Genomic DNA, 230,686 nt, shown 5'->3' with positions numbered 1-230,686 from the left:
ATCAAATGGTGAGCCACGACGATCAATTGGCCGGGTCGACCGGCCTCGGTATTGACCAGTACGACTCGCAGGAGTTCACCGGCGCGTGGGTCGAGACTCGCCGCCGACGCCTCCGCGAGCTCTCTGATCCGGGACGGCTCGGAGGTGTCGGACACCTCGTGAACGAGCCCCTCGCTGCGCACCGCGCCGACGTCTCGGACGATCAATTCGGTAGTGCCGCTGTCATTGTCACGGCGCAGGAGCAGACGTAGAGCGTCATGGTGATCGAGGATCGTCTGCACGCCGGACTGCAGGTCGCCAAGCGAGAGGCCGTCGTCGATGCGCACTGCGGTCCACTGCGTGTAGCCCGCGATTGCCTCGTCTGTCGGATTCTTGTCGATCAGTGCCCGAACGATCGGCGGAGCGATCACGGTGCCGGTCGCCACGTCCGCAACCGAGGCTACGGCGTCGGCGTCATCGGCAATCTCACGCGCCGCAGCGGCGATGGTTCCCAGATCTCGCTGTGCCAGTAGCTCTTTCGGAGCGACGACCAGTCCGCGCACCCGCAGGCGACTGCTGACACTGATTGCCGTGATGCTGTCACCACCGAGGCCGAAGAAATCCTCGTCCACACCGACGCGCTCGCGGCCTAGCACCTCGGCCACCACGTCACAGAGGATTTCCTCGTGTGGTGTGGATGCAGCGCGACCTTCCGATTCGGTGGCCGGGGCTGGTAGTGCCGCACGATCGAGCTTTCCGTTCACCGTGACGGGTAGTTCGTCCAGAACGACGATTGCGGCGGGAACCAGATGATCCGGTACGCGACCGGCGAGGTCTCGGCGCAATTCTTCCTGCGGCGGAAGCGTCGTACCGGCGGCGGCTACAACGTAGCCGACCAGGCTGGGCCGTCCTCCATCCGTACGGATCAGCGCGGCGGCCGCGCCGATTCCGGGCACCGATCCGAGAACAGCCTCGACCTCGCTCAACTCGACGCGATGTCCGCGGATCTTCACCTGCTTGTCGCTACGACCGATGAAGTCGTATCCCCGCCCGGGTACCCAGCGCGCGACGTCCCCGGCGCGGTACATCAGATCTCCCGGAGCCCCGAAGGGATCTGCGACAAAACGCTCGGAGGTCGCTCCGGCGCGACCGAGGTATCCCCTGGCCAATTGCGGTCCGGCCAGATAGAGCTCACCTCGTTCGCCGTCGGCGACCGGTTCGAGCGCGCTGTCGAGCAGGTACGCGCGGGTTCCCGCGAGCGGGTACCCGATACGCGGTCCGGCACCTTCGACCGTGGTCGCGATCGCGTCGACCGTCGTTTCGGTGGGGCCGTACAGGTTTCGAGCGGGAACACCGGATTCGATGATTGCGTCCCACAGTGCGGGCGGTGCCGCCTCGCCGCCCACGACGAGGAGCTGCAACCGCTGCGTACGCAGCAATCCGTTGTCCACCATCGCTGCCGCCATCGACGGCGTCGTGTCGACCACGTCGACGCAATCTCGCTCGAACGCCGCGACCAGGGCAACGGCGTCCTTCTGCAGTTCTTCGTCGTATACGTGCACCCGATGACCACACAGCAGCCACAGCAGTTGATCGAGAGACGCGTCGAAGGCGAACGACGCCGTATGCGCGGTGTGCAGTTGGCGGTTTCCGACGCGCTCGGCGGTGTCCCGGTAGATGGTGGCGCGGTGGTGGTGAAGCAGGTGCGCCAATCCACCGCTTCTGACCAGCACTCCCTTGGGCTTGCCTGTCGATCCCGAGGTGTAGATGACGTACGCCAGGTGATCGACATGCCGCGCCGTCGCCAGTTCACCGAGTTCGAGTGGAAGCTCGGAATGGGCACGGAGTTCTTCGCGCACTGCGGCGGAATCGAGTACGAGCGGGTCGGGTCGAGAATCTCCGACGAGTTGCTCGGCCAGCGCGGAAGTGGTGAGCACCACTTTCGGTTGCGCGTCGTCGATCAGATCCCGCAACCGCTCGGCCGGGTGCTGCGGATCCAGGGCCACGTACGCTGCGCCCGCGTTCAGTGTCGCGAGCAGAGCCACCACCATCTCGGAGGTACGCGGAAGTGCAAGTCCGACAATGTCGTCCGGGCCGACATTGCGAGCCCGAAGCAACCGGGCGAGTTTGTGGACGCGGCCACCGAGTTCTGCGCCTGTCAGACGTTCCTCACCGCACACCAGGACCGTGTCATCCGCATGATCGGCGACGATGCGGTCGAAGACGTCCGGGACGAGGGCGACGGAGCCAGGCACAGGTTCAATTTCACGGCCGGCAAGGATCCGCGCAGCTTCGGGTGCCGGCATCATCTGCACCTGTCCGACGGCAGGATCTCCCTCCCCCACCATCGCGTTGACGATGCTCACGAAACCAGCGAGGCGACGCTGAACCGAATCCCGAGTGTTGGTGCGCGCGTCCACCTCGAACCCGAGGAGAACTTCGCCGTCCGCGATGGGGGTGACCGTCAAACCCAGGTCCTCGGGCGGACCTCCGGCGACGTTACGTAGTACACCCACAGCGCCGGCGAAATCGAGGGCGAAGTCGAAAGCCTTGAGATTGATTCCGATCCCGTGAAGCAGTGCGCCCGTGCCGGCGACGCCCAGGTCCCGAGCAAGATTCTCACCGCGGTAGCGCTGGTGTGCGCGCAGGCTTTTCATCGTGGCGGCCACCTGCTTGCTCAGGTCACCGAGTCGATCGTGGCTGCGAATCGTCAACCGGAGAGGCAGAACGTTGACTGCCATCGCCGGGGTCTTGAGTGCCGTGCGCCCCACGCGCGCCATGAGTGGCATCGCGATGACAACATCCGTCTCACCGAGCAACCGGTGGAGAAACGCGCCGTAGCAGGCGATCAGCGCCTCGGCCCACGTTGTTCCCGTCGCGTCTGCCACCTCTTTGAGGCGGCCGAGGGCATCGGCACTGATGACCTCGCGAACCTGGATCGTTCGTTCCGCTGGACCGGTGACCTGCTGGCCCCGCCCGTCCAACGCGGGCAAAGGCGTCAGGACATCACGCCAGTAGTCACGATCTTCGACGAACTGGTTGCCCGCCCGGTACGCCTCGTCCTCGGCGACCAACGCACTCATCGAACCGAATCGCGTTGGTGCGACGTCGGTTCCCTTCTTCGCCGCCGTGTAGTGCGCGGCGACACGACGCGAAATCATGGCTGCGCTGTATCCGTCGACGATCAGGTGGTGATAGAGCTGGATGCACCAGATCTCGCGATCGGACAGCCTGATCAGCGAGTACGTGTACAGAGGGCGCTCCACCATCAAGCGGCAGTACTCGGACGCTCGGCTGCGCTCGGCGTCGACCAGTGCGTGCGCCACGGCTACGGGATCGCGCTCGTCACGGACGTCGGTGATCGGGATGACGCCAACCGGCTCGTCGGAGATGTACTGACGCGGGCCGTCCGCCGTCTCGATCATCCGCAGCCGCATGGTTTCGGCTTCGCCGATCGTCGCCCTGATGGCGGCCGTCAGAAGTTCGGTGTCGATCGGTTCGTCGCCTGAGATTTCGAGCACCTCGCCGACGAGATAGCTCCGAGATTCGGGATCAAGCCTCTGTGCGTTCCAAATCCCGAGTTGAGCTCCTGTGAGAGCAAACGTAGCTTCGTTTGCCGCTCCGGAGTTCGAACCTGGAAGAACGCTCACACTGATCCCCTCGTCTGTGGACACACGTCACCCAAGGGTGACCTAACGTCGTTTTGGGTAGCCTAAACTAAATGTCAATGAATCGGGGAATCCGCCTCGCCGGTGACCCGAGAACCGACGGCTCCCGACGCGTTCACCAGAGGACACGCGCTTCTACAACCACTTGCGGGACAATCTCTTTCGTGAACCGAAACGAGAAAGTGGAAGGCTAGTCCATCAGCGTTGCTGCGACGGTTCCGCCCAGTTCATAACAACCATCGCGGACAGATTTGTCCACGCTGACAGTCACTTCGAGTGGATCCGCCACCGCGACCAATCCGAGCCCTGTCGCGAGTTTGCGCACCGACGACACGGCACCAGCAGTGTCGTTGTTGCCGTGAACCCACAGGCCGTACGGCCGATCCGACACCGCACCGAGACATTGGTAGTACGTGGTGTCGAAGAAGTACTTGAGCGCACCCGACATGTATCCGAAATTGGCGGTGGTACCGAAAAGATAGCCGTCAGCAGCGAGGACGTCGGGCACCGTCGCCGCCAACGCCGGCACCACCTTCACCTCGACGCCCTCGATCTCCGGATCGCGAGCACCGGCAAGGACTGCATCCAACAATTCGTGGGTTGTCGGCGAGGGCGAGTGGTGAACCACCAACAGAGTCTTCACACACCTGACAATACGGCGACGGGTGGCGCACCCGTCGCCGTTCACGCCTACGCCGAAACCGTTTCCGCGCTCATCGCCTTGACCAGGTCATCGGTTCGGGTGACCGAGGCGCAGCGCCCGGCCGCGTACTCGAGGGCGCCGACATGCTCGCCCAGGGAGAAGTCGGCCACCGCGTCGCCCACGAAGAAGATCTGCACGTCTTGCATGAACCCGTCCAAAGCGGTAGTCAGGCAACCGATGTGGGCATAGATTCCGGTGATGATCAGCTGGTCACGCCCGCTCTCGCGCAGCCGCTCACGCAGATCCGTCTTGATGAAGGCGCTGTAGCGCCATTTTGTGAGCATCACGTCGTCCGGATGCGGAGCCAACTCGGCGATCACGTCGGTGTGAGCGGGATCTGCCTTCAGACCCGGTCCCCAGAAATCCGACAGCAACGCACGCTCCTCGGGATCCTGATCTCCGGGTTGCGCGGTGTAGACGATCGGGATTCCGGCAGCTCGCGCCGACGAACGAAGCCGGTCGATGTTCGGAACCACGGTTTGGAGCGGGTCGACGCTTCGGTCGTACGCGTTCACGAAATATTCCTGCATGTCGTGCAGAAGCAGCACCGCTCGGGAAGGATCGAGAGTCCAGTCGACCCGATTCTGCGGAAACTCGGTGGGCATCTCGTATCGCACTGCTGTGGGTAGCGCCATGATGAATCTCCTCGAAAATGTGGGGGTGGGAACCGATCAACTCGACAGAGTCTGTGCGGCAATCGATTCGCTGAGAACACGGCGCAAGGCCGCCTTGCTGGTCTTTCCGACGCCGGTGACGGGGAACTCGGTCACGAACTCCACTCGGTCCGGAACCTTGTACGCCGCAACGCCTCGGCCTCGTATGTATCGCTTGATCTCGCCGACGGTCGGTGCATCTCCGGAAATCACCAGAACGGCGCAGGTTCGCTCGCCCAGGTACTCGTCGGGAACAGCGACGACGGCCGCATCGTGGACAGCAGGATGCGAGAGCAGGTGGTTCTCGATCTCCTCGGCGGCCACCTTCTCGCCGCCGCGGTTGATTTGGTCCTTTGCGCGGCCCTCGACAATCAGGTGTCCCGTATCGGTGACGCTGACCAGATCGCCGGTGCGATAGAAACCTTCGGCGTCGAAGACCTCGGCATTGTGCGCATCCGCCCGGTAATAGCCACGGATCGTGTACGGCCCCCGAGTCAGTAAGTGCCCCGTGGTTCCAGGCTCGACGAGCGCGCCATCGTCATCGACTACACGAACCTCGTCGTCCGGTGAAATGGGCCGGCCCTGCGTGCTGACGATCAATTCTTGCGTGTCGTCGAGGCGGGTGTAGTTAACCAAACCCTCAGCCATGCCGAACACCTGCTGAAGGGTGCAGCCCAGCTCCGTGGGTACGCGTGCGGCAGCTTCGGCGCTGAACTTCGCTCCGCCGACGCCGAGAACCCGCAAGCTCGACAGGTCGTGATCTGCCTTGCTGGGGGCGGCCATCCACGCCAATGCGATCGGGGGAACCAGCGACGCGTGCGTGACTCGCTCTGATTCGATCAGACCGAAAGCTGTGGACGGCATGGTGTCCGGCGCCAGAACCACGGTGCCGCCCGCGTGGAAGACACCGAGAATGCCCGGCGAACTCATCGGAAAATTGTGCGCAGCAGGGAGAACCACCAACATGCGCGTCGAATCGTCGACGCCGCAGATCGGGTTGGATGCCCGCACCGAGTAGAGGTAGTCGGCGTGCGTTCGCGGAATCAGCTTCGGAACACCGGTCGTGCCACCGGAAAGCTGAAGAAAGGCGACCGACAACGGATCGACGTCGGCAAGAACGGGAATCTCGTATCCGCGTAGCGAATCGAAACCGACAAACTCTTCGGGGTCGCCGGCCACGATCACAACAGGCGGAGTCTCGAGGCCTTCGTTCACCTCACGCGCCAGTGCGCGGTAGTCGAACCCGCCATGACGGTCGGCGACGATATAGGCAGCGACATCAGCGAACTGGCAGAAGTATCCGATTTCGGTTCGGCGATGCGCCGGCAACCCGAATACCGGCAGGGCGCCGAGCTTCAACACACCGAACAACGCTTCGACGTATTCCACGATGTTCGGTAGCTGCAGAAGCACACGGTCACCGGCGCGAACACCCAAGCCGGACAGGCCTCCGGCCACGGCCGAGCTGCGACGATCGAGGTCGCAATACGTCAGCCGTGTTTGTCCCCCGGTGGCATCGCTGCCTACCACCGCTTCGTTGTCGGGATGCCGTGCGGCCGCGGCCGTGATGAATCCGGCCAGCGTCTCGTCAGTCCAGTAGCCTCGTTCCCGATAATGCGTCACCAATTCGGGTGGATACTGTGCGACGGGCGCCAAGGGCTCGCGAGCGATCCTCGATGTCATGCAAGTGACTCCTCTTCGAAAGTACTGTCAGCAAATACATCTCACGCTTTTAGCGTCGCTCCGCCGTCGACGTACAGCGCCTGCATGGTGATGTGGGCCGCCCGGTCGGACAGCAGGAAGTGCACCGAGTCCGCGATATCGTCTGCGGTGGCAAGTTTTCCGAGCGGAATGCCCAGGCGATAGCCCGCCAGATTGCCTTCGATGACCGCATCGGCACCCGAATCGTCGGAAGGGTCCGACCACAAAGACCGCTGCATCGCTGTGTCTGTGGAACCCGGAGCGACAACGTTGACGCGAATCCCGTCGACAGCCAACTCCAGACCCGCGGTTCGAACCAACATGGTGGCAGCAGCTTTGGACGAACCGTAAGCACCCATCCCGATACGTGGGACACCGGCCGCGTTGGACGAGACCACCACGATCGACCCAGCCCGCCGGCGACGCATTTCCAGTCCCACACTTTGCAGAACGTTGAGCAATCCGAAGACGTTGACGCCGAATATATTCCGCCACTGGTCTGGATCGGAGTCAAGCACCGATCCGGTGTCCAGAATTCCGGCGACGTGCGCGAGCGCGTCGATCCGGCCGAACGTATCCATCGTGGAGGCCACTGCAGCGTCGACTGCCTGCCGATCGGTCACGTCCACGACGTGACTCTCGATATCGGCGCCTTCGACGATTGTTTCTGCCAATTCCGCAGTTGCCCGCTTCAGTTCGACGTCGTCGCGATCGAGAAGTGCCAGCGAATACCCGTCGCGCGCAAGAGTCCGGGCCACTGCGGCGCCGATCCCCGCCGCCGCACCGGTGACCACGGCAATTCGGCGATCGCTCACTGCGGGCACAGCACCTGAACCCAGGCATTGATGGTCGGTTCTTCTGCCAACTCCGCGAAGTCGGCATCCGCGCCCGCTCCTCGCCAGCGTTCGACGAGCGTCATCAAGCGAACCGAGTCCAGGCCTTCGTCACCCAGGTCCGCGTCGTCGCCGAGTTGTTCTGCCCTCATCGACAGAACCTCGGCGACGTCGCGCACGATCTGGTCACGGTCCACGGTGTTGTTCATCGGTCTCCTCGAGTAGTGGTCGACGCGCTCAGATCGAGCCAACCCGCCCCTCGTGTCGACCCCGTCCGCACGCCTTTACTTTAGGCCAGCCTAACCATAACGGTACGGAAGTACACAACCCGGATGCTCACGACACAAATTACCCTAACTAAGGCTAGCCTCAACATAGCAAGTAATCCTGTCGAACTGGAAGGGTGTCCATGTCAGCACTCGCCGAAGTCTCCGAATTCCCGTTGCGCAACAACCGGACTGACGATGAAACGGACTCCGTTTTCCTGCTCTCACGTAGGCAAACGTCGATCCGTACTTCGGGAGTAGTCGAAGAATTCGACTCGGCCTTCGACGCCGCTGAAGCCCTCAAAACGGGCCGCATCGACTCGGTCGTCGGCGCCCTGCCGTTCTCACCGGAGACGCCGTCCGCCCTCACCGCGCCACTGAGTTTCACACGAGTCCGCGGTGATCTATATCACTCGAACGCACCGACGCTACCCACTTCGCGGGTAGCCGGATTCGAACCCAGCCCGCAGATCCACACCGACAGAGTCCGCGGCGCCATCGAACGTCTTCGAGCAGGCGAACTCGACAAAGTTGTCCTCGCACGCTCCCTGACCATCGAGGCCGAGTCCACGATCTTTCCCGCCGCTCTGGCCGAGAAACTGATTGCACTCGATCACGCGCACAACGGTTTCTGCGTCGACTTGTCCCCCGCCGGAGGAAAGTACCGCGGGCGTTCGCTGGTCGGCTCGACGCCCGAGGTTCTGATCGAACGGCGAGGCGACGTCGTCACCTGCCACCCCTTGGCGGGCTCGATTGCACGGCACCCGAATTCGGATCAGGACGAGGCGAATGCCGAGCAACTCCGCGCGTCGACCAAAGATCTCGCCGAACACGCGTTTGTCGTCGACTCCATCAGCGCGATACTCGGACCACTGTGCACATCATTCAATGCACCCAGCGCACCGGAACTCCTTCGGACACCGCAACTGTGGCACCTCGGGACCAAGATCGAAGGTGTCCTGGCCGATCCGAGCCTGACCTCGCTCGAGCTGGCAATGGCGCTGCACCCGACCCCCGCCATCTGCGGAACACCGACGGGCGCCGCACGCGAGCACATCACCGCGACCGAAGGGGACCGCGGGTTCTACGCCGGTGCCGTGGGCTGGTGCGACCGAACCGGAGACGGCGAGTGGATGGTGGCTATTCGCTGCGCCGAGATTGCAGCAGACGGCCTCTCGGCGCGGGCGTACGCAGGCGGCGGAATCGTCGCTTCCTCCGATCCGGAAATCGAGCTGATAGAGACCAGTACAAAATTCCGCACGTTACTCAGTGCGTTCGACCTCGCTGAACATCAGCTCTGACCAGGCATCACTTCTTCGAGGTGTTCAGGGCAATCGCGGCGTGAACGAGTGCCTTGAACGCCTTTTCGTCGACGGCTTCACCTTCGTGAAAATCGATCGCCCGTCTCGTATTGCCCTCGAGGCTGGAGTTGAAGAGACCTGAGGCGTCGTCGAGTGATGCGCCTTTGGCAAAAGTCACCTTCACTGCACTCTTGTAAGTCTCACCGGTACAGATCATTCCGGCGTGGTACCACACGGGAACTCCTCGCCACTTCCATTCCTCCACCACATCCGGATCCACCTCTTTGATCAGAGTTCGTATCCGGGAGAGCATCTCGCCCCGCCAGTCTCCGAGTTCCTCGATTCGCTGGTCGATCAACTGAGACGGGGAATCTGCGCCTTGCTTTTCGGAATCACGCTTCGCCATCGCTTCGTCACTTCCTGCTCGTTGCCGCCGATCTCCGGTGAGTCGAGTATCCCCTCCTGCACCAACATTCACTCAGCGAATCACTGACGCATCACGACGTCCCGGCATGCGCGATTTCTTGGAATTCGGACAAAGTGAGACGGACGTCCAGTATTCTCTGGGTACTAAGTCCCGATTCTTCGGCCCGGAGGACTGCATCGTGATGTGGAATCGCCCGCTCGCCCATTCAGTCGGTGCGGCTGCCGGATCGGTTCTTCTCGCCGCAGCAGTCGTCGGCGTTCACACTGTTCCGGCGGCGGCGCAACAGGCCCCGCGCGTCTTCGACGTACTGTGCACACCCACCGATGCAGGCCTTTCCGAGCTGTCCGGACTCACCGTCACCGCGGCCGGGATATACGCAATCGGCGACAGCGGTTCCGATGATCGAGTCGCCGAACTCGATTCGAACTGCCACGTTCAGCGCTGGATCAACGTGGGCACCCCTCGTGTCGATGTCGAGGATCTCTCGTCGACTCCCGACGGCCACCTGTGGCTGGCAGACATCGGCGACAACAACGCGGTACGAACGTCGATCGGGCTGATCGAACTCGATCCGACTTCAGGTGCCGCGACCTCCTACCCCCTGGTTTATCCGGACGGGGCGCACGATGCCGAGACACTGCTGATCCAGAGCAACGGGCTTCCCGTCATCGTCACCAAGGATTACCTGGGCGCAAGCGTGGTCTACACAACCGCTGAACGACAGCAGGTTCAGGATCTGAGTACGGCGTCGCCGACCATGTTGGCCAAGGTAGGTCAGCTCAGATTTACTCCCACCCTCACTTCCGGTGGACCGGTCCCCCATGCCGGAACTATGGCTGTCACCGGAGGCGCCGTGAGCAAAGACGGCACGGTGGTAGCGCTGCGCACCTACACCGATGTCTACCTCTACACAGCTCCCGACGGCGATGTCGCGAAAGCCTTGACCACCACGCCTATTCGTGTGCCCCTTCCCGACGAGCCACAAGGTGAAGCGATCGCGTTCGACGCGGCCGGTGATCTGATCAGTGGCTCCGAGGCATACCAAGGGCCGCTGCCTCCGCTCCGAATTCTTCGAGGCGCCAGTGACATCGCGCTCTCGGGCGGAACCACAAGCTCTCTCGGGTCGTAGTCGATTCACGTCTCGGGAAAGCGGACAGGCGCCGCTATCATGGCCGAGTGAACAAACAACTTCGAGCAACAGTGGCGTTCTCGACAGTTCTCGCGCTGGCTTCGTGCGCGAATTCTCTCGAAGGAACACCTCGACCGGATGCGTTTGTTCCGAGCGTCGACAATCCGGATCCGTCCGAATCCATCGACGGAGTTGTCACGGTCGACTACCCGGCAGCTCAACACGTACGGCCGAACGAACGTGTGGCGTACACACATTCACCGCCCTTCGGTGGTCGCCATGATTCGGTCTGGGCAAACTGCACCGGAGTTGTCTACCCGCAAGCCATTCGAACCGAGAATGCGGTCCATTCCCTCGAGCACGGGGCAGTGTGGATCACGTACAACCCCGACCTGGTCTCGAGTGAGGATCAGGCGCGCTTGGCACAGCGAGTCGAAGGCATGAGCTACACCTTGATGTCGCCGTATCCGACCCTGGATTCGCCGATCTCGCTGCAGTCCTGGGGCCGTCAACTCAAACTCGACAACGCTGAGGACGCTCGCATCGATCAATTCGTCTCGGCGCTACGAGTCAACCCGAACACGTATCCCGAAGTGGGCGCGACGTGTTCGGTGCCGATGACTAGCTTCGACCCGAACAACCCGCCGCCATTCGACCCCACCACTCCGGATCCGTCTTCTCCCGCAACAGTTCCGGAGCGGTAGCATCCCAGCAGACCCCTGTTCCTAGCAGGGAGAAACTACTTGCCTCGCGACCGACGTTCCAGTTCCACTGCGCGGCGCATGGTTTCCCGCGCCCGGCTTCGGTCACCGGCATAGTCGTAGGCGCGAGCGAGTCGGAAGTTCTGCTTCCAGTTGTCCGGGTCTGCTTCCCAGTCGACCTTGATCTGAGCGAACAACTCGTCGGCAGCCGCCCGCTCGATCCGGCCCGAAGGCAATTTCGGAAGTGAAGACGCATCGACAGCGAGGCCCTCGTCGTGAATCTGCTGCGCGAGGCGTTGGTGTGTGAAGCCGGCGCGAATGGTGGCGATGACGAGCCACAGCCCCAGGAACGGCAGGATCAGCACGCCGATCCCGAGACCGATCGCGGCGCCGCCTCCGTCTTGGATGAGCTGAATTCCGCGCTGGCCGAGCAACACGAAGTACACCGCGAGCGCGATACAGATCGCAACGATCAGCGCGAGGGTGCGGGTGGTCTTGTTCATAGATCGAGGAAGGAATCGATACCGACCGTCAGGCCCGGACGCGAGCCGATCTGGCGGACACCGAGCAGAACGCCCGGCGCGAACGAATTCCGGTCGATCGAGTCGTGGCGAATGGTCAGCGTCTCGCCCTGAGTTCCGAGAATCACTTCCTGATGCGCGACCAGTCCGGCCATCCGCACGGAGTGAACCCGGACGCCGTCGACGTCGGCGCCGCGCGCACCCTCGAGCTCGGTCGTGGTGGCGTCAGGGCTGCGTCCGACGCCTGCTTCCGCGCGAGCTTCGGCGATCATGGCGGCCGTTCGGTATGCGGTGCCCGAGGGAGCATCTGCCTTGTTGGGGTGGTGAAGTTCGATGACCTCGACGGAATCGAAGAAGCGCGCCGCGGCAGCCGAGAAGCGCATCAACAACACAGCACCGATAGCGAAGTTCGGGGCGATCAGAACACCCGTTGCAGGCTGCTCGTCGAGCCAGGACTGCACAGTCGCAAGCCTGGACTCGTCGAAACCGGTGGTGCCGATCACGGCGTGAATTCCGTTGGCCACGAGGAATTCCAGATTTCCCATGACGACGTCGGGGTGCGTGAAATCGACGACTACCTGAGTGCGGGTGTCGACGAACGTCTCGATGCGATCACCGGTATCGACCTGAGCGACAAGTTCCAGATCGGGAGCAGCTTCCACTGCCTCGCAGATTGCTCGACCGACCTTGCCCTTGGCTCCCAGAACCCCGACCCTGATGGGTGCTGCACTCACGTCTTCCACGCTCCGTCCGATGCATTGTTTGAGGTGAAGCCTACGCAATCGTGCCGATGCGCTCACCATCAGTCGGGCAGGAGTTATGTCACCACTGGCACACTGGACGTAGTGAGCAACCGTCCGCAAGTCCGCGAAACCGGCAACCTTCGACCACTCGAGTTGGCAACGGGTGCCGTCATGGCCGGATTCACGGTCGCGTTGTCCGTCATTGCCACGGTCATCCCCATGGCCAGCGCCCTCAACCTCGTGGCCGCCGTTCCGATGGGAATTGTTGCCCAGCGCTTTCGAGTCCGCGCCGTGATGACGGCCGGCGTCTCGGCTACTGCGGTCGCTTTCGTCGCAGCGGGTTCGGGATCTGCGGCGGCGGTCGCGCTGAGCGCTCTCCTCGGCGGAATCATCGGTACGGTCAAGCGGCGCGGTCTCGGCTTCGTCTCCGCGTTGCTGTCGTCGCTTGTCATCGGACCCGCGCTGGCGTTGTTCTCCATAGTCCTTTTGCTTGTTCTCGCGCCCCTGCGCACCTTGTTGTTGACCTCGCTGGAGAACACCGCGCTTGGCGTGGCCGCAATCTTGAAGCGTGCCCCCACGCTGGTCGGCGCAGCCGAATGGATCGAGAAGAGCATCGGCTCGATCATCGACTACTGGTGGTTGTGGATCGGCGTGTCGATCATCTCCGGAATCGTCCTCAGCACCGTCGTCTCCTATTTTGTCCTCGGCGCCGTCCTCGATCGATTGGCTGCACTCCCCTCGGCCGACCCGCTCCAGACAGCACCCGACGACCGTCCGATCGATCCGTTACCGGTCACTTTCGATCACGTGGGCTTCACCTATCCGGGTGCATCGACGCCGGCGCTCGTCGACGTCAACTTCACGGTCCGACGAGGAGAGTTCGTCACCGTCGTCGGCCACAACGGCTCGGGCAAGTCCACACTCACCCGGTTGCTCGCCGGTCGCGCACCGACCGTCGGGACCCTGACGAGGCCCGGGTCCGCCGGTCTCGGTCGACACGGAGGAACCGCCGTCGTCCTCCAACGTCCCGAGAGCCAGATCCTCGGAACCCGCGTCGCCGATGACGTCGTCTGGGGGCTTCCGCCCGAGTCGCATCCCGACGTCGATGCACTGCTGGCCGAGGTGGGACTCGCGGGCATGGGCATGCGCGAGACCTCAGGGCTGTCCGGCGGCGAGATGCAACGTCTGGCGGTTGCTGCCGCTCTGGCTCGTCGCCCCGCTCTGCTGATCGCGGACGAAGCCACCGCGATGGTCGATCAGGCCGGCCGGGAGGAATTGGTCTCGCTCCTCGCCGAACTGCCCCGGCGCCATCCGATGGCCGTGGTTCTGGTCACCCATCACCACGCCGACACCCGCAACTCAGATCGGGTGATTCAACTACAACGCGGACGGCAGATCGATCACCAACCCGGTTGGATGACGTCGACGTTCGCGGGTCCGCCGTCTGCGCCGTGGCCGGCCGGCACTCGAACGGTCCTCCAACTCACCGATGTCACCCACACCTACAACGACCGGACTCCGTGGTCGCGGCGCGCACTCTCGGACGTGAATCTGACCATCGGAGACGGGGACGGACTACTGGTCCTGGGCGGCAACGGTTCCGGTAAATCGACCCTGGCCTGGATCATGGCGGGCTTGATCGCACCGAGCCGGGGAACCGCGGTCTTCGACGGCAAACCCGTCTCGCGTCAGCTCGGCACTGTCGGTCTGACGTTCCAACACTCGAGGCTGCAGCTGCAACGCCGAACCGTCGCCGAAGACATCGAGGCCGCCGGTGGTCCGGAGATCGGATCGGTGCAAGTCTCCTGGGCGCTCGACGCCGTCGGACTCGACCGTCACATCGCCGGCCGCAGTATCGACGAGTTGAGCGGCGGACAGATGCGACGCGTCGTACTGGCCGGTCTCCTCGTCCGCCAACCCCGAGTACTCATCCTCGACGAACCATTGGCCGGGCTCGATCCACCCGGCCGACACGAAATCCTGAACGTACTCAGGTGGATTCGTCGGAACGGAACCGCAGTAGTCGTCATCTCCCACGATGTCGACGGCATGGACGCCGTCTGCAGCAGAACAATTCGACTGTCGCAGGGTCGCATCCTCGACCCTGCCGCCAGCAGCGCCTTGGAAGGATCGACGACGTGACAACACTTCTGCGCGAAGTCCCGACTTCATCGCCGATCCACCGATTGTGGGCCGGAACGAAGATCGTTGCCGTCGTTCTCGTCAGCATCGTGGTCGTGGCCGCGCCGTCCTGGCCGGCGATCGGCGTCGTACTGGGATTGTTGTTGCTGACCGCGGTGATCGGACGCATCCCCCCGACTGCAGTTCCCCGACCTCCGTGGTGGTTGTGGGCGCTGATCCTGCTCGGCGCGTTGATCAACCTTCCGATCGGCATCGACGCGGTGTTCATCTACCTGCAAGCTGTGACGTTCGGTCTTGTATTGCTCTGCGTCTCACTGATGTTGGCGTGGACCACGTCGATGAGCGACGTGGCGCCGGCACTGGCAACGCTCGGTAGACCGCTGCGAATATTCAAGATCCCGGTCGACGAGTGGGCCATCGCGACCGCCCTCTGCATTCGTTCACTTCCGCTGTTGATCGACGAGATGCTCACCCTGGTAGCGGCGCGACGACTGCGCCCGAAAGCTGTGGTGAACAGCGCGGCCGACAATTCGATAGTCGACCTGATCACCACAACCATGTCCGTGGCAATTCGGCGGTCTGCCGAAATGGGCGAAGCAATCTCCGCGCGCGGGGGCACTGGACTGATTGCGGCGTACCCCAAGCGCCCTCAGCTCGCCGACCTGTTCGCACTGACCGTCGTCATCGCCGCGTGCGTCAGTGCCGTTGCTTTGACGATAGTCCTGCGCTGATCGGGTCATCGCTGACAGAATTTGCCTGGGCGATGATCGCAGAACCCATCCAGCGCCTTAGGTATCGCCGCAGTTCCTCATCGCTCCGCGGTGGGTCGCCAGGCGCGAGGAAAAACGACTGCATCGTCCGCAGGACGTATTCGACCAGTTCCTGAAGTGACGCGTCGTCGTAGCCGTAATGCACCCAGTCCACGTCGAAGCGGTTGATCATCGCCATTCCGAAGGCTTGCGCCTCCTGCGAGGTCAGACCCTCCGGGTGCAGACTCGTATTCGTGCTTGTGAGAAGGATGCCGAGATGCGGTGTTCGGTGGACCTGAGTCAGTGTGTAGAGAACACCCTCGGTCATCGCCTCGACGGGATCTTCGATGCCGCTCACGTGTGTGGTGAGTCGATCGAGGTAGCCGTCGACCGACGCGATCGCCGCTGCCCGCATCAGAGCGTCGGCGCTGGGGAAGTATCGATACACGGTCTGCCGGATCACGCCCAGTGACTCCGCGACGTCGCCGATGCTGATTTCCGAACTCGTCCGTCCGATCAGCTCGACTGCGGCCTCGACAATTCGACGTGACGCATCTTCGTCGTTGTCCGGTGGATTGCCGCCCCACCCACGCCTTCGTGCCACTGCCCACTTCCTCGCTCGAACGAGGCTCGAACCATGTCTTTGCGCTCGAAGTCCAAGAGCCACAGGCTAACACAGGCAGGTTTTGCATCTGCGTCCCTCGAATTCACGTTCGTCATCGAAAGTGAACATACAACTGCACACCAATATGTATGATTACTGCCACAAGTGGCTTCGAGTGCCAGAGCGGCCACCTGACCAGCCCCTCCGAAAGACGAGGTTCGACAAGTGACCAACCTTCAGCCCCGAAAGATGGATTTCGGATTCGAGGATCATGACGTTCCCTTCCTGTGGAACCCGGAGAATCCGGCCTGGTCGAGCATGTCCAACGCGGTCTCGTTCCTGGCCATCGGTTTCGAGAAAATGATCGTGAAGATGATCATGCAAACCAAGTCGCGGATCAGCGATCCGGAGGTCGCCGAGGAAGCCGTGGCATTCATGCGTCAAGAAGGCCACCACTCGACCGCCCACCGCCAACATGTGAAAGCTCTGATCAGGCGATACCCCGGACTGCAGAACACACTCGACGCCGTGATCGGTGAATTCGATCTGCTCACCGAGGCGACCTCGTTGAACTACCGGCTCGCGTACACCGCAGATCTGGAGGCGACCTTCACACCGGTGTTCAAACTGATGCTCGACAACGAGGCGACCTTGTTCCGTCCGGGAGACGACCGCGTCGCGTCACTGTTCATCTGGCACTTCGTCGAGGAGGTCGAGCATCGCAGCTCGGCACTGATCATCTTCAATTCCGTTGTCGGAAGCGAGCTTTACCGGATGCGAATGGCGCCGTCGATCTTCGCGCACGTCATGAAGGTGATTCGCATCGCCTGTGCAGGGTTCAACCAGCACGTTCCACTCTCCGAACGGCAAGTCGACTCACTGTCGATGTTCGCCATGCACCGCACCAAGCAGAAGATTCTGACGTCGTTTGCGCCCTACCTGACCAAGGGCACCATGCCCCGCGCCTTCGATCACCTACAACTCGGCGAACAACTCGTCGCGCTCGGCGGTGTCTTCCGCAGCCAGATGCCCAATCACAACCCGGACCACGAGAAGCTCCCCGCACTGGCCGACCAGTGGTTCAAGCGTTACGACGACGGCTACGACTGCACACGCTGGTACACCGCTGAATCTCAGGCACAAGAGTCGATCACGTCAGGGGCCAACTGATGGCAGAGCACTGCTCCCCCACGTTTGCCCAACTGGCAACAGAACTCGGTTTCTCCTGTCAGGAAGCAGGTGGACTCGTCGAGTTCCGTAACCCGGCGGCCCTCGAGAACTGGACCCTGCCCGTACTCGAATGGACGATCATCGTCGGCTCGGTACTCGCACTGGTCTTGGCGATCGTGCGACTGCGCCGCAACGGCGACCCCACCAACCTGGTCCTTTGGTTCGGCGCCACCGCCTACCTGTTCATCATCGAGCCTCCGCTGTACTTCCCGGCAGCGTTCGGCATCGAAGAACAAGTGGACACGATGTTCGCGCACAACGTGTTCACCGTCGACTTCATGTGGGGTCGACTGCCGCTGTACATCATTGCCATCTACCCGCTCATGGCGACGTTGGCCTTCGAAATAGTCAGAATGCTCGGCGTTTTCCGCAAATACGGTCCACTGCTGGGTGCAGTCTGCGTCGGCTTCGTCCACCATGCGTTCTACGAAATCTTCGATCACCTCGGACCCCAGTTGCGGTGGTGGGAGTGGTCGACGTCGAACCCGATCAACCAACCCATGTTCGACGCGGTTCCACTCCCCAGCGTGGTCGTCTTCGCCGCTCTGTGGCCGATGTCGTTGGCATTCTGCGTCCAGTACTTCGTCGGACGGCACGTCGATGCCGGCAAGCACTTCTCCGGGCTTCAGTTGGTTTGGCGCACCATCGTGATCGGCCTGCTGGCCTCGCTGGGTACGTTCATTCTCCCGCTCCCGGCGACGGTCTTCGGGATGGGCAGTGACACCGTTCGTGGGTTCCTCTATGCGGCGGAACTCGCCGTCCTCACAGTGGTCGCGATCGTGGTTCTCGTCCGCCAGTGGAGAAACCTGCGCACGGCAGAATCGAACGCTCCTGCACACACCAACAGGTTCGTCCAGATTTACAGCGTGGTGTACCTGGTTGTCATGGCCGTACTGTGGGCGAGTGCGCTTCCGGACTTCTTCGACGCAGTCGACGGTTCCACCAGCGCTGGAGATCCCATCGGGAACCTGTGGTACACACTGGCGTGCTTCGTCATCGCAATCCTGTGTGTGAGCGCAACTTTCACCATTCCGAAGAGGAACTCCGTCGTCGACGACGCTGAACTTCTCGGGGCAAACTCAACGACTCCGGCCAGCTAGGTCGACCGGGACGAGACCTCTCGGGTCTCGTCCCGGTTTGTCGGTGTCTCGAGACAACGGCGTCACGGGACGCGGTGAGTCCACGCTTCGGTGCTGAACTTCGTGTCCACCAGCTTGCGCGCCTGCTCCAACTCCGAGTCCGTGTAGTCGCTGTCACGGGTGTCGTACTGGCCGCGGAAGTGCTGCGCAAACGACTCCAGGATCGCTGCACGCGTCATTCCGGATTGAGAACGCAGCGGATCGACCCGCTTGGCTGCGCTCTTGGTTCCCTTGTCCGACATCTTCTCTCGCCCGATTCGCAGCACCTGCGTCATCTTCTCCGCATCGATGTCGTAGGCCATGGTCACGTGATGGAGCACGGTGCCGGACGCGAATCGCTTCTGAGCGGCGCCGGCTATCTTGCCCTTGTCCGAGGCGATGTCGTTGAGCGGCACGTACCGAGCGTTGATACCCACCTCGGCCAGCGCTCCCATCACCCACTGATCGAGAAACGCGTAGGACTGCTCGAAACTCAAACCTTCGACCAACGACGCCGGTACTGCCAACGAGTACGTGATGCAGTTGCCAGGTTCCATGAACATCGCGCCGCCACCGGAGATTCGGCGCACCACGCCGATGCCGTGCCGCGCAGCAGCCTCGGAGTCGACCTCGTTACGCACGGATTGGAACGATCCGATCACGACCAAGGGCGAGTCCCAGTCCCAGAATCGCAGTGTCGGCGGACGCTCACCCGATGCCACCTCACGCGCGATGACCTCGTCCAGCGCGACGTGCATCGCTGGGTCCAGAACCACCGGTGGGATGAGGTCGAACGTGTGATCCGCCCAACTCGTGGCGTGACCGAGTGCGCGCCGGATCGCAATACCGACCGACTGCGGCGTGAAGCCGATCATCGAGACGGACTCGTCGAGCGCACTGGAGATAGCTTGTGCCAACTGTTCTGCATCCGAGTCGGCTGGCATTCCGCGCAACGCCGCGTTGATGTCGTCGAGCGCACTGTCGGGCTCGAGGAAGAAGTCCCCCGAGACTGCGACTTCGGCCAGCCGACCGTCCGCCACCTCGACGTCGACCGCGACCAGTTTTCCACCAGGAACCTTGTACTCTCCACGCATTCGTCCAGCCTATCCCTGTGCGATTCTCTGCGGTGAGCGCCGTCGAAGATCACACCGCGCGCGCAGTGCGCATCGGTTCGGCCGGAAGGGTGATCAGGCTCTCACACCTGTAAACCGCTGTGCGGCTCCATGATCGCGCGGTGAGGACAGCAGGTGTCGGCCCCCGCCTTGACACGTGCTTCTTCCGACAGGCGAGATGATCGCTGGGGTGGGAGGATTACCGCAACGAGCCAACTCTCTGGCGAGTGACAACGGAGGTAGACATGAAGGTCCCGGCGTTCCACTCGACGGTTCCTTCGGATCTCGACGTCTATCACGACAACGAAAGCTGCATTTTGGCCGCGCGCATCGCAGTACCCCATCGTGCCCCCGGGGTCGACGGCCGACCGTGGTGCACTGCCTGCGCGTCTTTGGACTGACGAGCGACCACCAGCTCACTCACACCCATGTCGCCGATTCGGGGACAACTCCATGTGCCAGAGCGTTCGCATCGATGACAGCGCGGAGCCACGCGGTCAGACCGGTCTCGACCGTCTCGTAGAACAGCGCGTCGTAGAACTCGGAGAAGCCTGGATCGCCAACGTACATCCGTCCCAGACACACCTGCATCGAGTGTGTGCAGTCGAAGTAGACCCCGATCGACGCTCGGTGGCGTTCTGCCAGCGAATTCGCCTCGGCGCTTCCCGGTTCGACACCCGCGCGGCACGCCAACGCCAGATCTTCGTTGAGCGTCTCGACGCAGTCGGCGATCCCCTGCCAATCCTCAGCGGTCCTACCCGCCGACCGTTCCGCGTGCTGCGCCCACTGCGCACTGTCACCCCAACGCTCGTGCGCCTCCGGCCCCCATGACGGCTGCCAGTGTCGGCCGAAGATCGACACCTGCTCGTCTGCCGGCAACAGCACACCGGACTTCCTGGCACCGATGATGCGATCCAAGGACTCGCCCCGTTGCTCCAAGTCGGCAATCCGTTGTCGCAACTCGGCGCGCTGCCCGCGCAATGTTTCGTCCACGTGGGCTGCCGGCGATTCGAGCAATATCCCGATCTCGTCGAGCGACAAGCCCACGTCGCGGTAGACAAGTACGCGACCAATTCGGCCGAGGTCGGCGTCGGTGTACAGCCGGTAGCCACCGTCACTGCGCCCGGATGGGCACACCAAACCGATTGCGTCCCAATGATGAAGGGTACGTACAGTTATGCCCAGCCGAGATGCGGCAGCACCGACGGTAAGAGCACTGTCTGCCTCGCCTCCGAAGAGTTGATCCGTCACGGCATCCAGTTTGACAGACGCGGTGCGCGAGACCACCGCGTCAGACTTCTGTTCAGTCGTCGGGTCCGTCAATTCCCATACCTCGCAGATGCTCGGCCTCGGCACTGTTCGGGTCGTACGGACGAGCGGCCGTCATGATCACACGCGCGTTCTCCGGTGTCACGATCTCCAACTCCAGTGAATTCCACGGCTTCAGGTCTGGACCGCTGGTGCATCCGGGCCGCAATTCCTCACACGCCTTTGCTATCTGGTCGATCTGACTCAGCACACACGCAAAGCTCACGCTGATGGACGGTGGTGAATCTGCTCGCTCGCCGGGCACGAGCAGAACGTCTTGAAATGCCCAGCGCCGCAGATGCGTCAGTCGATCAGGCACCGAAAAGAGGTCGAAGAAACCGAGCCCGCGGATCCAGAAGTCTGCCGATTCGGCCAGATCCGAAGTCGGAACAGACACGAACATCGGCATACCGTAGAGACCTCGGAACTGTTCCGGAGGCACGGCATCGGTCGCAGGGACAGGGACGGGGCTGATGTCGAATGCAGGGTAGGTGTCGGTCATGAAGTCATCGTGAGCCCTCACGCTACGTCAGGGTCAAATCGTGTGAACTCCGATCAGAAAACACAGTGACCGGAAAACACAGTGATCAGAAATCGAGAAGCACCGAGGTCGCAAGCCTCATAGGTTTGTCGAAACGACGCTCACGCCGACAAACTGGAGGTAGCCGACCATGGCACAGACGGATCCAACACCGAGAGATCCCATCGGGAATCACAGCGAACCGAAGTCTGGCGGTCCCGGCGCACTGTCACGGTGGATGCAGCGGAACGCGAACGCCCGCACGAATCGCAAGATTCGGCGCGGGAAAGGCACGTTCATGGGAATGGAAGTCCTCATCCTGCACACGGTAGGCCGACGCAGCGGGCAACCCCGAGAGACTCCGCTGATGCACCTGTCCGACGGCAGGGGCGGTCTGTTGATCGTGGCTTCGGGCGGCGGCGGTCGAAACCCGGACTGGCACTCGAATGTGGTGGCGCATCCCGATCGAGTGTCTATCGAGATGCCCGGCCGAAATGCCGTACCAGTCACAGCTCACGAACTCGAAGGCGACGATCGCGAGCAAGCGTGGCACCAAGTGGCCACCGCCCAGCCCCGAATCGCCAAGTACCAGAGCAAGTCCGATCGCAAGTACCCGCTGATTCGGCTCACCGTGATGTGAGTGGTGGTGTGAGCCGAATCAGATTGCGCGATTACACCTCGCCGGCGAATACACCGCCGTCTGCGAATACACGTTGGGCAAAGCGTTCGCCGATGAGACGATGCGTTGCAGCGTCCGGATGGAGCTGATCGGGAAGCGGCAACTCTTCGTTCTCCGCGGCACCGTAGAGATCACACCCGTCGATGTAATGCAGATTAGGATCATCGACTGACCGCTGGGTTACGATGCGCGCCAACTCTTCCCGAATCGAGCGCAGCGTCAGCTTCCCGGATGCCCGCTCGGCGGGATCTCCGGTGGCAACGAATCGCATTTCGCCTCTGGCAAGAGCGTCGAAGTCGAAGGCACCAGGCCCCGGTGTGTCCTCGTGGATCAGGCAATAGACGGGCGAAACGACCAACAGCGGAGCCACTGGATGACCGTCGCGAACCGTGTCGAGGAAGCCGTGCATTGCAGATGTGAAGGCCCGTAGGCGCATCACGTCTGCGTTGACCAGATTGATGCCCATCTTGATGCTGATCAGGTCAGCAGAAGTGTCGCGCATCGCGCGGGCGGTGTACTGGTCCAGCAGAGCACTGCCACTGAACCCGAGGTTGATCAGATCCACGCCGCCGACGGAGGCTGCAAGAGCAGGCCAAGTGCCGGAGGGACTTTCAGCGCCGGATCCTTGACTGATCGAGCTTCCGTGATGGAGCCACACGCGGCGCTTCGTATCAACCGCGAGTTCGAGTGGCGCGTCGGTTCGCAATGCGACAAGTTCGGTGGTCTCGTTGTGTGGCAACCAGATCTCGACGGTCTTGGATCGCGCGGGCAGCTCCGCGAAACGGATGATACTGACAGGTCCGGACTGCCTCTGAGCGGTACCGGTAGCCATGTCGATCGTCACCGTATTGCCGCCCGTAGCGCTTGCTTGCCCGGCCAGTTCGCCGTCGACGAGCAGGTCGTACACCCCTTGCGGCCTCGGCGGAGCGCCGGTGTAGATCATTTTCGTGGGCAGAGTATCGAGTTCGATGCTCGTGGCGCTGGTTCGGAATACAAGCCGCACTCCGGACGGTTGTGATTGCGCCATTGCCATCTGCCCGTCAGCGAATTGCGTGCGAGCCTTGGCAGGTAGGCGGTGCGTCAGCACACCGCGTTCGGTCCGTTCGATTTCGAGGGCTCCGCGCACGATGTCCTCGGAAATTTCGGTAGTAATCCAGCTGCTCTGGCTGTGCATTTCATTCACCTGAAATCGTTTACGGAAGTTTGCTACTGCTGATAGTAATTTGCCTATACTCTTTAGGCAAGTGGTTTACCCTCCCAACGAACAGGACCGATTGACATGCCTCGCGCAGGACTCACAGCCGACCGCCTCGCGATGGCGGGCGCGGAATTGGCCGACGAGGTCGGCTTCGAGCACGTGACCGTATCGGCAGTCGCCAGGCAGTTCGACGTCAAAGTCGCAAGCCTGTACTCCCACGTGAAGAGTTCGAACGACCTCAAAACCAGAATCGCGTTGCTCGCTTTGGAGGAGATGGCCGACCAGGCTGCCGACGCCGTGGCCGGTCGGTCCGGCCGCGACGCTTTGACCGCCTTCGCGAACGTCTATCGCGACTACGCGAAGGCACACCCCGGCCGGTACGCCGCGTCACAGATGCGCCTCACCCCGGAGGACGCAGCAGCGAGCGCGGGCTTCAGACACTCGCAGATGATGCGATCGATTCTGCGCGGGTACAACCTCACCGATCTCGATCAGACCCACGCAGTTCGGTTGCTCGGCAGCGTTTTTCATGGGTACGCCAGCCTCGAGCTGGGTGGATCGTTCAGCCACAGTGCACCGGACAGCGCCGAAAGCTGGGCAAGAATCCTCGAGGCTCTCGATTCGATGCTGACCAATTGGCCAGCGTCGAGTCCATGACCAGGCGTGATTCTTGCGAGCCAAGTTCTTGCGCCACTTGGTGATCGCACACGGCCAAGAAACCTCGGGCCCACCCCAGGAGCGGCGCCACACAATCGCGCGCTCCCGCAACCACAGGTCGCACTGGGACAGAAGAGGGTCCGAGTAGGCAAGAAGCCGGGCGTGGAGCTCCGCTTAGAGGAGAAGCTTGGCGCGCAGAGAGTCGACAGTGCCCTGGTCGACGCCGAGGCCCTCCCGTACGTAAGTATCCATACCGCCGTAGAGCCGGTCCACCTGTGCATACGCCGCATCGAGCCACGACAGGTCCACCGCGTCGTCCCGGCCCAGGTACGTGTTCGACGCCATGAAGTCGGCACTGATGACCTCACGCGGGACACCGAGGATGGTCAGCAGGATCGCGGTACCCCAACCGGTGCGGTCCTTCCCAGCGCTGCAGTGGTAGACGGTTGCGCCGTCGGAGTTGTTCGCGATCGCCGTCAGCAGATCATGGAAGGCGACGTCGGAGCCACGGTAGTTGACCATGAACGGGTAGCCGATGCTCTGGCCGATGTTCGAGGTTCCGTTGACCGCGCCGTCGATCAACGCGCGACCGAGGGTCAGGGGAACGAACTCGTGGAACGCGATGCCATGGTCGATGCTGACGACGTCGGCGACCTGGTAGGTGACCCCGGCGGGGATCCGATCGGGATCCTCCGTGCGTTCGGAGGTGTTACGCAGATCGACGTCGAGGGTCAGGTTCGCGGCGGTGAGTTTGGCCAGATCAGTCTCATTGAGCGAGCTGAGCTTGTTGGAACGGAACACCAGGCCTGTCCGGACGGTCCTGCCGTCGGTAGTCCGATAGCCGCCGATGTCGCGGAAGTTCCGCGCCTCGTCGAGCCTGATCTCGGCCGCGGACGGCGGTGGGATCTCCGGCAGCGGCGGTTGCTCCCCGGACGATCCGAACTGGCTCGAACCCGATTGCGGGTCGCCGCTCGAGGCGGAGGCGAGTGCGGGACCGGTCAAGGCCGCCACCACGGTAAACAGCGCAGTGAGGGCGATTCCGAAAGAATGCGCCCCTCGGCGGCGCGTGTAAGCAGTCGTCATCGTCGTCCTCTTCACTCGCTGTGCTGGACGACCCCGCGCCCCCGCAAACTCACGTGCGAGATTACAAGGGTGGCGCGCTCCTCGTCCCGACTTTGCCCCAAAAACCGGACATTTGTTCAGGTGCCCGAATTGCCCGCTCCTGCCACTCCTACACCCTCGGCACACTGAACCGCGCCCGTGCTTGTCACGCGGGGTCGGAGTCGAGTCGATTCCGAAGCCAGGCACCCATATCTAGCGCAGCACGCCGGGCAACAGGCGTTGGATGGTTTGTAAATCCATGCGGGACAACAGGATAGAGACGCAAGTCGACGTCGTTACCGGCCGCCGACAGCCGCGCCACCATGGCAAGGTTCTCAGCCAGAACCACGTCTTCTGATCCGACCACCACGAGGGTGGGCGGCAGGCCGCTGAGGTCGCCGAATGTCGGAGAAATATCCGGGAGAGTGCGATCATCGACATGCCCGACATAGGCTTCGATGAAGTATTCGTCGCTGATGGTGCGGCCCGCGGGAGTCTGCGCACTGACGTCGTACGTGCCCGCTTCCAGCACGGCACCCGAAAACGACTTGGCCAGACCTCGATCACGAAGGCGCAGCAATGTCGTCGTCACCAAGGTTGCTCCCGCCGACATGCCACCGATGGCGAGCCTGGTCGTCCCGAACCGTTCGGCAGCGACATCAAGTAGCCACAAAGCGACTGCCTCACAATCGTCCGGCGCTGCAGGCCAAGGGAATTCCGGCGCAAGCCGGTAATCGACGGCAACCACTGCCACCCCGACCGCGTCGGCAAGTCTCGTACTTCGGGCGTCAGCACTGGCCGCTGAACTCATGTAGAAACCACCACCCGGAAGATACAGATAGACCCCGTTGACAACGCCGTCTTTCGGCGCGACTACGCGCACTGAAACGGATCGACCCTCGATGTCGAGTGTGTGTTCAACAGCCCGGGTCGCCGTGGGCTCAACCACCCTGGATGCTCGCGCCACAAGCAGTTCCTGCAGCGAACTCGGACCGACACCGGCAAGCCGCGACGCATAGAACGCTCGCGTGATCGCCACATCGTCGCCGGGTAGTTGTTCGACCAGATCAGTCAATGCAAGCTTCACAAATGCTCCCTCGGGTCGCGACTTGTCGACAATTCTCGCACCCCGTACAGCAGCCTCGAGCCGGGGCATTCCAGGCAGTGAAGACGTGACGGGTATGTGCGAATCGCGCCGCAATAAGGCGTTCTCACGCTACCCTCATCTCCAAATTGGACGTTTGTCTAGAAAGGTCGACGGATGCGTGCGCTGTTGCTTGCCACCCTTGCAATCCTGGCTATCCAGATTGCAGCCCCGGCGGCAAACGCTTCACCTCCGGATCCGGGCTGGACTCTCCCCCAACTGACCGTCGCAGATCGAACGATCAAGGACGTCGACGGACGAACGGTGTTGCTCCGCGGCGTGAACGCCAACGGTCTCAATGACTACGCAACCAACGGCACCGGTCTACCCACCGTTACGCCGCTGGGAATAACGGACTTCGCGCAGATGGCCGCGCTGGGCTTCAACGTTGTCCGACTCAACGTCGCGTGGTCCCTCCTCGAACCGACCCGCGGTGCATTCGACGCTGCGTATGTCGACCGGATTCGAGGCGCAGTCCAGAACGCGAAAGACCACGGCATCTACACCGTTCTCGACATGCATCAGGACGCATGGGGCCCGTACGTCGGCACCCCGAGCGACCAGTCGTGCCCGTCTTTCATGGAGCCGGGAGTCGGCTGGGACGGCGCACCGGAGTGGGCAACCCTGACCGGCGGATGGACGACCTGCAACATCGCTGGACTCCGGGAAGCCGCACCGGCGATCGCCCATGCCTTCCAGGCGTTTTACGACGACGAGCAAGGAATCCAGAGTCGCCTCGTGGCTACGTGGGCGCGGTTGGCCGCCGAGTTCAAAGACGAACCGGCGGTGGCCGGATACGACCTGTTGAACGAACCGAATCCCGGCCTGCGCGATCCATTCACCGCCGCTGATCAGATCGGGCAGTTCTACAAGCGGGCCACCGACGCCATCAGACAGGCCGAATCAGGCGGATTTCCGCACCTCGTGTTCTTCGAGCCCAGCGCGATCTGGTCGGCATTCGGCTTCGACGCGCTGCCCCCACGCCAGTACCTGACCGATCCTCTGGTGGTCTTCTCGCCACATCTCTACAGCGAATCGATAACAGTCAGTAGCGAATTCCCCGGAATCGAAGACGGGTTCAAGATCGCCGACCGCGCTGCCGCCTGGTACGACGCCCCGTTGTGGACGGGTGAATGGGGTTGGTTCGGGGATGCCGGCGAGCAGGGAGCAGACGTCGACCGCTTCGTCGACGCCACCGACAAGTACCGGATGGGCGGCGCGTGGTGGTCGTGGACACAAGCGTGCGGTGACCCCCACCCGGTTCGGGACGGCAATACCCACCAGCCGCAAGGAAATTTGAATCGCATCGACTGCCCTTCCGGCGAATCACTCGGGCTCGTAGAGGGATTTGCCGGGCCTCTCTCGCGTGCTTATCCGCGAGCAGCGCCCGGCACACTGACGGAGTTGTCGCGCAACGGGTTTACCGGGACCGGTACCGGACAGGTCGAAGCCTGGTACCCCGGCACCGACCGGCCACAGCTCGAGACCACGAATCTCTCCGACGTCCGACTGTCCCCGATAGAGGGCGGCTGGCAACTGATCGGCCACGCCGATGGCGACTACGCGGTGAACTTGGCCTGATAGGACACCCACCTCGGCGGTCCGCGTTCACACCGCGTGAAAGAGGGCTTATCAGAAGATTCCGCCGATTCCTTTGCCGATCAGAACAACTCCGACGACCAAGATCAACACGCTCATCACCGTGGTGTTGTTGTCTTGGAGCCAGACCTTGAGCTTGGCCAACGGCTCGCGCAGACGATCAGCAGCCACCAGGTATCCGATGACCGGGATCGCGACCGTTGAACTGGCGATGATCGTGAAGACAAGGACAGAGGCGATCACTCCACTGGTCGCCAGCGACGCCGAGCCGATCGACACTCCCGCCGCGATGCACATCAGCAGATTCTTCGGGTTGATCGCGGCGAGCGCGAATCCTAGGCCCAACCCCTTGACCGCGGTCATCTCGTCGATGGCTTGCATCCACTTCGGTGTTTCGTGTTCGCCGCTGCGCCCTCGCCACTGCTTGACCCCGACCGCCAACAGGAGGACACCGAGAGCGAGTTTGATCCACGATACCGTGGCAGACGGTCCATTGTCCGAGGTGCTGAGGGCACTGGACAGGGTGACAAAAAGAACTGTGGCAATGAAGATTCCGAGCAGCCAACCCAACGCGAACCCGATGCTGGTGCTACCCGCGCGCTTGGAGAGCAACATCAAGATCGTGGCGATGACGGCTACCGGAGACACGGCGACACCGACAGCTATGGGGAGGAGATCTCCGATAACGGAACCCATGTCAAAACTCGTTTCTCATCGGGACGCAGTCGATACCGCTGCGCGCCAATGCTGACACTCTGTGCGCCTACATCGTTCGTGCCTCATTCGAAAGGGATGAGCGCCCGAACGCCGGACCTCCGTCTCGCCCCGTCAATTCGTCTGTGCTTGTTGGAATGCAGCGGCAACACCACCGACGTCTCCCCCGACTTGGAACACGCCCCTAGGCAGGTCGGGAAACACTGCATCGCTGACGGCGACGACAAACAGAAGTCGGCGATCGTCGGGGGTGATCATGTAACCCGACAACGCTTGAAGAGTGACTATCAACCTGCCGGTGTCAGATTCGACGTCGGCGGATGTTCCCGTCTTACCGATGACCTTCCCCTTTGCCGGACTGTCGGTTCCCACGCCCGACAACGAACCTCGCTCACCGAGTACGGGTTGACCTGCCCAGAACGTATCGGCCCATGGCTGCTGGTCCACCCAGTCGAGCCACTGGAGGACGGCTGCGGGCGTCGATTGTGACGGGTCTCCACCCTGACCGTCCATGACCACCAGGTCGGATGCTGCAATACCTGCCTTCTCGGCGAGTGCCCGCACGGTGGGCAGACCGTCGCTGCACGACGACGATCCTGTCGCTACTGCCAACAGACACAAGAAAGTGTTCGCGCCCGTGTTGTAGCTTGTCGCGAGAATCATCCCTCCCGACTCCGAAATTGGTGCCGATTGCAGGCTCGCAACTTGTCGACTTCCTGAATATGTCCGATCGACAGGCAGGGCAGCCGTGCTGTTCGTGCGAGATACCGATGCAACCTCGATTCCATTGCGTCGCAGTGCTTCTACGAACAGCTGACGCGCCCACGTCGGTGCGTCGGTAATGCGATAGACAGTCAGCGATGTCTTTCCAGCCGGTACCGACCCGGTTACGTTGATCCGGGTGGGATCGGACGGATCGGCCGCAACCTTCAGAGTCGAGTCGCTACCTTCCTCACCCGTGGTGACCTGAGCATCGACGCGGAACAGGCCGTTGCCGGGAAGCATGTCGATGGCGGCGGGCTCACCTACCGCACCCGGACTCGCCTGGATATCGACGAGGTTGTCGTTGACGAAAATCGACGGGACCAGGCCTTCGACTGTCGAGTATGTGTCCCACAGACGAGGGTCCACCAGAACGTCGCCGTTTACCCGAGTGATGCCGGCGTCGGCTACTTGTCGTGCGAGATCGTTCAGGCCTGCCAGTGGATCACCGGGCGCGAGAACGGCTCCTGGCAGGGCATCGGCGTAGACGTGGTCGATGCCGTCGGTGGCGAAATCGAATCGGCCTTGTGCGGCGTTGCGCCCACCGAGCGCGAGGTCACCGGAGCCGACCAGCACCAGATCACCGGTAAGGGTGCCCTCGACGGGGAGAGAAGTGGCATAAACGGGGGTGGTGACAGTGTGGTCTACACCAAGGGTGTCGTAGGCGGTGCCGACGGTGAAATGTTTGGTCTGGGAAGCCAAAAACATCGAGCTATCAGCATTGTTGCTGTAAACCACCTCGTCGGTGGCGGGGTCGACCAAGAGATAGGACCACCGAGCCATAGCGTACGAATCGGTGGCCATGATGCGGGCTGCCTCCTCGGGAACCTGTTGCGCCGGAGCCGATGCGGAATCGGAATTCGACGGCTTCGCCGAACATGCGGTGAGGACTACTCCGATGCTGATCAACGCAGCGACGGCGCGAACTGATGTGGTGTGCGGCATGGACGCTCCTGAGGATGCATGACTGATTTGTCGTAATTTACTGCAAAGTGCAGCATGCAGAGTGCAGTATCGCTTAAAGTCCCTCTATGAACCCTTTTGGGAAGTCGACGTCCTTTCACAACGTCAAGACCCGCAAAGTGGCTGTGGCCTGCATCGCTACGGCATTGCTGCTCTCAGCCTGTTCGTCCGCAACCGATTCCGAGTCCCCCTCGTCGTCCCCGCCGACCTCCGCCGGGTCTGCGGACGGCGCCGTCTTGTCTTTCGACAGCGCCGCAATGGATTCCGTCGTCTCCGAGAAGGCAGAAGAGTTCCGTGAGATCGCAATGGTGGTCATGATCACGACGCCGACGCAGAAGTACGTCAACACATGGGGTTCGGTCAGGGAAGGCGTGAACGAGCCTCCCACTCTGGACACCAAGGTTCGCGTGGGCTCGAACACCAAGACCTGGACCGGTACGGCCATCCTGCAGTTGGTCGACGAAGGCAAGGTTGCGGTAATCGATCCGGTCAGCAAGTTCCGCCCCGATGTCCCCAACGGCGACAACATCACCATCGGCGACCTACTCGACATGCGTAGCGGCCTGTACAACTACACCGAAACCCTCGAACTCAACCGGGCGCTCGACGAGCAACCGGAGCGAGTGTGGACACCCGAGGAACTGCTGGCAATGGGGCTGAGCCAGCCGCCGTATTTCGCGCCCGACACCGGTTATCACTACTCCAACACCAATACCGTTCTCCTCGGCTTGATCGCCGAGCAGTTGGACGGCAAGCCGATTCAGCAGATCTTCGCGGACCGATTCTTCGGGCCACTCGCACTCGCAGGGACGTCGTTTCCTGCGAACACCGACACCAGCATCCCGACTCCGTTTGCAGACGGCTACACCTACAGTGGCAACGTCGAAACGCTCGGCGAAGGCAAAGAGGCTCTCCCACAATCTCGCCTCGACGCGATCGCCGCAGGCACCGAAAAACCGACCAACACCACTAGGCACAATCCCTCGTGGACATGGTCTGCAGGTCAGGGAATTTCGACTGCAAACGACATGGCGACATGGGTCAAAGCTCTGGGAACCGGTTCGCTCCTGAGTCCCGCCACACAAGAGTTGCGTTTGAACAGTGTGCAACCCACAGATGGCGAAGGATCCGCAGGATACGGATACGGTATCGCTCAAATGGGTCCGATGTACGGCCACATCGGCGAACTGCCCGGCTACAACTCGTTCATGGGGTACGACCCGGTCAACGACGTGACCTTGGTGGTGTGGGGAAATCTGGCACCCACGGCCGATGGTTTCGCCCCGGCCTCTGCCGTCGCTGCAGCGCTCGTCCCCTTCATCTACGGCAAGCCCGCTCAGGACACATCCGACGACATCGCCGACACCGAGGATGCAAACGGTGAAGGGAAGTAGCACTTGTAGGCTCGGATGTAACCGCGGAACGAAGGGAGCCATGTGGCTCAGCGTGATCTCACACCTACCTCGTACATGATCCTGGGACTGCTGACGGTCAAGGACTGGTCGGCATACGAGATCGCCGAACAGGTCGGACGCGGGGTCGCCGAGTTGTGGCCCAGCGCCGACCGACAGCGATACAACGCCCCCAAAATACTGCTTGAACGCGGTCTGGTCACGGCGAGCACGGTAACGAAAGGCACTCAGCGCTCGCGCACGGTCTACTCCATCACCGACGAAGGTCGCACAGCGCTGAGTGACTGGCTCGCCACCCAGGCCACACCCCCCGCCTTGCAGTTCGAAGGCATGATCCGCGTGATCTTCGCCAACCAAGGCACGATCGCCGACCTGCGGACCAACCTGACCACCATGCGCGAACAGGCAACTCGGTCCCGAAGTCTGTTCGTCTCACACGCACAACGGATTTCGGCCCCCGAAGCCGGCACACTCCCCCAGCAGAATCATCTGATGGCACTGGCCAACCGGTTCATGATCGGCCACTTCAACCACATCGCAGAATGGGCCGACTGGGCGCTGGAAGAAACTGCTGACTGGCCCGACACAGTGCAACCGGCAACAACCCACCGAAAGCGCACCGTCTCCACCCTCGCTCACTCGATAGAAGACGGAAGTAGCTAGATCCCCCTCGAAAGCCATCGGACGTCGGTCCGACACCTTCTCGTACCACTGGGCGGTGGCGTCGACGTCACCCTGCCACCGATTGAAACGCGAAACGGCACCGAATCGCCGGACAAGCGACTAGCGTCGAATCGTATGACTGCACTCAACGCTTTTGCACGTACCGGTGCCGCGGTCTTTGCGGCCCTTGCGATCTCCGGCGTGATGATGCCGGGTACCGCGGCAGCGGCGCCGAGCACGGTTCCGTTCCAGGTCGACCCTTACGTCCCGCTCGTCGACTTGCCCACTCCCCACCTTGCAGCGATCGTCGGCGAAGAACCGGGCGTCGCCGTGCTGCACGTGCAACGCGCACCCGGAGACGGAAACCCCCACTCCGCGGTCGTCCACTGGCTCAGTCTCGGCACCGGAGCGTACGGATCCGCATCATTTCCGACACTGGATGCACAACCCGTCACCATTCGTCCGGGCTCGGGTCAGGTCGTCGCATACGTCGATCCCCAGGCGATCGGAACACCGGGCCTCGGAACCTTTTTCGTGCCCTGACACCTGCGTATCCTCCAGACCGTGGTCCCTGCTCTGACAGGGCCTGTCACGTCGACAGCATCCGGGTCGCGATCCGCAATGCCGAGTCTTCCGCGGCATCCAATGCCCGTGATTGCTCTGACGTGATGTTGTCACACAGCCAATCCCAGTGCATCGTCACCAAGGCGCCCTGGACGGGCGTCGGTGCGAGTGAGCGGCCGTCAACGCTCCATCGCACTCGCTGCGTCACCGGCGTGCCGCGTACGAGTTGCTCACCGTCGAACTCGAGCGGGGACGAAACCACCAACGCGTGCTCCTCACTCACGTCCTCGACCACTCCCCATCTGATCCGGCAGTTCTGGAGGACGGACAGTGGGACCGCACCGCGCTTCCGAAGAAGCTTGACCCACGGATACACCAGAAATACGTGAAAACTGTGGTGCGCGAGCGCGCGGTCCCGATCCCCGAGGGCAGGGAGAAACCCGGTGTTCTCGCGTTCACCGAATGCTGCTCTCAAGTGCTGCAACAACGCCCCCGAATCAAGCGAGTCGAGGAGATCACCTCCTACCCAATAGGCTTCGATCACTCGTGGATCGAGAGGATCGTCGATGCCCGCACTTGCGGCCAATGCCTCGAGGTACGGCCACGCACCGTCGAATTGACGAGCGCGATCACGGTCGCCGCTGCCCGAGTTGCCGCTGGCCAGACGAAGCAGCACTGAAGGATCGTCGGGTCCGCAGTAACCCAACTCGTTCGGCGGATACGCGTAGCGGGCAAACAATGCCGGCCCGTTCATACCGACGGCAGTCATCAGCAGATCCGCGGAAGTTGTTCACCTGCCGGCAAATCCACTACCCGATTGCCTCCCAATGCCGTACGCGCCACCACCATTCCGCGATGTTCGGCCACGCACTCCCCGATCACGGCAGCTCCCGCACTCAGCGGATTACCGCGCATCGCTTCCAGAATTCGGTCGGAGTCTTCTCGCGGAACGAAGGCGATCAACTTACCCTCGTTGGCGACGTACAAAGGATCCAAACCGAGTAGCCCACAGGCGTCGCGCACGTCAGCGGGAATCGGCAGATCTCGTTCCACCAGCGCAACACCGATGTTCGACGCTTGAGCGATCTCGTTGAGGGTGGCGGCAACTCCGCCCCGGGTAGGGTCGCGCAAGACATGGATGTCGACGCCGGTGGCAATCATGTCGGCGACCACGCCGTTGAGCGACGCGCAATCACTGCGCACCTCGGTCCCGAATTCGAGACCTTCGCGACAACTCATCACGGCCACCCCGTGAACACCGATGTCGCCGCTGACGATCACGACGTCACCCACTTGTGCGCGAGTGGGGTTGATGTCCACCCCGTCGGCGACAATCCCGATTCCCGCGGTGTTGATGAAGACTCCGTCGCCGTGACCGGCATCGACAACTTTGGTGTCACCCGTCACCAGTCGAACGCCGGCAACGTGCGCAGCCCGCCCGAGCGCCTTCGCGATCCCCGCGATGTCGGTCAACGCGGTCCCTTCTTCGAGGATGAATGCCGTCGACATCACCAAAGGTTGTGCTCCCGCCATCGCCAGGTCGTTCACCGTTCCGTTGACCGCAAGATCGCCGATCGTTCCGCCGGGAAACACCATGGGTTTCACGACGTACGAGTCCGTTGAGAAGGCGAGCCGCACCCCGCCGATGTCGAATACAGCCGAGTCGCCGAGCTCGGCATCGGCAGCGCTTCCGAACGAGGGCAGGAACAGGTGCTCGATGAGCTCGGCGGACATCGCTCCCCCACCGCCGTGTCCCATGACGATGTTCGGCGAATCACGCAGCGGCAGTGGGCACACCCATGCCGACAGGTCCACGACAGCGGTCTCCTCAGCCGGCATGACCCGCCTCCTGCAGTTCCAGGCGTCGGTACAGGTAGTACGCAGCGCACGCCCCCTCGGACGACACCATCGTGGCACCGAGTGGATTCCGCGGAGTGCATTCCTTCCCGAAGGCACTGCACTCGTGTGGCTTGATCAAGCCTTGCAATACTTCACCGGACCGGCAGACACTCGACTCGTCGGTGTGGATATCGGTCACCGAAAAACGTTCTTCCGCATCAAAATACGCATACTTCGGCGCCAGCTGCCAACCACTGTCCGGGATCGATCCGATGCCGCGCCACGTCCGGTCCGACACCGCGAACACATCCTCGAGCATCGCTTTCGCTGCGGTGTTGCCCTCCGCCGTGACAGCACGGGCGTAGGCATTTTCGACCTCGTGTCGACCCGATTCCAACTGCAGCACAGTCTTTCTGATGCCCTCCAGGAGATCCAGCGGCTCGAATCCGGTGACGACGATCGGGACCTTGTACTTCTCCGCGAGGGCCGGGTACTCCGACGTTCCCATCACACTGCACACATGCCCGGCCGCCAGAAATGCCTGCACGCGGCACTCTGGCGAGTCCATTATCGCGGCCATTGCCGGCGGGACCAGAACGTGCGAGACGAGCAGCGAGAAGTTCTTGATACCCAGGCGATTGGCCTGATAGACGGTCATGGCGTTGGCTGGCGCTGTGGTCTCGAATCCGATCCCGAAGAACACCACTTGCCGGTCCGGATTCTCCTTGGCAATAGTCAGTGCATCCAACGGTGAGTACACCACGCGAACGTCGCCGCCGGCGCTCTTGATCCGGAACAGATCCGACGAACTCCCCGGAACTCGCAACATGTCCCCGAATGAACAGAAAATGACATCGGGCTTTGCCGCGATTTCGAGAGCTTTGTCGATGATCTCGAGCGGCGTGACGCAGACCGGGCAACCAGGTCCGTGAATCATCTCGATCTGCTCTGGGAGTAGTTGATCGATGCCGTGCCTGATGATCGAATGTGTCTGACCACCACACACTTCCATGATCGCCCATCGGCGCGTGGCCAGCGCGCGGATCTGATCCAGCAGTTTGCCGGCCAGTTCCGGATCGGAGAACTCGTCCAGATACTTCATGATTCCGTCTCCTTCGGTTCGATCCCGGCGGCCCGGGCAGCCCTGGCGAACCCGTCACCGAATTCCTCTTCGAGTACGCCGAGGTGTTCGAATTCCGCCAGCGTGCTGCGTGCGGATTCCTCGTCGAGTCGTTGGATCGCGAATCCGACGTGCACCACGACGTACTCGCCGACTCGGGCGCCCGGAATGTATTCGAGGCACACTTCTTTTCGGACGCCACCGAAGTTCACCACCGACATCGTCGTTCCGTCGCGTTCCTCCAAGGACTCGATACGTCCTGGTACGGCTAGGCACATGGCACAACTCCTGACCTCATGACGAACTCCCGACCAGCACTTGGCCGTAGGCGAGACCACCGTCGTTCGGTGGTAACTGCAGTCCTGTCAACGGCGTGAATCCGGCTTCTCCGAGCAGGGCACACGCCCGGACGAGCAGGAGAGGGTTCTGAAACACACCTCCGGTGAGAACTACCTCGTCCACTCCCGCCAGTTCCCGGCCACGGATTGCCCACTCGAGTACGAGGTGCGCGACGGATTCGTGGAAGCGCGCGCCGATCACGTCGGCGGGCACCTTCGCTCGGAGATCACGGACAACGGCCCGAATGACCGACCGCGGATCAGCTGTCCAGGAATCGTCGTCCGACTGCACCCAGTCGAAGGTGTACCGCGACGGGGCGCAGTCGACTCCCCTCGAAATGCCCTCCAGTTCGATGGCGGCCTGCGCTTCGTAGTCGACGCTCTGACGAACCCCGGTCAGCGAGGAGACTGCGTCGAACAACCGCCCCATGCTGGAGGTGTCCACACACCCGAAACCGGTTTCCAACTGGTGAAGTAGGACCGACTGCTCTCGTGGCGGACAGGCTGCCACCGGCGCGAGGTCGGTTTCCCAGTCCAACCCGGCATGCCAGAGGTGGGCGAGCGCCATTCGGTACGGTCGTTCCACTCCGGCATCGCCCCCGGGCAGCGGTACGTATCCCAGATGCGCGAGACGGCGATAACCCTTGTACGTCGCCAGCAGCAATTCCCCTCCCCACACTGCGCCGTCCGCCCCGTAGCCGGTGCCGTCGAACGCTATTCCGAGAACCGGTTCGCTCCCGTCCCGGCCGTTCTCCCCCATCACGGAAGCCACATGTGCGTGGTGATGCCCGACGACGCGCACCGGTCGGTCGCCACTACGACTGCGAGCCCACGAGGACGAGCGATACCGAGGATGCTCGTCACAGGCAATCTGGTGCGGCGCTACTCCGGTGATCGACTCGAAGTGACTCTCCGAGGCAGCAAAACTGTCGATGACAGCGAGGTCGCCCATGTCTCCGATGTGCTGACTCGGCCAGACATACGCACCCTCGGCAAGACAGAAGGTGTTCTTCAGATCGGCCCCGACCGCCAAGGTGGGCGGTAGATCGAACGGCGCCGCAACGGGCAGCGGTGCATATCCGCGCGAGCGACGAAGCAACTGTCGTCCGTTGCCGACTATTCGCATCACCGAGTCGTCACACGGCATCAAGATCGGACGGTTGTGGGTCAACACCCCGTCGGCCAGGTCACCCACCCGTTCGAGATCGTCGTCGGAGTACAGAATTGGCTCGCCACCGATGTTCGCCGACGTCATCACCAACGCCGCGGGGCCCGCAGCGTCTCCCGCCAACCCGAGAAGAAGATGCTGAATCGGGTTGTAGGCCAGCATGATTCCGATGTCCGGAATGCCTGGGGCAATCGAGGGAGACAGCGTGTATCCAGACGCTTTGGCAACCAGCACTATGGGACGCTCGCGCGAGGACATGGCATCGGCCTCGGCATCCCCGACCACACCCAGCGCTCTGGCTTCTCTCACATCGCGCACCATCACCGCCAACGGCTTGCTCGGTCGATGCTTGCGTTCACGCAAATCGTGAACCACGCGATCATCACGCGCATCGCAGGCCAAGTGGAATCCTCCAATTCCCTTGACAGCAAGAATCTTCCCGCCTCGTAGCAGCGATCGGGCTCGTAGCAGTGCACCCTCGCCGGTCACCGCGGGCGCGTCTCCTTCCACGAACGAAAGCGTTGGACCGCACTCCGGGCAGGCAATCGGTTGCGCATGAAACCGGCGGTCGGAGGGATCCACGTACTCTGCCGCACAGTTCGCGCACAACGGGAACCGCTTCATCGTCGTAGCGGCCCGGTCGTAGGGCATCGACTCGATGATCGTGAATCGTGGACCACAATTGGTGCAGGTGATAAAGGGATGACGAAATCGCCGATCGCTCGGATCAGTCAGCTCCCGCAGGCAGTCGTCGCAGATCCCGACGTCGGCCGGCGCCAAGGTTCGCCCGACCGCCCCCGCATCCGTCTCGATGATGCAAAACCCCTGACGACCTAGCGGCGGCGAGTCCTCGCGCTCTATCGACTCCACTCGTGCCAGCGGTGGGGGGCGGTTTCGCACCCGAGCGACAAACGCATCGATTGACTCTCCGTCGCCTTCGATGTCGATCACGACCCCGAGAGCAGAATTTCCCACCGAACCCGACAGTCCCAGTTCGGTCGCAGTCGCGTGAACGAACGGCCGGAATCCCACCCCCTGGACTACGCCACGAACGATGACACGGCTGGCGATCATCATGTCCCGACCTCGCCGGTACGAGTATCGGACTCGTCGATCTCACCGTCTTGACCACGGCCCATCAGTTCGAGGCCGGCCCGGGCGCGCTGTGCTCCCCGTTCGTCGACCTTCTCGACTGCAAAGCCCATGTGGATCACCACCCAGTCACCTGCCGTGACGGTGCCTTCGCCGAGCATTCCGATGTTGACCTTGCGCGGTGCACCTTCCACGTCGACGAGGGCGAGTTGACCGCCGTATCCGTCCAGTAGTTCGCGTACCCGTCCCGGAATCCCCAGACACATGACTCACACCTCCGGCCCCAAAGTGGTGGCATCACAATCCACGTCGATCGACCGGACGAGTGCCATCACCGCAGAGGCGGCTTGCCCTACCGAATCACGCATCTCTGCACTCAATCCGATTCCGTCGCCGACCGATTTCGCGTGTGCCCCCACCACGAACGTCCGCGGGAGTGCTCCGCCGAGGGCCTGCAGGCTCGCAAACACCGAACTCGGATGCATCGAGTGTGCGTCGAAACCTCCTTGCGAGCCTTCACTTTCGGGATCCACTTCGATGATCGCAAGCTTCCCCGGAACTCCGGTCACCGGTAATGCGTCGATCAGCACCAGCGCGTCCCACGACTCCAACAAGTCGTATGCGAGATGCACACCACGAATCCCGTAGTCGACCAGGCGAACCCCCGTCGGGAGATTCTCATGCTGCAACGCTCGAACAACTTCGGGGCCGAATCCGTCGTCTTCGAGAAATATGTTTCCGACGCCTGCAATCAGCACGCGCACAGTGCTTTACATCTTTCGCATTCGCAGATAGCGCTGGATGTCCGGCATCGACACCACCAGAACGATCGCGGCTGCGATCGCGGTGGCGCCGAGAAGTGCCGTCGACAGCAATCCCATGCTCCTCATGGCGGGTTCTCCTCTCGATAGCAGTGAAGTCCGAAAGCTGTGAAGTCCGATAGCTGTGAAGTCCGACAGCGTGAAGTACGTCAACTCGCGCCGTCTCGCGGCACCGGCTCTATCTCGTCCGGCGCGAAGTACAGGTAGCGGCCGTACCAGTTATGCAGATCGGCGGCCGGGTCGTCCAAGAGCGTCACCCCAACATGAATGTCGCCGTCCACGTCTTCATGAATGGTGGCGACGTGGGCGATCCGGCCGTCGAAGAACAGGTCCTGAGCATCAGCGCGACGTGAGGGGTGAAGCCGAACCGTACTTCCACCGCAGACGCGGACGCCGTTGATCAAAACTGCGTCGGTGCGTGGTTGAACACTGGTGTCGGCTTCCGGCGTCCACCAGTCCACGCCGTCAGGCACCTCGGGTATCAGATCAGAACCGGCATTCGAATCTCGCAGCACGCCGTGCAGGCCGGCTAGATCGTCGGCCGTCAAGCTTTCACATCGGTCGATGATGTCGGCAGCTTTCGAGTCGGTCGCCCGCGCCCGCGCCTTTTCCTCTTCGGTCATGGCCAGAATTCTCAGCGTGAGAATTTCGTCGATCTCCGTCGAGTCGAACAGGGATCCTTCGCTCTGCGGCGCAATCTCGGGAAAGTCGTACAAGATGATCGGTGACACCAGAACGGTGGTCGATGTACCGGGGTGAGTCGGATCCTCGGTCCCCGCAAGCACTGGATAACAGCGATTTTGGCGCAGCGGCTCCGAGTGATCTGGTTCGTCGAACAACGACACGAACTTCGAGCCTGCGCAGGTCAAAATGACGTGAGTGCCGAGCATCGACTGCGCCGTGGCCGTGCCCTTGTCCCTCATGTCGACGCTCGTGTCGTTCATGATGCTCACGTAGATCACCCTGCGTCTGTCCCCTGCGGAGGCGTTCAATTCCAAGCGGCCAGTCACCGGAAGCCGTGTCCGAACGACCCGTCCGACTACCCGGCCCCGAGAATCCGCCAGAGTCTCTCCGTCGACAACTCCCGCCGCACAGAAGGATTCTTCGACGCCGGCCTCGAGTTCGTCCAGACCCCACGGACCCAAGACGATCTCGGATTCGGTGGCTTCGTCCCACGAGATCGCCTCGTGCCCGTCGACGACCAACCGATCCACCGGAATCCACGCGCCGCCGGCGCCGAGTCGTTCAACCGTCCGCGACTGGTGGTGCAAAAATCTCACCGTCGCCGTTACTTCGGCGCCGTTCCGCTCGAGTTCGCCGAGCAGACATTGGGCGGACATCGACGGTTCCTCGCCGACTCCGTCACCGGCGGCGCCGGGCGGTCCGAGAACCCCGAACTGCCAACGGGATTGATTCTTCGCCGAGCCGGCCCGGTAAGGATAGAGAAGATATCCCTCGTACAGGACAGCGTCGGCCACGGCCCGAACGTCGTGATCCATCTCAGTTCGGGTCATCGGGGCACCTCGCTCGCCGTGAGCAACTGCCGCACGGCTGAATCGAGGTCCGTGAAGCCGTGCGCTGCCTTGAATCGCACGAGATCGGCAATCGTCTCATGGTCGAGGCGTACCCAACCAGAGGCCGGATAATGCGTGGCCATCAGCTGTTTCCACACGTCGACCGGCAATTCGTAGGCAGCAGATCTGTCCCACGGGATCTGCTGTACCGAGAAACCGCGCTGCCCGTCGGTGAATACGGTTCCGCTCAGTAGAACCACGATCGGAATCGTTCCGTCACGGAGTGCGTGCATGTACTTCGACGCCGTCACCGAGAAGTCGTACGTACACGCCATGGGTAAGGCCGCGACCGTTGTTTCCGTGAATCCCTGAACGACCGCGGAACACTCCATCCACAAGAAGGTTCGCAGCGTACTCGACCAACGCTCCCGCGGACCGAACAAATCGCGCAGGGCGTCGCCTTCCTCGTCGGAGTACGGCCGGCGGTGCGGTTCGATTCGAACCTGTGCGCGTAGAGCGACTGCTCGGACGGTCGCGCCGGTAGTCTCCGACATCCTCAATCTCACCGTCAGATTTGGTGTAACCGCATACGGTTCCACCTCCACGTTGTCGACCGAGAAGTCGAGGACGGTCATGCCGATCTGCTTCGCGCCTCGACGCGCCCGAAGAACTCGTCCACCGCGCGTGCGGCATCCTGGCCACCGTCGAATCCGCGCCACACGGTGCGCAGCCTGCCCACCAGCTCGTAGCAGGCGTCGATGGGAACAACGAAGCATCTCGGCGATTGTCCTGACGTGGGCACCGAGACAATCAACGCCTCGACGTCGGCCCGCATCTGCGAGAGCCCCGGATTCTCCGCGAGCACAGTCTCGAACGAGTCGATGGGCAACTCGGATTCGGTAGCTCCGGCAGGTCCCGGATAGAAGACTATGTACTTGTCGAGGAGTGAGTTCCGAAAGAAGAATGCCAGGCCGACGGGAATTTCCAGGGACTCCCACCGGCCAGGGGCGAGTTCGAAGCCTGGAAATTCGAGATACCGATCGGGAACCGCTTTGTATCGGAGATCCGCGTCGACCGGCGCAAAGAGCAGATAGCAGGGACGGCACACGCACATCAGGCTCCGGACCTGTACGTCCACGACGTGTTGGTGTTCGTCACCTATGCCCGCCGCGCACATCTCACACAGCGGCCCGGTCGGAACGGCGCGCGTCGAGGCGATTCGCGTGAGCACCTCTCCCACAGTGGTTTTCATGACCAGGCTTCGTCCACGGCTAGGTCACCGGCAACACGGAATCGTCGGCAAGCGCGACCGAGAGCACACCGTCGCGAATAAGCACCGGCAGAGGCGCCAGGTGCTCGGAGCCGGTGCCGACCCGCGCACCCGCTCCGTACACGCTGAAGTGGGCAGAGCACGTCGGACAGGTAAGGACAGCGGCGTCTCGGACAGGAAGGCCCATCATGCGTTCGAGCACAGCCCCCGCCATCGAATGGTCACATACGGGGCAATGGTCGCGATACGCGTACAGATCGTCACCGGAGCGGCAGACCAACAGATCGGTATCCGATACCCGGAAACCCGCGACCTCACCCGCGTCGACTTCGGCAAATTCGGGGACCTCCACCCAGTGCGCGCCTCCCCCGTCGGCGTGTACGTGCGAGAACAGGGACTCGACCGAGATCACACCCGACTTCAGCTCGTGCGAATCCGGTGTTTCGACGTCGATTCCGGTGGTCTCGGGTGCCGCCGCCTGCACCGCGTCCTGGACCGCGGTTTCGAGGGTCACCGACGACGAAGGGCAACTGTTACAGCTTCCGAGAAGCCGTAGCCGCACCACGCCGTCCGCCACCTCGATCAGTTCGACGTCCCCGCCGTGCGAGCCGAGGTACGGACGCACGCTGTCGAGCGCAGTGCGTACGCGGGTCTCGACGTCGTGCGGGTGAAGTCCGTGCACCAGTAGGAGGCTCGACACCAGATCGTCGCGAACCATCGCATCCATCATGGCCGGATCCGCCAGTGCGACGGTGCGTTCGAGTGCGGCGCCGTACAACTGCACGACCTCGCGCACCAGTTGCTCGGCGCGATCCCTGGCCACCGGGCCTGCACCGGCATTGGCCTGTAACAACGTCTCGATGCGCTCCCCTGCTCCGCGCCAGTAGTCGGCCGATTGCTCCATCGATCACTCCCCGGTCACGGACTGCGTCGGAGAGTGCAACTTCTCCAGGGTCTTACCGCCGCCGAGATACATGTGAACACCACACGGCAGACAGGGATCGAAACTTCGCACGGTCCGCATGATGTCTATGCCCTTGAAGTGGTCTCGATCGTTCTCCTCGAAGATCGGCTGACCCTGCACGGCATCCTCGTACGGACCGGGGGTTCCGTAGCTGTCGCGCGGGCTCGCATTCCACGGGGTCGGTGGGTACGGGTGATAGTTCGCGATCTTGCCGTCACGAATCACCATGTGATGTGAGAGAACTCCGCGGACGGCTTCGGTGAATCCGCAACCGATTCCCTCGTCCGGAACCTCGAACGACTCCCACGTCTTGGTACGGCCTGCCCGGATCTCGACAAGCGCCTTCTCTGCGAAGTGAAGGGCAGCCGCTGCTGCGTATGCCTGGAAATACGTTCGCGCACGGTTTCTTTCGAGAGTATTGCTGCCATGCTCTGGAATCTTCCACTCGAGCGAGACAGGACCCTTCAGTGCTGTTTTCGGAAGATTGATCTTCACACTGTGTCCGGTCGACTCCAGGTATCCGATGTCGACCAGGCCGGCAAGAGCGGTGCTCCACAGACGAGCCAATGCTCCCCCGCCGGTATCCAGAGCGAGGTTGTCTTTTCCGTCGAACCATCGCGGTGACATGACCCAGCTGTACTTGTCCTCGAGGTTCCGCTTCTGCGGGTGAGGGTTGGTGTGTTGATTCCACGGGTGCCGGCGATCGACCGGGTTACCCAGCGGATCGGTCTTGACGAACATCTCCTGATCACTCCAGTCCTCGTAATACGAGGACCCCAGCATGATTCGGATACCGAGGTTGATGTCCACCAGATCCGTGGTGACCAACTTTCCGTCGACAACCACACCGGGAGTGACAAACATCTTCCGGCCCCAGTCGGTCATGTCCTTGTACGAGAAATTGCAGTACTCGGGGTCTTGGAACGATCCCCAACAACCCAGCAGGGTCCGCCGCAGGCCAACCTTCTCGTAACCGGGCAGCGCCTGGTAGAAGAAGTCGAACAGGTCGTCGTGCATCGGCACGACCTTCTTCATGAATTCGACGTACCGCATCAGCCGCGACATGTAGTCCGTCATCAGTTCGATCGTCGCGACGGTGCCGACGCCGCCGGGATAGAGCGTCGACGGGTGGACGTGCCTACCCTCCATCAAGCAGAACATTTCGCGAGTCGAACGCGAGACTTGCAACGCTTCGCGATAGAACTCACCCGTGAACGGATTGAGAGTCCGCATGATGTCCGCGATCGTGCGATAACCGTGCTGCTCCTCGTGCGGGCAGCGCGTGTTCTCTGCCTGCGCCAGCACACCGGGATTCGTCTCGGAGACCATCTTCTCGCAGTAGTCGACTGCGACCAGATTCTCTTGAAAAATGTTGTGGTCGAACATGTACTCGGCGGCCTCGCCGAGATTGACGATCCACTCGCCTAGATGCGGCGGCTTGACGCCGTACGCCATGTTTTGTGCGTAGCACGAGCACGTGGCGTGATTGTCACCGCAGATGCCGCAGATACGACTGGTGATGAAATGCGCGTCGCGCGGGTCCTTCCCCTTCATGAACAGGGAATACCCACGAAAGATCGACGACGTGCTGTGGCACTCCACCACTTCGCGATTGGCGAAGTCGATCTTGGTGTAGATACCCAGACTGCCGACGATTCGGGTGATGGGGTCCCACGCCATCTCGACAAGACCGTCGCGGTCCGCAGTCGAGGTGGGTTCGGGAACGATGGCCGTCATTGCTGTGCCTCCCAGAGACGTTGCTCACGAACTGATTTGAAGGTATCCGGTCGGTCACCACGTACGCGTCGCACCGGTGAGCAACTTCGACCCGCGCTCGCGCCAGTGCGGTTCCTTGTCCAACGTGTGACCGGTGATCCGGCGCAGACTGTGGATCACGGACCCGTACATTCCCACCGCATTGGTGGAGAGTTTGCCGCCAGGTGGTTCATCCATGAACGGCATGAATTTGTCCGGGAATCCCGGCATCGTGCAGCCGATGCAGATCCCGCCGACATTAGGGCACCCGCCGACTCCGTTTATCCAACCACGTTTGGGGACATTGCATTTCACGACCGGTCCCCAACATCCCAGCTTGACGATGCACTTCGGCGACCCGTACTCCGTCGCGAACTCGCCCTGCTCGTAGTACCCGCCACGGTCACAGCCCTCGTGAACGGTGGCACCGAAAAGCCACTGCGGGCGGAGGGATTCGTCCAAGGGAATCATCGGCGCCTGATCAGTGGCCATGTACAGAAGATAGGTCAGGGTCTCGGAGAGGTTGTCCGGCTGAATGGGACACCCGGGAACGCACACGATCGGGATGCCCGCCTTCGATTTCCAGGTCCACCCGAGATAGTCCGGCACGCCCATCGCACCGGTCGGATTGCCGGCCATCGCATGTATGCCGCCGTAGGTTGCGCACGTGCCGACCGCAACTACCGCAGTGGCTTTCGGTGCCAGCTTGTCGAGCCATTCGCTCGTGGTGACCGGTTGGCCGGTTTCGCGATTGTTCCCGAAACCACACCAGTACCCTTCGTCGTGAAGTTTCTCGTTCGGTATAGATCCTTCGACAACAAGAACAAAGGGTTCCAATTCTCCTCGGTCGGCTTTCCAGAACCATTCCAGGAAATCGTCAGCGCCGCCCTGCGGTCCACATTCGAAGTCGATGAGCGGCCAATGAACCGCCACCTGAGGCAGGCCGGGCAACGCACCGAGCGCGATCTCCTCGATACTGGGTTGCGTGGCCGCGGTGAGCGCCACCGAATCACCGTCGCAACTGAGACCGGCATTGATCCACAGCACGTGGATCAGAGTTTCTTCCGCTTTGGCCGCTGCGCTTTCGGGGGTAGCTGCGCTTTCGGAGGCAGGTTCCGCCGTGGTGCCAGCAGTCGATTTTTGTGTGTCCATGTCAGCCGCTTTCACGGGTGCACTTGCGCCTGATTCTCGGCGCCGCTACTGCCTGACACGCTATGGCCTCAAATTGCTGCGGCACCGAAACGCTGACGCCACCGGAGTCGAACCTCGGCCCACTTGCGTGGCACCCACTCATTTCATTAACTACCCGAGCAGATCAGTTGTCAACGGCCACCGGAGAAATCGCCGAACGACTACCGATCCACTCGTACCACTCGTCCATGCCCTCACCTGTCGTGGCCGATAGAACAACAACGCGCACAGCAGGATTGAGGATTTTCGCTTGCGCGACACAGGCATCGACGTCGAACTCGACGTACGGGAGCAAGTCGATCTTGTTGATCACCACGAGGTCCGCGACGGCAAAGATGTGCGGGTACTTTTTCGGCTTGTCGACCCCCTCCGGCGTCGAAATTAGGACAACCTTGCCTTCCTCGCCCAGGTCGAAGAGCGCGGGGCACACCAGGTTTCCTACGTTTTCGATCAGAAGCAGCGACTCGTCCGCGGGGTCCAAGGCGCGCAGCGCGCGGTCGATCATCTCGGCATCGAGGTGACAGCCCGCCCCCGTGTTGACCTGGACCACTGACGCGCCGGCCTCACGAATCCGCTCGGCGTCGAGCCGGGTTTCCTGGTCACCTTCGATCACGGCAATCGGTCGTTCTCGTCCTAGTTCCCGGATCGTTCGCGCCAGCAATGTCGTCTTACCCGCGCCGGGCGAACTCATGATGTTGAGCGCCGTGACTCCGCGGCCCCGCATCCACTCACGATTGTGAACCGCAATGCGGTCGTTCTTGGCAAGCACCTGCTGCTCGAGAATTACAGTGTGGTCGGAGTGACCGTGCCCATGGTCATGGTCATGGTCATGGTCGTGGTCGTGGTCGTGGTGGTGACCGTGCCCATGGCTGTCGTCCTGCTCGTGTTCTCCGCCGGCGACGACCGACACCCGAGGTCCCGTAGTGTCCCCGCACCCACACGTCGCGCACATGCTCAGCTCACTTCCATCGACAGGATCCGCAACTCGCGGCCGGCAAGCACCTCGACATCGGCACTGCCGCACCCACACAACAAGAACATGTCGGGCGGCGAGAAAGTCACGCCACAGCTATTGCATCGCGCGCTGGTTGCAATCTGATCGATGTGCAAGCTGGCACCCTCGGCGTGAGTACCCGCCGTGACAACGTCGAAGCAGAACAGCAGAGAGTGTGGAACCACTGCGCAGAGTTGCCCTACTTCCAGCCGCACACTCGATACTCGTCGCTCGCCGGCACGCTCGCACACAGCTTCGACCACACTCTGCGCAATAGACAGCTCGTGCACGGTGAAACCCACGATTCGTGATCCGGAAACCTCCCTTCCACGATAAGCACCAACCGCCGCTGTACGTAACCCGTACATACAAAACAGGCTGCGATCCGCAACTACTTGCGGATCGCAGCCTGTGACAGCGTTTTTGACGAACGGAAACGTCTCGGCTAGCCGGCCGCAGCCTGTGTCGTTGTTGTTGTTGATGTTGTCGTTGTCGTGGTCGCGGCGGGCGGTTCACTCGACTCGACTGAAGTCGACGGCGCCACGGTTGAAGTCACACTCGGCGTCGCGGCCGGCGCAACGGATGTCGTCGTCGGAGCCTCGGGTGCCGGTGCTGCAGATTCCGAACCTGCGGGTGCGGGTTGTACCGCTTCGCCCGTGGTTGTGGTGGGCTTGGCCGAGTCGGTAACCGAAGGCGAAGCAGCCAAGGCGTCGATGGCATCCGCCATCTCTTCGGCGGTCGGCTTCGCCGACGAATCGACCGGCTTGCCGTCCTGCGCCTGCTTGGCCAGATAGGTCAGCCACGCCGCTGCGTACTCCGCTGATGTCAGGGGCTTGCCGTTTGCAGCATCCGAATCGCGCCAGTAGTCGAAGTGGTGACCGACATCCGGGCCCAAGGTCAGGCCGTACGGATCGTTCATGACTACGGGGATGGTGTTCTGGTTCGTGGCGATGAGGCCGACGATTTCCTTGAACAGCTTCTGCGGCAGGTACGCCAACGGCGACACTTCCTCAGTGGAAACCGAGTCCTTTGCGACCGGCGTCGTGGTGGCCTCGCTCGGCTTGTACGCCGGATCGGACACCTTCAGCAAGACATCGAGGAAGGTTTCGTCGCTCTGCATCCAGGTGGGATTGCTCGAGATGTCGTTGAAGGCGTCGAACATCACGCGTCCCATCACGACCGCGATGTCCATGCCGGTGGCGGGCGTCAGATTCTGCGCTTGCAACTGGTCGACGTTGAGCTGCCGACCGACGTTTGCCGCCAGAATCAGGAGTGAAATGTTCTCGGGAGCTGCGCAGGTGAGGTCGCCGTCAGAGCAGAACGACGCAATCTTGCCGTTCAGGGCCCCGAAATCTCCGCTGGTGCCTGGAAGTGCCCCGGATCCGGAAGCGGTGTTCTTTCCGTTCTGATATTGCTGGTTGAAACCGTTCGGGTTCGCGTACGGGTTCTCGGCGCCGGGGAACGGCCCCTCGCCCGCGAGTCGACCAGCGTCGGCGAAGATGACCACACCGACGACGTTGTCCGGATTGATGCCGGAGGTGCTCGACTCCGAGCCGATGTCCATCGCGACGCGGCGCACTACGTCAGCGCCTTCGCTGTAGCCGACAATCGAGAACTTCGTGTTCGGGCAGGCCGCGCTGATTGCCTTCATCACAGCGCGGGTGTTGTCCGCGCCCGTCGTCACGGCCTCTTCGTAACTGTCCATGTTTGCGGGATACGCGATGTAGACGGAGGCGTACGAGCCGTCCTTGACCGAACCGGCTGGTGCCTTGAGTACCGGGTCGACCCAGTGGCTGCTGTAGTCGTCTGTGAGCGCCGCGGGGAGGAGTGTCGTTCCATCCGCACCGACGAGCATCTTCGTTGTGCCCTCGACAGGCGTGTCTCCGCGACCGGCAACACCGATCCCGACCGTGTCGTGGCACTCGGTGACAGACGCGGTCAACTCGGTCTCGATCGTCTGCGATTGCGGAGAATCCACGGCAACTGCGACCGCCACCAACGCGGCCACGCCGAGCGCTGCGGGCGCTACTGCACCCGCCAGTATTCGATGTCGCGAAAAGAACCCACGAACCGGCATATCTTCTCCCCAATCAACTTTTGGAAAACGTACGACCGACCCCCGGGGCGTCACGCAACGTCATTCGAGTAGTCGTCCAATATGAGAGAAGCGTTACAGGAGGTAACGATTTCAGTCGAAAATAATGACCTGTCGGATTGCTTTTCCGTCCGCAAGTTCGTCCATGCCGGAATTGATGTCGTCCAACTCGATTCGCGAGGAGATGAGCTTCTCGACCGGCAGCTTCCCGTCCCGCCACAATTGCGCGTAGATCGGGATGTCGCGGGCGGGGACCGCGGATCCGAGGTAACTGCCGATGATGGTCCGCGCTTCGGCCACCAGCCCGAGCGGCGAGATCGACGAGCGCGCATCAGGCGCAGGCAACCCGACCGTGACGGTCGTGCCACCCGCTGCCGTCGCGGCCACGGCTGTCTCGAACGCCCGAGCATTTCCCGCAGCTTCGACGACGATGTCTGCGCGAACGCCACTCTCGGACAGGCCTGACGGTGTGAAGACCTCGGTCGCGCCCAGTTCCAGCGCCTGAGCCAGCTTGGACTCCAGTGCGTCGACGCCGATGACGTTCTCGACCCCGAGTGCCCGCGCCGTCAGGATTGCGGCCATCCCGACGCCGCCCAAGCCGACCACCATCACAGTGTCCGCCGGGCGAGGCTTGGCCGCGTTGAGTAGCGCTCCCCCGCCGGTCAACACCGCGCAGCCGAGTACGGCTGCAATCTCGGCCGGAATATCGTCTTCGACGGCAACTACGGACTTGGCGTTGACCACCGCATGCGTCGCGAAACCCGAAACGCCGAGATGATGTTTGACGCTCTCGCCGGAGCGCCGCAGTCGTTGCGCGCCACCGAGCAAACTGCCGTCGTTGTTGGCGGCGCTACCCACCGTGCACGGCATCCGGCCGTCAGTGGCGCATCCCGCGCACTCGCCACACCGCGGAAGAAAAGTCATCACGACGCGGGTGCCCACCGACAACGAATCAACGCCGTCGCCGAGTTCGACGATTCGACCAGCTGCCTCGTGGCCCAGCAACATCGGCACGGGGCGAACGCGATTCCCGTCGACCACGGAGAGGTCGGAGTGACAAAGCCCGGCAGCTTCGATCTTGACGAGGATCTCACCCGGGCCCGGGGATTCGAGGTCGAGTTCCGAAATCGAAATCGGAGTCGACTCCGCAAAGGGACGCTCCCGGCCGATCTCTTCGAGCACTGCACCACGGATCTTCAACTGCACACCCCGATTTCGATAGTTCGAACTACTTGCCCACGATCCCGCGTACCGACGCGGGGAGGTCACGAACCCGCTTGTACGGGCCGACGACGGCGGCCGCAAACGGCCTGGTCAAGAGCACCTGCGCCACCTCGAGAACTTCTTCGGAGGTGACTGCGTCGATGGTCGCGAGCGTCTGCGCAACACTGCGATGGTTGCCGTAATTCAGTTCACTGCGACCGATACGGTTCATGCGTGAACCTGAATCTTCCAGTGCCAGAACCAATCCGCCGCGCAGCGATCCCTTGGCGCGGGCGATCTCGGCATCGGTGATTCCGTCCGTCGCCACGTTCGCAAGTACCTCGCGGATCACTGTGGCAACCTCCCCGAGGTTCTCCGGCTGGCAACCCGCGTACACGGAGAACGCTCCGGTGTCCGCGAAGGTGTCTACGCCGGAATAGACGGAGTACGCAAGCCCACGCTTCTCGCGAATCTCTTGGAACAGACGAGAACTCAGCCCGCCGCCCACTGCGGCGTTGAGAACAGACAGGGCCCAGCGATGACCCTCGTGCCGACCGAACGCGCGTACTCCGAGCGCAAGGTGGACCTGCTCGCTGTCGCGGTGGGTCAAGCTCAGTTCAGGCATCGTTCGCAAACGCAGAGTGCCTTCGCGCCGCGGCGCCGGCTTGACTCCACGCTCGAGATGCCCGGCGAAGGCGCGGCGAGCGAGCGTCACAACCTGCTTGTGGTCGACGTTCCCCGCTACTGCCAGCACCATCCGCTGCGGCGTGTAACGCCGAACATGGAAGGAATGCAGCTGATTGCGCGACATCGACTCGATCGATTCGACGCTACCGATGATGGGACGACCGACAGGATGATCTCCGAACAACGCGGTCAGGAAGGCGTCGCCGAGCAGGTCTTCCGGATCGTCGTCTCGCATCGCGATCTCTTCGAGCACTACTTGCCGCTCGACGTCGACATCCGCAGTTCTGCAGCGCCCACGCAGTACGACGTCGGCAACAAGGTCCACCGCCATCGGGAGGTCCTCGTCGATCACGTGCGCGTAGAAACAGGTGTGTTCCTTCGACGTGAATGCATTGAGTTCGCCGCCCACACCATCCATGACCTGCGCGATGTCCAACGCGGTCCGTGACGGCGTCGACTTGAACAACAGATGCTCGAGAAAATGCGCGGCACCGGCCACACTCGGCTGCTCGTCGCGGGAACCGACTCCGACCCACACGCCGACGGAGGCGGAACGCACACCGGGGATGAATTCGGTGACGACGCGCAGGCCGCCGGGAAGGACCGTGCGCTGCACTCCCGATTCAGGAGTCGCATCGATCGGCGATTTCAGCACAGCGCTGCGGCTGCGCGTGGTGTTGGGAGTGGTCTTTGCCATGAAAAGGTTCAGCAGTCCTCGGTGCAAGTGTTGAATCAGGTATCTACAGGCTCGTGTCTACAGACAGTACAGATGCGGCCCCGCACGGAAATCCGCGCGGGGCCGCATCAGAGTACGAAGTGAGATCTACTCGGAAGCAGCCTCGTCGGCGGCCGGAGCGGCAGCCTCGTCGTTGCCCTCTTCGACCGGGATCAGCGAGATCTTGCCACGTGCATCGATGTCGGCGATCTCGACGCGGATCTTGGATCCGACGTTGACCACGTCTTCGACCTTGGCAATACGCTTGCCACTGCCCAGCTTCGAGATGTGCACCAGTCCGTCGCGTCCCGGCAGGAGCGACACGAAGGCACCGAAGGCGGTGGTCTTGACGACCGTGCCCAGGAACCGCTCGCCGACCTTGGGGAGCTGCGGGTTGGCAATGGCGTTGATCATGTCGATCGCGGCCTGTGCAGACGGTCCATCGGTGGCGCCGACGAACACGGTGCCGTCGTCTTCGATGGAGATGTTGGCACCGGTCTGCTCGGTGATGGAGTTGATCATCTTGCCCTTGGGGCCGATGACCTCACCGATCTTGTCGACGGGGACCTTGATGGCCGTCACGCGGGGAGCGAACGGGCTCATCTCGTCCGGGGTGTCGATGGCTTCCGCCATGACCTCGAGGATCGTGGTCCGTGCATCCTTCGCCTGCGAGAGTGCACCGGCAAGAACCTGCGACGGGATGCCGTCGAGCTTCGTGTCCAACTGCAGGGCCGTGACGAAGTCCTTGGTGCCTGCGACCTTGAAGTCCATGTCGCCGAAGGCGTCTTCGGCGCCGAGGATGTCGGTCAGAGCGACGTAGCGGGTTTCACCGTCGACCTGGTCGGAGACCAGACCCATGGCGATACCGGCAACCGGAGCGCGAAGCGGCACACCGGCGTTGAGCAGTGCGAGCGTGGACGCACACACCGAGCCCATCGAGGTGGAACCGTTGGAGCTCAGAGCCTCGGAGACCTGGCGAATCGCGTAAGGGAACTCTTCGACGCTGGGCAGAACCGGCATGAGAGCGCGCTCGGCGAGTGCACCGTGACCGATTTCGCGACGCTTCGGCGAACCGACGCGACCCGTCTCACCGGTGGAGTACGGCGGGAAGTTGTAATGATGCATGTAGCGCTTGGTGGTCTCGGGACCGAGCGAGTCGACCTGCTGAGCCATCTTGACCATGTCGAGAGTGGTGACACCCAGGATCTGGGTCTCGCCGCGCTCGAACAGCGCGGAGCCGTGTGCGCGCGGGATGATCGCGACCTCGGCGGACAGCGAACGGATGTCCGTGACGCCGCGGCCGTCGATGCGGAACTGATCGCGCAGGATGCGCTGGCGAACCAGCTTCTTGGTGAGCGAGCGGAACGCTGCTCCCAGTTCCTTCTCGCGGCCTTCGAAGTTGGGTGCAACCTGCTCGAGAACCTCGACCTTGACCTCGTCGGTCTTGTCGTCGCGTTCCTGCTTGCCGGCGATTGTCAGTGCGGCATTGAGCTTTTCGGACGCAGCAGCCTCGACGGCAGCAAAAACGTCGTCCTGGTACGCCGGGAAGACCGGGTAGTCACCCGTGGGCTTTGCAGCCTTGGATGCCAGTGCTGCCTGAGCAGCGCACAGGCGTGCGATGAACGGCTTGGCGGCCTCGAGGCCTTCGGCAACGATGGCCTCGGTCGGTGCCTGAGCGCCGTCGGCGATCTTCGCGATGACGTTGTCGGTGGCCTCGGCCTCGACCATCATGATCGCTACGTCGGCGTTGTCACCGCTGCCGGACACCACGCGGCCGGCTACGACCATGTCGAAGACGGCGTTCTCGAGCTGATCGACCGTCGGGAATGCAACCCACTGGCCGGCCTTGTTGTCCTCGGAGACGATGAGTGCAACACGCACGCCACCGACGGGTCCGGAGAACGGCAGGCCCGCGATCTGCGTCGACGCGGAAGCGGCGTTGATGGCCACGACGTCGTACAGATCCTGCGGGTTGAGGCTCATGACCGTGACGACGACCTGGATCTCGTTACGGAGACCGTCGACGAAGGACGGGCGCAGCGGCCGGTCGATGAGGCGGCAGGTCAGGATCGCGTCGGTGGAGGGGCGTCCCTCACGACGGAAGAACGAACCGGGGATGCGGCCCGCTGCGTACATACGCTCTTCGACGTCCACCGTCAGGGGGAAGAAGTCGAAGTGCTCCTTGGGGTGCTTGCTGGCGCTCGTGGCGGACAGCAGCATGGTCTCGTCGTCCAGGTAAGCAACGACGGCGCCGGCGGCCTGCTGAGCAAGGCGTCCGGTCTCGAAACGGATGGTGCGGGTACCGAAGGACCCGTTGTCGATCACGGCGGTGGATTCGAACACGCCTTCGTCGACCTCTACTACGGAATTCTCTGTCATTCTTTTCTCTTCACTTCCCTCTCGTCTTCGCCGTACCCGCGCGGGCGTTTCCACCCTCCTGGTGGAAACTGCGCACCGAGGGACGTCCCCCTCTTGAATTGCAGACGCTCCTTGCGATGCGAGCGATTTCTGCTTCGGGACGTCACGACGTTCGGGCGGCCGTCGATCGAAGTCCTCCGGAGCTTTCGGGCACTTGCCCGGTCCGGAGAACCACTACCGACAACCGACACCACGTTCTCTGGTGCATACGGTGTGCTGGCGGCGCACTGCACAACTGTGCGTAGACAACTGTGCATAGCGCCGACAGCGGAAACTGCCTTGCGGCAGCTAACGCCGAAAGCCAGCGAAGCCCAGTATATGCGTGGCTTCGCCGGCTAACGGAGTGTTCGGCAAACCGAAGCGTGCCGTGTTGCTTTCGATCAGCGTCGTGAGAAAAATCTAGCGACGCAGGCCGAGACGCTCGATGAGCGTGCGGTAGCGAGCGACGTCAGTCTTTGCCACGTACTTCAGCAGACGACGACGGCGACCGACCATCAAGAGCAGTCCACGACGCGAGTGGTGGTCATGCTTGTGGGTCTTGAGGTGCTCGGTGAGATCGGTGATGCGCTTGGTGAGCATTGCCACCTGAGCTTCGGGCGATCCCGTGTCGGTCTCGTGCAAGCCGTACTCGCCGAGAACGACCTTCTTTTCTTCCGTGGTCAATGCCACTTGATTCACTCCTGTGATGACGTTTGCGTGAAAGGAACTAGATCGGTGCGGCCACCGCAAACCGCAGCACGCACCGAGAGAAGATCCTACCAGCAGCAATGAGGCGCTTTCGCCCACCTGGAGCGAATGTGGCCGCCGCCACTAGTGCAACGAGCTCAACCTACGCTGCGCTCTGCATCCTCACTCAGGATTTGGCGTGCGCGTTCGACGTCTCGGTTCATCGCCGTGATGAGCGACTCGATCGAGTCGAACTTCTCCATGCCGCGAATCCGCGAAACCAAGTCGACAGCGACGTGTTGTCCGTACAGGTCTGCTTCGGTGTCGAGAACGTACGCCTCGACGGTTCGGGTCCGGCCGGAGAAGGTCGGGTTGGTCCCCACAGACACTGCGGCTTGGTACCGACGACCGGGAACGACAGTTCCGAGTTCCTCGCCGGCGCCGAGCACCGTGAACCACGCTGCGTAGACGCCGTCGGCCGGAATCGCCGAAAACATCGGCGGTGCAACATTGGCCGTCGGGAATCCCAACTCGCGTCCACGCTTGTCACCGTGGACGACTACACCTTCGACACGATGTGGACGGCCGAGAGCTTCGGTAGCCGCTTCCATGTCGCCTGCGTCGACGCACGAGCGGATGTAGGTCGACGAGAACGTCACCGCATGCTCGGCGAGCAGCTGGACGCCGTCGACCGCAAAGCCGAAGCGAGCGCCCATCTCACGAAGAAGATCGACGTTGCCGAGCGCCTTCTTGCCGAAGGTGAAATTGTCCCCCACCACCACCTCGGCGACATGCAGACGTTCGACGAGAATTTCGTGGACGTAGCGCTCCGGCGTCAGCTTCATGAAATCAGCGGTGAACGGCATCACGCAGAACACGTCGATGCCCAGATCCTGAGCCAATTCCGCACGCCGTTGCAGCGTCGTCAACTGGGCTGGATGACTACCCGGCCGCACAACCTCCATGGGATGCGGGTCGAACGTCATCAACACGCTCGGAACACCACGTTTGCGCGCAGCGGTAACCGCTCTCGCTATCAATTGGGCATGCCCACGATGCACACCGTCGAACACACCGATAGTGAGCACACAACGACCCCAATCGGCCGGAACTTCGTCGAGACCACGCCATCTCAGCACGATTGGCAGCCTACGGGTCCACCGGCGGCGGGTCACGTTCGGACCCGCCCAGCGAATCACCGCTGTGCTGCCGCTCACGTACGGAAGTTCCGGATTTCGTAGCCTAAGCTAAGCGTTGTGGCAGCTCACAAGACCGGAACCTCGGAAGCATCATCGACGTCGGATGGCGACAGCACTTCGGCGCACGACGCGGCAATCGACACGCTCGCACTCTCGTCGGTGGCTCAGGACTACCTCAAGGTCATCTGGACGATCCAGGAGTGGTCCCACGAGCGGGTGTCCACCAAGCTCCTGTCCGAGAAGATGAACGTCTCGGCTTCGACGGTGTCCGAGGCGATCCGCAAACTCTCGGACCAGGGCCTCGTCGATCACGCCCGCTACGGTTCCATCGCTCTGACGGACAGTGGCCGCGCGGCTGCTGTGTCCATGGTCCGGCGCCACCGGTTGATCGAGACCTATCTGGTTCAGGAACTCGGGTACGGCTGGGACGAAGTCCACGACGAAGCCGAAATCCTCGAACACGCCGTTTCCGATCTGATGATCTCTCGGATGGACGCCAAACTGGGCTTCCCCGAACGTGACCCGCACGGCGATCCCATTCCCGCCACCGATGGTTCGGTGCCGACTCCCCCGGCCCGTCAGCTCAGCGACTTCGCCAACGGCGAGCGGGGCCGCGTTGCCCGGATCTCCGATTCCGATCCCGAAATGCTTCGGTACTTCGATTCCGTCGGCGTCAGTCTCGATGTCGACATCACTGTCGAAGAACGCCGTGATTTCGCCGGAACAGTGTCCGTTCGACTCGGCGACAGCCCCGACACCATCGACCTGGGAAGCCCAGTCGCTCAAGCAATTTGGCTCGTGTAGTCGAGGCCGCTCAGCGCGGCAGACGATATCGCCGTTCCACGGGCCGGACTCCGTCGGTCCGGGTCCAGTCGGCGAGCCTCTCGTCGACGTACACCCAACCTCGACGCTCGTACAGCGCGATCGCCGGCAAAGCGTCCTCGACGACGTCGAGCACCAGTTCCAACTGACTTTCTGCTGCGAAATCCGTGACAGCGTCGAGTAGCGCACCGCTGAGGCCGTTTCCGCGGGCATGGGGATGAACGAACAATCGCGACACGGCTATCGATCCCGCGGTGGTGGGCGCGCCTGCAACCTCGCGGTCGACGGCCACATGACCGACAACACGGCCGTCGCCCTCACCGACCCACGCCTTCACCACCGTGGGCGAACTGAGCCAGCGGTGCGGGTTCTGTGGCCACGTGTTCGGATATCCGTCGCACTGGTGGACCTGTGCCAGCGCATCGACGCAACCGTCGAGGTCGCCGTCGACACGCTCGCGGACGATCACCCGCGAAGCGTCGCCGGTCGCACGACCATCACCGAACTGGCGCGTCGACCCTTCTCCTGCAGAAGCGCAATCGTGTGACCGGTGGGATCGATCGCCGCACAGATCCCCTTCATCCCGATCGGCTCGAGCCAGCGCCCCTGGCTGATCGCCTCGGCTTCCTCCGCCGTGATCTGCCGATGCGGAAAAGCCGTCTGCGCAGCCTGATCGATGTCGAGGCTCACACCCGGCTGATCCGCGAGATCTTCGAGCGTGCGCGCATGTTCGAGAGTGAACGGCCCGACGCGGGTGCGGCGCAATGCCGTCAAATGACCGCCGACGCCCAATTCACGACCGAGGTCGCGTGCAAGCGAGCGGATGTATGTTCCGGAAGAGCACTCAACGTCTACATCCAGATCGACGAAGCCACCCGGGACATCTCGCCGAGCCAGAACTTCGAAAGTCGACACCGTTACCGGGCGCGGCGCCAGCTCGACGGTTTCTCCCGCACGCACCAGGGCATGTGCGCGTTGACCGTCGACCTTGATAGCGCTCACGCTTGCCGGGATCTGCTTGATGTCTCCGGTCAGCGTCGCCACGATCGCCGCGATCTCCGCGTCCGTCACCTGCGAAGCATCTGCGGAAGTCAGGACCTCCCCTTCGGCATCGTCCGTGTCCGTCGCTGCACCGAGGCGAATGGTCGCCGAGTACGCCTTGGTTGTCAGTGCCAGGAGTCCGAGCAACTTGGTCGCACGCTCGACGCCGAGAACGAGGACGCCGGTCGCCATGGGATCAAGAGTCCCGGCATGTCCCACCTTGCGGGTGTTCAACAATTTGCGGCACCGAGCGACCACGTCGTGGCTGGTGATGCCCGCCTCTTTGTCGACAATCAGGATTCCGGCGCCGACAAGACCGGAGGAAGGCTTTTCACGAGCTGACACGTGTGCCGATTCTGCCAGTCGCGCTCACTGCACCGAAATTGCCGTCAGAATGAGCCCGTCCGACACCAACCACCTGCCGTCGAAAGAGGTGAGCGGCGGACCAGACGTCGCCTCACCGGGGACCAGCAGACGCGAGTTGAAAGTTCCGGAAGTGTCCGACTCCGCCTCGAATGTGATGTGTGCGTCCTCGAAACCCAACCAGCGCCCGGTGAGCGGAAACCACGCCTTGTACGTGGCTTCCTTCGCGCAGAAGAGCACTCGATCCCAGTGCACCGGACCGCCGGTTTCCTGAGTGTCCAGCCACGTTCGTTCCGCTTCGATGCTGACCGCGGGCAATACCCCGTCCGGCAGCGGGCCGTGCGGCTCGGCGTCGATACCGAGTGAGCGGACCTGCATGGAGTACGCCAGGACAGCGCCGCGGTAGCCGTCGCAATGGGCGAGGCTTCCGACTACTCCCTGCGGCCAGAGTGGGGCACCACGCTCGCCGCGCATGACAGCGGCAGACGGAACACCGAGCTTGCCCATCGCCTGACGCGCGAGGTGCCGGGTAGTCACGAACTCGCGACGGCGCTTCTCGACCGCGCGGCCGATCAACGCCTCCTCACTGGGGTGCGGAACCAGACCGGGCGGATCCACGAAGGCCTCGGCCGTCGCAACTCCACCGGGAAGAATCTGTTCGATCACGTAGCGATACCTCTCAGCGTCCGGCGCGCATGCGCTCGACTTCGGCTTCCTGCTCCGGCGTTACCTTGAAGTGGCCACCCCACTTGTTGAGCGTTCCCGGCGGGTACTCCGGAACGGGAAGAATCTGACGCAACAACTTCTCCGGCAGTCCACGCCGACGCCATTCGCGCGGGTACCCGAGTGATACTTCCTCGAAGCGGACGCCGTCGTAGTACGTGGTTCGAGGAATGTGCAGGTGCCCGTACACCGAGCACACCGCGTTGTACTTCACATGCCAGTCGGCGGTCGCGGTGGTTCCGCACCACAACGCGAACTCCGGATACATGAGCACGTCCGTGGGCTGCCGGACCATCGGGAAATGGTTCACCAGAACGGTTTTTGTGCCTTCGGGGAGCGCGTCCAGCCGTGCCTGGGTGTATTCGATTCTCGCCCGGCACCACGCGTCGCGCGTTGCATACGGCTGCGGCGAGAGCAGGAACTCGTCGGTGGCGACGACGTTCTTGTCCCGCGCGATCTCGAGCCCGTGTTCCTTGTCTCGCGCGCCTTCCGGCAGGAAGGAGTAGTCGTAGAGAAGGAACATCGGGACGACCGTGACCGGGCCCTCGTCTCCCTCCCACACCGGGAACGGGTCCTCGGGCGTGACGACGTCGAGTTCGCGGCACATGTTGACCAGGTACTCGTACCGCGGCGCTCCGTGAATCTGAACCGGATCCTTGGCGGTCGTCCACAGTTCGTGGTTGCCCGGAATCCAGATGACCTTTGCGAATCGGCTGCGAAGGAGCTTCAACGCCCACCGAATGTCGTCAGTTTTCTCGGAAACATCTCCGGCGAGAATGAGCCAGTCGTCAGGCGAATCCGGGAACAGTTCCTCCGTCATCGGCTTGTTGCCGTTGTGACCGACATGAATGTCGCTCACCGCCATCAGCTTTGCTGCCACGATCCCTCTGCTTCCTCAGTTGAACTTCCGCGCTTCGCCGTCGCCGGACCTGTCACTGCCCACTTGCCGGAAAACGCTCGCCACGACACCGCGACCATCCGAAGTACTACGAACACGGTAAGCCCTGCCCAAATTCCGGCCAGCCCCCAGTCGTAGGCGAGGGAGAGCCAGATCGCGGGCAGAAATCCGAGAACTGCGCAGAGCATGGTCGCGTTGCGCAGAAACACCACGTCCCCGGCGCCGAGCAGAACACCGTCGAGTGCAAACACGATTCCCGCTACCGGCATGATCGCGACGAAGAACCACCAGGCGATCGACATTTGACCGAGGACCTCGGCGTCGGACGTGAAAAGTCCGGGGATCACGGAGTGGCCCGCGGCGAAGAAGATCGCGAGTACCACGGCAAATACCGTCGACCAGGCAGTGATCCGCCAGGTCATCCTCTTCGCGGCGGCTGCGAATCCACCGCCGAGGGCAGCTCCGATGAGCGTTTGGGCGGCGATCGCCAAGGAATCGAGGAGGAGCGAAACCAGGTTCCACAGTTGGAGGACAACTTGGTGTGCACCGACTACGGCTGCACCGAACCTCGACGCCACCGCGGCCGCCGAGACGAAACACGCTTGGAATGCGAGGCTGCGCAGAATCAGGTCACGGCCCATCAGCATCTGCGCCCGCATGATTGCAAAATGCGGTCGAGCCGAGACCGGTTCACGAAAGAGTGCCCAAGCGAACAGGACACCCGAAACGCTCTGGCCGACCAGATTCGCGACAGCTGATCCTTCGAGTTCCATCCGGGGAGCACCGAGCAAACCGTGCACGAGAATCGGGCACAACACCGCCGAAATACCCAAGCCGACAAGGACGAACCGAAGCGGTCGCACCGTGTTCTGAACCCCGCGCATCCAGCCGTTGCCGGCCAGAGCCACCAGGATGAGTGGAACACCCAATACCGCTATCCGAAGCCAACTTTCCGCAGCCGCCGCAATGTCGGGAGTTCCGGCCACCGCCGAAGTCAGCGGGCCCGCGATCACCTGCACGATCACTACCAAGGCCAAGCCGATCGCGGCCGCCAGCCAGGTCGCCTGAACACCCTCGCCCACCGCGTCGCGCTCGCGGCCCGCCCCGTGCAGCCGTGCGGCGCGCGCCGTCGTGCCGTACGACAAGAAGGTCAGCTGCGTACTCACCAACGACAGGATCAGACCACCGACTGCCAATCCGGCCAGCGGAAGCGCCCCGAGTCGGCCGACCACGGCGATGTCGAACAACAGATAGAGGGGTTCGGCCGCCAGTACCCCGAGTGCCGGAAACGCCAGGGAAAAGATTCGACGCCCAGTGACGTCGAAATCAGCTGCCGAAGATCCCGCCGAGGTGGCGTCAGATTCGCTCAATGCCGCGGATTCAGCCGAGTGCCGCGACGAGCGCGGCAACAATCTCGTCGCTGGAAGTGGTCGACGTATATCCGGCCGACAGCCGGTGCCCGCCGCCACCAAGACTTTCAGCGACCGCCGACACGTCGATCGCCGACTTTGCACGCAACGAGATCGACCAGCTTCCGGAAACCGACTCTTTGAGTACGGCGGCAACTTCGGCTTCCGAAGTAGTTCGCACGATATCGACGACGCTCTCGATCTCCTCGGAGCGAAGATCGCCGATGTCACTGCGTCGGATCACCGCGTACACCAGCCCACGGCCGTCCGCGGCTTCCGGGACCAGCACCGCGGACCCGAGTACCGAAGCCAGCATCGGCAACCACCCGAACGGATGGGTGTCGAGCAGCTTTCGCGCAATCGCGTCGCCGTCGATGCCGGTCGCCAGCAAACGCGCCGCGAGCACGTGCGGAAGCGGACCTCCCCACCGGAAGGAGCCGGTGTCGGTGACCAGTCCGGCATAGAGACAGTGCGCGATATCGCGATCGATCGCGACTCCCCATGCATCGAAGAATCGTGCGATGAGCGCCGTCGTCGAAGCCGCGGTTTCGTCGACGACGTTGATGGTTCCGAATTCGGAATTGGAGCGATGGTGATCAAGGACGATTGTGCGATGCGCGCCGGCGAGTCGACTCGCCAACTCACCGAGGCGGCCCTCGCTGCCGACATCCACGGTCACCAGAACATCGACGCTTTCCCGAACATCGGCGGGCGCCGTGAGCAAGTGAACACCAGGGAAATCACACATCGACTCGGGCAGCGCCGACGGCCGACTGAACGCGACCTGCACCGAAATGCCCCGACGCTCGAGAACGAGACCGAGCGCAAGTCCGCTGCCGATCGTGTCCGCATCCGGCTGCACATGGCAGAGAATTGTCACCGTGTGTGCCGATTCGAGAACCTCGGCCACCTGAGCGAACTTCGCCTCGCAGGGGTCGACGTCCGAAAGTGCGGTGATCGTCATTCTCGGTGCGCGTCAGTCGGCTTCACGAACATCTGGCGACGCCTCGTCTTCGTCCGAAGCCACTCGCGGCTCCTTGTACGGATCTGCATCTCCGGCCGGTTGTGCATTCTCACGCGCCTTGGCGACCTCGTCGTCGGCGGCCTTGGCACGGGCCAGCAGTTCTTCCATATGACGCGCGGTGTCGGGAACGGTATCGGCGACAAACGTCAGAGTCGGTGTGAAGCGAACGCCAGTTCCGGCACCGACCTTCGAGCGGAGAACACCCTTGGCCTTCTCGAGTCCTGCGGCGGCGGCTTCCACATCGGGTGCGGAATCGACCTTCTCGCCCATGACTGTGTAGTACACCGTCGCGTCGTGCAGATCGTTGGTGACCTTGGTGTCCGTGATGGTCACAAATGCGAGTCGCGGATCCTTGATCTCGTGATCGATCGCGGTCGCGACGATGGTTCCGATACGCTTTGCCAACTTGCGTGCCCGGGCTGGATCTACCATGACTGTCAGTCTCCTCTACCTGGCCACTCGAATCGAGGTGACTCGATCGATCAAAGTTCTGGTTAACAAGAATTATTACCGACAACAGTCTCGTCCATCGGCTACCCGGCAACCAAATCACCATCGGTAGAGGTCTTCGGCCACAAGCCACCGTGCACATCGAGCGGGAGTACAGACACCGTCACACCTGGTCCCCTGGACGCCGAATCCGTTGCCAACCAACTCGATTCGGTACGCCGTCCGGAAGAGTGGCTCAGCGACACAGATCGGTGACACTCAGTCTTCCGGGCCGAAGATTCGCCTTCGCACAGCCAGCAACTGAATCTCCGGACGCTCGGCGACCGCTCGCTCACAATGATCGAGAACATCGTGCAGGTGATCGACGGACGAACTGACCACACCGACGCCGACGAGCGCACGACGCAGGCGTCCCTGCTCCCCCGCCTCCGCTGCACTCACGCCGAATCGACGGAGTTCCGTCAGGATCGGCGACAGCATCGAACGCTTTTCCTTGAGTGAGTGGACATCGCCGAAAAGAATGTCGAACTCCAGTGCCCCTACAAACATTTTCCCCCTAGACAGAGCCGAATGGACTCTTCCGGACTTGTATGTTCAAGTCCGGAAGAGTCCATGTCAGCTAGTACTCACGTGCGTCCGCCCCAACGCCCGTGTCGACATAATCAGTCGCGCGGCTTCTCGCGAAGCTCGTAGCACTCGAGAACGTCACCGATCTTGATATCGGAATAGGTGACGGTCAAACCACATTCGTAGCCTTCGCGAACCTCGGTAGCGTCTTCCTTCTCCCGCTTGAGCGAGGAGATGGTGACCGTCTCGGCGATGACCTTGCTGTCGCGGATGAGACGTGCCTTGGCGTTGCGACGGATGCTGCCCGACGTGACCAAGCAACCGGCAATGTTGCCGATCTTGGACGAACGGAACATGGCGCGGATCTCTGCCTTGCCCAGCTCGACCTCTTCGTACACCGGCTTGAGCAGACCCTTGAGTGCCTTTTCGACCTCATCGATGGCCTGGTAGATCACCGAGTAGTAGCGAATGTCGACGCCCTCGCGGTTCGCCAGCTCCGTTGCCTTGCCTTCGGCGCGGACGTTGAAGCCGATGATGATCGCGTTGGACGCAGCAGCCAGGTTGACGTTGGTCTCCGTGATGCCACCGACACCGCGGTCGATGACGCGCAACTGCACCTCGTCGTCGATCGGAATTCCGAGGAGAGCCTCTTCGAGGGCCTCCACGGTTCCCGAGTTGTCACCCTTGAGGATCAAGTTCAGCTGTGAATGTTCCTTCAGAGCTGCATCGAGATCGTCGAGGCTGATGCGCTTACGACTCTTCGCTGCAAGCGCGTTGCGCTTACGTGCGTTGCGACGGTCCGCGATCTGACGAGCGATACGGTCCTCGTCGACCACGAGCAGGTTGTCACCTGCACCGGGGACCGACGTGAAGCCGATGACCTGGACCGGACGTGAAGGCAGTGCCTCGTGGACGTCCTGACCGTGCTCGTCCACCATGCGGCGGACGCGGCCGTAAGCATCGCCGGCAACGATCGAGTCGCCGACCCGCAGCGTTCCGCGCTGGATGAGCACGGTAGCGACGGGGCCGCGGCCACGGTCGAGGTGCGCCTCGATGGCAACACCCTGAGCGTCCATGTCCGGGTTGGCGCGCAGATCCAGGGAAGCGTCCGCCGTCAACAGCACTGCTTCGAGCAGTGCGTCGATGTTGAGACCCTGCTTCGCCGAGATGTCGACGAACATGGTGTCTCCGCCGTATTCCTCGGCCACCAGTCCGTACTCGGTGAGCTGCTGCCGGATCTTGTCCGGGTTCGCGCCTTCCTTGTCGATCTTGTTCACCGCGACCACGATCGGCACGTCGGCCGCCTGGGCGTGGTTGATCGCTTCCACCGTCTGCGGCATGACGCCGTCGTCGGCTGCGACAACAAGGATCGCGAGGTCGGTGGCCTTGGCACCACGAGCACGCATGGCCGTGAAGGCCTCGTGACCCGGGGTGTCGATGAACGTCACGAGACGCTCGTTGCCCTCGAGCTCGGTCAGCACCTGGTAGGCACCGATGTGCTGCGTGATGCCGCCGGCTTCGCCCTCACGGACATTCGCCTTACGGATCACGTCGAGCAGACGGGTCTTACCGTGGTCGACGTGGCCCATGACGGTGACCACAGGCGGACGGGACTCGAGGTCCTCTTCTCCGCCGGCGTCCTCGCCGTAGGTGAGGTCGAAGCTGTCGAGCAGCTCGCGGTCCTCGTCCTCCGGGCTGACGACCTGCACGACGTAGTTCATTTCGCCGCCGAGCAGCTCCAGCGTCTCGTCGTTGACCGACTGAGTTGCCGTGACCATCTCACCGAGGTTGAACAACGCCTGCACGAGCGCTGCGGGGTTCGCATCGATCTTGTCCGCGAAGTCCGACAGCGATGCGCCGCGAGCGAGACGGATGGTCTCACCGTTGCCGCGTGGCAGCCTGACGCCGCCGACTGCGGGAGCCTGCATGCTTTCGTACTCGGCGCGCTTCGCCCGCTTCGACTTACGTCCACGGCGAACTGCTCCGCCGGGACGACCGAATGCACCTGCCGCTGCGCCGCGCTGACCGGGACGGCCACCGCCGCCGGGACGACCGCGGAATCCACCGGCCGGAGCTGCTCCACCGGGAGCACCTGCACCAGCACCGGCGCCGGGAGCGCCGCCGCCGCGGTATCCACCGCCGCCGCCGCCCGGACGACCACCGGGAGCGCCACCGGGACGACCCGGACGTCCGCCGCCACCGGGCGCGGGACGAGCGGAACGAGCAGGCATTGCACCCGGGTTCGGGCGAGGAGGCATGGAGCCGGGGCTGGGGCGGGGTCCGCCCTGACCTGCAGGCGGACGAGGTCCACCCTGGCCGGGAGCCGGACGGGGACCGCCCTGACCCGGAGCCGGACGAGGTCCACCCTGGCCGGGAGCCGGACGGGGACCGCCCTGACCCGGAGCCGGACGAGAACCGCCCTGGCCTGCACCCGGACGCGGTGCGCCGGGAGCCGGACGAGGTGCCGGACGCTCGGCGGGTGCCGAGGAGTACGGGTTGTTACCGACGCGAGGTGCCTTCGGTCCCTGACGCGGTCCGCCGGGCTTTGCGCCGGTGGACGGTGCCGCCGGAGCCGCGGGGGCTGCCGGTGCCGATGCTGCGGGAGCAGCCGGAGCCGGGCGTGCCGGCTGTGCCGGCTTCGGAGCGTTGAACGTCGGGGTGGGGACCGGCGCCGACGGTGCTGCCGGAGCAGCGGCTGCGGGAGCCGCGGGGGCTGCCGGTGCCGGAGCTGCGGGAGCAGCCGGTGCGGGTGCGGCCGGCTTGGGGCCGGGACGCGGGCCACCGGGCTTTGCAGCTGACGGCGACGGTGCGCCGGGCTTTGCCGCGGGGCGAGCCGCCGGAGCGGCTGCGCCGGTCTCGGACTTGGTTTCTGCTCCGCCTGCCGACGGGAATGACTCCCGCAGACGACGGGCGACGGGCGCCTCCACTGTGGATGACGCAGACTTCACGAACTCGCCTTGCTCCTTGAGCGTTGCGAGTAGTTCCTTGCTGGTGACACCGAGTTCTTTAGCCAACTCGTGCACGCGGGCCTTGCCTGCCACTGCTCTCCTCACTGATGAGGTCGAGCAGGAGGCATCCCACAGATGTGGGTCCCGCACGACCTCGGGTTATCGCCGATGGACGTTCATCGTTGGTGCTTCACGGTGTGCTCATGAGTGCTTGTGCCTGTTCTTCTCGAGAGGTACTGCTTTTGTGTGAACTGCGTCGACCAGCTGGTCGACAGCGGACGTGTCCAGATTTCCGGACACTCGCAGTGCTCTGCTGAATGCTCGGCGCCGCTCTGCCAGGCTCAGACAACTCGGATCCAGGTGCAGCCATGCACCTCGACCGGGGAGTCTTCGCGATACGTCGGGGACGAGCGGGGAACCCTCCGGCCCCTGCTCACCAACCACGACCCTCAACAGATCGACAGCCGACCCTTGTTCCCTGCACCCCACACACGTTCTGACCGGCGAACCGGGTTTCACGCGCGCAGAATCCGAGGACTCACGTCGAACCATTGTCCACTCTACCGCCGAACCGTCTCGATCACTGCATTCCACCGTTATCCGTTGGACGTGGCGGGCCGGTCGGACGCGTCGCCAACGGGTGCCGCATCGCTCCGAATGTCGATACGCCAACCCGTCAACCGTGCAGCCAGGCGGGCATTTTGACCCTCTTTTCCGATGGCCAACGAAAGCTGGAAATCGGGCACGATGACACGGGCCGCACGAGCCTCCGGATCGACGACAGTGACGGAGACCACTTTCGACGGGGAAAGTGCGTTGCCCACAAACGTCGCGGGATCTTCGTCGAAGTCGATGATGTCGATCTTCTCCCCCGCAAGTTCGCTCATGACGTTGCGGACGCGCTGACCCATCGGGCCGATGCATGCACCCTTTGCGTTCAGCCCCTGCACGCGTGAGGCAACGGCGATCTTGGAACGGTGTCCCGCTTCGCGCGCGACGTTGATGATCTCGACGCTGCCGTCCGCGATCTCCGGAACCTCGAGTGCGAACAACTTGCGAACCAGGTTCGGATGGGTCCGCGAGAGGGTGATCTGGGGGCCACGGGCGCCGCGAGCAACCCCGACGACGTAGCACTTGATGCGCTCGCCGTGTTCGTAGTTCTCGCCGGGAACCTGTTCTGCGGGCGGCAACAATCCTTCGGCGCCATTGGATTCGCTGCCGATTCGAACGACGACCATCCCGCGAGAGTTTGCACGCGTGTCGCGCTGAATGACACCGCCGACGATTTCACCCTCATGGGTGGAGAACTCACCGAAACTGCGCTCGTGCTCGGCGTCGCGCAAACGCTGCAGGATGACCTGGCGTGCGGTGGTCGCCGCGATTCGACCGAATCCTTCGGGAGTGTCGTCCCACTCCTCGCCGATCATGTTGCCGTCGGCATCGGTGTCGTGTGCCATCACTCGCACCGAACCGGTCTTGATGTTGACATCGATCCGAGCGTTCTGCTTGTGCCCCTCGGTGTGGCGGTACGCCGTCAGCAGCGCGGTCTGGATCGTGGCGATCACAGTTTCGATCGAAACGCCCTTTTCGGCTTCGATCGCTCGCAACGCTGCAATGTCGATATTCACTTGTCGAACCCTTCTTCGTTTTCTACGTCTTCTAATTCTGCTTCGTCGTCTTCGACACTGTCCACGCCCGAGTCATCGGTGAGGTCAACCGCATCCGAGGGAACTGCGCGCCCCTCCGGGATGCCGCCCGCGAGTTCCAACTCCGCCTCACTGGGCTTCGAGAACTCCACCTGAACTACGGCCTTCTGAACGTCGCCCAGTGCAATCTCTCGCACGGTCAGTCCGCCACGGCCTCCGATGACAACCGCCACGGAATCGTCGTTCAACGTTCCGATACGGCCGACCACGGTCTCGCCGGCCAGATCGATACGCGCTTTGCGTCCACGGGCTCGACGCCAGTGACGCTCGAGCGTCAGTGGACGATCGATTCCCGGGGAGGTCACCTCGAGGGTGTACGGCGTTTCACCGATTTCCTCGAGGCTGTCGAAAAGTTCCGAAACGAGTCTGCTGATCTCTGCGGCGGCATCGAGTTCGATCCCGGCATCGCTGTCGACCATGATGCGCACCGCGCTGTGCTTGCCCGCACTGGTCACGACAACGTCTTCGACGTCGTAACCCTGGGCGTGCACGAGTTCGGAGATCAGCTCGATCACCCTCTCCCTGGATGGCACCGGCATCTCGCGAACTCCTCATTTCAGTTGTCGTCGATTGTCCGACTTGTGTCGACTGTCGACGTGGGCGGCTGCGAGCATGAAAAGACACCAGGTGCCTCATGCTGCAAGCATCCAAGAGTACCGCTCATTACGCGTCTCCGTGACCAGAGTGCCCGACGCACGTCACACTTGAACACGTGCCGCGGATTCGAACGATCGGCCGACCACCTGGCACGATGGACTGGTGCTGACGCCCATGACTACTATCCCACTCTCCCGGCGGAGTGCGCTCAAGATGACGGGAACCGCAGCAGCGTTGGGCGCTGCAGCCTTCTCGTTGTCCGCCTGCACCGACAACGGCACAGCGGAGGCGGCTGCAGAAGTCGACCAGTTGACGGCCCAGGCCGAGCGAGCTCGCTCCGACGCGGCAGCCGCAACCGCCGCCATCGCTCTTGCGCCGGACAAGTCGGCATCACTGACCACGATCAGCGCCGAACGCACAGCGCATGCACTCGAACTCGACGCCGAGATTGCGCGAGCAGCGGGCGGCGGCGCTACGACCACTGCGCCCCCGTCGACCTCGGTCGCGAACGCTCCGACGGGCGTTGACACCTTGAGGACCTCGCTTAACGATTCGGCGCGCAGTGCCGCGGATCTCGCTCGCACGATGTCCGGCTATCGCGCGGGCTTGCTCGGTTCGATCAGCGCGTCGTGCTCGACCCACGTTGCGGTGTTGCTTCCATGATCACTTCGCACACCCGTCGAACCGAGAGTTCTGCCTTGCTGACCGCAATCGAATCAGAGAATGCCGCGATCTTCGCTTACGGAGTGGTTGCCGCGTTTTCGAATCCTGCCCGTGTCAACGAAGTTGCCACACATACAGCCGCGCACCGCGCGCGACGTGATGCGCTGGTTGCCCTGTCGACCGACGCGGGCGAGACCCCGCCGACAGCCGCGGCAGCCTACGAGATCCCGTTCCCGGTGACGGACGCCGTTACCGCGGCACAACTGGCAGCACAGATCGAATCCGACACCGCCGTGACCTACCGGGCATTCGTCGAACAGGTCGATACCGACCAACTCCGCACGTTCGGAATCGACGGCCTGACCGATGCGGCAATCCGCGGCGCCGGATGGCGGTCCGCGCTGGGAACCGCTCCGGCCACCTCAGCGTTCCCAGGGGACCCGGCTTCGTAAACTGCTGTGCGCCTTTATTAACCGCCGGCGGTTAATAAAGGCGCACAGCAGTGGCTCAAGCCTTGCGATGTGAGGGCACGAACCAAGCCGCAACCACGGCCACCAACACGAAGCAACCGCCGACGCGCAGTGCAGGTGTCAGCGCATCTCCGTAGCCCAGCGGCGTGAGCGCGCCACCAGCGGCAAGGAAGACTGCGGTGAGAACCGCGATTCCCAGCGCAACACCGATCTCGCGAAGCGTCGAGTTGGTCGAACTGGCCGTTCCGTGATCAGGCTCATCCATGTCGACGAGGACAGCCGTGGAACTCGGCGCGAAGGTCAGGCCCATGCCGATGCCCGCCATCAGTAGCGCCGGAACCAGCGAACCGTACGTCACGTCGGGACCGATCAACGCGGCCAACCAGAACAATGCTCCGGCCTGGAGAAGTAGACCGGTCAGCAGAAGTGAACGGAGCCCGACCTTCGGCGCCAGAAAACCGGCGAGAGGAGCGAAAATCATCGGCGCTGCCGTCCACGGAAGCGTCCGCAGGCCTGCTTGGAACGGGCTGTAGCCCATCACGATCTGGAGGTACTGCGACAGCAGGAACACCGCTCCGAAGATCCCGATCGAGAAGGTCAAGCCGATGACGTTCGCCATCGAGAAGCTGCGTGAACGGAACAGACGTAGGGGCATGACCGGATGTGACGTCTTCATCTCGCGAAGAACGAACAGTGCCAACGCGACTGCGGAACCGACCAACGACGCAACCACTCCAAGCGATCCCCAGCCGTCGTCGTTGCCGTGAACGATCCCCCACACCGCCAGAAACACACCGAGTCCGGCGAGTGCGACACCGGGAAGGTCGAGAGGTTGTGTGCGACCGGTCGATTCACGCAACGCATACAACGCGAGAGGAACGGCAACGATCGCAACCGGCACGTTGATCCAGAAGATCCCCTGCCACGAGAACCCGTCGACTACCGCTCCACCGACCACGGGACCCATCGCGATTCCCAGTCCGGAGACGCCACCCCAGACACCGATTGCCATGGCGCGCTTGGCTTCCGGTACGGCTGCGACGAGGAGGGTCAGCGAGAGCGGCATGATCGCGGCTGCGCCCGCGCCTTGAAATGCCCGGGCCGCAATCAGCAGGGCGGGAGTTGTCGACAGCGCCGAAGCGATCGATGCAGCCGTGAACAGCCCGATTCCGAACACGAACATCCGGCGGCGTCCCCACCGATCGCCGAGCGTCGTCGCCGAAAGCATCAGCGTCGCAAAGCAGAGCGTGTACGCATTCATGAACCATTGGAGCTGCCCGACGGACGCGTTCAGTTCCTTCTCGATCACCGGCAGCGCGCTCGTCATCACGAGGTTGTCGAGGGTAGCCATGAACATGGGCAGAGAAGCAGCAACCATCGCTATCGCGATCGGAACCTTACGTCCTCCACTGTTTTCCGACCCGGATGCGGCGTCCGATCCGGACTTCGTCAAAACGGTCATCGTGATTCCTCGATGTGAAGGTGCCTTAAGGCATCAATTGATTACTTAAGTCGAAACTAAGCTATCCGGTGATAACGTGTCAATATGTCGATCGGTGCAGCTGAACCACGTACCCGCAGGATGAGCGCACCGGAACGTCGCGCACTGGTCCTTGCCGCGGCAACGCGGGCATTTGCAAAGGGCGGGTACTCCGGCACCAGCACGGACGCCGTCGCCAAGGAAGCCGGCGTCTCGCAGCCCTACGTTGTGCGCATGTTCGGAACCAAGGCAGATTTGTTCCACGCGGTGTTCACGCGAGCGCTCGACGAAATCGTCCGCACCTTCAACGACAAATTGGACACCGTCACAATCGATCCGAGCAATCCGCAGTTCTGGGCCGAACTCGGATCCGCCTACGGCGAGCTGGTTCTCGACCGGGATCTGCTGCTTGTCATGTTGCACGGCTTCGCAACCAGCACAGACGACGTCGCCGCCGTCTCCCGGAACGCCATGTCCGGCATCTACACCTTGCTGCGTGAGCGCACCGGTTGCACGCCCGAGCAAGCACGCTTGTTCATCGCGAACGGCATGCTGATCAACAATCTGCTCGCAATGATGGCACCCGAACACGCCGAAGAAGATCCGGCCCTCGGCGAACTCTGGGGCAGCGTCTTCAGCGACTCGACTGCGATCACTCTCACCGGCGACGAATCCTCGAGCGAAACCGACACCGTTTCCTGACCGGTCACTGGGAAAAACTACACACATGTGACTGAGGACACCCTACAGTCGATCCGACATGTCTCCGGGAAACCCAGACGAAAAGGACCGACGGTGGATCTCGCACAACGCCTCGACGCGCTCGAACAGATCGAGGAAATCAAGAAGCTCAAACATGGCTACTGGCGAGCATGTGACGCCAAGGATCCGGTTCGGTTCCGCAGCAGCTTCATCCGTTCAGGAGCGTCGATCGACTACGGCCGTCTCGGCGCGTTCGACGACGCCGGGCCGATGGCGGACATCTTCGAGAAGATCGCTCTTCGCAAGGTCGACGGCCGGTACGCGGTACTCGACATGCATCACGGATTGCATCCCGACATCACACTGACCTCGGAGACGTCGGCGGTGGGGCGATGGACTCTGCAGTTCCGCCAGGTCGACACTGTCGGACGCACCGAGAAGTTGATGACCGGCGAATACGACGACAAATACGTGATCGAGGACGGTGTGTGGAAAATGAGTCAATGCCACTTCACGGAGACGTGGTCGATCACCACTCCCCTGTCCCCCGACACTGATATCGCCGAGGGTTCGTTGGGAGGTCCCCGATGACCACGTCGACAAACGGCAAAGTAGCGCTCGTGACCGGCGCGAGTAGGAGCGTCGGTAAAGGCATTGCACTCGCACTGGGAAGCGACGGCTGGACGGTGTACGTGACGGCGCGAGGAACCGTCGGCGCCGACGGCCCACTCGATCGCACCGCGGCAGAGATCACCGAGCGCGGCGGTCACGGCATTGCCGTGCAGTGCGATCACGCCGACGATCAAAAGATCGTCGACCTGTTTGCACGCATCGCCGAGGAACAGTCAGGCCGCCTCGATCTTCTGGTCAACAACGTCTGGGCCAACCCGGCGGGCTATGCCGGCTTCGCCGATCCGTTCTGGAAGAGGCCGATCGACGATTGGGATTCGCTGATCGGAATCGGACTGCGCGCCCACTACGTTGCTTCGGTAGAAGCGGCGAAGTTGATGGTCCCCCGGGGCAGTGGAGTGATCGGCAATATCTCGTCATTCGGCACCCGCGGGTACCTGCACTCTGTCCTGTACGGGATGTCAAAGGCAGGTTTGGACAAGATGGCCGCCGACATGGCTGTCGAATTGAAGGGAACCGGCGTCACCGCACTTTCCTTCTGGCTCGGGTTGATCCGCAACGAGCGGATGGAGGCGAGTGGGATCGAGAGCTTCGAAGGCTTCTCACTGGCCGAGGCCGAAACCCCGGAATTCGTCGGCCAGGTCATCACTGCATTGGCCAACGATCCAGAAGTGAACGCGCGCAGCGGTCACACACTGATCACCGCCGAGACGGCCGTCGAGTACGGAATCACCGACGCCAACGGGAAACAACCTGCGTCACACCGCAGTGCCTTCGGTGGCGGCCCGCTTTTCTGAATCATCGGTGGCAGTGGTCGCGTCGCGTGCCGGCACAGCACGCGGCGCTGCCACTCGCGCCTTCAGGGCAAGCCAGGCACACCCGATGACGACGACGCCGCCGGCCACGATCGAGGGTGACAACGCCTCACCGAGGATCAGCGCCGACCAGGCAATGCTGAGCACCGGTTGAACCAACTGTGTTTGGCTCACAGTGGAAATGGGACCGATCGCCAGACCCCGGTACCAGGGAAAGAACCCGAGAAACATACTCACGCATCCCAGGTAGGCAAACGAAAGCCACGAATTCACATCGGCAGAGACCGGAGCCTGGGCCATGGACGCCACCGTCAACGCAATCGTGACCGGCAGTCCGAGAATCAATGCCCAGGCGATCGTCTGCCACGACCCGATCTCGCGGGCCAGCAACGCACCTTCCGAATATGCCAGCGCTGCACAGACAACCGCGGCGAACAGAAGAAGATCAGCGAGATGGAACGAGCCGAGTCCGCCGTTTGCGACGGCCACGAACCCTACGACCGATACCGCGCCGGCGGCGCTTGCCCACCAGAATCCCTTACTGGGGCGCTCTTTTCCTCGGACGACGGCAAATACCGCGGTCGCAGCGGGAAGTAGCCCGATCACGACTGCCGCGTGACTCGCCGGCGATCTCTGCAACGCAAACGTGGTGAACAGTGAAAACCCCAGTACCGCACCAACGGTCACGAGTGCGATGCGCAACCACTGCCGAAGCGTCGGAAGCGTCGCGCGAGTAACCGACAGCATCACAATCGCAAGGGCCCCGGCAACGACGGCGCGGCCCGCGCCGACGAACAGGGGGTCGAGATCCGCGACGGCGACCCTCGTGAGCGGAACGGTGAACGAGAACGCCAGAACACCGAGCAAGCCCCACCACAAACCGGATCGAGACGATGGCATCGGTAGCGGTGCCCGCGACGTGACGATAGCGCTACTCTTCATACTCATATTCAACGATAGCAGTAGCGCACCAACCTGCGAAACTGGTATTTCAGGTGCGAACCCGTGTGCAGGAGATCGAAATTGCACCGAGCAGTCCGACGAGCGCGAAGGCGTAGAAGCCCCACGGCACGGCGTAACCCGCACCCAGGAGAACTCCGCCCAGAATCGGCCCACAGATCGCACCGACCCGGCCGACACCCGCCGACCATCCGAGCGCTGTCGCGCGAATCTGCGGTGGGTGATTGGTGCTCGTGAAGGCGTAGACCAGTACCTGTGCACTGAAAACGAAGCATCCGGCGAGGAAGACCATCACGTAGATTCCGAACGACACCTTCACACTCAGAAGCGCCAGGAACAACGCTGCTCCCGTGAACCACACGATTGCTGCGGTACGCGGGCCGATCTTGTTCGCGACGCCCCCGGCGATCAACAGTCCGACGACGGCTCCGGCATTGAGGATCAGAAGGAACGTCAACGAGGCTCCGAGGTTGTAACCGGCCTCGCGCATGATCGTCGGAAGCCACGTGTTCAATCCGTAGACGAGCAGCAAGCCCATGAAACTGGTGATCCAGATGGCGATGCTGTTACGCAGGAACTTCGAAGAGAACAGTGCGCGAACGGGATTGGCGGCTTCGGTGCGCCCAGCTTCGGACGTAGGCGCAGCCTCGAGCTCGACACCGTAGCGGGCAGCGATTTCCTCGGCCTCGGCACGCTTTCCGTGAGCGAGAAGGTACGACGGGGATTCCGGCAGATACCGCAACATGAGTGGAATCAGGACGACGGCAGGAAGTGCGCCGACAACGAACATCGCTCGCCAACCGAAAGGTTCGATCACGACGAGCGCCAGCGCGGCGGTGGCAACGGCGCCGACGTGATAGCCGGTCATCAGCATGGTCGACGCAGATCCACCGCCTTGTTTCTTCGAGAATTCGTTGACCAGAGCCAATGCCGTCGGAAGGGCGCCACCCAGTCCCACCCCGGCGAGGAAGCGCAGCAGACCGAAGATGAACGGATTGGGCGCAATTGCGCACAACAGAGTCAGAATCGAGAATGCGGCAACGGCGTACAGCAGCGCGCGGCGTCGACCGATGACGTCAGTGAGAGTGCCGATGACGAGGGCGCCGATGGTCATGCCGATGAGCCCGAAGGTCGAGATCATCGTGATCGTGCCGGTACTCAATCCCCACGCGTCGTAGTCGAGAAGTGAAGGAATGACCGCACCGAGTACGACCAGATCGAATCCGTCCAGAAGCACAGCTATCCAACACAACGGTGCTACCCACATTGCGGCACGCGCCCCAGGCGAACCGGTGATCGAACTCGATTGCGTATGCGGTGCGGTCATCGGATCCTCGACATTCACTGCTTGTGGGCGTTCGCTACCGGTTCGGACCCAGTAGTTCAGATCGAGATCTGTTCGCATTGCGAACGCATGTTCATAATGAGCACATCGATTGTGTACGGAGTCACAACGCCATGTCAAACGTCGCGGTAATCTCGAGGAATGGCACTCTCCGAAAATGAGCGTGAACAGTTTCTGGCCGAACCCCACATCGGGGCGCTGTCCGTAGCGGACGGCACCGAACGCGGTCCGTTGACCGTCCCGATCTGGTACCTGTATTCACCCGGTGGCAAACCATGGATCCTCACGGGCAAGGATTCGCGAAAGGCTCGACTCATCGAGTCGGCCGGGCATTTCTCGTTGATGGCCGAAAGGCTCGATCCGACAATCCGTTACGTCAGCGTCAGCGGATCCGTCGACAAGATCGTTCCGGGCACCGACGAGATGCTGGTCGAAGTCTCGCGGCGATACCTGACCACGGACAAGGTCGACGGATATCTCGAATTCGCGCGATCGCAGTTGGGCGAGCAGGTAGCGATCTACATGAATCCGCAGCACTGGCTGTCTGCGGATCTCGGGGCGATCTGACACTTCACCGAAAAGCGAAGGCTCGGCGCGCCGGAGTGGCGCGCCGAGCCTGACCTGCATTCGAGTGTTCTCGGTATCAGCTCTCGGTGAAGAAGCGCACCCGATTGAGGCGATGACCGCTCGCCTCGAAGCCGAACAGGGCGATGGCCGGTTCCCCGCACACGATTACGCTCGCCGTCACAGTTCGACCGGCAACCAGCATCTTGCTCTTCGTCACGCCGGTGAGCAGAGCGTTGACGTCAGCATTGGACAACTGCGTCCCCGCCGGAAGCTCGACGGGTACCGGCGGCGTTCGACCGACAGCGGCCGCATCGAGGAACCGCGAAGCCGCCTTCTTGCCTTTGTCTCCGACTCCGAAGATGCCGCGCGAGAATCCGAGCGCTCCGCCGATCCCCTGGTTCGAGAGCAGCTGCGGGGTCAACTTCGCGGCAGCCTTCACCCCGGCAACGCCGGCGGTAGCGAGCTGGCTCAGCATCGTTGCCAATTCCCAATGCGCATAGAGGGTTCCGATCCGCAAGGAATCGGGCTCCCCCACCAAGTCGTAGCGCAAATGCATCGGCACGTCGAGGACGACTCCGGTCGACATCTCGGTAGCGAGGCTGAGATCGCGCCACACTGTGCGGCCGCACACGATATCGCGCTCGACGTGGAAGGTGATCGAATTGGGGGCGATGAACGTGTCGTAAAAACTCTCGATCGCCGCCTGCCCGTTATGCGGACGTGAACCTACAGGGTCGTTGATCTGGCCCTCTTCGGCAAACAGCGCAACCCAGGTCGAGCGATCATGCGCGCCGACGGCTTTCGGGGATCCCTCCACGACGGCCATCAACTGCTCACGTACCACCGGCGCGGTCATGCGCGCATCTCGTATGCACCGTCGTACGCCTTGACCTGCTGCCACACCCGGTCGAAGCGTTCACTGTCCACAACAGGCTTCCGCACTGCGGCCAAGGCCCACTTCTGCTGCTCCGGCGTCGACGACGGCTTTCCGTGCAGTGCGATCGCGTATCCCGAGAAGTCGCGAATCTGGAAGTCGAAGATCTGATCGACAACGTCGGCGTCGAGTCCGCTGATCTCGGCCTGCTCGAGAATCAGATGACCGTAGACGACGAGGGAGAACAGGTGCCCGACATTGAGCATGAAATCGAGATCCTTCTGCTGCTGCGCGTCCGGCGCTGCGGCAGTGAGCAATTCGGTGAGTGCGATCGCCTGCTCGTAGAAACGAGCGACGTTCGGGATCGAAGAGTGCTTCTCGTAGACGGGCTTCCACTCGTGGAACTGGATCTTCGCAGCGCCGCGGGTCGGTCCCTGATTCCAGAAGAACTCGTCGTCGGCTGCGTCGTCGCGCGTGACGATCTCCGGGAACTCCGCGGGGTTGAACAGGTAGTTCGGCAAGAACTTGAGGATCAGGCCGACGTTGACGTGGACGGTGCCCTCGAGCTTGGGCAGCGTGCCGATCATCTGCGCTGCTTCACGGAAGTACGTGGACTTCTCGTACCCCTTTGCCGCGATCACGTCGTGCAGCAACCCGACGACCTTTTCACCTTCCGAGGTGACCTTGGCCTTGGTCATGGGATTGAACAGCAGGTAGCGACGGTCTTCGAGGCTGGCGCTGCGGAAGTAGTCGACCGCCCGCGCGCTGAACTGTTTCATCGCGATCAGACGTGAGTACGCGTCGACGAAGGCGGCGCGTACATGGGCGAAGTCGGTGACCGGATTACCGTAGAGAATTCGATTCTGCGCGTGAGTGATTGCTTCGAAGAACGCATGTTCAGTGATCCCGATGGAGCCGGTGCACAGGTTGAACTTTCCGACGTTGACCGTGTTGAGCGCGGCCTCGAATGCGGCGACGCCGGTGTGCAGAATGTCTTCCTCGCGCACCGGGTAGTCGTCGAGGCGGAAATTGCTGACGTACATTTGCCCGCGCAGGACATTGTCCACAAGCTGATAGTTCGGATGTGCACTGTCGGCGACGAAGAACACGTAGCCTTCGGGACCCTCGACGTCGGTACGGCGCCCGAACACAGACACCATTCCGGCTACGTTGCCGTTTCCGATGTAGTACTTCTCGCCGCTCGCGCGGAAGGCGACGTCGCCGTCGGTGGGAGTGAGAAGCATGTCGGTGGAGTACACGTCGGCGCCGTGATCACGCTCGGAGAGGCCGAACGCCATGACGCCGCCGTCGGCAAGTTCCTGCGCTGCACGCTTCTTCGCTGCGTCGTTGTCACTCATCCAGATCGGTCCGAGTCCGAGGATCGTGACCTGCCAGGCGTACCAGTAAGCGAGTCCGTAGAAACCGAAGATCTCACTCAAGGCCGCGTTGCGGGCACCGTCCCAACGACGGTTCTCGTCACCGTCGGCGAATGCCGCCGGAGTCTGGAACGTCGCGAACAACTTCTCCTTTCCGACGAACTCGAGAAAGTCGGAGACCCACACTGCGTCGAGGTCGTCCTGAAGCAGTTGCTTCTTGCCGCGCCTCTCGAACCATTCGATGGTGGCTCGCAGCAAACGGCGGGTCTCCGGATCGAACTGAGCGGGGTCGTAAGTATGGGGGTTGAAGAGCAATCCATCGGTGCCAGACACGTCATTACCTTTCGTCGATGACGCTAAACTACCAGCGGGTAACTTTCCGCGGTGCGATTCATGGAAGACCTGCGATTCTTCGCGAATGCCACAGGTCCATCGGATTCCACGTGCCCGCCCGAGCACGCGTGATCGGATAGCACGCCAATCCCAGCAACAACGCAGACATGTGGCCGATGGCGGTGAAATTGGTGGCGAAAATCAGAGGTACACCGTAGAAGAGCAACAGCCCCGCGAGATAGACGTATCGCCACGGATCGACGATGCGGTACACCAGAATCCCCATGATGCCGGCCAGACCGTAGCTCACTCCCACGTCGAGAGTATTGACCGCCGACTCCGCCACGTATCCGTGCCGAATACCTTCGTACAGAACACCTTCGCTGATGTACGTGGCTCCGACGTGGGCGATGACGACAACACACAGCCACCGCCACGTCCCGAGCCAACGCTCAGCCGTTGCATGAAAGATGGTGAAGAGAACCAGGTATCCCAACCAACCGCCACCTTCGAGCCAGAAGGCACTCGAGAACAGGACTCGTAGCGGGTCTTCGGCCAGGTGATGCAGATTGGTCGAGCGCTTGCCGAGAAAACGCTCCTCGACATTGTCAGGCAGATGCCGCAGGAACAGTGTGGTGAACAGCAGGGCAAGCAACCAGACATAGGTACCGGGAGCACTGCGCACCCATCGCCATGCCGCCTTTGCTGCCCCCAGCATCCTCACCGCTTCGAGTCTGCGCTCACTCGTTCACTACTGCAACGGCAAACCCGTCCCATCCCTTCGAACCCACGGTTTGAATGGCGGTGCCGTCGAGTTTCGGCTCGGCCGCGATCATCTCCAACACCGCTCGACTCGCTTTGACGCGCTCATCGTCGATATCCGGGTTGGACACATGTCCCCCACGCACCACGTTGTCCACGATGATGACGGTTCCGGGATGCGAAAGGGCCAACGCCCACCGCACGTACTCGGTGTTGTTCTCCTTGTCGGCGTCGATGAAGACCAAGTCGAAAGGTCCCAACTCTTCCTTCGCGATCGACGGGAGGCTGTCGAGCGCGGCCCCGACGCGGACGTCGACACGGTCAGCCAAGCCGGCGCGCTCGATATTCGCCCGAGCGACATCCGCATGAGTGGGATCGAATTCCAGCGTGATGACCTGGCCCGAGGGGCCGACCGCGCGAGCGAGCCAGATCGTGCTGTATCCGCCGAGCGTTCCGATCTCGAGGACATTGCGCGCCAAGCACATTCGCGCCAGAAGGTTGAGGAGCTTGCCCTGGTTCGGCGCCACGTCGATGGGCGGGAGACCGGCCTCGGAGTTGGCGGCGAGTGCCGCGTCGAGAACCGGATCTTCACCTACCAACGTGGAGACAAGGTAACCGTCGACTTCTGCCCAATCCGGTTCGCGTTCCATAGCCACGATTGTGGCAGAAAAGAAGGGCCGCCGCAGACACCTCGAACAGTGTCTGCGGCGGCCCGCACATCTTCTGGGATCAGCCGCGAACTGCGCTGATGATCGCCTCGATCGCAGAGTCGGCGTCGATTTCGCGGCTTTCGCCGGTGAAGCGGTCGCGGATTTCGACCTTACCGTCGGCCCAACCACGGCCGACGACAACGATCAGTGGAACGCCGATCAGCTCGGAGTCCTTGAACTTCACGCCCGGCGACGCCTTGCGGTCGTCGAGGATTACTTCGAGTCCGGCACGGTCGAGTTGCGCGGCGAGGCCTTCGGCGCCTTCGCGTGCAGTCTCGTCCTTGTTCGCGATGACGAGGTAGACGTCGGCCGGTGAAACCTCGGCAGGCCAGCGCAGGCCCTTTTCGTCGTGATGCTGCTCGGCAATGACGGCCACCAGACGCGAGACGCCGACGCCGTACGAACCCATGGTCGGGCGGACGGGCTTGCCGTTCTCGGCGAGGACGTCGACGGTGAAGACGTCGGTGTACTTGCGGCCGAGCTGGAAGACGTGCCCGATCTCGATACCGCGAGCCGAGACCAGCGTGCCGGCTCCGTCGGGAGAGGCGTCGCCGTCACGAACCTCGGCGGCTTCGATGGTTCCGTCAGGGGTGAAGTCGCGACCGGCAACGAGGCCGACCACGTGCTTGCCGTCTTCGTCGGCGCCGGTGATCCAGCTGGTGCCGTCGACGACGCGCGGATCGACAAGGTAGCGAACGCCGTTGGCCTGCAGAGCCTTCGGGCCGATGTAACCCTTGGCCAGGAACGGGTTGTTCTTGAAGTCGGTCTCGGTGATCATCACGAACTCGGCCGGCTCCAGTGAAGCTTCGAGGCGCTTTTCATCGACCTCACGGTCGCCGGGGATGCCGATACCGAGCAGTTCCCACTCGCCGCCGGGCAGGCGGGTCTTGACCATGATGTTCTTGAGAGTGTCGGCGGCGGTGATCGTGCGGCCGAGGTCGGCACCGTTCGCCCAGTCCACGAGAGTGTCGATGGTGGGTGTGTTCGCGGTGTCGTACACCTTCGCTTCGGGCAGCCCGTCGAACGGAATGGAGTCGGGAACAACAGTCTTGACGGCCTCGACGTTGGCGGCGTAGCCGGATTCGAGGCAGCGCACGTACGTGTCTTCGCCGATCTCGCTCTCGGCAAGGAACTCCTCGGACGCGCTGCCGCCCATCGCACCGGAGGTGGCCGAGACGATGACGTACTTGACGCCCAGACGCGTGAAGATCTTCTCGTAGGCACCGCGGTGCGCCTGGTACGACTCCGTCAGACCTTCGTCGCTGAGGTCGAAGGAGTACGAATCCTTCATGAGGAACTCGCGACCACGCAGAATGCCCGCACGCGGACGCTCTTCGTCGCGGTACTTGGTCTGCACCTGGTACAGGGTGACCGGGAAGTCCTTGTACGAGTTGTACTCACCCTTGACCGTCAGAGCAAAGAGCTCCTCGTGGGTCGGGCCGAGCATGTAGTCGTTGCCCTTGCGGTCCTTGAGGCGGAACAGGTTGGGGCCGTACTCGGTCCAGCGGTTCGACGCCTCGTACGGATCGCGCGGGAGCAGAGCAGGCAGCAGAATTTCCTGCCCACCAATGGCATTCATTTCTTCGCGGACAACACGCTCAACCTCGCGCAGCACCCGCAATCCCAGCGGCAACCACGAGTAGACGCCTGGAGCGATACGACGCACGTAGCCGGCACGAACCAGCAATTTGTGGCTGGCAACTTCGGCGTCCGAGGGATCGTCACGCAGGGTACGCAGGAACAGGTGGGACAGACGGGTAATCACGAGGTGTAAGGATAGTCGCCGCAGTCGGCCGAGCGGGCCTCGGTACGGTTACAGCGTGCTTGTACTGCTGCCTCCCTCAGAAACCAAGTCCGACGGCGGCAAGGATGCGCCCCTCGATCTGGCCGAACTGTCGATGCCACAGTTGACCGAAACGCGCGAATTGCTGGTTCAGACGCTGGTCGATCTGGCCGCTGACGTCGAGGCGTCGTGCGAAGCGCTCGGGCTCGGTCCGACGCAAGCAGACGAAGTGGAACGCAACGCCAAGCTGTGGGTGTCCGCGACGCGGCCCGCACTGCAGCGCTACACCGGGGTGCTCTTCGACGCCCTCGACGCCAAGTCGTTCACCCGCGCCCAGAAGGCCAAGGCTCTCGATCGGATCGCGATCGGCTCCGCTCTGTTCGGTGCAGTCCGTGCGGGAGATCTGATCCCCGCCTACCGCCTTTCCGGCGGGTCCAAGCTGCCCGGGATGGGCACGCTCCGCTCACTGTGGAAGCCGGAGTTGCCGAAGGCCTTGGCGGCCGAAGCCGACGGCCTTGTCATCGATCTACGGTCCGGCACCTACCAAGACCTCGGACCGGTTCCGGACGCACTGATCGCAACGGTCCTCACCGAGAAGCCGGACGGCACCCGCACTGTCGTCAGTCACTTCAACAAGCACCACAAGGGTCTGCTCGCCCGTGCGCTGGTGGTCTCGCGTGCCGAACCGACCGACATCAAGGGTGTTGCGCGGGTGGCGTCGAAGGCGGGCTTGCGCGTCGAAATCGCGTCGGAGCGCGAATTGATCATCCTGACGGATTGATGGCTTCGTCTGTCAAGTGCCACAGAAGGTTTGGAATGTTTCGCTGAAAGACTGCGGAGCCGCCTCGGTGTAGTCAGCCCACTCGTCGCGTCGGCCGAACGGGTGCGTGACAACCTCCAGCAGCTTCTCGAATGGAGCGAGGTCGCCGTCGGTCGCGGCGCGCAGGGCAGCGTCGAGCCGATGATTACGCGGAATGTACAGCGGGTTGACGCGATCCATCGCGCTCGCGGTCTCCGCGGCCCCGTATCCGTTTTCGGTCAGGGCTCCCTGCCACCGCTGCAACCAGGGCGCGATGTGCTCCCGTGGCACGAGGTTGTCGAGAGGCACCGAATTTCCGCGCAATACGTCGGCGAGAGCGCGGAAACTGCCCGTCCAATCAGCACCGTGTTCCGCCAACAACGTCAGCAGATCGTCGACGAGCGCCCGATCGACAAACGGCTGGGCCAGACCGAGCTTTGCCGCGAGACCGGCCGCGTAGTGACCCTCGTAGCGCTCGTCGAAGGTCTCGAGAACTGCTGACGCCGCGGAAATTGCTTCGTCGGGTGTGGAATCGATCAGTGGCAACAGTGTTTCTGCCAAGCGCGCCAGGTTCCACTTCAGTACAGCGGGCTGATTGCCGAATGCATAGCGGCCCCCGTGGTCGATCGAGCTGAACACGGCCGCCGGATCGAACGCGTCGAGGAAGGCGCACGGACCGTAATCGATGGTCTCCCCCGAAATTGTCGTGTTGTCGGTATTCATGACCCCGTGCACGAAACCGATGAGCATCCACCTCGCCACCAGTGATGCCTGCGCCTCGACCACCGCCTCGAGGAACTTCAGGTAGCGATTGTGTGTACCCGTTGCCGGAAGTTCGGTCAGCTCCGGGTAGTGCCGGGCAATCGCGTAATCGGTGAGCGGCTGCAATACCTCGCCCTGCCGGGCCGCGAACTCGAAGGTCCCAACGCGTAGGTGACTCGACGCGATCCGTGCAAGCACGGCACCGGGTTCTGCGCCGTTGCGGCGAACGTCTCGGCCCGTCGCCACCACCGACAGCGCGCGCGTAGTGGGGACACCGAGGGCATTCATCGCCTCACTGACGAGATATTCGCGCAGCATCGGCCCTACGACCGCATACCCGTCGCCGCCCCGAGAGAACGGCGTGCGCCCCGAGCCCTTGAGATGCAGATCCACTCGCCGACCGTCACCGGTCAACAGTTCACCGAGTAGCAACGCCCGACCGTCCCCGAGAATTGGCGCGTACCCACCGAACTGATGACCCGCATATGCCATCGCCACCGGTGTGGCCCCGACCGGCACCGTCGAACCGGACAGGACGCCGATCCCGTCCACACTTCGCAGCGCTTCTACGTCCAATCTCAACGACGCAGTCAGCTGCTCGTTCACCACGAGCAACTGCGGGTCAGGGGCGGCAGCACCTTGCCACGGCACCGTCAGAGCGCCGAGTTCGTCGGCGAACGTGCTCTCGAGGCCGGCCACGATGGTGACCGTGTCTGCTGTGGATTCCTGGAATGCGGCCATCACACGAGAGTAGTCACCGTGCGACAACCTATCGATCAGCCCTGATCGATGTACGACTCGAGCTGATCGCGTTCGCTCTTGAGCTCGTCGATGCGGCTCTTCACCACGTCACCGATACTGACGATGCCGAGGAGGTTGCCGTCCTCGATCACCGGCAGATGTCGGATTCGACGCTCGGTCATGATCGCGGCAATGCTGTCCACCGCGTCTGCCGGAACGCACGTGTACATCAGAGCGGTCATGACCTCGGAAACCTGGATCCCGAGAAGGTCCGGGCCACGCTCGTGCAGGCGTCGAACGACATCGCGTTCGGAGATGATGCCGACCACCGCGTCGTCGTCGACCACCACCATGGCTCCGATGTTGTGGCGGGCAAGATCGCACAGCAACCCGTTGACCGTCGTGTGGGCGTCGATCGTGACGATGCTGTTGCCCTTGTTTCGCAATATGTCCGCGATCCGCATCACGGCACCCCGATTCGTCGAGACTCTCGGCACGTCCTGCAACGATCGTATCGGCTAGCGAAGCGGAAAAACAGGACTGATCAGGCGATTCCCTGAGCTGCCTTCTCCGCAGCCTGAGCCTGGGCTACCTGAGAAGGTGTGAACCTGATGCACAGCGCCGCGATACCGGCGAACACCGCGCAGACCGCGCAGCCCACAAGCGCGAAGGTGTATCCCTCTCCGAGTGCGATCAATTCCGCCGGATTCATGTCCGCGGCCTTGCCCGAAGTGCCGCCGAGCGAGAGCGTCTTCGACGTCGCCATCGCACCGATCACCGACAGCGCCAGTGGTCCACCGAGCGTCTGGGCAACCTGAGCGATGGCCGTCAGCGGGCCGATCTCGGTCTCCGGCACACCGGCGATCGCGCACAGTGGCAAGGGCACCATCGCGAGGCCGATACCGAATCCGATCCCGATCACGGGCACGAACAAGTTGGCCAGGTAGGTGGAATCGGAATCGAGAGTAGATCCGTAGAGGAGTCCGACGATCATGATCACTACGCCGGTGAGGACCAGCCAACGGGGTTGAACCTTTACGGCGAGCTTGGAAGCAACCGACGCGGCAGCGCCCAATCCGAACGCGAACGGAATGAACGCGATACCGGCACGCAACGGCGAATACTGCATGATGTCCTGCACGAACAGTGCGACGAAGGCCGTCATGCTGAACATCGCGCCACCGACGAAGAAGATGGCGAGGAACGTCGCGACACGGTTGCGATCGGCGAACAACGAGAAGGGCAAGAGCGGGTTGTCCGCAGTTCGCTCGACGAAGAGGAAGGCGGCGAGGGCGACCAATCCGGCCGCCAATGCACCGATGACGGCGATACTCCCCCATCCCATTTCCGGGCCTTCGGTGAGAGCAAAAACAACACCGGTACAACCGAGGGTCGCGAGGATCGCGCCGGGGACATCCAAAGCCAGACGCGTCTGATTCGTCTCGCGAAGGGCGCGGAACGCCATGCCGACGAGCGCGATGCCGATCGGGACGTTGATGAGGAAGATCAGACGCCACGACACCTCGGTCAATGCGCCGCCGATGATCAGACCGGCGATCGATCCGACGCCCGTCATGGCGGCAAAAATCGCGATGGCCTGATTACGAGCCGGACCCGCGGCGAAAGTCGTGGCAACAAGTGCGAAGGCGGTGGGCGACGCCACGGCTGCGCCGACACCTTGAAGCGCCCGCGCTGCGATCAACATGCCCTCGTTCAGGGCGAGACCACAGAGCAACGACGCCACCGTGAACAGCGAGACTCCCGCGATGAACATCTTCTTGCGCCCGTACGCGTCACCGAGGCGACCACCGAGGAGCATGAGCCCACCGAACGCAAGCGCGTACGAGGTCAACACCCAATTACGACCACTGTCGCTCAGCCCGAGGTCTGCCTGCAGTGGCGCCAGCGCGAGGTTCGCGACGGTGCCGTCGAGCACCACCATCATCTGCAAACCACTCAGGACGATGATGGCGAGCCCGATGACTCGAGTGGCTACCGGGGCATTCGCCGAAGCGGTTTCAGATGTTGGGGAATCAGACACAAGACTTCACGTTACCCAGCGTCGACGGAAAAGCCCGCGACCGGCCCGATCACGATGATCGCCGGAGGCTTGATCTCCTCGTCTTTGACGCGCTGAGCAACGGTCGCCAGATCGGCCCGAAGTTCACGCTGGGTGCGCAGAGTGCCCTCTTGGATCACGGTGACCGGCGTTGTTGACGGGCGTCCACCGTCGACGAGCGCCCTCGCGAACTGATCGATGCGCTCGACCGCCATGAGCAGCACGATCGTGCCGCGCAACTTGGCCAGTGCCGACCAGTCGACCAGCGAATCCGGATGATCCGGAGCCACGTGACCACTGACGACGACGAACTCGTGGGTGACGCCGCGGTGGGTCACCGGGATGCCTGCGGCCGACGGGACCGAGATCGCGCTCGTGATTCCGGGCACTACGGTCACCGGAACGCCGGCAGCGGCACACGCTTCGAGTTCTTCGTATCCCCGCCCGAAGACGTACGGGTCCCCGCCCTTGAGGCGGACCACGAACTTGCCTGCCTTCGCGTTGTCGATCAGCGCGGCGTTGATGGCCTCCTGAGCCATGGCACGGCCGTACGGGATCTTCGCGGCGTCGATCACCTCGACGTCCGGACCCAGTTCGGCGAGCAACTCCGGCGGAGCCAATCGGTCGGCCACGACGACGTCAGCGCGTGCGAGCAAACGGCGTCCACGCACGGTGATCAGGTCGGGGTCACCGGGGCCACCACCGACGAGAGCAACGCCCGCAGCGGCCGGCTCGGCCGTATCGGCGAGCACGCCCGACTGAAGACCTTCGACGACCGCGGTGCGGACTGCTGCCGAACGACGGTGATCGCCGCCGGCAAGAATTCCGATACTCATACCGTCGTACTCGGCGCTGGCGGGAGTTACCGCGGTGCCGTGCTTCGCGTTGTCGGCGCGCACGCAGAAGATGTGGCGACGCTCCGCCTCGGCGACGATCGCCGCATTGGTTTCCGGCTCGTCGGTCGAGGCGATGGCATACCACGCACCTTCGAGGTCGCCGTCGGCGTACGGGCGCTCTTCGACCGTGATCTGCCCGGCCGTGGCCATACCTTCGACGGCTGGAGTGAACGCGCGACTGATGACGTGAACACGGGCACCAGAGGCGACCAGCAGTCCGAGTCGGCGCTGAGCCACAGTGCCGCCACCGAACACGACCACGCGTCGATCGGTCAGGTTGAGGCCGACCAAGTAGTTGGTCTCGTCTGCGGTGGACTCGCTCACTCGCACTCCGTTTCGTCGTCAGAATTGGTCAAGCTGGAGGGAACTTTACGGGCCGCCGCCACGGTCACTCCATCCCTGGCAGTCTTGGCCACTAGGAGCGGGCCGCCCCCGGAGGCGAGGATCGCCGCCGCTTCCGCGACGCTTGCCGTCCCGATCGCGTGCTCGACGCGAGTCGACGGTGACGGAACCTGAACTCGCCCAAGTACGTCCGGGTCGAAACTCACAATCGGGACGTTCAGTTCATCGGCGGCAGCGAGCAGAGCTGCAGACGCCGCCTTGCCGGTCGCAGTGGCGAGGACCACGATCCTCGCTCGCTCCTGCAGTACGGCGTTCACCGCAGCGACGATGTCCTTCGCGGTGGCGCTCGTCGTGAATCCAACGCCTATACAGAGGTCATCCCCGTGCGGCATCGACGAACTTCGCGATCGATTCGGGCTGCCCCACCGGATGAGTGTGGAGATACGACGCGTGGACGCCGCCGCGAACAAATCCTTCGCGGACACTGCCGCCGTCCCAGGGCCGCCACCCCCACGCACTTCCGCAACCGTCCGCGTCTGCCGAGACGAGAGACGTTCGGTGGAACTCGTGACCGGTGACGCGGGAGCCTGCGTCGAAGAGGGTGGAGTCGCTGATCGCCACTGCTTCGCGGTACCCGAGGGTCAGGCGTTTCCCGAATGTGGCATCCACCCCGACAACACCGGCCATGCTGTGACCGTCCAAGCTGCGAGCGAGGTAGAGCAGACCGGCACACTCGGCGTGGATCGGCGCACCGCCGTCCGCCAGGTCACGAACCTGCTGCAGCAGAACGGTATTGGCCGCGAGGTCCACCGCATGCTCTTCCGGGAACCCGCCAGGAAGGACAAGAGCAGCAGTTCCCGCGGGAAGCTCGTCCCGCAACGGGTCGAACACCTGCACGTCCGCGCCGGCAGCAGTCAGGAGTTCACAGTGCTCGGCATAGCCGAAGGTGAAGGCAGGGCCGCCCGCCATGGCAACCACGGGACGAGACTCGGCATGTGCGCCGACCTCGGCAACCGGATCCCATGCAGCTGCACCCACGTTCGAGGCGGCCAGTGCACGAACAGCGTCCAGTTCGACGTGCGAGGCAATCAAGTCGGACATCGCGTCCACTGCGGCCACAGCGGCGGCGCCGTGCTCGGCCGCCGGAATCAGACCGAGGTGCCGGGAGGGAACTTCGAGTTCCGTCAACCGTGGCACAACTCCGAGCACGGCGACGCCGACCTTGTCGCACGCATGACGCAACACCTGCTCGTGACGAGCGCTCCCGACGCGATTGAGAATGACGCCGCCGATGCGCACACCTGCGTCGTAGGTCGCGAAGCCGTGGAGTACGGCGGCCAGACTCTGACTGTGCCCACGGGCGTCGATCACGAGGATTACCGGCGAACCGAGGATCGACGCGACCTGCGCCGTCGACCCCTCCGCCGACGGCTGCGAGTTGGCCTCGTCGATCTTTCCGTCGAACAGACCCATGACGCCTTCGACCACGGCGATGTCACAGCCGGCGGTTCCATGCCGGTAGAGCGGTCCGATGCGATCCGGGCCGACCAGAACAGTGTCGAGGTTGCGTCCGGGCCGCCCTGCCGCGAGTCCGTGATAACCCGGGTCGATGTAGTCCGGCCCCACCTTGAAGGGTGCAACGCTGCTACCGGACCGTCGCAGCGCACCGATCAATCCCGTTGCCACCGTGGTCTTTCCGCTACCCGAGGCAGGAGCGGCGATCACCACGGCCGGAGTGGAAGGACTTACCATTCGATGCCCCGTTGACCCTTTCGGCCGGCATCCATCGGGTGCTTGATCTTCGTCATCTCGGTCACGAGGTCGGCGGCGTCGATCAGCGCCTGCGGGGCATCACGCCCCGTGATGACGACGTGCTGGTTGCCTGGGCGATCGCGCAGTGTCTGCACTACCTCGTCCACGTCCACCCAACCCCACTTGAGCGGGTACGTGAACTCGTCGAGGACATAGAATCGATGCTCTTCGCCTGCAAGCCTTCTCGCGATCTCCTGCCAACCCTCCGCAGCGGCAGCAGCATGATCTTCCTCGCTACCGGCCTTGCGTGTCCATGACCAACCTTCGCCCATCTTGTGCCACTGCACCGGCCCACCGACGCCGGTTTCGTCATGCAGGTTTCCGAGCGCGCGGAACGCGGCTTCCTCGCCGACCTTCCACTTGGCACTCTTCACGAACTGGAACACGCCGATGTCGAACCCTTGATTCCAGGCACGCAGCGCCATGCCGAAAGCTGCGGTGGACTTACCCTTTCCCGGGCCGGTGTGCACGGCAAGTACCGGCGCGTTACGACGCTGACGCGTGGTCAGACCGTCGTCGGGAACTGTCTCGGGAACACCCTTGGGCATCGTGAACTCCTGAGCTGGGATCTAGGCTGCGGCGCGGACGACACCCGCGACCTGCTGCGCTGACAATTCGGCAAGGCGGACGTAGCCGCCACGTAGTTCTCGGGCCAACTCGGCTGCCAGCCCCAGACGCACAAGGCCAGTCTCGCAGTCGACGACGATGGAAGCGACGGACGCGTCGGCAAGAAGATGCGCGGCGACGCGGGCGCGGTGCAGCGCGTCCTTGCCTCCGGTAGCCCGACCGTCGGTGAGCGTGACGACGAGGGCGCGGCGCTGCGGGTCACGAAGCCGTTCACGCAGAACCACTTCGCGAGCACGCAGGAATCCCTCTGCGAGTGGGGATTTGCCGCCGGTACGCATCGACTGCAGGCGACGGACGGCGATGTCCACCGAAGAGGTCGGCGGCAGTACGAGCTCTGCTTCACGACCACGGACAGTGATGACGGCGACCTTGTCGCGGCGCTGATAGGCGTCGCGGAGCAACGAGACAACCGCACCGGTGACCGCGGAGAGGCGGTCGCGTGCTGCCATCGACCCCGACGCGTCGACAACGAAGACGATCAGATTGCCTTCTCGCCCTTCACGAATCGCGCCGCGGAGATCAGCAGGTGCCAGCCGCAGCCGTCCAGCAGTGCGGCCGCGCGCAACTTGAGACTCGGCTGCGGTGAAGACCGTGCTCGTCAGATGCAATCCGTGGCCACGTTCCCGCGTGGACCGCACGACTCGTCCACGGGACGACATGGACCGCGAGCGGCGTCCCGGTGCACCTTCGCCGACACCAGGAACCTCGAGGAGCTTGGCCTTGAATTCGCCGGCCGGTGGCGCCGAGGGGCGATCGGTAGCGCGTACTCCCCCACCAGGTCCGTCAGGGTCTTCCGGGCCGTCGTCGTCCGGACCCTCGTCGTCCGGACCGCCGTCTTCAGGACCGCCGTCTTCGGGGCCACCATCTTCCGGGCCACGGTCTTCGTCAGGGCCACGGTCTTCGTCAGGGCCACGGTCTTCGGGATTCTCGGGAGGTTCGGGCTCTCCGTCGCGCGCGTCGTCCTCGACCTGCGACTGGGCGTCCTGATCGGCCTGCTCGAGTGCATCGTCCAACTGCTGCTGATCCAAGCCGGGCTCGTCGAACGGATCGCGGCGGCGGCGGTGCGGCAGCGTCAGTTCCGCAGCCACTCGCACGTCCTCCGCAGTGACCTCACTGTCGCCTCGCCAGGCAGCGTGGGCGGTCGCGGTGCGCGCCAGCACCAGGTCCGCGCGCATACCGTCGACGTCGAACGACGCACACAGTGAGGCGATACGACGCAGCTCGCGGTTGCTCAGCTCGACCGAGTCCAGTTTCTCACGCGCCGTGAGGATTTCGGCCGCGAGCTCCTCATCGGCGGATTCGTACCGAGCGACAAACGCCTCGGGGTCGCGCTCGTAGTCGAGCCGGCGACGCACCACTTCCATGCGTACGTCGACGTCGCGGGAAGCTGCGACATCGACCGCCAGTCCGAAACGGTCCAACAGCTGCGGACGCAGTTCTCCCTCTTCGGGATTCATCGTGCCGACGAGTACGAATTTAGCCGGGTGCGAATGGGAGATTCCGTCACGCTCGATGTGAACGCGACCCATCGCCGCGGCGTCGAGAAGCACGTCGACCAGGTGGTCGTGAAGCAGATTCACCTCGTCGACGTACAGAACTCCCTGGTGAGCGGCGGCGAGCAGTCCAGGTTGGAAAGCGCGCTCACCGTCGCGGAGAACCTTCTCGAGGTCGATGGACCCGATCACTCGGTCCTCGGTGGCGCCGACGGGCAGTTCCACCAAGCGGGCCGGTCGTGTCGTTCCGGCGTCGTCGACCGCGGGCAGCAGCGCAGTCAGCGCGCGCACGACCGTCGACTTGGCAGTTCCCTTCTCACCGCGGACCAGGACTCCACCGATCCCCGGATGCACAGCACACAGAATCAGCGCCAACCGCAATTGATCCTGGCCGACCACAGCACTGAACGGGAAGCCCGCCACTGGTCGATCTTCTTCACTTCGCACGTCGATATCCCTCCACCTCTCGGTTTCCTCGCCGAGAATTTGGCTGCACTCGAATGTCGCGGCAACCTGGCTGAGATCTCCCGGTCAGTCGGTAGAGGAGAGATCTTTCACAGTGGCGGGACCGCGCCTGGATCGAACAGGACTTCCCCGCGAACATTCGGTATCGAAAAAACCCTAGTCGGCTCGCTTTTCCACGAGCCGACCAGGGTCAAATCTCCGACAAACTAGCTGACAGCCACGAAAGGCTCTCCCCCGCCACGGCGCATCGGGGTGTGCGGGATGCCGTCTTCGATGAACTCTTCGCCGTCAGCCTTGAATCCGTGCTTGGCGTACATCTCGACCAGGTAGGTCTGGGCGTTGATCCGACACGGCGCTTCGCCGACCTCGGCCAGTGCGGCCTGCAGGAGGCGGGTCGTGTGGCCCTGGCCGCGAGCCTGACGCGACGTGCAGAGGCGTCCGATTCGGAAGCTCTTGTTTCCGTCGTCGTGCTCTTCGAGCAGACGGAGTGTGCACACCACCTGGCCGTCCTGCTCGAGCCAGAAGTGGCGTGTTTCCGTCAGCAGGTCCCGCCCGTCCAACTCGGGATACGGGCAGGCCTGCTCGACGACAAAGACCTCCACTCGAAGCTTCAACAACTCGTAGAACGTCTTGTTGTCGAGGTCGAGTGCCCATGAACGCTTCAAAGCTGCTGTTGCCGTCATGGGTTGGACTATCACACAGTCGCGACGGTATCCGCGACCGGAGCCGATTCGGAAGCACCAGCGGAATCGAGCTCGAGAACCTTCGAGGACCAATCCCAGACCTGGTTGAACAGGCCTTCGTTGTCGGTGAGTTTGACGCCGATGGACGGAACCATCTCGCGAAGCTTGCCCTTCCAACCCTGGAACTCGGTCGGGAAGCAGCGCTCTAGTACGTCCAGCATCGCCGGGACGGCCGTGGACGCACCGGGCGAAGCGCCGAGCAGGCCGGCGATGGAGCCGTCCTCAGCGGCGACCACAGCGGTACCGAATTCGAGGACGCCGCCCTTGCCCTTGGCACGGCGGATCACCTGGACGCGCTGGCCCGCGGTGATGAGCTCCCAGTCCTGAGCCTGCGCCTTGGGCGCGAATTCACACAGATCCCAGATGCGACCGGCTTCGTTCTTGGCGAGTTCGCTGACCAGGTACTTGACCAGGCCGAGCTCGCTGACGCCGACGCCGAGCATCGAGAGGATGTTGTTCGGCTTGACCGAGCCGGGCAGGTCCGTGACGCGACCCTGCTTGAGGAACTTCGGCGACCATCCGGCGTATGGGCCGAACAGCAGACCCGGCTTGTTGCCGATGACGCGGGTGTCGAGGTGCGGCACCGACATGGGCGGGGCGCCGACGGCAGCCTTGCCGTAGACCTTGGCGCTGTGCTGGTCGATGAGTTCGGGGTTGGTGCATCGCAGGAAAGCACCGCTGACCGGGAAGCCACCGAAGCCCTTGGCTTCCTTGATGCCGGACTTCTGCAGCAGGTGCAGGGCGCCGCCACCGGCACCGACGAACACGAAGCGCGAGCGAACGGTGCGCTTTTCACCGGTGCGACGGTTGGTGACCTTGACGGTCCAGGACTTGTCCGAGTTCTGGGTCAGGTTGGTGACCTCGTGGCCGAAGTACATCTTGCCGCCGGTCTTACCGATGTAGCCGATGAGCTGCTTGGTGAGCGCTCCGAAATCGACGTCGGTGCCGTCCTGGCTCCAGTTCAGGGCGATGGGATCGGAGAAGTCGCGTCCCTTGGCCATGAGCGGCAAACGCTCGCTGAACTCGGCCGGATCGTCGATGTACTCCATGCCGCGGAAGAGCGTGTGGCCGGCAAGTGCGTCGTAGCGAGCACGCAGGTACTTGGCGTTGGCCTCACCGTGAACGAAGCTCACGTGTGGGATGGGGTTGATGAATTCCTTGGGCTGGGTCAGGACGCCCTGCTCGACCGCGTGTGCCCAGAACTGGCGGGACACCTGGAACTGCTCGTTGACGTTGACGGCCTTCTTGATGTCGACCGTGCCGTCGGAGTTCTCCGGGGTGTAATTGAGCTCACACAGGGCGGAGTGACCGGTTCCCGCGTTGTTCCAGGGGTCGCTGCTCTCGGCTGCGACGGCATCGAGCCGCTCGAAGGTCGAGATCGACCAATCGGGCTGCAGCTGGCGCAGCAATGCACCCAGCGTGGCGCTCATGATGCCTGCGCCCACGAGCACTACATCCGTCTTCGTCTCTACCGCGTTCTGATTCGACACTGGAGAATCGACTTCCTTGTCATTAGCCGTGCGCGCATCCGCCTGCTGTGTTACGCCGAATAGGTTACCCGTGCGTACTCGCGCGGTTCACCACCCCCAATTGTGCTCTACAACGCGCACCCGAAACGACGATTAGATTGTGATTTGTGACTACTTGGGTTCCAGACGTCCTCGGTGACGGATATCAGCAGCTGACGATCCCGCTCGGAACGGATCCGGACGGCGAAGGCGAGGTGGACGCAACACTGGTCCGCTACCAACCGAGGAAGGAGGCGGTGAAGACACGTCGTGCCGTCTTGTACGTGCACGGATTCACCGATTACTTCTTCCAGAAGCACCTGGCCGAGCATTTTGCCGAGCAGGGCTACGCATTCTTCGCACTCGACCTGCGCAAGTGCGGGCGATCCCTCAAGCCGGGACACACGGCGCACTACGTCTCCGACCTTGCGCTCTACGACGCCGAACTGAACGAGGCGCTGCGCATCGTCCGCAGCGAGACCGACGGGAGCGAGGTGCTGCTCATGGCGCACTCGACCGGCGGTCTGATCGTTCCGCTGTGGCTGAACCGTTTGCAGCGCAAGCCCGGTGGCAGCGACGGCGCCGGAATCTGCGGGCTGGTGCTCAACAGTCCCTGGTTCGATCTTCAGGGCCCCTCGGTGGTGCGTAACGTGGGAACCACCGCGATCGACGCCCTCGGACGGGTATCGGCGAAGACGGTGATCCCGGGAACCGGACTACCGACTTACGGTTCCAGCCTTCATGTTTCGGCAAACGGAGTGTGGGACTACAACCTCGACTGGAAGCCGCTGGCCGGCTGCCCCGTCACCTTCGGCTGGATGCGGGCCGTCCGAGCGGGTCACGCGAAACTTCACCGCGGCCTCGACATCGGAGTGCCTGCGCTGATTCTGCGCTCGAAGAAGTCGCAGTTCGCCAAGGCGTACAACCCGAGCGTCGACCTCGCCGATTCCGTTCTCGACGTCAAGCAGATCGCACGCTGGGCGGGTTGCCTCGGCGATCGCACCACCATCGTCCCGATCGACGGCGCCCGTCACGACGTGTTTCTTTCGACCGAGAAGCCCTTGGCCACAGCCTTTTCCGAACTCGACCTGTGGCTGGAGTGGCTCGACGGCCACCTCACTCCGGCCGCAGAAAGTTCGGCAAGCACAGCAAGCAACACACAGGAGATCGCGCAGTGACGCACTACGACCTTGCAATCATCGGCAGCGGATCCGGAAACTCGCTGCCCGACGAGCGGTTCGACGGCAAGAAGATCGCAATCCTCGAAGAGGGCACCTTCGGCGGAACGTGTCTCAATGTCGGGTGTATCCCGACCAAGATGTTCGTCTACGCCGCCGAGGTGGCACGCACCATCACCATTGCCGAGAAGTACGGCGTCGACGCCACGCTCGACGGCGTCCGTTGGTCCGACATCGTCAAGCGCGTCTTCGGCCGCATCGATCCCATTTCCGCAGGTGGTGAGCGGTACCGCAGCGAAGACAGTCCCAACACCACCGTCTACCGCGGCCACGCCACGTTCACCGGCGACAAGACGATCGACACCGGAACCGGCGAGACGATCACCGCCGACCAGGTGGTCATCGCTGCCGGTTCGCGTCCGATCATCCCGGAAGAGATCGCGTCGAGTGGTGTGACGTACTACACCAACGAAGACATCATGCGACTGCCCGAACTTCCCGAGCACCTGGTGATCGTCGGCTCCGGATTCATCGCCACCGAGTTCGCACACGTGTTCTCCGCGTTGGGTTCTCGCGTCTCGATCATCGGTCGCAGCCAGAGACTGCTGCGGCACCTCGACGACGAGATCTCCGAGCGTTTCACCGAGTTGGCCGAACAGAAGTGGGACGTCCATCTGGGCTCCCCCCTCACGTCGGTACGCGGCGACGGCGACAAAATTGCCGTCGAACTGGCAAACGGCACAGTCGTTTCCGGTGACGTCCTTCTCGTCGCGGTGGGTCGTCAGCCGAACGGTGACCTACTCGGTCTCGACAAGGCCGGCGTCGAACTCGACGACAAGGGCTCGATCGTGGTCGACGAATACCAACGCACCACCGCCGAGGGCGTCTTCGCACTCGGTGACGTCTCGTCGCCGTACCAGCTCAAGCACGTCGCCAACCATGAAGCGCGCGTTGTTCAGCACAACCTGCTCCAGGACGCTTGGAAGGACACGTCCGAGCTTCGCAGCACCGATCACCGCTTCGTGCCGGCAGCCGTGTTCACCGACCCGCAGATCGCCGACGTCGGAATGACGGAGAAGCAGGCTCGCGACGCCGGACTCGACATCACCGTCAAGGTGCAGGCATACGGCGACGTCGCGTACGGCTGGGCGATGGAGGATCAGGAGGGCATCTGCAAGGTGATCGCCGAACGCGGCACCGGACGCATACTCGGCGCCCACGTCATGGGTACGCAGGCTCCGACCGTCATCCAGCCGCTCATTCAGGCGATGAGCTTCGGTTTGTCGGCTCAGGACATGGCACGCGGCCAGTACTGGATCCACCCGGCCCTGGCCGAAGTGGTCGAGAACGCGCTGCTCGGCCTCGACATCTGAGCCCCGCAGCCCTAATGACGCCGAAAAGGCGGGCACTCCGCGCAGTGGGAGTGCCCGCCTTTTCGTAGGTCAGAGTTTCACCAGGGGCTGGTACGCAGCACGATCTCGGTTGCGAGTTCGGCCGGTGCCGACTTGACGACGTCGTCGACACCCGGAAGTTCCGTCACGCGGAAGTCGGAGTACACGAAACGACCGCTGGCGTCGGCGATGGCCCGACCTCCACTGCCCACGACGACAGTGGTCGGAACCTCGACCGGCGGTACGCCGGCAATATCGCTCGCCGACGGATGTCCACGGTCCACGGCGATCAAACTCGCGAAGCGTCCGAACTGACGTGCAGCCAGCAGCCACGCGAGATCGGCACCCTCCCGGTGACCGACCAGGTTCACCCAGGCGATGTTCAACTCGTCCAGAAGTACCACTGCCGAGGTCTCGTCGAGATTCTCGATCGATTCCACCGCGACGGTCCGCAGATCCGAATGGTGCAGTCGCTCACACACATCGTCGTACAAGTCGACGGGGTCGCCCTTGCCGGGGAGCAGGAGTACCGCATGCTTGCTGACCGGCCCGTCGATCCGAACGGTGCACGAACCACTGCCCACCGCTACTCGAGTCAATTCCATGTCTGGAAACGGTACGCGATCCACACTGTGGAGGACCCTGGAGTCGACAGAAGTATGACCACTCCTACATTCTCACCACCGCCGGCGAGTCCGATTTGTTCGCTCTCCACCGCCTCTCCCCTGAGCGAAAGTGGCTTTCGGCGCATCTGAGGCGACGGACGTACCGTTCGCTCGGGCTGGGGGTGGGCCAAACTCGAGTGGGGCGCGGGGCTAGGTGCCGGATGGCTTGGGGAGCCTCGTCATTCCGTAGACGTGATCAGCGCGCACCGTGAGGATCTGTCGACGCTCCGCAACCATTGCTTCGCGGTACTCCTCCCAATCAGGATGCTCCTGGCCGCTGATGTCCCGGTACAGCTCGACCAGTGCGTCAGACACTTCGTCGTGAGGATCGGCCGCGACGGGTGTCACCACGGCAAGTCCTTCGATCACGGCGTAGCTCCAGAAGTCGGGCGCGCTGACGTGAAGGGAAACCCGCGGATCACGGATCGCATTTTTACTCTTGGCGCGATCGGCTGTGATGGACACGGAAGCCGTCTTCGACTCGACGTCCCAGCGGTAAATGATGTTGGACAACTGTGGGCGGCCGTCACGCTTGACGGTTGCCAGCACGCCTTGTTTTCCCTGGGCCACGAGTGCGAACAACGCTTCGGCGGTGTCTGTGTCATTGCTCATATCTGCACCAACGACGCCGTGCGGCCGGTTTGTTCCGGAGGCAGTCCAGTTCGAAGATCGCGGACCGCAATCGCGCGATGTCTCTTCCCCCGATGGACGACAGCGGACAAAGATGGTCGACATGGCAACTTCTCACGACATCCTCCGACTGACTGCGTTCAGTTCGGATCCGGCCGGCGGTAATCCCGCCGGCGTGCTGCTCGACGCCCGCGGGCTCGACGACCCCGAATTACAATCCGTTGCAGCCGAAGTCGGGTATGCCGAGACGGCGTTCCTCATCGAACCGGAACTCGGAGGCAACCCGCGCCACAGCCGGATCCGGTACTTCTCCCCTATCGCCGAAGTACCGTTCTGCGGTCATGCCACTATTGCGACGGCCATCGCTCTCACCGAGCGAGACGGCGACGGAACCTTCACATTCGAAACACCGATCGGACCGGTATCCATCGACACGGCGACCGACGAGGACGGAAGGTCCACCGCGACCTTCACCAGCGTCGAACCGTCGGTCTCGCCGATCGATCACGCCGTGCTGACAGCGCTGCTCGGGCTCATCGGCGTCGATTCGTCTGCGCTCGACGCGCGGTATCCCGCAATGCTGTCGTACGCCGGCAACACTCACCCGATCGTCGTACTTCGTGATCAGTCGACATTCGACGAGTTCACCTTCGATCCATCCGCAATGCGAATTCTGATGGACGCGCAGGGGTGGGCCGGCACGGTGACGATCCTGCATCCCCTCGACGACAACACCTTCGAAGCCCGAAATCTGTTTCCGGTGGGAAACATCGTCGAGGATCCTGCAACCGGGTCCGCAGCGGCGTCGACCGGCGGTTACCTGCGCAAACTCGAACCCGCGGCCACTCCGCGGCGGATCACCATCCACCAGGGCCGACACGTCGGGCGTCCCAGTGTGCTCGAGGTCGACATCCCAGTCGACGGCGGTATCTCGGTCACCGGCACCGCAGTGCCCGTCGTCAACGGGCAATAGTCAACCTCAGCGATGAGTTTCTGCCCGCCGGCGGGTCTATTCACCAGAGCGACGTCACAAGACCATCGCATCGAGCCGGGAGAACACCATGTCTGCAATCACGTCAACCGCACACAACCTCCACGTCACCAAGCCACGTGCCGTACTCGGCGCCACGGTAATTGCTCTCGTCGTCAATCTGATCCTGTGGTTGATCGGCCTCGCATTGGGCGGATCCTTCGAGATGACAGATCAGGGAAAGCCGGCGAGCGTCGCGCCTGGTGGGGTCATCACATTGACGGTGGTGCCACTGCTGGTCGGTTTGTCGGTCGCAATGTTGATCTCACTGAAGTGGGAGCCGATCATCCGCATCGCCCAGATCGTGGGTGCAGTCGTGGCGCTCGGCACCATCGCTTTGACCATTGCCGCGGACTTCGACGCCGCCAGCACGGTCATGCTCGCGCTGATGCACGTGGTTGTCGCCGCCGGCGTCGTCGTCGCGCTCGAGGCTGTACGTCGGTCCCCCTCGAACTAGACAGCGGTAGGCGGCGCCGAATACGTCTCGACGATCTCGGCTGCCACGTCGCGCAACCGGGTATTCGTCGTCTGAGACTGCTTGCGCAGCATGTGAAATGCGGTGTCGGCGTCGATCCGATGGATGGCCATCAGCATGCCTTTGGCCTGTTCGATCGGCGCCCGGGTCTCGAGCGCACGTTGCAAGGCATCAGCCACCGCCTTGGCGGACTTGAAACGAGAGAAGTCGCCGATCGCGCGTGAGACCGTTGTCGTGAGAATCTCCATGACATCCGCGTCGACCCGGTCGAATGCCGCTGAGGCGCGTCCGTACAGGTTGAACGAACCCAGTCGCTGATCCGGCGTGAAGAGCGGCGCCGCGAGAAAGGACTTGATCCCTTCGTCCTTCGCCGCCGCCGCGAACCGCGGCCAGCGTTCCGCGCTGGTCTCGGCATCGACGACAACGGTTTCACCGGTTCGAGCGGCGTGCAGACATGGTCCGTCGCCGGCGTCGTATTGCTCGATGTCGACACGCAGAGTCCGCGAATCGGTATGAACGGCGGTGTAGGTCTGCCCGGCCAGATCGATGGTGACGCCGATGCTGTCGGCGCCCTCGATGGCGTCGTTCGCGATTTCGACGGCGCGCTGGAGCAAAACCACGAGTTCGTCCTCGTCGCCGATACTTCCTCCGAGCGCTGCCAGCAACTCCCGGACCGCGCTTGCAGTCAGCCGAGTTTCCGCAGCCTCGACGGCGACGTCAGCACCCGTTGCCGTCGCATCGTCCGGCATTACCGACGGCACCGAATCCTCGGTTCTCGGGTCGAAGCCTCTGGGGTCGAAAGCGGTATCCACGACGAAGCATTCTTCCAGCTACCCGGGCCGTCAGGAGAGTGAGTTCGGTGACAGAACCCGGCAAACCGCCGAGTCGTCATCGCCATCGGTCGAGCGCGAGACCCAGATTCCGCCTCGCCCGAGTGTGTTGGCCACGAACCGCGTCCGGACTCAGTTCCAGGACAACTGCGATCTGTGGATACGTCATGCCCTCCACTTCCCGCAAGACCCAGGCGGCGCGCTGACGCAGCGGTAGACGATCGAGTTCGGCTTCAAGAGCGTCGAGAAATGCTGTGCCGCATACTTCCTCGCTCGGATCGCGCAATCGAGTATCGACTTCGTCCCGAAGTCCGTCCACATCGGCGGCGCAGGAGCCGACTTTTCGATGGACATCCGCGATCTTGCGAGAGCAGATCGCGAACAACCAGGTCTTGATGCTCGAGCGCCGCTGAAACCCCGGAAGTTGGCGCCAGGCGGCAACGCAGGTTTCCTGGACGATGTCGTCGACGTCACTCTCACTGGTGACGAGTCGACGGGCAAATCGATACAAGTGCGGGCCGTATCGGCGAACGATGACGTCGAAGGCCGCATGATCGCCGAGCATTGCCGAGTCGACCAGCACCTCGTCACTGAAGTCGGTAAGCAAGCCGTCGAATTGATCTGTCACCGCGCACACTCCTACTAGGGAGCCGTCGCGGGAGTGAGGCCTGGCTATTCTACCGCGTCCACGTCGACGCCCGCGGGAGCGCTCTCAGGCTTCGAGTGCGGAGGCAATGACGGGAAGCCCGATCGGCGCCCCACCGTTGATCAGTTTCTCGAGTAGATCCTGATCAAGGTGCTGCTCGACGAGATCAGCGAGAAGGTCGAGTTGTTGTTCTCGCACCGCGGCAACCGAGGTGTCGGGTGCAGCAACAAAACCGGGAACCGCGATCTCACGCAGCAGGCTGCGCCGAAAGTCGTCACTTTCCAGGAGACCATGCCAGTGTGTCCCTCGAACAGACCCTCGCACACTGCCTTCCGGCACACCGCCCGAGTCCGCCAGCAATGGACGGTCCCCGTTGTGCACGACGCGTCCGTGATGAATCTCGTACCCCGACACCGAGATACCGTCGGCGGAACCGGTTACCTGCGCCAGCACTTTGTCCGAAGCGAATTCGATGTCGAGGTCCAGCAGACCGAGTCCTGCGGTGATCCCTGATCCTGATTCGACGTCATCGACGATGGAATTACCCAGCATCTGGTATCCGCCGCAGACTCCCAGCACCGCCTGCCCGCGGCCCGCTCGGGCGATGATCTCGTCAGCCAGGCCGGTACTCCGCAACCACTCGAGGTCACTCACGGTGGACTTACTACCGGGGATCACCACGAGGTCTGCGTCGCGGATCCGCGACGGATCGGTCACCCACGAAACTGCCACGCCCGGTTCACATGCCAGCGCCTCGACATCCGTCGAGTTGGAGATGCGCGGGAGCCGAACCGCAGCAACGGTGAGCCAGGCCGAACCGACGGGTGGGCCAGGGCGCCCTACCGGGGCGTTGCCGGTGACGCCAAGCGAATCCTCGGCGTCGAGCCAAAGATCGTCGGCAAACGGGATCACTCCGAGAGTGGGTCGACCGGTGAGGCTGCGCAGTTGATCCAGTCCGGGTTCCAACAGTGCAACGTCACCGCGGAATTTGTTGATCACAAATCCCGCGATCAATGCCTGGTCGCTCGGCGAGAGCACAGCAACGGTCCCGAACAGATGGGCCAGGACGCCGCCGCGATCGATGTCACCGACGACGACGACCGGAATCTGCGCAGCCTCAGCCAATCCCATGTTGGCAAGATCCGTTGCGCGCAAGTTGATTTCGGCCGGTGAACCGGCGCCTTCACAGATCACGACGTCGAACTCGGATCGAAGCGAATCGAGATCTTCGGCCACGACGGCGCGAAGCCACTGCCGATGCTGCATGTAATCGCGAGCACCCACCGTGGTCATCGCCTTGCCCCGAACGACCAGTTGCGAAGTGCGATCACTCCCCGGCTTGAGCAGCACGGGATTGAATCGAACACTCGGCTCCAGACCGCATGCCCGCGCCTGAAGTGCCTGCGCACGGCCGATCTCTCCGCCGTCCAGCGTGACCACGGAGTTGTTCGACATGTTCTGCGCCTTGAACGGCGCCACTCGGACGCCTCGACGCGCCAACATGCGACACAATCCGGCCACCAGAACGCTCTTGCCTGCGTCGGAAGTAGTGCCGGCTACCAGCAGAGCGCCGCGCATCGCCGAACTCAAGGCAGGGTGAGAATCTCTGCACCGGTCTCGGTGACCACCAAGGTGTGCTCGAACTGCGCCGTCCACTTACGGTCCTTGGTGACGACGGTCCAGCCGTCCTCCCAGATCTCGTAGTCGATACCACCGAGGTTGATCATCGGTTCGATCGTGAAGACCATGCCCGGTTCGATGATCGTCTCGACCGCGGGCTCGTCGTAGTGCAGGATCACGAGGCCGTTGTGGAAGGTCTCGCCGATTCCGTGTCCGGTGAAGTCCCGGACGACGCCGTACCCGAACCGATGGGCGTAGGACTCGATGACGCGTCCGATCACGTTGAGCGCGCGGCCGGGCTTGACGGCTTTGATGGCCCGCATCGTTGCCTCGTGTGTGCGCTCGACGAGCAAGCGGTTCTCTTCGGACACGTCACCGGCGAGGAACGTCGCATTGGTGTCCCCGTGCACCCCGTTGATGTACGCGGTGACGTCGATATTGACGATGTCTCCGTCCTGGACCACGGTCGAGTCGGGGATTCCGTGGCAGATCACCTCGTTGAGAGACGTGCAGCACGACTTGGGAAAGCTCTTGTAGCCCAACGTCGACGGGTATGCGCCGTGGTCGAGCATGAACTCGTGTGCGATGCGGTCGAGCTCGTCGGTCGTGACACCGGGAGCGACAGCCTTGCCGGCTTCCTGCAGCGCGCCGGCAGCGATCTTGCTGGCGATGCGCATCGCCTCGATCGTCTCCGACGTCTGAACCCAGGGCTCGTTGCCCTCTTTGGCGGTCGGCTTCCACGCGTACTCGGGCCGCTCGATCTTCGAGGGCACAGCGAGGACGGGAGAGACGGTTCCAGGGACCAATGGGGTACGCACAGACATGCAGAACAGCCTAGACCTCGCGTCGCGCGTCAGCCGGATGCACTCCAGTTCCGGAAAACCGGATCGACGAGAATTCTGATGGGGGTCGACATCGTCTGTCCGAATTCCTCGAAGAGCTTGTCGCGAGATTCGAAGGTGCCCAGATCACGGTCGACGAATTCGGAGAAGTCCAAGCAATCGCACGAAATTGATTTGCCCCAACTGATCGGAGCGCGTCGGATCGCGTCGAACAGTGTCTCCTCGCCGGTGTTCGTGAACGGTTCGAGCGCTGAGACCACCGCAGGTGAAACGATCTCGGAGATGTCCTGCCAGCGTCCGTCGACCAGAAATTCCGGCCACGCCAGCAGCACTGACTTCGGAATCACCGCATGTAGACGCCGAAATCTCGGGTACCAGAACTCCCCACGAAGTACGAGACCGCGAACTCGGGTGGCGATACCTCGGCGGCGAGCCAACGCTTCGACGATAGCCAGTCTCTGACTGCAGGATCCGCGTCCTCGGCTCAATGTCACCGAGACGGGTTGCCGGTCGTCGAGGCCGTACACCGGCCGAATATTTGCAGCGACGCTGCGATGCGCCGACACCAGGAACTCCAGCGCCGACTGGATCGCACCTTCTGCAATGTCCTCGTAGAGGCGAGCCACGTCATCGTGGCCCCAGTCGAGAATCGGCGTCGCGGTTATATCGCCACCGGACACATCGTGGCGGATGTCACCTTCGCGGATTCCGCCGAGCAGCACGCACGTCATGTCTCGACCGTAGTGCGCGACCGGAATCGGTGGAGCCTGACAGAATCCGAACCGTGAAGAAATGGCTGCTGTTGATCACCGCGATCCTGACCGAGGTGTCTGCGACTCTGTCTCTGCGCGCGGCCCTCGATCACCCCGCCTGGTACGTCGTGGTCGTCGGCGGATATCTCGCAGCATTCACCGCGTTGTCGTTCGTCCTGCGGGAGGGCATGGGACTCGGTGTTGCATACGGAATCTGGGGCGCAACCGGAGTTGTCCTGACCGCGGTGTTCGCGACTTTCCTTTTCGGCGACCCCCTGACAGCCACCATGGGCGTCGGCATTGCCCTGGTCATCGGCGGAGTCCTCTGCGTTGAACTCGGTTCCCAGGTTGCTGCCGACAGCGGGCCGGCGGACCCGGCATGACCTTCGTATTTCTGATCGCTGCAATTATTTCCGAGGTCACCGCGACGTTGTCACTACGGATGGCGTCGCAGGACGGCAGCGACAAACGATGGCTCGCGGTTGTCATCGTGGGGTACCTCGCCGCTTTCGCTTTCCTCACGCTCGCACTCGACGCGGGCCTGACGATCGGCGTTGCGTACGGCATCTGGACTGCTTGCGGGGTGGCGCTGACGGCAATCGCATCCCGCATTCTCTTTCGCGAACCGCTGACCAAGCTCATGATCGTGGGGATCGGCCTTATCGCGGCAGGCGTGCTTCTCATCGAACTCGGTGCGGGCCACTGAGCCCAGCAAACAGGGTGTAAGGTTTACCTAACTTGCTTTGGAGGTAGTCCGCGGTGCCGATCCCTGCCCTTCGTGAAATCGACGGTGGCCTCCACCTGTCGGATTCAGACCGCCACACTCCGATGGCGCGCGCCGTCCCGGCGCCGTTCCAACTGACGACGTACATCGTCGAGACCGACCACATCACCCAGTGGCCACAGCACGCTCATGCCGAGCACGAACTCATCTGGTCCGACCGCGGCGTCGTCAACATGATCATCGACAATCAACTCTGGACCGTCACGCCCGGCGTCGGCCTGTGGATCCCTCGCGGGGTCCTCCACGAAGGTCAGGCCAATCCCCACGTCGCATTCCGCGCCACTCTCTTCACCCCCGAGTTGTGGACTCCCGCCTGGAACGAACCGTGCATCGTGACCTTGAGTGAGGCAGCCCGGGTACTGCTGATACACCTCGCCTATACCGGAATGCCTGCAGAACAACGCCTTCGGGCACAGCAGGTCTGTGTCGATCTCCTCACCCCGGCATCGGCACCTCACTTCGACGTACCGATCCCCCGCGATCCCCGGCTTCGACAACTCGTCGACAAAGTGTTGTCGGATCCCGCCGACGATCGGTCACTCGACCAGTGGGCGCACGTTCTCAACCTCAGCCGACGCACGGTCACCCGGATTTTTGCCGCGGAACTTGCGCTGAGTTTTGCGCAATGGCGCACTCTGGTTCGCATGAGTACAGCGCTGGGCATGCTGGGGACCGGGATGAGTGTGAACGCCGTCAGCCGTCGAGTCGGGTACGGGACGTCGAGCTCGTTCATCGCTGCTTTTCGTAAGACGGTCGGCTACACCCCTGGCAATGCGCTCGCCGCTGTCAACTGACTCGAGCCTGACCTGTTGTCGACATCTGCTGGCCCCTTCGCTACACGCACGCGCCCTAGATTCACTTAGGTAAGCCTGCTCTCATGTGCGTACCGCGCTGAGTCGTGCAAGCACTTCCCCGATCTATCCCGAGGAGTTTCGCGTGTTCAGATCTGCCCGTCAGAGAATTCGTCCCCAACGGAAGAGGCGAATTGTCGTTGCGCTGATGGTGGCGGCCGCACTGCCTCTGACCGCCTGCACGCAGTCGTCATCGGACGCCCAGGAAAATAGTTCGTCGGCATCTGCTGTCGAGGACGGCGCATACCCCGTCACGATCGAGCACGCATTCGGCGGCACCACCATCGACAAGGAACCGACCAGGATCCTCACCCTCGATTCCGCAGCGGCCGACACTGTCATCGCCCTTGGCGTCACTCCGATTGCAATGCAGAAGGACTCGTGGGCCGGCGACGCCGACGGCTTCCTCCCGTGGACGCGCGCGGAACTCGAGAAGTCGGGCCAGCCGCTGCCCACACCGGCGCCGTACTACTCCGACAGCGGTGAGCTTCTGTTCGAGCAAATCCTCAATGCCGCACCCGACCTGATTCTGGCCCCGTACTCCGGTTTCTCCGAGCAGGACTATCAGCGCCTGAGCTCGATCGCCCCGACACTCCCCTACGACACCAAGCCGTACCAGCCGAGTTCGTGGCAAAACCTCGCCACCGATGTCGGCAAGGCCTTGGGGCGCCCGGCCCAGACCGCGGATTTGATCAAGTCCGTCGAAAAGACGGTGGAAGAGTCGAAGACCAGCCATCCTGAATTCAATGGAGTCACGTTCGCCTTCGGGTCCTACATCCGCGAAGGCGAAACCGAGACCGCCATCTACGGCCCGGACGATCCGCGCGTGAAGTTCGTCGAAAACCTCGGGCTCACAGTTGCTCCCGACGTGGTCAACGGTGCCAAGAACTTTGCAGGCGACTCGTTCCTGTTCGGCATCAGCATGGAAAAGCTCGACACGATAAACACCGACGTATATCTCGGATGGGCAAGCGATCAGTCGGAAGTCGACAGCACGTTGGCCAACACCCTGTTCGCACGGTGGCCGGTTATCGCCAACGGGAAGGACTTGTGGATCACCGACAATCGCCTGACAGCCGCCACCATGTACGTCAGCGTTTTGAGCGTTCCATGGGCAACTGACGAGCTGGTCCCCCAGTTGACCGAACTGGTTGCGAAGTAGCAGCTCGGCCCTCCTGATCAGAGACTTGTAGGCCACTCACTGCGCAGCGTTGCAAAAACCACAGTGTCGGTCCACTCGTTCTTGATCCACGCGTTCTGCCGAAAATGTGCCTCTCGCCGCAACCCGATTCGCCGCGCGAGTCGCGCCGAGGATTCGTTTCTCGCATCCATCTGCGCGACCGCGCGGCGCAATCGGGGTGTCGCGAAGACCAGGTCGATCAGAGCGGTCACAGCTTCCGTCGCGAATCCTCGGCCGCCGAAGTCGGGCGAGAATGCCCACCCGACTTCGGCGGTGCGCTCGGTGTCGACAGCGTCCCCTGATTCGTCGACCAGCCAGGCACTCACGCTTCCGACAACCCGGCCCTCGTATTCGACGACAAGAGCCACCGCGCCCGCTGTCAGGTCGCGGCGAGACATTCTGGTCTGCACTGCCTCTCGCGCATCGTCCGGGCTCCAGGGTTCGTTGAACAAATACCGGCACACGTCGCTACGCCCGTAGAAGGTGAGAAGGTCCTGATGATCGCCGGGACGGTAGGTACGAAGCACCAGTCGATCCGTCCGAATTGTTACCGGCGCAGTCGTCGGCGTCATGCCTGCGTCCTCCACATCCATGCCGTCACGGTAGATCCTCTCGGATTCGTGGGCGAGCGAATATCGCGAGGATGTCCAGCGCTCAATGTTTGATTTGCCCCGTGGCGGGATACTTCACCACCGTAAATAGTCGCAATACGGAGTTACGCCAGGCAATTTCGCACTTGATACCAAGGGGCGGTCATGGCCGAGGAATCACTGGTCAAGCAAGGTGTGGCAAAAGGAAGCGCGCTGGGCGGAGCCGTTCTTCTCGTCACCGTCGGCGTGCTCGAAATTCTCCAAGGCATCTCGGCGATATCCAAGGACGATGTGACCGTTGTCGGCCCTGAATACGCGTACCAATTCGACCTCACCTCCTGGGGATGGATTCACCTCGTACTCGGCGTGCTCGTCACCGCTGTCGGAATCATGCTCTTCACCGGCGCGACGTGGGCACGGGTAGGCGCGATAATCTTCTGTTCGCTCTCGATCCTCGCGAATTTCCTGTGGCTACCCCACTCTCCGTGGTGGTCGATCACCATCATCGCGCTCGACGTATTCGTCATCTGGGCTGTCGCGACATGGAATCCCGACGTGATCTGAGGTCTCGACTTCGGATACACCCATCGAATTCAGCGTTTTCATCTGTGCGGCAGTAGTTTCCCTCCGGAGAGGAACATGATGGCAAACGGCACGAACGACGGCCCACTCCAGGAGGACGAACGTGCCGAACTAGCCAGGTTGCGGCAAGAGGTTGCAACACTTCGAGAGCAGACTCCCAGCGCCCGCGAAACGACCGTCGAGCAAGTCTCCCGGCCACCTCGACACGGACTCCGGTGGACTGCCGTGGCGATACTGCTGGTGTTGGTCGCCCTCCTTGCAGTCTTGTCCGTGACCACCCGCTTCACCCGTAGTCAGATACTCGATACGGACCGCTACGTCAGCACGGTCGCGCCACTGGGCGAGAATCCCGCCGTGCAGGCCGAGATCACGAATCAGATCACCGACGAGATCTTCGATCGTGTCGACGTCGAGGGGCTCACCACCGACGCACTCACCGCACTGACCGACGTGTCGAATCTTGCGGCCAACGCGCCGCGTCTGGATCAAGCCGTAGTGGGGTTGGCACCGGTGATCGCCGGCCAGGCAAAGAGCTTTGTTCACGACACGGTGGGCTCGCTCGTTCGGTCACAACAGTTCGAGGACTTGTGGATTCAAGCGAACCGATCGGCGCACAACGGACTGGTCTCGGTCATGACCGGAGATTACGGCCCCAATTCCGTCGAAGTCGATCAGAGCGGAACCGTCAGCATTTCGCTCAGTACGATCATCGACAGGGTCAAAGCAGCTTTGATCGACCGCGGCTTCGCCTTCGCAGACAAAATCCCCTCCGTGGACAAGGAATTTGTTCTCTTCCAGTCCCCCGAGCTGGTGAAGGCTCAGCGAGCCGTCTCGGCACTCGACAAGGTCTCAGCGGTGTTGCCGTGGTTGGGAATCGCCTGCGCGGCAGCCGCTGTCGCCGTTGCGCCAACCGGTCGCAGGCTCCGCGCACTGTCCCTGGTCGGCTTGTCGATTGCGTTGGGAATGCTGGTTCTCGCGATCGGAATTCTCATCGGACGCGCAATCTACCTCGACAGTGTGCCCACCGATATCCTCTCGCCAGACGCCGCGACTGCCGTCATCGACACAGTTCTGGTACCACTGCGCACGAGCCTGCGAGCGGTTGCGGTCCTCGGCGTGGTGGTCGGACTCGGGGCCTACCTGGTCGGTGGGTCGTCGTCGGCGATCGCCGTTCGACGAGGCTACGGGCAGGCATTGGACTTCGTCCGGCATTCTTCAAGCGGCCGTACGCCAAATCAGGTGGAGCGGTGGGCCAATCAGCTTCGTGTTCCGCTGCGCTGCGCCATCATCGGCATCGCCGCATTGTTGCTGCTCTTCTGGCGCTACCCCACCGGTTTGGTCGTGGGTTGGATCGTCGTCATTGCGCTGGTTGCACTCGTAGCTCTCGAAGTGCTGGTTCGTCCCGCACGCGCCGCCGCGCAGGACGCCCGGCCTGACGACGCCGGAACCGACGACGCCAGGCCTGGGGCAGAAGATACAAAAACTACGCCAGCGCCTTTGCCTTGATTGCCTGGAATTCCTCTTCGTTGATCGCGCCGGAGTCGAGAAGCTCTCTGGCGTCGGCGATCTGCTGAGTCGGAGACCTGCCGGCGACGGTTCGAATGTAGTCACTCTGCGCGTGTATGTGCTGTTGAGCGGCCTCCATCGACCGCCGAGTCATTCCGTCATTCTTGACAACCACGTAGATCATCGCGGACAAGAATGGAATGACGAAGAGGAAAATCATCCACAACGCCTTGGCCCAACCCGAAGTCTCGTGATCACGGAACAAGTCGGTGATGATCGAGAACAACACGCTCAAATACGCCACAAAGGCAAAGCAGACGAAGATGAACCAGAAGAATTCCCAGAAACCTTCCATGTCAACGCTCCCTGTACTCGGTTTACACATAAGGAGTTCGGGAGGCTGACATTCCGCGCCTGAAATCTGCAGTCGGCCAAAACTCCCTGGTCCAAGGTCATTTCAGTATGCGCCGACGACGTCCGTTCCGGCTACAGTTCGAGAGGGTTCAGCACTGCGGACCGTTCATCCATTATCGGAATCACGATCATCCGGTTCGAGATCTCGTGTCTGGCCGCCTTTTCGACAAGGAGAGGCACGAAATCACGTATCCGACACCCCGCAAAACGTTGGTGAATTGTTCGCACTCTGTTTTCGATCTCCGGTGGAGGAACATTCGGATACCGGGAAATCAGGCGAGTGATCACCCGCTCGACGTGGAGCAACTCTTCGTCGCCAGTCATCAATTAATACTCGCGCCGATCGCTGACACCGTCAAGACTCGAAACGGGCTCGAAAACAACACGATTCGAGTCGCGATCCCGGAGAGAATAGGTTGACCGAATACGGGGCATACACATACGAGCGGACGATGCCCCGCGCGCTCACGTCTCCAAGGAGTGGAAGTGGGAAAGAACGCTCGGATTCTTCACGACGACGCGGAACTCGTCGCAGAAAAACCAATGAAGAACAAGGTATACCGCCACGAACTCAAGCCGATGCACGGTGAGCTCGTGGCTTTGCAGGAGTGGGTCAAATCGTCTGGCGCCAAGGTCTGCATCGTGTTCGAAGGCCGAGATACCGCGGGGAAGGGCGGAGTAATCAAAGCCATCACCGAACGCGTGAGTCCACGAGTGTTCCGGGTGGTTGCTCTACCGGCGCCGACCGAGCGAGAGCATTCGCAGATGTATGTCCAGCGCTACGTCCCACATCTCCCGGCGGCGGGCGAGATCGTCATCTTCGACCGAAGTTGGTACAACCGTGCCGGAGTCGAACGAGTGATGGGCTTTTGCACCGAAGAACAGGCTCATCAATTTCTCCAGCTCATTCCGACCGTCGAACGCGCGATCGTGGAATCGGGAGTCATCCTGCTCAAGTACTGGCTCGAGGTCAGCGAAGAACAGCAGCTCTTACGTCTGCAAAGCCGGATCGACGATCCTCGAAAGATCTGGAAGCTGTCGAATCTCGATCTGAAGTCGTTCAGTCATTGGTACGACTACTCGCGTGCTCGCGACGAGATGTTTCGCTTCACCGACACCGGCTGGGCGCCCTGGTATGTCGCGAACAACGACGACAAGAAACGCGGACGACTCAACATCATCAGTCACATATTGAGTCAGATCCCCTACGAGCCCGTGCAATCCACTGACATCACCCTGCCGAAACGGCAGAAGGCCCACGGCTACCAGACGCCCAAACAACCGCTTCACTGGATTCCGACCCGGTATTGACGATCGCCAAGGAAAGGACGTGCGGTCATGAGCCCCACGCCGTGGCATGCGCAGAGTGGCGAATCAGTCGTGTCCGTACTGCAGTCGGACCAGCAGCGCGGACTGCAATCGAGTGAGGCCGACCAACGTCGACAACGCTACGGGTCGAACGAAATCACCTCGACGCCACCGCCGTCGACGTGGTCGATCGCACTGTTGCAACTGAAAGATCCGATGAACTTGATGCTCGTCGCCGTGGCCGCGGTCAGCATCGCCATCGGTGAAGTGCCGACAGCGATCGTGGTGGCGGTGCTCGTCGTGCTCAACATCGTCCTCGGAACTCGACAGGAGTTGAAGGCACGGGCCAGCGTCGACGCGCTCGCCAAGATGCAGACACCCCAAGCGCGGGTCATTCGTGACGGGAACCTGATTCAGCTCGACGCTACCGAACTGGTGCCGGGTGACGTCGTCCAAGTCGAGGCAGGAGACATCATCGCTGCCGACGGGCGGTTGCTCGCCTCGACGACCCTGGAGACACAGGAAGCCGCATTGACCGGGGAAAGCGCGCCGATCCCGAAGGATCCGAAAACGCTGAGCAATGAGGATATTCCACTCGGAGACCGCAGCAATCTGGTGTTCCAGAACACCTCGGTCACCCGCGGCACAGCGACCATGGTGGTCACCGAGACCGGAATGCAGACGCAGATCGGCCAGATCGCGTCGATGTTGTCGGCCGTCGCCCCTGGCAAGTCGCCACTGCAACGAGAATTGGACTCTCTCACCAAACTTCTCGGCATCATCGCGTGGACGGCCGTGATCGTCATCGTCGTCATCGGACTCATTCGTGGTCAGGACCTGACAACGCTTCTGCTCCTTGGTATCGCGATGGGAGTGTCCGCGATTCCGACCGGCCTGCCAACCTTCGTCCAGGCAATGCTGGCCTACGGGGCCCGTCAACTGGCCGACGCCAAGGCCGTCGTGAAGAACCTGACCGACGTCGAAACTCTCGGCGCGACCAGTGCAATCAACTCGGACAAGACCGGCACGCTGACCATGAACCAGATGACTGTCCGATCGCTGTACGTCCACCGCCGTTGGTACACGGTCGACGGCGAAGGCTACGCCAAAGCGGGAAGGATCACGCAGGTTGCCGGCGAGGCACCGCCCGACTTCACCCTTCTCGCATACGGACTGTGTCTCGACAGCGATGCAACGGTTTCCGATTCCGGGGAAGTTGTCGGTGACCCGACCGAGGCCGCACTCGTGGTGCTCGCGGCAAAGTTCGGTGCCGACGCCCAACTCACCAGACGGACCTACCCGCGGGTGGCGACGGTTCCGTTCGATTCCGCGTACAAGTTCATGGCCACGTACCACCATCTCGAAGTCGACGGCGTAAGTCAGTTCGTCGGATTGGTCAAGGGCGGACCCGATGTTGTCCTCGCTCGGTGTTCTTCGGCCTTTCTCCCCGGCCGCCGGCAGGTCCCGATCGAGGAAGTCCGAGACGAACTCACGGCAGCTAATCAGTCCATGTCCGAGAAGGGTCTTCGGGTGCTGGCATTCGCGGTCAGACGCCTCGACGGACGGGAAGACGCTGTCGTGGCGGACCCTATGTCCTTTGTCGAGGACCTGACGTTTGTCGGTATGGCAGGCATCATCGACCCGCTGCGTCCGGAGGCGGTCGATTCGGTGCGAACCGCACACCGGGCCGGCATCGAGGTCCGCATGATCACCGGTGACCATGCCATCACCGCCGCCGCGATCGGTGCCGAACTCGGACTCGGCCCGGGCGCGGTCGGCGGAGCCGAATTGCAAGCGATGACCGATGACGAACTCTCGGCCGCGTTGCCGAACCTGCACGTGTTCGGCCGAGTCACTCCGCAGGACAAACTTCGCTTGGTCGATGTCATGCAGAGCGGTGGCGCCGTGGTCGCGATGACCGGAGATGCTGTCAACGACGCCGCCGCGTTGAAGAAGGCCGATATCGGCGTCGCCATGGGCTCGGGCAGTGAGGTAACCAAACAGGCGGGCAAGATGGTGCTCACCGACGACAACTTCGGAACCCTCATCACCGCGATCACCCTGGGCCGCAACATCTACGGGAAGATCGTCTCGTACATCCGCTACCAGATGTCGAAACTCTTCTCGTTGGTTCTCCTCTTCCTCGCCGCGAGCATCTTCAACATCAACGAGGGTGTGGCACTGACACCGCTGATGGTGCTGTTCCAGCACTTCTTCATCACACTGTTCCCCGTCGCCGTGATCATGCTCGACCCGCCGCCACCGGATCTGATGAACAAGCCGCCACGCGATCCCAAGATGCCGATCGCACATCGAAGCGCAGTCGCTCAGTGGCTCGCGTACGGCGTCTTGCAATTTGCCGTGACACTCGCAGCAATGCTTCTCGCACCTGGCGAAATGAGCACTACTGAGGCGAATGTCCCCATGACCACCGCATTCGTAGTGCTCTCTCTCGGTTCGATTTTCGCTGGGTTGACCATGCGGCGTGATCCCGAGTCCGGACTTGTTCCGCCGGTTCTCGGTGCCATCAAGATCTTGACCATCCCCACGGTCGTGACCGTATTTGCCGTCGAGGCGGGTGTTCTCCAGGATCTCCTCATGACAACCTCACTGACCGGCGCCCAGTGGCTCGTCTGCCTAGGCTGGTCGCTGATCATCCCGGTTGTCGTCGAGTTGGAAAAGGCGATCCGACGCCGCCGCCTCTCACCGACACCTGTCGCCATCACCGCGACCACTGCAGTTGCCCCCGAGCGCGCCCGTCACTCCGCTGAGGGAGGGACAATCACACGATGACGTGGACGGAGGGTCTAGGTCGGCTACCGGGGATCGCGACTGCCCGCGGGTACCGCCGCGAATGGCTGCGAACCGACATCACAGCGGGGCTCGTCTTGACGGCCCTGCTGATCCCGGCGGGGATGGGCTACGCCGAGGCCGCCGGATTGCCCGCGTACGCCGGTCTGTACGCAACCATCGTGCCGTTGCTCGCGTACGCGGTAGTCGGACCGTCGAAGATTCTTGTACTCGGGCCTGATTCGTCGCTGGCACCGCTCATCGCCGCCGCAGTCATACCGCTGGCGGTGGTCGGCGATTCGGAGAACGCGCTTGCACTCGCCGGGGTTCTCGCCGTTCTTGTCGGGCTCATCCTCGTGATCGGCGGATTTCTGCGTCTGGGTTTCGTGACCGAACTCCTCTCGAAACCGATCCGCCTCGGCTACCTCAACGCCATCGCGCTCGTCGTCGTAATCGGTCAGATTCCCAAGCTGCTCGGTTTCTCCGTCGACGCGTCCGGCCTCCTCGGTGAAATCGGTGAGATCGGAAAGGCTCTGGCCGGTGGAGATGTCGATCCCCTCGCTGCCGTCATCGGCGTGGGTTCGCTCATTGTCATTGTGGTCTTCCGGCTCTGGGTACCTGTTGTACCCGGTGTGCTGGTCGCCGTCGTCGCGGCAATAGTCTTGTCCGCCGCCGCCGGTCTCACCGATGACATCGGCATGGTCGGCGCACTGCCGGAAGGACTTCCCCTCCCCTCTCTCGGTGGAGTCACCTGGCAGGACGTCGGGCACCTGATCGGACCGGCGGCAGGTATCGCGCTGATTGCCTTCGCCGACACCGGCGTTCTCTCGCGCACCTTCGCCGCCCGCCACGGCGAGGACGTGAACGGCAGTACCGAGATGAAGGCGATCGGTGTCGCGAACGTGGCCGGCGGACTGTTCGGCGGATTTCCGATATCGGCGAGCGGATCACGGACGCCGGTAGCCGAACAGAGTGGGGCGCATACACAATTGGCCGGTGTCGTCGGAGCACTCGCCGTCCTGGTGTTTGTCCTCGTCGCTCCCGGACTGACGGCATATCTGCCCGATGCAACACTGGCCGCCGTCGTCATCGTCGCCGCGTGTGCACTGATCGACGTGGGCGGCATGGTCCGCATGTGGCGCATGAGCACCGTGGAATTCGGCCTCGCCGTCGCGGCGTTTCTGGGCGTTGCCCTGGTCGGGGTGCTTCAAGGCATCCTTGTTGCGATCGGACTCTCCTTCGTAGCGGTCATCGCGCAGGTATGGCAGCCACATCGAACCGAACTCGTCGAGACGGGCGAACCCGCGGGATTCCACGACGTCGAACGCCACCCGGACGGACATCGCATCCCCGGCCTCGTGTTGGTGAGATTTGACGCACCACTGTTTTTCGCGAACGGCGAGATCTTCGACGAGTACGTTCGCTCCGTCGTCGCCAAGGCACCCGACCCGGTCGAATGGGTGGTCATCGCCGCCGAGCCGATCACCGGGCTCGACACGACCGCCGTCGACGAACTCGTCGATCTGGATACATTTTTGGAGGGCAAAGGAATTCGATTGGCATTCGCGGAGATGAAAGGTCCGATCAAGGATCGACTCATCCGATTCGGGGTCGGCGACAGGTTCGATTCGACGCACTTCTACCCGACCATCGAAGCGGCCGTGAACGCATTCCGCACCCGAACCGGCGACTGACAACGCCAGGCAATCGGGAGCCTAAGCTGCATTAGGTACCGTTTGGTATGGGATTCACGACGGACAACGTTCCGGCTCGCCGTATCGCTCAGGTCGCCGGGGTGGGTGGGATTGCCGTCGGTGTCATTGCGCTGATCTCGTTGTACTCCACCAAGCCGATCAACCCGTTGATCGCCGTGGCCTCCTTTGTCCCGATGCTGCTTGCAGTCACACTCGCAGCGTCCCTGATATGCCTGGTTTTTCGCCGCTGGATCCTGCTGGCGATTTCGGTGGTACTGACAGCGGTGGGCGCGTCGGTGATCAGTCCACTGTATGTAGCAAACAGTTCCGAAATCGACGGGCCGTCTCTGCGTGTAATGCAAGCGAACCTTCTCTTCGGGCAGGCAGACCCCGTCAGTTTGACTGCGACGGTGCGCGAGAAGGCAGTCGATGTCCTGACGGTTCAGGAACTGACCACATCACTCGAAGGCTCTCTGAGAGATCAAGGGCTCGAGCAACTGCTGCCGCATCACTACTTGGTACCGGACGAGGCCGGCGGGGGTGGCGCAGGTATTTACAGTCGTTATCCGCTGACGGAAACTCGGGAATTGAACGGCTTCGGACCTACCAATCTTGTTGCCGAAGTGAGATTCTCAACCCCGTTCACCCTTCTGGCGGTTCACCCCGGACCGGCGTACGTGACCCCGCCCGACGTGTGGACTGCCGAGCTGAGCACTTTGCGAAACGCGCTCGACGCCGCTGCCGCGGAGGGAACCGTCGTCGTCAGTGGCGATTTCAACACGACCTTCACGCACAAGCAATTCCGTGACCTTCTCGACGTCGGCTACTCCGATACCGCAGACCAATTGGGAGTCGGCATCGTTCGCACCTACCCGGCGGACAAAAAATTTCCCGCGATCGTCGGCATCGACCATGTACTTCTGCGGGGTGCACAGGCGAAGTCTCTCGAGCGCATCGAGATCGAAGGTTCCGATCACTACGGCTTGATCGTCGACGTGGCGATCCCCCAGTAGTCGGAGAGCACCCGATCCGCGCGAACGCGTTACGGATCACCCGTGCTTCGGCATGCTTCGACCCGACACATCGATTGTTCGATGTAGATGATGCGGCGTACGCAGGACGATCGACCGGTCCACCACGGATACGCCCGGAAACTGCTCGGCGAGATAACCTTCCAAACGCTGCACGTCGTCGATCGAGCGCAGCCACACCGCCAATGCGATGTCGTAGCTGCCGATCGTCGAAGCAACAAGCCTCGCCTCACGCAGGAGGGAAAGGCGCTGAGCAATGGCTTCCTTTCGCCCCTCGAGACGTAAGAAATACCAGGCGTAGACCGGCCAGCCGGAGTAGGGCCGAGCAATCTCCGTGCGGACGACCAGGCGCCCCGTCGACAGCTCGTGAGAAAGGAGCGCCCCGGCGCGAGCCGGCGTGACGCCGAGGGCTGCAGCGAGGGCCGAGACGGTAATTCGTGGTTCGCGAGAAAGGATGTCGAACAGCTTCGACTGTTCCTCTTCGCTGGCGCGTACCCCACGACTCTTCGCCGCCGGGGCCGACTCGAGCGCGGCAATTTCTTCCGCATCGAGAGCACGTAGACGCCAGTTTCGTGCGTCGGAATTCGCCGAGGACACGATCTGAGTTCGCATCGCAGTGACCATCGGCAGCGATCGTGTTCGTTCCAAGACATACCTGGACAATTGATCGAGGTCAGTGCAGGTGAGCGTGACGAGTAGATCCCGATTGCCGGTTGTGAGATCGACTGTGAGAACTTCGGGATCGTGCGCGATCTGTTCGGCCACGCTCAAGGTCTGTGCCGGTGCGCATTCGATCTCGAGCAGTGCGGTCGCCGACACGATGGGACCCCCACGGTACGCAGCGATCCACGCTATCCCTTGCGAGTGCAGACGCTCCCAACGCCTGGTCAGGGTGACCGGGTCGGAACCGATCGCGCGTGAAAGCTCGGACCACGAGGCTCGCGGCCTGATCTGCAGTGCGTTCAACAGCCGAAGATCTTCGTCCTTGAGCACCTGATCCTGCACCGAGGACCTCACTTTCAAAAGAATGCTGCACCGAAACAGGATCGAAACGCATCGATCCTAACTTCATCACATCAATAGTCCACCAAATCCTGAACCTCGAGAACGCTTGCTTCTTGCGTTCGTTCGCCCCCTCGAGAAAGACACCGACATGACCGAAGCATTCCCTGTCTCGCATGACGATTCTCCGGTCAGCGATCAAACCCCGACGCAAAAGATCGTTTTCGCCTTGAGGTCGCCACGGCTGTGGATCGTGGCGATTCTGCTCCTCGCGCTTGCGGCAGGCGCCCAACTGATCGGCCCCGCAGTGATTCCTGTCGGCGCTGCCGCCATCACGATCTTGCCCATGGTGTGGGGACTGATTGCCGGCGGTGCCGTCTCGAGTCAGAAGTGGAAACCTCTCGGCCTCGATCTTCAGGCCGCAGCCTCGGCAATCATGGGGCTGGCTGTTCTCTTGCTTTGCGCGAGACTGTCTTTCACCATCGGCCCGAACATCCAACTGTTGTTCGAGGCGGGCCCCGCCCTGCTACTGCAGGAACTGGGGCACTTGTTCGGCACTATCGCTCTCGCACTCCCGTTGGCGGTACTCCTTCGGATGGGACCGGCCACCGTCGGAGCCACCTTCTCCATCGACCGCGAGGGGTCCTTCGCGATGGTCAGTGAACGCTACGGTCCCGATTCCGACCAGTACCGTGGTGTCCTGTCGATGTACGTCTTCGGCACTCTGTTCGGTGCCGTGCTGATCAGCCTGATTGCGTCGCTGGCGACATCCTTCAACATCTTCGACCCCCTTGCATTGGCGATGGGTGCTGGGGTCGGATCCGGCTCGATGATGGCTGCCGCTGCCGCCAGCGTCGTTTCGGCGCACCCCGAGATGGCCGACCAGGTACTCGCCGTAGCGGCAACATCCAACATCATCACCGGCCTCCTCGGCGTGTATGTCGGCATGTATGTCGCACTCCCCCTTGCCGATCGAATCTACGGCGCACTCACCAAGCGCTCGAAGACGACCAGCGAACGGAAAGCCGACACTGCCCCACGAGCGGTTGCGCCGAGCGTCACCGTGCCGCTGACCACCATCGTTCCGATTCTGTTCGTCGGTGGGGTCATCGTCTCCTCAATCGCAGCGGGTGGCGTATCTCGATCGATCATCGTCGGTTACCTGATCCTCACCGGATTGTTGCTCCTGGGCGTCGGCGTGGCCCGCCTGACGCGCGGCAAGATCGCGGCGATGATCGCAATCATCACCATCGGCGCCTTGGCGACAACACCGTGGTCCCCCATCGGTGATTTCGTCTCGAGCACCGTCGGGACTGTCGACTTTCTCTCGATCTGCACCCTCACCTTGACTGTCGCAGGTCTCAGCCTCGGCAAGGACCTTCCCTTGCTCAAGACGATCGGCTGGAAGATCGTGCCCGTCGGAATCGTCGCGATCCTCGCCTCTTACCTACTTTCCGTGGTCGTCGCGGAGTTCGCGCTGGGCCTCTGGCACTAGAACTGCACCCGAAGACGCTGAGAACTGAAGACACCGCGATCCGAAGACACAGAGAACCAAAGATGTTGAAAGGAAGCAATACCCATGTCCATCGCTGACACCCTCACCCACACAGACTCGGTTTCGAGCACGATCGAGAAGTGGGCATCACGCCTCATCGATGTCAGCCACACGATCCATGCTCACCCAGAGCTGGCATTCGAAGAGCATCAGGCGTCCGCCCTCTTGGCGGACGCCGCACAGGAAGCCGGCTTCACGGTTACTCGCGCCGCCTACGGCCTCGAGACGGCATTCGAAGCTGTGCGAGGCTCCGGCCCCTTCCGCGTCGTAGTCTGCGCTGAGTACGACGCCCTTCCCGACATCGGTCATGCGTGTGGACACAATGTCATCGCCGCTGCCGGACTGGGAGCAGCGATCGCGCTCGGAGAGGTCGCGGAGGAACACGGCCTGACCGTCGTCCTTCTCGGTACGCCGGCCGAAGAACATGGCGGCGGGAAAGTCTTGCTGCTCGAACGTGGCGCATGGGAGGGCGCGGCGATGTCGATCATGGTCCACGGCGCTGCAGGTGAAGACGTCAGTTGCACGGTCACCGGAACGCAGGCAGTCGACCGGTTCGACGTGACCTACACCGGACGAGCCGCACACGCGGCCGCTGCGCCACACAAGGGCATCAACGCAGGTGACGCCGCCACGATCGCCTTGGTCGCCATCGGACTTCTCCGTCAACAACTTCCGTCCGACGTCAGGCTCAACGCCTATGTCGAGCACGGCGGCGAAGCAACAAACATCATTCCGGCCTCGACGTTGGTGCGAGCGGAAGTTCGGGCCGCAGAACTCGACGTGCTGTTGGACGCCAAGCGTCGCATGCTCTCCTGCTTCGAGGGCGCAGCTGTGGCCAGCGACTGCTCCTGGTCGACCGAACGCGCCGAACCGCGCTACGAGGAGCTTGTTCAACATCGCGTGCTGGCGACGATCTGGGACGAGGAGATCGCGAGCCTGGGCCGCACCGCGGCCGCCCGAACTCCCCTGACCGGCGGCTCGACGGACATGGGCAACGTGTCGAAGGTGGTCCCCTCGATCCACCCGATGATCGCGTTGCGCGGCGTCACCGGAGTTCCTCACACTATCGAGTTTGCCGCTGATGCCCGCTCCGCAGCGGGCGACGAAGCTGTTCTGCACGGAGCAATCGCAATGGCGCGCACAGTGATCCGAGCCGCCACCGGGGACTCGCGCTCCAATCTCCTGACGATTGCGGCCCAGCGCGAGTCAGGAGCGACCACCGTCACGAGCGCCAAATGAGCACCACCGGCGTCTATGTTTCCGCTCTCGAATTCTTCTCCATCGGCATCGGACCCTCCAGTTCACACACGGTCGGTCCGATGCGCGCCGCTCGCACTTTCGGCGGCGAGCTCTCCGCCGCCGGCTTGACCGCGTCGGTCGACCGAATTCGCTGCAACCTGCACGGCTCTCTCGCCGCCACCGGAATAGGTCACTGCACTCCCGACGCGGTGATTGCGGGACTTCGTGGGTTGGATCCTGAAACGTGCGAGCCGACCGACGTTCACGGGCGATGGGCCGAACTGTCGGACGGCGGATCGGTGATGCTCGTCGGCGGTTCACTCGGACATGTTGTGTTCACTCGCGAGGACATGGTGTTCGAGCCACTCGTTCGCCGTCACGGGCACCCCAACTCGATGACACTGACAGCCTTCAAGGGTAACGAAATCGTCTGTACGAGTATATATCTGTCGATCGGTGGCGGATTCGTACTGCGCGCCGGAACGGAGACGCAAGCAAGCACGCATTCGATCAACTCACGCTATCGAACCGCGAAAGAGCTACTGGCGGAATGCGGCTCCAGAACCATCGCCGAACTGGCACTGTCGGACGAAATCGCGATACACGGCCAGGATCGAGCATTCACCGGCATCGACGCGATCTGGTCCGCGATGCGCGCATGCATCGAACGCGGCACCCAGACCGAAGGTGTATTGCCCGGGCGTCTCGGAGTTCGCCGACGAGCACGGTCTGCGAACACTCAACTGGAACAACGTAACTGCGACCCCTCCTCACGCGAGTGGCTGACCGTCTACGCCATGGCGGTCAACGAAGAAAATGCAGCAGGTGGCCGCGTGGTAACGGCTCCGACGAACGGCGCTGCGGGAATCGTGCCGGCGGTGCTCTACCACCACATACGCGCTACGGGCGCCGGCGTTCACGACGTTCGAACCTTTCTCCTCACCGCTGCCGCAATCGGATCGATCATCAAGGCGAATGCCTCGATCTCGGGCGCGGAGGCGGGGTGCCAGGGTGAAGTCGGAGCTGCCTGCGCGATGGCGGCAGCCGGCTTGTGCGCTGTCATGGGCGGATCACCACGACAAATCGAGAATGCAGCTGAGATTGCCATGGAACACCATCTGGGGCTGACCTGCGATCCGGTTGGTGGCCTGGTCCAAATCCCCTGCATCGAACGAAATGCCGTAGCCGCCTCGACTGCAGTCACCGCAGCTCAGCTCGCATACCTGGGTGACGGGACGCATGTGGTGAGCCTCGATACCGTCATCGAAACCATGCGCCAAACCGGAAACGACATGTCCGTGCGTTACAAGGAAACCAGTGAAGGCGGACTCGCCGTCAATGTCGTCGAGTGCTGAGGGGATGTCGAGTGCTGAGGGGATGTCGACGGCAGCGGCGACGGCGGGCGGACGCCATCACCGGAAATATCATCCTCTCGAACGATGAAGTCCGGTGTACCGATTTCTACACTCGTTGACATGACTTTGTGGACGGTGACCAGATGATCGCTCATCACGCTGGAGGAATCCCACTGCACCACTCTCCACTGCGCTCGACGCAGCACTCCGGTCGCAAGATCGCCGCGTTGATCGCGTTGGTCGCCGGTTTCTCCGCTGCCTTCGTTCTCGCCCCGGGCATGCTGACGAGTAGGCCGGGCGATGGGTACGTAGGCCAGGGGGAACTCGTCGAGACGGTCCGCGCCGCGTTCGTCGAATACTGGAGTTCCGGTGTCCAAGCCTTCTCTCCGAGCTTGGAGTCCGCTGTCGACTACTGGCTGCGCTACCACGTGGCCAAGGCTGTGATTGCGGTAATCCTGCTGACGGTTCTGCTCGCACTCGGCCGCATGGTCAAGGCGTCGTTCGTGAACGCCGGCCCTCTGACGGTTGGAAAGAAACTCGCATTCGTCTCGGCGGGAGGCCTGGTCACGCTCCTCGCGCTGTTCTCTTCGGTACTCGTGATGGCAAATGTCCAAGGTGTTGTCGCACCCTTCTCTTCGCTGATCTCGATGTTGCCCGTGGCCCAGACGGATGGGGCACTCTCCGAAACTGTCGGGCAGGTCCGACAACAGCTCGCTCAGTCGACGGCCACCGGAAATCAGCAAAGTCCCGCCCTCGAACTGATGATCAGCGACTTCGCGCGGTATCACTTGGCCATGGCGGTGATCGCGCTGATCGCGGCAGCAATATCACTGGCCGTGACTGTGGTCGTGTGGGCACGCTTCGCGAGAACGGCACGATCCGACAGGCGGACGAGATTCATGTCGGGGTCGATAGGCCTTCTCACTGCACTGTTCACGCTGGGATTGATCGTTGTCGGCGTAGCAAATATGGGCACCGCGGCAGACCCCGCACCGGCCCTGGCGGCGTTCTTCGACGGCGGGCTCTGACCCAAGTCAAGGGTTCAGACCAGGGTTCCGTAGTCCCCCGGTACCGGTTGAGGAGGTACCTGGGGACTGCGTCTGCCGTACCCGGGGTCGATGTGTGAGTGCCCTCGGACAGGCAGAGTTCGACTCATGAAAACCGGAGCAAGACGCATCATGCTTGTCGGCCTGTGCAGCGCCATCATTGCCGGCGCTGTAATCAGCTGCAGCACGGACAATCCCACATCCACCACTGACAAGGTCATGGACTCTGCCATCACCGGTCAGCTCGATTCGATCATCGACGCTGCGGTGAATTCGACGGGGATTCCCGGTGCGATGGTGGGCATTTGGGGACCCGACGGCAACTATGTGAAGGTTGCAGGAGTCGCCGACACTGCAACCAAGGCACCGATGGAGACCGACTTCTACCACCGGATCGGTAGCGTCACCAAGACATTTACCGTCACCGCCCTGCTGCAATTGGTCGACGAGGGAAAGATCGGTCTCGACGATCCGATCTCCCAGTACGTCGACGGGGTCATGGAAGGTGATGCGATCAGCTTGCGTCATCTGGCAGGGATGCGCAGCGGCCTCGTGGACTACACGACGTCTGAACAGTTTGTGATGGAATATCTTTCGGATCCTCGCCGAACTTTCACACCGGAGGAACTCGTCGGATACGTCAAGGACCTCCCACTCCAACTTCGACCAGGGACCACCGTCGACTACTCGAACACCAACACTATTCTGCTGGGAATGGTGATCGAAAAGGTCTCCGGCTCAAAACTGTCGGACGTCATCGACACCAAGATCACGACACCACTCGGCATGGAGCACACCAGCTTTCCCACGACCAACGCGTTCCCGACACCACACGCACAGGGGTACACCAACCAAACGCTCGACGAAACCGTGACCGCGGCGACGGACTGGAATCCGTCGTGGGGCGGCGCCGCGGGTGCAATGATCTCGTCGTTGGACGACATGCGCATCTGGGTTCCGGCGCTGGCCAAGGGCGATCTCCTCACCGACGACACTCAGAAGCAGCGCCTGCAAACCGTGAACTTGAGCGAAGGGGACGACAGCTCCGGCTACGGACTCGGATTGTTCAACAGCGGTGGCTGGATCGGTCACAACGGAAGCCTGCCCGGCTACAAGACAGTCTCGGTCTACTTGCCCGAGAAGGACACCACCCTGGTTGTCTTCATCAACACCGACATCGACGGCGAGACTGATCTGACCAGCGCGTTGATGGTACCGATCACCAAGTTGATCAGCCCCGACAACGTCTACGGCTGATCACCTCAGGTCCGATCGACAAATCAGACAAAAGTGACATATCGGGTTCGATCTGTCGATAAGCTCGACCGTCGGCAGATCGAAACCCGAAAGAGGCGCTCATGGGATCGTTGAACGACTGGCTACTCAACAGCGACAGCCCGCTCGTGGGCATAGTCGGCGGCATCCTGCTGACGATCGCAATGCTCTCCGGCGGTACGGGCATGTAGCCCATTCACATCAGCATGTGATTCGTGACATCTTCACGTGACTCAACGAACATGTTCGTTACGAACATGTTCGTGTACGGTGAAAGCATGCCCAACCAGCCAGCAAGTCCATCGAGCCGACGCAATCGTCCGGCCAAACCCGCTCTGACACGCGAGGGCATCGTCAGTACCGCGGTGGAAATCTTGCGGTCGGAGGGGTTGCAGAAGTTGACCATGCGTCGACTCGCCCTCGAACTCGACACCGGGCCGGCGTCGCTGTACGTGTACGTTCAAAATACCGCCGAATTGCACGCCGCCGTTCTGGACGAACTGCTCGGAGTCGTGGACCTCGCCGAAAATTCCTCCGACACTTGGCAAGCGCGCCTCGAACGGGTGCTGACGTCCTACACGGCCATACTGTTCGATCATCCCGGCCTTGCCCAGTCGGCTCTCGTTTCCCGGCCCAGCGGAGTTCACTACGTACGCCTGCTCGAGCGCCTGCTGGCATTGCTCGACGAAGGCGAAGTCCCTTCGGGTCAAGCCGCGTGGGGCGTGGACTTGCTGCTGCAGTACGCGACGTCCACTGCTGCCGAACACTCGGCGCCGAACAATTCCGCCGACTCGGATGCCCAATGGAGCGCGTTGACCGACGCAATCCGGAACGCAAACCCGCAGACGCACCCACTCGTCGCAGGCCATGCAACAGCTCTACTTGCCGGTGAACCCACCGCGCGCCTCTCCTGGGGATTCCGCACGCTCATCACGGGCATCGAGAACACCCCACTCACTTCTTAGGAACCCACCATGAACCACTACCCCATCGCAATCATCGGCGCCGGCCTCGGCGGCCTCACCCTCGCCCGAGTCCTCCATCTCCGCGGAATCGATTCGGCGGTATTCGATTTCGAATCCGGACCAACAGCTCGGACCCAAGGCGGGATGCTCGACATCCACGAAGACTCGGGCCAGATCGCGCTTCGTGCCGCAGGCCTCTACGACGAGTTCCGCGCACTCGTTCATCAAGGCGGCGAAGAGACACGCGTCCTCGATCGAAATGCCGTCGTGCACCTGAGCGAGCAGGACACCGGAGACGGCGACCGCCCGGAAATCGACCGCGGCCAGCTGCGTGACCTACTGCTCAGCTCAATTCCGAAAGAAACAATCCGCTGGGGAGCAAAGGTCCGCAGTGCCCATCCGTTGCCGGACGGTCGGCATGAAGTCCACCTCGTGGATGGCACCCACTTCACCACCGATCTCCTGGTCGGCGCCGACGGCGCGTGGTCGAAAATTCGCCCACTGGTTTCAAACGCCACTCCTGCCTATACCGGAGTATCTTTCGTGGAGTTCGACCTTCACGACGCAGACAACCAGCACGCGAAGGCCGCTGAAACAGTAGGCGGCGGAATGATGTTCGCGCTCAGTGCCGACAAGGGCTTCCTTGGCCACCGTGAGACCGACAACAGTCTGCACATCTACGCCGCCCTGCGGGTTCCCGAGAACTGGTCAGCGAGTGTCGACTTCTCCGACGATCATATTGCGAAGAAGATTCTGCTGGAACACTTCTCGGACTGGGACGAGTCGCTGCGGTCACTGATCGTCGAAGCGGACAGCTCGCTGACCCCTCGCCCCATCCATTCTCTTCCCATCGGGCACAGTTGGAGCCGTACTCCCGGGGTCACTCTGCTCGGGGACGCAGCGCATGTCATGTCGCCGTTTGCCGGAGAGGGCGCGAACCTGGCAATGCTCGACGGCGCCGAACTCGGCCAGGCGATCGCGTCACATAGCGGCACGGAGGAAGGACTTGCTGCCTACGAAGAACGACTCTTCCCACGCAGCGCCGCATCGGCACAACAGTCGGCTGACGGTCTGGACATGTGCTTCGGCGAGAACGCACCCCAGGGGCTCCTGGACATGTTCAACTCACAACCGTGACCTGACCAATTCGGATCAGGCCGTCATGCCTCGAGGGCAAGCGACGAAGACAAACCACGGTGGGCTTCGACTTCATCGAGCAGTTGGTGGGCTTTCTGCTCGACCACGGACAGTGCATCGGCGCCGGCGACCCACCGACGCGGGGGTAGCGGCGAATCGACAAGTGCCACAAGTGCCGCTGCAAGTTTCACCGGATCCCCACCCTGGGCACCGTTCATGCTCTTCCACGCTTCGACGGTCTTGCCAGTCCGAGCGTCGTAGTCGTCTATCGACAATTCAGGCCAGATCGACGACGCACCCTCGACAAGCAGTTCGGTCCGGAAGAATCCCGGCTCCACGATCGTCGTCCCGATTCCGTACGGTTCGACGTCGAATCGCAATGATTCCATCCAGCCCTCCAGCGCAAATTTCGACGCGGCGTAGGCTGCGCAAAACTCCTGACCAACCAGGCCCGCAAGCGAACTGACAGTCACGACATGTCCACTCCGTTGCCTACGCATCACCGGCAACACCGCCCGTGTCACATTGATCGGCCCGAAAAAGTTGGTCTCCATCTGAGCGCGAAGTTGCGCCGGACTGACAACCTCGAAGAACCCGGCGTAGAAGTTTCCGGCGTTGTTCACCAGCACATCGATTCCACCGAATCGCGCAACTGCCGTGTCCACCGCAGCATATGCGGCTTGTTCGTCGGTGATGTCCAAGGCAATCACCAACAGGTCGTCATGCTCACCGATCGCTGCAGAAACACGGTCCGCATCACGCCCCGTTGCCACCACCGCGTGCCCGCCGGCAAGAGCCGCCTGAGCAATGTCGACTCCCATGCCCCGGCCTGCGCCGGTTACGAACCAGACTTTCTTGTCACCCATGTTCACTGTCCTCCCGTTTGATGGAGTCCAGTACAGAACAGATTCCACGGGCCTGGGAGTGCCTATCGTTCCCGGTAACGGCAGACCCCCTCGACGCCCCTCCTACTCGCGAAGAGTCGTCAAGAAGGCAATCCGGTCGCCGCGGTAAAGCGAGCGAACCCGCTCGATCGGCACACCCTCCGGATCGACGGAGGTCCGGTGCAGCAGAAGCATCGGCATCGAGGTCGTGGACTCGACGAGCGTTGCCTCACGCGGTGACGCGAGCACCGTCTCGATCCGTTCGGTTGCGGAGGCGAAGACCACGCCGATGGAACGGATAGCCGCGTACAGCGACGTCGTGGCATCGAAAGCGTCGAGCATCTCACCGAACCTGCTGTCCGGCAGGAAGGTTGATTCGAGTCCGATCTTCTCGCCGTCGGCGAAGAGGACACGCTCGAGATGAACGACGCTGTCGCCCACCTCGATACCCAACTCCGTGGCGAGACCGTCGTCGGCCGACATTCGTTCGAACGTCACAACCTTACGACTGGGCACTCGCCCAGCACTCAGTGCGCCTTCGGTATAAGAACGAATCGAGAGCGGCTGAACCAACTTCGGACTCGCGACGACAGTGCCCCGCCCCCGCCGCTCGATCCGTCCTTCGACAAGCAGATCACGAAGCGCTTGACGGACCGTCTCGCGAGCGACAGTGAAACGTGCCGCCAATTCCCGCTCGGACGGGACTGCGTCGCCCTCCTCGAGCCCACTGAGAATGGTCTCGATCTCGGTGCGCACCCGGTAGTACTTCAGCTCCGGTTCGATCACGACGCTCGAGGTCCCCGGCCCGGTGGACGTCTGCTGATTCATGGCGCAAGCGTACAAGAATTCGGTCTATACCAATTGTTAACCTGGAGTTCGTCTCGATTCCCCCTATTGGTCTAGACCAAACGTCACTATCTCTACATGCGAATTTTGATTGTGGGCGGAGGAATCCTCGGAACGGCGCACGCCGACGAGGCAATCCGCCGGGGACACGACGTCATCCATCTCGAACGCGAGCCCGAAGCCCGCGGTGCAACGGTACGGAACTTCGGATTGGTCTGGGTATCCGGGCGCGCTCCGCACGAACTCGAAGCCGCGCTGCGTTCGCGCGAGCTGTGGGCGGACCTTGCCGCCCGTGTCCCCGGCGTCGGATACCGCCCGGCCGGCTCCATCACCCTCATGCGCACCGAGGAGGAGGTCGCAGTCGCGCAGGAAGCATTCGCTCGGCCGGACGCCGACAACCGAGGGTTCGCACTTCTCGATCCCGACGCCGTTCGCGTCGTCAACCCCGCGCTCCGGGGCAAGTTTCTCGGCGGACTGCACTGCACCCTGGACGCCGCTGTCGAGTCACGGCAAGCGCTCCCCGCCATCCGTTCTTACCTCGAATCCACCGGCCGTTACACCTTCCACGCCGGAACGGAAGCCCGCGAGATCACGACGAACACCCCCGGCGTACACATCCGCGACGATCGCGGTCGCAACTTCGACGCCGATCTCGTGATCGTCTGCCCCGGAGCAACACTCGGCGGATTGGCCCGCGATCTCGCCGGCGATCTCCCGTTGCGACGTGTGCGCCTGCAGATGATGCAGACCGCCCCACTCGGCGAAAAGCTCACCACCGCAATCGCTGACGGTGACAGCTTCCGCTACTACCCCGGTTTCGCCGGATCTGCCCTCGATCACCTTCGCACGGTGCAGCCACAGGAACCGACTGCCGAGGAGCACCGCATGCAACTCCTGTGCGTGCAGCGCTTGCACGGCGGTCTGACCATCGGTGACACCCACGAATACGAGGAGCCCTTCGACTTCGACGTCGACGAGGCGCCCTATCGCCATCTGTCCGGAGTGGTGGAAACACTTCTGGGGCGCGATCTTCCGCCCATCGTCAAGCGATGGGCGGGCGTCTACAGCCAGTGCCTCGACCCCTCACAACTTGTTCACCGCGCACAAGCCGCCGACAACGTCTGGGTGGTTGCCGGTCCCGGTGGCCGCGGCATGACGCTCGGCCCGGCACTGGCGGAACAAACCGCCGACCAGCTCGGTCTCTGAATCCTTCCGACAAGAAAGACTTCTCATGTCTCCCATCACCCTTGCCGTTCTCGACATGGCCGGCACCACCGTCGCCGACGACGGACTGGTTCTTCGCGCGTTCGCCGCCGCTGCCGAAGCCGGCGGACTGCCTGCCGAAGGCCCGGAAGCCGACGCCGCTCGCCAGTACGTCCTCGACACCATGGGCCAGTCGAAGATCGTCGTGTTCCGGGCGATCTTCGGTGACGAGAACCGCGCCCAGGCCGCGAACGCCGCATTCGAAACCACTTACGATTCCCTCATCGACCAGGGGCTGGCCGAGCCGATCCCTGGCGCGGAGAAGGCGATCACCACACTGCGCGAGGCCGGCATCAAAGTTGCCTTGACCACCGGGTTCAGCCGATCGACGCAGGACAAACTCCTCGTCGCGCTCGGCTGGGAAACCCTCGCCGATCTCACCCTCTCCCCCGCCGAGGCCGGTCGCGGTCGACCGTACCCGGACCTGATTCTGACTGCCCTGCTCAAACTTTCGATCGACGACGTCCACCAGATCGCCGTACTCGGCGACACGTCCAACGACGTGCTCAGCGGCATTCGTTCCGGCGCATCCATCGTCGCCGGAACTCTGACCGGCGCACACGACGAGCAACAGCTTCGCGACGCCGGAGCCACCCACATCGTCCCGTCGGTGACGGAGTTCGCCGAACTCCTCACCCACTCCTGATCTCACCTCCGAAAAAGGAATCGTCATGCGTCTACGCCCGAGCATCGCTGCGGCCGCTCTCGCCGTGTCCGTCCTTTCGTTCACCACCGCCTGCGGTGGCACCGGCACTGCTGCCGGATCAGACACCGAAACCGTCACCGTCTACAGCGCCGACGGTCTGTCCGGTTGGTACAAGGGAAGATTCGACGCCTTCACCGCGCAGACCGGTATCGCCGTCAACCTCGTGGAAGCCGGATCCGGCGAGGTCGTCTCGCGGGTCGAGAAAGAACAGTCCAACCCACAGGCGGACGTGATCATCACGCTGCCGCCGTTCATCCAGAAGGCCGACGCCCAAGGTCTGCTCGAGCCCAGCGGAATCGACACCTCCGCCGTTCCCGCGGACGAGAAGGACGACGCCGGCAAATACGTACCCGTCGTCGAGAATTACCTCTCGTTCATCGCCAATCCGACTGCGTCACCCGCCCCACAATCTTGGGACGACCTGCTCACTGATCAGTTCAAGGGCAAGTTGCAGTACTCCACGCCCGGCCAGGCCGGCGACGGTACCGCGGTGTTGTTGCTGCTCCAGCATCTGATGGGCAAGGAAGGCGCACTCGACTACCTCGGAAAGCTCCAGGCCAACAACGTCGGTCCCTCGTCCTCCACCGGAAAGCTCCAGCCCAAGGTCAGCAACGGAGAACTCCTGGTCGCCAACGGTGACGTCCAGATGAACCTCGCCTCCATCGCCGACGACGGCTCGAAGTTCGACATCTTCTTCCCCTCGGGAGCCGACGGCACTCGCACCACCATTGCACTGCCCTACGTGATGGGCCTCGCCAAGAGCGCACCGAGCAGCGAACAAGCCAAGAAGTTGATGGAGTTCCTGCTCTCCGAAGAATCCCAGAAGACCGTCGCCACCGATGCACTCGGCGTATCGGTCCGCGAGGACGTCCGAAGCAGTGCCGGTGAATCGACCGACAAGAACACGCCGTCGGGAGTTCTACAGGGCGTCAACGTGTGGACCCCGAACTGGAACGACGTCCTCAGCTCGCTCGACGCCGACATCGCCGCTTACCAGAAAGCCACCGGGAGCTGATCATGGCAAGAACCAGACTGGGGCGGACGCTCCCCGAGACCGTCGGTGTTCACGGAGCGATCGAACATTCCGCTCCGGCCATCACCTTCGATCGCGTCAACGTCGCCTACGGCCGCGGGAAGACCGCAACCCATGCACTCGTCGATTTCAATCTGCGAGTGGCACCGGGTGAAACTGTGGCACTGCTGGGGCCCAGTGGATCCGGCAAGTCGACCGCTCTGAAGGCCCTCGCGGGATTTGTCCGCCCCACGTCCGGTTCCGTCAAGCTCGGCACCCGAGACGTCACCAATCTGCCTCCCGCACAACGCGGTATCGGCGTCGTCGTTCAGTCGTACGCACTCTTCCCGCACATGCGAGTTTCCGAGAACGTAGCCTTCGGACTCCGAGCCCATCGCGTGCCGCGGTCGGAGATCGGCCCTCGCGTAGCCGAAGCCCTCGACATGGTCGGGATGTCGGCGTACGGAAAGCGCCTTCCCCGTGAGCTTTCCGGCGGTCAACAGCAGCGAATCGCAATCGCCCGAGCCTTGGCAATTCGCCCTGGAGTACTCCTCCTCGACGAACCACTGGCCGCCCTGGATGCGCAACTTCGCGAGAGCATGCTCGGCGAACTGGCGAGACTGCGCGCCGCACTACCTGACACAGCCATGCTCTATGTGACGCACGATCAGAGTGAAGCCCTGGCGCTCGCAGACCGAATCGCAGTGATGCGCAACGCCAGACTCGCGGACATCGACACCGCCGAGGCCTTGTGGAAACGCCCGCCGTCCAGCTTCACCGCGGCCTTCCTCGGGGGTGCCAACCTGCTGCCCTGCACCGTCACACGCGTCATCGGCACCTCCGCACTGGTCTCGATCGGTGGCACGCCGTTCACCGCTCACGCCCCGCAGCCCGAGATCGGGCACATCGAATGGGAGTCCGACATGGACGCCTACCTGTGTGTTCGTCCACACGCGGTAGGCGTAACCGGCGTCGGCGCACGAGGATCATTCCCGGCGCGCATCGTCTCGAGCGTCTGGCGCGGTTCCACGACGCGACTGACGCTGGCTGTCCGTGGCCTCGACGACGTCCGCGTCGACGTGGATGTTCCAGGGCACGACGAACGACCGGTCGACACCGAAGTGGGCGTCGTCTTGCCCACGGACGGCAGTGTCCTGGTGCCGGCGGATCGCCACCCATGACGACAACCTTGGAACGCCCTGAAACCGCTGTGCCCCAGCACAAAGACCCCATCCCCTGGCGCCGGATCGGGTGGACGCTACCGCCACTGCTTCTTGTCCTCGTGTTTGCTGTCTATCCCACTGCGCGTGTCCTCACGGAATCGCTGAGCACCGGAAGCGGCACCGGGTTGTCCACGTGGTCCTCCGTGCTCGGTTCGGAACTGTTCCGAACCGCACTGTGGCGGACCATCCAGATCGCCGTGGCGTCGACTCTGGGGTGCCTGATCCTGGGAACCTTCCTCGCCTTGGTGCTTGCCTTCGTTCCATTCGCCGGATCCAAGGTGGTGGGGCGATTGATCGACACCGTGCTCGCCCTGCCGTCATTCCTGATCACGCTGGCGTTCACGTTTCTGTACGGCACGGCCGGCGCCGTCAACGCCTTGATCATCAGCATCACCGGCGACGCGAGCGGCCCGCTAAATTTCCTGAACACTCCGTTCGGAGTCATCGCGGCCGAAATCACCTTCTTCACACCCTTTGTCGTGCGTCCGCTATTGGCCGCGTTCACCCAGATTCCGCGTGAACAGCTCGACGTTGCAGCCAGTCTCGGCGCGTCACCCGTCCGAGTTCTGCGGCAGGTGGTGATGCCGGAAGCGTGGCCAGCCCTCCTGGCCGGTGGATCGCTCGTACTTCTGATGACACTGAATGAATTCGGCATCGTGCTCTTCACCGGAGCAAAAGACGTCGTAACTCTTCCGGTCCTCATCTACACCCGCGGCATCGTCACCTTCGACTTGCCCGGCGCGGCAGTGATCGCGACGGTCCAGGTCGCACTCTCACTCGGCCTGTACTGCCTCTACCGATTCACCTTCAACAGATTGATGGGAGGAAGCCGTGCTGCTGTGGACACGAAGCTCTAGGGCTCTCGTACTCGGATTCTTCACCCTCGTCGTCGCGGTGGTTTTTGTCGCGCCCATCGCCACCGTCGTCGCAGCTGCCTTGGCCGGATCGTGGACCGGTCCACTTCCGTCGAATCTCGGCGGCAAGAACTTCTCCACGGCGCTGTCCGACGAGAACTTCGCCAGCCTGATCGTCAGTTTGCAGACTGCGTTCATCTCGGGAGCACTGGCATTGATCGTCGGAACGTGGGCCGCGCTGGCCTCTCGTGAGGCACCGATGTGGCTGCGGCGCATCACCGATGCCGTATTCCATTTACCGATTGCGGTTCCGTCGGTCGCGATCGGCTTGGGTCTGCTCATCACTTTCAACGAGCGCCCACTACTGCTCGGCGGCACCAAATGGATCGTGATCCTCGCTCACACGGTTCTCGTGCTTGCCTTTGCCTTCAGTTCCGTATCGGCCGCGCTCGAACGGCTCGATCCCGCCTACCGTCAAGCTGCCGAATCACTCGGCGCCGGCCCAGTGCGGGTGCTGACGCGGGTGACGCTACCGCTGCTGCTCCCAGCGTTGGGTGCGGCCGCCGGGCTTTCCATCGCACTGTCGATGGGTGAGCTGGGCGCAACGGTCATGGTCTACCCGGCGACATGGAAGACCTTGCCGGTCAGCATCTTCGGACTCACCGACCGCGGCCAGGTATTTCTTGCCGCAGCAAATACGACACTGCTGCTTGCAGTTACCCTGATCGCCCTCATGGTGGTCGGCAGAATCCGTCGGCGCTGACCTTGCTGTGCGCCTTTATTAACCGCCGGGGGTTAATAAAGGCGCACAGCAAGGGGTTTATCCCTTCCGCAAGATGTACCGCTGAACCTTGCCGCTCGGGGTCTTGGGAAGGTTCGGAACAAAGTGCACTGTGCGTGGGTACGCGTGCGCTGCAAACTTCTTCTTCACCAGGGTTTGCAGTTCCTTCTCGAGTTCGTCGTCACCGTCGACACCTTCGCGAAGTACGACGAACGCTTCGAGGACCTCACCGCGCAACTCGTCGGGCATGCCCACCACTGCTGCCTCGATGACGTGCTCGTGCATGACCAGCACGCTCTCGACGTCGAAGGGACCGATGCGGTAGCCCGCCATGATGATGACGTCGTCGTCGCGCGAGGAGAAGAAGAAGAATCCGTCCTCGTCCGTCATTCCGGCGTCACCGGTGATGTACCAGCGACCGTCTTCGCTGAATCGCTGCTTCGTCTTCTCCGGCGCATCGACGTATCCGGTGAACCACATCAACGGGCTGTTGTGAGTATCGATCGCCACGCGTCCCTGAGTGCGAGCCGGTGCGATGTCATCCGAATTGTCCTCCAGCACAGCGGCAGACCAGCCCGGCAACGGACGACCCATGGATCCTGGACGGACGTCCTCGCGGAGTCCGTCGGCCCAGGCGTTGACGATGAACATGCCGTGCTCGGTCTGGCCGTAGTGATCACGAACCTCGACGCCCAACGAGTTCTTCGACCACGCAACAACATCCGGAGTCAAGGGCTCACCGGCCGAGGACGCGCGGCGAAGCGAGATGCCTTCCGGAACGGGTGCCTTGTCGGCACGCAGACTGCGGTACACGGTCGGAGCAGCGGCAAAATTGGTGACACCGAACTTCTCGATGATCTGCCACGTCAGCGGCGCGGAGAATCCGGCGTGCAGCAGAATGCTTCGCGTTCCCGCGGCAAGCGGACCGAGCAACGCGTAGTACAGCCCGTACGCCCAGCCCGGGTCTGCGGCGTTCCAGAACACGTCGTCCTGACGGACGTCGAGGCCGAACTCCTGGTAGGCGTGGAACGACGCGAGCGCGCGCACCGGAACCGGCACGCCCTTGGGTGTTCCCGTGGTGCCACTGGTGAACAACTGCACCATCGGTGCGTTGCCGCCGACTGCCTGAGCAGCGCCCTTCGGGTCTTCGGCATCCTGAGCTGCGACAAGTGCATCGAAGTCCAACTCGTCACCGGCCGCGCCGCCCGCGACGATGACCTGCCACGCTGCGTTGGCGGGGATGTCCTCACCCGGCGCGAGCTTGTCGAGCTGATTGGCGTCGGAAACGACCACCTTCGCGCCACTGGCCGTCAAGCGGAAAGCGATGGCCGGCGAAGCGAACGCCGTGAACAAGGGCACGTGGACCGCGCCGCGGCGCCAGATTCCGAGGAGTGCGACCACGAGGTCCGCAGACTTGCCCATCAAGGTCGCGACGTTGTCACCCGGCTCGACTCCGAGGTCGGCCAGAGCTGCCGCGAAACGCGCGGACTGCTCACGTAGATGACCGTAAGTGAGATCCACCGAGCTAAGGTCTGCCTCGACGACGGTGAATGCAACGCCATCCGCGGGATGCCGATCGCAGAGCAATTCTGCGGCGCTGGCATGCGGGGTGTCGTACTGGTCCAGCAGCTCGCGCACCCGTGCGGTGGGATCGGTGCTCATCAACTTGCTCCTTATCGATCGTCGTATGGTTGGCCCGACCGGTTACGTTGGCGGCTCGTCATACGTACTGTTCACCCCCTATGATCTAGCTCACAAGAGAACTTCACTACCCCCAGAAAGGGGTACCTGCGTGAATCGACATGCTTCGTCACTTCTGCGTCCCCGCGACGGGGACGCTATGCGAGGTGAACTCCGAACAATTGCAGCTCAGGGCGTTGTTCCCGTGCTGTTCGGAGGCGAGGTCCAGGACGGAACCCTGCACCTGAGCGAATTCGTCGGCACCCGCACCAACAATCTCAAGGGCTTGGCCATCCCGCCGCGCTCGGGCATGGGCGGACGCGTCGTCGCCCAGGGTTCACCGATCACCGTCAACGATTACGGCAATTCGCAGTCCATCACTCATCATTTCGACCGGCCTGTTCTCAGCGAGGGCCTGCATTCGATCATCGCCGTTCCGGTCATGGTGTCCGGCAAATCGCGCGCTGTCCTCTACGCCGCGATCCGTGATTCCGCTCCCCTCGGCGATCGCACAGCAGACGTCATGGTCAGCGCATCCCGGCGTCTCGGGATGGAGTTCGCCATCCGCGACGAGGTCGATCGTCGCCTGCAACTACTTCAGGCCGCCGCCGCGACCACCGCCGACGGTATGTCTTCGGAAGAGATCCGCGGAGTCCACGCCGAACTACGCAGTGTCGCCCAGACCGTGACCGACACCGACTTGCAGACCAAGCTCCGCGGACTTTCCCAGCGTTTGGCCAACCTGCTGCGGCCTACCGCCGACGCCGAATCCGACGTCGCGCTCACCCCGCGTGAAGTGGACGTTCTCTCGCAAGTCGCACTCGGCTGCACCAACATCGAAGCCGGCCAAAGGCTTTCCCTTCGACCTGAAACAGTCAAGAGCTATCTGCGAAGCGCGATGGGAAAGCTGGACGCGAGCTCACGCCACGAAGCCGTGGTGACCGCCCGCAGGTTGGGACTGCTCCCCTGACGGGTCAGTAGCCTTCCGGCAGGGCGGTGAGCATGTCGCGGGTGACTGCGACGGCGTTGTCCGAACTTCCGCCCCGCACAACCAGAGTGGCGAAGGCCAGGTTGCCGCGATAGCCGACGAACCACGCATGCGATCCCCCGTCGACCTCGGCTTCACCGGTCTTGCCGTACACCTCACCCTGATCTTCGACGCGTTCTGCGGTACCGCTCGTGACCACGAGCCGCATCATGCCGCGCAGGCCGTCGACCATTGCCGGCGTGATCGCCGGGCGCTCACCGTCGATGGTGGTTTCGCGCCCCGAAATCAGTTGCGGCACCGGAGTCGAACCGTTCGCGACCGTCGCAGCTGCCATCGCCATTCCGAACGGACTGACCACAACCTTGCCCTGACCGAACCCGTCTTCCGTCCGCTGGACCAGGTCCGACGCCGGCGGCACCGAACCGGAATCGATCGGCAATCCCACCACGTTGTAGTCCTGGCCGATGCCGAACTGCGCTGCGGCAGTGGTCAACGTGTCTGCCTGCATCTCGCTGGCCAACTTGGCGAAGGACGTGTTGCACGAACGCGCGAAGGCCGTTGCCATCGGCACCGTGCCGAGTGCGAACTCGTTGTAGTTGGGCACGCTGCGCTCGCCGATCTCGATTCGGCCCGGGCATGGCACCATCGTGTCGGGGGTCGCCTGACCGGTCGAAATTGCCGCACCTGCCGTGATGATCTTGAAGGTCGAACCAGGCGGGTACTGACCCATCGTCGCGACCGGCCCGTCGCGGTCAGCTGCCTTGTTCTGCGCGACGGCCAGGATCGCGCCACTCGACGGTTCGATCACCACCATCATCGCCTGATCCTTGTTCACGTTCACCGCGCGCTGAGCAGCGATCTGGATGTTGCGGTCCAGACTGATACTGAACGACGGAACCGGTTGTGGCGCAGTCTCGGTCAACACGTCGGTGTCGACGCCGTTCTGGTTGACCGTGACGACACTCCAGCCGGCTTTGCCGTCGACCTCGTCGATGATCGTCTTCTTGATCTGCCCGAGAAGGTCAGGCGCGAACTCCGGGTCGGTCGACACAAGATCCGATTCGTCCGATACCGATACTCCCGATATCGCACCCAACTGCGCCGAAACTTGGTCGTAGTCATCACTGCGCAGCCGCGTCACCAGATAGTCACCCTTGACGGCCGTCGAGGATTCGGCGATCGACTGACCGGTCAGCGACGCATCGAACCGCCCGAGAACACTTGCGAGACTGTTCGCGGAACCTATGATGTCGTTGCTCTTGGAGCGATCGAACTTCACTCGGTAGACGATTCCCGGCACCAGGACGTCGGTCCCCGAATGCTCGTTGACCCGCGCTCGCGGCGCCGCGGTTGCCCGCAACGACATCGTCTGCTTGTCACCGAGGCGCGGATGAACGTCCGTCGAACTCCAACGGACGGACCAGTCGCCGTCCTTGCGTCCCATCTGCAGCTCGCCGTCGTACGTCCAGACGCGGTCTTTCGGCAGGTGCCACTCGTAGGTGTAGCCGACCGTCGCAGTGTCACCGTTCATCTTCACCGACGTGGTCTCGGCAGTCATCGACTCCGCCTGAAGCGCATCCCAGGTGTCACTCAATACAGGACCCGCGGAATCAGGCCGGTCCGTCATTTTTGCTGCCTCGTCGATGTCCCTGTCACCGAACGCACTCAGGAACTGCTGCGCGACGGGCTCGGGGCCGGCGGGTTTCGGAGTACACGAACTGATCCCCACCGCCAAAAAAATCACGGTGCAGGAGGCCAACAGTTGGGCCGAGCGACTACGAGAGAAATGCCGAGTGTTCATCGAGCCCCATAGTAGGGCGACAAATGCTCCACCCAGCGTAGGCGCGACCATTGCACGCAGCTTGGACGCTCAGTCGAGCAGCACCGTCGAGAAGGTCGCGACCTGCCGGAACCCCACCCGCGAATAGGTCGACCGCGCAATCGTATTGAAGCTGTTGACGTACAGGCTCGCAATGCGACCGGTCGCCATGATCGACTCCGCTACAGCCGCTGTACCGGTCACGCCGAAGCCCTGCCCACGAAATTCCGGGTTGACCCACACGCCCTGAATCTGGCCACAGCGAGCAGACATCGAACCGACCTCCGCCTTGAAGACGACCTGGCCGTCCTCGATATGCGCCCATGCTCGACCTGCGGCGATCAGGCTTGCCACACGATGTCGATATCCGCGCCCACCGTCGTTTGCACGCGGATCGACGCCAACCTCTTCGATGAACATCGCGATCGCGGCAGGCAGATAGATCTCGAGTTCGTCCGAGCGAACCTGCCGGACCAGTGGATCCGACGGGCATGCCAGCGGCTCGGATACCGCGAGCAACGGCTGTTCGGGGCGAACCTCCCGCGCAGTTCCCCAATCGAGCTCGAGCATCTCCCACAGCGGCAACGCCAATTCGGCGCGACCGACCACCGACGAGCACATGCGCGGAATCCGACAGGCGCGGTCAGCGAATGCCCGAATGTCATCCGGATCGCCTCGAAGTGGAACCAGATTTGCCCCGGCAAAGCACAGCGAGGACAACGGCCCGCCTCGACTCCACAGCTCGCCGTGAATCATTCGTGGGTCGACACCGCATTCTTCGACGCGCGCGGCAATCATGCAGGCGGCCACCGGATCGGCGTCGAGTACCCGTCGGACGTCTTCGAGATCTCGACTTCCGACCTGCTTGGCTCCGAGGAGTTTGAGCATCCGTCAACCCCCTCGACTCGACTGCGCGTCCACGAATATCACTACCCGATCATGATGCACTCAGATTGCCACGAACCTGACACCGACGGGGAAGATTCATCCGGCAATCACTCAACTCACGGTGACGACCGGCGCACCCTCCGAAGCGTCACCCTCCATGCTTTCGGCGATTTTCATCGCTTCTTCGATCAAAGTCTCGACGATCTGCGCCTCGGGCACCGTCTTGATGACCTTGCCCTTGACGAAGATCTGGCCCTTGCCGTTGCCGGACGCCACACCGAGGTCAGCCTCACGTGCTTCACCCGGTCCGTTCACGACGCAACCCATGACTGCCACGCGCAGCGGGATCTCCATGCCTTCGAGGCCGGCAGAGACCTCGTCGGCAAGTGTGTAGACATCGACCTGTGCACGGCCACACGAGGGGCATGACACGATCTCGAGCTTGCGGGGACGCAGGTTCAGAGACTGCAGAATCTGGTTACCGACCTTGATTTCCTCGGCCGGCGGAGCCGAGAGCGAAACCCGGATGGTGTCGCCGATACCCTCCGCGAGCAGCGCACCGAAGGCGACCGCGGACTTGATCGTGCCCTGAAACGCCGGCCCTGCCTCCGTGACGCCGAGGTGCAACGGGTAATCGCACTTCGCGGCGAGTTGGCGGTAAGCCTCGACCATGATCACCGGATCGTTGTGCTTGACGGAGATCTTGATGTCACCGAAGCCGTGCTCTTCGAACAACCCGGCCTCCCACAGCGCGGACTCGACCAACGCTTCGGGCGTCGCCTTGCCGTACTTCTCCATCAACCGAGGATCGAGCGATCCCGCGTTGACACCGATACGAATCGGAATGCCTGCATCACCGGCAGCCTTGGCTACCTCTTTGACACGGCCGTCGAATTCCTTGATGTTGCCCGGATTGACGCGCACCGCAGCGCATCCCGCATCGATTGCCGCGAAGATGTAGCGCGGCTGGAAGTGGATGTCGGCGATAACCGGGATCTGGCTCTTCTTCGCAATGATCGACAACGCGTCCGCGTCTTCCTGACGCGGGCAGGCGACACGGACGATGTCGCAACCGGACGCGGTCAGTTCCGCGATCTGCTGGAGCGTTGCATTGACGTCGTGCGTCTTCGTGGTGCACATGGACTGCACCGAGATGGGGAAATCGCTGCCCACACCTACCGTGCCGACCTGCAGCTGCCGTGTCTTGCGTCGAGGAGCAAGAATCGCTGCGGGTGCCGAGGGCATTCCCAGTCCGATAGGGATGGTCACGTCTGTGCCTTCTTTCATAGCTTCACTGCAAGTTTAGCCGGGCGATCGCCGCACTACCGCGCGGCAACCGTCGCCATGCTCACACGGTCAGAAGATCTTGATCGGATTGACGATGTCAGCCGTGAGTGTCAGCAACATGAACGCGCCACCGATCACGATGAATACGTAAGTAATCGGAAGGAGTCTCGTGTAGTCGACCGGGCCGCCGGGAATCAAGCCGCGGCGAGCGCGGAACCAATCGCGGATCTTCTCGTAGAAGACCACCGCGATGTGACCGCCGTCGAGCGGCAACAGCGGCAGGATGTTGAAAACACCGAGGAAGAAGTTGATCGACGCGAGCAGTCCGACGAACGTCGCCCACTGTGCACGGTCCGCCGCTTCACCGCCGATAACGCTGGCACCAACCACGCTGATAGGTGTGTCCTGGGCGCGTTCGCCGCCTGTCACCGATTCCCACAACGCACCGACCTTTGCCGGCAGATCAGCCATGGCCTTGACCGATTCGACCAGAGTGAAGCCGGTGAAACTCAGGGTGCCCGGAACTGCGCTGAAAGCGTTGAACTGGAGCAGGGGTGGAGACACGGTACCCAGGCTCATTCCGACCGCGCCCACTGTCGCCGAACGCAAATCACCTGTTGCCGGATCCGTCACCCACCGCTGTGCCTGTTCTACGACGACTGGAATCGCTAGATCCTGCCCGTCGCGTTCGACGCTGAGCACTGCAGTACCGGTGACCGGCTGCAATTTGGCCACCACATCGGCCGACGTCGACACCGGTTGCCCATCAACGGCTGTGATGACATCCGACGGCTCCAACCCAGCCCGTTGCGCCGGACCGTCACCGGAGCACGTCGCCAGAGTTCCGTCTTCGGTCTGCGTCGGTGCGACGCACGACAGACTTCCCACCTTTGCCAACGTATCGCCGCTGCGATCCGGCAGGCCCCAGCCGAGAGCCAGCCCGTAGAGCAGCGCAAAGCCGAGAATGAAGTTCATCGCGATACCGCCGGACATGACGACGACACGCTTCCACGCCGCCTTCTTGTACATCGCGTGCGGCTCTTCTTCGGGCGTCATCTCGTCGAGAGCCGTCATGCCGGCGATGTCGCAGAATCCACCGAGCGGCAGCGCCTTGAGGCCGTACTCGGTCTCACCTCGACGGAACGAGAAGATCTTCGGTCCGAAGCCGATGTAGTAGCGGCGAACCTTCATTCCCAAAGCCTTGGCCGTCCACATGTGGCCGGCTTCGTGCAGGGCGATGGACACGCCGATGCCGAGGGCAAACAGCACTACGCCCAGTGCAAAAACCATGAAAGCTCTAGCCCTCCTGCTTCACGAGCTGACGCGCTCGTGTGCGTGCCCAGCCGTCTGCGGCCAGAACGTCGTCCACGGTAACCGGTTCCGCGGACCATTGACCTGCATCGTCGAGAACAGCGGCCACCGTGCGGACGATCGCCGGGAAGGAAATGACACCGTCGAGGAATGCCTGAGCCGCCACTTCGTTGGCCGCGTTGTAGATCGCGGTGAAGCAACCGCCGGATTTGCCCGCGCTTCGCGCCAGATCGACGGCGGGGAACACCGACGAATCGAGCGGCTCGAATTCCCAGGTGGAGGCGGTGGTGAAGTCGCATGCCGACGCAGCACCTTCGATGCGGTCCGGCCAGCCGAGAGCGAGAGCGATCGGGAGCTTCATGTCCGGCGGGCTTGCCTGTGCCAGCGTCGACCCGTCGAAGAAGGTCACCATGGAATGCACGATCGACTGCGGGTGCACGGTGACGTCGATGCGGTCGTAGTCGATCCCGAACAGCAGGTTCGTCTCGATCAGCTCGAGGCCCTTGTTGACCAGAGTTGCCGAATTGAGGGTGTTCATGGGCCCCATCGACCAGGTGGGGTGCGCTTTTGCCTGAGCTGGATTCACACTTTCGAGATCCTCGGCGCTCCAGCCACGGAACGGTCCACCCGAAGCGGTGAGAACCAACCGAGCCACTTCGTCGCCTGTTCCACCACGTAGACACTGGGCAAGCGCCGAATGCTCCGAGTCGACCGGCACGATCTGACCGGGTGCGGCGGCTTTGGTCACCAGCGCTCCGCCGGCGACAAGCGATTCCTTGTTCGCCAGCGCCAGGCGCGCTCCCGAGTTCAGCGCCGCCAGAGTCGGTTCGAGTCCCAACGAACCGACGAGTGCATTGAGGACAACATCGGCACCGCTGTCCCGAACCAGTTCCGTCACGGCGCTCGGTCCCGAACGGGCGGTTACCGATTCCAGCGCCGATGCCGCTGCAGGATCGGCGACGGCGACGTCCGTGACGCCGGTTGCACGAATCTGTTCGCCCAACAACTCGACGTTGTTGCCGCCCGCTGCGAGACCGACTACTTCGAAACGATCGGGGTTGGCTGCAATGACCTCCAGCGCTTGGGTACCGATCGAACCGGTACTGCCGAGGAGGAGGACGCGGGTACGTGTGGTTTCCTGCACTCGCCCATTGTTCCTGATAACACCTGAGAACAACCTTATCGACGCCCAACTACGTACGACAGGCAGTCGTATGTCACCATATTGGGCAGTAGTGCAACCGAATGAGCAGGAGGATCGACCGTGGCCGATACCCAGTTGGACGTCAAGTCCAGCGCCCCCGTCGTGGTCTCGCACGTCGATGAGGCCGAGGTTCCCTCTGCCGCATGGGGGTGGAGTGGTGAAGGACTCAAGTTTTTCCGTTTCCTCGGATGGTTCTTCGCAATATTCCTGCTTCTGATGATGATCGGAAACCATCACGGCAAGGTCGAGGATCTGTGGCTCATCGGCACTGCCGGATTGATGATCTTCGTTCTGGTCCGCGACATCGTCATCCGTCGCCGCCCGCGCTAGAGACCTGATAAAGAGAAGGCCTCCACGAACGAAAGTTCGTGGAGGCCTTCTCTTTATGTGTTTTTCAGGCCTGGAGGGTTTCAGTTCTCGGCTGCCAGCTGGCCACAGGCTGCGGCGATTTCCTGACCGCGCGTATCGCGCACGGTGCACGAGACGCCCTGGGCGATGACCCGACGCACGAACTCACGCTCGACGTCCTTGGGGCTCGCGTCCCACTCGCTACCCGGAGTCGGGTTGAGCGGAATCAGGTTGACGTGCACCAACCCGCCGAGTGCTTTCTTCAGCTTCTTGCCCAGCATGTCCGCGCGCCACGGCTGATCGTTGACGTTCTTGATCATCGCGTACTCGATGGACACACGCCGACCGGTCTTGTCTGCGTAGTACCGGGCAGCCTGAAGTACCTCCGACACTGACCAGCGATTGTTGACCGGCACAAGTGTGTCGCGCAGTTCGTCGTCCGGTGTGTGTAGCGATACCGCCAGCGTGACGCTCAGGCCTTCGTCAGCGAGCTTGCGGATAGCGGGAGCGAGGCCGACGGTCGAGACCGTCACGGACCGCTGAGACAGGCCGAGCCCGTCGGGTGCGGGCGAAGTGATGCGTCGTACCGCTGCCACCACGCGCTTGTAGTTCGCCAAAGGCTCGCCCATACCCATGAACACGACGTTCGAGAGGCGTCCGGGTCCGCCGGCAACATCACCGTCGCGCATTGCGGCCGCTGCCTCGCGAACCTGATCGACGATCTCGGCGGTCGAAAGGTTGCGGTCGAGGCCGCCCTGACCCGTCGCACAGAACGGGCAGGCCATTCCGCAGCCTGCCTGACTCGAGATACAGAGCGTCGCCCGATCGGGATAGCGCATCAGGACGCTTTCGAGCAGCGTTCCGTCATGCGCCTTCCACAGGGTCTTGCGAGTGTCGCCCGAATCGCACGCGAGGTGCTTGATCGGGGTCAGCAAGGTCGGGAACAGCGACTCCCCCACCTTCTCGCGCACCGATGCGGGGAGATCGGTCATCTTCTCCGGATCGGCTTCGAGACGCGCGTAGTACTGACGCGCGAGCTGATCGGCCCGGAAAGCCGGAAGGCCGAGCTCTTTCACCGCTTCTTTGCGCTCGGCGGAATCGAGATCGGCGAGGTGCCGTGGAGGCATTCCGCGCTTGGGTGCAGTGAAAACGAGGGGAAGAGAGGCAGCCATAGTTACACCATTGTCCCATTGTTTTGGGGTGCTACCCCACTGCCACCCGATTGTGGCCGGATTACCCGTGCAACTTTGCGCAGGTTGCGTGATGATCATGTCATGTCAACCACACCAGAGGATCCGTCGAACTCCCCCGTGTACGGCCCTGCCGACGGTTTCGGTCCCGACCCGGAACTTCCGAAGGTGGGCGAGGACAAGGCAGTCGAAAAACACGATCCCGAACCGAACCCGACGCCTGAACCGGTGCCGACCGGAACCGCGGTAACCGACCGAACCAGGGCTGCGACGACGTGGGTTGGCCTGGTCATCGGCGCAATCGTGCTGATCATGCTGCTGGTGTTCATCCTGCAGAACCTCGAGAGCGTCTCCGTCAAGATCCTGGCCTGGCAAATCGACTTTCCGCTCGGAATCACGATCCTGCTCTCCGCGATCGCGGGCGCATTGATCATGGCGTTGGCAGGCGGGGTTCGCATCATTCAGATCCGGCGCGCAGCGAAGCGGCAGATGTGACTGAAATCTAGTTACGCAATTGGGTCTACCCGCGAGTAAGCAGGCATCATTGTTGTCGTGGAAATCACCCGAAAGGCCCCGATGTGACTACTCACATGGAGAGACCTGTGACCTCGCGTATTGCCCCGCAACAGGCAAGATCCTGGCTCCTCGTCCCCGCGTCCAAACCGGACACCTTCGACGCCGCACTCGCGAGTGCGGCCGACGCCGTCATTCTCGACCTCGAGGATGCCGTCACCGCACCCAACAAACCGGCGGCCCGCCGCGATGTCGCCGCATTCCTGAGCGAACACAATCACGCCTGGGTTCGGATCAACGACGCCACGACACCGTTCTGGGAAGAGGATCTGGCCGCACTCGCGGGCCTCCCCGGACTCGAGGGTGTCATGCTCGCAAAGACCGAAAGCGGTCAGCAGGCCGACGCCACGGCCGAGCGACTTCCCGAAGGCACCAAGATTCTTGCTCTCGTCGAATCCGCGGTAGGACTCGAGGCTGCGCCCGAGATCGCACGCACTGACGGCATCTTCCGTCTCGCATTCGGCAGCGGCGACTTCCGGCGCGACACTGGGATGGACGACTCCCCCACGTCGATGTCGTACCCGCGTTCGCGGCTCACCATCGCCAGCCGCGCGGCACGCATCGCTCCGCCGATCGACGGTCCCACGCTCGGCCCCGATCTGGATCTGCTCGCCCGAGACTGTGCGATCACCTTGTCACTCGGTATGGCCGGCAAACTCTGCATGACCACCGCGCAGACTGCCCCCGTCAACGCGGGACTGAGTCCCTCCGTGGCCGACGCGATCTGGGCTCAGAATGTCATCGACGATCTCGGCGAAGACGGCTCACGCGTGCGCGATGGCAGCGACCTGCCCAAGCTCGCCAAGGCGAAGAAGATTCACAAGCTCGCCACCCTGTTCCACATCCCCACCGATCACTGATTTTTTTACTACTGAATCGGTGCAGAAAACGTCAGGCGCTCAAGTCGGAGCGCCTGACGTTCGTCTTTTGAGTCCGCTTTCACGCAAGTTCGAGTGATCGTGGTTTGGACCGAACATGGATCCGGTATCGCACCGTGAAGCCCAATCCCGTTACTTGCGAGAACGCACGCTCGGCAGTCTTCTCGGTGAACTCGATTCCGAGTACCCGCCGCAAGTCGTCTCGATTCTCGAACTCCCACCGGGCGTCGACACGCGTGAGCGAGAACCCTTGAGCCTCGAAGAATCCTTCGACCGCCGCGGGATCGTATTTGGGCAGATCCGCCCTCATCCACTCTCCGTACGGGCCGGCGCTCACATCGAGATCCACGATCAGCAGGGCTCCCCCGGGCCTCAGGATGCGCATGGCTTCACGAATTCCCGGGCCGCAGCCTTTGCCGAAAAAGTACGCCGTACGGGCATGAACGAGATCGACTGAAGCATCCACCAGACCCGTGGACTCTGCTGAACCCTGGACTACGTCGATCGACGCCGAATCGCGGGTTCGTTCCCGCGCGGCCTTCACCAGCGGTGCGTGCGGCTCCACTCCGACAACACGACGGGCAGTACGAGCGAACTCCGGTAGATGGAACCCCGCCCCACAGCCGACGTCGACGACGTCGCGTCCAGACCAGTCGACCTGGGCTCGCATCGCGGCCCAGATGGAACCGTCGACGTCCTGCGCGCGGTTCTCGATTTCGTACACGCCCGGCCAGTGCCAGATGTTCGGGCTGGGGATCGGCTTGGAACGGCCGGAGAAGAAATCACGCACGCGAAATCAGACGAGTGCGTACAGAATCAGCCAGGTGACAAATGCCGACGGCAGGAGTGAATCCAGGCGATCCATGATTCCGCCGTGGCCGGGAAGCAGGGTTCCCATGTCCTTGATGCCGAGTTCACGCTTGATCTGCGATTCGATCAGGTCTCCGACCGTCGCGACTACCACCAGGACGACACCGAGCAGGACGCCGATCATCGAGTTCGCGTCGAGGATCAACGTCACCGAAAGCAGGCTGCCGATGACGCAGAAAATGAGGGAGCCGACAAATCCTTCCCAGGACTTCTTCGGGCTCACAGCCGGCACCATCGGGTGCTTCCCGAACAGCACTCCGGCCGCGTAGCCACCGATGTCGGAGCACACGACACCGATCATCAGGACGAAGACGCGACCCGGTCCGTCGTCTTCGAGCACCATCAACGCACCGAATGACGCCAACAGCGGGATCCACGCCAGAACGAACACCGTGATGGAGGTGTCTCTCAGGAAGTTCTTCGGGGTCGCCTTGAGCCCGTGGTCGAACAACCGCCACACCATGCACACCAGGACGGTCGCGGTGAATCCGCTGAGCACCCCGACCGGTCCCCACGGCCAGCCGAGCCAGATCGTGGCTTGCCCTCCGACGAGAAGCGGAATTCGCGGCACCTCGATGTCGGCTTCACGAAGTCGCGTGGTGACCTCCCACGTCGCGATGAACATCGCGATCGCGACGACAGCGATCCATCCCGGGGGCAGGAAGATCAAAGTGCCGATGACCAAGGCTCCGAGACCAGCTCCGACGCCGATGGCGGCAGGTAGGTTCCTGCCCGCCTTCGACTTCGGCGGTTGCGCGCCCTCAGCGCCGCCCGTAGGCCCGTCCGTGACGGGACCACCGGCGGTTCCCTCTTGTGCGTGCACCCAAACTCCCTGATCTACTCCCGACGACAAACACTGCAAATGAGGAGGCTATACCTCCATCAACTCTGCTTCCTTGTGCTTGACGAGTTCCTCGACCGTGTGCACGTACTTCGCCGTGGTCTTGTCGAGTTCTTTCTCTGCGCGACCGACCTCGTCCTCGCCGGCTTCACCGTCCTTCTGGATCCGGCCGAGTTCGTCCATCGCCTTGCGGCGGATGTTGCGCAGTGTGACCTTCGAATCCTCGCCCTTGGACTTGGCCTGCTTCACCAGTTCACGACGACGCTCTTCAGTGAGCTGCGGAACCGAGATGCGGATGATGCTGCCGTCGTTGGACGGGTTCACGCCGAGATCCGAGTTGCGGATCGCCGTCTCGATCGCGTTGAGCTGCGAAGCCTCGTACGGCTTGACGATGACCATGCGGGCCTCGGGGACGTTGATGCTCGCGAGCTGCGTGATCGGCGTGATCGAACCGTAGTAGTCGATCACGATGCGCGAGAACATACCGGGGTTCGCGCGTCCGGTGCGAACCGAGCCGAGATCGTCCTTGGCTACCGTGACAGCCTTTTCCATCTTCTCTTCTGCCTCGAAGAGCGCTTCATCGATCACGGCTGTTCCTCCATGTTGTTCTGCATCATTTTTTGGGTGTCACTCACGACTTGATCAGGGTGCCGATCTTCTCACCGGACACCGCGCGAGCGATGTTTCCTTCGGTGAGGAGGTTGAACACCATCATCGGCATCGAGTTGTCCATGCACAGGCTGAACGCCGTCGCGTCCGCGACCTTGAGCTCACGTTCGATGACCTCGCGGTGCGTGATCTGTTCGTACATCGTCGCGTCCGGGTCGATACGCGGGTCGGCCGAGTAGACGCCGTCGACGGCCTTGGCCATCAGCACTACCTCGGCACCGATCTCCAGCGCGCGCTGCGCAGCAGTGGTGTCGGTGGAGAAGTAGGGCATACCCATCCCGGCACCGAAGATGACTACTCGCCCCTTCTCGAGGTGTCTACGTGCGCGAAGCGGAAGGTACGGCTCGGCGACCTGTCCCATGGTGATTGCCGTCTGCACTCGAGAATCGACGCCGGCCTTCTCCAGGAAATCCTGCAGAGCGAGGCAGTTCATGACGGTGCCGAGCATGCCCATGTAGTCGGAGCGCGCGCGATCGAGGCCACGCTGCTGCAGTTCCGCTCCGCGGAAGAAGTTTCCGCCGCCGATGACCACTGCAACCTGTACGCCCGATCGAACGACCTCTGCGATCTGCTCAGCCACCTTGGTGACCACGTCGGGATCGAGACCGACTTTGCCGCCTCCGAACATTTCGCCGCCGAGTTTGAGCAGGACCCGCTTGAATCCTGGACGTTCGTTGGCTGGTTCGGACATTGTTCTCCTCAGTTCGATACAAGACCTTGTAGGTCCTTCATTCTTCTTCTGCCGCCGAATCGGACACCGCGACATAGGAAAGCCCCCGGGACTCGTCCCGAAGCACTCTTATCCTGCCTCATCGGAGGCCCCAGGTACACGTAGACCCCGCCGGTAGAGCAAATGCTCTTCAGGCGGGGTCCATGTGTACGGGCTCCGAATTAAGCGGAGGCGCCGACCTCGAAACGCACGAAGCGCTTGATGGTCACGCCTGCCTCGTCGAGGATCGCCTTGACGGTCTTCTTGGAGTCCGTGACCGAAGACTGCTCGGTCAGAACGACGTCCTTGAAGAAACCGTTTACGCGGCCTTCGATGATCTTCGGCAGAGCCTGCTCGGGCTTGCCTTCTGCGCGGGCGGTCTCCTCGGCGATGTGACGCTCGGAAGCGACGATTTCAGCGGGAACCTCGTCACGCGTGACGTACTTTGCCTTGAGTGCTGCGACCTGCATTGCAGCGCCGCGAGCGGCCTCAGCGGCGGCATCGCCTTCGCCGGTGTACTCGATGAGAACGCCGACAGCGGGCGGCAAGTCGGAGCTGCGCTTGTGCAGGTAAACGGCAACGGGGCCGTCGAAGGAAGCGACGCGGCTCAGTTCGAGCTTCTCGCCGATCTTCGCGGACTGCTCCGCAATGACGGTGTCGATGGTCTTGCCGTCGAGCTCGAGCGCCTTGAGAGCGTCGAGGTCCGCAGGCTTGCCAGCAGCAGCGACGGTCACGATCTCGTCGGCCAGCTTGATGAACTCGTCGTTCTTGGCGACGAAGTCGGTCTCGCAGTTGATCTCGATCATGACGCCGTCCTTGGCGACGACGAGACCCTCAGCGGTGGTGCGCTCTGCGCGCTTTCCGACATCCTTCGCGCCCTTGATGCGCAGCTGCTCGACGGCCTTGTCGAAATCGCCGTCTGCATCTGCGAGTGCGTTCTTACATGCCATCATTCCGGAGCCGGTGAGCTCACGGAGCCGCTTGACGTCAGCGGCGGTGTAGTTCGCCATGATTAGCGAGCCTCCTCATGTGTCTGTTTCGGACCTAGGACTAACGGTGAAGCACGGCCTAGCGGTGAAGCACGGCCTGACGGTGGTGCTCGGGCCTAACGGTGAAACGGCCCTGACCAAAAGAACTCTTGGTCAGGGCCGGTTTCAACGAATCAGGCCTCGGTGGCCGGTGCCTCTGCGGCGGGGGCTGCCTCAGCCTCTGCAGCCGGAGCTGCCTCAGCCTCTGCAGCCGGAGCTGCCTGCGAGAGCAGTTCCTGCTCCCACTCGGCGAGGGGCTCGCCTGCGCCGGCTTCGGGCTTCGCGTCCTTGTCGGCGCTCAGTCCTGCACGTGCCTGCACACCTTCGGCAACCGCGGAAGCGACAACCTTGGTCAGCAGTGCTGCGGAGCGGATGGCGTCGTCGTTGCCCGGGATCGGGTAGTCGACGAGGTCGGGGTCGCAGTTGGTGTCCAGGATCGCGATGACCGGGATGTTCAGCTTGCGAGCCTCGGCAACTGCCAGGTGCTCCTTGTTGGTGTCGACGATCCACACCGCGGAAGGAACCTTGGCCATGTCGCGGATACCACCGAGGGTGCGATCCAGCTTGGTCATCTCACGCGTGAGCATGAGGATTTCCTTCTTGGTGCGACCTTCGAATCCACCGGTCTGCTCCATTGCCTCGAGCTCCTTGAGGCGAAGCAGACGCTTGTGAACGGTGGTGAAGTTGGTGAGCATGCCGCCGAGCCAACGCTGGTTGACGTAGGGCATTCCGACGCGAGTCGCTTCGGAAGCGATGGACTCCTGCGCCTGCTTCTTGGTGCCGACGAAGAGGACGGTGCCGCCGTGGGCAACGGTCTCCTTGACGAACTCGTACGCCTTGTCGATGTACGTCAGCGTCTGCTGGAGGTCGATGATGTAGATGCCGTTGCGGTCGGTCAAGATGAATCGCTTCATCTTCGGGTTCCAGCGACGGGTCTGATGTCCGAAGTGGGTTCCACTATCGAGCATCTGCTTCATGGTTACGACAGCCATGGCTGTGTACCTCAAACTTTCAATCCGGTTGATGCAGGCGATCGGGTGATCCCTGCCCTGGCACCCGCACGGCCGTCGGACCTGTTTCGTGAGAACCAGGACCAGCCGAGGCCGGAAAACGTGCGCGGGCGCGCGAAGTCGGACTGTGCGAGCACAGACCGCTCGACAAGTGTACGTCCTCGTCCGCCGATGCCATAACCACCCTGTAAGCAACAGACCGAACCGGCGGTTGTGGATCGGCGGTCATCTTGTGGATTACCCGTCTGATCTGCATTGAAGCGCGCGTGGCTCCACGCAAGATCAAGGAATGACGATGTTGCTCGGAGCTCGACGAGGAGTGGTCGTTGCCGTGATCTCCTGCTGTGTGGCCGTAGGCACGGCGTCGGCAGACACGCGTTTCGACTGGCCGCTCGCTCCCCGGCCGCACGTGGAACGCGCTTTCGACAAACCGGCCAAGAATTGGCTGCCGGGTCATCGCGGGGTCGATCTCGGCGGCAGTGCTGGCCAATCCGTCCTCGCGGCCTGCGACGGCATTGTGGTGTTCGCGGGAGTGGTCGCCGGAAAGCCGACGGTGTCGATAGATCATTCCGGCGGCCTACGCACGACCTACGAACCAGTCGTGGCAGTCGTTCGCGCAGGTGAACGCGTCGCTGCCAGGTCGGTGATCGGAACCCTCGAAACCGGGCACGAAGGGTGTGCTGTCGAAGCATGTTTGCACTGGGGCTTGCGCCGTGGACGCGAGTATCTCGATCCACTCGGACTCGTTCGGACGCAACCGCTCAGGCTCAAGCCATTGAAAGGAGGCTGATCGGTTTCAGAAATCGGTCGCAGAATCAGTGCCACTCGGAAACGGCGTGCCGACCCACAGCGTCCGCGAAGTCGTCGGCCACCATCGCTGCCAGTTCCATGAACGCTCGTTTGGTGGCCGGTCGCATCAACTCGAGGTCCATCACCGAACCCTCCGCGAGATGCTCGTCGAAAGGAATGACCTCGACGGCGCGGCATCGACGCATGAAATAGTCCACCAAAGCGTCCATGTCGATCACGCTCGACCCTGGTCGGGCGGCGCTGATGACGACGACGGTCCGTTCGACCAGATGGCCGTATCCGTGCAACTGAAGCCAATCGAGCGTTGCCGCTGCGCTGCGCGCTCCGTCGATTGCCGGCGAACTGACGAGAACCAACGAATTGGCAAGATCGAGAACGCCGTTCATCGCCGAGTGCATGATCCCGGTACCGCAATCGGTGAGGATGATGTTGTAGTAGACCTGCAAGATGTCGATGACCTGGCGATAGTCCGCCTCGCTGAATGCCTCCGAAATCGCCGGATCCTGCTCACTCGCCAGGACCTCGAGACGACTCGACGACTGGGATGTGTGCACTCGAACGTCCGAATAGCTCTTTATGTCCGGTCTAGCAGCAATCAGATCGCGCACCGTCGAATTGGTCTGCAGCGGAACACGTTGCGCCAAAGTTCCGAAATCGGGATTGGCGTCAACCGCCACGACGCAGTCACCACGAAGCGAAGCAAATGTCGCACCGAGTCCGACCGTGACCGTCGTCTTGCCCACGCCCCCTTTGAGCGAGAGCAAAGCGACTCGATAGTCGTTACGGATCGGCTGCTCGATTCGGGCGGCCAGTGCACGGTTGCGCTGTTCGTTGGTCGAATCCCCCAGATTGACCACACCTCCGGTCGCACGATGCAATCCCCTACGCCATCCGCCACGCGGCGTCCGTTTAGGGCGTTTCAGTAAAGCTTCGGCAACCAGATCCTGGTTTGTCACCTGCTGTTGGCTCGACGGTGGCGGTGGCGTGGTCCAGACCTCTTGCAGTCGTGCCACAGGCTCCGGCGTCGGCGCCGGCTCGGGAGCCGGTTGTGGCGCTTCGGACAGCCAGGCCGGTTGGCCGCTGTTCGGCAGGTGCTTCACATCTTGGCGGTTCACGAATCCCCCGGATTTCGCATGTCATCGAGTGTCTCGACACGACGATCGAACTTGCCGATTGTTCACTCTTCTGAGCTGCGACGCTACCAAATACCGGCCGAGAACTCGCGTCGCTTCACAATCTAGGCGCGTGGATGGGCCTGATCGTGGACGGATCGAAGGCGTTCGACCGACACGTGCGTGTACAGCTGAGTGGTCGCCAAACTCGCATGCCCGAGGAGTTCTTGGACCACACGAAGGTCTGCACCACCCTCCAGCAAATGCGTCGCAGCCGAGTGCCGAAGCCCGTGCGGACCCATGTCGGGAGCCCCTGGAATTGCAGCCATGGTTTCGTGGACCACCGAACGCGCCTGACGCTGATCGAGCCGGCCGCCCCGAACTCCGAGGAGCAATGCTCGCCCGGACCTATCCGAACTCAGCGCGGGTCGTCCGTGCTCCAGCCACCCGTTCAGTGCCGATTCTGCAGGCAGGCCGTATGGCACCGATCGCTCCTTGTTCCCCTTGCCGAGGACACGAAGCAAACGTCGATCAGCATCGACGGACTCGACGTCCAGTCCACACAACTCGCCGACGCGAATTCCGGTGGAGTACAACAATTCCACGATGAGTCGGTCTCGCAGGGCGAGCGGCTCCTGTTGCTGCGCACCGCTTTCCGCTGCATCCATTGCGTCGAGGGCCTGGCTCTGACGCAGCACCGTCGGCAGCGTGCGACGAGCAGGTGGAGCCGCCAGACGTGTGCCCGGGTCGACGGAAATACGTCCGGTCTGCGCGAGCCACGCAGTGAAACCACGCGCCGAAGAAGCCCGTCGAGCTACCGTCGTACGGGCTGTTCCTACGGCATTCTGGGCGGCCAACCACGAACGCATGACACTTAGGTCGAGGCGGTCGAGATCTGCATTCTCCGAACCCGCGGAGAAATGGGCCAGCAATGCCCGCGCGTCACCGACGTAGGCGCGGATCGTGTGTTCCGACCGGCCTCGGCTCAGTCGGAGGTGCTCGGCATACGCATCGAGGTGAACGCTCAAGCTCGCCGGCAATGCGTCAGTCATGAACACACGCTCGCTCGCCGCGATTGAAACCGCAAGCTCCCTCGCCGATAGGGTTGATCGGTGAATCGAGCAATTCCTCTGAAGATGTTATGTGTACTGGCACTGATTTCCGCAATCGCTCCACTGTCCATCGACATGTACCTGCCCGGCCTACCTTTGATGGCGGATGCACTCGACACTACTGCGGCCAGCGTTCAGCTCACGCTGACCACCTTCATGGCAGGCCTCGGAATCGGCCAGCTGATCATCGGTCCGATCTCCGACGGACTCGGCAGGCGACGAATACTGCTGGCCGCGACAATCGTCACGGCACTGAGCGGCGCGGCATGCGCTGTGGCGCCGAACATCGGGTTTCTCATCGGTGCACGACTCGTCCAAGGCTTGAGTGGAGGCGCTGCCATCGTTCTTGCCCGCGCTTGTATTGCCGACCGAGCGCGTGGCGACGACGCAGCGAAGCTCTTCAGCATCATGATGATCATCGGCGGTATCGCTCCCGTGGTCGCGCCACTGATCGGCGGCGCACTTCTCGGCCCCGTCGGATGGCGCGGAATCTTCTGGGTCCTGGCTGTTGCGGGCGCCGTGATGGTGGCTGGTGTCGTTTTGCTCGTTCCCGAGACACTTCCACCCGAGCGACGCCATGGCGGTGGTTTGAAGGCCCTGATCTCGAATCTGCAGTACGTGGTCCGAAACCGGCACTACCTCGGATATGCGCTCGCATTCGTCTTCGGATTCGGCGCCTTGTTCGCGTACATCTCCGCTTCACCGTTCGTCGTTCAGAATGTTCTCGGGCTGAGTCCGTCACAATTCTCGATCGTGTTCGCAGTGAACGCCACCGGAATGGTCACGGCAGCGATGATCACCACTCGCCTGCTCGGTCGCGTCGGAGCTCGCACGCTGCTGCGTTTCGGGGTGTGCCTGCTCCTCATTGGTGGCGCCGTATTGTTCTGTACCAGCGTGGTTTTCAGTTCCACGAATACGTGGTTGATCTTGGTCCCGCTGTTCGTGGCGATTTCGAGCATCGGGTTCATCATGGGCAATGCAACCGCTCTCGCCCAAGGAGAGGTCACCAACGCGGCCGGAACTGGTTCAGCCCTGATGGGAGCGGGCCAGTTCGGCTTGGCAGCGCTGGTTTCGCCGTTGGTGGGAATTGCGGGAGAAGACACTGCCGTGCCGATGGCAATCGCAATTCCCACCTTCGGAGTTCTCGCGGCCGTTGCGCTCGTGTTGCTGACTCGCGGCAAGGCCGCCGCGAGTTAGTTTTCGGCCGCGGCGAGTTCGGACTTCCAGACCCGGAAGCCTTCTTCGGTGCGACCACGACGCCAATAGCCGGAAATCGAAGCAGCCGCCGCCGGGACATTTCGTTCCTTGCGTATGTACGGCCGGAGGTTGTGCATGACGGCTTGTGCTTCACCGTGAATGAACACGTGCGGTTCGCCCGGCAACCATTCGAGTGCCTTGACCGCGGCGACAACCGGAGCGTTGTCGCCAGCTAATTCTTCGCCGACAGCATCGGACGATGCTCCGCGATGCAGCCAGGTCACGGCAATACCTTCTGGGGCATCGAGCGCGATTTCGTCTTCCGGCCCCCCGACTTCGACGACGGCGTAGCCGACCGCATCCGGCGCCAATCTCGCTATCGAAGCAGTAATAGCAGGTATTGCGGTCTCGTCTCCGACGAAGAGATACCAATCAGCGGATGGTGACGGCGAAAACGCGCCACCCGGTCCACGCAGGGTAATCTCAGCGCCCGGCTGAACGGACGCGGCCCACGGACCTGCAACTCCCATGTCGCCGTGGACGACAAAATCGATTGCAATCTCTTTGGCAGCAAGATCGTACGAACGAATCGTGTAGGTGCGCAGTATCGGCTGATCAGGAGTGCCGAATTCGATCTTTACATAGGAATCGCTGTATTCGCTGGGAGTGAAGGACTCGAAGCCCGGTCCCCCGAGAAACACTCGCACCATATGGGGAGTCAATTGTTCGGTCCGCAGAACCGTCAATGCAGTTGTCGGCTTGGCCACAGAAAGATCCTTCCAAAAGTTAGTGTTACCTAACTAAGGTACACGACAATTGCAGCGCATGGACAAAATGCCTCCCCCGGTACATCCGCCCCGCGCGCGACAGACCACGGTGCTCAACGAAATAAACCGACCACTCTGCCGGGTAAATTCGTCGGTGGCAACCAAATTTCCGAATCAGGACTCGTGCATGATCAGGCAGCACATCGCTATCGGAGAAATTCAGCAAAGCAATAGTAAAATACGCCTCTGGCCCCCGGCGAGGTTCGCCAGGGGCCAGAGGAGGTATTAATTCAACCTAGTGTGCAGCGTCGAAAGCGTCGATGATTTCCGCTTTGATACGCCCGCGCGGAGCAACTTCGTAACCGTTCTTACCCGCCCAATCACGAATGGCCTGGAGCGTCTCCTTGGAGCGGCCAGAACCCGACGTGGCCTGCGGAGATGCAGCCTGCGCCTTCTTGCCACGCTTCCCGCTCACCTTCGCCGCCGCCTCGACGAACGGCTTCACAGCAGCGTCGAACTTCTCTGCATTGGTGGCGCGCAGATCGATCACGTAATCCGTTCCCTGGTAAGAGAACTCAATTCGATCACCGAATCCATCGTCAATCGGCTTACCGTCAAGGTCGTCGATGAGTTGCCGAATCAGCTTCTCAGCCATTGCACTCCTCTTTCAATGATCGATTCAATTCTCCTTCACAATACACAGATAGAGCGTTGATGAACAAAAGAAGTCCGGAAACCTGTGCCATTTCCGAACAGACTCAATGGTCCGAATTAGCAGCGGGTTAACGACGCACCAATCAATACCCGCACTCAGGGGATCCAGACTAATCAGACTTCAAAGCACATTGACCTGAGACTTTCCTGAGGCCCGTTAAATTCACGGCCAAGTCTGCAAAGCTGGGTCGAGAATAACGCTGCGCACAGGCCGATCAAGTTCACGAAAAGCAGTCCTGACGTGCAATTACCAGCATCGCGAGGGTATTCGAGTTTCGTTCTCGCCGGAACGGTTAGTGGGCATCGCCACCCGCCCACCCGACGAGCACAATCAAGTTCACGCGCTACCGCGTCCGAAACCATCCGCTCGAATCGGAACTCGCAAACCCCTCGAGTTCGAGCAGAGGAAGAGTTGCACGAACCTGCGTTATGAGCAATCCCGATTCCTCGGACAGCTCACGCGTACTACGTGAACCTGTTCCCGGCAATGCTTCGTATACCAATCGAGAATTGCCCCGCAATGCGTCGATGTCACGTGTAGCGGCTGCATCCTCCGCGGAATCCCCGACACCAAATGGACCTGACGCTTCGACTACATCCACGGCATTGGAAACGAGTTGCGCTTCACCTTCGCGGATCATCCGGTGACATCCGGTCGACGATGCCGAAGTAACCGGCCCGGGCACCGCCATTACCGGGCGGCCCAATTTCCGGGCCCAATTGGCGGTATTGCGTGCACCACTGCGCCAACCCGCCTCGACCACCACTACTCCGTCCGACAACGCAGCTACCAGTCGATTCCTTGCCAGAAACCGGAACTTTGCAGGTGTTGTGCCCGGTGGATATTCACTTATCACTGCACCCGAACTCGCTATCTGTTTGAGTAGTCGCGCATGCCCTGACGGATACGCTCGATCGACCCCACAGGCCAAGACAGCCAGTGTGTTTCCACCTACGCCCAATGCAGCGCGGTGCGCGGCCCCGTCGATACCGAAGGCCGCCCCGGAAATCACGGTCCATCCGTCGACAGCGAGGTCACCGGCAATCTCTGCCGTCACGTGTTCGCCGTACGCAGTAGATGCCCGCGTGCCGACAATCCCAACCGATCTCTCGGTCAGATCAACCAAATCCCCGGACCCCAACACCCACAACACAAATGGCGCCGTCTCACCCCCGGAGGCATCGAGTCCGTCGAAGGAAAGCATTCGCCACGCCGGCCAATCGGCGCAGTTCGGTGTTACGAGTCTGCCACCCATTGCCTCCATCAGGTCGAGGTCTCGTTGGGCTGTGTCGATGTGAGCGCGGGCTCGCGTCTTCTCCTCGATTGCGGGTGGCAGCTCGCCGTTGCGGACCGCCCTCGCAGTTTCTTCGACCCCGAGCTCGTCGATCAACATGGACATATACGCGCTTGGGACCTGCACGACGCGGGACAGATATGCCCAAGCGAGTAGTCGCGGATCGTGCGCAGTCATTGGAATCCCCTGTCTCGGAAGTCGAGTGCGGTGACAACTTGGTCTGGTCCGGGCATCGCCTCACCTGCCAGATCGGCGACACTCCAGGCAACCCGCAACGCTCGGTCCGCCCCACGAGCAGTGATCACACCTTTACGCAGCGCCCGTTCCACCGGCGCCAGCGCCGCACGCGAGAGTCTGAACTTCTGTCTCAACGCGGGCCCTGGTACTTCCGCGTTGGTCCGCCACCCGTACTCACTCCACCGCTGGGCTGCAGTGTCTCGAGCCGCCGCCACGCGCGCACGGACATCGCCGGTACTTTCCCCTACTTCGTCGATCAGCGCTCCGGTTGCAACGGCCTGCATCCGAACCCTGATGTCGACTCGGTCCAAGAGTGGACCGGACAATTTCCCCAGGTAACGGCGACGCGCCGCAGGTGCGCAGACGCAGTCCGCGTCTCGCGGCGGCGCGCATGGGCAGGGATTGGCGGCCAGGATCAGCTGGAACCGCGCCGGGTACCGCGCAACTCCGTCCCGCCGGGCGATTCGTACTTCCCCGTCTTCGAGTGGCGTGCGTAGCGCTTCGAGCACCTTCACCCCGATCTCGGCACATTCGTCGAGAAACAGCACGCCGCGATGGGCGCGGCTGACCGCACCAGGACGAGCCATCCCACTACCACCACCCACCAGCGAACTGACCGACGAACTATGATGCGGCGCAATGAAAGGCGGCATATCGATCAACGGCCGATCCTCCGGCAACACCCCCGCCACCGAATGAATCGCCGTCACCTCCAACGACTCCCCCTCCGTCAACGGCGGAAGAATCCCCGGAAGCCTCTGCGCCAGCATCGTTTTCCCGATCCCCGGCGGACCCGTCAACATCAAATGATGCGCACCCGCCGCAGCAACCTCGATCGCCCACCGAGCATCCGTCTGCCCGACAACCTCACTCAAATCACGCACCGTCACCACATCCGCACGCTCGAAAACATCAGGAACAGCCAGCGCCAACTCACCACGCAACCACCCGATCACCGCGGACAGATCGTCAGCTCCCAGCACTTCGATCCCCTTCACCAGGCCCGCCTCAGCCAACGCCCGAGCTGGAACCACCACAGTCCCCCACCCCGCCCGCTTCGCCGCAAGCACCGCAGGCAACACACCACGCACCGTCCGCAAACGCCCGTCGAGCGCCAACTCCCCCAAAAACACAGTCTCCCGCAACAACTTCCGCGGCAACTTCTTCGCCGCATCGAGAACCGACAACGACAAAGCCAAATCGTAAACGCTGCCCACCTTCGGCAACGTCGCCGGCGACAACGCCAAAATCACCTTGCTGTCCGGCCACTCCTCACCAGAATTGGTCACCGCGGCCCGAATCCGATCACGCGACTCGTGCAACGCAGTATCAGGCAGCCCCACCAAATGCACCGCAGGCAACCCGCGCCCGATATCCGCCTCGATCTCCACGATCTGCCCGTCCACGCCACTGACCGCAACAGAATGCGCCCGCCCCAACGCCATCAGAACGCATCCACAAAATGCTCGACCGAAGGTACGCCGTCGCGGCCGATCAACACGGCCACCACATCAAAACGCACCCTCGACCACGACCGACCCGAGTCAGTGAGCCACTGCATCGCCAACACCCGAATCCGACGCTGCTTCGCGAACGTCACCGACTCCGCCGGACTCCCGTACCCGACACCCGACCGAGTCTTCACCTCCACGAACACAATCCGATCACCGGACGTCGCAACAACATCCAACTCGCCGTACCGACAACGCCAATTCCGCTCGACAATCTCCAAACCAGAATCGATCAGGAACTCGACAGCCACATCCTCGCCCCGAGCACCCAACGCCATATTCCTCGCCATCACAGCCCCCACCACTCACACCCCGCGCCCGCCCATACGAAACGCGTCCCAACCACCACCCTCGACCCGCCACCACAAAACCAAGCCACCCGAAAACAACCTGTTGACAACTCAGAACCTGTGAATGAACTCCGCTGGCCGGGACCCTGAGCACGGCTCTGCCCGGCAAAGATCAATCACCACAAGCCGATTGCCAGCAGAGGTCCCCTCGCCGGTTAACTCGCGACGAAGAAGGAGGACGCAGCTGCGAGCTTCGACTCTCGCTCGATCACCGCGCGTGGTGACTGGGCACTGTTGTGACGGTCGAATTTACCGACTTCGCTCTCAACCACGCGAATAAGCGTGATGAAGACTCATCCTCTGAGAGCGGCTGCGCGATCGAAGGTCGAGGCAGTCCCGCTTGGAACCAACTCGACTGTCCAAGTCACGGCTGTGCGATTCGTGGTGACCGCACGATGTCAGAACGGATTCCACCGCGCAGCAAACGGTCTCAAGAACGGGTACCAGAACAAGGCTTCCTCGGGAATATCAGCCAAGTTTCCGATCATGCTTGTCTATCGCACGTCGCACGGGCGGTGTTATCGACTACCTAAGCCCAGTCAGATCGCGCTACAACAGTTCCGAACCAGCGAATTGCGGCATGAAGTCAGATACCGCAACTCCACGAAACTAGGGGTACATCAAAGGCTCCGGACTCGCCGGTGCGATTCAGTGAGCGGTTTATCAATAGCCTTTCAAGGCTTTAGTTAGTCACTGCGACTATGGACTCAGGCCCCACACCACAGTGAGTGGCCGTATCGTTCACTGCACCAGTGCAGTCCGTCCTCAGGATTACGCTGCATCTGACCGTCGCGGAAGACGCTGAGCACCTTGGGTCCGCTTGGCCCGTCCGGGCTGAACAGAGTCGCCATCCACTTCTTCCCCTCAGCGAAACCTCCTACGCCTTCACCGTAGGTATCAACCTTCGTTCCGATGGTAATCGCGATCCCATTGGGCACCGATGCCCACTTAAGGGTCCACTCTTCACCGTTCATGGCACCGCTTGCGATGTGGACGGTCCCCGTACCGTCTTCATTCAGCGTCATCCTGCGGGTGTGTCCAACCCATTGACCGAGGTAGTCAGTAGCTGTGCCGGCCACTGACACCGGAAGCGAGGACCGTTGCCCGCTCTGACTGACCGTGATGACCCCGTGGTTCGACCCCGTGAGTTCTCCCCAAAGTCCCGTGAGCATGCCCGAAATGGTGCTGAGCCCACCGGTAAAGATCCCAAGAAGGAACGCAGCCGGACCAGGCAAGGCCGGGGTTATGCAGTCGATTACTGCGCGAAGGCTGCTCGCGTACGAGGTGACAAAGTTTGAGGACTCGGAGTTCAAAGCGTTGGCAGCACCACGGATGCAGTCATAGACACCCGGCACGTGCTCTATCTTGTCCTTCGTGCTCAAGCCAGTCATATCTACTACGGAGACGGCGGCATACATGCCAGCAGCGACGAGCATCAGGCCCGCATTTGCTCTTACTTCTGCCCGCGTCGGGGGATTCGTACTGTCGAACGTATAGGTCAGCGTGGTATCCGGCGTGAGCTGACTCGTCGAGGGCCCTGCCGCGAGCAAGTTATGGTACAGATCCAACATCCCCACTGCGACGGTGTCACCCGTGCTCGGCGCGGAGAGATAGCCGCGCCCTACGTCAGGTGCGGTCCGAGCTTCCCAGCCACGGTTTCCATTCGCGATTAGATCAAGCAGGATCTTGTTGTTGTCGACTCGAAGGCATGGCCAGACAGCATCGAGGTTCGAGCCGCTCTTCGTCTTCGTGCGGTCGGCCTTGTAGGTTATTCCGTCCAGTGTTATCGACTGTCCGAGGCAGTCAGGAGGAGTCGTCTCCTCACCGGTGAAGAGCGTCTTCGCGGTGTTGGTGATGTGACTTCCAATCGCCTTGAAGTCGATGTTCTGGAAGAACCCCCACGAGAGGTGATCCATGGCGAACGACATTCGGCCGTCTTGCACCGTAACCGGCACGAAGTCTCGCGATCCATCCGCTGACTCAATAGTCCCGAACACTCCCGACCTGTCGCCGCCCAAACTATCGAGCACCGGAGCCGATACGACGATCGGCGCGGACGGCTGAAGGTTGTCGCCTAGAGTGATTGCGACAGGCTGCCCAATTGTCTGCACGAAATCGCTCTCGACACGCGTCGGCGCACCAGTCGTGGCGATCTGGACGGTCGTGCCGGGCTCCGCCACTCCCTCCATCCCGGTCACGACGAGACCATTGTCTCCTTCGTAAGAGAACGCTGACGAACTGTCTACAGTGACCTCAGACTGCGCGTCGTCTCCGGAGCCTGTGATGCGTGAGCACCCCACCGCTATGAACATTGCGACGATCGCTACCAGCGCAGTACCAGACCGCATCCGTACCCCCTCGAAACGCCAGACGAGAAACTCGAAGGACTGATGGTAGCGAATTGTCGGCAATTATTGTTCATATCGCCGAACGATGGAATGGCAACGCGCTAAGCGTCATTCGGTCGACTGACAGCGGCAGGCCTGCGCGTGCACACAGTGAAGCTAAACCTCTTTGCGCCAGGGAGCCTTCGGATCGGCAAGCGTATCCAGCATCAGCTCACACCACAGGTAGGCCGCATTCGCCGCGAGATGCGCATGACGCGAACCAAGGCCAGACGGACGCCGATCTCGGCCATGTCCTGTTCCGTACGCGTTCCGCAGCTCGGCGACACCCACGGCAATGTTGAGTGCGCCACCCAGGATTCGCTTCACACCAGAGCCACCATCCGGCCCGTCAGTCGCTGCCTGGTTCGGCCTCAAGTTAAGTGCCTCGGCTGCGCGATTGGTGAGCCGGGTCAGGTCGTCGTCTTTCGTGAACGCGACACCCCGCTCAGTGAGCACGAGCTTCGCCGTCGACTCAATCAGTTCTTTAGCGCTGCCGATCGCCAGCTCAGGGTCGAACTCCACTGCCGCGTGGATGCGGCTGAGGTGCGACTTGATAACCGACGGATCGGTGAGGTTCGCGAGTGCCCCTTCTTCTGCGAGCCGGACGCGAGGAGATTGGAGGACGAGCCGCTTGGTCTCGGGATCGCGTTTGTAGCCGTCCTGTTCCAATGCGGACCAGAACTTCTCGGTGTACTGACTGTCGAAGTCTTCGATGATCCGCTCCATTGCCTGGAGTGCTCTGACCACATGGTCGTCGTTGGCCCATTCGACTGATTCCATGTACTGCTGCGCGGTTACACGTCGAATGCTGCTGTCTTGGTAAGTCGAGTCGTGATTCGGCGCGAAGCCTTCATCCTGAAAAGCGCCGTCTATCGTGCCGACCGTGCTATCTGTAGCCAGGTCTCGAAACCGACCCCTAGTGCCTGGACGTACAAGATCAGCCATCGACTCTCCTTCGGCGCATTTCAACGAGTCGATCTTAAGTCAGGGTGGCGACTAGGATGCCGCGGCTAGTACTCGAAATTGACTCCGCACCGAGCGCATACGCCCAGCCGGTCTCACGACCCGAGTTCCATCGGCCAGCGAGAAGGCCTCGTCAATGTCACGCTTCTGTCCGTCGATAGGTCCGCACTTCTTCTTGCATGCACCGGCAAGCGACTCCCAGATCTTCCCGTCGACCCGGTCCCCTGTGCGTCCTGCCTTCGGCTCGTTTGTCGATCACACCCAGGCTCGCGTCAATGGCTGCTGTCGCCTGAACGACTTTGCCGTCGGCATCGAGCTTGACCACTGAGTAGCGCTTGCCTGTGAAATCTGCTGCAGCCTCAGCACTGTAGTTCCGGCCGGGTTGGATAGCTGTCTTCTATTTGTCCTCCTCTTCGTCTTTGATTCGTTGTTTCAGCTCTGCGTCTGCCGCCAGGATGTCCTTGCGTGCTTATGAATACGGCAGAATAGATCCCTTGTCAGCAGATGCTTTGATCGCTGCTTCCGCCTGTGCAAGCAGCTCAGCAGATGCAGATGCGGTCACCGCTGTTCCCTGATCCCCGATCTCCTTGCCGTCGATCTCGTTCTTAGGGAGGCCGGCTAGAAGCGCTTCGAGTTTCCTTGCGGTCGTCTCCACGTGATGCGAGTAGTTGTTTCGTCCAGCGAGATTTGTCACCGCTCTTGATCTGACCAGCTTTGATGCTGCGATCTACGATCTCTTCAGCGTCACGCGGATCGAGTTGCTGTCGTGCTTTACGGCAAGCTTGAGCGTCAGCTTCAAGTTTCGCCAGGCGGTCGGCAGTGATCGAGACACCGCCGTTGCGGCTTCGTTCGATCTTGTCCTTCTCTACTTGTTCTGCCGCGGCCTTTCGCATCTGCTTCCACTTGCTCAGCGGCTTCCTTGTCGGCAGCTTCTTTTGCTGCGTCGGCGTTTGCCGCTTCTTCATCAGCCTCGTCGAGTCCGAAGGTCTTCAGCTCTTCCGCTGTGAGGTCTGCCTTGTTCTCGCTCAGGAATGTCTTCTCTTCCTCAGTAAGGTCAGCAACTTGTTTTCCTCGAATCTCCTTTAGATCCATCGGTTCTCCTTGATTATGTTTATCACCGTCACCGGTAGCGCTCGCTTTGATTGCCTTCTCAGGCTTGATGCGCGAGGCTGTGATCGGGTTCAGTTTCTTGAAAAGTGGGATGTTGGTGCGGGCAGCACCCGTCAGTACGTTGTTGACGAAGTGGTACTCCTCTTCAGGGTCTTCCCACGACCAGTCGCGTGGGTCGAATTCTGGCGAGATGTAATTCCATTCGCCACCCTTGATCGCTTCTACTGCTGAGGGCGTCCACTCTGGATCTCCGAGCAATGACTCGCCGTCATCACTGACGTAGACATGCGAAATCCAGCCCGCAGCTTTGTCATACGATGCGTGGCGTAGTTGAGGGGAACTTTCGGATCGTCTGCAACCAGTCTGACACCCGCTGTACGTTGACAGCGAACTGTTGAAGATCCTGTTTGGCGATCTCGAAATCACCGTGCCATGATGTGCCAATCGCCCGTGCGAAGTAGCTCGATCTTCTATGGTGCCTGACCTGTTGAATCAGCTTTGATTTTCACTAAGTTGTGGAATCATTTTGCCAATTGTCGTTAATATCAGGCAGTAGCGAAATACTGTCAAGATATTCCAAGTCAGACCGTTATTTTAAGCTTACTTCACTTGGATGCACTACCCACCTAGGGCCCTTTTCGGAGAAGACGTCATGGACTGCCCATTGGTCATCACGAACTTAACTATATTTCGCAAACCTCTGTCGTTACCGAGTTATAGTTAAGTGCTATTTTGAATCCGGTTCAAGCCTCGCTCCCACGATCCTGTCCGTCGCGGTGAACATCGCATGGATCGCCTTGTCTTCAAACTTCTCAGCACTGAGAGAGAACCAGATAACTCACCAAACTGGGACGCTGCAGCTGCGTCAACACAGATCAATGCCGGAAATAGCAAGCTTTCTACAAAATAGAGGAATACCGACTCACGATGAATCGGCTGGATGATCACCTGTTCGCCTGACACTCGAATCGGTATCAAGCTCCACTGGCCGCGACTTGCCACCGAGAATGTTCAGCCCAGGCTGCATTGCCAGGCTGCATTGCATCGAACTTCTCACGTTGGCTAGATCAGGGACACCTTGAAAACTGAATCCCATCCGCCTAACTCGCGGATAAAGTCGCTTGCAATGCCTCAATGCGACGATCTAGAACTGCCAATAACTGAGGATGAGTATCTGACGGTATCTTTCAGAATAGACAGCTCCTCGATGCGAAGGGCGATGCTTGGATCTATTAATTTGTCCGATATACCCCTAGCTCGCTGGTTCGGCGAGGACGGTGATGCCACCGCCATGTGATCGGATTCCAGGAGTGTCAGGAGGCGTGCAGCTTTAGAGCCGAACACCAGGGACTCGCCGTTCGTGTTGAGTTCGCTGTTCAGCGTCTCTTCAGTGAGCGGGATGGCATGCGTCGCTGCCACTGGAACGCCGATCGCCGACTCGCGACCCAGCGCGAGGTAGCCGCTATTGCCGCTCGTTCCATTATTCATCTGTTGCTTCCTTCTTGCCTCACCACCTTGGCGTCAACCTGCTCGAAGGCAGGGTGGTTAATCTCTTGCTCCGTCTCGACCGTGTCACCGGCCCGAACAACGCCGAAGCCGACCAGAGTGTGGTCGGCTTCAGAGACGTTCTTGTATGTAGTTGTCGACATCGATTGTTGGTTCCTGCTTATACCCTTAACATTGCAGGATTGAAACGATTGGTCAATAGATCTATGGGACAAGGGGTTCTAGAACTTCTAGTCCACCTGTGAAGGTGTAGTTGCCCTGATCGTGACTGATGAAGACGGGGTGCCCTGTACCTCCGGCCACTTTGCCGTTTTCACACTGAACTCCGCCGCTGGCATCGATGGGGCTGCTGCCCAAGTTGCTTCCGAAGCGCAGGTAGGCAATTGTCTCGTCGACATACTCAGCTGCATCCCATCCGGTCAATTCTTCCGCGCAGACTTTCTGCACGGCGAGAACCAAGTTATCAAGCTTGTTGTTGAAGTCGGCATATCCGTCGCGGGTTTCCGGGACGGTGTCGAGCAACGTAGCTTGGACGAGGGTTGCCTTGAGGTCGGCGATACTGACAGTAGGCCCATTGGGGTCCCACGGCAGATGATCTGCCGTTAGCCTTCCTGGTTCGATCAGGTCAGCATCCTCGTAGAGCTTTATGCGCGCTGCCGTGTACTCATCCGTTCCATACTGAAGCCCTGTACCTCCGCTGATTCCCCCAGAGGCGGCAGACCCATCCGTGCTGTCACCGGAGCCGCAGGCTGCCAGCGATAGGCAGAGAGCGGCCACGGCAACCAGAGAGTTCACAAGAGAGCGCACTATTCGACCCATTTCTGTTTGTCATTGTTATTCCCCAACCCGCGGGCGAACATAGCACCAGATAGCGTCGCTAGCCACGGGATTCATACGTTCAGACGACACTGCTATTGCGTTGGTATTCGTATCGAGTACGTACAAGTGAGCGTCAAATGTGCCTCGGCAGTGACCATGCTCTCCGCATTTCGTGCCGCGATCCCATACTCGACCGACACCGCCGCACTGACCGCGACTCGTTCGATCTCCAACCGATTCGCGAGCGCGTAACGAATGGTGCCTGGTGCGTACAAACGGCCATCGTCTGAGCGCTCTTCCACTAGACGGCGCAGGTGCTTCTTGACGTGCTGCTCATGGTCAACGTCGTCCTTCCAATCCACCTGCTTGTCGAGGATGACCTTCACGACGATCTCCTCTGTCACGTCGATATGCCCAGTCGCGCCGTACTGACTTCGATCCCGTTGTTTGTCCACGGTTATGCAGGGCATCTCGTCAGTCGGAATTAGGTCAGGGTCGGAGTCGTAGACCTGCTTGATTTGGGACTTTCCGACGAACTCATTGCGAAGGAACTGGACTATGGCTGCCGTCGGATCGTTCATGCTGAGCGCTCCTTGATCTTGCGAGCGATGACAGCGGCGATGGTGTTGCGCACGTCAGAGTCCAGGCCTTGATAAATCCCGATCATGGCTCGGCGTGGGATCTTGGAACGGGAGGCGGATGACTGGTGATACTTAAACTTCGGATCTGTGTTGCTGATAGTGACTCTGGTTGAGTCGGCCTGGTGCTTGAAGCTTCGTTGCATCTGACCAGTACGGACTAAGACGGGACGGCCGGCATAGCGCTTGGCCTTTTGCGCTGCGTAGTTCGTGCTGAGCCTTGGCCAAGCTTCACCAATGAACTGTCCTCGCGATGTGAAGACCGGCCCGCTAAAGGTCTTGACTGCCCCACGACCAACCTCGTCCATCGCGGAGCGTAGATCACGCATGTCCAGGCTGAGTCCGGTGAGCATCGCCTTCAGCTGAGCATCGCCGGTGACCTCCAGCTTCATGTCAAGAGAGTCAGCCACGCTAGAACTTCATCTCCATGCTGAACGCACGGTAGTCGTCATCACCCGGGTAGAAGCCGATCGAGCTGTCGACGATGTCCTCGCCGTCTTCGTCGGACAGTGAGTCGTCTTTGTTCTGGAGAGCGCTCAGCTTGGCGCGTGCATCCTTGAGCTGAGCACCCCAGAGACCGTCCTGGCCGGGGAAGCGGATCTGCTTCAAGAGCGCCGCGGCTAACTGGATAGTGAGCGTCTTGATCTGACCCGGCACTGGGTTGAACGGGACCTTCTTGCCGTAGACGTTCCGCAGCGCGGCGTTGATCTCGTTCTGCGCGTTGGTTCGGCACAGAGCCACCGTGGTGTCTAGCAGGTTGTGCGCCTGGAGCGCGCCGGCCTCCTCGCGGATCTCCCGAAGTGAGCAATAGTTGCCGAAGTCTTGGCCACGGGTAGCAGTCGAGTCGCTGAGCTCTGTCTCATCCCCGGTATTCATGTTGGTGTACGTGAACTTGTACCAGTGGTTCGAGGTGCCGTTGGTGTCTCGGTAGTACGTACTCTGCTGATCGCTGTCGATCGAACGGGTAGCGAGTGCCACGAAGCTCGCGTCAACTGGTACCGCTCCAGTCACGTTTGGAGCGCGATAAATACGGATGGTGTCGCCAAGAACCGAACACACGTCGTCATAAGCGATATGCGCGTGCTCTAACGGCGCTACGAGCGTGAGTTGCATTGAAGTGTTTACAGATGCCACGACCGCTCTCTCGCAACCTTCTACGCTCAACGAGCCTACATACAGAACGTCACCGTCCGCGTAGTCCGCGGCACTCAGGAGGTTGAGCACGGTATCGCCAGCAGCAGCAGGCTCGAGGAGCTGCGTGCGCTCTTTGATGTTGTGTGGTGCGAAGGATTCAATATTCAGTGTTATAGACATGCGATGGGTTCCGGCTATCTATTCCTCAATATGGACTGAGCAAGTCAAACGGTCAAGCCTCCACCATTGAGTTCGAGCGACTACGGCATAATCGTGGGCTAAAGTTGCTGCAACTCAATCAGGGAGGCGCTCCATGCCCAGCTCAGACGAGAACAGCTCCACCACACCCGCCAGTTCCGATTCGCAGCAGCAAAGCACTCCACCCACAACTGGCGAAACGGCCCGACGACCTGGACTGAACAGCGTTAGCACCAATAGCCGTCCACCCCGCGAGACAACCCGACATCGACGTGATGGCTGAGGATTCCAGCGGCTATAAGGTCCGTGCGACCTACATCGCCGAGCGCAAGAAGGCAGAGTTTGAAGCGCGCAAGCGCGTTGAGGACCGCGGTGGCACTATCACCGCCGCCAGCTCTGCTCTGGTTACCTTTGTCTTCGGGATAACAGTCTTCTTGACGGGCAAGGACTTCACCAAGCTGGTTAGCGGTTCAGCTGCGATCATACTTCTCTTTGCCCTCCTTGCGTTCACGGTGTCTGCGGCACTCGGGATTTTCGTGCAGAATGCGCCACTCAAGTACAAGGCAGCAGACCAACCAACGCTTGAGTCATTTCTTCAGCAGAATGCCCTTTGGAACAGTTCAGAACGTGACGCAGCCAACGACTGCGCATGGCTCGATATTGACTCGATCTTTTCACTACAGGAGACCACGAAGCTCAAGGCAAGAATCGCGACAGTCGCGCTGTCGGTTCAAGCCTTGGCGATACTGCTTCTCGTCGTCTCACTAGCACTTGACTTCCACACAAGAGGATTGCTCTAGGAGGTCCAGAGCAGTACCGTCCCGCTAGTCACGAGGATCAAGATGACTGTCAGGACAGCGACAAGCCGCCAGTTGGTCGGAGCCTCAGCAGCGCTGGCCGGCACTTTCGAGGTCGACGCGAGGAACCGCTTCGCCACGTCGTTCACGCCCTCGGCTACACCGGCCGGGTCGTAGGTCATGAGCATCATCCCGACCTGGTCGGCGTACTTGATCGCCTGGTCGCTGTAGCCACTCGCCGAGAACAAGAACAACTGCTCAGTACCAGTCCCCCGCGCTCCATAGAGCTTCTGTACATCGCGACTCCCCGTCACCCCGCCCTTCCACTTCACCTGCGCCAGGGCTCGGGAAGATCGGACATCCAAACCGCCGTCAGCACCACCAGTTGTAGCCACAGCACCCGAGAAGCCCCAGCTCTTCAGGCGTTCGGCGTTCAGTTCGGCTTGGTGCGGAGTGGTGATGTAGTCCATCTAACCCCAGTATCGAACAGCCGCAACAGATCTCCTAGCTTTCCGCATCCTCCGGCTTCCAAGCAGCCACCGCATCGTATATCTCATCGTCCGACAGCTTGCGCACCAAGTACTTCACCCAGGCAGGCGTATAGACGTGCTTGCCAACCAGTTCATTCATATAGCAGAACTGCGATTTTGTTCTATAGGCATCTTCCCCATTTGGAAGCCGAACCCCGTAGTAGCGCCACGCCTGAGTATGCATATGCAGAGTGAAGGGCCGCTCGATCTGAGCATCGACCTGTTCAACGACCTGTCCCGGCAAGTATTCGTCGGAACCACTGACAGGCACTTTCCGGTCCCGAATCACCGTCTGAACCTTCTCGATGACGCTGCGCTCTTCATCTGTCAGCTCGTCATAGCGAACAAAGGTCATGGCGGCATCGGCTTCTGTTTTCGATCCGGTGTGGGGATCAAGTACACCTTGAACTCGTAACGCTGATCTTCAGCAATCCCAGCCTCGACGCCCGTGTCGTAGTCCTGAACCCACTCAACGACGCCCCTCGGCACCCGCTCGCGGACCTTCTTGATTGAGTCGACCGCGTCACCCGTTATCGACGACAGGAAGAGAGGGAACCGGAGTTCATCAGCTAGCCCTTCGTCCTCGCCGAACAGCTCGACAACTGTCTGCTCGTAGTTCAGCAGGTACGCCTGCGTTCGTCCTGCCACAAGCGCAGCAATATCTCGCTCATATCGGTGTTCAATCTGGTTTCGCAGGCCAGTGAAGAATTCCAAGTTCGCTTTGCGCGGATCATTTGGCGCAAAGAACTCTTCGCTCAGGTCGCGCAGGCTGCGATGCTTGAAGCCACCGTCATCAGGATGCCGCACACGATGACCACGTTCATTGCGGATGTAGATGTTCTGCCCGGACTTCTCGAAGTGCGCTTGGAGCAGTTTAAGCCACCCCATCGTCACGTGAACGATGAAGGCCTCTAGCTGACGCTCCGTCCCCGATCTGTTGTAAAGATCAACAGCGAGCCGGACCTCATTCTTAGAGTCCTGGAGTGCATGCCACCATTTGGGCCTTCTTGCCATGATCGACAGTATTTCAGCCGCTACCGACACAAGTAGACGCCGCGTACGATCTCATCGTGGGATTCACACTTCGGCCCGTCTTCAGCGCCATCGGTAGCGTCACCTCAGCAATTGCTACTGGTGTGGGCAGTCTGTTCGCGCCGGAGCCTCGAGACCCTTCAGCAGCGCCCAATGACGCGCTGCGAATCCTTGAGAACCGATTCTTCGAGGGGCTACTCGACACGTCTGAACTACTGTCGGCAGCTGGTGACTACTCGGACGAATCACGATCGAAAAGAGAAGAAGAAGAGGGTGGGTTCGTTCTGACTTTCGGGACACCATACGAGCTCAAGGAAGCACAACGCTGCGTCGATGAAGCGCGCAAGCACATCGCCACTCTCTGGGACGTGCACCAGCGACTTGTACGGATCACCGAGCCCCCCATCGCCAAGGCCGCAACGACAGCGGTCTCCGATCTGGATGCATGGGCACGCGTGGTGAATCCGACGAGCACGAGCAGGCCTAGCTCGATCAGTGAGTACGCCCGCGCTGTTCGTCGAGGGAACTAGAAGAGACCGCCCCATCTGGAGCGGTCTCAGCGCTTTTATGCGCCAGTGCCGTAGGTCTTGGACATCTACTTGCTCTGCGCAGCCTTCTTGATCTTCTCAGCCTCAGTCTTCGCGTCAGCAACGACCTTGTCGGCCTCTACGGAAGTGCCAGTCAGCTGGCACTTTCCCGTCCACGTTCGGCCTCTCGACAGCAGTGAACCAGGTCGCTATGCACACCCGCGACATCAGCAAACGCGGCGCGCGGGGGTTCGAGTGGAGAAACCGTATGACAGTCATGTCTTCAGTAAAAGACTCGACCACGGCCATCTCACACTGCTCGCGAGCCAGCTCACCCACGTAAATAATCGGACCGATTTCACACCCAGTTGCGACCTTGATTCCAGTCGCACCCTCAGGAACGCCCTCGACCAAGGACGTCCGTTCACGGATTCTGTTTGGACTGAATCAATCTACTTGAAGCGTCGTACTCATATTCTCTTCTGAAGATATATCAGATTGCGAAAATGAATATTAATAAGACGATCATGGCGGAGATCAGTGCGGCGATAAGCCAGAGACCCAGCCCTGGAACTGTCACCAAACCTTCGGCTGCTTCAACACCAATGCTGCGTGTGCATTCACTGCTGCCATCAGGCCAACCGGGTCGTACGTGAACAACCCGATCCCCACTTCATCGGCATACGCAACCGCAGCTTTGCTGCAACTCGATGCCACAAAGAAGAACGATGCCTTCTTGGCGTCAGTCTCCCGCGCACCGTAAAGCTGCTGCATCTCGGCCCGGACCGCGGCGCCGACCTTCCACTTCACCTGTGTCAGGGCATGTGATGATCGACCATCAATTCCGCCGTCCGCTCTCCCAGTCGTTGCGACCGCATCAGCGAAGCCCCAGGACCTCACAGCCTCGGCGGGGTTCAACTCTGCTTTGTTCGGCGTGGTAATGCACCGCATCCGACCTCGACTAAATATACATCGCATTTAGCATCCAGTGTCATTCAAATAGACGACAGTCCAGGCAACCCACAGATGCTACTATCCGCCGATGGGAATTGGGAACCGAAAAGGGACAACATTCCGGCTAGTGCTTCTTTTCGGCATACTCACGATAATATTGCCGAGTTGTAGTACTGATTCGCCGGGCACTAATGAGCAGGTTCCAGCATCTGCGCAAATATCTGACGAGGGTTTTCACATACAGTACGACGAATTGACTGTCGAAGGAACCGGGAACAGCGGTGATGTGGGGGCAAGCGCTAGTGTTGATCAGGACGGCGTCAGCACCATCCAGGGTGATCAGAACATGCTCATAACCATCAGCGACCGATACCAGGTCGTCATCGAGGATTCCGATGGGCAACCGAACGCCCCTATCGCCCTGCGTTTCCGCGTCGATGGTGAAGCGGTGCAGAGAGCAATAGATTCCGGGGGTGAGGTGGCGGTCCTCTCAGAATCAGCAGGTGCAGATACCCCATCGATTGTAGATGCACAGTTCAACCCCAATGACTCGACGGTGACGGCAACGGTAGACCATCTCAGCTGGTTCCAAGCTGTCATCTTCAACACCAATGAATTCTTGAACAAAGCAGGACAGGGGATCAAGGAAGTCCTGGGAACCGGGTTCACCAAGCCTGACTGCGTTGGAGATCAGATCAAATATTCGACGTACAGCGTTCAAATATCAGCACTAGCGGACGATGTAGCGTGGACATGCCTCCGATCAACCTGGACAGGCACGCTCGACTCCCCTCAAACAGTCGAGCTGCATTCTAACTCTCCAGTGCCGTGGGTGATTTCTAGCGATCCTTCCCCGCTTGCTATTAACAAAACGAAAACAGACAGCCAGAACCGCTCACTTTCGATAGCTTACGAGCAGCTTATGGGTTCAGATGTCAGTTTCCTCGGTCCAGGCGATGCGCTGACGCTCGACTTTAAGCAATACGTCGGCTCACCTAAGTCGGGCACACTAACACGCGACCCCAAGCTTGATAACGCTGCTTTCTCGTCGTGGGGGTATGCATACGCTCTCGAAAATATCTCTTCCGCACTGTTCCCGCCAGCAAAGGTGATCAAGGTCCTAGTCGGGTGCTCCTCAGAGATAAACAATCTTCTCGACACAGTTCAGACCGCGGCCAATTGCGGCAAAGAATTCGGATCGACTGCCATTTCATTCGTCCTGAGCACAGTTGCGGTGTCGAAGATATATGACTTTAGTGCGAAGTTCGGGCTGGACAACATACCCAATAGCGCAACATGGAAAGTGTCGCGAGTCGGAGGTGAGTCCAGTGGAGGCGAAATCAGTGCAGCCCCGAGCAATAGTGGACCCGCTGCTGACTACGCGCCCAAAGAGTGCGGTCCCGTTACCGACCGTCGCGGCAAGACCGCGACGGTCTTGAACGAGAACGCGGTCATCGACTGCACAGAAGCTGTCTCTGTCATGAGTCAATACCTGAACGATCCCAACGTAAATGATCGAACCTACCGTTTCGACGGGTGGACCTGCTCAGTACTTGGCGCCGCAGAGGAAGAGAAGATGGGCCACGTCATCAAGTGCGAACGGGAGGACAAGGCGGCGATCATGCTAGCAACGCGGTGAGCAGTAATTGGGTGGAGCAGGCAAACACCTCTCTGTAGACGGAACCAGACAAGAGCGCTCGTTGAGCCTGGGCCTAGTGCTGTACATCGAACGTGCAGTAGCTGGCGGGACCTACCTCGGACCGATGCTGATCAACTCGCGATTGACAAGATGGACATCGCCGCGAGGTTCAACCGTGACCGGATCGCTGCGTTCGGCGGTTGGAAGAGCACTGTTGCGACGGTGGGGATTACCAACTCCGCACTTGACCACGCTAAAGAGCGCCGCGAGAACTCTTGCTCGACCATGCCTGACGGTGTTACCGAACGCCTGAAGGCGGAGTGGTACCGCCGAACAGGATTTCGCCTTAAACGCGGCGCAAAGAACGGCTTTAGTCACCGAGTCAGAACGGGTTCCACCAGTTGATGAACTCGATCCACCACGAGCCCGGAAAGAGCAAAGTATCGAGAAACGGGTTGGTTAGGTCGGGCAAGCTTCCAATCATCGTCATCTCCTCAGAACGGGTTCCACCATGCTGTGAGCGGTCTCAGGAACGGGTACCAAAACAAGACTTCTTCGGGAATGTCAGCCACGTTTCCGATCATGCTGGCGTATCGCACGTCACACAGACCGTGTTAACGACGCATTGATCCAGGGAAGTCTTCGATCTAGACGTTACGGACTAGCTCAGGTGGGTTCTCGCTGCGCTGGTCGATGTAGTCATCGCCAGCACTCAGGACGTGGGCAGTCGTTGAAACGAAGGTTCGCTCCGGTCCCTGCTGTTTGGATTAGAAGATTGCCGCGACCACCAACGAATGCCAACGGTCCCCCTCGCCGCACGTTGAGGTCTTCGATCTCATTCCAATCGCAGTGTGTCTCGCAGCTGAAGAACAGACTCCCCCCAGTTCTTGATCGTCACGCCGCTGTCGTTGTGAATCGCACCGGAGTTTCCGGGGCACATCAAAGTCTCTGGACTCTTGTGCCCCTACGAATCGCGTCCCAACCACCACCCTCGACCCACCACCACAAAACCAAGCCACCCGAAAACAACCTGTTGACAACTCAGAACCTGTGGAATTCGGCAGCGCGGTACACCGACGAACGCCCGAACCGCGACAATTTTCTGAAACCCACCACAATTTGGACGAAAGTCCAGTAGAACTAGTTACAGTTTTGCTCAAACCGTCACGCACCCCGCTGAATGGAGTTCTACATGGCCCGCCGCTCACTTCGCCACGCAGTAGCAACCACTACATCCCTCGTTCTCATCGCCGCCGGCGTCACTGTTGGACTTGGAGCCTCGGTAGCGCAAGCAGCACCGGCATGCGCGCTCAACCAGTCGGTCACCGACGATTGGCCCGGCTCCGTCTGGACGCCCTACACCGTCAGCAAGGAGGTCGTCGGCGACGGCAAGGTCGCAGCGGGTCAGACGGTCACCTACATCACCAAGGTTTCCGGTTCGGGAGCACTCGTCAACGAGATCCGCGATTTCCACCCGGCGGGATTCCAGCTGGTGAAGGCTCGCCTGAACGTCAAATGGCTTATCGGCGACCAGAAGTGGGACGACGTCACCAAGACCGTCGTCGTCGGCAACAACTCCGTGGTGGCAAAGGGCGGCGGATGGACCACTGCGGGCGGCGGCGTCATCGCTTTGGAAACCACCTACAAAGTTCCCGATAACGCAGTTGTAGGCACGCAGCTCGACAGCGGCGCCGGCACCAACATTGTGCTGGCGGCGGGCGACTGGAACATCAATCCGATGGGCGTCTGCGTCACCATCCGGCAGCCGAACCCCGTCGAGGCGGGCGCCGGAAGCCTCGAGGACATGGGCTTCGGCTCACTCAACTCCGGATCAGGCCAGGTATTCGGCTCCCTGACCGACCCGCAGGGGTCGATGACCAATGTCATCAGCGGTGTCTTGGGCAATGTGCTCGGCAACATGAGCTGACTCAGTTCAGATTAGTAAATCGGCCGAGCTACCAGCGGATGCTGGTAGCTCGGCCCATTTCGATGTTCTGGAAGTATCTTCCGCCCTTGAAATCAACAATCACTTCCGGCGTTCCGACACTGAATGTAGAGGCTTACGACATCGAACCGCGGTCTGGATCGCCCGACGAGACAAGGCCGTGACTCCACAGATTGGTACTAATCTCCATAAGAATCGAACTACCCACTGGTTAAATCCCCGACGAACGAACACTAGTCCTATTCTAGGCGAACCGTCCAGGCGGTCACCGTCGTAGATCCATTGCTCCGCTCGCCAGATCTATTCACAATTCGTTCGAGGTGGACAGACAGCCTATTGGCAAGCATGTGCGACCTTGAACGACAGTCAACTGGCGCGAATTTTCCCGTACCGACAACTTAAGAACTCCACGAAACATTCACTTGTATAGTTTGTCCGACAGATTACAGTTGCAATTCAACTCACCCATAACCGGAGCAGCTTCCACAGGAGAAAGTTGGTGCTCGAATGACGCAGCCACCCAACTCGCCATTTGGTCAACCTAACCAAGAGCCCCCGCCACCCGAATACTGGCTCGCTCAGCACCAAGCACCGGCGCCAGAATCGGATCAACCTTACGAACCCCATCCCGGACCCGAGACAGAGTGGCGATTCGCAGGTGTACCGCCAGTTGGATTCGTACAGGCCGACTCTCCCCTCCCTTCCAACTACATGCCAAATATCGTGGCAGCTCTACTTGCATGTTTCGGGATAATTGTCGGAAGTCTCGGTCCATGGGTGACATTTCTCAACTTCTCAAAGTCCGGTGTCGACGGCGACGGCGTCCTAACACTCGTTCTCGGCGCGGCGGCAGCAATCGCGCTGTTCACCATTCTGTCTAGAGGAGGAAAGGCCAAGTTTGGCGACCGGTGGGTCGCGCCAGCGGCAGGTGCAGTCACGGTCGTGATCGGAATAATCGACGCCATGAACGTGTCAGACGCAGAAGCAACCATTCTTCGCACCACCGTTTCTCCATCGATCGGGTGGGGTCTTTGGGTTCTCCTCCTGTCCGGCGCAGCATTGTGTGTTACCTCTTCTACTGTTGCGCAGATCGTCGGGAAGCGCTCGCGATGAGTACATGTCTGAATATCGTCTAATCGCCATCGAAAGGCTGCTCATAGGCGATTGATCGAGCGTCTACGAGCAGCTTTTGAATAAAATCCAATGCACACGGCGACTCGCAGCCACCACAAAGCCAGCCTGAGTAATGGGAGGTGTCACCCTCCGCCTTTCGTCTGTCGTCGCGAGCAAAATCTATCTACTGTCGCCTCCGAGCGGGCGGCGTCCGTTGTAAATTCAGCAAATCACCGCATCAGCTTTCTGCCGTACCTGGCCGGCGTCGTACCGAAGGTTTCCCGAAATGCGGCGATGAACCCACTGCTGGTGCGGTAACCAACCTGCGGGGCAACGTCATTGACACCCTCACCCCGCGCGAGCATCTCGAGCGATGCGTACATGCGTGCTCGAGTTCTCCACTGCCCGAAGGTAATCCCGGTATCGGCGACAAAGGCTCGCATCAAGGTCTTGGAACTGACCCCGAGTTCGCCCGCCCACTCCCCCAGCGTCCGTGAGTCTGCCGGATCGGCAAGGATGCGGGCAGAAACCGAACTCGCCGCAGCATTACGAGGAACCGCGAGGACGTCGTGCCGTTCGGGCGCGGCAGCAAGAATGTCGTAGAGCAACTCCTGACTCATCAACCGCCGAGCGTCGTCGATGGTCCGATCTACGAGATGACGCAGCAATTGAGCGGACAGAGCATCGACTTCGAGAACAAGTGGCTGAGTCCACCGCGGCCCGGCAGGGCGTAGATCCGGACGCGCATAGGCCGCAATCATGCACCCCTCCGTCAGAAGTGTCATGTCGTGGAGAACGGTGCCCGGCAACCAGACCAAGTGCTCGCTGTGCAGGTGCCACACATTTCCCCCGGCAGCAATCTGCATCGTCCCTTCACTCATCCAGGCGATCTGATGCTCGGGGTGTCGATGAGCTCCGTACGCAGTCACTCCGTCGACGACGTTGGTGTAAACCTGAAAATCCTTGAATGTCCGTCCGCGACTATCGGGTAGCGCTAGCAAGGACTTTGGACGAGTCGAGTACTCGATAGTGGACATTTTGCGTCTTTCTGGGCGTATCCGAGTCCATCCTGAAGGATGGACCGACGATCCTGCAAAGGTTAGCCTCACTTTATTGCTGACGCGACCAGTTCAGCACTTCACGCGGAACTCAGATCACTTCGCCCACCACTTCGAAGGAGCATGGACGTGCCCTCACGTAGCACCCGAATCCTCGCCGCCTTATTCACGACGGCCGCGATCATCGGGTTCTCGACCGCCTGTGGAACCTCGCAAGGCGTCGACACCGCATCAGCGACCCAGAGCAACGACGCATTCCCCGTGACGATCGAGCACGCACAGGGTTCGACGACCATCGATGCCGAACCGCAGCGGGTAGTGACACTCGGATACACCGATCACGAACCACTGCTCGCCTTGGGAGTCGAACCCGTAGGCATGGCCGAATGGTGGGGGTCCGGCATGGATGAAAGCTGGCCGTGGACGAAGAATTACTGGAAGGGGAAAACTCCGACCTACATCAACAGCGGCGGAGACTTCAACTTCGAGCAAATCGCCTCCCTCGCACCAGATCTGATCCTAGCGCTGTACGCCGACATCGACACGGAGACCTACAAGAAGCTGACCTCGATTGCGCCGACTGTCGCGCAGAGCAAGGACTACGACGCATACACAACGCCGTGGACCGACATGACACTCACCGCCGGGCGCGCCCTCGGCAAAGAACCACAAGCTCAGCAACTGATCACGGATACCGAAAACGCGTTTGCCACCGCTCGCGCTGCACACCCGGAGTTTTCCGGGCAAACCGCAACGATCGTCAACCTCGACACTCCCGAGGGATACGTGTTCTCGTCGCACGACCCACGCGGCATCTTCCTCTCGTCACTCGGATTCACCCTCCCCCCGACGGTCGACGCATTCGTCGGCGACCAGTTCGGCGACTGGCTGCCGAACGAGCGATACGACATCCTCGAACCCGTTGATCGTTTGATCGTGATGGCCGATCCGGAGGGAGAGAAGGCCCTCCCCGGCCACACTCTCTACCAGCGGCTACCCGCCGTGAAAAACGGAAATGCGATAGTCGTGCGATACACCGCAGATCCACCCGTCGGCGCGGCGATGTCCGGCAATACCGTCCTGAGCATTCCGTACGCCATCGACCAACTGACCGCCACATTGTCGAAGTAACCAACAATTCCAGGTATCGAAAATATGTTCGAATAATGCTAGCCTCAAACCCAGGAAGCACTCACGGACATCGAGGATCACCATGGACGAGGTACCGGAGACAGCGCTAGATCTTGCACGACTCGATCTGGCTCGGCTGGTCGACGAGTTGACGGTTCTCGACCAGCGACGCGTCGACATCGGCGAGAGCTTGGTTCAACTCGAGTACCTCTACGCCAGGATGGGCGCACGGCAACAGGCAGATGCTGCTCGAAAAGCCTTCCAGGAGAAGTACGTCGGACGGATCTACGAACTCGCAGACGGTCTGCGCACCTGAAAAGAGGTTGCACACAACCACTGACGGAGCGCATGGTCATTCCTGCACGACACACCGGACCGATCGGTTCGGCTGTGAACTATGTGGGAGAAATCTGATGGAGAAGATCACCAAGAGGCTGTGGAACTGGGCATCGATACTCGACGAGAACACTCGCGAGCAAGCGCTGCGTACGTCCCAGATGCCTTTTGTCCGTCCACATCTGGCGCTTATGCCGGATGCGCACCTCGGTGCGGGAGCGACGGTGGGTTCGGTCATTCCGACGGAAGGCGCAATCATGCCCGCCGCCGTCGGAGTCGATATCGGCTGCGGAATGATTGCGGTCAAAACCCAGTTCAGTGCACGCGACCTTCAAGGCCGCGACCTGAGCGTTCTTCGCCACAGCATCGAACGCTCCGTTCCGCTCTCGGCAGGTGTCTACAACAAGACGCTGAGCGACACGGCGCAAATCCGCATCGCAGAACTCGAGGCAATTGCGGGCGATCGCCTGGCCTTCTACGACAAGTTCAAGAACAACTGGAGGTTTCAGCTCGGAACGCTGGGTTCTGGCAACCACTTCATCGAGGTGACGCTCGACGAGAGCGACGGCGTCTGGCTGTTCCTGCACTCGGGCAGCCGCGGTATCGGAAACAAGCTCGCACAGCATCACATCAAGATCGCCAAGGACTTGTGCGAGCGGTGGTACATCAACCTTCCCGATCCGGATCTTGCCTACCTGGTCGAGAAGACGCCCGAATTCGACTCGTACATCACCGATCTCAACTGGGCTCAGCACTTCGCTCTGCTCAACCGCGAAGAGATGATGGACCGCGTGGTGAACGACTTCGCGCACTTCATGGGTGACGGCAGGCCCGCGATCATCGACGAAGTCGAGCGGATCAACTGCCACCACAACTTCACCCAGAAGGAGTTCCATATGGGCCGGGGCGTGTGGCTGAGCCGTAAGGGTGCGATCAAGGCAGACGAGGGCACGCCCGGGCTCATCCCCGGTTCGATGGGGACGGCGAGTTACGTCGTCGTCGGCAAGGGAAACGTGCCGTCGTTCAAGTCCAGCCCCCACGGCGCGGGTCGGGTGTACGGACGTAACCAGGCACGCAAGATCTTTACGATCGAAGATCTCGACAAGGCAATGGTCGGCATCGAATACAAGCGTTCCGCGGCGTTCCTCGACGAGATCCCGGGTGCGTACAAGGACATCGACGTCGTGATGGACGACGCGAAGGACTTGGTCGAGATTCGACACACGCTGCGTCAGATCGTGAATGTCAAGGGCAACTGACCCCGCGCAACTCCGCGAAATGCAAAGTGCCCCGCCGATATCGGCGGGGCACTTCGTTGTCAAGATCAGTCAGGAAGGCGCAGATCCGGCTTGTCCAGCTCTTCGATGTTGACGTCCTTGAACGTCACGACGCGCACGTACTTCACGAATCGCGCCGGGCGGTACATGTCCCACACCCAGGCGTCGGACATCCGCAGTTCGAAGTAGATCTCCCCGTCTGAATTGTGGGGCAGCAACTCGACCGTGTTGGCCAGGTAGAAACGTCGTTCGGTCTCCACGACGTAGGAGAACTGTCCGACGATGTCCCGGTATTCACGGTAGAGCGACAGCTCCATCTCGGTTTCGTACTTCTCGAGATCCTCGGCACTCATCGGTTTAGCCAGTCCTCCCAGTTCGTCTGAACGTCCATCATCCCGTACGGCCCGCGCGTTGTTCCAACCGGACTCCCGCAGCCACCACGTTTGCGTAGGTCATGCGATGCTCGGGGCACGGCCCCAGCTCGTCGAGAGCGTCCATGTGCAACGGCGTGCTGTATCCCTTGTGAATCGCGAAGCCGTATCCGGGATGAGTGTTGTCCATCTCGGTCATCACACGATCTCGGGTCACCTTCGCGAGAACGCTGGCCGCGGCGATACATGCAGCGGCGCCGTCACCGCCGATGACCGGTAGCGACGGAGCCGTCAGACCCGGAACCCGGAACCCGTCGGTGAGGACGTAGCCCGGTTCGAGATCGAGGCCCGCGACTGCGCGACGCATCCCCTCGATGTTGGCGACGTGGATACCGATCTGATCGACTTCCGCAGCGGGTACCGAAACGACACTCCACGCCAACGCCAAGCGCTTGATCGCCGGGAAAAGCTCCTCGCGCGCACGTTCGGTCAGCTTCTTCGAATCGTCGAGCCGTGCCAGTGCCGCTTGCGGTTTCGGCGCCAGGACACACGCGGCAATGACGAGTGGACCAGCGCACGCTCCGCGCCCGGCTTCGTCGACGCCGGCGACCGGACCGAGTCCGGTTCGCGCCAACGCAGACTCCATCGTCCGCAGACCTGCCGATCTGCGAATGACAACGCGAGGGGGCCAACTACTCACTGTCTCTGCCTATTCGGAACTACGCGAATCCATGTGTGCGGTCCGACAACTCAATTGCCCTGAATGTCGGGCGCATCGATGCCGCCCATTCGCGACGGGGGAAGAACGATGAATCGAGCTTGACCGATGATGTTGTCGATCGGGACGGTTCCCTGGAACTCGTCGTCGACGTGGTAGCGCGAGTCGGCGGAATTGCTGCGGTTGTCACCCATGACCCACACGTGGCCCTCGGGAACGGTGATCGGTCCGAAGCAGCGGCCCGACTTCAATTCGGTGTCACACGTTTGCGTTCCCGGAGTGAACGGGAAATCCATCTTGATGTACGGCTCGTCGAGCGGCTTGCCGTCGACCAGGACTCGGCCCTGATCGTCGCAGCATTCGACGGTCTGGCCGCCGGTAGCGATCACTCGCTTGACCAAGTCGTTCTCGTCCGGCGGAACGAGGCCGACCCACGAACCGACCTCTTGAATGCCGCGAACTACAACGTTGTCGGACCGATTGGACACATATTTCGTGTTCCACGAATCGGGTCCCTTGAAGACGACGACGTCGCCGGGTTCCGGATCGCCGAAGCGGTATCCGATCTTCTCCACCACGATGCGGTCACCGGTACATCCCGCACAGCCGTGCAGTGTCGGTTCCATCGACTCGGATGGGATGAGAAAAACTCTGAAGACAAATGCCTGAAGGACGATGCTGAGTACCAGCGCTACGCCGATCAGAACAGGGAGTTCTCGCAGAAACGATCGCTGTTTCTTCTGCGGCCGATGTGAGGTCGGTTCCGCGGAACCGCTTGATCCCTCGTGATTCTCGGGTCCGGACGACAATGCCTGCTCCTTCGAAGAATCTGCCACAGAAACCAGATTAGCCCGACACCGCGTGTACGCGGTGCCGGGCTCATCGGAAAGATCAGCGCTTTTCCTTGATCTTCGCCTTCTTGCCACGAAGCTCACGGAGGTAGTACAGCTTGGCGCGACGGACGTCACCGCGGGTCAGAACCTCGATGGAGGCCAGCGTGGGGCTGTGAACCGGGAAGGTGCGCTCGACGCCGACGCCGAAGGAGACCTTACGGACGGTGAAGGTCTCGCGAACGCCGCCGCCCTGGCGACGAATAACGACGCCCTTGAAGACCTGCACGCGCTCCTTGGAGCCTTCGATAACCTTGACGTTCACGTTGAGCGTGTCGCCGGGACGGAACTCGGGGATGTCGTCGCGGAGCGACTTTTTGTCCAGGAAGTCCAGGGTGTTCATATGTCATCCTTGTATTTCGCAGGAGCAGAGGAACCGAGCGGCACGCGTTTCGGTCTCCCGAAACGGCGCTCGTCTGGTTCGTGCCCAGATCAAGTGCTGCTGCCTGGTCCAGGCAACCCGTCCATTGTGCCAGACGCGGACACCAGCGGGGAAATCGGTGGCGGCGGAGCCGCGTGAATGGTGTGGTCCAGTTCCTGCTCGGCCGCGGTCATCGCATGCTCGACGCTCGGTGATCCGGCAATGAGATCCTGGACGTAGATCTTGGCCCGGATGACCGGTCGACGCCATTTCCGCTCACGCTCGAGCGCGCGGTTCATCCGTTTCGGCTTGCGCGTGTACCGCCAGCGAGCCCACGGTGCACCCGGCCGGCTCAAGCGAACCGCTCCGATTACCAGCAGCGGAAAGACGAACAGGCCGACGAGCCCCGTCCATATCTTCCCCTTGAGAATCACGATTGCCGCCAAGGCGAAGTTGATCAACGCGACAAAAACGAACACCAACTTGATCCACGGATCCCGTTCTTCACGGAACCCGGCGACGTCGAGAAGTTCGAGCGGGCGGAAACCCAACAGCACCAGACCGGTCACGGCGATTGCGACGAAAACCGCATCCACCGAGGTCCGACCTTGCTCGGACCAGTACACATCCTTCAGATAGAAGATCAGTGCGAACTCGTCGAGCACCAATGCCGCACCCATACCGAAGATCGCCGCCAGGACGGCACCGGTGGTCTGCGAACCATCGACGTAGACCGCGATCAGCGCACCACCGGAGATCATCATGGCGATCACACCGAACACGACGTGATGCACGTGCTGACCTCCGGGCGCGATGTTGCCCGGCCACCATTTCACCTGCGCACGGATCATCCGGACGCTGAGACGGATGAAGAGGAAGGCAGAGAGGAATCCGAGCAGGAAGAACAGCAATGGCAATCGGCCATGGGCGATGATCTCGCGCTCGAGCCACTCCCGCATCACTGTCCTCCCTTCACCGAATTTCAGATCCGATCATTCTTCCGATTGATACCGCCAACCGACTCGAATGAGACGATACGGACTCCGAAAACCCGGCGGACGGAATTACTTGCCGAAGCCCGCCTTGCGCAGAGCCTCAGCCATCGACCCGGCAGCGGGCGCGCGGTTGTCCGGACGCGACTCGCGTCCACCCTGACGTCCGCCACTACCTCGTTGCTGACCCTGCCCCTGCCCCTGACGCTGACCCTGCGGCTGGCCCTGACGCTGAGGTTGCCCACCTCGCGGGCCTTCGGACTTGCGGTGTGCGCCCACCTCGTCGTCGAGACGAAGCGTCAGCCCGATGCGTTGGCGTGCCTCGTCCACTTCGAGGACCTTCACCTTGACGACGTCACCTGACTTGACGACCTCGCGTGGGTCCTTGACGAAGTTGTGTGACATCGCCGAGACGTGAACCAGACCGTCCTGATGAACTCCGATGTCGACGAAGGCACCGAAGGCTGCGACGTTGGTGACCACACCTTCGAGAGTCATACCGGGCTTGAGATGCGCGACTTTCTCGATGCCTGCGGCAAAGGTCGCGGTCTTGAATTCGGGTCGTGGATCTCGTCCCGGCTTCTCCAACTCGGAGATGATGTCGGTGACGGTCGGTAGACCGAATCGCTCGTCGACGTAGTCGGACGCCTTGACCGATCGAAGTGCCTGCGAGTTTCCGATCACGGTGCGCACGTCCCCGCCGGCACTGGCAACGATCTTGCGAACCACCGGATATGCCTCCGGGTGGACGCTCGACGCGTCGAGAGGGTCGTCGCCGTCGGTGATCCGCAAGAAGCCTGCGCACTGCTCGAAAGCCTTGGGTCCCAGTCGGGAGACGTCCTTGAGTCCCTTGCGGGACTTGAACGGACCGTTCTGGTCCCGATGGGCGACGATGCTCTCCGCTAGGGAACCTGCGATTCCGGACACCCGAGCGAGAAGTGGCACGGACGCGGTGTTGACGTCGACGCCGACCGAGTTGACGGCATCCTCGACGACGGCGTCGAGCGAACGTGAGAGCAGCGATTCAGTGATGTCGTGCTGGTACTGACCGACACCGATGGACTTGGGATCGATCTTGACCAACTCCGCCAACGGATCCTGCAGGCGACGCGCAATGGACACCGCACCGCGAATCGAGACGTCGAGGTCGGGAAGTTCCTGCGACGCGTAGGCCGAAGCCGAGTACACCGATGCGCCTGCCTCGGAGACGACGATCTTGGTCAGGTTGGGCGCGCCGGTCTTCTTGATCAGTTCGGTAGCGAGCGTGTCGGTCTCGCGTGAGGCCGTGCCGTTGCCGATGGCGATCAGTTCGACGCCGTGCTTGGCGACCAGCCCGGCAAGCGTCGCAAGCGCCGCGTCCCACTTGTTCTGCGGCTGGTGCGGGTAAATCGTCTCGTATGCAACAACTTTGCCGGTTCCGTCGACGACGGCAACCTTAGTTCCGGTGCGAAATCCGGGGTCGAGTCCCATGGTGGGTCGGGCGCCGGCGGGAGCCGCGAGGAGTAGATCCTTGAGGTTGGTGGCGAAGACGTCGACGGCGTCCTTTTCGGCCGACTGCCGCAGACGCATTCGAGTGTCGATACCGAGCGTGACGGCGAACTTCGTCTTCCACGCCCACTTGACGGTGTCGAGAAGCCACCCGTCGGCGGCCCGACCACGGTCGGCGATCTCGAACCGCGACGCGATGCGGCCTTCGTAGACCGTGCGCTCCCCCGGCGCGAGTTCTTCGGTGTCGGCCGCCATGTTGAGCGACAGCACTTCTTCCTTCTCTCCGCGCAGGACGGCGAGGATGCGGTGCGAGGGCAATTTGGAGAACGGTTCCGAGAACTCGAAGTAGTCAGCAAACTTCGAGCCATCGGTTTCCTTGCCCTTGCGGACCGATGAGACGACCTGGCCGCGACTCCACATAAGCTCGCGCAATTCACCGACCAGATCGGCGTCCTCGGCGAAGCGCTCCACGAGGATCGACCGGGCACCGTCGAGTTGCTCGTCCGAATACTGCGCGGGATCGGTGGTGGGATCTCCGATGAGAGCGTCCGCGACAGGCTCGTGGCCGGCCTCGCGGGCGATCTGCGCCTTGGTGCGCCGCTTCGGTTTGAAGGGGAGGTAGATGTCCTCCAGCCGCGCTTTTGTCTCGGCCAGCATGATCTGACCGCGCAGTTGATCGTCAAGTTTGCCCTGAGAGTCGATCTCCGTGAGCACGGCGTCACGACGGTCGTCGAGCTCGCGGAGATACCGCAGCCGCTCGTCCAGAAGTCGCAACTGGGCGTCGTCGAGCGTGCCGGTGACTTCCTTGCGGTACCGGGCGATGAAGGGCACCGTGGCTCCGCCGTCGAGAAGGTCGACTGCTGCTGCAACCTGGCCTTCGCGGACGTCGAGTTCCTCGGCAATGCGCTGGTTCACGGTCTTGAGAATCACGAGATCCGACCCTACCGCTATCCTGAGACAAGAAGATCGGCAACAGTGCCGTGTCAGGGCTACCGGGGGAAACAGATGAGTACGCGGTACGTCCGGATTGCCGCAATGGCGGCCGCAGTTACTTTTGCGGCTTCGTGCAGCGGTGGACAGAACCCGGATGATTCGATGCAGACCCCCGCCTTCCCCGACACCAATGTTCCGGTCGCGGAGACTCTCGACGGCCGACTGGCTCAAGCTCAGGTGGCGGCGCTCGGGCGTGGTGCGGACGTCTCCATCGCCGTCCTCGATCGATCCTCGGACAAGTACCTCGATGTTGCCGGCGACCAGCAAATCGAAACTGCCTCGGTGGCAAAACTTTTCATCGCCGAGGATCTCCTCCATCAGGACGCTCGCGGCGAGCGGCCCATCACGGACGACGATCGCACCCTCATGGCGGCAATGCTCGAATCCTCCGACGACACCGCAGCCAACCTGCTGTGGGACGAGGTCGGCGGTCAGGAGGTGATCACCCGGGTTGCCGAGCGTTACGCACTGACCGCGACGACGCCGCCGTGGGACGGAATGTGGTGGAACACCGAGACCACGACGCACGACCTGGTCACTTTCTACAACGGCGTCCTCGACGACTCCGACCAACTCGGACCTGAGCGGGTAGAGCAATTCGTCGAGTACCTGAGGCAATCCACTCCCGAAGGAACCGACGGCTACGACCAGAGGTTCGGATTGCCCGAGGCCTTGTTCGGCGAGTCGGTCATCGGAGTCAAGCAAGGCTGGATGTGCTGTGTCGAGGACAAGTGGATCCATCTGTCCACCGGCATCGTCGGTGACGACAACCGATACATCATCGCAATCGGTTCGCGAGAAGACGTCCAGTACACGGACGAGGACAGCTTCTATCCCGACACCTCGTTCACCGACGCCGTCGACGACGAAAGCGCACTGCACGCACGTGACACGGTCACCGGCGTCACACAGATTCTCTTCCCGAGCGGAAGCATCGACGACTGGGCGGCGGCATCCACCACCGCGGATTCGGTGATGCCCGAAGCTTCCGGGCCCTGATTCGATCCACGCGGTCGTGTTCGTCCTCAAGCCTGCTTGTACTCGAGGACCGAACCGATGACCCGTTCCTGTTGTTCGGACGTGAGCATGGGCCACAGCGGCAGTCGAAGGATCGACGCGGAGAACTCGGCGCTACGCACACACGGCTCCGGTGTTCGTCCGTAGCGCACACCGGCCGCACTCGTATCGAGCGGAATGTAGTGGAACGGCGCCACGATTCCGTCGGCGGCAAGATGCCGAATCAAGCCGTCGCGGCTCTCTTCGGTAGGCATCTTGAGATAGAACAGGTGCGCGGTGTGCTCGCGATCATCGGGAACCGCCATGGGAACGACACCGTTCTCGGACGCCCACTCGCCCAGACTCACGCTGTAGGCATCCCAGACGCGATGCCTGGCCGCCTGAATCGCGTCGAACTCCGAGAGTTGTGCGTCGAGGACAGCAGCATTGAGTTCACTGGGCAGATAACTCGACCCGATGTCCTGCCACGAATACTTGTCGACCTGGCCGCGCAGGAAACGCGCACGGTCGGTCCCCTTCTCACGGATGATTTCGGCGCGGGTCATCAACTGATCGTCGGAGAGCAACAGCGCGCCACCCTCGCCGCAGTGAACGTTCTTGGTGTCGTGAAAACTCTGCGTACCGATAGTTCCGATGGTGCCGAGCGCCCGCCCGCGCCACTTTCCGCCGAGCCCGTGAGCGTTGTCTTCGATCAACGCGACACCGTGGAGTTCCGCGAGGTCGAGGAGGGGTTCCATGTCGGCGGCGACTCCGCCGTAATGCATGACCAGTACTGCTTTCGTTCGTTCCGTGATTGCCGCTGCGACGCAGTCGGGATCGATATTGCCGGTACTCGGATCGATGTCGACGAAAACAACAGTGGCACCGCGCAACGCGACGGCGGTTGCCGCCGAACTGAACGCGAAGCTCGGGACGATCACCTCGTCACCTGGGCCCAATTCGAGTAGCAGCGCACCCAATTCGAGTGCGTGCGTGCACGAGGTCGTCAGCAGAGCATGCGTGGATCCGGTGATCGCTTTGAGCGCTGCAGTCGCGGACTTGGTGAAACGTCCGTCACCGTGAATGTGATCGGACTCCAGAACCGTTGCCAGATTCGACAATTCGTTCGATGCCCGATAGGGGCGGGAGAAGATGATGCGATCAGTGCTCACGACTACGCCGATCGATCGAGGTTCCGGGCCGCGGTGAATCGACAGTCAGATACAGAGGCTTTCCGACAAGGACGTGCAGTGCCACGCCAAGGTATTCGGCGATGAGACCGAGCGAGAACAGGATCGCACCCGAACAGACCAGCAGCGCCATGATGATCGACGCCCATCCTTCCGGGTCGTTGTTGTCACCGGTCATGGCTTGGACGAAGATCACCGCAGCCATGATCACACCGGCCGACGCCAGGGTGACCCCGAGCAGACTCACCAGTCGCAGACCGCGTGTTCCGCTACACAACACCATCTTCCAGAACAACGAGAACAAACGGCGATAGTTGTACCCCGATTCCTCGCGGCCTTCCGCTCGAAGTGTCACCGGCGCCGTGGCGGTATTGCCGACAACCCACGTCAGCGCGACGTCCAGATACACACCGTTGGCGGCGACGCCGGCCAACTGTCGGCCGATGTCACCTCGGATCAGGCGGTAACTTTCGAATCTCGTCGAATCAGGGAACGCGAATACCGTCGCCAAGACGATCTTTGCGCCGCGCGAGGTCAGGTTCCGCAAGAATCCATGCGGGCGGGTGTTCGTGGGTTTGGAATACACGAGATCGGATCGCTCCGTCAGCGCGGTGTCGAGGAAAGCCCCGATGTGCACCGGGTCGTGCTGGCCGTCTTCGTCCATCGTCACGATCCACTGGCCACGTGCAACGGCCATACCGGCGATAGTCGCCGCGTCCTGGCCGTAGTTGCGACTGAGCCACACGACACGCACCTGATCGAAACGGCGCTCCAATTCGAGTAACACGACGTCGGAACGGTCCGGACCGTTGTCGTGAACCAGCACGATCTCGTCGACGGTGAACTGCGCTCCACCGGGCGTCGAACTCGGTGCGCACAGGCCGTCCAACTCCTCGACGAGCGCCGTGATCGTCTTTTCGCCCTGATAAACGGGCACTACGACGGAAATCGAGTGCACTCGCTTCCACTCCCTTCAGGGGCTCGACTGGCGCCGAGAGACAGGCACGATCGGGCCCACACCGTCGCGAACTTTAACACGCAGAGATGTCCGGACTTCGGATGCCGACGGCGCGTGATGCGCTCGCGTCTCCGCGCGCCCCACCTGCCCTGTTAAGGTCTGGAACTCGTGGTGGAAACTCGCACTCTCGCCCGGGCAGACGTGTACAAGTGGGGCGCCGTCACGGCGGTCGGTGTCATCGCCGGCTACCTGGCCGTGGTGCTCGCGAACGCTCGTCACTTCTACACCGACGACACCGAGTCCCAGTACGCGCCGCTGTGGGTCATGCTCGGCCGTAGCCTGCGAGAAGGACACCTACCGGTACTCGTCCCCGAGAACTGGATGGCGGGCAACTACGCGATCGAGGAAGCGGGCCTTCTCAATCCGCCACAACTTCTGATCGACCTGATCGCACCGTCCTTCGACAACCTGGCGCTGTACGCGACGATCGTGAAATTGATCTTCGCGATCATCCTTGCGCTGGGCGTCTATCGGATCTGCCTGGAGTACGGCTCGAAGCCCACGTGGGCTGCGGTCGCCGGAGTCTCGATTCCGTTCACCGGTTTCCTCCTCTTCTTCGACTCGGCCAGTTGGATGACAGCCTTCACCGGCACTGCCTGGATGGTTCAGGCGTGGGCCTCGGCAATCCGCTACGCCAGAGGCAAGAGCGGTCCGATCCCGACCTTCGTGTTCTTGTATCTCGCGATGTCGGTCCAATATGTTTTCCCCGCAGTCGAATCCGGCTTGATGATCGTCGCAGTCGCGATCGGCGAAGTTGTCTATCAGCGGCGTTGGCTGCCGTCGCTGCGGCTTCTGGCGGTGTCTGCCTGTGCCGCCCTCGCCGGTCTCGCGACGTATCTGCCGAGCCTGCTCACCGCCGACGTCACCTGGCGCGGTGCATCCGAAGTCAAGAACGACGCATTCCTCGCCGTTCCCTGGTCGGAATCGCTGAACGCGAGCCTGCCGAGCACGATGCCCGCATTCTCCTCGTGGTGGGGATACATCCAGACCATGCCCATGGTCTACGTCGCGTGGTTCCTCATTCCAGCTCTGGCGTTCATCGACTGGGGCAAGGCACGCGCCGCGGCACGCGAATTGACCGCCGTCGGGATCTTCACGGTCGCCGTCCTCATGTGGACTGCCGGGCCGAGCACGATCGGCCCACTGCGGTGGCCCGCGCGCGTGCTTCCGATGGTGGCCATCGGACTCCTGCTTCTGGTGTGCATCCTGCTCGGGCGTTACGCCACGACCGACAAGTTGCGCGGACGCTGCGTTGCAGCGGGAATCCTCGTGGGCCTGCTTTTGATCAGGTCCGCCTCGGCAGCTCCCGGGCTCGCAAAATGGCATGTGATCTCAGCCCTGCTCGTTGCCGCACTCGGCGCCGCGATGGTCTGGCTCGGCCGTACCAAAGGCACTGCTTTCGCATGCCTCGTAGCGATCGTCGCGGTCTCCCCCATCGCCTACGCCCAGGTTCGGGCCGCGCAACCAACCCCGATGAGCTGGAACCTGCCCGAATCCCGCTCGGAGATGAAAGAGACCTTCCCCGACTTCGAAGGCACGACACTGCAACTGGGCGACCGTGCACTCATCGCACCCGGGGACAAAACCCTCGACGGAGCATACGGTTCCCTGGCTTTCGGAAACTACCCCAAAGACCTCGAACTGACCTACACCAGCGGCTACACCCCCAACGGGCACTTCTACTTCGGTGATCTGCTCTGCATGCGCTGGGACATGAGCGTCTGCCCCGACGCCTTCCGGCGGGCATTCACCGTCGAACCCACCACCGGCCGCACCATCGTCGACCTGATGAAGGTGGACCGCGTCGTACTGCAGAACGCCCTCTACCCCGACGCACGTAAGAACCCGGCCCCCGACGGGTGGACATGGGTCGACTACCCCGGACACGAGAACTACATCTCCGTGCTCGAACGCGTCGACGGCCCCGTCTCGACACGAAACGGCCGCATCGCCGATACCCGTGGCGTCGAAGCTGTTTCGACCGCGGAATCGAACATGTCGAGCACCCTTCGTGTCAGTTCGGAGACCGGCGGCAAGGTTGTGTTCGCACGGCTCGGCTGGCCCGGGTATCGAGCTAGCCTCGACGGTCAGCCTGTCCCGATCGACGTCGTCGCGAAGTCCTTTGTCACCGTGGACATCCCAGCCGGGACGAAGGACGCTGAACTTGTCCTCACGTGGCGACCCCCGGGATGGAAGGTCGGCGGCGCTTCGATGGTCGCCGGAATCCTCGGACTCGGCGTGCTCGAGTGGATGTATCTGCGGACACGACGCAAGGACCGGATCAACACCGTGAAAACCGAGTCTTCATGACCGAAGACATCGCATCACCCGAGAACCCCGGCCCACTGCTGCGGGTGGTCAAGCATCAACCCATCGCGTTTGCCATTGTCGGAGTGGCCAACACGGCGATCGGATACGGGCTCTTCGTGATCTGGTCACTGATCCTCGACAACAAGGATCTGTATCAAGTGGCTGTGATCGGTGCGTACTCCATCAGCGTGCTCATCGCTTTCGTTCTGCATCGGACGTTGGTTTTCCGCGTCCGCGGACATGTGGCACGCGACCTGGGCGCGTTCATCGTCGTCAATTCCGGTGGCCTCGTGCTGAATCTGATACTCGGAACGATCGCGGTGTCGATTCTGCATGCCCCGCCGCTTCCCGCCCAGGCGGTTGTCATGTTGATCGTTGCCGGGGTGAGTTTCTTCGGTCATCGATACTTCTCGTTCCGCCGCAAACCTGCCGAGCGGCACTGACCCTTCTACGATTCGCGGGGTAGTGCTCGATCCACCGCGGCCTCGACGATCGTACGAATATCTTCCTCCCCGAACAGGTTCGGCAATGTCAGTCGATCCAGTACGAGCCAGTTCAGCGACAAATAGAGCAGGCGAACGGTCATCGCATCACCCGGCACGCGCGACGCCAGATGATTGGCTACGTTCAGATCGAAGTCTTCTCGGATGCGGACGGTCAGGACCGCTCGCAGGTCCGGACGACGTATCGCCTCCAGCCGCAACTCCATGAGCGCGAGGAAACCCGTTCCAAACGAGGTGACCCGCTCGACCACGTCGAGCATGAGCGTCACCAGTCGCTCACGATCGGTGCCGTTGACAGGATCGATCAATCCCTCGAGGTCGTCCGGAATCAGTCGCTCGTAGATCCGGCCACCGGCTTGCGTGAGTAGGTCGTCGCGATTGGAGAAGTAGTTCGACGCTGTCCCGTTCGGCACGGCTGCCTGGGTGTCGACGGCTCGAAAGGTCAAGCCTCGAGCACCCTCTCGGGCCAACACCTCGATTGCCGCGTCGATCAGGGCAAGCCGTCGTTCCGGGTTCTTTCGCACTTGACATCACTCCTGACACGCCCCTAAGTTAAACCACTACAAACATAGTACTACGAACGGAGCGTTTCATGCGAAAGCTTGTGTACTACGTGGGAGCTTCCCTCGACGGCTACATCGCGGGACCAGACGGCGAATTCGATTTCTTCCCGGTTTCCGAACAGATCACGGCCTGGATATGCGATCGATATCCCGAGACCGTGCCAACGCATGTGCGGCCCGCTCTCGGAATCGAGGACGCACCCAACAGAACCTTCGACACGGTCGTCATGGGCCGCGGCTCTTACGAGCCCGGGCTGAGCCTCGGCGTGACCAGCCCCTTTGCGCACCTGCGCCAGTTCGTCGTCTCCAGCACCCTCCCTGACGCCGAGGATCCCGCGGTCACCATCGTTCGCACCGATCCACGTGCGGTCGTCAGATCCCTCAAAGAGGAAGAAGGACAAGATATCTGGCTGTGCGGCGGCGGAACTCTCGCCGGCGAACTACTACCGGAGATCGACGAGTTGATCGTCAAAAGGTATCCGGTTGTCGCCGGCGCGGGCATACCGATGATCAGAGGTAACTTCGAGCCGACACTGTTCACACCGACTGCAACCGAATCGCTCGACGACGGCGCAAGCATCACCTGGTTGAAGAGAAATACCTAAGGAAGTAGATCCGGTCGACGCTCGGCCGTGCGCTGCAGCGACTGCTCATGGCGCCACGCCTTGATCTTCGCGTGATCTCCGGAAAGCAGAACAGGCGGAACCTCGAGATCACGCCACACGGCGGGGCGAGTGTAACTGGGCCCTTCGAGGAGCCCGTCGGAGAACGAATCCTCTTGGTGCGACAGCTGATTGCCGAGAACGCCGGGCATCAGTCGCACAACAGCCTCGACCATCACCAGCACGGCTGCTTCACCGCCGATCAGAACGTAATCGCCGATACTGACTTCTTCGACGCGAACCCGCTTGGCGGCGTCATCGAAGACGCGTTGGTCGATACCTTCGTATCGGCCGCAGGCGAAGACAAGGTGCTTGGCGGTGGCCCAGCGATGTGCGGTCGCCTGAGTGAACGGGACGCCGGCGGGAGTCGGCACCACCAGGATCGTCTCGGCATCATCCGGGCCGGAAGAATCGGAGCGACCGATCACGTCGTCCAGTGCCGGACCCCAGACGGTGGGTTTCATGACCATGCCGGGTCCGCCGCCGTACGGGGAATCGTCGACGGCTTTGTGTACGTCATGGGTCCACGACCGAAGATCGTGGACGTCGACCGAGATCAAGCCACGTTCGATTGCCTTGCCCAGCAAGGCAGCACGAAGCGGTTCGAGATACTCGGGAAAGATGGTGACGACGTCGAGACGCATGACAAACGATCAGTCGTTGTCTGAGTTCGAATTATCGCTGTTCGACTTGTCGCCGAAATCCGGGTCGAGCAGTCCCTCGGGAGGCTCGATCATCACGACGCCGTCGGCAATCGACACCGAGGTGACGATGGCGGCGACAAACGGGATCAGCAATTCACCGGACGTCTCGCCGGTACGACGAATCGAAAGCAATTCGCCTGCGGCGGAATGCAATACCTCGATGACCGAACCGACCTCGGTACCGTCCGTGAGGACGACCTTCAGTCCTTCGAGTTCGTGGTCGTAGAACTCGTCCGGATCATCCGAAGGCTCGAGTTCGGAACTGTCGATGACAAACAGTGTGCCGCGCAACGCATCTGCGTCGCCACGGTCACTGACGCCTTCGAGGCGCAGCAGAAGCCGCCCGGAATGATCCCGGGCGGCTTCCACTGTGTACGACTTCAGTGTGGACTCGCGCGGCTTGCGCCCACGCAGCACAGAACCTACGGCAAAACGATCTTCGGGCTCGTCTGTACGAACCTCGACTACCAATTCACCTTTGATGCCATGCGACTTCGCGACACGACCGACTACGAGTTCCACCTGTTTACTGCCGTCTACTGATCGGTGTCGACGACATCAACACGGATACCGCGGCCACCGATGCCGGAGACCAAGGTCCGCAGAGCGGTCGCCGTGCGACCACCCCGACCGATGACCTTGCCGAGATCGTCGGGGTGCACATGCACCTCGACGGTCCGTCCCCGACGTCCGGTGATCAGCTCGACACGCACATCGTCGGGATTGGCGACGATGCCACGCACGAGATGCTCTACCGCATCAGCGACGACGGCACTCACTTGTCAGCAGCCTCGGCGTCTGCAGCGGGAGCCTCGGCGTCAGCCGCGGTGTCTTCTGCCTTGGCCTCGTCAGCCTTTGCAGCCTTCTTCTTCTTGGGGGTGATTGCTTCTGCAACCGGCTCGTTCTCGGCCTGCGCGAGCGCAGCCTGGAAGAGCTCGAGCTTGGTGGGCTTGGCTTCCTTGACGCGCAGGGTGCCTTCGGTGCCCGGCAGGCCCTTGAACTTCTGCCAGTCACCGGTGATCTTGAGGAGTGCCTCGACGGGCTCGGTGGGCTGTGCGCCCACGGACAGCCAGTACTGAGCGCGCTCGGAATCGATGTCGATCAGCGAGGGCTCTTCCTTGGGGTGGTACTTGCCGATGGTCTCGATCGCACGGCCGTCACGACGGGTGCGCGAGTCGGCGATGACAACGCGGTACTGAGCGTTGCGGATCTTGCCGAGGCGGGTGAGCTTGATTTTGACAGCCACAGCTGCAGTTCTCCTTCAGCGCGCACAACAGTGCTGCGCATGTCACGTGCAATTCAGCGACCCACACGATTTGTGAGCCCGGTTTTGCCTCTATCCTGTGACCGTCGCAGCGGTACGTAACCGGTTGCGACGAACAATGGTCCATTGTGCCAGATGGGTGGGCTCGTTCGGAAACCACCCTGTGCGCGCTTCGAGAGTGCAGGGACTCCCTAACCACTCACGGGGGTGCCGCGGAGGATCACACGCATCGGCTTCGCGAGCACATCGGAGTTTCCGCGCGGATCTTCGGAATAGACCACCAGGTCGGCGGGCGCTCCCTCTTCGATGCCCTGGGCACCCAGCCAACTCCGCGCATCCCAGCTGGCTGCGCCCAACGCCTCGTGAGCTGTCAATCCGGCAACTTCGAGTTCGGCGATCTCGTCGGCGATCCGCCCGTGCCTGATCGAACCGCCGGCATCCGTTCCGGCATAGATCGGAATCCCGGCCTCGTGAGCGGCACCGATTGTCTGGTGCCGACGAGCGTGCAAATCGCGCATATGCGCCGCGTAGATCGGATACCGCGTGGCGGAGTCCGCGATCTCGGGGAAAGTAGCGATGTTGATCAGCGTCGGAACCAGGGCCGTGCCGTGCGCGACCATCGACTCGATGGTCGCGTCCGTCAATCCGGTGCCGTGCTCGATGCAGTCGATACCGGCGTTGATCAGGCCGGGCAAAGCGTCTTCGGCAAAAACGTGAGCGGTGACCTTTGCGCCTTCGGCGTGGGCGGCAGCGATGGCCTCGACCAGGATCTCGTCGCTCCACAAGGGAGCCAAATCGCCGACGGAACGATCGATCCAGTCACCGACGAGCTTGACCCAGCCGTCACCAGCGCGTGCCTGACGCACTACTTCGGCCGGCAACTGAGATTCGTCGTCCAGGTCGACCGGCAAGCCCGGGATGTACCGCTTGGGTGCCGCGATGTGCTGACCTGCGCGAATGATTCGCGGCAAATCGAGGCGCTCGTCGATGAATCTGGTGTCGACCGGTGATCCGGCGTCGCGGAGCAACAGCACGCCCGCGTCACGTTCGGTCTTCGCCTGCTCCAGCAAGCCGTCGACGGTTTCGCCCCCGCCACCGCCGTAGCGGATACCGACGTGACAATGCGCATCCACGAGACCCGGTGTGATCCAACCCGATTCGACGATCGTCTCCGCACCGGACACCGCCTCGAAGGAAATCAGCCCGTCGACGATCCACAATTCGATCGGCTCGGCATCGGGCAGACCGATACCCCGCAGATGAAGCGCAGCCACCGACTACTTCTTGGGCAGCTTGAGCTGGGAAAGATCGATGCCTTCCAGTCCGGGCGGCAACTGATCGAGACCCTTGGGCATGTTCGACAGGTCGGGCATACCGGCCGGCATTCCGCCGGGCATACCCGGGAATCCGCCCATACCGGGGAATCCTCCGCGCATCTTGGGCTGCGTCGGGCCCTTGCCGCCCTTCTTGCCCTTCTTGCCCTTCTTGCTGCGAACCTGCTTACGCGCGCCGGGCATGCCCATACGGCCGGCCATGGCAGCCATCATCTTGCGGGCTTCGAAGAAGCGATCCACCAACTGGTTGACGTCGGAAACCTTGACGCCCGAACCGTTCGCGATGCGCAGTCGGCGTGAGGCGTTGATGATCTTCGGATCGTCGCGCTCGGCCGGCGTCATACCGCGGATGATGGCCTGAATGCGATCGAGTTGCTTCTCGTCGACGTTGGCCAGCGCGTCCTTCATGCCGCCGGCACCCGGCAGCATGCCGAGGAGGTTGCCGATCGGGCCCATCTTGCGGACGGCCATCATCTGATCGAGGAAGTCTTCGAGGGTGAGCTGACCGGAACCGATCTTCGCTGCGGTCGCTTCGGCCTGATCGGCGTCGAAAACCTGCTCGGCCTGCTCGATGAGGCTCAGGACGTCGCCCATACCGAGGATCCGGCTGGCCATGCGATCGGGGTGGAAGACGTCGAAGTCTTCGAGCTTCTCGCCGGTGGACGCGAAGAGGATCGGCTGGCCGGTGACCTCGCGGACGCTCAGTGCGGCGCCACCGCGGGCGTCGCCGTCGAGCTTGGTGAGGACGACACCGGTGATGCCGACTCCCTCACGGAACGCGTCGGCGGTACTGACCGCGTCCTGACCGATCATGGCGTCGAGGACGAAGATGGTCTCGTCCGGGTTGACGGCGTCACGGATACCGGCGGCCTGCGCCATCAGCTCGGAGTCGATACCGAGGCGACCGGCGGTGTCGACGATCACGACGTCGTAATGCTTGTTGCGTGCTTCTTCGACGCCGGCCCGGGCGACCTCGACGGGGTCGGCTGCGGACACGCCCAGTGCGTTTTCGCCGCCGCCGATGGAGGTACCGGGGTGCGGCGCGAAGACTGCCGCGCCCGCACGCTCACCGACGATCTGAAGCTGAGTGACGGCGCCGGGACGCTGAAGGTCGCAGGCAACGAGGAGGGGCGTGTGCCCCTGGTCCTTGAGCCACTTGGCCAACTTTCCGGCCAGCGTGGTCTTACCGGAACCCTGCAGGCCGGCCAACATGATGACCGTCGGCGGAGTCTTGGCGAACTGGAGTCGACGAGTTTCGCCGCCGAGAACCTCGACCAGCTCTTCGTTGACGATCTTGACGACCTGCTGAGCCGGGTTCAGTGCACCCGAGACCTCGGCGCCCTTGGCGCGTTCCTTGATCTTGGCGATGAAGCTGCGCACTACGGGAAGCGCGACGTCTGCCTCGAGCAGGGCAAGGCGGATCTCGCGGGCCGTAGCGTCGATGTCGGCGCCGGACAGACGACCCTTGCCACGCAGATCCTTGAGAGATCCGGTCAATCTGTCGGAAAGGGATTCGAACACCGAGTGCGCTCCTGAAGGTCGTGCGAGTTAGCCGTGGATATTCTCGGGCACCAGCCTAGCCGCTACGCCCGCACCGATCCCAGCCGATGCGGGCGTAACTGCCGAAACCGGTCCGTCAATCCTCTTTCTTCTTGGGTTGTGGCACCGGAACCACCGCCAGCACCGCCTCCTCGACGCGCTCTCGCGCCGCGCGGGTATCGGCCTCACCGAAGTCGAGGCAGAACGCGTCGACCACCGAGGAACCCAACGTGGCGACCTTCGCCCACCGGATGTCGGCACCACTGTGTTCGAGTGCTGCGGCCAGTCGGCAAAGCAGGCCTACGCGGTCTTCGGTACGCAATTCGAGGATCGCGTGACCGTCACCGGGCGCGTCGAACCAGATGACCCGCGGCGGCGCCTGCGAATAGAGCACCGGAACCGCCGAATCCTTGTTTGTCTGGATCGGGTCGTCCCACTGCTCTGCCCGTGCCTCCTCGTCCTTGGCATCGAGAAGTTCGAGCAGATTCAGTTCACCGGCCGAAGCGCGGATCAATTCCTGCCTGAGCAGCACAGCCTGCGGCGGTGTGCCGAACCTCGGTGTGACGACAAACGAATTGACCGCCGAACCCGCATGCGACCCCAGCGAAGCGGAATGCACCCGCAACGACTGCAGCGCCAGAACTCCGGCAGCCCGAGACAGCAGCCCGGGCGCGTCGGGCGCGATGACGGTCACGACGTAGGTGTGCGGATTCTCGGCCGGTACGAGCGAGACGTGAACCCCGCCATCCTCGGCAATGGCCAACTGCTCGGGAGCGAGTGGGTCGGGTTGTGGGAGTTCCTCCCCCGCCATCAGCAAACGGCAGCGACGCACGAGCTCACCGATCAGAGACGACTTCCAGTCGCCCCAGACGCCAGGCCCGGTGGCCAGCGAATCCGCCTCCGCCAACGAATGCAGGAGATCGAGAAGCGTCCCGTCCCCTTCGAGTGCGTCGACCACTCGCTGCACCGTTGCCGGATCGTCGAGGTCGCGACGGGTCGCCGTTTCCGGCAGCAGCAAGTGATAGCGCACCATCGCCGTCAACGTCGCGACGTCGGAAGGCCAGAGTCCCAAGCGATTTCCGATCGCGGTGGCCAATTCGGCACCGACGACGCTGTGGTCTCCCCCTCGCCCCTTCCCGATGTCGTGGATCAACGCACCGAGCATGAGCAGATCCGGCCGAGCGACGCGAGTGGTGAATCCGCTTGCATACGCGGCGGTTTCGACCAGGTGGCGATCCACCGTCCACGTATGGACGGCGTCGCGCGGCGGAAGATCGCGAATGGTCCCCCACTCCGGCAGGAGGCGACCCCAGAGCCCGGTCCGGTCCATCGCCTCGATCACCGGAACGGCACGCGATCCCGAACCGAGCACGACCAAGAGATCGTTGACCGCATTTTTCGGCCACGGCTCACGCAGTTCCGGGGCATTGTCGGCCAGTCGATTGAGCGTCGACGCGGAGATCGGCATGCCGTTGGTGGCCGCCGCTGCCGCGACCCGCATCACCAGACCGGGATCCTTCTTCGGCCTCGCATCGCGCGCCAGGACAACTTCGCCGGCATGCTCGACGACACCCTCGTCCAGTGGTCGCCGCACCGGCGCGCGACGCAGCCGCGACAAACCACGCCGGGGCAAGGAGTTTCCGGCGGTACGGATACCGACGTCCACCGAATAGCTGATGGTGCGCGCCGATTCACTGAGAAGGCGGGCCAGATCGAATCGATCACCGATCCGCAGCGCCGCACCGATTTCGTCGGCGTCCTGCGCTCGCAGTTGATCGCGGGCGCGACCGGCAACGCGGTGAAGTTCGGTGCGCACGTCGAGCAACCGCCTGTGCGCGAGTGCCAGACCGCCGCCGGGCGAGTTGGGTCCCAGCCCTGGCATCCCGTCGGTCAATTGCGCGATGGACAGGGCGTTGAGCAGTTGGACGTCACGCAGCCCGCCACGGCCGCTCTTGAGATCCGGTTCGGCGCGATGGGCGATCTCGCCGCTGCGCTCCCACCTCGTACGGGTCTGGGTGATCAATTCGTCGAATCGGCTGCGGATGTCCATGCGCCACTGTCGACGGACACCACTGATCAACAGGTTGCTCAGCTCCACATCGCCGGCAATGTGGCGTGCTTCGAGCATTCCGAGTGCCGCCGTCATGTCGGTGGCCGCAACCTGAAGCGCCTGCGGAAGCGTCCGCACGCTGTGGTCGAGTTTGATGTGCGCGTCCCACAGCGGGTACCACAGGCTGTCCGCAACCTGGGCCACGACCGCCGGGTCCATGTCGTCGTGCAGCAGAATCAGATCGAGATCGGAATACGGCAACAGTTCGCGTCGGCCAAGACCACCCACGGCGACGATGGCAAACCCACAATCCGGTTTGATGCCCAGTTCGGTCCCCTTGGTGGTCAACCAGAATTCGTGCAGATCGACCAGTGCATGTCGCAGAGAAGGGGCGTCGAGCCTCCTGTTCTTGACGCCTCCGGTGAGTAGGGCCTTGCGTGCGCGGGCCAGGTCCGCAGCTTCGTCGGATCCCCCTGACGAGACCGGCCCTGGCCCCGTCGCTTTCGCGACGGAACCAGGGCCGAGGTTCTCGGACCCTTTCGGGTCAGAGTGCATCGCCACCGCGTTCCCCGGTGCGAACCCGGATGACCGACTCGACTGGCGAGACCCACACCTTGCCGTCACCGATCTTGCCGGTGCGAGCGGCCTCGACGATCACCTCGACCACCTTGTCCACGGCCGCGTCGTCGACGACGACCTCGACCCGGACCTTGGGTACGAAGTCCACGGAGTACTCCGCGCCTCGGTACACCTCGGTGTGGCCCTTCTGTCGGCCGTAGCCCTGAACTTCGCTGACTGTCATACCCAGCACTCCGGCCTGCTCGAGTCCGGTCTTGACGTCCTCGAGCGTGAACGGCTTGACGATTGCTGTGATCAGCTTCATGTGCTCATCCCTTTCCAAACTCTGAAGTGCCTGAATTCACTTTAATCACGTGCTGATCACGCGAGGTCGTATGCGGTCTCTGCGTGTTCGGTCTCATCGATGCCGCGTGCCTCGTCCTCGGCCGAGATTCGCCAGCCCAGGGGCTTGAGTGCGAAGCCGATGATCGTCGTCAGAACGCCGGTGAAGACGAGTGCTGCGAGTGCGATCACGATCTGAACCACCAGTTGCTTGTAGTCGCCGCCGTAGAAGAGGCCGGTTGCGGTGCCGAAGAATCCGATACCGATCGTGCCCCACAGGCCGGAGACAAGGTGAACACCGACGACGTCGAGCGAGTCGTCGAAGCCGAAGCGGAACTTCAGGCCGACTGCGAGAGCGGACAGGATGCCGGCTACGGCGCCGAGGAAGATGGAACCGACGGGGTTGAGCGCACCGGCAGCAGGGGTGATGGCGACCAGACCGGCGACCGCACCGGAAGCTGCGCCGAGGCTGGTGGCGTGACCGTCACGAATACGCTCGGTGGCGAGCCAGGCCAGGACTGCGGCACACGTCGCGGTGGTCGTGTTGACCCAGGCGAGACCGGCGTTACCGTCGGCGGCGAATGCCGAACCGGCGTTGAAGCCGAACCAACCGAACCAGAGAAGTGCGGCGCCGAGCATCACGAAGGGCAGGTTGTGCGGACGGAAGGCGGTCTTGCCGAAGCCGAGACGCTTGCCGACGATGAGGGCGAGGACCAGACCGGCCATACCCGCGTTGATGTGAACGACTGTGCCACCGGCGAAGTCGATCGGAGCGACGTTGGCGACGGTGACTCCGTCTTCGTTGACCGTGGTGCCGAAGAGCTTTGCCGCGATGCCGTCCTCGGAGCCCGAGAGGAGTCCGCCGCCCCACACCATGTGTGCGAGGGGGAAGTAGACGACGGTGACCCAGATACCCGAGAACAGCAGCCAGGTGCCGAACTTGACCCGCTCGGCCAGGGCACCACTGATAAGGGCGGTGGTGATGATCGCGAATGTCACCTGGAACGCGATGTCGATGACGTTGGGGTAGCCCCACGCGCCGGCGATGAAGTTGCCGTCAGCATCGGTGATGCTGTTCTTGAGGCCGAAGAACTCGAACGGGTTGGCAAAAATGCCCCCGATGTTCTCGGTGCCGTAGGACATCGACCATCCCCACAGAACGTAGATGACGCCGATGACGGCCATGGCCCCGAAGGACATCATCATCATGTTCAGGACGGACTTGGACCGAGACATCCCGCCGTAGAAGAAAGCGAGGCCGGGTGTCATCAGCAAGACCAGAGATGCAGCCATCAGCATCCATGCGGCGTTACCGGAGTTCGCCAACAAATCGTCGGTACTCACTTACTACCTCCTAGTCGCACGTGCCGGGCAGCACGTCGTTAAGGAGAAGAGTGCTGGGCTGGTGTTTCGTCCATGGCGCTGTCGCGTTTCGCAGACGTGAACCAATTGCCCAACTTTGTTGCAAACAGGTTTCGCCAGGGGGTTCTACCGACCCTGTGCGCCTTTTCGGTAGTTCGCGCTACCAAAAAGGCGCACGGGACGTCAGCCCAGCAGGGCGTCGACGAACGCACCCGGCTCGAAGGGCGCCAGGTCGTCGGCACCTTCACCGAGACCGACCAACTTCACCGGCACACCCAGTTCATGCTGAACCTGGAAGACGATTCCGCCCTTGGCGGTTCCGTCCAGCTTGGTCAGTACGACGCCGGTGATGTCCACGACCTCCGCGAACACTCGAGCCTGCGCCAGTCCGTTCTGGCCGACCGTCGCATCGAGAACCAGCAGAACGTCGTCGACCGACGCCTTCTTCTCGATGACCCGCTTGACCTTGCCGAGCTCGTCCATCAGACCGGTCTTGGTGTGCAAACGGCCGGCGGTGTCGATGAGGACCACGTCGACGCCGTCCGCGATGCCCCGTGAGACCGCGTCGAAGGCAATCGCAGCGGGATCGCCACCTTCCTTGCCACGAACAACTTCTGCGCCGACACGCTCGGCCCACGTCTGGAGCTGATCAGCAGCGGCCGCGCGGAACGTGTCCGCGGCACCTAGCACGACGCGACGACCGTCGGCGACGAGCACGCGAGCCAGCTTGCCGGTGGTGGTTGTCTTGCCGGTTCCGTTGACGCCGACGACGAGCAGAACAGCCGGGTGATCATCGTGCGGCAATGCGCGGATGGAGCGGTCCAGTTCGGGACGCAGCTCGGCGATCAACACCTCACGCAGAAGGGCGCGGGCGGCAGCCTCGGTCCGGACGCTGCGGGCGGCCATCTGCTCACGAAGCTTCGTGACGACCTTTTCCGTGGTCGCGGAGCCGAGGTCTGCGATGAGAAGGGTGTCCTCGACTTCTTCCCACGAGTCCTCGTCGAGATCGCCGCCACCGAGTAGGCCGAGCAAGCTCTTGCCGACTGCCGACTGCGAGCGGGAGAGGCGCCCGCGCAGTCGGTCCAGCCGACCCTCGGTCGGGTCGATCTCGTCCAACACGAGCGGTGCAGGCTCGACGGACTCGGGAACTACGACGGGCTCGGGTACGACTGCAGGTTCGGGAACGACAACAGGTTCGGGAACGACAGGTTCATCGACAACAGGTTCTGCTACTGGTGGTTCTTCTACGACCGGCTTTTCGATTACCGGCTCTTCGACAACCGGTTCCTCGACAACAGCGGGTTCTTCGACAACCGGCTCCTCGACGACGGCCGGCTTCTCTGCAACAGGTTCCTCGACGACAGGTTCTTCGACGACAGGCGGCTTCTCCGCGGCCGGCGGCGTCGGAACCACCGGAGGTGGCGCCGTTGCCGTCGAGCCTTGACTGAAGTTGAACCCGCCGCCGGCCTTGTAGCCGCCCGACTTGTCCTTCTCGGGGGTGCCGAGCTCCGGCTTCGTCTCGGGCGCCTTCAGCGACACCTGCCCCTTGCGGTAGCGCAGGAATCCGGCAACGAGAACGACGAGTAGTACGGCCGCTACAGCCGCGATGATGATCCAAGCCTGGGTAGTCACCGGCCCATTGTTTCAGGCTCCGACCCGGAAAGTGAGCAGGGCTTACGTCGAGGCCATGTCTTGACCGCGAAGTCGCTGCGAAATCACGGTGGTGATGCCGTCGCCGCGCATGCTGACTCCGTACAACGCGTCGGCGATTTCCATCGTCGGTTTCTGGTGAGTGATCACGATCAACTGCGACTTCTCCCGCAATTGTTCGAAGAGTCCGATCAGCCGCCGCAGGTTGGTGTCGTCCAACGCCGCCTCGACCTCGTCCATCACGTAGAACGGGGACGGGCGTGCCCGGAAGATCGCGACCAGCATGGCCACCGCGGTCAAGGACTTCTCGCCGCCCGACAGCAACGACAACCGCTTGACCTTCTTACCGGGCGGACGCGCCTCGACTTCGATGCCTGTGGTCAGCATGTCCGACGGATCGGTGAGAACCAGTCGTCCTTCTCCCCCGGGGAACAATTTCTCGAACACGCCCACGAACTCACGCTCGACGTCGGCATAGGCCTCGGTGAACACCTGCAGAATTCGCGCGTCCACGTCTGCGACCACAGCAAGAAGGTCCTTGCGTGCGGTCTTGACGTCTTCGAGCTGAGTGGAGAGGAAGGTGTACCGCTCCTCGAGAGCTGCGAATTCCTCGAGCGCCAGCGGATTGACCTTGCCGAGGGTGGCGAGGTCTTTCTCCGCCCGCTTCGCGCGCCGTTCCTGAGTCGCACGATCGTACGGAAGCGGAGCGGGGGCGGTTACCTGCTCCCCACGCTCCTTGGCCTGCTCGTACTCCTCGATTTCGAGAGCGGTCGGCGGCAATACGACGTCGGGTCCGTACTCGGCGATCAGATCATCGAGGCCGATACCGTACTGATCGAGGATCGACTCCTCGAGTTGTTCGATGCGCAGCGCTGCCTGAGCCTTCGCAACCTCGTCGCGATGGACGGCGTCGGTGAGTGAAGCGAGCTGTCCGGTCAGTGCCCGGACGATCTCGCGGACCTGATCCAGCTTGGCCGTGCACTCGGAGCGGGCCCGAGCCAACTCGTCGCGATGAGCAAGAGCTGCAGCGACGACGGCCTCGAGTTCGGCCGCCACGCGCTGCCCCGACTCGGCGACGGCAGCTGCAACCTCCGCAGCGTGCGCTCTGGCGCGCAGAGCCCGCTCGGCGCGAATTCGTGCCTCTCGTTCGGCAGCAGCGGCGCGGCGAAGCGAATCAGCCTTTCCGCGTACGGATTCCGCACGTTCTTCGGCGGTGCGCACGGCAAGGCGAGCATCCATTTCGACTATGCGCACTTCGGCCAGCGCTGCTGCGGCCATTTCGCGATCGGCAGCGGTCGATTCCGCACCGTGTCCCGGTGCACTGCCGTCGGTTTCGGCCACACGCAGACGTTCTTCCAGGTCCGCCAGCTTTGTCAGCGACTCACCGCGGCCCTCCTCGGCACGCACTCGCTGGGCGGTCAACCGCTCGGATTCCGCGTGGGCGACTCGTGCTGCCTGCCCCAATCTGCCCAACTGCTCGTAAATGGCGGACATGGCGGCGTCCGACTCGTTGAGCGCCGCCAAAGTCTGCTCCGCGGTCTCGCGTCGAGCGGCCTGTTCGGCCAGAGCGCCGGACAGCGCCGCGTCGAGTTCCTCGGATCGGCTCTCCGTTGCCGCCAGTTCCGCTGCTGACGCGTCGATCGCCGCCTGTACCTCCAGCGTGCTGGGTTGCCGATCCGAGCCACCGATCATCCACCCCGAACCGTGCAGATCGCCGGAACGCGTCACTGCACGAATTCCCTTGTGGTCAGCAACAACTCGAATCGCGTCCTCGAGGGTCTCGACCAGGACAACGCCATCGAGTATTGCGGTCAACCCCGCACGCAACTCGTCAGGGCAGTCGATGACGTCGACGGCAGGACGACTGCCCGGTGCGATCTCGGCCTCGCGTTTGATCACCGGTTCACCGCTCACGATCAGCGACGCACGCCCACCGTCCTGATCTGCCAGCGCTGCAACAGCGGAGCGAGCCGAGTCCAGCGACTGCGCCACGACGGCGTCCGCCGCCGGCCCCATCGCGGCAGCGATGGCAGCTTCGTAGCCGGGTTCGACGTGAATCAATCCGACCAGCGAGGTGATGCCGTCGTCGCGCCGATGTTCGAGCAGCCAGCCGCCACCGTCCTTGCGCTGCAAGCCCATCGACAGTGCCTCGACGCGCGCACGGAGCGAAGCTATGCGTTGCCCGCTCGTCTTTTCTTCCTCACGAAGTTCTTCGACACGTGCGTCGATCATCTCGAGAGCTTCGACGGCGCGTTCATGATTGGTGTCGAGGCCTACTTCACCGGCGTCGAGGTCCCCGATGCTTTCCTGCACCGTGTCGAACTCGGCTTGTGCGGCATCCCCACGCAGACGAGCCTCGTCGATGGCCTCGGTCAGTCGCGAAACCTCCGCGTCGACTGATTCGACGCGGGTACGCAGAGTGTCTACCTGACCGGAGAGTCGAGCAAGTCCTTCACGGCGGTCGGCGACGGCACGAACTTCCGCCATGTGCGCCCGTTCCGCTTCTGCTGCAGCATCTTCGGTGGCTGCCAGCTGGTCCCGAGCAGCTTCCGACGCCGCTCGCGCGATTTCGACGCCTTCGAGGAGTTCGGCCTCCTCGGCCGCAAGACGTTCGGCGCGCGCTTCCATCTCGTCCGGGTCCTGGCCGCGGTTGCCGACGGGTTCGGAGTCGAGATGTCGTGCACGCTCGCGGGCGATGCGCACGGTGGCGTTGACTCGTTCGGCAAGCGCGGAGAGCTGGAACCAACTCTGCGCTGCCGCTTCCGATCCCGGAGTCAGACGAGCGAGAGCTTGCTCCTGGCGCCCGAGTTCGAGGTTGGCCTCGTCGAGCGCGGACGCCACCTCGTTGTGCTGTTCGCGGGCCGCTTTCTCGTCCTGCGCCTGGTCGTTCAGTTGGGTTCGACGGGTCACCAGGTCGTCAGCGGCCAGCCGCATCTTGGCATCACGCAGGTCAGCCTGGACCGTCTGTGCTCGCCGAGCAACCTCGGCCTGGCGTCCCAGCGGTTTGAGTTGCCGACGCAGTTCCGCGGTGAGGTCACTGAGTCGAGCGAGATTGGCCTGCATGGAATCGAGCTTGCGTACCGCTTTTTCCTTGCGGCGGCGATGTTTGAGGACTCCCGCGGCTTCTTCGATGAAGGCGCGTCGATCCTCGGGGCGGGATTCGAGGATCGCGGCGAGCCGTCCCTGCCCGACGATGACATGCATTTCGCGGCCGATACCGGAGTCGCTGAGCAGTTCCTGGACGTCCATCAGACGGCAGGACGAGCCGTTGATCTCGTACTCCCCCGCGCCGTCGCGGAACATCCGGCGCGTGATCGACACCTCGGAGTACTCGATCGGGAGCGCGCCGTCGGCGTTGTCGATGGTCAAGGTCACCTCGGCGCGGCCCAGCGGCGCGCGGCCGGAGGTGCCGGCAAAGATGACGTCTTCCATCTTGCCGCCGCGCAGAGCCTTGGCGCCCTGCTCGCCCATCACCCAGGTCAACGCATCGACGACGTTGGATTTACCCGAGCCGTTCGGCCCGACGACACAGGTGATCCCCGGCTCGAACCGAAGAGTCGTTGCCGACGCAAAGGATTTGAATCCCTTGAGTGTCAGACTCTTGAGGTGCATGGGGGGAAACTTTACCGCCAAACCGGTCAGCGTTCGACGAACCCTGTCAGGTCGCCCCTGGCGGGGTCCCAGCTGTCGACCACGAGATCCACCGTGCCCGGTGTTGTTCCCGAGCGAAGCAACTCCAACAATCTCTCGAGCTGCGTGCGTTCGCCTTCCGCCACGACGAGCACTCGACCGTCACGCTGATTCGACGCATATCCGATCAACCCGAGTTCGAGGGCGCGGGCCCTGGTCCACCACCGGAACCCGACGCCCTGAACATATCCGTGAACCCACGCCGTCAACCGCACAGGCGGTGTCTCAGTCATGACGTTCAGCCCGCCACACGTTCGAGACGGTGGACGTCGCCGAGGAAACCGGTGGTGTAGAGCGAGTTGGGGTCCCAGCCCGGGCCGGCACCGAACTTCACCGCGGATGTGAACGGCAGACCCGAGGCGATCTCACACGAAGATCCCGAATCCGGATCGACGCGAACAACTTTGCCGCCGGCATTGAATGCGACGTACAACGCGCCGTCCGGTCCGACGGTCAGATCGTCCGCCATGTTTGCCGGACCGAACCCGGGGAGCGTGATCGTTCGCACCGGCCCGCCCAGATCGTGTGCGTCGAGGACGTGGACGGCGGTCACCATGTCGAAGGTCGTCGTCACGTAGATCGTCGAACCGGAGCGTGCGAGGCCGTCGACGGTGCCGAGATCCTCACGAACGATCGAACTGGTTCCGTCACTGTCGATGACCGTGAGCCCCGGCCGCGTCAGGGTGCGAGCTGTGAGGAAACGGTTACCGTCCAGCGGCACAAGCCCGTTCGGCATCACCAGACCGTCGGCAATCGTTGTCACCGATCCGTCTGCGACGTCGACCTTACGAAGGCTGCCGTCGGCGATTCCGAACAGACCCGAGACAGTCGAGTTGCCCGTGGTGAAGTACACGGAACCGTCACGCGCGACCAGCCCGCCAGGTCCGGTGACATCACCGACCAAAGTTGTCCGTGTTCCGTCCGGCGCCACTTTCAGCAGTGCACCCGGCCCGATCAGAGCCGACTGCGACAACACCATCGATCCGCTGCCGTCGAATTCGAGATTCTCGAGCATTCCGGCACCAGTCGTCACGACGCTCGACGTCCATTTGCCGCAACCACCGTCCGAGCCGTCGGCCGGGACCGATGCCTGTGCCGGAGCACTCACCGCCACAACGGAACCCAGTGCGATCGCAGCGACAACACTGCCGGCGCGGGACATCAGGCTTCCGTGTCGAACGACAGCGTGACCTTGGTTCCGGCCTTGAGAGTGCGCCCGACCGTGCACACCTTGTCGACGGAACGCTCGACGAGAGTGATGAGGCGCTGCTGCGCTTCGGCATCCAACTCACTGAGGTCGAGTTCGAGAACCTCGTCGAGCTGCGGGTAGACCTCGTTTTCACGATCGGCGGCACCGGACACTCGAACCGTCGCGTCGTAGTTGTCACCGAGGCGGCGAGAGATCGGGAAGTCTGAGCTCATCCCGGTGCATGCAGCCAGTGCAATTTTGAGGAGTTCGCCGGGCGTGAAGACTCCTGGCACCGATTCGGAGCCGATGAGAACCTCTGCGCCACGCGAACTCTTGCCGGTGTAGAGGCGGGTTCCTGTGCGTTCCACCCAAAGCTCCGTGTGAGCTGGGGCGGTTGCAGTGTTGTCTGGAGTCTGTTCAGCCATGACGCAATCTTGCCACTCCGCCGAACCGAAGGGGCGGAGACCTAGGCGATTCGCCGTGCCCTCGGGGTCGGCTGACACCGCGGGCAACTGAACGACGATCGATTCATGAACTTCTCACGCTTGATCGGCGCGCCGCATCGCGGGCACGGAAGATTCTCCTGCCCGTACGCCGACAGCGACCGGTCGAAGTAGCCCGATTCCCCGTTGACGTTCACGTACAGCGCGTCGAAGGACGTACCGCCCTGATCGAGCGCCTCGCCCATCACCGAGTGCGCCGCGGTCAACAGTTCTCGAAGTTTGGGCCTGGTGAGCGATTCGGCGATTCGGTTGCCGTGAATCTTTGCACGCCACAATGATTCGTCGGCATAGATGTTTCCGATTCCGGAGACCACTGTCTGGTCGAGAATCGCCCGCTTGATCTCGGTGTGCTTGCCCCGCAGGACTTTCACGACGGATTCGAGATCGAACGCAGCATCCATGGGATCGCGAGCGATGTGCGCCACCGACTCGGGCAGCATCGTTCCGTCGACCTCGACGAGAGGTGAAATCGACCAGCCACCGAAGGTCCGCTGGTCGACGAATCGAAGATCAGCCCCGGAATCGAGGGCCAACCGAATGCGTAGGTGCTTTTCCCAGTCGACTGTCGGGGGTTGGACCAACATCTGTCCGCTCATCCCGAGATGAACCACCAGTCCGACACCGGCAGGCTCGAGAACCAGCCACAGATACTTGCCGCGACGCTCTGCCGAAGCGATGGTCTGCCCGGTGAGTTGGCCGATCAAGTCCTCGGAACCGAGAATGTGGCGCCTGATCGCGCGGGGATGGAGGACCTCGACGGCCTCGATCGCCGCACCTACAGCATGAGACTGTAGGCCGCGGCGAACGACTTCGACTTCGGGAAGCTCAGGCAAGAGTGAACTCAGCCGGCGAGATCAGACGGGTTGTCAGCAGCGACTGCGCTAGCAGCGGCATTCTCCGACATCGTCTTCCATGCCGAACTTGCTGCCTTCTGCTCGGCTTCCTTCTTGGAACGACCGACACCGACGCCCAAGGGCTTGCCACTGATGAGAACTGTGGCCGTGAATTCCTTGTCGTGATCGGGTCCGGTAGCGGTGATCTCGTAGACGGGAACTCCGGCACCGTGTTCTGCGGTCAGTTCCTGCAGACTCGTCTTCCAATCCAGACCCGCGCCGAGAAGCGGTGCGCGAGTGAGTAGATCGTCGAACAGATCGAGAACAACACGTCTCGCAGTATCGATGCCGTGCTGCAGGTGTATGGCGCCGAGAATCGACTCCATACCGTCGGCGAGGATGGACGGCTTGTCACGGCCGCCCGTCATTTCCTCGCCCTTACCCAGCAGCAGGTGAGCTCCGAGTCCACCTTCACCCAGAGTCCTGGCAACCTCGGCGAGTGCATGCATGTTGACCACGCTGGCACGAATCTTCGCCAGATCACCTTCGGATTTGTCCGGGTGGGACAGATAAAGATTTTCGGTCACCGTGACGCCGAGAACGGAATCCCCGAGAAATTCGAGGCGCTCGTTCGTGGGCAGACCGCCGTTCTCGTACGCGTACGAGCGGTGTGTGAGAGCCAGGGTCAGAAGACCGGGCTCTATATCTACGCCGACAGCGGCGAGGAGCTTGTCGTGATTGCCCTCGCCGCCGGCGGCTGAAACTGTATTTTCGCTCGTCATAGTCTTTCTCCGGGGAGAACTAGACAGCAGCGGTTACCTGGCGGCCCTTGTAAGTACCGCATGACGGGCATGCGATGTGGGGAAGGGTCTGCTCGCCACAGCCACGGTTGGGGCAGGTAACGAGGGTGGGCACAGTGGTCTTCCACTGGCTACGACGCGACCGCGTGTTGGATCGCGACATTTTGCGCTTGGGGACAGCCACTTCTACTTCTCCTCGGCTTCGGTGATCACAAGATTTTCGCTGGTGTTTGATTCCACGCCAAATTTGGCCGCGAGACCAGCCCAGCGAGGATCAAGTATGTCATGCCCATGCCCAGATTCCGCAATCGCCAGGCGAATGCCACATTCTGAGCACAATCCCAGGCAATCGTCACTGCACAGAGGCTGGAGCGGAAGCGCCAGACCGACTGCATCGACGATGACCGGTTCGAGGTCGATTTCGTCGTCTTCGACCGCGTAGACCTCTCCCTCTTCCGTCGTCTCCTCGGTGGTGCTGTCCGGGTAAGCGAACAACTCCGTGAGATAGATGTCCACGGTGTCGGTGAAAGGTTCAAGGCACCGCGAGCATTCACCCTTGGTGGGTGCGTGCACGTTTCCGGTGACGAGAACGCCTTCGGACACTGCTTCGAGACGAAGATCGAGATCTATGTCCGCGCCCGCTTCGATCGCGATCAGATCGAGACCGATACGGTTCGGGGACTGAATGGTTCTCTCGACGGTACGCATCGACCCTGGACGACGACCGAGCTTGACCGTGTCCAGCAAAAATCCCGCATCACTTGACTGATGCGACGAACTACGACGATGCGTTGACAAAGAGAACTCACCTAACTGTTGAAACTGGTATGGGCAACCACTCCACAATACGGCAGCTACAACGCAAATCCCAATTCCGTCCACGAAAAAGTGGGCCGCCCCATATCGGACGACCCACCCTCGACTGTCTCGTTCGCTCTAGCGACGACGCTCCGAACGACGATCGTCGTCCTGGTAGTCGGGGACTCCCGAACCCGTTCGAAGCTGTTGACGACCACGCCCGACCGATCGAACCGTTCCGGTGAGGAACTCTTCGAACTCGGCCAACTTGGTGTCCACGTAGAGGTCACACTCCGAACGCATCCTGTCGGACTCGGCATGAGCGGCGTCGATCACTCGCGCGGATTCCGCGTGAGCTGACTGGACAACCTCGGTCTGCGACACCAGACGAGCCTGCTCCGCCGTTCCCTCCGCCACTGAATGTTCGTACGAGGCCTGGCCGGACTCGATCATCCGATCGGCCTCGGCACGCGCCCGTCCGGTGACGGCCTCGTACTCACGACGGCCGTCGGTGACGGTCCGTTCCGCTTCTGCTTCGGCGTCCTCGACCAACTGATCGGCGTGCGCGCGTGCTTCGGCAACCATGCGATCGGCCTGAGCCTTGGCATCGGACAGAATCCGGTCGGCGTCGTCGCGTGCGTTCTCGACAGTCGAGGTTGCCTCGGCATTGGCGCTGCTGACTGTCTTCTCGGCGTTTGCTCGCGCGTCACCGACCAATTTGTCGCGATGATCGAGGACGTCCTGAGCGTCGTCCAGCTCACTCGGAATTGCGTCCCGGACGTCGTCGAGTAGCTCGAGTACGTCACCGCGAGGCACAACACACCCTGCGGTCATGGGAACACCGCGCGCCTCTTCGACAATTGCGACCAGTTCGTCCAGTGCCTCGAATACGCGGTACACAAGCAACCCCAATCTCTACCGGCCGAAATCGGCCCACATCGTCACCGGTCCACTCGGACCTGTGCCCGTTCCTGTCCAAGTTTGCCGGAAGAACGGCCAACGGGGTGTCGTCGTGGTCGGTGTGTCGGGGATCAGCTGTTTTCGGCTGCTCGTTCGGCGATACGCGCGAGTAGCCGAGAATGCACCTTGGCCGGGAGCATGTCGGAGACGTCGCCGCCGAAGGTCGCAACTTCCTTCACCAAAGAACTCGACAGATAGCTGTACGTCGGATTCGTGGCAACGAAGAGCGTGTCGACGCCCGTGAGCTTCTGATTCATCTGAGCCATCTGCAGCTCGTAATCGAAGTCGTTCGCGCCGCGCAGACCCTTGACGATCGCGCTGAGGCCTTCTTGTTTCGCGTAGTCGACCAACAATCCGTGCCACGACGTGACGCGAACATTGGGCAGGTGACTCGTCGCGTCTTCGAGCATCTCGATCCGCTCGTCGATCGTGAACATGCCACGCTTGCTCTTGTTGATCAGCACGGTGACCACGACCTCGTCGAATTGCGCAGCAACTCTTCCGATTACGTCGAGGTGACCGTTGGTCACGGGGTCGAAGGATCCGGGGCAGACGGCGCCAGTCATGAGTCCAGACCGTAGCAGGTGGCCAGCTCGATGCGGGCTTCACCGTAGTTCTTGGCCTTGATCGGCTCGTAGCCCTGAGGCCACACGGTCTCCGGCGAGCGCGACGAACGTTCGAGTACGACGATCGTGCCCTCCCCCACCCATTTGTTGGCCTGCAGATCAGCGAGTATGGACACGACGGCCTCGTCGGTTACCGCATACGGCGGGTCCGCGATCACGATGTCGTATTCACGCGCGCTCGGACCCGAGACCACGGCCGCGACCGGAGCGGCGCGAACCGTCGCCCCCGGCAACGCGACAGTGCCGATGTTCGCCTTGATGACGGCAGCAGCCTTGGCATCGGATTCCACGAGAACAACGTGCTCGGCTCCCCGCGAGAGCGCCTCGAGGCCGAGAGCACCCGAACCCGCAAAGAGGTCGAGAACCGCGCACCCTTCGAGATCGATGCGCGCTTCGAGAGCACTGAACAGCGCCTCACGAACCCGATCCGACGTCGGACGGGTGCCGCTCGGCGGGACTCGCAGGCGTCGACCGCCCGCGAGTCCCGAGATGATGCGTGTCACTCTGCGGCGCTCTCCCCCGTCGAGACGACTACCAGCAGGTCTCCGCCCTCGACCTGTTGGACGGCGCTGATCGCGATCCGCGAGACGACGCCGGCGCGCGGCGAGGTGATCGCCGCTTCCATCTTCATCGCTTCGATCGTGGCCACGGTGTCGCCGGCCTCGATCTTCTGGCCTTCCTTGACCGCGAGCGTCACGACGCCCGCGAACGGTGCAGCCACGTGGCCCGGGTTGTTCTTGTCGGCCTTCTCCGCCACCGGTACGTCACTGGCAATGGAGCGATCGCGGATCGAGACCGGGCGCAGTTGGCCGTTCAGGATGCACATGACAGTGCGGTAGCCGCGCTCGTCGGGCTCGGAGATCGCCTCGAGACCGATGATCAGTTCCACGCCGGGAGCCAACTCGACCCGGTGCTCGTCGCCGCGCCGCAAACCGTAGAAGAACTGGTTTGCCGAAAGCCGCGACGTGTCACCGTACTTCTCGCGGTGTTCGAGGAATTCCTTTGTCGGGCCGGGGAACAGCAGGCGGTTCAGCGTCGCCTGACGGTCCTTCGACGAGCCCTCTAGCAGCACCTCGTCCTCAGCGGACAACGTCGCTTCCGGCTTGGCCTGGCCACGTCCTTCGAGTGCCTTGCTGCGGAACGGTTCCGGCCAACCACCGGGAGGCGTACCGAGTTCACCGCGCAGGAAGCCCACCACGGAATCGGGAATGTCGAACTTCGCCGGATCTGCGGCGAACTCCTCCGAAGGCACGCCGGCACCGACAAGATGGAGCGCGAGGTCGCCGACGACCTTCGACGACGGCGTCACCTTCACAAGATGCCCGAGCATGCGGTCTGCGTCGGCGTACTTGGCTTCGACCTCTTCGAACCGGTCGCCGAGACCGAGAGCAACGGCCTGGGTCCGGAGGTTGGAGAGCTGGCCGCCCGGAATCTCGTGCGTGTACACGCGACCCGTCGGCGCCGGCAGTCCGGATTCGAACGGCGCGTACACCTTTCGCAGCGCCTCCCAGTACGGCTCGAGGTCGCACACGTTCTGCAGGTTCAGTCCGGTGTCGAACTCGGAGTGCGCGGCAGCGGCGACGATGGCCGAGAGCGCAGGCTGGCTGGTGGTTCCGGCCAGTGCCGCGGAAGCACCGTCGACTGCGTCGGCGCCCGCCTGCCACGCTGCGAAGTACGTGGCCAACTGTCCACCGGGAGTGTCGTGCGTGTGAACGTGAACCGGCAGATCGAAGTTGCTGCGTAGCGCCGTCACCAGCTTGGTAGCTGCCGGAGCGCGCAGCAGGCCTGCCATGTCCTTGATCGCGAGCACGTGAGCGCCGGCATCGACGATCTCTTCGGCCAACTTCAGGTAGTAGTCGAGCGTGTACAGAGTTTCGTTCGGATCCGACAGATCACCGGTGTAGCTCAGCGCAACCTCCGCGAGGGCCGTTCCGGTCTCACGCACCGCGTCGATGGCGGGCCGCATCTGGTCGACGTTGTTGAGCGCGTCGAAGATTCGGAAGATGTCGATACCGGTGTCGGTGGCTTCCTGAACGAATGCGCGCGTGACCTTTTCGGGATACGGCGTGTAGCCCACGGTGTTTCGGCCGCGAAGAAGCATCTGAAGGCAGATGTTCGGGATCGCCTCGCGGAGTGCGGCGAGCCGGTACCACGGATCCTCGTGCAGGAAGCGAAGTCCCACATCATAGGTCGCGCCGCCCCAGGCTTCGATCGAGAGCAGTTCCGGCGTCAACCGCGCAACGTGCCCGGCTACTCCGAGCAGTCCGCTGGTCCGAACTCGCGTGGCCAACAACGACTGGTGCGCGTCACGGAAGGTGGTGTCGGTGACGCCGACGGCCTTCTGCTCACGCAACGCCTTCGCGAAACCTTCGGGTCCGAGTTCGAGCAGTCGCTGACGGCTACCGGCAGGAGGAGGCGTCGAGAGATCGATCTTGGGCAGCTTGTCCTGCGGGTACACCGCCGAGGGCCGCTCACCGTGAGGCTTGTTGACCGTCACATCCGCGAGGTAGGTCAGGATCTTCGTGCCGCGGTCTGCCGAAGAACGCAGAGTCAGCAGCTGAGGACGTTCCTCGATGAAGGAGGTCGTCACGCGTCCGGCCCGGAAGTCCGGGTCGTCGAGAACCGCCTGTAGGAACGGAATGTTGGTCGAGACGCCACGAATGCGGAACTCGGTGACCGCGCGGCGAGCCCTCGCGACAGCGGCTTCGAGGTCACGACCACGGCAGGTGAGCTTGACCAGCATCGAGTCGAAGTACGCGCCGACCTCGGCTCCGAGCGTCGCGCCGCCGTCCAGGCGGATGCCGGCTCCGCCCGGGGTGCGGTACGCGGTGATGCGGCCCGTGTCCGGGCGGAATCCGTTGGCCGGATCCTCGGTCGTGATGCGGCACTGCAGCGCCGCGCCGCGAAGCTTGATCGTGTCCTGTGACAGACCAAGTTCTTCAAGCGTCGAACCGGACGCGATCTTGAGCTGCGACTGGACCAGGTCCACGTCCGTCACTTCTTCGGTGACGGTGTGCTCCACCTGAATTCGCGGGTTCATCTCGATGAAGACGTGGTTGCCGCGCTTGTCGAGGAGGAACTCGACGGTGCCTGCGCACGTGTACCCGATCTCCTTCGCGAACGCGACGGCGTCGGCACAGATCTTGGCGCGCAACTCTTCCGAGAGATTGGGCGCCGGAGCAAGCTCGATCACCTTCTGGTGGCGACGCTGCAGCGAGCAGTCACGCTCGAAGAGGTGGATGACGTTGCCCTGCTCGTCGGCGAGGATCTGCACTTCGATGTGCCGGGGGTCGATGACGGCCTGCTCGAGGAAGACCGTCGAATCGCCGAAGGCCGATTCCGCTTCGCGCGCTGCGGCTTCGATCGATTCCTTGAGCTGTGAGCGCTCCGCAACGCGGCGCATTCCGCGTCCACCGCCGCCGGCAACGGCCTTGACGAAGATCGGGAAGGTCATGTCCTCGGCGGCCGCGAGCAACTCGTCGATGTCCGCTGACGGCTCCGAGGACGCGAGCACGGGGAGACCGGCGGCCTTTGCCGCTGCGATGGCCCGAGCCTTGTTGCCGGTCAACTCGAGGATCTCGGCGGACGGGCCGACGAACTTGATGCCTGCCTCGGCGCACGCCGCCGACAGATCCGGGTTCTCGGAAAGGAAGCCGTAACCGGGGTAGATGGCGTCGGCTCCGGCACTCTTGGCGGCGGCGACGATTTCCTCGACTGAGAGATACGCCCGAACGGGGTGACCCTTCTCCCCGATCTGGTAGCTCTCGTCTGCCTTGAGACGGTGGATCGAGTTCCGATCCTCGTACGGGAACACCGCGACGGTTCCGGCACCTAGTTCGTAGGCGGCGCGGAAGGCACGGATCGCAATTTCGCCGCGGTTCGCGACGAGCACTTTGGAGAACATTCGAGAAAACTACCCCGATTTCATCTTGCGTCTACATGCGGAGTCTCATATTTCGGACTGAATCGAGAAACCAACCCGGCGGTCCTCGTGCTATTCGATTTCAGCTTGTCGTCATACCCGTCACGACTTCTCGAGGTACTCGATCCGGTCGGAGTCCAGGGCAGCGGTCACCATGGAAGCGAGGGCGGGATGATCCTCGAGCGACGGATCGGAGTCGACGATTCCCTGAGCGAACTCCCTGGCGGACTCGAGGATGTCTCCGTGAGCCATGAGGGAAAGCAGCCGCAGATTCGAGGTTGTGCCAGACTGCGCCGCACCGAGGATGTCTCCTTCACGTCTGGTCGCGAGGTCGAGTTGCGCCAGTTCGAACCCGTCGTTGGTCGCTGCCACCGCCGAGAGTCGCTCGTACGCCGGCCCGCCGGGATTGCTGCCGGTGACGAGGATGCACAGTCCCTGGTGCTTGCCTCGACCGACTCGTCCACGCAGCTGATGGAGCTGACTGACGCCGAACCGCTCGGCGTCGACGATCACCATCACCGTCGCATTCGGAACGTCCACACCGACTTCGACGACAGTCGTACAGACGAGGACGTCGATGTCACCGACGTTGAACGCGCTCATCACGACGTCTTTTTCGTCGGAAGGCAGTCGACCGTGCAGCAACCCGACTCGCAGTTCAGCCAGCGGGCCACTCGACAGCTCTTCGAAGACGTCGACTGCCGACTTGGTCTCGGGCTGCTTCTCCTCGGTGAACTGGTCCTCACCGGCACCCTGCTCACCGTCGCCGATGCGTGAGCACACGACATACGCCTGACGACCAGCGGCAACGTCCTCACGGATTCGTTCCCATGCGCGATCCACCCACTGCGGCTTCTGCTTCGCGGGCACGACGCTGCTCTTGATCGGGGTTCGCCCACGCGGTAGTTCCCGCAGAGTCGAGACCTCGAGGTCGCCGAGCACCGTCATGGCGATGGTTCGCGGAATCGGCGTTGCCGTCATCACCAGCAGATGCGGACTCAGACCTTCACGCGCTCGTGATCGCAACTGATCACGTTGCTCGACGCCGAAGCGGTGCTGCTCGTCGACGACAACCATGCCGAGGTTGAAGAACTCCACGTTGTCCTGGATGAGCGCATGGGTACCGATGACGATCCCGGCATCGCCGGTCACGGCTTCGAGCAGCGCTGCGCGCTTCGCAGCGACAGGCAGCGAGCCGGTCAGAAGGGCGATACGGGTGGAATGTTCGGCCGAACCGAGTTCACCACCTGCCGCCAACGGACCCATCATCTTGCGCAGTGATCGCGCGTGCTGATTTGCCAGGACCTCGGTCGGTGCGAGCAACGCGCACTGATAACCGGCGTCGACGACCTGCAGCATCGCGCGCAGAGCCACGATGGTCTTGCCTGACCCGACCTCGCCCTGAAGAAGCCGGCTCATCGGGTGTGGGCGAGCGAGATCGCTGGAGATCTCCTCCGCGACTGCTTGCTGTCCCTCCGTCAGAGTGAACGGGAGCATCTCCTCGAACTGGTCCGCGATCCCGCCGGCAACCGGAGCGCAGGCCGGCGCCACCCGCTCGGAATTGTCGTGACGACGCATCGCGAGGACCAACTGCAGAGACAGCGCCTCGTCGAAACGCAGACGATCCTGAGATCGTTCGATGTCCTCCTTGGTATCCGGGAGGTGAACGGTGCGCAGTGCCTCGTCCAAACCGATGAATCCGTGCTCGGCCCTGGTCTCGTCAGGCAACGGCTCCTCGATCGGATCGAGTTGGTCGAGCACTTGCCGCACGCACCGCATGATGGTCCAGCTCTCGACCTCGCGGGTTGCCGGGTACAGCGGGATCAATGCGCGGTCGAAGACGGACAGATCGAGTTCGGCGCCGGGATCCTGGTTTGCGCGAGCCAGACCGGCAAGGTCACCGGCCCCCTTGATGGATGCAAGCGGAACTACCGAATCCTCCTCGCCGACACGAGGTTCCGGGAGAATCAGGTAGCTCGGGTGGGTGAGAGACCACTTGCCGCGGAAGTACTTCACCGTCCCGGAGAACATCGCGCGCACGCCGGGCTTGATGACGTGCCGCACCTTCTGCGGGTTGAAGAACGTGACGTCGACGGTCTGCGAATCAGTCGCGAGCGATACTCGCAACATCTGCCCCGGACGGTTCTTCATCTTCACGACCGCCGCCGACGCCACCCGCGCGATGATGGTGATGTGCTCACCTTCGGGCGGCTCCTTCTCGGCAAGTTCCTTGCCTGCCGACGCGTACCGGTGTGGGTAGTGACGCAGCAGGTCCTCGACCGTCCGAATCTCGAATGCCTCGTCGAGCGCGTCCGCGGTCTTCTTTCCCAGCAGCCGATCGAGTGGGTCGGCGAGCGTCGCCATCAGTTCCTCCAGCACAGTGTCGCGGTAAGCACATGTGTTCGTATATCAGTAGTCACCGACAGACCCGATTCGATCACTCCACACCCAACTGGAACAGGTCACCCGGCTGATCACCCTGATAGACGAGCACGTCGACGCCCGGATGGTGCGCGATGACGTGCGCCTCGAGCTGCCCGGCCAGGTCGTCCGGCGCGTCGGCGCCCATGAGTAGGGTCACGAGTTCGCCACCGGATCCGAGCGCGAGGTCGACCAGTCGCGCACTCGACTCCGCGACGTCGGGACCGATGAGCACCACCTCGTGCCCCATCAGACCGATCGCGTCACCCGGATCACACGTCCCGACGTACGTCAGCGAACGCTCGACCGCAATTCGCAATGATCCCCAGCGCGTCGCAGCCGCCGCCTCGGACATCGTGAAGCCGTCGTCGGCGACGTTGCGTTGAGCGTCGTGAACGGCAAGTGCGGCCAAGCCCTGAACCATCGACGATGTCGACAGCAGCAGAACCTGGTGAAGCGGATCGCGTGCAGCGGCACTGACTGCGACCAGTTCCTGAGCCGTCAAGGCTCCGTTCGGCAGCACCAGAACTTCACTTCGCTCCATCTGACGAATGCGGCCGAGCAGTTGCGCACGTGTCACCGGCGCGTCGTCGCACCGAAGAACCGTCGCACCCTCACTCTCGAACAACGCCGCCGCACTCTCACCGGCGACGACGGCCAGAACGCCGCGGGCACCGGCACCCGGGAATCGCCTCTCCGCCCGTGCCACCAACTGGTCGCGTTCGTCGACGAGAAAACTGCTTATGCGAATACCGTGGACCTTCCCGGCTTCGAGGCCGGCTTCGACGGCTGCACCGGCATCGCAGCAATGCACGTGCACCGACCAGCCACCGAAGCCGTCGCTGACGATGACCGTCGAATCTCCGAGGACGGACAGCCGCGTGCGCAGCGCCGTCATGCGATCGTCGTCCGAGTCGTCGACGAGGTACATGACCTCGAAATCCTGTTCCGAGTGATCACCACATTCGATCGGGCTCTTGTGAGCCCAATCGTGATCGAATGCGCTGACGTCGACAACTGCGCTCGACCTCGGGTCCGGCGTCCCCAGATCCTCGCGAACCTGCGACTTCCCGGTCACCACCTCGACAAAAGCGTCGAGGATCAGAACCAGACCGAATCCCCCGGCATCGACCACCCCGGCCGACGCCAGAACGTCCAGTTGCTCCGGGGTCTTGTTCAGCGCGATCGCAGCCGCATCGGCAGCGGCGGCAACCACGGAAGCAAGATCCTCGCCGCTCGGCGTCTTGGTGTCGACGCACTCCTGCGCTGCCTCACCCGACGCGCGCAGAACCGTGACGATGGTGCCTTCCACCAGATCGGAGACAGCCCGAGAAGCCAGCCCCGTCGCCGTGGTCAGTGAGTTCGCAAAGCTACGGCCGTCGATGTGCTCGCCTTGAACGCTCTCCGCGATACCCCGGATCACCTGGGAGAGGATCACTCCGGAATTACCCCGTGCACCGGACACCGCGCCCCGAGCCAGCGCGTTGGCGACGCGGCCGGCACTGCGGACGTCGTCCTCGATCGTCTCGGCGGAATCGAGCGCGGCCCGCATCGTGAACAACAGGTTGGTGCCGGTATCCGAATCAGGGATGGGAAAGACGTTGAGGCTGTTGATCTCTCCGCGGCGCTTCTGGAGACTGTCGACCGCCCGGCGGGCCCAGCGCCGCAGCAGATGTCCGTCCGCGACGGATTCCGGTTCTTCGGCGACGCGTTGCACTTCCCCCACTGACGGTTCCCCTCCACGATGGACAGACAGACGATGGAAAGACTGACGATGAAAAAGAGATCGGTGATCGGTGCAGTCGAGGGTAGTCCGACGCTTCTGCGCAACCGTCATTACCGGGCGGTTTGGCCATTCGGGCCGGAAGCGGTTACTCTTACACGGTTGCCTCGAACGGGCTACACGAAATAATGCTGCACTTTGTTTGTTGCTGATTGACTGTTTTCACGTTCGACTGCACAGTGAGCGGTCAAGGATCGGTTCGAAGTCGAGTATATTCGGATTGTAATTCTGGCTGCCCTACCGTGTAGGGTAACCACTTCAATATTCATTTCTAACAAGGAGTTCGCGACTATGGCTGCCGTCTGCGACGTATGCGCCAAGGGGCCCGGCTTCGGTAAGTCGGTCTCGCACTCGCACCGGCGTACCAATCGTCGCTGGAACCCGAACATTCAGTCTGTTCGTACCGAGGTTGCCCCGGGTAACACCCGTAAGGTCAACGTGTGCACCTCCTGCCTGAAGGCAGGCAAGGTCGCTCGGGGCTGATTGCCCGAGCACAAACTATTGCAGGCTCTGCCCCCGCCACTTCGGTGACGGGGGCAGAGCTGTATCTATGTGGCTGTATCTATGTGTCCCCGTGTTTCGTATGGCTGTCCGACACCCGTAATGTGCGTTGAGTGACTTCCATCGATGACCTGAGCAAAGTGACCCTCGACGAGGGCGTACTCCGCATCACCATTTCCACCGCCGCCAACGGCACCTCCCTCGACGACGAAGGACTGGTTCAGGGCGCGCAGGCGCTCGAGACAGTCGGAAACGACATCGGGAGCATCCTTCTGGTCGGCGAAGGCGCAAACTTCTGTGCCGGCGGCAACGTCCGTGCGTTCGCCGCAGCCCCTGACCGCGGCGAGTACGTCGCCGAGGTTGCCCGTGTCTTCCACGTGTTCGTTCGCGCGCTCGACGCCGCGACCGCTCCAGTGGTGGCCGGGGTCCACGGATGGGCTGCCGGCGCCGGAATGAGCCTGGTCTGCCTCGCCGACGTCGCAATCGGCGGCACCGGCACCAAGCTCCGCCCCGCGTACCCCTCCATCGGTTTCACCCCGGACGGCGGAATGTCGTGGACACTCCCCCGCATCGTCGGCGTGGCACGCGCTCGCGAGATTCTTCTCAACGATTCGGTGATCGGTGGCGACGAAGCCGTCCGGCTGGGGATCCTCACCCGACTCGTCGGCGACGACGAGGTCCAGGAAGAGGCAGCTCGCCTCGCACGCGCCTTGGCCAACGGGCCGAGCACGTCGTACTCGGGAATCAAAGCGCTGCTGCGTTCGTCACGGACGAACTCGCTCGCCGAGCAACTCGACGCCGAGGCTGCGTCCATCGCCCTCGCGGCGAACAGCCCGATCGGGCGCGAGGGTGTCGACGCATTCGTCGACAAGCGTCGCCCCGATTTCACTTCCGCAAAGCAGGCCTAGTCAGCTGGCATGCCGAATGTCGTGTCACGACGTTCGGCATGCCGGGTGAGTGCAGGCGCAGTTCGATCAGCCCAGATTCCAGTCGACCGGGTCGGCCCCGAGTCCGGTCAAGAGTTCGTTCGCACGACTGAACGGGCGCGAACCGAAGAAGCCGCGCGAAGCCGAAAGCGGTGACGGGTGCGCTGATTCGATGATCGGTGTGTCGCCCAGCATCGGCGCGAGAGTGGCCGCGTCACGACCCCACAAGATCGCCACCATCGGTGACGACCGCGCGACCAGAGCGCGGATAGCCTGCTCGGTCACCGGCTCCCAGCCCTTCTTACGATGAGAAGCGGCTTGACCCGGCTGCACGGTGAGTACGCGATTGAGAAGCAGCACACCTTGTTTCGACCACGGCGTCAGATCGCCGTTCGGCGGTATCGGCAACCCGAGATCCTGGTGATACTCCTTGTAGATATTACCGAGACTTCGTGGAACCGGCCGCACGTCCGGGGCAACCGAAAAGCTCAACCCGACAGCATGACCGGGCGTCGGATAGGGGTCTTGACCGACGATGAGCACCCGAACGTCGTCGAACGGATTCGTGAATGCACGCAAGACGTTCTCTCCCGCAGGCAGATACTCCCGTCCCGCAGCGATCTCTTCGCGCAAGAACTTACCCATCGCGGAGATCTGCTCCGAGACCGGTTCGAGTGCCCGCGCCCACCCTGGATCGACGATCTCTGCAAGCGGCGCCATCAGTCGAGCCTGCGCAACGCGTCGCGGTAGTACGCCGCATTGGCTGCGTACATCTTGACGTTTCCGTCGAGGTGTCCGAGCGGAACTTCGTATCCCGCACGGACCTTGGCGGGCACACCGAGTGCCATGCTGCGCGGGGGAACTTGCATCTTGTTGGCCACCACCGCACCCGCGGCGACGATCGACCCCGTCCCGATCACCGTTCCGTTGAGAACCACGGATCCCGATGCGATCAGGCAGTGGTCCTCGATGGTCGACCCCTCGATGTGCGCGTTGTGGCCCACCACGCAACCGGAACCGATGACAGTCGCATCGATGGCGGTGCAATGGATGACACTTCCGTCCTGGATGTTGGATCCGATTCCCACCGAAATGGTTCCGTAGTCACCACGCAATACCGCCTGCGGCCAGATCGAGGTGCCTGCCGCGAGAGTCACGGCGCCGATCACCACCGCGTCCGGGTGAACGTATGCGTCCGGATGAATGTCCGGAACTCTGTCTCCAAGTGCATATACAGCCATGAAAGCAACCTATACCGCGGTGGTGCCGGTGGTCGAAAAGCTGTGCCAGCCCCCACCGCTCTCGCGAAGCGAACCGTCGACGCTCACGCCGGAACCGGCCGCAACCTCACCGATCACAGTCCAACCCGACGGAATCTCGACCTCAGGCCCGAAAGTTGCTGCAAATCCGTGATCTTCACCACCGGAGAGGATCCAGTCCAGCGGATCGACGTCGAGCGCCTCGGCCGCCGATGCGACATCGAGTGAGGTGGGAACCGCGGCCGAGACGATGTCGAACCGCACGTGCGAGGCCTCTGCGAGATGTCGAAGGTCCGCGATCAATCCGTCGGATACGTCCGTCATGGAATGTGCTGATTCTGCGGCGTCCCATGCCGATTGATACGGCGGATTCGGAACACGATGAGCGGCAAGCAAGTCTGGAAAGCTTTCGGCTTCGTCGAGCAATACGGCTTCGTCGAGCAGTAGAGCCAACCCTGCTGCCGAGCAACCGAACAACCCGGCGACCGCGATCTTGTCACCGATCTTTGCTCCCGAACGCAGAACTGCAGGACGGCCACCGAGATCGCCGAGCACGGTCACCGACACCACGATCACCGGCGACTGGACCAGGTCACCGCCGACCACACCGGCCCCCAGATCGGTTGCCGCGTCCCAGATTCCCGCGGAGATTCCGTCGATCACGTCGACCGGAGTCGAAGGCGGGCACCCCAGAGACACGGTGAATGCCGTCGGCCGCGCTCCCATCGAGACGACATCCGCAGCGTTCTGTGCCACTGCCTTTCGGCCGATGTCGCGTGGCGAAGACCAATCCATTCGGAAATGCCGACCTTCGACCAGCATGTCGGACGAGACAACCACACGGCCGTCTCCGGACGTCACGATCGCGGCATCGTCACCCGGCCCCAATTCGGTGGTGACCGGTTGGATTCGGCCGACCAGAGATCGCGCGATCACGTCGAACTCCCCCACCTGCTCGACAGTGTGCTCTGACCCGAACTCCGATGATGCGATGAGTGTCTCCAATGCCGACGCAATTCGCTCGTAAGCGGCCTGCGGTACCTTCTAGCTGTGGTCGTGAATGCTTCTGCAAGCTCACGCGTGTGTCGGCAATCCTACCGATTCACCGACGTGCCCTGCGAAGTGACGAGACCGCTGATCGACTGGACCAGGACCCGAGCGAAGAACTGAGCATGGCAGAAAACACCTCCACCGCAGACAACGCCGACATCGACCCCGATAGCGACGACGATCCGACCGAGCGCCGCAGTCCGGCGCTGATCGCCACCGCCATCGCGCTCCCGGTAGCCCTGATCGTCGGAGTGGTGATCGCGGCCGTCGTAGCGGGAAACAACCCTGAACTCTCGCCGGTAGCGCTGGGACCCGTACCGGCACCGGCAGCGGAGTCGGAGGCCTGCGTTTCCCTCCTCGGTGCGCTCCCCGACAAGATCGACGACTTCACGAAAGCCGAGTTGGTTGACCCCGCTCCGGCTGGAGCGGCAGCTTGGCAGCGCAGCGAAGGTGAGCCGATCGTGTTGCGCTGCGGGCTCGACCGTCCGACCGAGTTCGACCAGGCTGCAGCACTACAGGTTGTGAACGGTGTCCAATGGTTCCAGGTCTCGGGAACCGACGTCGGTCTGGCTGCGAGCACTTGGTTTGCCGTAGACCGCGGTGAGTACATCGGTATCACGATCCCCGACGGGACCGGCCCGACGCCGATTCAGGAGATCTCCGACACCATCACGGCGACTCTCGAACAGAAGCCCCTCGACCCGGCGCCGGTCGCGGTTCCCTGATCAGCGAAGTCCGGTACCGCGAGCGATGGCGGTGTCGACCAGTGTCGAAATCAAAGTGCGGTAATCGATTCCGGTGGCGTTCCACATCTTCGGATACATCGAGATGGAAGTGAACCCGGGCATCGTGTTGATCTCGTTGATCACCGGGCCGTCAGCCGTGACGAAGAAATCGACCCGCGAGAGTCCCTGGCAATCGAGTGCCTTGAACGCGCGGACTGCAAGCTCCCTGATCTGGTCGCTCACCGACTCGTCGAGTTTCGCGGGGATGTCGAATTCGCAGACGTCGTCGAGGTACTTGGTGTCGAAGTCGTAGAACGCGTCCGAATCGGTGTCGGAATCCGGCATCCGGATCTCAGCGACCACACTCGCCTTGACGTCACCGTTCGGGAATTCGAGGACGCCGCATTCCACCTCACGGCCGATGATCGCGCCTTCGACGATCACCTTGGGATCGTGCAGGCGCGCATGAGCGATCGCCCCGTCCAGACCGTCCCAATTGCTCACCCGGGTGATGCCGATGGACGAACCACCACGAGCGGGCTTCACGAACACGGGAAGGCCCAACTCCGCCTTCTGCTCTTCGGTCAGCGTTGCGATTCCCGGTCGAAGCACGACCTGCACTCCGACGGGAAGTCCTTCAGCGGCAAGAAGCTTCTTCGTGAACTCTTTGTCCATGCCGGCGGCGCTGGCCAGGACTCCGGGTCCGACATACGGAACCCCGGCAAGTTCGAGCAATCCCTGAATGGTGCCGTCTTCGCCGTAAGCCCCATGCAGAACGGGGAAAACGACGTCGACCGACGCGAGCACAGCACCGGCGTCGGAGCCGTCGAAGGAGATGACCTCGCCCTCGCGGGTGGGGTCCGCGCTGAGGACCACCGACGTTCCGTCTTTGTCGACCGACGGCAACGCGCGCCCGCTGATCGCGAGGGAGCTGGGGTCGCTCGACCCGAGGACCCAGGAACCGTCGACTGTGATGCCGATCGGTACGACGTCGTACCGATCCGGGTCGAGGTTGCTCAGGACGCTTCCGGCGGAAACACAGGACACTGAATGCTCATTGCTCCGGCCACCGAAGATCACGGCCACGCGGGTACGGCTGCTGTTCACGCGTCAAACCGTACCGCCGAATCGACTTCGGCACGCGATCGGGCCAAGCCGGAAATCATCGACGTGGTCCGCTCACGCGTCGAGCGCGCGCTCGATGTCGGCCAGGAGATCGGCGGTGTCCTCGATGCCACAAGCGATTCGGACAAAACCCGCACTGACCGGATCGCCCCAGCGCGCACGACGATCCGCCGTCGTGTGGATCCCACCGAAGCTGGTGGCGGCCGTGACGAGATTGCTCGCTTCGACGAACGAGTGGAATGCTTGAGCCGAATCCAACTCGACGCTCACCAATCCGCCGAATCGTTTCATCTGACCGGATGCCGTTGTGTAGGACGGGTCACCGCGAAGGCCGGGATAACGAACGGACCGGACCGCTTTGTGTCCAGCCAACATCTCGGCCAGGGCCAGCGCGTTGTCGCACTGACGCCCGAATCGCAGGCCTGCCGTGCCGAGACTCCGGTGCGCAAGCCACGTCTCGAAGGGGCCGAGCACTGTTCCCGAAAGAAGTCGCTCACGCTCGATCCGCTGACTCACCGCCGCATCGGAAGTAGCGACGTAACCCATCAGGAGGTCACTGTGCCCGCTGAGTGCCTTGGTACCGCTGGCCACCACGACGTCGGCACCCAATTCGAGCGGGCGCTGCCCCAGCGGTGTCGCAGTCGTGTTGTCGACGATCAGCAGCGCGCCCGATCGGTGACACACGTCGGCGAGCACGCGAAGGTCGACCACGTCCAGCACCGGGTTGGACGGCGTCTCGGCGACGACGACCACGCGACCCGGTGACGCGTCGAGCAAATCCGCGAAGCTCGCGTCGCCCATCTGCAGGGTCGAGACTTCGCGAACGGTGATTCCCAACGGCGCCAGACGTTCGTTCGCGTACAACCGCACCTGGTAGTACCCGTCCGAGGGCACGACGACGGTATCCCCGGCGACGAGCACGCTGCGCAAGGTCGCGGTGATCGCAGACATCCCCGACCCCATGACGAGTGCGTGGTCCGCTCCTTCGAGCGCCGCGAGCGCCGATTCGAGTCCGCGCCAACCCGGGTTCGACGCTCGAGCATAGGTATCGGACTCGGAGCCTTCGTCCACCGAAAGTTGGTACGGCGCAGCAAATATCGGACCCAGCTGCATGGGCTGACCCGCAGCGTGTTCGCGCGCAACGGCGCTCACACTGCGCGTCGAATCCCCGTAACCCTCGAAATCACTCACATCAATTTCACTCATTCCGGCTTCGTCCGGCGTCCGAGCAACTGACCGATCGCATCGCTGACGGCCATGCCTTCGTGGCACACCCGATGGACCGCGTCGGTCAACGGCATCTCCACGTCGTAGCCGGCAGCGAGTGCGCGTACCGACGTGCACGACTTCACACCCTCGGCGACCTGACCGTTGGTTGCCTTCTGTGCCGATTCCATCGACCCGCCCCGTCCGAGTCGCTCTCCGAACGTCCGGTTTCGCGACAACTCGGACGTGCAGGTCGCGACCAGGTCACCGACGCCCGCCAAGCCTGCAAGCGTCGACGCCTTGGCGCCGAGCGCGACACCGAGCCGAATCGTCTCGGCGAGACCACGGGTGATGATGCTGGCAACCGTGTTGTCGCCGAATCCACTACCGGCGGCCATGCCGCAGGCCAGCGCGATCACGTTCTTGCACGCGCCACCGATCTCGCAACCGATGACGTCGGAGTTGGTGTACGGCCTGAAATAGCCGGTAGCGCAAGCATCCTGGAGAGCGAGGGCACGCGAGGAATCCGAGCAGGCGATCACCGTGGCCGCTGGCTGCCCGCTGGCGATCTCGTGTGCAAGATTCGGGCCCGAGAGCACCGCGACGCGCCCCGGTTCCACGCCGGTCACCGACACGATGACCTGGCTCATGCGCATGAGCGTCCCGGTCTCGATTCCCTTGGCCAGACTCAGCAGAGTCGCATCGGGTCCGATCGAGCCTTTCCACTGCTCCAGGTTTCCCCGTAGCGACTGCGAGGGAACCGCCAGCACGATGAAGTCAGCGCCTGCCATCGCCTCCTCGTGGTGGTGGGTCGCGCGAATCGACGAAGGCAAAGCAATGCCTGGCAGATAGTCGCTGTTCTCGTGCGTGGTGTCGATGCGCTTCGCGACCTCTTCACGCCTGGCCCAC

General features: G+C 62.1%; 225 protein-coding genes (2 of these 225 only partly in view). 70 read left to right on the top strand and 155 right to left on the bottom strand.

From position 1 onward, the window contains the following. From RA302_RS12850 to RA302_RS12825, 6 genes are all read right to left on the bottom strand, one after another. Window positions 1-3,629, bottom strand: partial view of an amino acid adenylation domain-containing protein gene (locus RA302_RS12850; RefSeq protein ID WP_338480994.1) — the start only. Its footprint begins 8,833 nt before the window's first position; only the first 3,629 of its 12,462 coding nucleotides appear in the window; it begins with the start codon at window positions 3,627-3,629; its stop codon lies off the left edge, out of view. A gap of 208 nt (window positions 3,630-3,837) precedes the next feature. Next, the gene (locus RA302_RS12845) at window positions 3,838-4,290 is read right to left on the bottom strand and encodes a flavodoxin family protein (protein ID WP_019748153.1); all 453 of its coding nucleotides are present in this window, start codon (window positions 4,288-4,290) and stop codon (window positions 3,838-3,840) included. Window positions 4,291-4,337: 47 nt separating this feature from the next. Then, on the bottom strand, window positions 4,338-4,985 hold the full coding sequence (locus RA302_RS12840) for an isochorismatase family protein (protein WP_019748152.1): 648 nt from the start codon (window positions 4,983-4,985) through the stop codon (window positions 4,338-4,340). Window positions 4,986-5,021: 36 nt separating this feature from the next. Then, window positions 5,022-6,686 (bottom strand): (2,3-dihydroxybenzoyl)adenylate synthase, encoded by a 1,665-nt coding sequence (locus RA302_RS12835; RefSeq protein ID WP_243617197.1) that lies wholly within the window; start codon window positions 6,684-6,686, stop codon window positions 5,022-5,024. 41 nt (window positions 6,687-6,727) lie between these two features. After that, window positions 6,728-7,528, bottom strand: coding sequence for a 2,3-dihydro-2,3-dihydroxybenzoate dehydrogenase (locus RA302_RS12830; protein WP_243617196.1), 801 nt, complete (start codon window positions 7,526-7,528; stop codon window positions 6,728-6,730). After that, complete coding sequence (locus RA302_RS12825; protein ID WP_243617195.1) at window positions 7,516-7,746, bottom strand: phosphopantetheine-binding protein; 231 nt, start codon at window positions 7,744-7,746, stop codon at window positions 7,516-7,518. Before RA302_RS12825 ends, RA302_RS12830 begins: the two co-directional genes overlap by 13 nt. 200 nt (window positions 7,747-7,946) lie before the next feature. Between RA302_RS12825 and RA302_RS12820 the strand changes: the two genes are divergently transcribed. Beyond that, entirely contained in the window at window positions 7,947-9,104 is a 1,158-nt protein-coding gene (locus RA302_RS12820) for an isochorismate synthase (RefSeq protein WP_243617194.1), read from the top strand. Between the two features lie 7 nt (window positions 9,105-9,111). Here the strand turns inward: RA302_RS12820 and RA302_RS12815 are convergent, their stop codons facing one another. After that, the gene (locus RA302_RS12815) at window positions 9,112-9,510 is read right to left on the bottom strand and encodes a DUF1801 domain-containing protein (RefSeq protein WP_020907486.1); all 399 of its coding nucleotides are present in this window, start codon (window positions 9,508-9,510) and stop codon (window positions 9,112-9,114) included. Window positions 9,511-9,712: 202 nt separating this feature from the next. Between RA302_RS12815 and RA302_RS12810 the strand changes: the two genes are divergently transcribed. Then, entirely contained in the window at window positions 9,713-10,660 is a 948-nt protein-coding gene (locus RA302_RS12810) for a hypothetical protein (RefSeq protein ID WP_243617277.1), read from the top strand. Window positions 10,661-10,707: 47 nt separating this feature from the next. Beyond that, complete coding sequence (locus RA302_RS12805; RefSeq protein WP_243617193.1) at window positions 10,708-11,364, top strand: DUF3105 domain-containing protein; 657 nt, start codon at window positions 10,708-10,710, stop codon at window positions 11,362-11,364. Between the two features lie 35 nt (window positions 11,365-11,399). Here RA302_RS12805 and RA302_RS12800 read toward each other — a convergent pair whose 3' ends face one another. Then, complete coding sequence (locus RA302_RS12800) at window positions 11,400-11,864, bottom strand: hypothetical protein (RefSeq protein ID WP_243617192.1); 465 nt, start codon at window positions 11,862-11,864, stop codon at window positions 11,400-11,402. Beyond that, a complete protein-coding gene (gene dapB / locus RA302_RS12795; protein ID WP_019748144.1) occupies window positions 11,861-12,625 on the bottom strand; it encodes a 4-hydroxy-tetrahydrodipicolinate reductase in 765 nt (254 codons plus the stop codon). The genes RA302_RS12800 and dapB overlap by 4 nt, the downstream gene beginning before the upstream one ends. A 102-nt stretch (window positions 12,626-12,727) precedes the next feature. Between dapB and RA302_RS12790 the strand changes: the two genes are divergently transcribed. Beyond that, entirely contained in the window at window positions 12,728-14,767 is a 2,040-nt protein-coding gene (locus tag RA302_RS12790; RefSeq protein WP_243617191.1) for an ATP-binding cassette domain-containing protein, read from the top strand. Continuing rightward, the gene (locus tag RA302_RS12785) at window positions 14,764-15,498 is read left to right on the top strand and encodes an energy-coupling factor transporter transmembrane protein EcfT (RefSeq protein ID WP_020907480.1); all 735 of its coding nucleotides are present in this window, start codon (window positions 14,764-14,766) and stop codon (window positions 15,496-15,498) included. The genes RA302_RS12790 and RA302_RS12785 overlap by 4 nt, the downstream gene beginning before the upstream one ends. Here RA302_RS12785 and RA302_RS12780 read toward each other — a convergent pair. Continuing rightward, the gene (locus RA302_RS12780) at window positions 15,464-16,120 is read right to left on the bottom strand and encodes a TetR/AcrR family transcriptional regulator (RefSeq protein WP_097387437.1); all 657 of its coding nucleotides are present in this window, start codon (window positions 16,118-16,120) and stop codon (window positions 15,464-15,466) included. The genes RA302_RS12785 and RA302_RS12780 overlap by 35 nt on opposite strands. A 225-nt stretch (window positions 16,121-16,345) precedes the next feature. Here RA302_RS12780 and RA302_RS12775 point away from each other — a divergent pair, with 225 nt between their 5' ends. Together RA302_RS12775 and RA302_RS12770 are read left to right on the top strand one after the other, a co-directional pair. After that, a complete protein-coding gene (locus RA302_RS12775) occupies window positions 16,346-17,290 on the top strand; it encodes a metal-dependent hydrolase (protein WP_029255210.1) in 945 nt (314 codons plus the stop codon). After that, window positions 17,290-18,450: a hypothetical protein gene (locus tag RA302_RS12770; RefSeq protein WP_021333568.1), complete on the top strand. Its 1,161-nt coding sequence runs from the start codon at window positions 17,290-17,292 to the stop codon at window positions 18,448-18,450. Before RA302_RS12775 ends, RA302_RS12770 begins: the two co-directional genes overlap by 1 nt. Before the next feature lie 62 nt (window positions 18,451-18,512). Here RA302_RS12770 and RA302_RS12765 read toward each other — a convergent pair whose 3' ends face one another. Then, a complete protein-coding gene (locus RA302_RS12765; protein WP_243617190.1) occupies window positions 18,513-19,562 on the bottom strand; it encodes a biotin/lipoate A/B protein ligase family protein in 1,050 nt (349 codons plus the stop codon). A gap of 245 nt (window positions 19,563-19,807) precedes the next feature. Here RA302_RS12765 and RA302_RS12760 point away from each other — a divergent pair, with 245 nt between their 5' ends. Further along, window positions 19,808-19,981, top strand: coding sequence for a hypothetical protein (locus tag RA302_RS12760; RefSeq protein WP_153211278.1), 174 nt, complete (start codon window positions 19,808-19,810; stop codon window positions 19,979-19,981). A gap of 19 nt (window positions 19,982-20,000) precedes the next feature. On the opposite strand, the gene RA302_RS12755 is transcribed toward RA302_RS12760, so the two are convergent. Beyond that, the gene (locus RA302_RS12755; RefSeq protein ID WP_243617189.1) at window positions 20,001-20,831 is read right to left on the bottom strand and encodes a MerR family transcriptional regulator; all 831 of its coding nucleotides are present in this window, start codon (window positions 20,829-20,831) and stop codon (window positions 20,001-20,003) included. A 52-nt stretch (window positions 20,832-20,883) separates the two neighbouring features. Then, window positions 20,884-21,390, bottom strand: a complete 507-nt coding sequence (locus RA302_RS12750; protein ID WP_031331575.1) for a glyoxalase/bleomycin resistance/dioxygenase family protein — start codon at window positions 21,388-21,390, stop codon at window positions 20,884-20,886. A gap of 169 nt (window positions 21,391-21,559) precedes the next feature. On the opposite strand from RA302_RS12750, the gene RA302_RS12745 reads away from it, so the two are divergent. Further along, window positions 21,560-22,048: a nitroreductase family deazaflavin-dependent oxidoreductase gene (locus RA302_RS12745; protein WP_020969431.1), complete on the top strand. Its 489-nt coding sequence runs from the start codon at window positions 21,560-21,562 to the stop codon at window positions 22,046-22,048. Between the two features lie 31 nt (window positions 22,049-22,079). Here RA302_RS12745 and RA302_RS12740 read toward each other — a convergent pair whose 3' ends face one another. After that, window positions 22,080-23,261, bottom strand: coding sequence for a GDSL-type esterase/lipase family protein (locus tag RA302_RS12740; RefSeq protein ID WP_084326592.1), 1,182 nt, complete (start codon window positions 23,259-23,261; stop codon window positions 22,080-22,082). 105 nt (window positions 23,262-23,366) lie between these two features. Here RA302_RS12740 and RA302_RS12735 point away from each other — a divergent pair, with 105 nt between their 5' ends. Next, window positions 23,367-23,942 carry a TetR-like C-terminal domain-containing protein gene (locus RA302_RS12735; protein WP_243617188.1) on the top strand — a complete coding sequence of 192 codons (576 nt, stop codon included), beginning with the start codon at window positions 23,367-23,369 and terminating at the stop codon, window positions 23,940-23,942. Between the two features lie 174 nt (window positions 23,943-24,116). On the opposite strand, the gene RA302_RS12730 is transcribed toward RA302_RS12735, so the two are convergent. Together RA302_RS12730 and RA302_RS12725 are read right to left on the bottom strand one after the other, a co-directional pair. Beyond that, on the bottom strand, window positions 24,117-25,025 hold the full coding sequence (locus tag RA302_RS12730) for a tyrosine-protein phosphatase (RefSeq protein ID WP_046378440.1): 909 nt from the start codon (window positions 25,023-25,025) through the stop codon (window positions 24,117-24,119). Between the two features lie 184 nt (window positions 25,026-25,209). Further along, entirely contained in the window at window positions 25,210-26,130 is a 921-nt protein-coding gene (locus RA302_RS12725; protein WP_243617187.1) for an alpha/beta hydrolase, read from the bottom strand. Window positions 26,131-26,304: 174 nt separating this feature from the next. Here RA302_RS12725 and RA302_RS12720 point away from each other — a divergent pair, with 174 nt between their 5' ends. Next, entirely contained in the window at window positions 26,305-27,768 is a 1,464-nt protein-coding gene (locus tag RA302_RS12720; protein ID WP_243617186.1) for a cellulase family glycosylhydrolase, read from the top strand. Window positions 27,769-27,819: 51 nt separating this feature from the next. Here RA302_RS12720 and RA302_RS12715 read toward each other — a convergent pair whose 3' ends face one another. After that, a complete protein-coding gene (locus RA302_RS12715) occupies window positions 27,820-28,482 on the bottom strand; it encodes a GAP family protein (RefSeq protein WP_020969425.1) in 663 nt (220 codons plus the stop codon). Window positions 28,483-28,614: 132 nt separating this feature from the next. Beyond that, a complete protein-coding gene (locus tag RA302_RS12710; protein ID WP_243617185.1) occupies window positions 28,615-30,207 on the bottom strand; it encodes a D-alanyl-D-alanine carboxypeptidase in 1,593 nt (530 codons plus the stop codon). Between the two features lie 86 nt (window positions 30,208-30,293). Here RA302_RS12710 and RA302_RS12705 point away from each other — a divergent pair, with 86 nt between their 5' ends. From RA302_RS12705 to RA302_RS12695, 3 genes are all read left to right on the top strand, one after another. Then, the gene (locus RA302_RS12705; protein ID WP_243617184.1) at window positions 30,294-31,619 is read left to right on the top strand and encodes a serine hydrolase domain-containing protein; all 1,326 of its coding nucleotides are present in this window, start codon (window positions 30,294-30,296) and stop codon (window positions 31,617-31,619) included. Window positions 31,620-31,661: 42 nt separating this feature from the next. Continuing rightward, complete coding sequence (locus RA302_RS12700; protein WP_046378434.1) at window positions 31,662-32,300, top strand: PadR family transcriptional regulator; 639 nt, start codon at window positions 31,662-31,664, stop codon at window positions 32,298-32,300. Between the two features lie 135 nt (window positions 32,301-32,435). Then, window positions 32,436-32,843 carry a hypothetical protein gene (locus RA302_RS12695; protein ID WP_019748092.1) on the top strand — a complete coding sequence of 136 codons (408 nt, stop codon included), beginning with the start codon at window positions 32,436-32,438 and terminating at the stop codon, window positions 32,841-32,843. A 46-nt stretch (window positions 32,844-32,889) separates the two neighbouring features. On the opposite strand, the gene RA302_RS12690 is transcribed toward RA302_RS12695, so the two are convergent. The 21 genes from RA302_RS12690 to RA302_RS12590 form a co-directional block, all read right to left on the bottom strand. Beyond that, window positions 32,890-33,633 (bottom strand): DUF6390 family protein, encoded by a 744-nt coding sequence (locus tag RA302_RS12690; RefSeq protein WP_020969421.1) that lies wholly within the window; start codon window positions 33,631-33,633, stop codon window positions 32,890-32,892. Continuing rightward, a complete protein-coding gene (gene hypE / locus RA302_RS12685) occupies window positions 33,633-34,703 on the bottom strand; it encodes a hydrogenase expression/formation protein HypE (RefSeq protein ID WP_020969420.1) in 1,071 nt (356 codons plus the stop codon). Before hypE ends, RA302_RS12690 begins: the two co-directional genes overlap by 1 nt. Beyond that, window positions 34,693-35,805, bottom strand: a complete 1,113-nt coding sequence (gene hypD, locus RA302_RS12680; protein WP_020969419.1) for a hydrogenase formation protein HypD — start codon at window positions 35,803-35,805, stop codon at window positions 34,693-34,695. Before hypD ends, hypE begins: the two co-directional genes overlap by 11 nt. Continuing rightward, window positions 35,802-36,101 (bottom strand): HypC/HybG/HupF family hydrogenase formation chaperone, encoded by a 300-nt coding sequence (locus RA302_RS12675; protein WP_020907459.1) that lies wholly within the window; start codon window positions 36,099-36,101, stop codon window positions 35,802-35,804. The genes hypD and RA302_RS12675 overlap by 4 nt, the downstream gene beginning before the upstream one ends. Window positions 36,102-36,117: 16 nt before the next feature. Beyond that, window positions 36,118-38,406, bottom strand: a complete 2,289-nt coding sequence (hypF, locus tag RA302_RS12670) for a carbamoyltransferase HypF (protein WP_243617183.1) — start codon at window positions 38,404-38,406, stop codon at window positions 36,118-36,120. Beyond that, entirely contained in the window at window positions 38,403-38,687 is a 285-nt protein-coding gene (locus RA302_RS12665; RefSeq protein WP_338480964.1) for a HypC/HybG/HupF family hydrogenase formation chaperone, read from the bottom strand. Before RA302_RS12665 ends, hypF begins: the two co-directional genes overlap by 4 nt. 3 nt (window positions 38,688-38,690) lie before the next feature. Beyond that, window positions 38,691-39,185 (bottom strand): hydrogenase maturation protease, encoded by a 495-nt coding sequence (locus tag RA302_RS12660; RefSeq protein ID WP_060939619.1) that lies wholly within the window; start codon window positions 39,183-39,185, stop codon window positions 38,691-38,693. A 206-nt stretch (window positions 39,186-39,391) separates the two neighbouring features. Then, window positions 39,392-40,756, bottom strand: coding sequence for a hypothetical protein (locus RA302_RS12655; RefSeq protein WP_243617181.1), 1,365 nt, complete (start codon window positions 40,754-40,756; stop codon window positions 39,392-39,394). Next, window positions 40,753-41,391 carry a DUF6084 family protein gene (locus RA302_RS12650; RefSeq protein WP_020969415.1) on the bottom strand — a complete coding sequence of 213 codons (639 nt, stop codon included), beginning with the start codon at window positions 41,389-41,391 and terminating at the stop codon, window positions 40,753-40,755. The genes RA302_RS12655 and RA302_RS12650 overlap by 4 nt, the downstream gene beginning before the upstream one ends. Next, window positions 41,388-42,008 (bottom strand): DUF5947 family protein, encoded by a 621-nt coding sequence (locus RA302_RS12645; RefSeq protein ID WP_020907452.1) that lies wholly within the window; start codon window positions 42,006-42,008, stop codon window positions 41,388-41,390. The genes RA302_RS12650 and RA302_RS12645 overlap by 4 nt, the downstream gene beginning before the upstream one ends. Before the next feature lie 19 nt (window positions 42,009-42,027). Further along, window positions 42,028-42,930 carry a NifU family protein gene (locus RA302_RS12640; protein ID WP_019748081.1) on the bottom strand — a complete coding sequence of 301 codons (903 nt, stop codon included), beginning with the start codon at window positions 42,928-42,930 and terminating at the stop codon, window positions 42,028-42,030. Window positions 42,931-42,933: 3 nt separating this feature from the next. Further along, window positions 42,934-44,727, bottom strand: a complete 1,794-nt coding sequence (locus RA302_RS12635; RefSeq protein WP_019748080.1) for a nickel-dependent hydrogenase large subunit — start codon at window positions 44,725-44,727, stop codon at window positions 42,934-42,936. 54 nt (window positions 44,728-44,781) lie between these two features. Continuing rightward, window positions 44,782-45,897, bottom strand: a complete 1,116-nt coding sequence (locus RA302_RS12630) for a NiFe hydrogenase small subunit (protein WP_020969412.1) — start codon at window positions 45,895-45,897, stop codon at window positions 44,782-44,784. Between the two features lie 163 nt (window positions 45,898-46,060). Further along, complete coding sequence (gene hypB, locus RA302_RS12625; RefSeq protein WP_338480957.1) at window positions 46,061-46,888, bottom strand: hydrogenase nickel incorporation protein HypB; 828 nt, start codon at window positions 46,886-46,888, stop codon at window positions 46,061-46,063. 2 nt (window positions 46,889-46,890) lie between these two features. Next, window positions 46,891-47,220 carry a hydrogenase maturation nickel metallochaperone HypA gene (locus tag RA302_RS12620; protein ID WP_020907448.1) on the bottom strand — a complete coding sequence of 110 codons (330 nt, stop codon included), beginning with the start codon at window positions 47,218-47,220 and terminating at the stop codon, window positions 46,891-46,893. Between the two features lie 155 nt (window positions 47,221-47,375). Continuing rightward, on the bottom strand, window positions 47,376-49,007 hold the full coding sequence (locus RA302_RS12615) for a cutinase family protein (RefSeq protein ID WP_338480955.1): 1,632 nt from the start codon (window positions 49,005-49,007) through the stop codon (window positions 47,376-47,378). A gap of 111 nt (window positions 49,008-49,118) precedes the next feature. Further along, entirely contained in the window at window positions 49,119-50,225 is a 1,107-nt protein-coding gene (locus tag RA302_RS12610; protein WP_175470332.1) for an alcohol dehydrogenase catalytic domain-containing protein, read from the bottom strand. Between the two features lie 28 nt (window positions 50,226-50,253). Next, window positions 50,254-51,612, bottom strand: coding sequence for a pitrilysin family protein (locus RA302_RS12605; protein WP_019748074.1), 1,359 nt, complete (start codon window positions 51,610-51,612; stop codon window positions 50,254-50,256). A gap of 126 nt (window positions 51,613-51,738) precedes the next feature. Continuing rightward, window positions 51,739-54,009, bottom strand: a complete 2,271-nt coding sequence (locus tag RA302_RS12600; RefSeq protein ID WP_020907444.1) for a polyribonucleotide nucleotidyltransferase — start codon at window positions 54,007-54,009, stop codon at window positions 51,739-51,741. 438 nt (window positions 54,010-54,447) lie between these two features. Further along, on the bottom strand, window positions 54,448-54,717 hold the full coding sequence (gene rpsO, locus RA302_RS12595) for a 30S ribosomal protein S15 (protein WP_003942254.1): 270 nt from the start codon (window positions 54,715-54,717) through the stop codon (window positions 54,448-54,450). A gap of 155 nt (window positions 54,718-54,872) precedes the next feature. Next, window positions 54,873-55,853, bottom strand: coding sequence for a bifunctional riboflavin kinase/FAD synthetase (locus RA302_RS12590; RefSeq protein WP_019748071.1), 981 nt, complete (start codon window positions 55,851-55,853; stop codon window positions 54,873-54,875). A 117-nt stretch (window positions 55,854-55,970) separates the two neighbouring features. Here RA302_RS12590 and RA302_RS12585 point away from each other — a divergent pair, with 117 nt between their 5' ends. Further along, window positions 55,971-56,717 (top strand): metal-dependent transcriptional regulator, encoded by a 747-nt coding sequence (locus RA302_RS12585; RefSeq protein ID WP_269586511.1) that lies wholly within the window; start codon window positions 55,971-55,973, stop codon window positions 56,715-56,717. 10 nt (window positions 56,718-56,727) lie between these two features. Here RA302_RS12585 and RA302_RS12580 read toward each other — a convergent pair whose 3' ends face one another. The 12 genes from RA302_RS12580 to rimP all read right to left on the bottom strand — a co-directional run bounded on the left by RA302_RS12580 (window position 56,728) and on the right by rimP (window position 68,403). Then, window positions 56,728-57,204 (bottom strand): GNAT family N-acetyltransferase, encoded by a 477-nt coding sequence (locus RA302_RS12580; protein WP_338480947.1) that lies wholly within the window; start codon window positions 57,202-57,204, stop codon window positions 56,728-56,730. Then, window positions 57,201-58,121 carry a tRNA pseudouridine(55) synthase TruB gene (truB, locus tag RA302_RS12575; protein ID WP_020907442.1) on the bottom strand — a complete coding sequence of 307 codons (921 nt, stop codon included), beginning with the start codon at window positions 58,119-58,121 and terminating at the stop codon, window positions 57,201-57,203. Before truB ends, RA302_RS12580 begins: the two co-directional genes overlap by 4 nt. A 24-nt stretch (window positions 58,122-58,145) precedes the next feature. Next, a complete protein-coding gene (locus tag RA302_RS12570) occupies window positions 58,146-58,805 on the bottom strand; it encodes a 4'-phosphopantetheinyl transferase (RefSeq protein WP_182261642.1) in 660 nt (219 codons plus the stop codon). Between the two features lie 13 nt (window positions 58,806-58,818). Then, complete coding sequence (locus tag RA302_RS12565) at window positions 58,819-59,742, bottom strand: metallophosphoesterase (RefSeq protein WP_141487390.1); 924 nt, start codon at window positions 59,740-59,742, stop codon at window positions 58,819-58,821. Next, window positions 59,727-61,064, bottom strand: coding sequence for an MATE family efflux transporter (locus tag RA302_RS12560; RefSeq protein WP_283309315.1), 1,338 nt, complete (start codon window positions 61,062-61,064; stop codon window positions 59,727-59,729). The genes RA302_RS12565 and RA302_RS12560 overlap by 16 nt, the downstream gene beginning before the upstream one ends. A gap of 76 nt (window positions 61,065-61,140) precedes the next feature. Continuing rightward, window positions 61,141-62,133, bottom strand: coding sequence for a bifunctional oligoribonuclease/PAP phosphatase NrnA (locus RA302_RS12555; protein ID WP_141487392.1), 993 nt, complete (start codon window positions 62,131-62,133; stop codon window positions 61,141-61,143). Window positions 62,134-62,145: 12 nt separating this feature from the next. Then, window positions 62,146-62,625, bottom strand: coding sequence for a 30S ribosome-binding factor RbfA (gene rbfA, locus RA302_RS12550; protein ID WP_003942248.1), 480 nt, complete (start codon window positions 62,623-62,625; stop codon window positions 62,146-62,148). Between the two features lie 276 nt (window positions 62,626-62,901). Continuing rightward, a complete protein-coding gene (locus RA302_RS12545) occupies window positions 62,902-63,192 on the bottom strand; it encodes a DUF503 domain-containing protein (RefSeq protein WP_003942205.1) in 291 nt (96 codons plus the stop codon). Window positions 63,193-63,305: 113 nt separating this feature from the next. Beyond that, on the bottom strand, window positions 63,306-66,251 hold the full coding sequence (infB, locus tag RA302_RS12540; RefSeq protein ID WP_338480940.1) for a translation initiation factor IF-2: 2,946 nt from the start codon (window positions 66,249-66,251) through the stop codon (window positions 63,306-63,308). A gap of 108 nt (window positions 66,252-66,359) precedes the next feature. Next, window positions 66,360-66,710 (bottom strand): YlxR family protein, encoded by a 351-nt coding sequence (locus RA302_RS12535; protein ID WP_019748063.1) that lies wholly within the window; start codon window positions 66,708-66,710, stop codon window positions 66,360-66,362. Between the two features lie 44 nt (window positions 66,711-66,754). After that, the gene (gene nusA / locus RA302_RS12530; protein WP_003942738.1) at window positions 66,755-67,786 is read right to left on the bottom strand and encodes a transcription termination factor NusA; all 1,032 of its coding nucleotides are present in this window, start codon (window positions 67,784-67,786) and stop codon (window positions 66,755-66,757) included. Then, a complete protein-coding gene (gene rimP / locus RA302_RS12525; protein WP_020907437.1) occupies window positions 67,783-68,403 on the bottom strand; it encodes a ribosome maturation factor RimP in 621 nt (206 codons plus the stop codon). Before rimP ends, nusA begins: the two co-directional genes overlap by 4 nt. 271 nt (window positions 68,404-68,674) lie before the next feature. Between rimP and RA302_RS12520 the strand changes: the two genes are divergently transcribed. Both RA302_RS12520 and RA302_RS12515 read left to right on the top strand, forming a co-directional pair. After that, complete coding sequence (locus RA302_RS12520; RefSeq protein WP_099697943.1) at window positions 68,675-69,124, top strand: hypothetical protein; 450 nt, start codon at window positions 68,675-68,677, stop codon at window positions 69,122-69,124. Then, window positions 69,121-69,576, top strand: coding sequence for a ferritin-like domain-containing protein (locus RA302_RS12515; protein ID WP_020907435.1), 456 nt, complete (start codon window positions 69,121-69,123; stop codon window positions 69,574-69,576). Before RA302_RS12520 ends, RA302_RS12515 begins: the two co-directional genes overlap by 4 nt. Before the next feature lie 55 nt (window positions 69,577-69,631). Here RA302_RS12515 and RA302_RS12510 read toward each other — a convergent pair whose 3' ends face one another. Then, a complete protein-coding gene (locus RA302_RS12510) occupies window positions 69,632-71,056 on the bottom strand; it encodes an MFS transporter (protein WP_020969398.1) in 1,425 nt (474 codons plus the stop codon). Between the two features lie 84 nt (window positions 71,057-71,140). Between RA302_RS12510 and RA302_RS12505 the strand changes: the two genes are divergently transcribed. The 3 genes from RA302_RS12505 to RA302_RS12495 all read left to right on the top strand — a co-directional run bounded on the left by RA302_RS12505 (window position 71,141) and on the right by RA302_RS12495 (window position 73,203). After that, the gene (locus RA302_RS12505) at window positions 71,141-71,776 is read left to right on the top strand and encodes a helix-turn-helix domain-containing protein (protein WP_021333000.1); all 636 of its coding nucleotides are present in this window, start codon (window positions 71,141-71,143) and stop codon (window positions 71,774-71,776) included. Window positions 71,777-71,869: 93 nt separating this feature from the next. Then, the gene (locus RA302_RS12500; RefSeq protein WP_029255178.1) at window positions 71,870-72,367 is read left to right on the top strand and encodes a nuclear transport factor 2 family protein; all 498 of its coding nucleotides are present in this window, start codon (window positions 71,870-71,872) and stop codon (window positions 72,365-72,367) included. Further along, window positions 72,364-73,203: an SDR family NAD(P)-dependent oxidoreductase gene (locus RA302_RS12495; protein ID WP_070386732.1), complete on the top strand. Its 840-nt coding sequence runs from the start codon at window positions 72,364-72,366 to the stop codon at window positions 73,201-73,203. The genes RA302_RS12500 and RA302_RS12495 overlap by 4 nt, the downstream gene beginning before the upstream one ends. Here RA302_RS12495 and RA302_RS12490 read toward each other — a convergent pair. Beyond that, window positions 73,165-74,121, bottom strand: a complete 957-nt coding sequence (locus tag RA302_RS12490; protein WP_338481173.1) for a DMT family transporter — start codon at window positions 74,119-74,121, stop codon at window positions 73,165-73,167. The two genes, RA302_RS12495 and RA302_RS12490, sit on opposite strands and share 39 nt — an antisense overlap. A gap of 91 nt (window positions 74,122-74,212) precedes the next feature. Next, the gene (locus RA302_RS12485; RefSeq protein WP_211917172.1) at window positions 74,213-75,448 is read right to left on the bottom strand and encodes an aromatic acid/H+ symport family MFS transporter; all 1,236 of its coding nucleotides are present in this window, start codon (window positions 75,446-75,448) and stop codon (window positions 74,213-74,215) included. Window positions 75,449-75,667: 219 nt separating this feature from the next. Here RA302_RS12485 and RA302_RS12480 point away from each other — a divergent pair, with 219 nt between their 5' ends. Further along, window positions 75,668-76,093: a pyridoxamine 5'-phosphate oxidase family protein gene (locus RA302_RS12480; protein WP_211916892.1), complete on the top strand. Its 426-nt coding sequence runs from the start codon at window positions 75,668-75,670 to the stop codon at window positions 76,091-76,093. 76 nt (window positions 76,094-76,169) lie between these two features. Here the strand turns inward: RA302_RS12480 and RA302_RS12475 are convergent, their stop codons facing one another. From RA302_RS12475 to RA302_RS12455, 5 genes are all read right to left on the bottom strand, one after another. Then, a complete protein-coding gene (locus tag RA302_RS12475; protein ID WP_021343990.1) occupies window positions 76,170-76,949 on the bottom strand; it encodes a ketosteroid isomerase family protein in 780 nt (259 codons plus the stop codon). Further along, on the bottom strand, window positions 76,946-78,676 hold the full coding sequence (locus tag RA302_RS12470; protein ID WP_338480933.1) for an acyl-CoA dehydrogenase: 1,731 nt from the start codon (window positions 78,674-78,676) through the stop codon (window positions 76,946-76,948). The genes RA302_RS12475 and RA302_RS12470 overlap by 4 nt, the downstream gene beginning before the upstream one ends. 58 nt (window positions 78,677-78,734) lie before the next feature. After that, window positions 78,735-79,394, bottom strand: a complete 660-nt coding sequence (locus tag RA302_RS12465; protein WP_021343988.1) for a rhomboid-like protein — start codon at window positions 79,392-79,394, stop codon at window positions 78,735-78,737. A 22-nt stretch (window positions 79,395-79,416) separates the two neighbouring features. Further along, window positions 79,417-80,088 (bottom strand): O-methyltransferase, encoded by a 672-nt coding sequence (locus tag RA302_RS12460; RefSeq protein ID WP_020969392.1) that lies wholly within the window; start codon window positions 80,086-80,088, stop codon window positions 79,417-79,419. Window positions 80,089-80,167: 79 nt separating this feature from the next. Beyond that, window positions 80,168-81,913, bottom strand: a complete 1,746-nt coding sequence (locus RA302_RS12455; protein WP_020907423.1) for a proline--tRNA ligase — start codon at window positions 81,911-81,913, stop codon at window positions 80,168-80,170. Window positions 81,914-81,968: 55 nt separating this feature from the next. Here RA302_RS12455 and yaaA point away from each other — a divergent pair, with 55 nt between their 5' ends. Next, window positions 81,969-82,712: a peroxide stress protein YaaA gene (gene yaaA / locus RA302_RS12450; RefSeq protein WP_007735009.1), complete on the top strand. Its 744-nt coding sequence runs from the start codon at window positions 81,969-81,971 to the stop codon at window positions 82,710-82,712. Window positions 82,713-82,724: 12 nt separating this feature from the next. Here the strand turns inward: yaaA and RA302_RS12445 are convergent, their stop codons facing one another. From RA302_RS12445 to mqo, 10 genes are all read right to left on the bottom strand, one after another. Further along, window positions 82,725-84,233 (bottom strand): YdiU family protein, encoded by a 1,509-nt coding sequence (locus tag RA302_RS12445; protein WP_338480930.1) that lies wholly within the window; start codon window positions 84,231-84,233, stop codon window positions 82,725-82,727. Between the two features lie 35 nt (window positions 84,234-84,268). Beyond that, entirely contained in the window at window positions 84,269-84,697 is a 429-nt protein-coding gene (locus tag RA302_RS12440; RefSeq protein WP_007735005.1) for a CBS domain-containing protein, read from the bottom strand. 80 nt (window positions 84,698-84,777) lie between these two features. Continuing rightward, window positions 84,778-86,178 carry an MFS transporter gene (locus RA302_RS12435; RefSeq protein WP_238077139.1) on the bottom strand — a complete coding sequence of 467 codons (1,401 nt, stop codon included), beginning with the start codon at window positions 86,176-86,178 and terminating at the stop codon, window positions 84,778-84,780. Between the two features lie 107 nt (window positions 86,179-86,285). Then, on the bottom strand, window positions 86,286-87,512 hold the full coding sequence (gene cobA / locus RA302_RS12430) for a uroporphyrinogen-III C-methyltransferase (protein ID WP_019748046.1): 1,227 nt from the start codon (window positions 87,510-87,512) through the stop codon (window positions 86,286-86,288). Next, the gene (locus RA302_RS12425; protein WP_019748045.1) at window positions 87,509-87,922 is read right to left on the bottom strand and encodes a cobalamin biosynthesis protein; all 414 of its coding nucleotides are present in this window, start codon (window positions 87,920-87,922) and stop codon (window positions 87,509-87,511) included. Before RA302_RS12425 ends, cobA begins: the two co-directional genes overlap by 4 nt. Then, the gene (locus RA302_RS12420; RefSeq protein WP_338480926.1) at window positions 87,906-89,282 is read right to left on the bottom strand and encodes a cobyrinate a,c-diamide synthase; all 1,377 of its coding nucleotides are present in this window, start codon (window positions 89,280-89,282) and stop codon (window positions 87,906-87,908) included. Before RA302_RS12420 ends, RA302_RS12425 begins: the two co-directional genes overlap by 17 nt. Beyond that, window positions 89,276-89,890, bottom strand: a complete 615-nt coding sequence (gene cobO, locus RA302_RS12415) for a cob(I)yrinic acid a,c-diamide adenosyltransferase (RefSeq protein ID WP_019748043.1) — start codon at window positions 89,888-89,890, stop codon at window positions 89,276-89,278. Before cobO ends, RA302_RS12420 begins: the two co-directional genes overlap by 7 nt. A gap of 21 nt (window positions 89,891-89,911) precedes the next feature. Next, entirely contained in the window at window positions 89,912-91,909 is a 1,998-nt protein-coding gene (locus RA302_RS12410; protein ID WP_338480924.1) for a magnesium chelatase subunit D family protein, read from the bottom strand. A 224-nt stretch (window positions 91,910-92,133) separates the two neighbouring features. Further along, entirely contained in the window at window positions 92,134-92,610 is a 477-nt protein-coding gene (locus RA302_RS12405) for a GNAT family N-acetyltransferase (protein WP_003942808.1), read from the bottom strand. Between the two features lie 11 nt (window positions 92,611-92,621). Further along, window positions 92,622-94,160: a malate dehydrogenase (quinone) gene (gene mqo / locus RA302_RS12400; protein ID WP_338480920.1), complete on the bottom strand. Its 1,539-nt coding sequence runs from the start codon at window positions 94,158-94,160 to the stop codon at window positions 92,622-92,624. A gap of 146 nt (window positions 94,161-94,306) precedes the next feature. Here mqo and RA302_RS12395 point away from each other — a divergent pair, with 146 nt between their 5' ends. Then, a complete protein-coding gene (locus RA302_RS12395) occupies window positions 94,307-95,356 on the top strand; it encodes an alpha/beta hydrolase (RefSeq protein ID WP_020907416.1) in 1,050 nt (349 codons plus the stop codon). Beyond that, window positions 95,353-96,729 carry a mycothione reductase gene (gene mtr / locus RA302_RS12390; protein WP_338480918.1) on the top strand — a complete coding sequence of 459 codons (1,377 nt, stop codon included), beginning with the start codon at window positions 95,353-95,355 and terminating at the stop codon, window positions 96,727-96,729. Before RA302_RS12395 ends, mtr begins: the two co-directional genes overlap by 4 nt. 77 nt (window positions 96,730-96,806) lie before the next feature. Here the strand turns inward: mtr and RA302_RS12385 are convergent, their stop codons facing one another. Then, window positions 96,807-97,352 (bottom strand): hypothetical protein, encoded by a 546-nt coding sequence (locus RA302_RS12385; protein ID WP_003942671.1) that lies wholly within the window; start codon window positions 97,350-97,352, stop codon window positions 96,807-96,809. Between the two features lie 210 nt (window positions 97,353-97,562). Further along, the gene (locus tag RA302_RS12380; RefSeq protein ID WP_070386964.1) at window positions 97,563-98,024 is read right to left on the bottom strand and encodes a PPOX class F420-dependent oxidoreductase; all 462 of its coding nucleotides are present in this window, start codon (window positions 98,022-98,024) and stop codon (window positions 97,563-97,565) included. A gap of 121 nt (window positions 98,025-98,145) precedes the next feature. Between RA302_RS12380 and RA302_RS12375 the strand changes: the two genes are divergently transcribed. Together RA302_RS12375 and RA302_RS12370 are read left to right on the top strand one after the other, a co-directional pair. Beyond that, a complete protein-coding gene (locus RA302_RS12375; RefSeq protein WP_257207314.1) occupies window positions 98,146-99,015 on the top strand; it encodes a PhzF family phenazine biosynthesis protein in 870 nt (289 codons plus the stop codon). A gap of 88 nt (window positions 99,016-99,103) precedes the next feature. Further along, complete coding sequence (locus tag RA302_RS12370) at window positions 99,104-99,529, top strand: DUF6069 family protein (RefSeq protein ID WP_029255162.1); 426 nt, start codon at window positions 99,104-99,106, stop codon at window positions 99,527-99,529. On the opposite strand, the gene RA302_RS12365 is transcribed toward RA302_RS12370, so the two are convergent. The 5 genes from RA302_RS12365 to RA302_RS12345 all read right to left on the bottom strand — a co-directional run bounded on the left by RA302_RS12365 (window position 99,526) and on the right by RA302_RS12345 (window position 104,216). Continuing rightward, complete coding sequence (locus RA302_RS12365) at window positions 99,526-100,359, bottom strand: GAF and ANTAR domain-containing protein (protein WP_019748033.1); 834 nt, start codon at window positions 100,357-100,359, stop codon at window positions 99,526-99,528. The genes RA302_RS12370 and RA302_RS12365 overlap by 4 nt on opposite strands. Before the next feature lie 76 nt (window positions 100,360-100,435). Further along, window positions 100,436-101,005 carry an RNA polymerase sigma factor gene (locus RA302_RS12360; protein WP_020969378.1) on the bottom strand — a complete coding sequence of 190 codons (570 nt, stop codon included), beginning with the start codon at window positions 101,003-101,005 and terminating at the stop codon, window positions 100,436-100,438. Window positions 101,006-101,089: 84 nt separating this feature from the next. Then, a complete protein-coding gene (locus tag RA302_RS12355; protein WP_019748031.1) occupies window positions 101,090-102,601 on the bottom strand; it encodes a cobyric acid synthase in 1,512 nt (503 codons plus the stop codon). Window positions 102,602-102,609: 8 nt separating this feature from the next. Beyond that, window positions 102,610-103,467, bottom strand: a complete 858-nt coding sequence (gene map / locus RA302_RS12350) for a type I methionyl aminopeptidase (protein WP_338480909.1) — start codon at window positions 103,465-103,467, stop codon at window positions 102,610-102,612. 29 nt (window positions 103,468-103,496) lie between these two features. After that, window positions 103,497-104,216, bottom strand: a complete 720-nt coding sequence (locus tag RA302_RS12345) for a transglutaminase domain-containing protein (RefSeq protein ID WP_338480907.1) — start codon at window positions 104,214-104,216, stop codon at window positions 103,497-103,499. Between the two features lie 53 nt (window positions 104,217-104,269). On the opposite strand from RA302_RS12345, the gene RA302_RS12340 reads away from it, so the two are divergent. The 4 genes from RA302_RS12340 (at window position 104,270) to RA302_RS12325 (ending at window position 107,034) form a co-directional block, all read left to right on the top strand. Further along, complete coding sequence (locus RA302_RS12340; RefSeq protein ID WP_019748028.1) at window positions 104,270-104,620, top strand: SMR family transporter; 351 nt, start codon at window positions 104,270-104,272, stop codon at window positions 104,618-104,620. Then, window positions 104,617-104,943 carry an SMR family transporter gene (locus RA302_RS12335; protein ID WP_047888837.1) on the top strand — a complete coding sequence of 109 codons (327 nt, stop codon included), beginning with the start codon at window positions 104,617-104,619 and terminating at the stop codon, window positions 104,941-104,943. The genes RA302_RS12340 and RA302_RS12335 overlap by 4 nt, the downstream gene beginning before the upstream one ends. Window positions 104,944-104,996: 53 nt before the next feature. Continuing rightward, window positions 104,997-105,815: an AraC family transcriptional regulator gene (locus RA302_RS12330; RefSeq protein WP_338480904.1), complete on the top strand. Its 819-nt coding sequence runs from the start codon at window positions 104,997-104,999 to the stop codon at window positions 105,813-105,815. Between the two features lie 142 nt (window positions 105,816-105,957). Next, window positions 105,958-107,034: an ABC transporter substrate-binding protein gene (locus RA302_RS12325; RefSeq protein ID WP_020907401.1), complete on the top strand. Its 1,077-nt coding sequence runs from the start codon at window positions 105,958-105,960 to the stop codon at window positions 107,032-107,034. Between the two features lie 17 nt (window positions 107,035-107,051). Here RA302_RS12325 and RA302_RS12320 read toward each other — a convergent pair whose 3' ends face one another. Further along, window positions 107,052-107,645, bottom strand: coding sequence for a GNAT family protein (locus tag RA302_RS12320; protein WP_338480902.1), 594 nt, complete (start codon window positions 107,643-107,645; stop codon window positions 107,052-107,054). Between the two features lie 162 nt (window positions 107,646-107,807). Here RA302_RS12320 and RA302_RS12315 point away from each other — a divergent pair, with 162 nt between their 5' ends. Both RA302_RS12315 and RA302_RS12310 read left to right on the top strand, forming a co-directional pair. Further along, window positions 107,808-108,206 carry a hypothetical protein gene (locus tag RA302_RS12315; RefSeq protein WP_019748023.1) on the top strand — a complete coding sequence of 133 codons (399 nt, stop codon included), beginning with the start codon at window positions 107,808-107,810 and terminating at the stop codon, window positions 108,204-108,206. A gap of 78 nt (window positions 108,207-108,284) precedes the next feature. Next, on the top strand, window positions 108,285-109,730 hold the full coding sequence (locus tag RA302_RS12310) for a hypothetical protein (protein WP_338480899.1): 1,446 nt from the start codon (window positions 108,285-108,287) through the stop codon (window positions 109,728-109,730). Here RA302_RS12310 and RA302_RS12305 read toward each other — a convergent pair. Continuing rightward, window positions 109,708-110,085: an SHOCT domain-containing protein gene (locus tag RA302_RS12305; RefSeq protein ID WP_020969370.1), complete on the bottom strand. Its 378-nt coding sequence runs from the start codon at window positions 110,083-110,085 to the stop codon at window positions 109,708-109,710. The genes RA302_RS12310 and RA302_RS12305 overlap by 23 nt on opposite strands. A gap of 131 nt (window positions 110,086-110,216) precedes the next feature. Further along, a complete protein-coding gene (locus tag RA302_RS12300) occupies window positions 110,217-110,468 on the bottom strand; it encodes a hypothetical protein (protein ID WP_019748020.1) in 252 nt (83 codons plus the stop codon). 219 nt (window positions 110,469-110,687) lie between these two features. Between RA302_RS12300 and ppk2 the strand changes: the two genes are divergently transcribed. From ppk2 to RA302_RS12280, 4 genes are read left to right on the top strand one after another with little or no spacing between them, the layout of a single operon-like run. Continuing rightward, window positions 110,688-111,455: a polyphosphate kinase 2 gene (ppk2, locus tag RA302_RS12295; protein ID WP_153212522.1), complete on the top strand. Its 768-nt coding sequence runs from the start codon at window positions 110,688-110,690 to the stop codon at window positions 111,453-111,455. Window positions 111,456-111,482: 27 nt separating this feature from the next. Continuing rightward, on the top strand, window positions 111,483-114,245 hold the full coding sequence (locus RA302_RS12290) for a cation-transporting P-type ATPase (RefSeq protein WP_338480897.1): 2,763 nt from the start codon (window positions 111,483-111,485) through the stop codon (window positions 114,243-114,245). Beyond that, window positions 114,242-115,936, top strand: coding sequence for a SulP family inorganic anion transporter (locus RA302_RS12285; RefSeq protein ID WP_019748017.1), 1,695 nt, complete (start codon window positions 114,242-114,244; stop codon window positions 115,934-115,936). Before RA302_RS12290 ends, RA302_RS12285 begins: the two co-directional genes overlap by 4 nt. Window positions 115,937-115,983: 47 nt before the next feature. Beyond that, the gene (locus RA302_RS12280) at window positions 115,984-116,949 is read left to right on the top strand and encodes an endonuclease/exonuclease/phosphatase family protein (protein WP_338480894.1); all 966 of its coding nucleotides are present in this window, start codon (window positions 115,984-115,986) and stop codon (window positions 116,947-116,949) included. 36 nt (window positions 116,950-116,985) lie between these two features. On the opposite strand, the gene RA302_RS12275 is transcribed toward RA302_RS12280, so the two are convergent. Next, window positions 116,986-117,984 carry an Lrp/AsnC family transcriptional regulator gene (locus tag RA302_RS12275; protein ID WP_223257884.1) on the bottom strand — a complete coding sequence of 333 codons (999 nt, stop codon included), beginning with the start codon at window positions 117,982-117,984 and terminating at the stop codon, window positions 116,986-116,988. 136 nt (window positions 117,985-118,120) lie between these two features. On the opposite strand from RA302_RS12275, the gene RA302_RS12270 reads away from it, so the two are divergent. From RA302_RS12270 to RA302_RS12240, 7 genes are all read left to right on the top strand, one after another. Continuing rightward, window positions 118,121-119,464, top strand: a complete 1,344-nt coding sequence (locus RA302_RS12270) for a DUF3100 domain-containing protein (RefSeq protein ID WP_020969365.1) — start codon at window positions 118,121-118,123, stop codon at window positions 119,462-119,464. 84 nt (window positions 119,465-119,548) lie between these two features. Beyond that, the gene (locus RA302_RS12265) at window positions 119,549-120,763 is read left to right on the top strand and encodes an amidohydrolase (RefSeq protein ID WP_338480891.1); all 1,215 of its coding nucleotides are present in this window, start codon (window positions 119,549-119,551) and stop codon (window positions 120,761-120,763) included. Further along, window positions 120,760-122,118: an L-serine ammonia-lyase gene (locus RA302_RS12260; protein ID WP_338480889.1), complete on the top strand. Its 1,359-nt coding sequence runs from the start codon at window positions 120,760-120,762 to the stop codon at window positions 122,116-122,118. Before RA302_RS12265 ends, RA302_RS12260 begins: the two co-directional genes overlap by 4 nt. Before the next feature lie 143 nt (window positions 122,119-122,261). Continuing rightward, on the top strand, window positions 122,262-123,146 hold the full coding sequence (locus RA302_RS12255; RefSeq protein WP_256065098.1) for a hypothetical protein: 885 nt from the start codon (window positions 122,262-122,264) through the stop codon (window positions 123,144-123,146). Window positions 123,147-123,272: 126 nt separating this feature from the next. Beyond that, on the top strand, window positions 123,273-124,421 hold the full coding sequence (locus RA302_RS12250) for a serine hydrolase domain-containing protein (RefSeq protein WP_338480885.1): 1,149 nt from the start codon (window positions 123,273-123,275) through the stop codon (window positions 124,419-124,421). A gap of 296 nt (window positions 124,422-124,717) precedes the next feature. Continuing rightward, a complete protein-coding gene (locus RA302_RS12245) occupies window positions 124,718-125,404 on the top strand; it encodes a TetR/AcrR family transcriptional regulator C-terminal domain-containing protein (protein WP_338480883.1) in 687 nt (228 codons plus the stop codon). A 9-nt stretch (window positions 125,405-125,413) separates the two neighbouring features. Further along, complete coding sequence (locus RA302_RS12240; protein ID WP_338480881.1) at window positions 125,414-126,541, top strand: NAD(P)/FAD-dependent oxidoreductase; 1,128 nt, start codon at window positions 125,414-125,416, stop codon at window positions 126,539-126,541. A 23-nt stretch (window positions 126,542-126,564) separates the two neighbouring features. On the opposite strand, the gene RA302_RS12235 is transcribed toward RA302_RS12240, so the two are convergent. Together RA302_RS12235 and RA302_RS12230 are read right to left on the bottom strand one after the other, a co-directional pair. Next, the gene (locus tag RA302_RS12235) at window positions 126,565-127,407 is read right to left on the bottom strand and encodes an SDR family NAD(P)-dependent oxidoreductase (RefSeq protein ID WP_020969358.1); all 843 of its coding nucleotides are present in this window, start codon (window positions 127,405-127,407) and stop codon (window positions 126,565-126,567) included. Window positions 127,408-127,509: 102 nt separating this feature from the next. After that, entirely contained in the window at window positions 127,510-128,253 is a 744-nt protein-coding gene (locus RA302_RS12230; RefSeq protein ID WP_051720809.1) for a GntR family transcriptional regulator, read from the bottom strand. Window positions 128,254-128,349: 96 nt separating this feature from the next. Here RA302_RS12230 and RA302_RS12225 point away from each other — a divergent pair, with 96 nt between their 5' ends. From RA302_RS12225 to RA302_RS12200, 6 genes are read left to right on the top strand one after another with little or no spacing between them, the layout of a single operon-like run. Further along, a complete protein-coding gene (locus tag RA302_RS12225; RefSeq protein WP_019748004.1) occupies window positions 128,350-129,477 on the top strand; it encodes a TIGR03364 family FAD-dependent oxidoreductase in 1,128 nt (375 codons plus the stop codon). 25 nt (window positions 129,478-129,502) lie between these two features. Further along, window positions 129,503-130,180 carry a phosphonatase-like hydrolase gene (locus RA302_RS12220; protein WP_019748003.1) on the top strand — a complete coding sequence of 226 codons (678 nt, stop codon included), beginning with the start codon at window positions 129,503-129,505 and terminating at the stop codon, window positions 130,178-130,180. Window positions 130,181-130,205: 25 nt separating this feature from the next. Continuing rightward, on the top strand, window positions 130,206-131,255 hold the full coding sequence (locus tag RA302_RS12215; protein ID WP_338480879.1) for a 2-aminoethylphosphonate ABC transporter substrate-binding protein: 1,050 nt from the start codon (window positions 130,206-130,208) through the stop codon (window positions 131,253-131,255). A 2-nt stretch (window positions 131,256-131,257) separates the two neighbouring features. Next, a complete protein-coding gene (locus RA302_RS12210) occupies window positions 131,258-132,433 on the top strand; it encodes an ABC transporter ATP-binding protein (RefSeq protein ID WP_019748001.1) in 1,176 nt (391 codons plus the stop codon). After that, the gene (locus RA302_RS12205) at window positions 132,430-133,332 is read left to right on the top strand and encodes a 2-aminoethylphosphonate ABC transporter permease subunit (RefSeq protein WP_019748000.1); all 903 of its coding nucleotides are present in this window, start codon (window positions 132,430-132,432) and stop codon (window positions 133,330-133,332) included. The genes RA302_RS12210 and RA302_RS12205 overlap by 4 nt, the downstream gene beginning before the upstream one ends. Beyond that, window positions 133,307-134,092: an ABC transporter permease subunit gene (locus tag RA302_RS12200; RefSeq protein WP_019747999.1), complete on the top strand. Its 786-nt coding sequence runs from the start codon at window positions 133,307-133,309 to the stop codon at window positions 134,090-134,092. Before RA302_RS12205 ends, RA302_RS12200 begins: the two co-directional genes overlap by 26 nt. Window positions 134,093-134,149: 57 nt before the next feature. On the opposite strand, the gene RA302_RS12195 is transcribed toward RA302_RS12200, so the two are convergent. Continuing rightward, complete coding sequence (locus tag RA302_RS12195; protein ID WP_338480875.1) at window positions 134,150-135,772, bottom strand: AMP-binding protein; 1,623 nt, start codon at window positions 135,770-135,772, stop codon at window positions 134,150-134,152. A gap of 178 nt (window positions 135,773-135,950) precedes the next feature. On the opposite strand from RA302_RS12195, the gene RA302_RS12190 reads away from it, so the two are divergent. Beyond that, complete coding sequence (locus tag RA302_RS12190; protein WP_046378400.1) at window positions 135,951-136,760, top strand: LuxR C-terminal-related transcriptional regulator; 810 nt, start codon at window positions 135,951-135,953, stop codon at window positions 136,758-136,760. Between the two features lie 4 nt (window positions 136,761-136,764). Here the strand turns inward: RA302_RS12190 and RA302_RS12185 are convergent, their stop codons facing one another. The 5 genes from RA302_RS12185 to dxr form a co-directional block, all read right to left on the bottom strand. Further along, complete coding sequence (locus tag RA302_RS12185; RefSeq protein WP_020907378.1) at window positions 136,765-138,579, bottom strand: penicillin-binding transpeptidase domain-containing protein; 1,815 nt, start codon at window positions 138,577-138,579, stop codon at window positions 136,765-136,767. A 69-nt stretch (window positions 138,580-138,648) separates the two neighbouring features. Continuing rightward, a complete protein-coding gene (locus RA302_RS12180; RefSeq protein ID WP_003942692.1) occupies window positions 138,649-139,485 on the bottom strand; it encodes a GNAT family N-acetyltransferase in 837 nt (278 codons plus the stop codon). Window positions 139,486-139,596: 111 nt separating this feature from the next. Continuing rightward, window positions 139,597-140,754 (bottom strand): flavodoxin-dependent (E)-4-hydroxy-3-methylbut-2-enyl-diphosphate synthase, encoded by a 1,158-nt coding sequence (ispG, locus tag RA302_RS12175; protein ID WP_007734888.1) that lies wholly within the window; start codon window positions 140,752-140,754, stop codon window positions 139,597-139,599. Window positions 140,755-140,841: 87 nt separating this feature from the next. Continuing rightward, window positions 140,842-142,062, bottom strand: a complete 1,221-nt coding sequence (locus RA302_RS12170; protein WP_020969351.1) for a site-2 protease family protein — start codon at window positions 142,060-142,062, stop codon at window positions 140,842-140,844. A 7-nt stretch (window positions 142,063-142,069) separates the two neighbouring features. After that, the gene (gene dxr, locus RA302_RS12165) at window positions 142,070-143,227 is read right to left on the bottom strand and encodes a 1-deoxy-D-xylulose-5-phosphate reductoisomerase (protein WP_020969350.1); all 1,158 of its coding nucleotides are present in this window, start codon (window positions 143,225-143,227) and stop codon (window positions 142,070-142,072) included. 120 nt (window positions 143,228-143,347) lie between these two features. Between dxr and RA302_RS12160 the strand changes: the two genes are divergently transcribed. After that, a complete protein-coding gene (locus RA302_RS12160) occupies window positions 143,348-143,617 on the top strand; it encodes a DUF2631 domain-containing protein (protein ID WP_019747993.1) in 270 nt (89 codons plus the stop codon). Between the two features lie 80 nt (window positions 143,618-143,697). Here the strand turns inward: RA302_RS12160 and rlmN are convergent, their stop codons facing one another. Then, window positions 143,698-144,807 carry a 23S rRNA (adenine(2503)-C(2))-methyltransferase RlmN gene (gene rlmN / locus RA302_RS12155; RefSeq protein ID WP_019747992.1) on the bottom strand — a complete coding sequence of 370 codons (1,110 nt, stop codon included), beginning with the start codon at window positions 144,805-144,807 and terminating at the stop codon, window positions 143,698-143,700. Window positions 144,808-144,909: 102 nt separating this feature from the next. Here rlmN and RA302_RS12150 point away from each other — a divergent pair, with 102 nt between their 5' ends. Both RA302_RS12150 and RA302_RS12145 read left to right on the top strand, forming a co-directional pair. Next, window positions 144,910-145,320 carry a lipopolysaccharide assembly protein LapA domain-containing protein gene (locus tag RA302_RS12150; protein ID WP_180279630.1) on the top strand — a complete coding sequence of 137 codons (411 nt, stop codon included), beginning with the start codon at window positions 144,910-144,912 and terminating at the stop codon, window positions 145,318-145,320. Between the two features lie 95 nt (window positions 145,321-145,415). After that, window positions 145,416-146,258, top strand: a complete 843-nt coding sequence (locus RA302_RS12145; RefSeq protein WP_030244636.1) for a CoA ester lyase — start codon at window positions 145,416-145,418, stop codon at window positions 146,256-146,258. A gap of 79 nt (window positions 146,259-146,337) precedes the next feature. Here the strand turns inward: RA302_RS12145 and RA302_RS12140 are convergent, their stop codons facing one another. The 6 genes from RA302_RS12140 to rpsB form a co-directional block, all read right to left on the bottom strand. Beyond that, a complete protein-coding gene (locus tag RA302_RS12140; RefSeq protein WP_097387486.1) occupies window positions 146,338-147,066 on the bottom strand; it encodes a class I SAM-dependent methyltransferase in 729 nt (242 codons plus the stop codon). A gap of 6 nt (window positions 147,067-147,072) precedes the next feature. Beyond that, the gene (locus tag RA302_RS12135) at window positions 147,073-147,969 is read right to left on the bottom strand and encodes a phosphatidate cytidylyltransferase (protein ID WP_003942673.1); all 897 of its coding nucleotides are present in this window, start codon (window positions 147,967-147,969) and stop codon (window positions 147,073-147,075) included. Between the two features lie 48 nt (window positions 147,970-148,017). Then, window positions 148,018-148,575: a ribosome recycling factor gene (gene frr / locus RA302_RS12130; protein WP_003942777.1), complete on the bottom strand. Its 558-nt coding sequence runs from the start codon at window positions 148,573-148,575 to the stop codon at window positions 148,018-148,020. 43 nt (window positions 148,576-148,618) lie between these two features. Continuing rightward, a complete protein-coding gene (pyrH, locus tag RA302_RS12125; RefSeq protein ID WP_019747988.1) occupies window positions 148,619-149,347 on the bottom strand; it encodes a UMP kinase in 729 nt (242 codons plus the stop codon). Window positions 149,348-149,547: 200 nt separating this feature from the next. Further along, a complete protein-coding gene (tsf, locus tag RA302_RS12120; RefSeq protein ID WP_019747987.1) occupies window positions 149,548-150,375 on the bottom strand; it encodes a translation elongation factor Ts in 828 nt (275 codons plus the stop codon). A gap of 152 nt (window positions 150,376-150,527) precedes the next feature. Further along, the gene (gene rpsB / locus RA302_RS12115; protein WP_003942709.1) at window positions 150,528-151,385 is read right to left on the bottom strand and encodes a 30S ribosomal protein S2; all 858 of its coding nucleotides are present in this window, start codon (window positions 151,383-151,385) and stop codon (window positions 150,528-150,530) included. A gap of 307 nt (window positions 151,386-151,692) precedes the next feature. Between rpsB and RA302_RS12110 the strand changes: the two genes are divergently transcribed. Beyond that, window positions 151,693-152,193 carry a M23 family metallopeptidase gene (locus tag RA302_RS12110; RefSeq protein ID WP_338480860.1) on the top strand — a complete coding sequence of 167 codons (501 nt, stop codon included), beginning with the start codon at window positions 151,693-151,695 and terminating at the stop codon, window positions 152,191-152,193. Between the two features lie 25 nt (window positions 152,194-152,218). On the opposite strand, the gene RA302_RS12105 is transcribed toward RA302_RS12110, so the two are convergent. Continuing rightward, complete coding sequence (locus RA302_RS12105) at window positions 152,219-153,328, bottom strand: MinD/ParA family protein (RefSeq protein WP_338480858.1); 1,110 nt, start codon at window positions 153,326-153,328, stop codon at window positions 152,219-152,221. 122 nt (window positions 153,329-153,450) lie between these two features. Continuing rightward, on the bottom strand, window positions 153,451-154,377 hold the full coding sequence (locus RA302_RS12100; RefSeq protein ID WP_020969346.1) for a tyrosine recombinase XerC: 927 nt from the start codon (window positions 154,375-154,377) through the stop codon (window positions 153,451-153,453). An 84-nt stretch (window positions 154,378-154,461) separates the two neighbouring features. Here RA302_RS12100 and RA302_RS12095 point away from each other — a divergent pair, with 84 nt between their 5' ends. Continuing rightward, a complete protein-coding gene (locus RA302_RS12095; RefSeq protein WP_338481172.1) occupies window positions 154,462-155,634 on the top strand; it encodes a multidrug effflux MFS transporter in 1,173 nt (390 codons plus the stop codon). Here the strand turns inward: RA302_RS12095 and RA302_RS12090 are convergent. The 14 genes from RA302_RS12090 to RA302_RS12025 form a co-directional block, all read right to left on the bottom strand. Further along, on the bottom strand, window positions 155,631-156,401 hold the full coding sequence (locus RA302_RS12090; protein ID WP_338480854.1) for a siderophore-interacting protein: 771 nt from the start codon (window positions 156,399-156,401) through the stop codon (window positions 155,631-155,633). The genes RA302_RS12095 and RA302_RS12090 overlap by 4 nt on opposite strands. A 295-nt stretch (window positions 156,402-156,696) precedes the next feature. Beyond that, the gene (locus tag RA302_RS12085) at window positions 156,697-157,056 is read right to left on the bottom strand and encodes an Lsr2 family protein (RefSeq protein WP_003942721.1); all 360 of its coding nucleotides are present in this window, start codon (window positions 157,054-157,056) and stop codon (window positions 156,697-156,699) included. Window positions 157,057-157,459: 403 nt separating this feature from the next. Further along, entirely contained in the window at window positions 157,460-158,587 is a 1,128-nt protein-coding gene (dprA, locus tag RA302_RS12080) for a DNA-processing protein DprA (RefSeq protein ID WP_338480849.1), read from the bottom strand. Further along, window positions 158,584-160,092: a YifB family Mg chelatase-like AAA ATPase gene (locus RA302_RS12075; protein ID WP_021333044.1), complete on the bottom strand. Its 1,509-nt coding sequence runs from the start codon at window positions 160,090-160,092 to the stop codon at window positions 158,584-158,586. Before RA302_RS12075 ends, dprA begins: the two co-directional genes overlap by 4 nt. Then, entirely contained in the window at window positions 160,092-160,448 is a 357-nt protein-coding gene (locus RA302_RS12070; RefSeq protein WP_029255132.1) for a YraN family protein, read from the bottom strand. The genes RA302_RS12075 and RA302_RS12070 overlap by 1 nt, the downstream gene beginning before the upstream one ends. Window positions 160,449-161,215: 767 nt before the next feature. After that, the gene (locus RA302_RS12065) at window positions 161,216-162,436 is read right to left on the bottom strand and encodes a hypothetical protein (protein WP_338480846.1); all 1,221 of its coding nucleotides are present in this window, start codon (window positions 162,434-162,436) and stop codon (window positions 161,216-161,218) included. A gap of 576 nt (window positions 162,437-163,012) precedes the next feature. Then, a complete protein-coding gene (locus RA302_RS12060; RefSeq protein ID WP_338480844.1) occupies window positions 163,013-163,675 on the bottom strand; it encodes an abortive infection family protein in 663 nt (220 codons plus the stop codon). Between the two features lie 652 nt (window positions 163,676-164,327). After that, window positions 164,328-164,552: a hypothetical protein gene (locus RA302_RS12055; RefSeq protein ID WP_338480842.1), complete on the bottom strand. Its 225-nt coding sequence runs from the start codon at window positions 164,550-164,552 to the stop codon at window positions 164,328-164,330. 101 nt (window positions 164,553-164,653) lie between these two features. Next, window positions 164,654-165,394, bottom strand: coding sequence for a phage protease (locus tag RA302_RS12050; protein WP_338480840.1), 741 nt, complete (start codon window positions 165,392-165,394; stop codon window positions 164,654-164,656). Window positions 165,395-166,099: 705 nt separating this feature from the next. Continuing rightward, window positions 166,100-166,456, bottom strand: a complete 357-nt coding sequence (locus RA302_RS12045) for a hypothetical protein (protein WP_338480838.1) — start codon at window positions 166,454-166,456, stop codon at window positions 166,100-166,102. 222 nt (window positions 166,457-166,678) lie between these two features. Then, window positions 166,679-167,269, bottom strand: coding sequence for a hypothetical protein (locus RA302_RS12040; protein WP_338480836.1), 591 nt, complete (start codon window positions 167,267-167,269; stop codon window positions 166,679-166,681). 116 nt (window positions 167,270-167,385) lie between these two features. Then, complete coding sequence (locus RA302_RS12035) at window positions 167,386-167,874, bottom strand: hypothetical protein (RefSeq protein ID WP_338480834.1); 489 nt, start codon at window positions 167,872-167,874, stop codon at window positions 167,386-167,388. Beyond that, the gene (locus RA302_RS12030; protein WP_338480833.1) at window positions 167,871-168,323 is read right to left on the bottom strand and encodes a phage virion morphogenesis protein; all 453 of its coding nucleotides are present in this window, start codon (window positions 168,321-168,323) and stop codon (window positions 167,871-167,873) included. Before RA302_RS12030 ends, RA302_RS12035 begins: the two co-directional genes overlap by 4 nt. 19 nt (window positions 168,324-168,342) lie before the next feature. Further along, on the bottom strand, window positions 168,343-168,909 hold the full coding sequence (locus RA302_RS12025) for a hypothetical protein (RefSeq protein ID WP_338480832.1): 567 nt from the start codon (window positions 168,907-168,909) through the stop codon (window positions 168,343-168,345). Window positions 168,910-169,538: 629 nt separating this feature from the next. On the opposite strand from RA302_RS12025, the gene RA302_RS12020 reads away from it, so the two are divergent. After that, window positions 169,539-170,063 (top strand): hypothetical protein, encoded by a 525-nt coding sequence (locus tag RA302_RS12020; protein WP_338480831.1) that lies wholly within the window; start codon window positions 169,539-169,541, stop codon window positions 170,061-170,063. On the opposite strand, the gene RA302_RS12015 is transcribed toward RA302_RS12020, so the two are convergent. From RA302_RS12015 to RA302_RS12005, 3 genes are read right to left on the bottom strand one after another with little or no spacing between them, the layout of a single operon-like run. Continuing rightward, on the bottom strand, window positions 170,060-170,530 hold the full coding sequence (locus RA302_RS12015) for a restriction endonuclease (RefSeq protein ID WP_338480829.1): 471 nt from the start codon (window positions 170,528-170,530) through the stop codon (window positions 170,060-170,062). The two genes, RA302_RS12020 and RA302_RS12015, sit on opposite strands and share 4 nt — an antisense overlap. 34 nt (window positions 170,531-170,564) lie before the next feature. Then, window positions 170,565-170,945 (bottom strand): hypothetical protein, encoded by a 381-nt coding sequence (locus RA302_RS12010; protein ID WP_338480827.1) that lies wholly within the window; start codon window positions 170,943-170,945, stop codon window positions 170,565-170,567. Next, window positions 170,942-171,604 (bottom strand): DUF3644 domain-containing protein, encoded by a 663-nt coding sequence (locus RA302_RS12005; protein WP_338480826.1) that lies wholly within the window; start codon window positions 171,602-171,604, stop codon window positions 170,942-170,944. The genes RA302_RS12010 and RA302_RS12005 overlap by 4 nt, the downstream gene beginning before the upstream one ends. A 56-nt stretch (window positions 171,605-171,660) precedes the next feature. Between RA302_RS12005 and RA302_RS12000 the strand changes: the two genes are divergently transcribed. Then, the gene (locus RA302_RS12000; RefSeq protein ID WP_338480824.1) at window positions 171,661-172,152 is read left to right on the top strand and encodes a hypothetical protein; all 492 of its coding nucleotides are present in this window, start codon (window positions 171,661-171,663) and stop codon (window positions 172,150-172,152) included. Between the two features lie 573 nt (window positions 172,153-172,725). Here RA302_RS12000 and RA302_RS11995 read toward each other — a convergent pair. After that, entirely contained in the window at window positions 172,726-173,100 is a 375-nt protein-coding gene (locus tag RA302_RS11995) for a restriction endonuclease (RefSeq protein WP_338480822.1), read from the bottom strand. A gap of 256 nt (window positions 173,101-173,356) precedes the next feature. On the opposite strand from RA302_RS11995, the gene RA302_RS11990 reads away from it, so the two are divergent. The 3 genes from RA302_RS11990 (at window position 173,357) to RA302_RS11980 (ending at window position 177,800) form a co-directional block, all read left to right on the top strand. Next, window positions 173,357-174,742, top strand: coding sequence for a hypothetical protein (locus tag RA302_RS11990; RefSeq protein ID WP_338480820.1), 1,386 nt, complete (start codon window positions 173,357-173,359; stop codon window positions 174,740-174,742). Between the two features lie 1,192 nt (window positions 174,743-175,934). Next, entirely contained in the window at window positions 175,935-176,669 is a 735-nt protein-coding gene (locus RA302_RS11985) for a hypothetical protein (RefSeq protein ID WP_338480818.1), read from the top strand. Window positions 176,670-177,464: 795 nt separating this feature from the next. Further along, window positions 177,465-177,800 carry a hypothetical protein gene (locus RA302_RS11980; RefSeq protein ID WP_053062013.1) on the top strand — a complete coding sequence of 112 codons (336 nt, stop codon included), beginning with the start codon at window positions 177,465-177,467 and terminating at the stop codon, window positions 177,798-177,800. Window positions 177,801-178,030: 230 nt separating this feature from the next. Here RA302_RS11980 and RA302_RS11975 read toward each other — a convergent pair whose 3' ends face one another. Then, window positions 178,031-178,837 (bottom strand): AraC family transcriptional regulator, encoded by an 807-nt coding sequence (locus tag RA302_RS11975; protein WP_338480815.1) that lies wholly within the window; start codon window positions 178,835-178,837, stop codon window positions 178,031-178,033. Between the two features lie 144 nt (window positions 178,838-178,981). Here RA302_RS11975 and RA302_RS11970 point away from each other — a divergent pair, with 144 nt between their 5' ends. The 3 genes from RA302_RS11970 (at window position 178,982) to RA302_RS11960 (ending at window position 181,584) form a co-directional block, all read left to right on the top strand. Continuing rightward, window positions 178,982-179,989, top strand: coding sequence for an iron-siderophore ABC transporter substrate-binding protein (locus RA302_RS11970; protein ID WP_338480813.1), 1,008 nt, complete (start codon window positions 178,982-178,984; stop codon window positions 179,987-179,989). Window positions 179,990-180,071: 82 nt separating this feature from the next. Then, entirely contained in the window at window positions 180,072-180,305 is a 234-nt protein-coding gene (locus tag RA302_RS11965; RefSeq protein ID WP_019747974.1) for a hypothetical protein, read from the top strand. A 97-nt stretch (window positions 180,306-180,402) separates the two neighbouring features. Continuing rightward, window positions 180,403-181,584, top strand: coding sequence for an RtcB family protein (locus tag RA302_RS11960; RefSeq protein WP_338480811.1), 1,182 nt, complete (start codon window positions 180,403-180,405; stop codon window positions 181,582-181,584). A gap of 65 nt (window positions 181,585-181,649) precedes the next feature. On the opposite strand, the gene RA302_RS11955 is transcribed toward RA302_RS11960, so the two are convergent. The 6 genes from RA302_RS11955 to RA302_RS11930 all read right to left on the bottom strand — a co-directional run bounded on the left by RA302_RS11955 (window position 181,650) and on the right by RA302_RS11930 (window position 187,352). After that, window positions 181,650-181,955, bottom strand: a complete 306-nt coding sequence (locus RA302_RS11955) for a DUF2469 domain-containing protein (RefSeq protein ID WP_003942715.1) — start codon at window positions 181,953-181,955, stop codon at window positions 181,650-181,652. Window positions 181,956-181,992: 37 nt separating this feature from the next. Then, window positions 181,993-182,673 (bottom strand): ribonuclease HII, encoded by a 681-nt coding sequence (locus RA302_RS11950; RefSeq protein ID WP_338480809.1) that lies wholly within the window; start codon window positions 182,671-182,673, stop codon window positions 181,993-181,995. A gap of 50 nt (window positions 182,674-182,723) precedes the next feature. Next, complete coding sequence (gene lepB / locus RA302_RS11945; RefSeq protein ID WP_003942787.1) at window positions 182,724-183,527, bottom strand: signal peptidase I; 804 nt, start codon at window positions 183,525-183,527, stop codon at window positions 182,724-182,726. A gap of 55 nt (window positions 183,528-183,582) precedes the next feature. Further along, entirely contained in the window at window positions 183,583-183,924 is a 342-nt protein-coding gene (gene rplS, locus RA302_RS11940) for a 50S ribosomal protein L19 (RefSeq protein WP_003942791.1), read from the bottom strand. Between the two features lie 89 nt (window positions 183,925-184,013). Next, window positions 184,014-184,901 carry a hypothetical protein gene (locus tag RA302_RS11935; RefSeq protein ID WP_003942742.1) on the bottom strand — a complete coding sequence of 296 codons (888 nt, stop codon included), beginning with the start codon at window positions 184,899-184,901 and terminating at the stop codon, window positions 184,014-184,016. Between the two features lie 105 nt (window positions 184,902-185,006). Next, complete coding sequence (locus tag RA302_RS11930) at window positions 185,007-187,352, bottom strand: Tex family protein (RefSeq protein WP_338480805.1); 2,346 nt, start codon at window positions 187,350-187,352, stop codon at window positions 185,007-185,009. A gap of 75 nt (window positions 187,353-187,427) precedes the next feature. On the opposite strand from RA302_RS11930, the gene RA302_RS11925 reads away from it, so the two are divergent. Further along, window positions 187,428-188,414 carry a serine hydrolase gene (locus RA302_RS11925; RefSeq protein WP_029255127.1) on the top strand — a complete coding sequence of 329 codons (987 nt, stop codon included), beginning with the start codon at window positions 187,428-187,430 and terminating at the stop codon, window positions 188,412-188,414. A gap of 26 nt (window positions 188,415-188,440) precedes the next feature. On the opposite strand, the gene rffA is transcribed toward RA302_RS11925, so the two are convergent. Continuing rightward, window positions 188,441-189,583 (bottom strand): dTDP-4-amino-4,6-dideoxygalactose transaminase, encoded by a 1,143-nt coding sequence (gene rffA, locus RA302_RS11920; RefSeq protein WP_021343913.1) that lies wholly within the window; start codon window positions 189,581-189,583, stop codon window positions 188,441-188,443. Beyond that, window positions 189,573-190,559, bottom strand: coding sequence for a glycosyltransferase (locus RA302_RS11915; RefSeq protein ID WP_019747967.1), 987 nt, complete (start codon window positions 190,557-190,559; stop codon window positions 189,573-189,575). The genes rffA and RA302_RS11915 overlap by 11 nt, the downstream gene beginning before the upstream one ends. A 171-nt stretch (window positions 190,560-190,730) precedes the next feature. Here RA302_RS11915 and RA302_RS11910 point away from each other — a divergent pair, with 171 nt between their 5' ends. Together RA302_RS11910 and RA302_RS11905 are read left to right on the top strand one after the other, a co-directional pair. Beyond that, on the top strand, window positions 190,731-192,929 hold the full coding sequence (locus tag RA302_RS11910; protein WP_338480800.1) for a hypothetical protein: 2,199 nt from the start codon (window positions 190,731-190,733) through the stop codon (window positions 192,927-192,929). Continuing rightward, complete coding sequence (locus RA302_RS11905; protein ID WP_020969332.1) at window positions 192,926-193,372, top strand: GtrA family protein; 447 nt, start codon at window positions 192,926-192,928, stop codon at window positions 193,370-193,372. The genes RA302_RS11910 and RA302_RS11905 overlap by 4 nt, the downstream gene beginning before the upstream one ends. 5 nt (window positions 193,373-193,377) lie before the next feature. Here the strand turns inward: RA302_RS11905 and RA302_RS11900 are convergent, their stop codons facing one another. Beyond that, entirely contained in the window at window positions 193,378-193,956 is a 579-nt protein-coding gene (locus tag RA302_RS11900) for a TetR family transcriptional regulator (RefSeq protein ID WP_338480798.1), read from the bottom strand. Between the two features lie 68 nt (window positions 193,957-194,024). Here RA302_RS11900 and RA302_RS11895 point away from each other — a divergent pair, with 68 nt between their 5' ends. Further along, window positions 194,025-194,600 (top strand): dihydrofolate reductase family protein, encoded by a 576-nt coding sequence (locus RA302_RS11895; RefSeq protein ID WP_097387494.1) that lies wholly within the window; start codon window positions 194,025-194,027, stop codon window positions 194,598-194,600. Here RA302_RS11895 and trmD read toward each other — a convergent pair. From trmD to RA302_RS11775, 24 genes are all read right to left on the bottom strand, one after another. Next, window positions 194,597-195,301 carry a tRNA (guanosine(37)-N1)-methyltransferase TrmD gene (gene trmD, locus RA302_RS11890; protein WP_019747962.1) on the bottom strand — a complete coding sequence of 235 codons (705 nt, stop codon included), beginning with the start codon at window positions 195,299-195,301 and terminating at the stop codon, window positions 194,597-194,599. The genes RA302_RS11895 and trmD overlap by 4 nt on opposite strands. 9 nt (window positions 195,302-195,310) lie before the next feature. Further along, window positions 195,311-195,883 (bottom strand): ribosome maturation factor RimM, encoded by a 573-nt coding sequence (gene rimM, locus RA302_RS11885; RefSeq protein ID WP_020907286.1) that lies wholly within the window; start codon window positions 195,881-195,883, stop codon window positions 195,311-195,313. Window positions 195,884-195,897: 14 nt separating this feature from the next. After that, on the bottom strand, window positions 195,898-196,140 hold the full coding sequence (locus tag RA302_RS11880; protein WP_003939023.1) for an RNA-binding protein: 243 nt from the start codon (window positions 196,138-196,140) through the stop codon (window positions 195,898-195,900). Then, entirely contained in the window at window positions 196,137-196,607 is a 471-nt protein-coding gene (gene rpsP, locus RA302_RS11875; protein WP_003942818.1) for a 30S ribosomal protein S16, read from the bottom strand. Before rpsP ends, RA302_RS11880 begins: the two co-directional genes overlap by 4 nt. A 209-nt stretch (window positions 196,608-196,816) precedes the next feature. Beyond that, window positions 196,817-197,899, bottom strand: a complete 1,083-nt coding sequence (locus RA302_RS11870) for an amidohydrolase family protein (protein ID WP_269577753.1) — start codon at window positions 197,897-197,899, stop codon at window positions 196,817-196,819. A 3-nt stretch (window positions 197,900-197,902) separates the two neighbouring features. Beyond that, window positions 197,903-199,480, bottom strand: coding sequence for a signal recognition particle protein (gene ffh / locus RA302_RS11865; protein ID WP_003942713.1), 1,578 nt, complete (start codon window positions 199,478-199,480; stop codon window positions 197,903-197,905). A gap of 115 nt (window positions 199,481-199,595) precedes the next feature. Then, window positions 199,596-202,103, bottom strand: a complete 2,508-nt coding sequence (locus tag RA302_RS11860) for a [protein-PII] uridylyltransferase (RefSeq protein WP_020907284.1) — start codon at window positions 202,101-202,103, stop codon at window positions 199,596-199,598. Beyond that, on the bottom strand, window positions 202,093-202,431 hold the full coding sequence (locus RA302_RS11855) for a P-II family nitrogen regulator (protein WP_003942772.1): 339 nt from the start codon (window positions 202,429-202,431) through the stop codon (window positions 202,093-202,095). Before RA302_RS11855 ends, RA302_RS11860 begins: the two co-directional genes overlap by 11 nt. Window positions 202,432-202,487: 56 nt before the next feature. After that, on the bottom strand, window positions 202,488-203,747 hold the full coding sequence (locus RA302_RS11850; RefSeq protein ID WP_051636583.1) for an ammonium transporter: 1,260 nt from the start codon (window positions 203,745-203,747) through the stop codon (window positions 202,488-202,490). 246 nt (window positions 203,748-203,993) lie between these two features. Further along, a complete protein-coding gene (gene ftsY, locus RA302_RS11845; RefSeq protein ID WP_338480777.1) occupies window positions 203,994-205,442 on the bottom strand; it encodes a signal recognition particle-docking protein FtsY in 1,449 nt (482 codons plus the stop codon). Window positions 205,443-205,484: 42 nt separating this feature from the next. Further along, window positions 205,485-209,072, bottom strand: a complete 3,588-nt coding sequence (gene smc / locus RA302_RS11840; RefSeq protein WP_338480775.1) for a chromosome segregation protein SMC — start codon at window positions 209,070-209,072, stop codon at window positions 205,485-205,487. A 26-nt stretch (window positions 209,073-209,098) separates the two neighbouring features. Further along, a complete protein-coding gene (locus RA302_RS11835; RefSeq protein ID WP_019747956.1) occupies window positions 209,099-209,383 on the bottom strand; it encodes an acylphosphatase in 285 nt (94 codons plus the stop codon). Window positions 209,384-209,388: 5 nt separating this feature from the next. Continuing rightward, complete coding sequence (locus RA302_RS11830; protein WP_047888817.1) at window positions 209,389-210,312, bottom strand: SMP-30/gluconolactonase/LRE family protein; 924 nt, start codon at window positions 210,310-210,312, stop codon at window positions 209,389-209,391. Beyond that, window positions 210,312-210,764 (bottom strand): OsmC family protein, encoded by a 453-nt coding sequence (locus RA302_RS11825; RefSeq protein WP_020907278.1) that lies wholly within the window; start codon window positions 210,762-210,764, stop codon window positions 210,312-210,314. Before RA302_RS11825 ends, RA302_RS11830 begins: the two co-directional genes overlap by 1 nt. Window positions 210,765-210,805: 41 nt before the next feature. Continuing rightward, entirely contained in the window at window positions 210,806-211,675 is an 870-nt protein-coding gene (mutM, locus tag RA302_RS11820; RefSeq protein ID WP_019747953.1) for a bifunctional DNA-formamidopyrimidine glycosylase/DNA-(apurinic or apyrimidinic site) lyase, read from the bottom strand. Window positions 211,676-211,683: 8 nt separating this feature from the next. After that, a complete protein-coding gene (gene rnc, locus RA302_RS11815; RefSeq protein ID WP_019747952.1) occupies window positions 211,684-212,457 on the bottom strand; it encodes a ribonuclease III in 774 nt (257 codons plus the stop codon). Window positions 212,458-212,476: 19 nt separating this feature from the next. Beyond that, entirely contained in the window at window positions 212,477-212,659 is a 183-nt protein-coding gene (gene rpmF / locus RA302_RS11810) for a 50S ribosomal protein L32 (protein ID WP_007729318.1), read from the bottom strand. A 2-nt stretch (window positions 212,660-212,661) separates the two neighbouring features. Continuing rightward, window positions 212,662-213,222, bottom strand: a complete 561-nt coding sequence (locus RA302_RS11805) for a YceD family protein (protein WP_007729319.1) — start codon at window positions 213,220-213,222, stop codon at window positions 212,662-212,664. A gap of 189 nt (window positions 213,223-213,411) precedes the next feature. Next, entirely contained in the window at window positions 213,412-214,173 is a 762-nt protein-coding gene (locus RA302_RS11800) for a DivIVA domain-containing protein (protein ID WP_003942696.1), read from the bottom strand. A 131-nt stretch (window positions 214,174-214,304) separates the two neighbouring features. Beyond that, window positions 214,305-214,799: a pantetheine-phosphate adenylyltransferase gene (gene coaD, locus RA302_RS11795; RefSeq protein WP_003942776.1), complete on the bottom strand. Its 495-nt coding sequence runs from the start codon at window positions 214,797-214,799 to the stop codon at window positions 214,305-214,307. Continuing rightward, on the bottom strand, window positions 214,796-215,362 hold the full coding sequence (rsmD, locus tag RA302_RS11790; protein ID WP_099698027.1) for a 16S rRNA (guanine(966)-N(2))-methyltransferase RsmD: 567 nt from the start codon (window positions 215,360-215,362) through the stop codon (window positions 214,796-214,798). Before rsmD ends, coaD begins: the two co-directional genes overlap by 4 nt. Further along, entirely contained in the window at window positions 215,359-218,763 is a 3,405-nt protein-coding gene (locus RA302_RS11785) for a pyruvate carboxylase (RefSeq protein ID WP_020969323.1), read from the bottom strand. The genes rsmD and RA302_RS11785 overlap by 4 nt, the downstream gene beginning before the upstream one ends. Window positions 218,764-218,883: 120 nt before the next feature. Next, on the bottom strand, window positions 218,884-221,145 hold the full coding sequence (recG, locus tag RA302_RS11780) for an ATP-dependent DNA helicase RecG (RefSeq protein ID WP_338480767.1): 2,262 nt from the start codon (window positions 221,143-221,145) through the stop codon (window positions 218,884-218,886). Between the two features lie 73 nt (window positions 221,146-221,218). Then, the gene (locus tag RA302_RS11775; protein ID WP_338480765.1) at window positions 221,219-222,928 is read right to left on the bottom strand and encodes a DAK2 domain-containing protein; all 1,710 of its coding nucleotides are present in this window, start codon (window positions 222,926-222,928) and stop codon (window positions 221,219-221,221) included. Window positions 222,929-223,276: 348 nt separating this feature from the next. Between RA302_RS11775 and rpmB the strand changes: the two genes are divergently transcribed. Next, window positions 223,277-223,468, top strand: coding sequence for a 50S ribosomal protein L28 (rpmB, locus tag RA302_RS11770; protein WP_003942669.1), 192 nt, complete (start codon window positions 223,277-223,279; stop codon window positions 223,466-223,468). Window positions 223,469-223,599: 131 nt separating this feature from the next. Beyond that, window positions 223,600-224,394, top strand: a complete 795-nt coding sequence (locus RA302_RS11765; protein ID WP_019747947.1) for an enoyl-CoA hydratase-related protein — start codon at window positions 223,600-223,602, stop codon at window positions 224,392-224,394. A gap of 66 nt (window positions 224,395-224,460) precedes the next feature. Here the strand turns inward: RA302_RS11765 and RA302_RS11760 are convergent, their stop codons facing one another. The 3 genes from RA302_RS11760 to RA302_RS11750 are packed head-to-tail and all read right to left on the bottom strand — an operon-like array spanning window position 224,461 to window position 226,664. Beyond that, on the bottom strand, window positions 224,461-225,132 hold the full coding sequence (locus tag RA302_RS11760) for a uracil-DNA glycosylase (RefSeq protein WP_020907272.1): 672 nt from the start codon (window positions 225,130-225,132) through the stop codon (window positions 224,461-224,463). Then, window positions 225,132-225,653: a gamma carbonic anhydrase family protein gene (locus RA302_RS11755; RefSeq protein ID WP_097387501.1), complete on the bottom strand. Its 522-nt coding sequence runs from the start codon at window positions 225,651-225,653 to the stop codon at window positions 225,132-225,134. Before RA302_RS11755 ends, RA302_RS11760 begins: the two co-directional genes overlap by 1 nt. Window positions 225,654-225,662: 9 nt before the next feature. Then, on the bottom strand, window positions 225,663-226,664 hold the full coding sequence (locus RA302_RS11750; protein ID WP_338481171.1) for a thiamine-phosphate kinase: 1,002 nt from the start codon (window positions 226,662-226,664) through the stop codon (window positions 225,663-225,665). Window positions 226,665-226,753: 89 nt separating this feature from the next. Between RA302_RS11750 and RA302_RS11745 the strand changes: the two genes are divergently transcribed. Beyond that, window positions 226,754-227,446, top strand: coding sequence for a DUF3515 domain-containing protein (locus tag RA302_RS11745; protein ID WP_020907269.1), 693 nt, complete (start codon window positions 226,754-226,756; stop codon window positions 227,444-227,446). On the opposite strand, the gene RA302_RS11740 is transcribed toward RA302_RS11745, so the two are convergent. The 3 genes from RA302_RS11740 to RA302_RS11730 form a co-directional block, all read right to left on the bottom strand. Next, the gene (locus tag RA302_RS11740; protein WP_024487352.1) at window positions 227,447-228,553 is read right to left on the bottom strand and encodes a D-alanine--D-alanine ligase family protein; all 1,107 of its coding nucleotides are present in this window, start codon (window positions 228,551-228,553) and stop codon (window positions 227,447-227,449) included. Window positions 228,554-228,625: 72 nt separating this feature from the next. Continuing rightward, window positions 228,626-229,777 (bottom strand): cystathionine gamma-lyase, encoded by a 1,152-nt coding sequence (locus tag RA302_RS11735; protein WP_019747942.1) that lies wholly within the window; start codon window positions 229,775-229,777, stop codon window positions 228,626-228,628. Then, window positions 229,774-230,686, bottom strand: the 3' portion of a protein-coding gene (locus RA302_RS11730; protein ID WP_019747941.1) for an NAD(P)H-dependent glycerol-3-phosphate dehydrogenase. Its footprint extends 86 nt past the window's final position; only the last 913 of its 999 coding nucleotides appear in the window; its start codon lies off the right edge, out of view — the gene reads right to left on this strand; it ends in the stop codon at window positions 229,774-229,776. Before RA302_RS11730 ends, RA302_RS11735 begins: the two co-directional genes overlap by 4 nt.

Source organism: Rhodococcus sp. DN22 (assembly GCF_036669995.1).
GTDB classification, from domain to species: Bacteria; Actinomycetota; Actinomycetes; order Mycobacteriales; family Mycobacteriaceae; genus Rhodococcus_F; species Rhodococcus_F erythropolis.
The sequence above is the reverse complement of the archived record's forward strand: the minus strand, read 5'-3'. Positions and strand labels throughout refer to the sequence as shown.

Bases quoted from the DNA above. Each gene is read 5' to 3' on its own strand.
- RA302_RS12840 (WP_019748152.1), bottom strand. From the start codon at position 4,985: ATGGCGCTACCCACAGCAGTGCGATACGAGATGCCCACCGAGTTTCCG.
- RA302_RS12835 (WP_243617197.1), bottom strand. From the start codon at position 6,686: ATGACATCGAGGATCGCTCGCGAGCCCTTGGCGCCCGTCGCACAGTAT.
- RA302_RS12825 (WP_243617195.1), bottom strand. From the start codon at position 7,746: ATGAACAACACCGTGGACCGTGACCAGATCGTGCGCGACGTCGCCGAG.
- RA302_RS12820 (WP_243617194.1), top strand. From the start codon at position 7,947: ATGTCAGCACTCGCCGAAGTCTCCGAATTCCCGTTGCGCAACAACCGG.
- RA302_RS12815 (WP_020907486.1), bottom strand. From the start codon at position 9,510: ATGGCGAAGCGTGATTCCGAAAAGCAAGGCGCAGATTCCCCGTCTCAG.
- RA302_RS12810 (WP_243617277.1), top strand. From the start codon at position 9,713: ATGTGGAATCGCCCGCTCGCCCATTCAGTCGGTGCGGCTGCCGGATCG.
- RA302_RS12800 (WP_243617192.1), bottom strand. From the start codon at position 11,864: ATGAACAAGACCACCCGCACCCTCGCGCTGATCGTTGCGATCTGTATC.
- RA302_RS12770 (WP_021333568.1), top strand. From the start codon at position 17,290: ATGGCAGAGCACTGCTCCCCCACGTTTGCCCAACTGGCAACAGAACTC.
- RA302_RS12765 (WP_243617190.1), bottom strand. From the start codon at position 19,562: ATGCGTGGAGAGTACAAGGTTCCTGGTGGAAAACTGGTCGCGGTCGAC.
- RA302_RS12750 (WP_031331575.1), bottom strand. From the start codon at position 21,390: ATGACCGACACCTACCCTGCATTCGACATCAGCCCCGTCCCTGTCCCT.
- RA302_RS12745 (WP_020969431.1), top strand. From the start codon at position 21,560: ATGGCACAGACGGATCCAACACCGAGAGATCCCATCGGGAATCACAGC.
- RA302_RS12740 (WP_084326592.1), bottom strand. From the start codon at position 23,261: ATGCACAGCCAGAGCAGCTGGATTACTACCGAAATTTCCGAGGACATC.
- RA302_RS12735 (WP_243617188.1), top strand. From the start codon at position 23,367: ATGCCTCGCGCAGGACTCACAGCCGACCGCCTCGCGATGGCGGGCGCG.
- RA302_RS12730 (WP_046378440.1), bottom strand. From the start codon at position 25,025: ATGACGACTGCTTACACGCGCCGCCGAGGGGCGCATTCTTTCGGAATC.
- RA302_RS12720 (WP_243617186.1), top strand. From the start codon at position 26,305: ATGCGTGCGCTGTTGCTTGCCACCCTTGCAATCCTGGCTATCCAGATT.
- RA302_RS12715 (WP_020969425.1), bottom strand. From the start codon at position 28,482: ATGGGTTCCGTTATCGGAGATCTCCTCCCCATAGCTGTCGGTGTCGCC.
- RA302_RS12710 (WP_243617185.1), bottom strand. From the start codon at position 30,207: ATGCCGCACACCACATCAGTTCGCGCCGTCGCTGCGTTGATCAGCATC.
- RA302_RS12705 (WP_243617184.1), top strand. From the start codon at position 30,294: ATGAACCCTTTTGGGAAGTCGACGTCCTTTCACAACGTCAAGACCCGC.
- RA302_RS12695 (WP_019748092.1), top strand. From the start codon at position 32,436: ATGACTGCACTCAACGCTTTTGCACGTACCGGTGCCGCGGTCTTTGCG.
- RA302_RS12690 (WP_020969421.1), bottom strand. From the start codon at position 33,633: ATGACTGCCGTCGGTATGAACGGGCCGGCATTGTTTGCCCGCTACGCG.
- hypE (WP_020969420.1), bottom strand. From the start codon at position 34,703: ATGCCGGCTGAGGAGACCGCTGTCGTGGACCTGTCGGCATGGGTGTGC.
- hypD (WP_020969419.1), bottom strand. From the start codon at position 35,805: ATGAAGTATCTGGACGAGTTCTCCGATCCGGAACTGGCCGGCAAACTG.
- RA302_RS12675 (WP_020907459.1), bottom strand. From the start codon at position 36,101: ATGTGCCTAGCCGTACCAGGACGTATCGAGTCCTTGGAGGAACGCGAC.
- hypF (WP_243617183.1), bottom strand. From the start codon at position 38,406: ATGATGATCGCCAGCCGTGTCATCGTTCGTGGCGTAGTCCAGGGGGTG.
- RA302_RS12665 (WP_338480964.1), bottom strand. From the start codon at position 38,687: ATGTGTCTGGGGATTCCGGGACGGGTACGCGAACTACTGGACGGATAC.
- RA302_RS12655 (WP_243617181.1), bottom strand. From the start codon at position 40,756: ATGACCCGAACTGAGATGGATCACGACGTTCGGGCCGTGGCCGACGCT.
- RA302_RS12650 (WP_020969415.1), bottom strand. From the start codon at position 41,391: ATGACCGTCCTCGACTTCTCGGTCGACAACGTGGAGGTGGAACCGTAT.
- RA302_RS12645 (WP_020907452.1), bottom strand. From the start codon at position 42,008: ATGAAAACCACTGTGGGAGAGGTGCTCACGCGAATCGCCTCGACGCGC.
- RA302_RS12640 (WP_019748081.1), bottom strand. From the start codon at position 42,930: ATGGAGCAATCGGCCGACTACTGGCGCGGAGCAGGGGAGCGCATCGAG.
- RA302_RS12635 (WP_019748080.1), bottom strand. From the start codon at position 44,727: ATGACGGCCATCGTTCCCGAACCCACCTCGACTGCGGACCGCGACGGT.
- RA302_RS12630 (WP_020969412.1), bottom strand. From the start codon at position 45,897: ATGGACACACAAAAATCGACTGCTGGCACCACGGCGGAACCTGCCTCC.
- hypB (WP_338480957.1), bottom strand. From the start codon at position 46,888: ATGTGCGCGACGTGTGGGTGCGGGGACACTACGGGACCTCGGGTGTCG.
- RA302_RS12615 (WP_338480955.1), bottom strand. From the start codon at position 49,007: ATGCCGGTTCGTGGGTTCTTTTCGCGACATCGAATACTGGCGGGTGCA.
- RA302_RS12605 (WP_019748074.1), bottom strand. From the start codon at position 51,612: ATGGCAAAGACCACTCCCAACACCACGCGCAGCCGCAGCGCTGTGCTG.
- RA302_RS12600 (WP_020907444.1), bottom strand. From the start codon at position 54,009: ATGACAGAGAATTCCGTAGTAGAGGTCGACGAAGGCGTGTTCGAATCC.
- RA302_RS12555 (WP_141487392.1), bottom strand. From the start codon at position 62,133: ATGACGATCACCGCACTTTCGGACGTCGACCCCTGCGAGGCGAAGTTC.
- rbfA (WP_003942248.1), bottom strand. From the start codon at position 62,625: ATGGTAGATCCAGCCCGGGCACGCAAGTTGGCAAAGCGTATCGGAACC.
- RA302_RS12545 (WP_003942205.1), bottom strand. From the start codon at position 63,192: ATGTTTGTAGGGGCACTGGAGTTCGACATTCTTTTCGGCGATGTCCAC.
- RA302_RS12535 (WP_019748063.1), bottom strand. From the start codon at position 66,710: ATGGTTCGACGTGAGTCCTCGGATTCTGCGCGCGTGAAACCCGGTTCG.
- rimP (WP_020907437.1), bottom strand. From the start codon at position 68,403: ATGCCGGTGCCATCCAGGGAGAGGGTGATCGAGCTGATCTCCGAACTC.
- RA302_RS12520 (WP_099697943.1), top strand. From the start codon at position 68,675: ATGACGGGAACCGCAGCAGCGTTGGGCGCTGCAGCCTTCTCGTTGTCC.
- RA302_RS12515 (WP_020907435.1), top strand. From the start codon at position 69,121: ATGATCACTTCGCACACCCGTCGAACCGAGAGTTCTGCCTTGCTGACC.
- RA302_RS12510 (WP_020969398.1), bottom strand. From the start codon at position 71,056: ATGACCGTTTTGACGAAGTCCGGATCGGACGCCGCATCCGGGTCGGAA.
- RA302_RS12505 (WP_021333000.1), top strand. From the start codon at position 71,141: ATGTCGATCGGTGCAGCTGAACCACGTACCCGCAGGATGAGCGCACCG.
- RA302_RS12495 (WP_070386732.1), top strand. From the start codon at position 72,364: ATGACCACGTCGACAAACGGCAAAGTAGCGCTCGTGACCGGCGCGAGT.
- RA302_RS12490 (WP_338481173.1), bottom strand. From the start codon at position 74,121: ATGCCATCGTCTCGATCCGGTTTGTGGTGGGGCTTGCTCGGTGTTCTG.
- RA302_RS12485 (WP_211917172.1), bottom strand. From the start codon at position 75,448: ATGTGGGTAGCACCGTTGTGTTGGATAGCTGTGCTTCTGGACGGATTC.
- RA302_RS12480 (WP_211916892.1), top strand. From the start codon at position 75,668: ATGGCACTCTCCGAAAATGAGCGTGAACAGTTTCTGGCCGAACCCCAC.
- RA302_RS12475 (WP_021343990.1), bottom strand. From the start codon at position 76,949: ATGACCGCGCCGGTGGTACGTGAGCAGTTGATGGCCGTCGTGGAGGGA.
- RA302_RS12465 (WP_021343988.1), bottom strand. From the start codon at position 79,394: ATGCTGGGGGCAGCAAAGGCGGCATGGCGATGGGTGCGCAGTGCTCCC.
- RA302_RS12460 (WP_020969392.1), bottom strand. From the start codon at position 80,088: ATGGAACGCGAACCGGATTGGGCAGAAGTCGACGGTTACCTTGTCTCC.
- RA302_RS12445 (WP_338480930.1), bottom strand. From the start codon at position 84,233: ATGGCCGCATTCCAGGAATCCACAGCAGACACGGTCACCATCGTGGCC.
- RA302_RS12440 (WP_007735005.1), bottom strand. From the start codon at position 84,697: ATGCGGATCGCGGACATATTGCGAAACAAGGGCAACAGCATCGTCACG.
- RA302_RS12435 (WP_238077139.1), bottom strand. From the start codon at position 86,178: ATGATGGTGGTGCTCGACGGCACCGTCGCGAACCTCGCGCTGGCGCCA.
- RA302_RS12425 (WP_019748045.1), bottom strand. From the start codon at position 87,922: ATGCCGCACGGGGATGACCTCTGTATAGGCGTTGGATTCACGACGAGC.
- RA302_RS12420 (WP_338480926.1), bottom strand. From the start codon at position 89,282: ATGGTAAGTCCTTCCACTCCGGCCGTGGTGATCGCCGCTCCTGCCTCG.
- cobO (WP_019748043.1), bottom strand. From the start codon at position 89,890: ATGCCCAAGGGTGTTCCCGAGACAGTTCCCGACGACGGTCTGACCACG.
- RA302_RS12405 (WP_003942808.1), bottom strand. From the start codon at position 92,610: ATGACGGCAACAGCAGCTTTGAAGCGTTCATGGGCACTCGACCTCGAC.
- RA302_RS12385 (WP_003942671.1), bottom strand. From the start codon at position 97,352: ATGGAATTGACTCGAGTAGCGGTGGGCAGTGGTTCGTGCACCGTTCGG.
- RA302_RS12380 (WP_070386964.1), bottom strand. From the start codon at position 98,024: ATGAGCAATGACACAGACACCGCCGAAGCGTTGTTCGCACTCGTGGCC.
- RA302_RS12375 (WP_257207314.1), top strand. From the start codon at position 98,146: ATGGCAACTTCTCACGACATCCTCCGACTGACTGCGTTCAGTTCGGAT.
- RA302_RS12370 (WP_029255162.1), top strand. From the start codon at position 99,104: ATGTCTGCAATCACGTCAACCGCACACAACCTCCACGTCACCAAGCCA.
- RA302_RS12355 (WP_019748031.1), bottom strand. From the start codon at position 102,601: ATGCGCGGCGCTCTGCTGGTAGCCGGCACTACTTCCGACGCAGGCAAG.
- map (WP_338480909.1), bottom strand. From the start codon at position 103,467: ATGTCTGTGCGTACCCCATTGGTCCCTGGAACCGTCTCTCCCGTCCTC.
- RA302_RS12345 (WP_338480907.1), bottom strand. From the start codon at position 104,216: ATGACGTGCGTGCTGCTCGGCGGAATCCGCGAAGGTGACATCCGCCAC.
- RA302_RS12335 (WP_047888837.1), top strand. From the start codon at position 104,617: ATGACCTTCGTATTTCTGATCGCTGCAATTATTTCCGAGGTCACCGCG.
- RA302_RS12320 (WP_338480902.1), bottom strand. From the start codon at position 107,645: ATGGATGTGGAGGACGCAGGCATGACGCCGACGACTGCGCCGGTAACA.
- RA302_RS12315 (WP_019748023.1), top strand. From the start codon at position 107,808: ATGGCCGAGGAATCACTGGTCAAGCAAGGTGTGGCAAAAGGAAGCGCG.
- RA302_RS12310 (WP_338480899.1), top strand. From the start codon at position 108,285: ATGGCAAACGGCACGAACGACGGCCCACTCCAGGAGGACGAACGTGCC.
- RA302_RS12305 (WP_020969370.1), bottom strand. From the start codon at position 110,085: ATGGAAGGTTTCTGGGAATTCTTCTGGTTCATCTTCGTCTGCTTTGCC.
- RA302_RS12300 (WP_019748020.1), bottom strand. From the start codon at position 110,468: ATGACTGGCGACGAAGAGTTGCTCCACGTCGAGCGGGTGATCACTCGC.
- ppk2 (WP_153212522.1), top strand. From the start codon at position 110,688: ATGAAGAACAAGGTATACCGCCACGAACTCAAGCCGATGCACGGTGAG.
- RA302_RS12290 (WP_338480897.1), top strand. From the start codon at position 111,483: ATGAGCCCCACGCCGTGGCATGCGCAGAGTGGCGAATCAGTCGTGTCC.
- RA302_RS12285 (WP_019748017.1), top strand. From the start codon at position 114,242: ATGACGTGGACGGAGGGTCTAGGTCGGCTACCGGGGATCGCGACTGCC.
- RA302_RS12280 (WP_338480894.1), top strand. From the start codon at position 115,984: ATGGGATTCACGACGGACAACGTTCCGGCTCGCCGTATCGCTCAGGTC.
- RA302_RS12270 (WP_020969365.1), top strand. From the start codon at position 118,121: ATGACCGAAGCATTCCCTGTCTCGCATGACGATTCTCCGGTCAGCGAT.
- RA302_RS12265 (WP_338480891.1), top strand. From the start codon at position 119,549: ATGTCCATCGCTGACACCCTCACCCACACAGACTCGGTTTCGAGCACG.
- RA302_RS12260 (WP_338480889.1), top strand. From the start codon at position 120,760: ATGAGCACCACCGGCGTCTATGTTTCCGCTCTCGAATTCTTCTCCATC.
- RA302_RS12255 (WP_256065098.1), top strand. From the start codon at position 122,262: ATGATCGCTCATCACGCTGGAGGAATCCCACTGCACCACTCTCCACTG.
- RA302_RS12250 (WP_338480885.1), top strand. From the start codon at position 123,273: ATGAAAACCGGAGCAAGACGCATCATGCTTGTCGGCCTGTGCAGCGCC.
- RA302_RS12245 (WP_338480883.1), top strand. From the start codon at position 124,718: ATGCCCAACCAGCCAGCAAGTCCATCGAGCCGACGCAATCGTCCGGCC.
- RA302_RS12240 (WP_338480881.1), top strand. From the start codon at position 125,414: ATGAACCACTACCCCATCGCAATCATCGGCGCCGGCCTCGGCGGCCTC.
- RA302_RS12235 (WP_020969358.1), bottom strand. From the start codon at position 127,407: ATGGGTGACAAGAAAGTCTGGTTCGTAACCGGCGCAGGCCGGGGCATG.
- RA302_RS12230 (WP_051720809.1), bottom strand. From the start codon at position 128,253: ATGAATCAGCAGACGTCCACCGGGCCGGGGACCTCGAGCGTCGTGATC.
- RA302_RS12225 (WP_019748004.1), top strand. From the start codon at position 128,350: ATGCGAATTTTGATTGTGGGCGGAGGAATCCTCGGAACGGCGCACGCC.
- RA302_RS12220 (WP_019748003.1), top strand. From the start codon at position 129,503: ATGTCTCCCATCACCCTTGCCGTTCTCGACATGGCCGGCACCACCGTC.
- RA302_RS12215 (WP_338480879.1), top strand. From the start codon at position 130,206: ATGCGTCTACGCCCGAGCATCGCTGCGGCCGCTCTCGCCGTGTCCGTC.
- RA302_RS12210 (WP_019748001.1), top strand. From the start codon at position 131,258: ATGGCAAGAACCAGACTGGGGCGGACGCTCCCCGAGACCGTCGGTGTT.
- RA302_RS12205 (WP_019748000.1), top strand. From the start codon at position 132,430: ATGACGACAACCTTGGAACGCCCTGAAACCGCTGTGCCCCAGCACAAA.
- RA302_RS12195 (WP_338480875.1), bottom strand. From the start codon at position 135,772: ATGAGCACCGATCCCACCGCACGGGTGCGCGAGCTGCTGGACCAGTAC.
- RA302_RS12190 (WP_046378400.1), top strand. From the start codon at position 135,951: ATGCGAGGTGAACTCCGAACAATTGCAGCTCAGGGCGTTGTTCCCGTG.
- RA302_RS12185 (WP_020907378.1), bottom strand. From the start codon at position 138,579: ATGAACACTCGGCATTTCTCTCGTAGTCGCTCGGCCCAACTGTTGGCC.
- RA302_RS12180 (WP_003942692.1), bottom strand. From the start codon at position 139,485: ATGCTCAAACTCCTCGGAGCCAAGCAGGTCGGAAGTCGAGATCTCGAA.
- RA302_RS12170 (WP_020969351.1), bottom strand. From the start codon at position 142,062: ATGGTTTTTGCACTGGGCGTAGTGCTGTTTGCCCTCGGCATCGGCGTG.
- rlmN (WP_019747992.1), bottom strand. From the start codon at position 144,807: ATGGCTGCCTCTCTTCCCCTCGTTTTCACTGCACCCAAGCGCGGAATG.
- RA302_RS12150 (WP_180279630.1), top strand. From the start codon at position 144,910: ATGTCAACCACACCAGAGGATCCGTCGAACTCCCCCGTGTACGGCCCT.
- RA302_RS12145 (WP_030244636.1), top strand. From the start codon at position 145,416: ATGGAGAGACCTGTGACCTCGCGTATTGCCCCGCAACAGGCAAGATCC.
- pyrH (WP_019747988.1), bottom strand. From the start codon at position 149,347: ATGTCCGAACCAGCCAACGAACGTCCAGGATTCAAGCGGGTCCTGCTC.
- tsf (WP_019747987.1), bottom strand. From the start codon at position 150,375: ATGGCGAACTACACCGCCGCTGACGTCAAGCGGCTCCGTGAGCTCACC.
- rpsB (WP_003942709.1), bottom strand. From the start codon at position 151,385: ATGGCTGTCGTAACCATGAAGCAGATGCTCGATAGTGGAACCCACTTC.
- RA302_RS12110 (WP_338480860.1), top strand. From the start codon at position 151,693: ATGACGATGTTGCTCGGAGCTCGACGAGGAGTGGTCGTTGCCGTGATC.
- RA302_RS12100 (WP_020969346.1), bottom strand. From the start codon at position 154,377: ATGACTGACGCATTGCCGGCGAGCTTGAGCGTTCACCTCGATGCGTAT.
- RA302_RS12095 (WP_338481172.1), top strand. From the start codon at position 154,462: ATGTTATGTGTACTGGCACTGATTTCCGCAATCGCTCCACTGTCCATC.
- RA302_RS12085 (WP_003942721.1), bottom strand. From the start codon at position 157,056: ATGGCTGAGAAGCTGATTCGGCAACTCATCGACGACCTTGACGGTAAG.
- dprA (WP_338480849.1), bottom strand. From the start codon at position 158,587: ATGACTGCGCACGATCCGCGACTACTCGCTTGGGCATATCTGTCCCGC.
- RA302_RS12075 (WP_021333044.1), bottom strand. From the start codon at position 160,092: ATGGCGTTGGGGCGGGCGCATTCTGTTGCGGTCAGTGGCGTGGACGGG.
- RA302_RS12070 (WP_029255132.1), bottom strand. From the start codon at position 160,448: ATGGCGAGGAATATGGCGTTGGGTGCTCGGGGCGAGGATGTGGCTGTC.
- RA302_RS12065 (WP_338480846.1), bottom strand. From the start codon at position 162,436: ATGTCGTTCGCCATGGATCACCTCTCGTGGGGGTTCTTCCAGAACATC.
- RA302_RS12060 (WP_338480844.1), bottom strand. From the start codon at position 163,675: ATGGAATCAGTCGAATGGGCCAACGACGACCATGTGGTCAGAGCACTC.
- RA302_RS12045 (WP_338480838.1), bottom strand. From the start codon at position 166,456: ATGAATAATGGAACGAGCGGCAATAGCGGCTACCTCGCGCTGGGTCGC.
- RA302_RS12035 (WP_338480834.1), bottom strand. From the start codon at position 167,874: ATGAACGATCCGACGGCAGCCATAGTCCAGTTCCTTCGCAATGAGTTC.
- RA302_RS12030 (WP_338480833.1), bottom strand. From the start codon at position 168,323: ATGAAGCTGGAGGTCACCGGCGATGCTCAGCTGAAGGCGATGCTCACC.
- RA302_RS12020 (WP_338480831.1), top strand. From the start codon at position 169,539: ATGGCTGAGGATTCCAGCGGCTATAAGGTCCGTGCGACCTACATCGCC.
- RA302_RS12015 (WP_338480829.1), bottom strand. From the start codon at position 170,530: ATGGACTACATCACCACTCCGCACCAAGCCGAACTGAACGCCGAACGC.
- RA302_RS12010 (WP_338480827.1), bottom strand. From the start codon at position 170,945: ATGACCTTTGTTCGCTATGACGAGCTGACAGATGAAGAGCGCAGCGTC.
- RA302_RS12005 (WP_338480826.1), bottom strand. From the start codon at position 171,604: ATGGCAAGAAGGCCCAAATGGTGGCATGCACTCCAGGACTCTAAGAAT.
- RA302_RS11995 (WP_338480822.1), bottom strand. From the start codon at position 173,100: ATGCGGTGCATTACCACGCCGAACAAAGCAGAGTTGAACCCCGCCGAG.
- RA302_RS11985 (WP_338480818.1), top strand. From the start codon at position 175,935: ATGGCCCGCCGCTCACTTCGCCACGCAGTAGCAACCACTACATCCCTC.
- RA302_RS11975 (WP_338480815.1), bottom strand. From the start codon at position 178,837: ATGTCCACTATCGAGTACTCGACTCGTCCAAAGTCCTTGCTAGCGCTA.
- RA302_RS11970 (WP_338480813.1), top strand. From the start codon at position 178,982: ATGGACGTGCCCTCACGTAGCACCCGAATCCTCGCCGCCTTATTCACG.
- RA302_RS11965 (WP_019747974.1), top strand. From the start codon at position 180,072: ATGGACGAGGTACCGGAGACAGCGCTAGATCTTGCACGACTCGATCTG.
- RA302_RS11960 (WP_338480811.1), top strand. From the start codon at position 180,403: ATGGAGAAGATCACCAAGAGGCTGTGGAACTGGGCATCGATACTCGAC.
- RA302_RS11955 (WP_003942715.1), bottom strand. From the start codon at position 181,955: ATGAGTGCCGAGGATCTCGAGAAGTACGAAACCGAGATGGAGCTGTCG.
- rplS (WP_003942791.1), bottom strand. From the start codon at position 183,924: ATGAACACCCTGGACTTCCTGGACAAAAAGTCGCTCCGCGACGACATC.
- RA302_RS11935 (WP_003942742.1), bottom strand. From the start codon at position 184,901: ATGCGGGAGTGGCTCGAGCGCGAGATCATCGCCCATGGCCGATTGCCA.
- RA302_RS11925 (WP_029255127.1), top strand. From the start codon at position 187,428: ATGAGTACGCGGTACGTCCGGATTGCCGCAATGGCGGCCGCAGTTACT.
- RA302_RS11905 (WP_020969332.1), top strand. From the start codon at position 192,926: ATGACCGAAGACATCGCATCACCCGAGAACCCCGGCCCACTGCTGCGG.
- RA302_RS11895 (WP_097387494.1), top strand. From the start codon at position 194,025: ATGCGAAAGCTTGTGTACTACGTGGGAGCTTCCCTCGACGGCTACATC.
- trmD (WP_019747962.1), bottom strand. From the start codon at position 195,301: ATGCGTCTCGACGTCGTCACCATCTTTCCCGAGTATCTCGAACCGCTT.
- RA302_RS11860 (WP_020907284.1), bottom strand. From the start codon at position 202,103: ATGCACTCTGACCCGAAAGGGTCCGAGAACCTCGGCCCTGGTTCCGTC.
- RA302_RS11855 (WP_003942772.1), bottom strand. From the start codon at position 202,431: ATGAAGCTGATCACAGCAATCGTCAAGCCGTTCACGCTCGAGGACGTC.
- RA302_RS11850 (WP_051636583.1), bottom strand. From the start codon at position 203,747: ATGCTGATGGCTGCATCTCTGGTCTTGCTGATGACACCCGGCCTCGCT.
- smc (WP_338480775.1), bottom strand. From the start codon at position 209,072: ATGCACCTCAAGAGTCTGACACTCAAGGGATTCAAATCCTTTGCGTCG.
- RA302_RS11835 (WP_019747956.1), bottom strand. From the start codon at position 209,383: ATGACTGAGACACCGCCTGTGCGGTTGACGGCGTGGGTTCACGGATAT.
- RA302_RS11830 (WP_047888817.1), bottom strand. From the start codon at position 210,312: ATGTCCCGCGCCGGCAGTGTTGTCGCTGCGATCGCACTGGGTTCCGTT.
- RA302_RS11825 (WP_020907278.1), bottom strand. From the start codon at position 210,764: ATGGCTGAACAGACTCCAGACAACACTGCAACCGCCCCAGCTCACACG.
- rnc (WP_019747952.1), bottom strand. From the start codon at position 212,457: ATGACGAGCGAAAATACAGTTTCAGCCGCCGGCGGCGAGGGCAATCAC.
- coaD (WP_003942776.1), bottom strand. From the start codon at position 214,799: ATGACTGGCGCCGTCTGCCCCGGATCCTTCGACCCCGTGACCAACGGT.
- RA302_RS11785 (WP_020969323.1), bottom strand. From the start codon at position 218,763: ATGTTCTCCAAAGTGCTCGTCGCGAACCGCGGCGAAATTGCGATCCGT.
- recG (WP_338480767.1), bottom strand. From the start codon at position 221,145: ATGGCGACGCTCGCCGACCCACTCGATCGGCTGCTGGGAAAGAAGACC.
- rpmB (WP_003942669.1), top strand. From the start codon at position 223,277: ATGGCTGCCGTCTGCGACGTATGCGCCAAGGGGCCCGGCTTCGGTAAG.
- RA302_RS11760 (WP_020907272.1), bottom strand. From the start codon at position 225,132: ATGGCGCCGCTTGCAGAGATCGTCGATCCAGGGTGGGCGCGGGCACTC.
- RA302_RS11755 (WP_097387501.1), bottom strand. From the start codon at position 225,653: ATGGCTGTATATGCACTTGGAGACAGAGTTCCGGACATTCATCCGGAC.
- RA302_RS11735 (WP_019747942.1), bottom strand. From the start codon at position 229,777: ATGAGTGAAATTGATGTGAGTGATTTCGAGGGTTACGGGGATTCGACG.